Here is a 226,441-nt window from a genome sequence, read left to right on the forward strand (position 1 = left end):
CGCCCGCCCCGTTCGCGTCAATGGACCACTGCACGGCTCAGACGTATGCAATGTGCCATTCACGCAGCAGACCCCAGTGGGTGAATGAACCATTGCAGGGCTCAGACGTATGCAGTGGTCCATTGACGCGGAGCGGGAGCCGCGGGCGGGGTCAGGCAGGCTGAGCGCTGAGCAATCTCGCGCAACGCAGCAGGCCCAGGTGACTGTAGGCCTGGGGATGGTTGCCGAGCGATCGTTCGGCGATGGGGTCGTATTCCTCACTGAGCAGTCCGGTGGGGCCTGCGGCACTGACGAGTTGAGCGAACAGTGCTTCGGCTTCGGCGCGTTGTCCCACCAGGAGGTATGCCTCCACGAGCCAGGCCGCGCAGAGATGGAAGCCGCCCTCGCCGCCGGGGAGTCCGTCGTCGTGGCGGTAGCGGTAGACGGTGGAGCCGCTGCGTAGTTCGGCTTCGGTGGCGGTGACGGTGGCCGCGAAGCGTGGGTCTGCCGGGTCGATCAGGCCGGACAGTCCGATGAACAACGTCGCGGCGTCGAGGTCGGTGCCGTCGTAGGCGGCGGTGAAGGACTGCACTTCCTCGTTCCAGCCGTTGGCGAGCACTTCCTCGCGGATGGTCTCGCGCAGAGCCGCCCAGGCGGGTTCTGTTGTGCGACCGAATGTTTCGGCCAGACGGATGGCGCGATCGACGGTGATCCAGCCCATCACCTTGGAGTAGACGTGATGACGGGGGTTGTCGCGGATTTCCCAGATGCCGTGGTCGGGCTCGAACCAGCGACGTTCGACGGCTTCGACCATGGCGCGGACGAGTTCCCAGTCGTCGTCGGAGAGACCGTTCTCGGACCCCTTCGCCTTGCGTGCATTGGCGAGAGCGGACACCAGTTCGACGATGGGGCCGAAGACGTCGAGCTGAACCTGTTGGTTGGCAGCATTTCCCACGCGCACCGGACGCGAGCCGGCGTAACCGGGCAGCTCGTCGATGACGGCTTCGGGCGGAAGTCCGAGACCCCAGATGGTGTAGAGCGGGTGCAGACGCTCGGGGCCGGAGACCGATTCGAGTACCCCGTGAATCCAGGAGAGGTAGTTCTCGGCCTCGGCCGTCGATCCGACGTCGACCAGTGCGGCTGCGGTGAGTGCGGCGTCGCGCAGCCAGCAGTAGCGGTAGTCCCAGTTACGGACTCCGCCGATGTCCTCGGGCAGTGACGTGGTGGCCGCGGCCATGATCGAGCCGGACTCGGCGTGCACGAGTCCACGGAGAGTCAGTGCGGATCGCTTCATCAGATCGCGCTTGAGTGGAGGCAGGTCCAGGCCGTCGGCCCAGTCCTTCCAGTACGCCTCCGATGCGCGGCGACGCTCCACCTCGTCCCATGGGTGCTGACTCAGATCGTTTGTGCCGAGCCGCAGTTCGAGAACGATCGGTCCGTCGGACGGGTCGACCTCCGCGTGTGCCGTCTGCTGAGATCCGTCGGAGACGATGTTCCAGGTGACGCCGGGGCTGCGCAGCACCATCGGATCTGCCGTACCGACGATGCGCAGGCCGTCGACATCGGGTTCGATCGAGGCCCATGCCTTTCCGAATTCCGGACGCGGTGCGAAGGTCACCACAGCGGTGGCCTTGCCGGTGATGACTCGCGTCAGCGCGGTCTGGCCCTGGCCGATGTCGTGCGGCAGGTAATCGGTGACCTGCAGGCTGGCCCACTTGGTCTGCACCGTCATCGTGCCGTCCACGTACTGCTGACTCAGTGGAAGTGATGCGCGGGTGGGTCCGACGCTGAAGTGGCCGGCCTGATCCCCGCCGAGCAGGTGCGCGAACACGGCTGCGGAATCGGGCTCGGGGTGACACAGCCAGGTGACGTCGGCGTCGGGGGTCAGCAGCGCAACGGCATTGGGGCTGGCGAGCATCGTCAGTCGTTCGATGCGCGGGGCGTCGGCTCCCGAAAGCCACTGCCGGCGCTCTTCGAGGAGGAATGCCAGGGCGAGCGCAACGTGCTCGGTGCTGTCGATGCGGAACTCCGCGAGGGTGTCTCCCGGTCCGATCTTGACGCCGATGTCCGGCCCGTGCAGGTGCCCGAAGGCCTTCTCGTCGGTGACGTCGTCCCCGAAAAAGACTGCGGCAGTGGCGGCTTCCTGGTGCCGAAGAATGTCGAGGGCGACACCCTTGTCGGTGACGATGACTGCCAGCTCGATGACGGACTTGCCCTCGGTGACCTGAACGCCGTCCCGTGCGGCCGCGCCGGATCGCACTGCTGCGAGCGCTTCGTCACCGGCGGCGGTCTCGGCGTTGCGGACGTGCAGCGCGACGCTGGCCGGCTTGGTCTCGATGCTGACGCCGGGATGGGCGTCGGCGATGGCCTGGAGTTCGCCGGTGATGACGGTGAGGAGCTTCTTGGCGTTCTCGTCGATGGCGTTGATGAACCCGGCGTCGAACTCACTGCCGTGGCTGCCCACCAGCTGTACCTCGGACGGCAGCCGGGAGAGGATCGCGAGATCGCGGAGGGCACGTCCGGAGATGACGGCAGCGTTGGTGCCGGCCAGGGAAGCGAGCCCGCGCATGGCGCTGACCGACTCGGGGTGAGGGAAGGCCTTCTGTGGGTCGGAGACGATCGGTGCCATGGTGCCGTCGTAATCGGACGCGACGAGCAGACGCGGAGTCCGAGCTACTCCGACGAGTGCGCGGCGAAGTTCGAGCGGCAATTCGAGAGCAGTCACCCGTCGAATCTAGGCGATGAACCCCGCCTCGGCGTACCTGGCTTTGTGCGCTCGACGCATCACTGCTGGTCGGGGACCAGACCGGGCGACGGAGTCACACCGGAGGCCGCCGACATCGAGGCCGCGGACTTGGTGACGATGGCCAACATGGCTCGCTGCGCGCCGTCTGCGTCGCCGGATTGGATCGACGACGCGACGACGCCGTGCAGTCGGATCGCCTCCGGGTCGGCCTGCCGCGACATCAGGGCGTGGCGGGTGCGGCCGGCGAGCACCTCCACCACGATGTCGGACATCGACCGCAACATCGGGTTGCCCGAGGCCGCGAGCAACGTGCGATGGAAGTTGCTGTCGTGTTCGAGGTAGGCGTCGGAGTCCGCGGCCCGGGACGTCGACGACATTCCGATGACGGCGGCCGTCAGTGCGCCGCATTGCTCGGGCGTTGCTCGATGCGCGGCGAGCTTGGCTGCCAAAGGCTCGATGCCCGAACGTAACTCGCTGAGCAACAGTAACTGCTCGGCGCGGGCGGGCCCGGCCAGTTGCCAGCGGATGACCACCGGGTCCAGGGAGTTCCAGTTCTGCGAGCCCTGCACGGTGATCCCCACGCGTCGACGCACGGTGAGCAACCCAAGCGACTCCAGGACGCGGACCACTTCCCGGACCACTGTCCGTGACACGGTGAACCGCACGGCGACGTCGTCGGCCGAGATTCGGGTCCCGCTCGGGATCGCGCCGCTCACGATGTCGCGACCGAGCTCGTCGAGCACCGAATCGTGAAGCTGGCGGAAGTCGCTGGTCTCGCTCATGTCCGGTCGATCGTCCCACGGGTCGCCCGGTTTCTCGCGTCTGTCCGATCCGCGCGGGCGTGATGGAGCAGTATCGAGGGATGGCAGCACAGACGACAGGCAGAGCACATCATCCGGTTCTCGTGGTGATGGGAGTGTCCGGATCGGGTAAATCCACGGTGGCAGGCATCCTCGCCGGAGCATTGAAATGGGACCTGCAAGAGGGCGACGACCTGCACCCGGACGCCAACGTGGCAAAGATGGCGTCGGGTCAGCCGTTGACCGACGAGGACCGGTGGCCGTGGCTCGACATCATCGCCGAGTGGATCACCGATCACACCACCACGGGCCGATCGGGAATCGTGACCTGCTCGGCACTCAAGCGGACGTATCGGGACGTGCTCGCTGCTGGGTCGAGGGAGGGCTCGGAGGTGATCTTCGTGCATCTGGCCGGAACCAAGGATCGGATCAGCGGTCGCCTCAACGCTCGGATGGACCACTTCATGCCGTCCTCGCTGCTCGACACGCAGATCTCGACCCTGGAGCCACTGGGTGAGGACGAGAACTCCATCGTCGTCGACATCGGTCCACCCCCGACCAAGATCGCCGAGCAGATTCTGCTCGAACTCGAGAAGCGGGCGGGAATGTCGGAAAGTCACTGAGAAGACCGACTGGGGCACAGGTCGCCCTGCAGCGACTGCCATCGGACGCCTTGTCAGGTTCACCCCGCCCGGACGCGTGAATGGACCATTGCATACGTCTCGGCGGTGCAATGGTCCATTGACCCCGGCCGATCCGGGCAGACCGCACCGCGTCAATGGCACTGTGCACACGTCTCGGCGGTGCAATGGTCCATTGACGCGGCGCTGGGGTTACGCCGCGACTGCCTCACGGCGAACAGGGCGCACGGCGCGATCGGTGAGGAACGCGAATCCCAATCCCAGTGTGAGCCACAGCGTCGCTTGGGTGGCCAGTGACGACAGGCGGAATTCCCAGAGCAGGGTTGCCGGGAAGTCCGCGCCGACCTCGTTGACAGTGGGCAACAGTGCATAACCGATGCCGACGATCACCAGGAACGCCAGCAACGGCGCGCCGATTCGCATCGCCACCGAAGTCTGCGACGCCACCGCCTTCGCCACGTAGATCCCGACCGCGACGGCCAGAAGACCGAGAATCACCGTCGCCAACCACAGCCAGGTGCGTTGGGTGATGGTCTCGGGATCTCCGACGGCCGGCGGGTTCGCCGGGTACTTGAAGAACGGGACTGCTTCGATGGCCACCCATCCGGCACTGGCCCCGGCGAGCGCGAGGACCGAACCGGGCAGGGCGGTGAAGCGTCGCCCGTAGTGCAGTGCCGAGGCGAAGATCGCGCCGAGTGCCAGGCCGGCGAGTCCGGTGGCGAGGAACAGTCCGACGCGTTGTCCGTCCCGACTGACCAGTGCTTCCTCGTCGCCGTGGGAATGCGCCGCCGGGGCGGCATCGGTGTCGGTGTGATGGGTGTCGGTGCCGGCTGCTTCCTCGATGGCGATGGCCGAGTCGATGTGCGGTTCACCGACGACGTAGGCGACTGCTCCGGCGAGCAGGCCCGCGAGGAGTCCGGCGAGCAGGCCTCGGAGCAGGAGTTGGACGAATGTGCCCTGCAGCGTCGGGCCGTGGGTGTCGGTCAGTGGCATGGCAGGCCCAGCAGGTGGCGGCCGTCGTGCATCAACTCGTGCATGTACATGCCACTGCGGGAGATCGCGCCCTGATCGAAACCGACGAGGTAGAGCACGACGAAGGCGAGCAGGATCGTTGCGATCATCACGGTCGAGGCCGCGATCTTCTGCAGGGCGGTGTCGGGTGCTGCGGACAAGGTGGTCATGGGATGTACCGCTTTCGGGTGGTGGTCGAGTGTGTTTTCGAGAATTCAGGTGCGGGCCGGATCGATGCTCACGGGTTCGAGATGCGCCTTGTGGTGGTCGCGATCGGGTGGCGTTGCGAGCACTGTCTCGGTTCGTTCGTCGAGAACCGCGTCGCTGAGCAAGCCGCTACCCGAAAGTCGTGTTTCCAGCGCCGTGAGCCAGTGTTCGTAGTAGGACCAGGGTGATTCCTCGGCCGGATCGTTCCGTTCCTCCCACGACTTGATCGACTCGATCAACGAGAGCTGAAATTCCGACCACTCGAACTGGCGGGCATCGTAGGCCGCGACGGCCATCGCGAAGGCGCGTATCTCCCAGGGTTTGGTGAAGGCGGTGTCGCCACCCGGTACATCGGGGAGGCTGCAGACGAGCTTCTCCACCCGGCGGCGTGCATCGCCGAGTTCGGTTGCGTCCGGGCGGATTGTCGTCGTCATGCCGTCGCCTCGATAGCGGGACCGACGCCGATCATGCTGTCGCGACTGACCAACTCGGCCAGCTGATCCTCGGTCCATCCGTCGGTACCCGCAGGGCGCGCAGGAAGTACCCAGTACCGCATCTCGCTGCTCGAGTCCCAGACCCGAATCTCAACGTCGTCGGAGACCGTGTAACCGAAGCTCTCGGCCAGTACCTTGCGCGGCTCGCGCACGATCGCGGCCCGGTACTGGGGCTCTTTGTACCAGTTCGGCGGCAGTCCGAGAACGGGCCACGGGTAGCACGAGCAGAGAGTGCAGACGATCACGTTGTGGACTTCGGCGGTGTCTTCCACGACCACCATGTCTTCGCCCTGCAATCCGCCGATGCCGAGTTCGGCGCACGCGCCGGTCGCGTCGGCGAGGAGTCGGGCCTTGAACTCCGGGTCGGACCATGCTTTGGCCACTACCTTGGCACCCAGCTGCGGGCCCACTTCGTTCTCGTAGATCTCGACGAGACGGTCGATGGCCTGGGTGGTCATGATGCCCTTCTCGATCAGCATCGATTCCAACGCCTTGACGCGTGCAGTGATCTCTTCCTGGCTACGAACAAGTCCACTCATACTGCCTGTGCTCCTTCGGTTTTCACGAGTTCGATGTAGGGTTCCCAGACGTCGAAATACACGGCTTGATTGGCGTCAGCGGTCTCCGTGCCCCACAGTTCGTCGGCTTCGAAGCGGACGTTGTAGACGTGCTCGGGACAGTCGCCGAGGTTGTTGCCCGCGGTATCGGGATAGATGAATGTGCCGTGTGCCATCACGATTTTCCCGGTTGCGCCGCGGATGTAGCGCGCCTTCCTGGTGTGGCCGCGGGGTGAGCCGCGCAGCACGCGAACCGTGTCGCCGACCGCGAAGCGTGCGACTTTGTCACTTTCCCTCTTGGCCGGTGCGCCTGCGGGTACGACGGCGTCGATGAAGGCCAACAGTTCGGGATCGTCGGCATGATCGGGCAGCGGAGCGTCGGGGTTCTTGAGGAAGTGCTCGGTTCGGCGATCGAGTTCGTCGAGGTCCAACTTTCCGGTGCGCTCACCGTGGTACTCGACGGTGTGGATCCAATGTTCGTAGTACGGCGACTTCAGATAGACCGCGGGGTCGATCAGCTCCATGCCGTAACGAAATTGGTCGACTCCGAAGAATCCGCCACGAAAGCACATGGAGAACATGCCGAAAGCGACCTTTTCCCATTCCGCTCGAAATATCGGTTCGTTCTCGGGGACGACAACGGTTCCGATTCCATCGGTTCCGCCGAGGTCGAATACTCCGTTCATCTGTTTCTCCTTCGATGTGATGGGTCGTCAGGGCGACGTGAGGGCAACGCGGCTTCGCGCGGAATCGGGCGTGGGAAACCCGCCGACGAGTTGTTCGTATGCATGACCCACACGCAGCACCGTGGCGTCGTCGAAGTGCTTGCCTACGATCATCATTGCGGCCGGGAGGCCGTCGACCAGATCCGCCGGAACAGACAGCGCCGGGTGTCCGGTCACATCCAACGGGGCTGCGTTGACGACCATCCCGAGGGCCTTGGTGAGGTAGGTGGCACGGTCGATGCCGGCGTCGGGCAACTCGGTGGCGGTATAGGGAAGAGTGGGCATCACCAGTACGTCGTAGGCTTCGAGCGCGGTGTCGTACGCGGCACGAGCCGTCGGAACGAGGTTGCGGGCCTTACCGTAGATCGCCGATCCCAGTGTGGTTGTCCCGTGATGTCCGCACAGCGCAACGAGTTTGACGGTCTCGGACAGTTCGTCGGCGTGCTCGATTCGTCGGCCGGCGAAGTACGCCATCTGTTCCGGGTCGTACAGACCACTCGCGTTGAGCCCGTAGCCGTTACCGTCGAGCATCTGGTACGCCGCTCCGTCGGTCGCGATGACGTTCCAGACGTGGAAGGCGTGTCGATGCCACGGAATGCTCACCTCCTCGACCACCGCACCGGCCTCGGCGAAGCGCTGCACTGCAGCTCGGACTGCGGCGTCGACCGCGGGCTGGGAGGACTCGTGGCCGAAACCTTCTGTGACGACGCCGATTCGGAGCCCCTCCACCCCGTGGTCGAGACCCAGGGTGTAGTCGACGGTGGATACGTCCGCGGGCTGGCGGGGATCGTTGCCGTCGGATCCGGCGATGACCGACAGCATCAGGGCCGCGTCGGCGACCGTCCGGGCGATCGGGCCGACGTGGTCGATGGTGCGCTCTATCGGGAAGGCTCCCGTGTACGGAACCAGGCCGAACGTCGGCTTGTGGCCGACGACTCCACAGAACGCGGCCGGAATGCGGATGGACCCACCCTGGTCGCCGCCGATTGCCATGTCGACATCACCGTTGGCGACCAAAGCACCGCTGCCACTGGAGGACCCACCCGCTTCGCGACCGAGATCCCACGGGTTTCGCACCGGTCCCGACGCGGAGGTGAAGCTCGAACCGGAGAAACACAGGTCCTCGCACACCGACTTGCCGACGATCTCGGCCCCGGATTCCAGCAGGCGCGTGACGACGGTGGCGTCGCGTGAGGGGACGAAGCCTTCGAGGGTGCGTGAGCCGTTCATCATCGGCACCCCGGCCACGGCGACGTTGTCCTTGATGGCGACGCGTTTTCCGGCGAGGCGGTCGTCCACCGGCTCGGCCGATCGGATCGCGGTGGTGACGTACCAGGCTCCGAGCGGATTCTCGGCTTCGGAGAGGACTCGATGTTCTCGATCGGGGATGCTGGGCGCGATCTGTGCGTACAACTCGTCCACGACGTCGTAGGACCCGAGAGCCCCGTCGACCAACCCGGCGAACTCCTCACGGTCCGAGGCGCTCAGATCGATCCCGAAATGCTCTGCGGCCGAACCGATCGCATCCGGATCCGGGCGTGAAACTGTCATGTCGTCTCCTGTCGAAACAGCAAGTCGTGTCGGTGTGTCGGAGGGACGAACGCGCCCCTACCCACCGAGGTTCTCTGTACTCGGATCAGGCGACGCTAAAGCAGTTCTAGTCAATGCGTCAATATGTATCGACATATTGGCCGGTAAATTCTGTGTTGCGTCGAGTTCACGCGAATTCAGGGGTGACGAGAAGTGCGTATCGGCTTCTCGCCGGTGTGTGGGCTACCGCGGCCGAAAGATGCCGCCCTGTGACACGGCCAGCATGATGGCGGGCCCCGTCGGACCTTCGTCGACGCGACTCGATGTCGACCGGTCCGACAGGCGTCGACGAAGCGTCTCTCGATCGAGCTCGCTGCGGGTCGCCCCGAGTATCCGAGCGTAGGCAGCGATCGCCTCGTACGTCGTTTCGGACAGTGAGCTCATGGGCGGCTTCGGGCCGGCTTGCAGTGCGTTGTAGCGGTTTTCGAGATCTCTGTGCAGGTCGGTGGCACCCTGGAAGTACGCGAACGCCGCCCATACTCCGTCGGAGGCCGAGGTGCCGATCAGCTGTTGGGTTGCTTCGTCGAGCACCAGGGCCAACGTGCGCGTTGTCGACCGCAGGCCCGCGTCGAAGCATTGTTGCTCGAAGACGACCTCGTCGTGGCCCACCAGCGACGACAGAATCAGCTCCGCCCCGGAGCGCTCGATGTCAGCGATGGTGGAGGAGAAATCCTCGGTCCCGAGGGGCAGGTACGCATCGCCGAGGACCGAACCGTTGTTCTCTGCGACAACTCGTCGCGCAGCCCAGTGCGCGCCGTACGACCAGGAGTACCGGTGTCCGACGAAAAACCATGTACGGCTGTCGGTCTCGGTCATCAACGCAGGAATTCCGGCGCGCGCCTGCGCGAGTGGGCGTTCGCCGAGCCGCACTATGCCGGGATCCGGGCGCCCGCCTTCGTTGAGGACGGTATGCACTACCAGCACATCGCTGTCGTGCAACGCCGACGCCGCAGCGTTGAACGTTGCCGAGGTGACGCAGGCAAAGATGATGCGGCAGCCACTGCGAAGCAGGCGGCGCGTGGCGGTAGCCCCCGCCCGTGAGTCGGATGCGTCGTCGCCTATCAGCAGTTCGACGGGTAGACCGCGAATTCCGCCATCGGCATTGATCTCGTCGACGGCCAATCGAGCCAGAGTCTCGGTGGCTTGCGCGAACACCGCTGCAGAGCCTGATTTGCTGACCAGGAGTCCGATGCGGTGGCGGTCCGGCCGAAGTGGTTCGGGGGGACCGTAACCACGTTTGTGCGCCAGCCAGGCCACGCCGTCTCGATCGAGACCGGACTCGAGTACCAATCGGGTGCCGGTGCCGTCGGGATGGAATCGCAAGGTCAACCGTCCTCGCCAAGGCTGATGATGAACCAACACCACCGATTTCGCCGGTCGCACTGCCGCGACGTGGCCGAGCAGCGTGATGGGCATGCCGGATGCTCCCGTCCCGCCCACCGGCAGGGACACCGACACCGCGGCCCCGACGACCAGCCGGGTGCACTCGAGGTCGAGCAGATTCCCGTCGAGAAACTGCTGATACGCGACCGCGGGCGGGTGAGGTACGTGGATTTGCGCCGTCACGGACAGGCCGGACATCACGCCACCACGGTCATGTCGATCGAACGCGGACTCCCGGTGTCACGCGCGCCGGCGAGGCCGAGCTTCCGATGCGGCGTCATCGGTGCGGTCGGTACTGGGCGCATCGCTGGGTGCCTGTGCCGCCACCAGGGACCGCTCGAGCACATCACGCAGAAACTGTAGAGCGTCGTTGGCCGGACCGGCTGGGTCCACGGAGAAAAAGCGGTTCCGACCGGCACGCCGTTCGACGATGACCCCGGACATCTTGAGGGCTTTCAGATGAGCCGACACGGTGGTGCGTCCTACCGACGAAATGTGTTCGCTGATGAACCCTGCGCTGCATTCACCGTGCGAGGCCAGGGTGTCCAGGATTTCGCGACGGACCTGATCGGCAAGAGCTGCGAACACCAGCTCTCGACTCTGTTGATCACCGACGTCCATCACTGTCCTCGTCCTGAAATTGGTTGCACCCCGAATAGGTCGACTGACATCAACATATCGCACGTGGTCGAGGGTCGAAAGCTCTGTCGGTGCATCCGATGTCGCTGATATCCGGTAACGCCCGCCCGAAGTTCGGGTGGCCTTCGGTTCCGAACGGGAATTCAAGCAAGCATGCTTGCTTTTAAGTACTACGAATGACTGAAAGGACTTGTAAAAGTATGACGAATGCGAGATAGTGAGCTTGTTCACTTTTCAGTGAGGAGACAGCTCATGGTGCGAGGCGCACCCGCCAGGCCGGTCCAACTACCCGTCCCCAACGCAGATGTCTGGGACTGGCAACTCGACGGCCTGTGTCGCGGATTGGACTCGTCCGTGTTCTTCCACCCCGAAGGTGAACGAGGCCGCGCTCGCACCTCGCGCGAGAAATCCGCCAAGCAGGTCTGCGGCCGCTGCCCGGTACTCGAACAATGCCGCCAGCACGCCCTCGAGGCGAACGAGCCCTACGGCGTGTGGGGCGGAATGTCTGCACACGATCGCGCCGACTTCTACCGCGGAGCAATCCGCACCGCCTGATCCCTGAGCGGCTTCGGTGCGGTGGCAGTGGGGGATTGTGGCAAATGCGCGCGCATTCGCCAGGCGCGTTCACAATTGTCAATGCTCGCATAGCGATTCCGCGCGCCCCTGGCAAACGCGCGCGCGTTCGCGAAGACTGCTGGGCGACAACACCGGGCCGCAACGAGGCGATCAGAATCCGCAGGTCTCCTCGGCCTTACCTCCGGCGCACTCGCTGTCGACACTGCTGTGAAGCCCGGCATGATCGACATTCGCGGCGGCGACGCATCGTTCGCGCCGCCTTCGAGCCCTGACCGTCGCAGCCTTCACCGAACTTGTCGGTGGCTTCGTGTTTCATGACGACCCATGAACAAGGTCCTGCGTGCGACGCTCGTCAGTGCGGTCGTCATCACCACCGTCATCGGAATTGCGTCGTTCGTGCTGAGTTTCGCTGCACTGTGGGATCTCGCCACGATGGCAGGCGTCCCACGTTCTCTGTCGTGGCTGTGGCCGGTGATCGTCGACGGCACCATCCTGCAGGCCACGATCTCCGTCATCGCGCTCGCCCAATTCGAGGATCAGCGCAGTGGCCGACGCTTCTTCTGGGGCGTGTTGATCACGGCGGCTCTGGTGAGTATCGGCGCAAATGCCATGCACGCCTTCATTTCCGACGCCGGAACCCTGCATCCCGCTCTGTCGGCGGCCATTGCGACCGTCGCCCCGGTGAGTCTGTTGGCCGCGACCCACGGACTCGGCATCCTCGTTCGGGTACCCGCAGAACTGCCGAAGACCATCGACATCGTCGACGACGAAAAACCTGCCGTCGACGAGTGGGCTTTCGTCCCGAGAGCCGAACCCGTGACACCTGCGCCCGAACTCCCCACACCCGAGATACCGGCACCCGCGCCGACAGAACGCACCGAACCGGTCCGCACCGAACCGGTCCGCACCGAACACCGACCACCCGAATCTTCGGTCACCTCGGTGCGCACGGTCGAGCCTCTCGACGACGTCGATCGCTGGATTCTCGACGAGGAACGGGTGGACGATCTCTATCCCGTCGACGCTCCCTGACACCCGGTGGCACCATCGAGGTATGAGTTCACATCTGCCGAGATCCGTTGTTCCCGAGAAGCCGAAGCCGGGCCAGGAGTCCGTCTGGGACTACCCCCGTCCGCCCAAGCTCGAGTCCTCGAACCGTTCGCTCGTCGTTCGGCTCGGCGGCGAGGTGGTCGCCCGCACCACCGCCGCGTACCGAGTACTGGAAACGAGCCACCCACCGACCTGGTACATCTCGCCCGCAGACGTGGTTCCGGGTGCGTTGACCCCCTCGGAGGCCCGGTCGACGCACTGCGAATGGAAGGGTGCCGCCACCTACTGGGACGTACACGGCGGAGATGCCGTCGCACCCGCCGCGGGGTGGAGTTACGAGAACCCCACTCCTCGGTTCGCCGAGATCGCCGGCTATCTGGCGTTCTCGCCCAGTCGTCTGGACTGCGAGATCGACGGCGAAGCGGTCCGGCCCCAGGAAGGCGGATTCTACGAGGGCTGGATCACCGACGACGTGGTCGGTCCGTTCAAGGGAATCCCGGGCTCCTACGGCTGGTGACGGCCTAACTACCAGGCAACTCTGCGCGGGTGATGATCTGAATCGAACTGCTCGCGCCGGGGTCGCTGCCGGTCACCAGCACGTCACCGGTCCGTGGATCGACCGCGACCGAATTGGCCTGCGTCACCGTCGGAACATCACCCAGGGTGCGCGGAGCAGCGGGATCGGACACATCGACCACCCTCAGCACGTTCGATGCGGTCAGCGTCACGAACAGCAGCCGGCGTTCGGGATCCACGGCGAGCCCGTACGGGTTGCCGGGTGCATCGATCGACGCGATCTGACGAATGCCCCCGGCCGCGTCGACCGATGCGAGAAGGACCGTGCCGCCGTCGGTGTCGGCGAACCCGGCCACCGTCTGACTCACCGTCACCGCGTGCGTGAGCTTGACGCCGATCGGAGCCTGCGCCACCTCCTGCTGCGTCGCACCGTCGTAGACCCATACACCGTTGCCCTGGACGTCCGCGACAGCAGCGAACGGACCGAGGGCCGCGACACCACCGGGTTGGACGGGCCCCGGTGGTAGTTCCGACAGCACCGCGCCGTCGCGCAGGAAGATCACTCCGCCACCCATTTCGTTGGTGGCCACGATCGTGCCGTCGGAGGTCGACACGGCATCGTGCGGCTGACGGCCGACTCCGGTGGCGGTCGACAGGATCGCGCCGTCGGCGAGCGAGATCTCGAGCAATTCGTCACTGCCTTCGAGCGGTGCCAGCACCGGGCCGTCGGGGCCGGCGAGCGAGAGATGCCGTGGTGCTCCGGTCGTCTGGACCATCTGCCGCACGACACCGGTCGCCGCGTCGAACAACACCACACCGTCGGGTTCTCGGACCGCTGCAGCAGCGATCCCGGACGTTCCGACCACAACACCTTCGGGAGCGCCCGCAAGTGGAACGACGGTGCCGATCGGGTCGGCCGAATCCGGGGCCTGTGCAGGCTCGGCAGCGGGAGTGGTTGCCGGAGTGGACGGTTCGGTCGGGGCCTCGGCTGCAGAGCAGCCGGCCACGAGCAGGCAGGCAGTGGCCACCGCAACCAGGCGCGCGCGCATCATCGGCGGTACTGCTCGAAGTGCAGGGCGTCGTCCAGCGGGCGGCGGGTGCGCCAGCCGAAGCGTTCCAGATCGGGTACCTCCTGGAACGATTCGACCGGGCCCACACACAGCCAGGCGATCGGGCGGACCGGCGCGGGGATGTCGAGCAGTTCGGTGAGATACGGCTCGTCGTAGAACGATACCCAGCCGACGCCGACGTTCTCGGCTATTGCTGCGAGCCAGAGGTTTTCGATGGCGAGTACGGCAGAGAACAGGCCGGTGTCGTCGACGGTGTCGCGGCCGAGGACGTGCCGTCCTCCACGGTCGGGATCGTAGGTGACGACCACACCGGTTCCGCTCGTCTCGATTCCCTCGATACGGATGGGGTCGAACGTCTTTCGGCGCTCGGCGTCGAGCTTGTCCGCGAAATCTTGTCGGCATCCGGCCACGTGCGCGGCGAATGCGCTCAGTGTGTCGGGCTTGCGGACGACGACGAAGTCCCAGGGCTGGGTGTTGCCGACACTCGGGGCCTGATGCGCCGCGCCGAGGATTCGGCGCAGAGTCTCGTCGTCGACGACGGTTCCGTCGAACTCGGCGCGAACGTCGCGGCGAGATCGAATCGCGGCGTACACCGACAGAGCTGCCTCGGTCATGATATCCGTTCTCCTGTAGCAGTGTTCAGACGCGCGTCGATTTCGGCGACGAGGGCGGGTAGTCGGTCTGCCGAGGTGGGACGGCCGAGATGGTAACCCTGCGCTCGTCCGCACCGTAGCTCGCGCAACGTCGTCATCGTCACTTCGTCCTCCACTCCCTCTGCCGTCACCGACAGTCCCAGCGTACGGGCGAGTTCGACGGTCGATCGCACGATGGCTTCGTGCGCCGGGTTGTGTGCCATGCCGCCGATGAAGGTGCGGTCGATCTTCAACTCCTGTACCGGCAACCTCTCGATGTACGCGAGCGAGCTGTAGCCGGTGCCGTAGTCGTCGATGGCGACCTGCACACCCATCGCATGCAGAATCGACAGCGCCTCGGTCGCGCCGACCGGGTCGGTCATCGCCGAGGTCTCGGTCACCTCCAAGGTCAATCGACCAGGTGGACAATCGAATTCCTTCAGCGCCGTGCACACCTGTCCGATGAGGGTGTCGTCGAACAGATTGCGGGTCGAGATGTTGACGGCGATGCTCAACTCCAGTCCGTCGGACTTCCACTGCCTGCGTTGGGCGAGGGCGTGGGTGAGGACGTAGCTCGTCAGTGGCCGGATCAGTCCGGTGCGTTCGGCGGTGGGCAGGAATGCACTGGGGGACAGGACGGTGCCGTTCGGATGGTGCCACCGCAGCAGTGCTTCCACGCCGACGACGGTCATCGTCGTGAGGTCGACCTGCGGTTGATAGTGCAGTCGCAGTTGATCCGTTTCCAGTGCTGTGGTGAGTTCGCCGAGCATGATGAGTTGCTCACTCTTGTCCCGGTCCATCGATCGGTCGTAGTACGCGACGCGCGACTGAGCTGCTTTCGCGGCCTGGACGGCGAGGTCGGCGCGCTGGACGAGGCGATCGGGTGTCGTCTCGTCCTCACCGTCTCCGGTCGGAGAAGTCGACGCGACGCCGACGCTCGCTTCGATCAGTAGGGTCATGTTCCCCACCTCGAAGGGTGTGGCGAACCGGAGCTGGATCTCGTGTGCCAACGCGGCCGGATCCATCGACTCCGACGACCCGCACAGGGCAAATTCGTCACCGGCCAAGCGCGCCAACAGAATCGAGTCATCGGCGACCCCTCGCAGGCGCTCGGCGACCAGCACGAGGACCTGATCGCCGAGGCCGCGTCCGAAGGTGTCGTTGATCTCCTTGAATCGGTCGATATCGACGGTCAACACAGTCGATTCACCCGCATTGCCCCAGAGTCGATGTTCGAGGGCGCGCAGGTTGGCCAGGCCGGTGAGGTGATCGGTATCGGCGACGGCACGGAGCTGGACGGTCTGAGTGTGCAACAACCGCAACAGATCGGTGATGCGAATGATCACCAGGACCACCAACGCGAGAGCGCAGAGCAGCACCGCCCATCCCCACTGGGCGATCGGCTCGTCGCGAACGACCTCGATGAACATCACGATCGGCGCAGTCAGGGTGGCCGCGGTCAGCACGACGACCGTGGGAGTGGTGAACGACGCCATCAGGTGGGCGTTGGATTCGATGTTCGGGTTGGTGATGCGCCGCATGGACGGGTGAAGGGCGGCGACGCCGATCAGGACGTACGAGATGATCCAGCCGACGTCCAACAGGGACCTGTCGGACGAGGAATCCGAGACGATCGCGAAATTGTTCACGGTGTCGGTGACGACCAGCAGTGCAACGGCCACGGTGAGCAGCCGATAGGACAGGGCCCGCCACTGCCTCGAGCCCACGAAGTGCGCCAGCAGTCCCAGCAGAAAGATGTCCATTGCGGGGTACGCGACGTCGACCAGACCGGCGATCCCGGAGATACCCTCGCCGCCGAGCGACGGCTGCACGGCGAACACCCAGGTGAGCAGTCCGAACGCGACCATGACGATGGCGCTGTTGGCTACGTGGCCGCGTTCGCTCGCTCGCCACTTGTGGCGAGCCAGCAAAAACAGGCCGAAGCCGTAGATCGGATAGCCGAGGAGGTACAGCGCATCGGCCAGTGATGGATACGGCACGCTGCCGCGGGTGACGTGGATCCATTCGTAGACGATGTCGCCGAGCACCCACAGTGCGGTTCCGGCGGCGATGGCCAGCCAGGCTCTGCGGTTGGCCGGCCGATGCATCCTGGTACCGATCACGGTGGCAGCGACGGCGGAGGCTCCGACGAGGGCGAAGACGGACTGGGCCCAGACGATCGTCGGGACGAGGAAGTAGACGACGCAGCCGACTGCGCCGAGCGCTGCGTACCACCGCCACCAGGCCGTCACGATTTTCTCCAGCCGTTCACGCCGATCTGACGGCTTCAACAATGTCACACGGACGTGATGTAGGTCACCTGCGCTGCGCGTCCAGTGACAGAAGTATGCCTCAGCGCTACGCTCGGTAAGCGGTACGAAACTGTTTCGATTCGATAAGGGGGCCACGGATGAGCGTCGACGCCCCACGCCGGTCGAGGGTGAGTATGGAACGCGAGGGCGAATTTCTCGACGCCGCACTCCTGTGCCTCGGCGAGGTCGGTTACGACTCGCTGTCGATGGACCTGGTTGCCGAGCGAGCACAGTGCAGCAAGGCCACCCTCTACCGGAGATGGTCGAGCAAGGCCGAGATGGTGGTCGCGGCCATCGAATCGGTCGGCCCGCCCCCGTTCGTCGGCATCGATACCGGAGACCTTCGCGGAGATCTGCTCGAGTTGATGAATCGGGTGTCCGAGGGGGCGGAGCACGATCAACGTTTCGCTGCGGCGATCCACCACGCGGTGATGGTCGACGAACAGTTGGCGGCAGCGGTGCGGAGAACGTTCCTCGAACCCGAGGCCAGATTCCTCGAGTCGGTCGTCGTGCGCGCGGTGCAGCGGGGGGAATTGTCGAGCAGGCCGAGATCGGCAGACTTTCTGCAGTACATGGTCTTCAGCGCAATCATGACTGGCCCATTGACCGACGCCAAGCCTTTGGATTCGGAATGCAGAACGCGAATAATCGACGAAGTAATTCTGCCGTCACTTCGCTCGACGACCGATTGACAACGTTTGTACGGCATGCGCACGTAATCGATTGACCCGCAACATAATTGAAAAATTCAACCGACCGGCGTCCGACTGGGGCGCCGGATAGAGTTCGTTCGAAATTCCACTGCTGCCAGGAGATGAACGGCTGAATTGGCAGGAAACTGCCAGCTTCTGAGGTGGAAATTCCGTCCAGATTGTCTCTAGGGTTAACGGCATCCGAACAAACGGTAAACAGCACTGATTGCGGATGTAGGCGCGTGGGTCACGCGCTCCCCGGTAACCAGTGCGGAATTCGACTCAACTCGATCGGAATGCGATGAATTTCAACATTCAAGACCTGAGCGGAACGTTCTCGACGTTCGACATCGTGGTGTCTCTGACACTGTCGTTCGTTCTGTCGGCCATCATCGGCTGGGTCTACCGACTCACCCACAAGAACGTCTCGTACAGCCAGTCCTACGTACAAACTCTCGTCACGGTGGGCATGGTCATCAGCTTGATCATGCTGGTCGTCGGATCGAACGTGGCACGGGCGTTCGCCCTCGTCGGTGCGTTGTCCGTCGTCCGATTCCGCAACGCCATCAAGGAAACTCGCGATGTCGGCTTCATCTTCCTCGTCATGGCGATCGGCATGGCCACGGGAACTCGCTTCTACGTGTTGGCCATTGCGGCCACGTTTGCCATCTGCTTGGTCATGGTGGTGATGAGCAAGTTCAACTGGTTCAAACTCGATGTGCAGCGTCAGGTCGTCAAGGTGCAGGTTCCACCCGACGCCGATTACACCGATCTCGTCGAGGACGTACTGATCAAGTACTGCAAGGAGTTCGAGCTCGTCAGTACCGAATCGGTGCGATCGGGTGCGCTGACCGAGTTGTACTTCACGGCCCAACTCAGATCGGGCAAGAAACCCGGTGAGTTGATCGCAGCGCTCAGTGAGGTCAATACCGGACAACGGGTTTCGGTACTCACCGGATACGACCAGACGGACATCTGATCGTGGCCGACCCGAACGCGAACTTTCCCACCGCTCCGACAACCCTGCGAAGGAGGCTCGTCCACCGAGTGCCTCGGACGGTGCGGCAGCATTGGAAAATTGCTGCCACACTGCTGGTGTTCGTCGTGGTGATGGCGACCGTGTTCGGGTCGACCCGGATCCGCCCGTACATCACCGGCGATGCAACCGTCATCGCCTCCGAGATCGCCGAGAACGTCCAGGGTACGGTCGATCTGTTCGATACCACTGTGTCGCACTCGATTTCGGTGGATATTGACGCCGGCGACTACCAGACCCTGAAGGACTCGTTCCAGAACGAGGGTGTCAAGGAATCGGTACCCGCAGACATCACCATCGACGGCACCCTGATCTCGGACGTCGGTATTCGGTTGAAGGGCAACTCGACGCTGAGCACGCTGAGCAACGACGACGGCACGATGCCGGGACGCGGGGGTGGCAACGCCGGCGCGGACGCCGCAGCAGCTCCTGCAGACGGCGCAGCCATGCCCGAGGGCGGGGGAATGCCGGAGGGCGGGGGAATGCCGGACGGCGTAACCATGCCGGACGGCGTAACCATGCCGGAGGGTGCAACCATGCCGGAGGGTGCAGCACCTGCGGATGGCACAGCGCCTACCGATGGTGCAGCCATGCCCGAGGGCGGGGGTATGCCCGGTGGTGCCGGGATGGCCATGTTCGGTGAACCGCTCAGTTTCGATGAGCCCGAGGATCTTCCGTTTCTGATCGACTTCGCCGAGTACTCCGAGGGCCGGGCGTATCAGGGTCACACCACGCTCTCGCTCCGGCCGTACACTCCGGCGTTGAACGAGTCGGTCTCCCTTGCGATCACCGAGGCTTCGGGCCAGGCGACCCAGGACTTCACCTACACCACGTATTCGGTGAACGACTCGACCGAGACGACGCGACTGGTGGTCGTTGCTCCTGACGACGACTACGCCAATTCTCTGCACGACGGCGACGGGGTGTTGTACAAGACCGGCGCAAATGCGAGTTTCACGTATCAGGGCGATGATCAGACCACCTACGCCGAGCAGTTCACCCAGATCAATGCCCGCGGCACAGCGGACCTGCAACCGATCATCACGCTGCTGAAGTGGCTCGACGGTGCCGACCAGGCCGAGTTCGATGCGCATCTGGCCGACTACGTCGACGTCGACTCGCTGGCGAATTACCTTGCACTGCAGAACTTGCTGAGCAACGGCGACGACATGGGCGGACCGGGAAAGAACTTCTACCTCTACTACGACCTGGACACGAAGAAGTTCTCCGTCGTGTCGTGGGATCTCAACCTGGCTCTGAATTCCGATTCCACCGCCGGGGCGCACGACGAAGTCTCGATGATTCCCGGTGGCGGAGGAGCCGGAGGCGGTGGCATGCCTCAGATGCCCGAGGGCTTCACACCACCGGAGGGAATGGAGATCCCGGAGGGTGGGGGCATGCCCGAAGGTGGCCCGATGCTGGGTAATTCGCTCAAGGACATGTTCTTGGACTCGACGGAATTCACCGACGAATACGACGCTGCGTACCGCACGATCTACGACGAGTTGTGGGCCAGTGGTCGAGTACTCGACATCGTCGACGAGGTTGCCGCATCCGTCCCCACGTCGGCTGGGCTCACCCAGGAGGAGATCGACGCCGACGCTGCCGAATTGAAGTCACGGCTGCAGATCCGAATCGATGCACTCGCCGACGATCCTGTCGTGACGGGATCGTCGTGATGTCCCGGCGGTCAGCGCAGGGTCAGGGTGTCTGCCGGGGAAACCTCGCGGCGGGGGTCGCGCAGCGGCATGCCGTTGATCAGGACCATTCCCTCCATCACGAAGGAGGCGGCCTGCGACAGCGTGCGCGCAGTGCCTGTGGCAACCAGCAACTCGGGAACAGAAGTTCGACCGTTCATGACCTGATGCTGCTCCCGAGCGGTGACCGTCGACGCTCGATCGCGTGGCGGGTAGGCGACAGTCAGGTGAACACTCGGAGACGGCGGGTCGGCGTGGTGGTCGCTGCGTGCGGGGTCGGTGCCTCGGTGCTCGCGTCGTGCATGTCGGCCCAACCCCCAGCGGCCGAACCCCCGGCAGCCCAACCCTCAGCCGCCGCGGGATTCGAAACCTGGTGCACCCCCACCGACTCGGGCCTGTCCGAGTTGTCGGGTCTGGCGTGGACGGGCGATACCGGCTACGCGATCGGGGACCGCGGCAGCGACGATCGGCTGGCGGTGCTCGACCGTGCCTGCGAGGTGACCGGGTGGATCGACGTCGGAGTCGAGACGGTCGACGTCGAGGACATGGCCGTCGACAGCGCGGGGATCGTGTGGCTCGCCGACACCGGTGACAACGACGGTGAACGCGAGAGCGTCACCCTGATCGGCGTCGATGTCCGGTCCGATCGCCGCACCTCCGTCTCTCTGCGCTACCCGGACGGCGCACACGACGTCGAGGCGTTCGCTCTGACGCCCACCGGGCAACCGGTGTTGATCACCAAGGTCTCGGGCGGTGCGTCCGCAACGATCTACTCGTCCGACGAATCCGTTACCGGCGCAGCAGACACCGTGGATCTGGTTCGCGTCGGAGCAGTGGCCGCAACTGCTGCGGACGGATCGAGTCGGCCGATCACCGGTGCAGCCGTCGATGCCGACGCGACCGTGGGGGCACTGCGAACGAAGAAGGATCTGTTCGTCTTCGATATCGCCGACGGCGATGTGGCAGCAGCATTCTCGGGCGCTCCCGCCGGTGTCGTCGAGGGCCCCGATCAACCACAGGGCGAGGCCGTCGCCTTCACCGACGCGGGTGAACTACTGCTCGCGTCCGAGGCCGACGGAGCCACCGAACTACCCCCGATCGTGTTCGCCGAGCCGAACTGAACGCGGCGTCGCCCGACCGTCACACCCACCGAAGGAAGGATCGCTCCATGAGTCTGTTCGACAAATTTCGGCCCAAGGCCGCACTGGAGAGACAGGGTGCCTCGCCGGAAGACCTCAATACCGAGCCCACCGGTTATCAGCAGACTGCCAGCAAGCTGCACTCGTTCAACAGGTACGAGATCAAGTACTTCGTCGCCGAAGCCGACGTCGAACAGGTTCGTGAAGAGTTGACGGCGCGGATGGACACCGATCCGTTCTCGCCCAAGGGTGGCTACCCGGTCACCTCCCTGTACTACGACACCACCGACCTGCGGTTCTACTGGGAGAAGATCGAGGGCCTGAAGTTCCGCCGCAAGGTGCGGGTGCGGCTGTACGGGGCGCCGTCCGAATGCACGGACGACACACCGGTGCAAATCGAGATCAAGCAGCGCGTCAACAGAGTCACCCAGAAGCGTCGAATCTCGTTGCCCTACGACGTTTCTCAGCGGTGGTTGAACGGCCGTGAGGAGATCGAGTGCGATCCGAGTCAACGTCCGTTCGTCAACGAGGTCAGCACGTTGATCGCCAACCTCGACCTGCGTCCGATGGTCACCACCGGCTATCTACGCGAGGCCTACGTCGGCCGCGAGGCCGATCTCGGTCTGCGGGTGACGATCGACCACAAGGTGCACGGTCGGGATCGCGATTTCCGATTCGATTCCGGTGCCCAGAACCGCTTCATCATTCCGCCCAAGCTCGCGATCCTGGAGATCAAGGCCAACGAGCGAGTGCCGTACTGGGTGACCGACATGACGGCCCGGATGAACATGTCCGTCATCCGAGTCTCGAAGTACTGCCAGTCCATCGAGGCGTTCGAGATGGCACCGCGATCACGCGCCGGTGCGCCCGAACTCGTCCTTCCCGCCGATGCCGACCATCGCGTGCCGTCGGATCTGCTCGAGCCCTACGCCGGCGCTCGCCGGTAGCCGCCGTACCCCTAGGAGACGGAAGATGTTCGCACGCTTCAAACCCAAGTCCGTTCTGTTCTACGACCTGTTCAACTCCTCTGCTCAGCTGCTGGCCACCGGAGCCAAGACGTTGACCGAACTGCTCGAATCCGCACCGGAGATCGATGCTGTGGCGCGTCGCATGGTCGATCTCGAGCACGAAGCCGACAGCGTCACCCACGACCTGTTCCGCACCTTGAACTCGAGCTTCATCACCCCGTTCGATCGCACCGACATCTACGTCCTCGGTTCGAGCCTCGACGACGTCATGGACCACATGGAAGCGGCGACACATCTGCTCTCGCTCTACCGAATAGGCGAACTCACCCCACACATGCACGACATGATCGACATCCTCGACCGGTCGGCGAAGGTCACGGCGGAAGCCATGCCGAGGTTGGCGTCGATGAAGGATCTCGAGCGCTACTGGATCGAGATCAACGAACTCGAGAACCGGGCCGATCATGCCTATCGGACATTTCTGGCGGATCTGTTCGACGGCCGTTTCGACGCATTGACCGTGATGAAACTCAAGGGAGTGGGCGACGAACTCGAAGACGCCGCAGACGCTTTCGAGAAGGTAGCGCACGTCATCGAATCCATCGTGCTGAAAGAGACGTGAGTGCGCGGTGGTAGCACTCGTTCTGGTCATCACCCTGGCGATGGCGTTCACCTTCACCAACGGCTTTCACGATTCGGCCAATGCCATCGCGACATCGGTGTCCACGCGCGCACTCACACTGCGGACGGCGCTGGTCATGGCCGCGGTGGGAAACTTGCTCGGTTCCTTCTTCGGTGCGAAGGTCGCCTCGACGGTGGGGGAGGGAATCATCGCCCTCGACGTCGGATCCGACGCGTTGCTCGTGGTCGGGTGCGCCCTGGTCGGTGCCATCGCCTGGAATCTGATCACGTGGTGGTTCGGGTTGCCGTCCTCGTCCTCGCACGCATTGGTCGGCGGCATGGTGGGAGCTGCACTGGCCGGCGGCATGACCGTGCTGTGGGGAGGCGTCGCGACCAAGGTGATCCTCCCGATGATCGTTTCTCCTGCAGTCGGTTTCGTGCTCGGAAGCGCCGTCATGGTGGCCATTCTGTGGATGTTCCGGCGGTCGTCTCCCAGTGCCACCAGCCGGGGGTTCCGGCGCGCTCAGACCTGCTCGGCCGCGGCCATGGCCTTCGGGCACGGTATGCAGGATGCAGCCAAGACGATGGGCATCGTGGTTCTGGCTCTGGTCGTGTCCGGCAATCAGGTCGACTACACGATTCCCCTGTGGTGCTACTTCCTCACCGCGACGGTGCTGGCGCTCGGAACAGCGACCGGTGGGATGCGGATCATGCGCACCCTCGGCCGCAAGATCATCGAACTCGACCCACCCCAGGGCTTCGCGGCCGAGGCGACCGCGTCCGCGGTTCTGTACGTGGCCTCGATCGGACTGGGAGCGCCGGTATCGACGACGCATGTCATCTCGTCGGCGATCATGGGCGTCGGGGCGACCAAACGCACGACGGCCGTGCGCTGGGGAACGGCGGGAAACATGCTCGCGGCGTGGGTCACCACGCTGCCCGCGGCGGCTGCCGTCGCCGCGCTGACCTACGTGATTGCAGGGGTGTTCTCGTGAAGCGGCGTGCGGGTTGGACAGCGGTGAGTGCTGCACTGTGCATGGTGGCACTGAGCTCGGTGACCGGCTGTGGTTACGAGATGACGTCGACGGACACCGGCAGCGGCATCTCTCGTGACGTGCAGGAGGCCAGGGACGGATTTCTCGAGACCCCGGGAATGGCCGAACTGTTCGACGACCTCTACGGGCAGGGCATCGGCACGACCGTCAACGAGGTGTTCGCACTGGGCATCTACATTCCGGGCTTCTGCGAGACCCGCGCTCAGCAGGGATTGTCCGAGGAGGAGGCCGTCGCGGAAGTGACCGATTCTCTCGGTGCGACCTACGAGAAGGGGACCGGCGAGCCCTGGGCCGAGCCGATAGTCCAGGCCGCGGAGCAGCACGTCTGTCAGTGACCCGGGCATCGGTGTCGGTGGCCTGTGCAAGCATGGAACGGTGGAGTCCACCGGCAGAACCGTGGCGAGCATCATGCACGCCGACCTGGACTCCTTCTATGCCTCGGTGGAGCAGCGTGACGATCCGCGGCTGCGCGGTAAGCCGGTGATCGTCGGCGGGGGAGTGGTGCTCGCCGCCAGCTACGAGGCCAAGGCCTTCGGGGTGCGTACGGCGATGAGCGGCGGGCAGGCACGCGCGGTGTGTCCGCAGGCCATCGTGGTCCCGCCGCGCATGGAGGCGTACTCGCAGGCGAGCAAGGACGTGTTCGACGTCTTCCACGACACCACCCCGCTGGTGGAGGGCATCTCCATCGACGAGGCGTTTCTCGACGTCGGCGGGTTGCAGAAGATTGCGGGCAGTGCCACGGAGATCGGACAACGTCTGCGGCAGGAGGTCGCCGAACAGGTAGGGCTGCCCATCACCGTCGGGATCGCCACCACCAAGTTTCTGGCGAAGGTGGCCAGTGCTTTCGCCAAGCCCGACGGCCTACTGCTCGTGCCGCCCGGCGGCGAACTCGAGTTCCTGCATCCGCTGAACATCGAAAGGCTCTGGGGTGTCGGCAAAGTGACCGCCGAGAAGCTGCACGTACTCGACATCAGGACCGTCGGCGACATCGCGGCCTACGGCGAGCGTTCGTTGGCCTCGGTGCTGGGCAAGGGTGCGGGTGCTCATCTGTACGCGCTGGCCATGGGCCGAGATCCGCGACGCGTCCAGCCCGGGAAGTCGCGCAGTTCCATCGGCGCACAGCGGGCACTCGGCCGCGGCAGGCACGACGCAGCCGAGGTGGAGGCCTCGTTGATCGGGCTCGTCGATCGCGTCACGCACCGGATGCGCGCAGCGGAGCGAACCGGTCGAACCGTGATGTTGCGCTTACGTTTTGCCGATTTCACTCGCGCCACCAGATCGCACACGCTCGATCGCGCCACCGCCGATACCAGGGATATTCTCGACGCCGCACTCGAATTGCTGCGCGACGCGGCTCCGCTGATCTCGGAGAAGGGCATCACCCTCGTCGGTGTCACCGTTTCGAGTATCGACAAGGGCGGCGCGGAACAACTCGAATTGCAGTTCGACGCACCGTCGGTACGGACGCCGCCGGAGGCATCGGCTCTCGACCGCGCGCTCGACGGGGTGCACAAGAAATTCGGATCTACCTCGCTCACTCGCGGGGTGCTGCTCGGTCGCGATCCGGGAATCTCTGTTCCGCTGTTGCCGGACTGACTACCGTCGTGTCGTCGGTTGCACCCGAAAGCCGGTGGGCATCATGGTCAGTCGCTCCTCGACCCGCAGGCGGTACGACGGGTCGGCTCGCAGATCGAAACGCTGGAGAATCGTTCCGAGGACCAGGACCGCCTCGTGAATGGCGAATTGCCTTCCGATGCAGGCGCGTTCGCCGGTGCCGAATGGCTTGTAGGCATGGGCCGGTCTGGCTTTGATGCGGTCGGGTAGAAAGTTGTCCGGGTCGAACTCGTCGGGGCGATCGCCCCACACCGGATCGCGATGCAGGGCCGTCACCAGCACGATCGCCCAGTCCCCGGCCGCCATTCGGTAGCCGTCGCCGACGATGGTCTCCGTCCGTGCTCCCCGGCCGAACGCGGGAACCGTCGGCCACAGGCGCAGCGATTCGTCGAGGACTCGGCGGACGTACCGCAGCTTGGGGACCTGCCCGAACTCGGGCTCACCCGCACCCCAGACCTCGTCGACCTCGGCGCGGGCCCGCTCGAAGACCTCCGGATGTGTCGCCAGGTAGTACAGCGCGAACGACAGTGCACCGGAGGTGGTCTCGTGTCCGGCGATCAGGAACGTCAGGATCTGATAGCCGATGTTGGCTTCGCTCAATGCATTCGGATTGTCCACCTCACGTGCCGCGTCCATCATGATCTGCAGCAGGTCGGCGAAGTCTTCGGTGGACCGGCGCCTGGTCCGGACGACATCTGCAAGGACGTCGGCCAGGTACTGCTTGTTGTGTGCGTATTCGCGGTCGGACCGGGCGAACAGGGGCTTGGCGAACGCGGGGATCTTCAGCAGTGCCCGCCTCTGGTTGTAGGTCAGGGCACCGACCATGGCCGAGACGAACGGATGCGGCTCGGTTCGCTCGAACGAGCCGAAGCTGTAACTGAATCCGGTGCGACCGATGGTCTCGAGCGTCAGCTTCGTCATGTCCGAGGACACGTCGGTGGTTGCGCCGGCGCGTGCGCGGTCTTCCCAGTGCCGAACCAGATCGTCGGCGACGTCGACCATGATCTCGTGATAGCCGCGCATGGCACCGGCGGTGAAGGCCGGACGCAACAGATCGTGGGCCCGTTGCCAGTTCGGTTCGTGGTTGTAGGCGGTGAACAGCCCGTCGGCCCCGATGTCGCGCAGATTCTCGACGCCGGGAGGCAGAAACTTCTCGAACCGCTTCTCATCGCACAGTTCGCCCACCACGTCGGCACCGGAGGCGAAGACGAAGCGTCGACCGAGGATGTTCCGCTCGAACATCGGGCCGAGGCGGCCGGCCATGGCGGTCGAATCCTGGACCGGGGTGCGCGGGTCGACGCCGACGATGTCGCCGAGCACGGGAACTCGGTACGGGGGATGCGGTAGAGCGCCGTTTCGTACCGCGAACTCTGTCGACATCGCCACTCCATCGTTCGGCTTGTTGAATCGGTGTCCAATAGTGACCGTACTCACTGTTGAACTCGTGTCAAGTAAAGTTCGAGGCCCATGACCACACCTCGCAAGCGGATGACGCCGGCGCAACGGCGTGCGCAACTCCTCGAGATCGGCTCGGCACTGTTCGCCGAGCGGCCCTACGAGGACGTGTGGATCGAAGAGGTCGCCGATCTGGCGGGCGTCTCACGCGGGCTGATGTACCACTACTTCCCGTCCAAGCGGGAGTTCTTCGTCGAGATCGTGCGCACCGAGTCCGAGCGGAACCTCGACCTCACCGCACCGGACACCTTGCTTCCGGTCCTCGAGCAGATCGCCGCCGGGCTCGAGGCCTACATCTCCTACGCCGACGAGCACGCGCACGGCATTCGAGCCGTCAACCGCGGGTCCCTGCTGGGAGACCGACGGATCGACGACATCCTCACGCGCGAGTTCGAGATTCAGCAGGAGCGGATCCTGGCTGCTCTGCCCGAGAGATTTCGCGACGACGACATGGTCCGCACCGCATTGCGCGGGTGGGTGGCCTTCGTGCGAGCGGTGTGCCTGGACTGGGTCGAGCGCAGAACTCTCGACCGGGAACAGGTCCGTGCGCTGTGTCTTCGTGCCGTTGCAGGCCTTCTCGAGGTGTGAGCTGCGGGGTTATCGTCGACGCATGTGCCGAAACATCACCACCCTGCGAGGCTTGGAACCCCACGCCACCGACGAGGAGATCGAAGCGGCCGCGCGTCAGTACGTCCGCAAGATCAGCGGCGTGCAGAAGACGTCCGACGCCACCCGTGACGCGTTCGAGCGTGCCGTCGCCGAGGTGACGGCAACGACGCACCGGCTCCTCGATGCGCTTCCGGAGCGGCGTCAGCCACCGCCCACGGTGCCGCCACTGCGGCGTCCGGAGGTGCAGGCGAGGATTGCGGCGGCGGGAGTGGAGCCTGCGGAACGACCCAAATCAGCGGCGAAGGCCGGGTCCTAGTGGGTGCTGTCCGGCGGCACCGCGGGGAGTCCTTCGCTCACGCGGAGCTTCTCGGCCATCGAGCTGAGCAGGTTCTGGGATTCCTCCGACAGGTCGAATGCCCGGGCGGACAGGCGGCGTAGGCCGTATCCCTGCAGCTGGGTGAGCAGTTCGAGGTCGTGATCGACCTTGGCCGCGTAGATGTCGTCGAAGAAGTAGTCGGGCTTGACCTTGAAGAACGTGGCCAGTGCCGCCACGGTGTCCGCAGAGGGATTGGCGCGCTGCCCCGACCGCAATTGCGAGATGTACGGCTTGGAGATCTGGTGCCCGCGCAGGGCGAGAGCGTCGGCGACCTCGGCATTGGTGTGCGGCTTGCGTCCGGTCGGGTGGATCGTGGAGAACAGATGGTTCAGGCGTGCGGCGAAATCAGCGGACATCGGGGATGTGTGTGCCTTCCTGATACAGCCGCTGCCCACCCGGGCAGATCGGTCCGCCGCGGACCGAACCGGCTCATAGTAGCCGCTGCCGCGGATCCGGCGAACCATGGCTGACCTGCAGAAATTCGTCGAAAATCGTACTGATCGGTTTCATGCGTCGGGCGACGTGCTGGCGCGAGTCCGGGCAGCCCGGTGCCTCGGACACCGGATCGATCGAATGGTTTTCCGTAGAATCGGACACGTGATCAGAGCCTCGGTGGCAGACTGTCTTGCCAGGCGGAGGGGGTGGAGATGACCGATCGTCGACGGCGAACGTTCGATTCACGAGACGGTGACGCGGAGGTGGTCGAGCCACTGCTTCGCGCAGTGCTGTCCTACGCGCCGCGGGACGAGTCGCCCACGCCGCACCCGTCCGAGGGAATCACGCTCCGGGCCGAGGACGGCTCCGGGTTCGTTCGACTCGGACTCGCCATCGCAGACCATCTCGGCGCAGGCATCCCGGGGCCGTTCGGGTCCAGGTTCTACGAATGTGGATCGTTCGAAGTCATTGTGCCGCAACGAGATCCTCGGGACGGCGCGCTGTTGATGATCCACCTGCTCGACGCGCGAGCACCGCACAGATTCGAGTTCTCGACGTCCATGCCGCCCCGGTGGAGCCTGCGGCTCGAGCGCGACGGCTCGGTGTCGGTACTCGACGATGTGGGCGCTGCAGTGATATTCATCGGCCGCCCTTGGGCTTTCGACTCCGACCTGCAACCGGTTCGCGTGCACTACACCATCGAGAACGGCCTCCTGGTACAGAACGTCGAGGCCACCGCCGACACCGGATATCCGATCCTGATCGACCCCGACCCCGATGCGATCATCACCGGAGACGGTCGACTGGTGACCGAGACCTGGACGCCGCGACTGGTGGCCGGCGGAGTGGTCGAGGACATGCCGCCGAAGTCGCTGTCCGGCTGAGGGCTTGCGGCGCAGGGCTTTTCAGAACGGGTCGTGCTGAATGTGCTCCATCGGCGTGCCGACCCTGCGGAGGGCGTAGATCGTCGTGCGCACCATCGACGGTGACCCGCAGATCTGAATCTGCCGATCGGCCCACGAACCGAATCGAGTGACGACCTTGCCCACCGCGCCGTGCAGACGGTGGTGCATTCCCCACGGTAGTTCGCGAGGTGTGCCCGAATACCACCACGGATTCTCGAGTTCCTCGGTCACCGGAACCACCGTCAGCCACGGATTCGACAGCGACAACTGCCACAGAGTGTCCAGATCGTAGAGATCGCACGGATACGTTCCGCTGACGAACAGGTGCACCCGCGGATTGTTGCTGCGCTGCGCCATCTCCATCACCTGCGCGCGCAGCGGGGCCAAGCCGGTGCCACCCGCGATCATCAGCACGTCCTCGCGGATCGCGCGATCGACGTGCATCCCGCCCAGCGGTGGACTGATGGCCCAGCGATCACCCACGGCGGTCTCGGTGACCATCGCCGGCGACACCCAGCCACCGGAGACGCGTCGAACATGGAACTCGATCTCACCGTACGGATTGCTGGGGATGGCAGGGGACAGGTACCGCCACAGCTTGGGCCGCTGCGGAATCTGCACACTGACGTATTGCCCGGGGAAGTACGGGATCTCGCCGTCGGTCTTCAACCGCACCACCGCGAGGTCGTCGAGCACGCGCTGATGTTCTACGACGGTGGCACTCCAGAACGGCGGCAGTTCGTCGTTGTCGGCGGCGTCGGCCATCGCATTGCTCACCACGGTGAGGGCGTCGTTCCAGGCCGTCTCGACTTCGTCGGTCCATACCTCGTTGCCGGCGAAGGTGCGGAACGCGTTGATCAGAGCCGAGCTGCCCGCGCGGAAATGTGCGCCGGAGATTCCGTGTTTGCGATGGTCCCGGCCGAGTTGCTCGAGGAACGGCTCGACGCGGTCGGGTTCGTCGAGGTGCTCGAAGACGTAGCCGAGGGCCATGACGAAGTGCTCACGCAACGCGTCCATCGATGCCGGGAACAGGGTGCGGAAGTCGGGATGCTCGGCGAAGAGATGGCCGTAGAAGGACCGGGACAGCCGCGCCGGCCCGTCCTGGGCGGCCACGACGGATTTGAATCCGGTGCGAACGAGGGAGATCGTGCGTGCGTCGAGCATAGATCCACCTCCACCCCACCGAATCACTGCCGATGACCCAGCCACCGTCGACCGTCACCAAAGTAGACCGATCGAGGATATCCCGCATTTCGCCGAATGTGGATAAGAACAAGGTTGAGCGGAACAGACTCAACTTGTCTATGGTTGTACCCAGCGACAGTCTCGAATCCCACTCTCGGAAGAAGGTGACCGGTGGACAGTTTCACTCCCACCACGAAGTCGCAGGCGGCGCTCTCTGCTGCCCTGCAGGCCGCATCCGCGGCCGGTAACCCGGACATTCGTCCGGCACATTTGTTGGTGGCGTTGCTCGATCAGACCGACGGCATCGCCACACCACTGCTGAAGGCCGTCGGCGTCGACCCTGCAACGGTGCGTCGAGAAGCGCAGAACCTCGTCGACCGCCTGCCCTCGGCATCCGGTTCGACCACCACTCCGCAACTCGGCCGTGAAACCCTCGCCGCGATCACCGCCGCACAGCATCTGGCCACCGAACTCGACGACGAGTACGTCTCCACCGAACACATCATGGTGGGCCTGGCGACCGGCAGCGACGACGTCGGCAAGCTGTTGACCGGTCACGGAGCCGGACCCAACGAGCTGCGCGACGCCTTCCAAGCCGTTCGCGGCAGTGCTCGGGTCACCAGCGCAGATCCCGAGAACACCTACCAGGCGCTGGAGAAGTACAGCACCGATCTGACCGCGCTGGCCCGCGAAGGCAAGCTCGATCCCGTCATCGGCCGCGACACCGAGATCAGGCGCGTCGTGCAGGTTCTCTCACGGCGCACCAAGAACAACCCGGTGCTCATCGGCGAACCCGGTGTCGGCAAGACGGCCATCGTCGAAGGACTCGCGCAACGCGTCATCGCCGGTGACGTACCGGAGAGCCTGCGCGGCAAGACCGTCGTCTCCCTCGACCTCGGTTCGATGGTCGCGGGCGCGAAGTTCCGCGGTGAGTTCGAGGAGCGGCTCAAGGCCGTGCTCGACGACATCAAGAACTCTGCAGGTCAGGTCATCACGTTCATCGACGAGCTGCACACCATCGTCGGAGCAGGTGCGACCGGTGAATCGGCGATGGACGCGGGCAACATGATCAAACCGATGCTCGCCCGCGGTGAACTGCGCCTCGTCGGTGCGACGACCCTCGAGGAGTACCGCAAGTACATCGAGAAGGATGCCGCCCTCGAACGACGCTTCCAGCAGGTCTACGTCGGTGAGCCGTCGGTCGAGGACACCGTCGGCATCCTGCGCGGACTCAAGGAGCGCTACGAGGTGCACCACGGCGTCCGGATCACGGACTCCGCCCTGGTCGCTGCGGCCACGCTCAGTGATCGGTACATCACCGCCCGGTTCCTGCCGGACAAGGCCATCGACCTGGTCGACGAGGCCGCGTCCCGGCTGCGCATGGAGATCGACTCACGCCCGGTCGAGATCGACGAGGTCGAGCGTGCCGTCCGTCGCCTCGAAATCGAGGAGATGGCCCTGGCGAAGGAGACCGACGACGCGTCGAAGGCTCGGCTCGACAAGCTTCGCCAGGAACTTGCCGATCTGCAGGAGAAGCTCGCCGGGCTCAGCACCCGCTGGCAGAACGAGAAGAACGCCATCGACTCGGTGCGGGTCCTGAAGGAGGAGCTCGAGAACCTGCGGGGCGAATCCGACCGCGCCGAACGCGACGGCGATCTGGGCCGGGCCGCCGAGCTGCGCTACGGACGCATCCCGACTCTCGAGAAGGAGCTCGCAGCCAAGACCGAGGACTCGCCGGCTCAGGGTGACGTCATGCTCAAGGAGGAGGTGGGACCGGACGACGTCGCCGACGTCGTCGCGGCCTGGACCGGAATTCCGGCGGGCCGGATGCTCGAGGGTGAGACCGCGAAGCTGCTCCGCATGGAGGACGAGCTCGGCAAGCGAGTCGTCGGGCAGAAGGATGCAGTACAAGCGGTGTCCGACGCCGTCCGACGCTCCCGCGCCGGGGTGGCCGATCCCAACCGTCCGACGGGATCGTTCCTGTTCCTCGGACCGACCGGTGTCGGTAAGACCGAGCTGGCGAAAGCGTTGGCGGAGTTCCTCTTCGACGACGAACGCGCGATGGTGCGCATCGACATGAGCGAGTACAGCGAGAAGCATGCCGTCGCTCGGCTCGTCGGTGCACCTCCGGGCTACGTCGGCTACGAGGCCGGAGGTCAGCTGACCGAGGCCGTGCGTAGGCGTCCGTACACGGTTGTGCTCTTCGACGAGGTCGAGAAAGCGCACCCCGACGTGTTCGACATCCTGCTCGCAGTGTTGGACGAAGGCCGGCTCACCGACGGCCAGGGCCGGACCGTCGACTTCCGCAACACGATCCTGATCCTCACCTCCAACCTCGGTGCCGGCGGTACCAAGGAGCAGGTGATGGACGCGGTGCGGCGGTCGTTCAAGCCCGAGTTCGTCAACCGACTCGACGACGTGGTGGTGTTCGACGCGTTGTCCGAGGATCAGCTCGAGTCGATCGTCGACATCCAGCTCGGCTTCCTCGCCAAGCGTCTGGCGGCTCGTCGACTGACGCTGGACGTGTCGTCACCGGCGAAGATGTGGCTCGCGGTTCGCGGCTACGACCCGTTGTACGGAGCGCGGCCGCTGCGTCGACTGATCCAGCAGGCCATCGGGGATCAACTGGCGAAGCTGCTGCTCGCCGGCGACGTCCACGACGGCGATGTGGTGTCGGTCGGTGTCAGCCCTGACGGAGAGCGCCTGATCCTGGGCTAGCCTCGGTCTTTTCCCGCACAGGCCCGCACGAGTACTGCTCGTGCGGGCCTGTTTTGCCTTCAACCGGGGTGTACCGGGTAGGTACGCTCGTGGGATGACGAATCCGGACGACCCGCGGTCACCCAGAGAACGCGATCAGGACGCGGCGGACGGGCCGGAGTCAGCAGAATCGACGCAGGCCTACGGACAGCAGTACCCCGGTGCCCAGCAGTATCCCGGGGCCCAGCAGCATCCCGACGGCTCGCAACCGACGGAGCAGTATCCGACACAGGCGGGTCAGAACCCGAACCCGCAGGCCTATCCGCCCGGTTATCAGCCCACGCAAGCATTCCCGCCCTACGACCCGGAGCAGCAGGCGGCGGCAAATCAGGCATACGGCCAGACCCAGCAGTACGGTCAACCCCCGGGTTACGAGACTGCGCAGTACGGCCAGGTCCCGCAGTACGGCCAGGCCCCGCAGTACGGCAACACTCAGCAATTCGGCCACACTCAGCAATTCGGGCAGCCGCCGGAGTACGGCGCTCCGCCGCCCACCGGGGATCCGAACGCGACCGATTCCGGCAGCAAGGGGCCCAGGCCGTGGGTTCTGGCGCTGATCGGACTCGTCGTCCTCGCCATCGTCGTGTTCTTCGGAATTTCCTTCCTGAGCGGGGGATCCGACGAGCCCAGCACCACTGCCACCGGTCCGTCGACGTCGACGTCGATCAGGCCGCCCACGTCGAGTGCGCCCACGACAGCGCCACAGCCCACCGAATCGGGCACCGCCACCACGCCCGAGCTGATCCCAGGGGGAATTCCCGAGATTCTCGGTCAGCTGGGTTCGTCGGTGGGAACGATCAGCGCCAACGACGGTTCGACTCTGACGCTGGACGGACTCGACGGCGCTCCGGTGACGGTGCAGACCACACCCCAGACCCAGATAATCTCGTTGTCCGGCAGCGACCTGGCGTCGCTGACCGTCGGTGCGTTCGTCGTGGTGCAGGGCGAGGCCGTCGAGGACGGAACGATCCGCGCGAACGTCATCATCGAAACGCCGAATCTCGGCGGATAGGCGCGGGAGTGGAGCCTGCGGAATGACCTGTAGGGGGCGGGAGTGGAGCCTGCGGAATGACCTGTAGGGGGCGGGAGTGGAGCCTGCGGAATGACCCCATAGGCGATGCGAGTCGCCGTAGGGACCGTTCACAGGACCCGGCGGTGGTGGGCGGCGAAGGTGTGGATGTCGATTAAGGTGGTTCGCGATGACGGCAATGTGGTTCGGCCTTGCGGCAATTGCACTGATGGGTGCAGTGGCGCTGCTCTACATCGACAGGTCCAAGCGAGATCAGTCCGGACGTGTACGGCAGATGTGGGCCAAGGCTCAGGGGTACGAGTATCGACCGCACGATCGAGAACTGGTCACTCGGTTCTCTCGCGCTGCCCTGTCGAAGCCCGAGTTCGACGTGGCTCTCGGAGTGGTGACCGGCGTTCGGCGCGGTGAGGAGTTCGTTCTCTTCGACGTCGAGGAGACGGGCACCATCGTGGCCGTGCAGCGCTCGGTCGGTTCCGATGTCGACATCGACCTTCGGCCCCGCTCGACGCCACCGCCGCGCGACGAGGACATGGAACTGCTCGGCTCCATCGGCCCGCGCGTGGTGTTCGCCACCGACGTCGATATCGCTCGCCGTGTCTGCGACCAGCGGATGGCTGCGTTCACCGAGTCCATCCCGGCGAATCTGCAGCTGCTGTGGAGCGAGAAGGACTGGACGCTCGGATCTCTGCCGCTCAGCAGTGCCGGCCGCGATTGGGATGCCGCGATCGACGCGGTCGCACGACTGTCGGGCATGTTGCACGTGCTGCCTCCGGTTCGCGGAAGCGCGGTCTACGGCGCTCGACCCGGTGACCCCGGCCGTGACCGAAGCGATCCGGGTAGGCCGCTGGTGCAGGAGGCGCACACCCAGCAAGCGCGCGTGCCGCAGAATCCCCAGCCTCGAGTGGCCGAGCCCCGCATCCAGGCGGTGCCGAGCCCGGAGACCCGTGTTGCCCAGCCGAGAACGCCTGCACCGAAGGGTCCCGAGCCGCGGGTTCGACCTCCTCGGATAGCAGAGCCCCGTGCTGGAGAACCCCGTACTGAAGAGCCCCGTACTCAGGAGCCCCGCACCCCCGATTCGCGTCCGCAGGAGTCGGGACGTAGGCCGCGTCCGCCGAGGCCCGATGCGGCCGGTCCGCAGGCTGCACGTTCGGCGAGTCCGTCGCGTCCGGTGCCGCGCCAGCCCGCGTCGCGTCCGATCCCGTTCGACTCGGAGCGCCGACGCAATCAGCCCTGATGAAAGTTCGGGCGTGTTTACGGGCGCAGATGCGCTTACGCGGCTAAATTCGTACCTCGTGACGGTTTCTTCGGGTGTTGTAGTGGCAGTCGTGGTCCTGTGTGTCGTTGTCTTGGTCGGCTACGTGGTGGTCACGGTGCGTCGACTCGGCCGGTACCGCGTGCAGACGGAACAGAGTCTGCGGCTGGTCGATGTCGAGCTCGATCGGCGGCACGAGCAGTTGGGCCCGTTCATTGCCGCGGCGGAGGCCACCGGGCTGTCCGGTGATGTGCTGCGTCAGCTCGGCGGTGCGCGTTCGTGGTCCAGGGCCGTGCGCGATCGCAGCCTGGGTCTGCAGGCGCAGGCCGCTGCCGAGAATGCGTTGTCCGCCGCGTTCCATGCCGTGCTGGCCGACGCCGATGCGCGTCAGAATGTGTTGGGCAATTGGGAGTTCCAGGGCCCGGCCGGAGAACTGAACGTCACCGAGCGGCGTATCGCGGGCGCTGTGCGCGTGTACAACGACAATGCGTACCGGTTGTCGCAGGCGATCGGCACGTTCCCGTCCTCGCTCGTCGCCAGGTCTCGCTCGTTGACCGCACCGGAACCGTTCGTGGAGACCAAGGAACTGCTCGACGAGCAGCCATCGGCCGAGGTCGCTGCCTAGCGGCAGGAACGCCCCGAGCTCCGGCATCGGAGCCGGCGAGAGCGGTTGCGCGGGTCGGTGGGTAAGTTCGTACCGACCTATCGAAGATCCGTGGTGCGACGAGAGGAATCCGAACATGGCCGAGAGTGCCGCGAATTCGGACCGGCAGGAACTGGCCGATTTGGTGAAAGAGCTTGCCGTCGTGCACGGGAAGGTCACCTTGTCGTCGGGCAAGGAGGCCGACTACTACGTGGATCTGCGTCGCGCGACCCTGCATCATCGGGCGGGTGCGCTGATCGGATCGTTGATGCGTGATCTGGTTGCCGACTGGGATTTCGTGTCGGTCGGCGGTCTGACGATGGGTGCAGATCCGGTGGCGATGTCGATCATGCATGCCGAGGGGCGTCCGATCGATGCGTTCGTGGTGCGCAAGGCAGCGAAGGCGCACGGCATGCAACGTCAGATCGAGGGACCGGACATCGTCGGCAAACGTGTTCTGGTGGTGGAGGATACGACGACCACCGGTAATTCTCCGCTCACTGCCGTGCAGGCTCTGCGCGACGCGGGCGCGACGGTCGTCGGAGTGGCCACGGTGGTGGACCGGGCGACCGGGGCCGATCGGGTCATCGCCGCAGAGGACCTTGAATATCGATCCCTCCTCGGCTTGGCAGACCTCGGCTTGTAGCCCCGGTCGCGAAAGCGCCTATCAGCGAACCAGTTGCGCGACGACGACGAAGTTGTCGTCGGTGGGTTCGCCGCCTTGGACGTCGCAGTTGGCGAGGATCAATCGCCCCGGCACCGAGCGTCGGAGTTCGTTGTCCGCCAGTAGGGATCCCTTCGGCAGAGGGCCGACCGATTCGACCGCGTACTGCAGGGTGCCGCTCGCTGTGCGCAACACGACGGTGTCGCCCGGGGTCACCACGCGCAACGCCTTGAACGGGGCATCACGCTTCGAATAGTTATGTCCCGCAACCACTACCGTTTGTTCGGTCGAGGTTCCCGGCATGCCGCTCTCGGCCCACCACGCGGGCAGTTCGTCGACGGGGTTCAGCACCTGGCCACTGTCGCCGCCGCGGTAGAGCGGGTCGGGATGGATGGGACTGCTCAGATAGGTAGTGCCGTCCGAGGACCGGAGTTCGATGTGTTCCGGCTGAGCGGGAGCGACGTCGCTCGCCGGTGCAGCCACCGAGATCTGTGACTGCACCGGCGAGCGATCGGGCGCGGCGATCCCGACTTCGTCACTCGCACAACCTGATACGAGTAGAACGAAGGTCAGGATCGCCGTCCACAGCCAGCGGGTGTTACGAGGTGGCATCGGTGGAGCTACGGCGACGCAGGTAGAAGGCTCCGCCTGCTGCCGCGACCACGACCACGCCGACTCCGGCCAGAATCGCCGGGGTGTTGGACGAGCTGTCCGATCCGCCCGACGCCTCGTCGGAGGAATCGCCGAGAGCGAGATCGACCGGCGGCAGATCGCCGGCAACGCTGACGACACCGTTCTCGTCGGTGGTGAAATAATCCGCGACGGTGAACGACCCGTCCTCGTTCCTGACACCGACCAGCGAGACTCCGGTCTTGTCGACGACGACGGTGTTCTCGTCGACCTCGGTGACCGGAACGTCCTCGCGGACGGTGTTTCCGAGGTTGATCGTCCACTCGAACTTCGGTCCGCTGGCGGCCAATTCGGCGGCCTCGGCCTTGAGATCGGCCTCGACCTTGGCCTTGGCGTCGGAGTTGGCCTTCGCTGCCGTTGCTTCGTCCTGTGCGGTCTTCAGCGCAGTCGCGGCCTCGGTGGCCTTGGTCTTGGCTGCAGCGGCTGCCTCGGTCTTGGTCGCCAGATCTGCGTCGGCGGCCGTGACGGCTGCGTTGGCATCCACGACGGCCTGTGCGGCGTCGGCTGCAGCCTTTTCGAGGGCTGCGATGTCGGCATCGGACGGTGCAGCGTCGAGTGCGGCCTGGGCTGCGGTGGCTGCGTCGGCCTTGGCATCGGCGTCGGCCTTGGCGGCGTCCGCTGCGGCCCGGGCGTCGGCTGCGGCCTTCTCGGATTCGGTTTCCTCACCCGCGGCGGCCTCGGCGGCAGCTTCGAGGTTCAGAGCGTTCTGCTCGGCCATCGCGGCTACGGCAGCGGCCGTCTGCGCTTCGACGTGCAGTGCGAGCGACTTCGCTGCGGTGGCGGCTGCGGCCCTGGTGGCAGCAGCGATCTTGGCGAGGTTGAGGCTCTTGAACGACTCCTGCAGTGCCGCGACGGAATCCTCGACGGCCTTGGTCGACGCATCGGCCTCGACCTTGGCGCTGGCGGCGAGCTCGGCCTTGGCGTTCGCATCGGCGCGAGCTGCCTCGGCTTCTGCGGTGGCCTCGGGATCGCCCGATACCGCTGCGGCCTCGAGCTCGACGGCCAGCTTCTCTGCTGCCTCGGCGTCGGCTGCGGCCTGGTCCGCTGCGGCCTTGGCCTCGTCGGCCGTGGTCTTCAGCTCGGCAGCGTCGTTCTTGGCTGCGGTGACCGCAGCACTGGCGGCAGTGCTGGCGACTACGGCGGCCTTGGCCTCCGCGGCGGCCGTCTTGGCCTTGACGTCGGCCTCGGCGGCGGCGACCTCGGCCTTGGTGGCATCCGTGCTCGCGGTGGCCTCGGCTGCTTTGGCGGTCTCGAGCCGAACCTGGGCGGCTGCGGTGGCTTCCACCGCTGCCTTGCTTGCGGCCTCGGCGTCGGCGATCGCCTGCTTCTCCGCGTCGGACAGCTGCGGGATGACGTCGAGGTTGACCGTCGCGGTGCCGTCGTCGTTGAAGACGACGCCGCCGGTGACCTGGGGCAGCGGGCGGATGGCCGACGGTACTTCGGGGGCTGGGACGGCTGCGGCCGCCGCGGCTGCGGCGTCTTCAGGGGTGACGGCCGGAGCAGGCGCGTCGATCTGCCCGTCGACAGTGGCCGATCCTTCGACGGTTGCGCCCTGCTCGGCGGTGGGAGCTCCGGATTCGGTGCCGCCCTCGGTGGCCGGCTGCTCGACTGAGGAGCTTTCGGGTGTCGGATCCTGCGCACTGGCGATTCCCGGTGCGGCGATGGAGAGGGACAGTGCCATGGCGGCCCCGGCAGCGGCGAGGCGCGCCTTCTTGGACCTGGCGATCGACTTCTGCGACATGAAGATTGTGGCCCTTCGGTCAGTGGCAGCATCGTGCTGCGCGCACCCGCCCTCCCACGCGGAACGGGTGTAGTTGGTGAGTCACACGAACAACCGTGTTGACGTGACCGTAAACCAACCGGCCGGTCTCGGGAACCGTTCAAGCCTTTACCTGAGAATTGGTTATGAAAGTGTTACTGATGGGACTCATGTGACGAGAGAGATTCTCGACAGCAAACGGCGGTCGAGATCCGAAGATCTCGACCGCCGCGAAAAACCCGTCGGGTGAACGTATTTCAGTCGCCGACCGTCACCGCACGAGCCTCGTCGATGCTGTGAGGTGCAGGTTCGTGGTCGTCGACGTGAGCGAGCACCTTCCGGCCGGTTGCCAGAACCACGATGGCAAGGGCGGTGCAGGCTGCACCCACCCAGAACGGGACGTGCATGTTCGACTCGCCCAGTTTTCCGGCCAGGTACGGTGCTGCGGCCCCGCCGGTGAATCGAACGAAGCTGTACGCAGCCGATGCCGTGGACCGCTCGACCGGTGCCGAGATCATCACTGTCTCGGTGATCAGCGTGTTGTTGACTCCGAGGAACAACCCGGCGACGACGGTTCCCACGATCAGGACGGTCTTGTTCTCGGTGAACATCGCCATGACGCCCAGATCGAGGGCGAACAGCAGCAGCGCGAGCATCATCATGTTCAGCGTTCCGAAGGCCCGCTGCAGCTTCGGTGCGATGAACACCGATGCGATCGCCAGGCACAGTCCCCAGCCGAAGAAGATGAAGCCGATGGAGTAGGTGCCCATGTCCAACGGGAACGGGGTGTACGCCAGGAGGGTGAAGAATCCGTAGTTGTAGAGCAGTGCTGTGATGCCGACGGTGAGCAGACCGCGGTGGCGAAGCGCGCGGAACGGATCGAGGATCGACGTGGTGTGCGCGGGCTTCGGGGTGTCCGGGAGCATGACGATGAGCAGGATGAATGCGACGGCCATCAGCGCCGCGACGCCGAAGAACGGTCCGCGCCAGCTGAACCCGCCGAGAACTCCACCGACGAGGGGGCCGGTGGCGATACCGATACCCAGTGCGGCCTCGTAGAGGATGATCGCGCGAGCGACACCTCCCGATGCGGCACCGACGATGGTCGACAGCGCCGTCGCGATGAACAGGGCGTTACCCAGTCCCCAGCCGGCGCGGAAACCGATGATTTCACCGACCGAGCCGGACGTGCCTGCCAGCGCAGCGAAGACGACGATGATCGCCAGCCCCACCAGCAGGGTGCGCTTGGGTCCGAAGCGGCTCGACACCACTCCGGTGATCAGCATCGCGACGCCGGTGACGAGCATGTAGCTGGTGAACAGCAACGACACCTGTGACGGCGAGGCATCGAGTTGTTCACCGATGGGCTTGAGGATGGGATCGACCAGGCCGATGCCCATGAACGCGATCACGCTGGCGAACGCGACTGCCCACACCGCACGCGGTTGCTTCAGCAGGCTGTCGGGGGAGGTGCTGGTGGTCATGAAGAAGTTCCTCTCATTCCGCGATCGACAGGCTCGAGGATGCTGCGAAGCTCACTCAGTCCGTCGGTCAGTTTCTGTATCTGCTCCGGGTCGCGGTCGGACAGGTACGGCACCAGTCCGTCGACGATGTGGCGTCGACTCGCGGCGAGCCATCGGTGGCCGGCGTCGGTCATCTCGATGAGGACGGCACGGGAATCGTCGGGATCGGCGGTTCGGGTCACGAGGCCGCTCTTGCTCAGCTTGGCGAGCAACGCCGTCGCCGACGGTTGGGAGCAGCGGTCCAGCTCGGCGAACGTACTGATGCGCAGTGGCTGATATTCCTCGAGCAACGACAGTGCTCGCATCCACGCTCTCGGCCATTCGTCGCTGCCGAACCGTGCGGCCAACCGGACGAAACGTGACGAGCTGGTGACCAGTTGCGACAGGAGGTCCCGGATGTCTGCATCGGAGTGACTCACCGGATTATTGTTACATACACTAACTATCTATCGCAACGCACGATGGCCCATGCGGCTGACCAGGGGCTCGGGTCAGTGCCGGCGCAGAAGATCGGCGATGTCGCGGTCCCACTCGGCGTCCCGCTGACCGTCGTAGCGGAAGCGCATCAGGTGATGGAAGCCGATGAGAAGGGACGCCACGAGCACCCAGCTACCGATGGTGTTGAAAATGGCCGCGGCCACGACGTCCGACGAGGTCAGTGGCCGCATGGTCAAGTTGCCGCTGTTGTCGACCCAGATTTGCGTGGTGGTGCCCGCAGGCGATCCGGTGTCGACGCTGACGCGTCCGGTGTGCTCGACGCCTCGATGAACCCACCGTGCGTCGACGGCGGTCGCAGCTGCGCCGGACGAGCCGAACTCGGTCGAAGCAACGGGTGCGGATTCCGCTACGGCCGTCGTGGTCGCGGTGACCTGGTGGATCGAACTCTTCTGGTCCTCGAGCCGTTGTTGTTGATCAGTGTGGGCCGCGGCCCCGATCCACAGCGAGACCGGAATCATGAGGATCAGCAGCGCGGTCACCCAGTGCTTGATGCGTGCCTGGCGTACGTCGCAGTCGCGGAGCAACGGGTTGGGGTGGCCGGCGAAGGCGGAGCGGCCCGAACTGTCCTGCCCGGTGAGTTTGCGGCGCATGATGGTCCCCACTGCCTCGAAATGATCCGACCGACCTTTCCACGATGGCGACGCGACCTGCGAGTATCAAGCGATAGGGGTCAGCGTCACATGTGACGTCGACTGTGACGAGATTTCGGTGGAGGTCCTTGCAATGGTTGTCGGTCGGGTTCGGCGGGTTCGGCGGGCTCGTGCGGCTGCGCTGGTAGCGGGTGCGGTGACCGTGGTCGGCGCGTGGACAGGGTCGATGCGCGTGCAGCGCATGGCCAAGCCGCTGATGGTCCCGGCACTGGCCGCCGGGCTGGATCCAGCTCGAGATCGGGTGCTCTTGGCGGGTCTAGCGGCGGCCACGGTCGGCGATGTGCTGTTGATCGACCCCGACGACGATTCCGCTCTGGAGTGGGGCGCGCGTGCGTTCGCCGTGATGCAGGGCAGCTATACGTATCTGCTGTTTCGCAGGGGTGCGCGTCCGGCACCGATCGACGCGATTCCTCGGTACGCCGGCTGGCTGGCCGCGTCGGTGCTGCTCGCCAGGCGTCAGCCCGCGGTGGCGTCGACCCTGATCGCGTACGGTGCAGTGCTCGCGACCACGTCGACCCTGTCTGCTCGTTCCGTCTCGCGCGGCGGCGATCCGAGGCTGGTGATCGGTGGCGTTCTGTTCACCGTCTCCGATGCGCTGATCGTGTTCAGGCGGCTCTTTCTGACCGACGACCGACAGCGCCGCGCCGCGGAAGCGGTCGTCCTGTCGACCTACCTTGCGGCGCAGGTCCTACTCGTCGAGGCCTTGGCTTCGGGGTAGCAGCAGTACTCGCTCGCGGTGGGCAGGGTCGACGCGAACGGCGATGACGGTGCCCGGCTCGAAGCGTGAGGTGTCCGAGCGGGGGATGTCGTAGACGATCTTGCCGAAGTAGCTGCTCGAGCCCGGCACGGTGAATTCCAGGTCCAGCTCGGCGGTGTCGTCGTCGATGCGGCGGATGGCATCCACCGTCGCCCACCCTTCCACGCCGTGCTCGATCAGTTCCTTCTGCTCACGCGTCGGTCGTCCGGCGATCATCATGGCCAGACCGAGAGCCGCGCCGAACCCGGCGACCAGGGCCGCCAGCTGGTACGGAAGCGTCCCCGGTGGGGTGCGGTCCATCAACCAACCGATCCAGATCGCCAGTACGAGTGCGTAGCCGATCGTCACCACGACGACGGATCGCACGATTCTCGCGTTGTTCACTTCGGTGCTCCTGCGCCGCCGAAAGCGGCTGTTGGATATTCGACGATAGGGGGTTACCGGTAAGTAGGGTTACATGTACGGTGATCGATGTGACTCGACCAACTGTCTTCATCTCAGGCGCAGCTGCAGGTATCGGCCGCGCAACTGCTCTCAAGTTCGCAGCCAACGGCTACCTCGTCGGTGCCTACGACATCGACGAGACCGGCTTGGCATCGCTCGGCAAGGAAGCTGCCTCGCTCAGCGGTCGCGTAGTTACCGGCGTCTTGGATGTAACCAACTCCGACCAGTGGGAAACCCGGTTGAAGGAGTTCGTCGGAGAGGGTGACGGTCGACTCGACATTCTGATCAACAACGCCGGAATTCTTGCCGCGGGTGCCTTCGAGGACATGCCGCTCTCGGTACATCGCCGTCAGATCGACATCAACGTCAACGGCGTCATCTACGGCACCCTCGCGGCTTTCCCGTACCTCAAGGACACCGCAGGCGCGCAGGTCGTCAACTTGTGCTCGGCGTCCGCCATCTACGGTCAGCCCGAGCTGGTGACCTACGGTGCGTCCAAGTTCGCGGTGCGCGGCATCACCGAGGCGCTGGATCTCGAGTGGAGCAAGTACGACATCTCGGTCAAGGCCATGTGGCCGCTGTTCGTCCAGACGGCGATGACCCAGGGCGTGTCGACGGGCACCACGAGCTCGCTGGGCATCAAGCTCACCGTGAAAGATGTGTCCGACGCGATTTTCGACGCGACCCGTCCGGTGAAGCGTCGGTTGCACAAGGTGCATTTCCCGGTCGGCTTGCCGTCCAAGGCGCTCTCGCTCGGGTCACGCTTCTCGCCCGCATGGCTGACTCGCGAGGTCAACCGGCGCCTGAGCCACACCTAGAACTCCTCGTCGGACGATGCCGGCCCCGACGCCGGTATCGTCGGTCTTTCGAGCAATCGGTGTCGAAAGGTGGGTCGGGGTTTCTTCATGCTGAGTACGCGGGGTTCGAGCAGGTCAGGGTCGAGCAGAACAAGGCAAATGGGTTGGGTGCGAGCCTGGTTGGTCGGAATCGGGGCCGGGACGGCGCTCCTTCTCGCCGGTTGCAGCAGTGAGTCCGCTGCCCAGCCGCCGCAGCAGGCGTCGACCACAACCCTCGCGCCGACGACGACGACGGAAACCACCACCCCTGCGCCGGTGACGACCACGGAAGAGGCGCTCCCGCCGCCTCCGCCTCCGGTCGAGCCGCCGCCCACCGCCGAACCGCAGACGACGTACGCCGCCATCGGCGGTGCGTACTACTTCAGTTCCCCCGACGGCCTGTTCCAGTGCGGAATCGTGCCGCTGTCGAGTCGTACCGAGGCCGGGTGTCAGGGCACCACCACTCCGGTGCCGCCGCGGCCCGAGGACTGCATGATCAACTGGGGCAACGGTATTCGAGTCACCAACGAAGGCCCGGCGGCATTCATGTGTTCCGGCGGCGTGGTCTACACCTCGGGTGGCGAGACGATCGATCCGCCGCTCGCGGTCGGCGCGACCATCGCCGAGAACGGATTCACCTGCACGTCCGCCGAGAACGGCATCTCGTGCGTCGACGATGCCACCGGACACGGTTTCCGCATCGCACCGGACAGCAACGAAGTCTATTGAGCGAGAACACGATCGACAGCGAACCGTCGTCGGACGATGCCGGCCCCACCGAATGGGGCGAGAACCCCAACGGCGTCGGACCGTGGTTCGACACGCACACCGAACCGCCACCCGACGATCCACGGTTGGATCCGGAACTGCTGGCAGGCGGAGACCGCCGCAACGTCGTCGACGCCTACCGCTACTGGCGACGCGAGGCGATCGTCGCCGACATCGATACCCGACGGCATCCGCTGCACGTCGCCATCGAGAACTTCACCAACGACGCCAACATCGGGACGGTGGTGCGCACCGCGAACGCCTTCGCGGCGCAGGCGGTCCATATCGTCGGGCGTCGTCGGTGGAACCGTCGCGGTGCGATGGTCACCGACCGCTACCAGCACATCCATCACCACGACTCGGTGGAGGCGCTGATGGCGTTCGCCCAGGAGCAGGGCCTCGTCGTCGTGGCCGTCGACAACACCCCGGGGTCGGTACCGATCGAGACCGCGGAGCTGCCGCGTCACTGCCTGCTGCTCTTCGGACAGGAGGGACCGGGGGTCACCGACAGTGCCCGCGAATCGGCGTCGATGACGGTATCGATCGCCCAATTCGGTTCCACCCGCAGCATCAATGCCGGTGTTGCCGCCGGAATCGCCATGCACTCGTGGATTCGGCGGCACGGCGACCTCGACGCTGCGTGGTGAAACCGCCGCGGTTTTCCGGGGCGGGATGTAACGAATCAGCAACGGTAGTGGCAGGATTGCGGGTATGCAGGAGTTGTGGTCGCAGCGTGCGGACGCTGCGGAGGGGGCCGTCGTCGCGCGGCACATGCGTCGGCTGTGGGGGCTGCCGGGCACGACGTTGGGAGTGGTGGCCTGGCCACCGGTACGCACGGAACGGATGTTCCTGCGCTGGCACTACTGGTGGCAGGCCCATCTGCTCGACTGCGCGGTCGACGCTGCAGATCGCGATCTCACCGCCAAGCGCCGTCGGCGATTGAACAAGATCACCCGAGCACACCGCACCCGCAACGTCAGCGGGTGGACCAACAACTACTACGACGACATGGCGTGGCTCGGGTTGGCGCTCGAACGCGCTCAGCGGCAGCACTTCGTCGGCAATCGCGGTGGCATTCAGCAGATCGAGATGGAATTGTTCGACGCCTGGGCTCCGGCCGAGGGCGGCGGCATTCCGTGGCGCAAGAAGTCCGACTTCTACAACGCACCCGCCAACGGTCCGGCGGCGATCATGCTCGCGCGGACCGGTCGGCTGTGGCGTGCCCAGGAGATGGCCGACTGGATGGATCGCACCCTCAAGGACGCGCGAACGGGCCTGATTCTGGACGGAATGCACTCCACTCGCGCACTCGTCGACGCCGGTGAGCCCGGCGAGATGGAACGCGCCGTCTACAGCTACTGCCAGGGCGTCACGTTGGGCCTCGAGACCGAACTCGCCGTTCGGCTCGGCGAACCCAGGCACGCGCAGCGAGTCCACGCTCTGGTCGACGCCGTCGACAACCACCTGACCCGCAACCTCGTCATCACCGGCGGCGGTGGGGGAGACGGTGGCCTGTTCAACCCGATCCTCGCGCGCTACCTGGCGATGGTCGCGGTGGAGCTACCCGGAGACTCCGACGCCGACGACCGCGCACGCGAACTCGCAGCAGCGATCGTCCTGAACTCGGCCGAGTCGGCGTGGGAGAACCGCCTCGAAGTGGAAGACAATCCACTGTTCGGGGCCGACTGGACCCGCGAAGCCCGGTTCCCGGGACAAGGCCTGCACATCGCCACGTTCGCCGAAGGAACGGTCCGACCGTCCGACGTGCCCGAACGGGACCTCTCGGTGCAACTCGGCGGCTGGATGCTCATGGAAGCCGCCTACCGCGTCGCAGCTGCAGGTTTCTAGAGCCGCTACTCCACGACTTCTTCGACCTCGATGGTCTCTTCGGGGCGTGCCATTTCCTTGCGGTACTGCCAGATACCGAGTCCGGTTCCGACGACCAGCAGCACGACCATGGAGATCAGGACGGCGGGCATCAGCCACGGGATGCCCTCGATGAACGAGCCGAAGTAGAACCCGATCAGCAGCAGCACCGGAGCCCAGATGATGGCACCGAGGGTGCTGGCGATCGTGTACTTACGGTGATCCATCTTCGCGGCGCCAGCGACCAGCGGGCACAGGGTGCGCACCCAGGGGATCCACCGTGCGACCAGCACCGCCCAGAAGCCGTGCTTCTCGAGCAGGAGATTGACCTTGTGCAGGTTCTTGGTGTTGAGGTACTTGCCGTTCTTGCGGGCCACCAGGGTCGAGCCGGTCCGGTGACCGATCGAGTACCCCACCTGGTTGCCTGCGATGGCGGCGACCATCGCACCGAGCGACAGCGCCCAGATGTGACCGGTGCCCGACGCATGGGTCGCCATCACGATTCCTGCCGTGATCAGCATCGAATCGCCCGGCAGGAACAACCCGATGATCACCGCGCATTCGATGAACACGAAAGTCATCACGATGATCCACACGACGAGCGGGCCTGCGGTTTCCAGCGGACCGAAGCTACCGACAGCTTGAACGGACACCGTCGGCAGCGCTGTGGCAATCGAAGACATGGACTAGATCACTTTCGGAGGATCACGATCAGGACTTGGTGTCCGGGGCGTCTGCCTCGATCACATCGGTGGCCTCGCCCAGCGGGGTCTTACGGGCCTTGATCATGCGCTTGCCGACCTCGATGACGATGGGCAGGACGGAGACGGCGACGATGATCAGGAAGATGATGTCGACGTGTTCGCGGATGAACGCGATCTGTCCGAGCAAGTACCCCAGCACTGTCACGCCCGCGCCCCAGAGGATGCCGCCGACGACGTTGTAGGTGAGGAACAGCGAGTACTTCATGTGCGACGCACCGGCGACGACCGGCGCGAACGTCCGCACGATCGGCACGAAGCGCGCCAGGATGATGGTGATCGGACCGTGCTTCTCGAAGAAGAGGTGCGATTCGTCGATGTACTTCTTCTTGAAGAACCGCGAATCGTTGCTCTTGAAAAGAGCCGCGCCGCCCTTGGTGCCGATGAGATAGCCGACCTGATCACCGAGGATCGCCGCGATCGGGATCAGAATGACAAGGGTCCAGATGGACGCGAACGGCTCGATCTCGGTGGACTTCGACGCCGCGATCAGCCCGGCAGTGAAGAGCAGTGAATCGCCCGGTAGCAGTGGAAAGAGCAGCCCCGACTCGATGAAGACCACCAGCAGCAGCCCGATCAACACCCAGTGACCGAAGGAGTTGAGCAGGTTCACCGGGTCGAGGAATCCCGGCAACAGGGCCAGGTTCGTCGTCATCGTTTCCGAGGCAGCTAGGAGACTCACCGCGCCCACACTACCGGCCGAAACTGGTAAGTCCTGAACAGTCGGTGTCCTTCCGCTGTGGATGCAATGGCCTGTTCGTCAGCTGCGGCGAGCCTGCGGAATGACCCAGGGGATGCGGGTACGCACGACACCGCGCCCGGGGGTTGCCATACTGCAGTGGACACAACCGAACTTTTCAATGGAGGAATGACGCCGTGCCTATCGCAACTCCCGAGGTCTACGCCGAGATGCTGGGCCGGGCGAAAGAACACAAGTTCGCCTTTCCGGCAATCAACTGTGTGGGTTCCGAGTCCATCAACGCCGCCATCAAGGGCTTCGCCGACGCGGGTAGCGACGGCATCATCCAGTTCTCGACCGGCGGAGCCGAGTTCGGATCAGGACTGGGCATCAAGGACATGGTCGTCGGTGCCGTGGCGCTCGCCGAGTTCGCGCACGTGATCGCCGCCAAGTACGACGTCACCATCGCTCTGCACACCGACCACTGCCCCAAGGACAAGCTGGACACGTATGTGCGTCCGCTGATCGCGATCTCGCAGGAGCGCGTCGACGCAGGCAAGAACCCGCTGTTCCAGTCGCACATGTGGGACGGCTCGGCCATCCCGATCGACGAGAACCTCGAGATCGCCAAGGATCTGCTCGCCCGCGCTGCAGCAGCCAACATCATTCTCGAGGTCGAGATCGGTGTTGTCGGCGGCGAGGAAGACGGCGTCGAGGCGGAGATCAACGACAAGCTCTACACCTCCAACGAGGACTTCCTCAAGACCGTCGAGGCCCTCGGCGCGGGCGACGCGGGCTCGCGTTACCTGCTGGCGGCGACGTTCGGCAACGTGCACGGCGTCTACAAGCCGGGCAACGTCAAGCTCAAGCCGTCGGTGCTGGCAGATGGCCAGAAGGTCGCGACGGAGAAGCTGGGCCTGGCATCGGGTTCCAAGCCGTTCGACTTCGTCTTCCACGGCGGATCGGGATCGGCGAAGAGCGAGATCGAAGAGGCGCTCGAGTACGGCGTGGTGAAGATGAACGTCGACACCGACACCCAGTACGCGTTCAGCCGTCCCATCGCCGGACACTTCTTCTCCAACTACGACGGTGTGCTCAAGGTCGACGGCGAGGTCGGCAACAAGAAGGCCTACGACCCGCGCAGCTACCTCAAGAAGGCCGAGGCCGGCATGACGGCCCGCGTCGTCGAGGCGTGCAACGACCTCAAGTCCGCAGGCCGCAGCGTATCCGCAGGCTGATCCACGTGAGCGGAACCTCGTAGCCTGCTACGAGGTACGAGCGGAGCCTGCGGAACGACCCGCAGGCTCCGCCGCGCACACGCAGCGTCAGTTGCACACCTTCCACTGATCGCCTTCGAGGCGCAGGTCGAAGGTGCGCGGCGATCGATCGTTTGGATTGGCGTCGGTGTGCGCGATGACCTGAGCGATCGCGGTGGTGTCGTCGCTGACCTGGATGGCGTCGATGCTGTCCAGGTTCGGTATGTTCCCTTGCTCGAGCGAGACACGATGAACATCGGCGAATTCCGCGTCCGGGATGTCTCGGTAGAACGTCGCCAGGTCACCGCACGAGGTGCTGCGCAGCGTGGCGAGGTCGCCGCCGGCCAATGCTCGGGTGAACGATTCGACGGTCGTGCGAATCTGCGCTTCCGGTGAGTCCTCGACGCTCGTGCGGTCGATCAGCACGTACGCACCGGCGGCCACTGCCGCGATCACGACAACCGCGGCCACCAGCGCCGCCCACCACTTCTTGTGACTCGGTTTGCCGGGTTCCGTCGGCGGGGGTCCGATGCGCTGAGGACCGACCTGCTTGGGGGCTGAGCGCTGCGGCTCGATCTTTCTCGGACCGACCGGTTGCGGCACAGCTGCCGGCGATTTCTTCTCTGCCGCGACATCGTTCGCTGGAGGTTCCGACTGGTTTCGCGGCGGGATACGACGCGGGGCCGCGGTCGGCTTCGCGACCGGCTTCGCCACCGGCGTCGCTTGCGGTGCTGCCGGCTCCTCGGCTGGATCAGTGGCGATGTTCTCGGTCGGAGTGTCGGCGGGCTCGTCGACCTGCTTCTTCTTGCCCAGATCGATCTTCTCGGTGGCAGCGTCGGCCTCGGAGGGCGCCTTCTTCTTCTCGTCCGGCATGCGTTCTCCCTCGTTCACCGAATTCTTGCAAGAGCGGTCTGTCTCGAATTTCGTCAGCTGGCAGCCTATCGACCGTCTACGCAGCTCGACGCGAGCGATGCGGGGGTGTTCGGACACGATTCGGTGACGTAGGGGCACAATGAGCGCCATGACTTCTTTCGGTGACCTGCTCGGACCCCAACCCACACTGTTGCCCGGAGACGACGAGGCCGAATCCGCACTGCTGAACCACGAAGCGCCCGAGACCGTCGCGGCGGCGCATCCGACGGCGTCCATCGCCTGGGCCTACCTGGCCGAGGCCGCGCTCGAGTCGGGTGCCACCATCACGGCCTACGCCTACGCTCGTACCGGTTATCACCGAGGTCTGGATCAGTTGCGTCGTAACGGATGGAAGGGATTCGGGCCGGTCCCGTACAGCCATGAGCCCAACCGAGGATTCCTCCGATGCGTCGCAGTCCTTGCCAAAGCGGCCCGCGACATCAACGAGCACGACGAGTACGCCCGCTGCCTCGACCTCCTCGAAGACTGTGACCCCAAGGCCGCAGAAGCGCTCGGCCTGGGCTGATCGGGCCCGCGCGAGCCGGGCGCGAGGTCGGACCCGGCTGAAGTCGGGGAGCGCTCGGCTGAAGTTGTCGCTGCTGCCGATCATTCAGTGCGCGTTGGCGGCAGGTGTGGCGTGGTTCGTCGCGACCGACATCGTCGGTCACGAGAGCCCGTTCTTCGCACCGATCGCCGCCGTCGTGTCGCTGGGCGTCTCGCTCGGTGCTCGCCTGCGTCGATCGGCCGAGCTCGTCGTCGGAGTGACGGTGGGCATCGGCATCGGCGATCTGTTGATCTCGCTGATCGGTAGTGGTCCGTGGCAGATCGCGTTGGTGGTCGTGTTGGCGATGTCGGCGGCGGTGTTCCTCGACGGTGGTCCGATCATCGCGATGCAGGCCGGATCGTCCGCGGTGCTGGTGGCGACCCTGATCCCGCCGGGCAACATGGGTGGCCCCAACCGCATGGTCGACGCGTTGGTCGGTGGTCTGGTGGGCATCGCGATCGTTGCGTTGATCCCGACGCATCCGGTGTGGCGCGCCCGCAAGGATGCGGCGAACGTCCTGGCCACGGCTGCGAGTGTGTTGCAGAAGGTGGCCGACGGTTTGGTGGCGAACGATCCCAAACCGATCGAGGAGGCGTTGCGTAAGGCGCGTGCGACGCAGTCGGGTATCGACGCTCTGCGTACCGATCTCAAGGGCGGCCGGGAAATTGCCCGGATCTCGCCGATGTACTGGAATCACCGCAATCGTCTGGCGGCGCTCGCGGCCACGGCCGACCCCATCGACAATGCCGTCCGCAATATCCGGGTGCTCGCGCGACGGTCGCTGACGCTGGTGCGCGACGACGAGATTCTCGATCCGCGGGTCGTCGACGAGGTGGAGAAGTTGGCGCATGCGGTGGAGGTGTTGCGGCAGATGATCCTCGCCGATCCGGGGCAGAAGCCGGACGCGGCGGAAGCGGCGCGAGTGTTGCGGTCGGTTGCGGCCGGTGCCAAGCCGGAGTTGATCTCGAACGCCGGCCTGTCGGCGACGGTGGTGTTGGCGCAGTTGCGGTCGATCATCGTCGATTTGCTGCAGGTCGCCGGGCTCAAGCGCATTTCCGCCTTGGCGACGCTTCCGCCGACGGTGAAGCATCCGCACGTCCCGCCGGAGTTGTGACCCGAGCGCACCATTGCATATATGCGTATGTACGCATATGGTGGCTTCCGGAAGTCGACATCGGTCACCAGGGGGAGTCATGGGCGCGGGTCACGGGCACAGTCACGGAGTGGGCGGTCACTCGTCCGCAGGTGCGGGGCCGCCCAGGTCTCGCGTCCGCAAGATGGTCGTCGCGCTGGTCATCCTGGTGGTGTTCCTGGTCGTCGAGGCGACCGTGGCCTTGGCGATCGGCTCGCTCGGCCTGCTCGCCGACGCCGGTCACATGCTCACCGATGTGCTCGGCATGTCGATGGGTCTGATCGCGTTGATGCTCGCTCGCAAGGGAAGTGCCGCAGCAGCACGGACATTCGGCTGGCATCGGGCAGAGGTGTTGACGGCCATCGCGAATGCCGTCCTGCTGCTCGGTGTTGCGGCATTCATCATGTACGAGGCAGTCTCTCGCATCGGTGATGCACCTGAAATCCCTGGCGTACCACTGATTCTCACCGCATCGGCCGGACTCGCGGCCAATATCGTCGTCATGCTGCTCATTCGCGGCGACGCCAAGGATTCCCTGGCCGTCCGCGGCGCGTACATGGAGGTCCTGGCCGATGCGGTCGGCAGTGTCGGCGTGCTCGTGGCAGGCGTGCTGATGCTCGTGTTCGGGTGGACCTGGGCGGACATCGTCGTCGGCGTCCTGATCTCCCTGTGGGTGATCCCGCGCGCGATCAAGCTCGCCGCCTCGGCCCTGCGCATTCTCACCCAGGCCAGTCCCGGACACGTCGACGTCGACGCATTGACCGGAGACCTGAACGCACTACCGGGCGTGACGGGAGTTCACGACCTGCACGTGTGGACACTGACCACCGGAATGGATGTCGCGACGGTGCATCTCGAATGCGAGGGCTCGTCGTCGATGGTGCTCGACCGAGCCCGATCGTTACTGTCCACCTACGGCCTCGACCATGCCACGGTGCAGGTCGAACCCGCCGCGCACGGCCGAACCTGCAAGGAAGAGCTCACCTGGTGACGGTGCGCACGTCGGAGCCGGGACGCCACACGTCGATCTGCATGTGATCGTCCACCAGTGAGGTCAGTACGACCTCGGTGATATCGAGATCGAACACGTGGTACGGCACCAGCTCGCCCGATGATGCGTCGAATATCGGTTGCAGCACAGCAGGATCGGTGATTTCGACGGCACGCCCGCCGATCTTCGCGTCCCCACCCTCCATCGAGTGGTGACCCGGATTGCTGTGCAGCGCGAACCGGCCGTCGCGCTGCAGGTCTCGTGCTTTGACGGCACCGAGCATGGAACCGAGACGCAGCACGCCACTGTCGTCGAACTCGACCTCGGTTCCGCTGACGCGCGGTGAGCCGTCCGCCCGGAGCGTCGCGAGTACATGGTGCTTGTGGGCGGTGAATCGAGCCCGCACCGCCGACGCGAGTGTCGGGGCCGCTGCCGAGAATTCGTTCCACGTCGTCATGCGCACATTATGCGATCCGGCACCGACAGTGTTGGGAAAGAATGCACGGAACCTGCCCGAACAGACGGAATCCCGCCGACTGAGCTCGGTATCGTGCAGTCTTTCCCGCTGGACCTGTCAGATCCAGAATCGCATCAGGTAGTTGCCGTTGCCGGCGAAGAACTCGGGAACACCGGACAACCCGAACAGGGTGTAGATCGCCCCGAAGAACACGGAGTTGACGGCGGGCACGAACAGCAACGCGACGAGAACGAGGAGTCCGTAGCCCTTGAACTGGTCCAGCGATGCACGGGTGGCGGGCGAGAGCGAGGGCTCGAGTGCGGCATATCCGTCGAGGCCGGGTACCGGAATCAAGTTCAGGATCGTGGCCATGATCTGCAGGAAGGCCAGGAAGCTGAGTCCGTACCAGAAGGCCTGATGGGTGCCGTCGGTGCCGAACACGCGAACGACGATCAGGAGTCCCACGGCGACAACGGCATTGGCGAACGGTCCCGCGAGTGCGATGCGCCGCTGCGTCGACGCCGAGAACTGGCCGGTCCGCAGGTACACGGCACCGCCCGGAAGTCCGATTCCGCCGATCGCGATGAACACCACCGGCAAGACGATCGAGAGCAACGGGTGGGTGTACTTCAGCGGGTTGAGTGTCAGGTAGCCGCGGAGTTCGACTTCCCGGTCGCCGGCCCGAAAAGCGGTGTACGCGTGACCGAACTCGTGCAGGCACACCGAGGCGATCCACCCGGCGAGAACCAGCACGAACACCCCGAGGCGCGCGGCGGTGGAGGTGACGTCCTCGGCCGTCCACGCGAGCGCGCCGCCCACTCCGGCGACGGCGAGAACGGCCACGAACACCGGGCTCGGCAGAACGGGCCTGCGCCGTAGCGGAACGGTCATCGGATCTGCGGAACGGTCATCGGACCAGCAACCACTCCTGATGGTGACGATAGAACGTCGACCTCTTCACGGTTCTGTCGCCGGGGATGCCGTCGCGCATCAGGTCTGCGGCGGGGGAGCCGAGCTGCATCGCGCGTCCGCTCACCCAGCGGCGAGGCAGGAATCGTCGACGGCTGATCACTCGCGCACGCAGTCCGGGCAACTCCGGAGTGGGTGCCACCTCGACGCCGGGTACGACTCCGGAGAACAACCGAGTGTCGTCGACGTATGCCTCGCCCTCGAGTTCCGCACCGCCGGCACCGCCGAGCAGCGCCCGACCGACAACGGCCTTGCCCGCGTCGTCGCGAATGAGGGGAGTGCTCGACGCTTTTCCTGTCAGTGCGACCTTGGCCGCACGGGATCCGGTCCCGAGTTTGTAGATGTGGGCGGCAGCGGTCGCGGTATCCGGTACGAACGCGACTTCGACGTGCAGACGGTCGGTGCGCATCAGCCTGGTGAGAACGGCTGCCAGCGAGGCGTCGTCGCCCAGCACGATGATGCGTGGTGCGGGGGCGGATTCGATGTCGGCGAACAACGCGCTGCAGTCGTCGTCGGTCGGAACGGCATCGGCGTTGCGCAGTGGGACGTCGGTCAGCGTGATCGGCAACGGCGGGTTTCCGCAGTGCAGAACGAACGGTGTCACGGCGCTCCTAGATCTTGGGTGAACCCTCGAACGACCATAGTGCCTTCGTTTCGGCTCCACCGTAGCGGCATGCGGGCCAGCTCACCGCCTCGGCTAGACTGTTCCCCCGGCCACTGTCGCGCCTGCGACAAATGGTGACGGCTGCGTTCGATCGAGCAATATCTGCAGCACGTCCTCGCACGAAAGCAACGTAGGAGAGCACATGCCGGCGATAGTCCTGATCGGCGCCCAGTGGGGCGACGAGGGCAAAGGCAAAGCCACCGACCTATTCGGCGAACGCCTCCAGTGGGTCGTTCGCTACCAGGGCGGCAACAACGCCGGCCACACCGTGGTTCTTCCGAACGGCGACAAGTTCGCGCTGCATCTCATCCCGTCGGGAATTCTCACGCCCGGCGTGAAGAATGTCATCGGCAACGGCGTCGTCGTCGACCCGGGTGTGCTGCTCACCGAGCTCGACGGCCTCGAGAAGCGTGACGTCGACACCACGAACCTGCTGCTCAGCGCCGATGCGCACCTGATCATGCCGTACCACGTTGCCATCGACAAGGTGACCGAACGCTTCCTCGGTGCCAAGAAGATCGGGACCACCGGCCGTGGTATCGGGCCGTGCTATCAGGACAAGCTCGCTCGCGTCGGCGTCCGCGCCGCCGATGTGCTCGACGAGAAGATCCTGACCCAAAAGGTCGAGGCTGCACTGGAATTCAAGAACCAGGTGCTCTCTAAGATCTACAACCGGCGGGCTCTGGATTCTCAGCAGGTCGTCGACGAGGTGCTCGAGCAGGCCGAGGGTTTCAAGCACCGCATCACCGACACCAGGCTGCAGCTCAACCTGGCACTCGAGCGCGGCGACACGATTCTGCTCGAGGGGTCGCAGGGCACTTTGCTCGACGTCGACCATGGTACGTACCCGTACGTCACGTCCTCGAACCCGACGGCGGGCGGCGCGTCGGTCGGTTCCGGCATCGGCCCCAACAAGATCGGGACCGTCCTCGGCATCCTGAAGGCGTACACGACGCGTGTCGGCTCGGGCCCGTTCCCGACGGAGCTGTTCGACAATCACGGTGAATACCTGGCCAAGCAGGGCGGCGAGGTGGGCGTCACCACCGGGCGTGCACGGCGAACCGGCTGGTTCGACGCTGTCATCGCGCGGTACGCCACCCGCGTCAACGGCATCACCGACTACTTCCTGACCAAGCTCGACGTGCTCTCCAGCCTGGACACGGTGCCCATCTGCGTTGCGTACGACGTCGACGGCGTCCGCCACGACGAGATGCCCATGACGCAGACCGGCTTCCATCACGCGAAGCCGATCTACGAGGAGATGCCCGGTTGGTGGGAAGACATCTCCGGTGCCCGCACGTTCGAGGAACTGCCCATCAACGCGCAGAACTACGTCCTGCGTCTCGAAGAGCTCTCGGGTGCGTACATGTCGTGCATCGGAGTCGGACCGGGCCGCGACGAAACCATCGTTCGGCGAGACATTCTGCGGTAGACGGTTCCGCGAAAATCGAAGCCCCGAGGCCCACGGCCTCGGGGCTTTTTCGTGCCCGGATCTGCCGTCGACAATCGATTGTCCTCAAAAACAAAAAACAGCGGAATGTTCAGGATAAGTGAGCGAATAACCACTGCGTTCGCTGTAACCGGAGGGGCCACCTGGGGAAATTCGCCACAAAGCTGCGGTTTCCGTAATCAAAGTAGCTTTACACACCATGTTCATGTGTAAACCAAAAGTACGAATCAGGCGGCTGAACATTCCCTCGGACTTTTACCATCACTTGGGTAACAGGTGAGGAAGTCGTGCCGAAACAATGGACATCGCACCCAGTTGCGGAGGCCCATCTTCCGGCCGACCGACCCAACCCGGGTCACCTCCCCCTCGGCCTCACGAACAAGGCCACCGAAGAAAGCGACAACGTATGAACAAGGCAACCAAGGGCGCCATAGCCGCGGGGGCGGCAGCTGTACTGCTGCTCGGCGGTTTGGGATCACTTGCTCTGTGGAACGACAGCGAGACCCTCGGCGGTGGAACGATCACCTCCGGAGATCTGCGACTCACTCTCGTCGAGGACTCCGATCAGTGGCAAGACGTCTCGTACGACGTCACGCCGGTGGACATCGACATCAGTACGTTCCGGATCGTGCCGGGTGACACCGTCGCGTACACAGCTAACTTCTTGGTCGAGGCCGAAGGTGAAAACCTGACCGCGAACCTGACAGCTGACATCAGCAACGTCGTCGAGGGTGCCGGGTCGGCCGAATTGCTGGCCGCCATCCAGACCTCCGTTGTCGCTACCGACGAAGATGATGTCGTCCTGCCGACCGACGGTGCAGGTGCTGCGGTCATCACTCGCACGACAAATGCACCTGCGGATCAAACCATCAGTGTCGAGGTTCGATTCACGTTCGACCGTCTGACCGAGGGCACGGTCGCACAGGACCAAAGCATCGATCTGACGGAGTTCACCCTCGACCTCACGCAGATCCGTCCGCTCTGAGTCCTGGTTCCGTTGAAGCACGGTCGATACTGGGCGTTGGCAGCCGCGTCCGTCCTTGTGGTGAGCTTCGGCTCAGCACAGGTGACGGGCGCGCTGTGGCGAGATGAAGAAGTCCTTGGTGGCGGATCCATCACCTCGGGAACCTTGGACATCACACTCGGCCCAGAGGGTTCGGCCGAAGTCCCGATTTTCGACATCCCCGGGCTGGGCAACACAGGCCTCGTGCCCAACGGTTTCGCGCAGGCACCGTTGTCGATTCGCAACAACGGAAGCACCCCCTTCGTTTTTCGGCTGCAGAGCACCACAGTGAACGGCCCGCTGCCATTCACTTTGACGGCGAGCACTGTCGCGAACGTCGGGGCATGCCCCGCCTCCGGCGAACCAACCGGCGCGACAGTTCTGTTCAACGGCAATGCGGCGGGCGCTCAGGTGCCGGTCGCACCGGCAGCCCGCCCACTCGCCCCCGGTGCGGACGAGGTGTGGTGCTTCCGCCTCGCCACCTCTGATCAACCACCTCAGAGCGCCACCTCGAGAGTGACGTTCTCTTTCCGAGCGGACCAGGCATGACGACCGACGACACCGACGTGATTCCGGTCGTCCCTCCGCGCGAGGAAGACGACGAACACACGGGCGTGTGGTGGTGGGTGAGCCGCATAGCGTCGTACACGTTGCTGGCCGTGATGGTTCTGATTCTTCTGGCCACCGTCGTTGTCCCGCGAGTCACCGGGTCCACTCCGTACACCGTCCTCACGCAGTCGATGGAGCCGACCTATCCGCCCGGCAGCCTGATCGTCGTGCGGCCGGTCGAGCCGAGCGAGCTGGCGATCGGAACTCCGATCACCTATCAATTGCGTTCGGGTGAGCCGGAAGTGGTAACCCACCGAATCGTTGCCACCCGGCAGAGCGGAGGCGGTGAACTCACCTTCATCACGCGCGGCGACAACAATGGTGCCGACGACGAGAACCCGGTTCAGGTAGGGCAGATTCGCGGCGAGGTCTGGTACTCGGTGCCGTACATGGGCTACGTCAACAACTGGCTCAACGGTGAACAACGCAAGATCACGGTCGCGGTGATCGTGATCGGCCTGTTCGGTTACGCACTGGTGATGTTCGTCGGTGCCGGCATCGATCGCTACCGGAGCCGAAGGGAGGAGTCGCCTTGAGGCACAGCACTTTTGTCGCCTGTACGGCCATCTTCGCCGGTGTCGCAGTGGTGTTGTTCCTCGGTGCTGGATCTCCCCGAGTGCACACAGTCAAGTACAGCGACGACGGGAAGAATTGGGCGACGAGCTTTCGAAGCACATTCTTCGACAACGATATTCGTTGGGTTCCAGGCGACTCGCGTGAATCGCGGTTCCACGTGTTCAACGACACCGACCGGGACGGGCGTCTTCGGCTGACCTTCGACAGTGACAACCCGGCGTTCCTGCGAGCCCTGAGCGTCTCCATCGGCGGCGGCGAGCCGGTCGAATCGTGTGCGTGGATCGACCTAGGGGCCGGACAGAAGAAGCGCATCGACGCCACGATCGTGATGGCCGAAGCGGCCGGAAACGACACCCGCTCGTCCTCTGCTGCAGTCGATCTCGTAGTGCAGTGGGACAACAGCAACAGCGCCGAGTGCCCGGAATCATCGGGTGCGCGGACGGATATGGAAGGGGCGCAGCCCTGATGTCGCGTCACAGTGACACCGCCGGTCCGAGAGCGGTTCTCCGCCGAACAGGCTCCGCGCTGATCAGCGCACGAGCTCGAGCGATCATGTCGATCGGGATCGTCCTCGGCCTCGGTGCCGTGGGAACCCTTGCCGCATGGTCGGATACGGCGACTGCGACGTCGGGCGTGTTCACCACCGGACGGCTCGACATCAAAGTGGGCAACCCTGCGGTCGACAACAACCCACCGGCCTTCACCACGACGCTGACCAACACTGCGATCTTTCCCGGTGACACCGTCGCTGCCGGACTGCTGGTCTCCAACGCGGCCGGTTCCGTAGCCAACACGTACACCATCTCCGTGGTGGCCAGTAACGCTGCGCTGGGGAACCTGCTGAATTCGTCGGTGCACACCGGTGCTCCATCATCCGGCGTGGCGTGCGCAGGCTCTCCCGTCAGCACGGTCACCGGCCTCGGAACCTCGAAGCCGTTCCCCGCTCTGAATCGTCCGCTCGCCGTCAACGGCAGCGACCAACTGTGCATCAGCGTGACGATGCCGACCGGGACGGCTCAGCCGAACCCCGCCGCGACCGGCACCATCACCTACACCATCACCGCGACGTCGGCGTAGATCATGTCCGCTACCCACTCCGCCTCCGCTACCCGCGTCCGATCTCGCTCGCGTCTGCTTCGCGAAATTGCTCTGACCGTCGGCGCTGTCGCCGGTGTGATCTGCGTGATGTTTGCGCTCGCAGCCGTGTTCTTCGGTATCACCCCCTTGATCTTTCGTTCCGGGTCCATGGCCCCGGCCATCGATACCGGCGCTCTGGCGTTGAGCAAGACGACTCCGGTCGGGGACATCGAGATCGGTGACATCGTCAAGGTCACCAATGCGTCGGGAACGGGAATCACCCACCGCGTGGTCGAGATCGGGGCAGTCGGAACCGATAGCGCGCAGCTGTTCCTTCAGGGTGACGCGAACGCCGAGCCCGATGCCGAGAGCTACGTGGTGTCCGAGGCCGATCGTGTGTTCTTCAGCGTCGGGAAACTCGGTTACGCGGTCACCTGGCTCAGTGGTCCTGTCGCTGTATTCATCGGCGGCATCGCCGTCGGCGCACTTCTCATGACCGCGTTCGGATTTCGCAGGTCCGCTGTGGAGTCCCCTGCGCAGCCCGACGACGACGATCAACTGCAGGAACCGCCCAGTGGGCGGCACAGCGCCCAAGGGCGCGGGACGCCCACCCTCGGTGTGGTGCTCGCGTTGGCTGCCATCTCGGCCGTGGGCATCAGTGCCTCGAACACTCCGACAACCCTTGCTGCGGGACAAGATACGGCAACGGCCCTCAGTGGCACCATCACCACGGCCTTGCCGATTCCAGCACCGCTTTCACTGACTTGTACGAATGCCGAGCGGGGGCTTCTCGGTGCTATTCGCTTCGTGAATCTCACCTTCCCATCGCGGGGGGCGCAGTACACCTACCAGTTGACATTGAAGAAGGCCGGTGAGAACGACCGTGAGTTCGCGGTAGCCGGGACCGCTGCTACCGGGGTAGTCATAACTCAAGCAGTGGAAAACGGAGCCCTCCTGGAATTGCTGCCGCTACCCCTGGCTCCGGTGCTCGACGGTGTCTACACCGCATCGATCCGAACCAAATCGGGCACCAGATTTTCACAGCCGAGTCCCACCGTGAACATAACCATGAGCAACGGTCTACTTCTCGGCCTGGCTGCCAGTGCTCGTTGCGGAGGCACCGCCGCTGCCGCTCGCAGCGCTCCGAGAGCGATCGTTCCTGGAACCACAACTCAGGCCCCCACGATGACGTCGCCGATTGTTCCGGAGTCGACACTCGCACCGGTGCCCACCACAACGGATCCCGCGCGCACCGATGAGTCCCCGGTTCCGCCGCCGGTCGAGGTTCCGGCGACGACTGTTCCTCCTGCAACGACAACAACGACTGTCCCACCGACCACCACGACCATCCCGCCGGCTCCGGCGGTTCTGCTCGCCCCTGTGACTTCCCCGTCGGGTGCGTCGTCTGCCCGGGTCGTCGACAGCGACGGCGCTCCTACTCTGCAGATCGTCGACGCCACCGGAGCAGTCCAGTACAGCGGTCCCGCCACGTCCAGTGATGCATACGGCTACGGCGTGAACTGGTCGGCGGGGGATCAGCTGTGGTTGCTCGGGCCCGATCAGCTCGTTCGTCTCGACAGCGCCGGCGGTTCGTGGTCGCGGTCGGTGATCGATCCGGCGGCCACCGATCGAATTCCGGCCGACATTCTCGCGCTCCTGAATTAGCTCTTTCACATATATGTCGAAATTGGAGGGCGCCGCTGGTCGTCGGCGTGGATAATTGCGACCAGGTTGGGCGACGAAAGGTCGGGCGATGACTGAAAATTACAACGGATTGGAAGTTTTCAGCTACCAATTCGATCGCTTCGCGTACGAACATCCTTGGATCGGCGCTCAGGCCGGTGAATTCATGCTCGGTCCCGAGGGCGGGGGAATGCTCGAATTCACGCATGCCACCGTGTTCGCTCTTCCCGAAGGCGGCGCGCACGAAGTGCACGGTCCGATCCTCGACTGGTACCTCGGTCACGGGGGACCGTATGGCGCACTTGGGTATCCGATCAGCAACGAGCGCCCGACGCCCACCGGATCGGGTCGGTACAACCTCTTTCAACGCGGCGCTATCGGATGGCTGCCGGATGTGGGTGCATTCACGATCGGCGGTCGTTCGGAGGAATCCGATGTGAGCCCAGGACCGGAAGCTGTATTGGTGTCAGCGGTCGATGCTCCTATCGCGCCTCTCGGCATATCTGCCTGAAATCCGGACTCACTCCCTGTTTCGGGAGGTTTATTCGGACGAGCAGTTCCGATCAATTGTGCGTCAATTCAGAACAAAGTCGGCTCGTCGAATCCCGGGACTCCCTCGATACCGAGTATTTTTTGTTTGGTATTCGTACCACCCGGTGCCGAGAAGCCGCCGACTTCCGTGCCTGCGCCGAGCACTCGATGGCACGGAACGATGATCGGCACGGGGTTACGTCCAAGCGCCCCGCCTACGGCCTGGGCCGCACCGGGGTGGCCGAGTCTGCGGGCGATGTCGCCGTACGTGAGAGTCGAGCCCCGGGGAATCCCGCTACACACGGTGTAGACCGAGGAATCGAACTCCGAGACGTCCAGGACCAGGGGAATTGGCCTCATGTCGACAGTCCGTCCATCGAGCATGGCGACGATTCGCTCGGTCGCGTCGGCCGCGAGCGCGTCGAGAGGCCCCCTCGTCGCACCGAAGCCGGCCAGGTAGTCCAACATCGCCTCGGCCGACGGCTCGGGCAGGGCGACGGCGACCACTCCGTCGTCGGTCCACGCGATGCCGCACAGGCCGATGGCGGTGTCGAAGACAGTGCTGGTCGGCATCGGTCCAGTATCCACCTGACCCCAGCCGGCAGTCCAGTGAAAAGCCCAATGGACTTGAAAGTTGAAGGCCAGTGGGCGAATACTGGTGAGCATGGCTTCGAGAGTCCTCAATGCAACGTCACTGGCCCGCGATCTCGGCAGCTGGCGCGGCGACGCGTCCTCGGATGGATCCGGTAGGCGCAAGGCGTCGCGTCCAACGTATCGCGCGTTGGCAGATGGCGTCCGACTGCTGATTCACGACGGCCGCATTCCGCTCGGTGTCGGGCTGCCCAGTGAGCGCGATCTGTCGGCGGCCCTCGATCTCAGTCGTACCACCATCACGTCCTCGTACTCGGTGCTACGAGACGAGGGCTATCTGATCAGCAAGCAGGGATCGCGCAGCACCGTTGCCCTCCCCGCTGCACCCACCCCCAACGGAATGTTGATTCAGTCGACATCGCCCTCGGGTCCGGTCGTGGACATGTCTCACGCAGCGATGGCCGCGGCGGACGGCACTATGACCGCGGCGTACGAGTCTGCGCTGCAGGCACTTCCGACGTATCTACCTACGCACGGTATGGAGCCCATCGGTCTGGCGGTGCTGCGGGAGGCCATCGCGCAACGCTTCGTCGAGCGTGGCCTGCCCACGACCGCCGATCAGATCATGGTGACTTCCGGTGCGCAGCAGGCAGTTCGGCTACTGCTGGGCACACTGACCTCGCCCGGTGACCGGGTGCTGATCGATCACCCGACCTACCCCAACGCACTCGAAGCCATCCGGCGGGTGGGCGCCCGGCCGGTGCCGGTACCGGTCCGTCCGGCCGACGGCGACTGGGATCTCGACGGGATCCGCAGCGCCGCACGGCAAACGGCCGCCAAGGTCGCGTATCTGATTCCGGACTTCCACAACCCCACCGGGCAGGTGCTGGGTGCCGAGGGCCGGGCCGAGCTCGCACGCATCACCCGCGACACCCGGATGACGCTCATCGTCGACGAAACCATGGTGGACCTGTGGCTCGACGCCCCGCCGCCACCTCCGGTCGCGTCGTTCGGGCGGGTCTCGGGGTCCGACATCGTCACGATCGGCTCGGCATCCAAATCGTTCTGGGGCGGCCTGCGCATCGGATGGATCAGGGCGCATCCGTCGCTCGTCTCGCAGCTGGCAGGCTCGCGGGCAGCGCACGACCTCGGCACCTCGATCATGGATCAGCTGGCGTCGTCGTTCCTGCTGCAGGACGCGGAACCGGCGCTCGAGCTCCGTCGATCGCAGCTACGTGAGCGTCGTGAGGTGCTCGAAGACGCTCTGGCAGAACATCTTCCGGACTGGCGCTACCGCCGCTCCGAGGGCGGCATGTCGCTGTGGTTGCAGCTGCCCGCACCGGTGTCGAGTGCGCTGGCCGCCACCGCGCCTGCATTCGGGGCAGTGCTGGCGGCAGGCCCGCGATTCGGCGTCGAGGGTGCGTTCGAGCGCTACCTCAGGTTGCCGTACACCCGTGAGCCGCAAGAGCTTCGGGCCGCGGTGATGGCCACGGCTGCGGCGTATCGCGCACTCGCTCCCAGCGCCGAATCGGAACAGCCGGCGCTGGTGTTCTGACCGCGAACTCGAAGTTATGGACGGAAATCAGCCGAAAAGCGTCCACAACTTCGAGTTCGGCACACGTCAGCTCCAGACCGACGCGATGTCGGTTGCCGTGGCCGGCGGTGGCGTCGGGACTCCGTTCTCGGTGCGGGAGAACCGCGGTGCCGGGCGGTGCTGGGTGACTCCACCGATGTCGATCAGGGAGTCGCGATCCTTCATGTGCGGGTGGTTCGGGGCCTCGGCAAAGGTGAGGACCGGCGATACACAGGCGTCGGTGCCGTCGAAGATCGCGGCCCATTCGTCGCGGGTCTTGGACAGGAATGTCGCGGTGAACTTCTCGCGCAGCTCGGGCCAGCGCGACTTGTCCATCTGCGGCGGCAGGTCCGCATCGGCGAGGCCCAATCCGGTGAGCAGCTGAGCGTAGAACTGGGGCTCGAGCGAGCCGACGGCCATGTACTGGCCGTCGGAGGTCTCGTAGGTGTCGTAGAAGGGCGCGCCGGTGTCGAGCAGGTTGGTGCCGCGGTCGTCGCTCCAGGCTCCGACGCCACGCCAGGACCAGATCATGTGCGAGAGCGCGGCGGTGCCGTCGACCATGGCCGCGTCGACCACCTGGCCCTGCCCGGAGCTCTGGCGCTCGTAGAGCGCAGCCATGATGCCGAAGACGAGGAACATCGAGCCGCCGCCGAAATCGCCGACCATGTTCAGGGGCGGCACGGGCCGCTCGCCCTCGCGGCCGATGGCATTCAGGACACCGGTGACGGAGATGTAGTTGATGTCGTGGCCTGCGGTCTGCGCCCATGGACCTTCCTGGCCCCAGCCGGTCATGCGGCCGTAGACGAGGCGCGGGTTGCGGGCGAGGGCGTCGTCGGGTCCGAGGCCGAGGCGTTCGGTGACGCCGGGGCGGAACCCTTCGATCAGCACGTCGGCGCGCTCGATCAGGCCGAGGACCTTCTCGATGTCGGCCGGATCCTTGAGGTTCGCCTCGACGATGGTGCGGCTGCGCAGCTGGTGGTCGTGGGGAGAGATCTGCCCGGCGCGCTGCACGCGTACGACGTCTGCGCCGAGGTCGGCCAGCAGCAGTGCGGCGTGTGGGCCGGGCCCGATTCCTGCGAGTTCGACTACTCGGAGCCCTGCGAGTGGTCCACCAGTGTTCGACACGTTATTTGCCTCGTTCCGACTCGTCAGCTGCGAATGTGAATGGAGACTAACTTGTACTAGGTCGTCCAACCGATCGGGGTGTGGATAATAGGGCTGTGACTGCCCCAGATCCCGTCCGTATCGGTACTCCGCTCACTCCCGGGGCCACCCGGGTGATGCTGCTCGGCTCGGGTGAGCTGGGCAAAGAGGTGATCATCGCGTTCCAGCGCCTCGGCGTCGAGGTGATCGCCGTCGATCGCTACGACAACGCCCCTGGCCATCAGGTGGCCCATCACGCGTTCACGATCGACATGAGCAATCCCGAAGAACTACTGGCGCTGATCGATTCGCAGCAGCCGGATTATGTGGTGCCGGAGATCGAGGCCATCGCGACCGATGCCCTGGCCGAGGTCGAAGCGCGGGGTCGGAGTGTGGTGATCCCGACGGCTCGTGCGACGCAGTTGACCATGAACCGCGAGGGCATCAGGCGTCTCGCGGCCGAGGAGCTCGGGCTGCCGACGTCACCGTACGCGTTCGCCGATTCACTCGAAGATGTGCGAGAAGCATTGTCCACCATCGGCTTTCCCGCCGTCATCAAGCCCGTCATGTCCTCGTCGGGCAAGGGACAGTCCGTCGTTCGCACCGAGGCCGATGTCGAAGCGGCGTGGGACTACGCACTGAAGGGTGGCCGCGTCGATCTCGGTCGCGTCATCGTCGAGGGATTTGTCGATTTCGATTACGAGATAACGCTTCTCACCGTCCGGGCGACCGATGGAACGTCGTTCTGCGAGCCGATCGGGCACCTGCAGGAATCCGGCGACTACATCGAATCCTGGCAACCACAACCGATGTCCGACGCGGCCCTCGCCGGTGCGCGCGACGTTGCCGAGCGGATCACGACGGCACTCGGTGGCCGCGGGTTGTTCGGCGTCGAACTGTTCGTGCAGGGCGACAACGTCTACTTCTCCGAGGTCAGTCCTCGGCCGCACGATACGGGTCTGGTGACGCTACGCACGCAACGGTTCTCGGAGTTCGAGCTGCATGCCCGCGCCGTTCTGGGTCTGCCGATCGACACGACGCTGCTCTCGCCGGGTGCGTCGGCGGTGATCTACGGCGGCGTCGATGCGGACGGCATCCACTTCGACGGTGTCGCCGATGCGCTGGCCGTCCCCGAGACCGATCTTCGTCTGTTCGGCAAGCCGACGAGTTTCGTCCGGCGCCGGATGGGAGTTGCAGTGTCCACCGCGCCGGACCTCGAGACGGCGCGGAGCCGGGCACGCGAGGCGGCAGGCAAGGTTCGTCCTGTCGTCTGACCCGACACAGGGCACACTGAGCTCATGAGCGCGCTCGGAGAAGTCCTGGTCGGCCTGGTGATTCTGGTCGGCCTCGTCGGTATCGTCGTCCCGATTCTGCCGGGCACCATCTTGATCTTCGCGGCCGTCGCAGTATGGGCGTGGGTCACCGGCGGAGCCGCCGCGTGGACGGTCCTCGCGATCGCGACGGTGCTGCTGGTGATCAGTGGCGTAGTGAAATACACCTGGCCCGGGCGGCGCATGCGGGAGGCAGGCGTGCCGACGCGATCGCTGATGATCGGCGGACTGCTCGGCATCGTCGGATTCTTCGTCATCCCCGTCGTCGGACTGTTCATCGGCTTCATCGCCGGCGTCTACGTGGCCGAAGTGCCCAGGCATCGAAACCATTCCGAGGCATGGAGATCCACCGTGCACGCCACCAAGGCTGCCGGGTTGTCCATTCTGGTGGAGCTGTTCGGTGCCCTGCTTGCCTCGGCGGTGTGGCTCGGCGGAGCGCTACTCGTCTAAGGGACGCGATACCAAGCCCGGGCATTGCCGTCGAGCACCGCCGGGAGATCGCCGCCCACGGCGTGAGAAATGATGTCGATGTCGGTCTCCGAGAACGGACGAGGGGCACGGGTGCCCGGCAGATCGGTGCCGAACATCAACGCCGCCGGATTCACGCGATGAATCTGCTGCAGAGTGTCGATGATGTCGAGGTCCACCCGGCCGAATCCCGTTGCCTTGACGCGCACTCCGCGATCGACGAGATCGAGCAGATACGGCAGGCCCTGCGTCGAGAGGCCCAGGTGGTCGATGCTCACGGCGGGCAGTTTCGCGAGGATCGGCTCGAGCGAGAGCAGCAGGGACGCATCGACGTACAGCTCGGCGTGCCAGCCCACCAGTTCGTGGACACGACGCGCCTGAGTGGTGAGCATCTGCAGATCCGTCTCGCCGCGTTTGAGATTGAACCGCATACCGCGCACGCCCGCGTCGTTCAGCGCGACGATGTCCTCGTCGGAACAGTCGGGATCGATCTGGGTGACGCCCACCCAGCCGCGCCCCAGGGTCTCCAACGCAGCGAGCAGGAAACTCTGATCGAAGCCCTGGAACGATCCCGTCACCACCGCGCCGCCGGTGATACCGAGCCCGTCGACGTCGTAGAGGTAGTTCGAGACGGTGTACGGATCGGGCAGGAAACCGTGGTTCTCGATGAGCGGAAACTTCGGGTCGATGATGTGTAGGTGGGCGTCGAACACGGTCCCCAGCATGCCAGCTCACGCATTCGGCGTCGCGGCCACCGTTCGTGGTGTTTGAATTCGAAACATGAAACCGGAGACCACAGTCGTTCTCGATGGATACACCTACTTCGAATGTCCGAGATGGCACGAGGGGAGGATCTGGGTATCGGACTTCTACTCCCATCGCGTCGTGTCCGCCCTCGAGGACGGCTCCGACGTACGAGTCGAAGCCGAGGTGCCCAATCAGCCGTCGGGCCTGGGCTGGTTGCCCGACGGGCGGCTGCTCATCGTGTCGATGCGCGACTACAAGCTGCTACTGCGTGAGCACGACGGCTCGCTGACCGTGCACGCCGATCTGTCGACGTACGTGAAGGCGAACCTCAACGACATGCTCGTCGATGCGCAGGGCCGCGCGTACATCGGAAACTTCGGCTTCGATCTGATGAACTTCGCGCCCGTCGAGACGGCCGACCTGATTCGCGTCGACCCGGACGGTTCCGCGCACGTCGTCGCGTCGGATCTGTACTTCCCCAACGGGATGGCGTTCACGGCGTCGGGCCAACTGCTGGTGGACGAAACGGTCGGAAACAGGGTCAGTACCTTCGACATCGCCGAGGACGGATCCCTGGGGGAGCGGCGTGACTGGGCGAAATTCGGCGAACTACCGACGTCGACGGACATGGCTACGGCCATCGGCGAGGTCAAGGTTGCCGCCGACGGATGCTGCATCGACACCGACGGCACGATGTGGATCGCCGACGCGCTGGGGCAGCGAGTGCTGCACGTGGCGCCGGGCGGGGAGATCCTTCAGCAGCTCGATTTCGATCTCGGGGTCTTCGCCTGCGGACTCGGCGGATCCGACGGCCGGACGCTGTTCGTCTGCGCTGCACCTGATTTCAACGAGCATCAGCGCAAAATCGAAACGGAAGGAAAGCTGCTGGCAGTGCGGGTGTAGAGCGCTTCGCGCAGTGGTGTGGTCATGTGCCGCAGAGGGCACACGGGAGTGGAGCCTGCGGAACGACCCGCAGGCTCCACACTCACATGCGGCGTAGCCGCTTTAGGCCTTGTCGGGCTCGGAAGCCTTCAGCATGTCCTCGCGCTCGACGACCTTGACGCGCTCGCGGCCCTCGGGCTCACCGAGTGAGCGCTCGTGCGCGTCGAGTCGGTACCAGCCGTCCCAGGTGGTGAAGGGAACCTGCTTGCCTTCGAGGAACGAGGTGACGGCATCGAGATCGGGCTCGGCCGCACCGACGAAGCCGGGCGCATCCTCGAGCAGATTGGCGACGGTCTCGTTGGCGTCGCCCTTGGTGTGACCGATGAGGCCGACGGGTCCGCGCTTGATCCAGCCGGTGACGTAGGTGGCGGGAACAGGTGTGGTCGAGTGCGGGGACTCGACGACGCGTCCGGCCTCGTTGGGGATGGTGCCTGCCTGCTCGTCGAAGGGGAGCTGGCTGATGTTCTGGCTGAGGTAGCCCACGGCGCGGTAGACGGCCTGGACGTCCCAGTCGTTGTACTTGCCGGTGCCCTTGACGTTGCCGGTGCCGTCGAGCTCGGTGCGCTCGGTGCGCAGACCGACGACCTTGCCGTCCTCGCCGAGTACCTCGTGCGGCGACTCGAAGAAGTGCAGGAACAGCTTGTGCGGGCGAGCGCCGACGTCACGGATGGCCCAGTCCTGCAGGGTGTTGGCGACCATGTCGATCTGCTTGGAGCTGCGGCGGGCCTGCTCGGAGCCCTCGTCGTAGTCGATGTCCTCGGGGGAGACGATGACCTCGATGTTCGGCGAATGGTCGAGCTCGCGCAGCTCGAGCGGAGTGAACTTGGCCTGAGCCGGTCCGCGACGGCCGAAGACGTGCACCTCGATCGCCTTGTTGGCCTTGAGGCCCTCGTAGACGTTGGCCGGGATCTCGGTGGGGAGCAGTTCGTCACCGGTCTTGGCGAGGACGCGTGCGACGTCGAGAGCGACATTTCCGACGCCCAGGACGGCGACCTTCTCCGCCTCCAGGGGCCAGGTGCGCGGGACGTCCGGGTGGCCGTCGTACCAGGAGACGAAGTCGGCGGCGCCGTAGCTGCCCTCGAGGTCGATTCCGGGGATGTTCAGGGCGCGGTCCGCGTTGGCACCGGTGGAGAAGATGACGGCGTCGTAGAAGCGGCGCAGGTCGTCCAACGTGATGTCGGTGCCGTAGTCGATGTTGCCGAGCAGGCGAACCTGGGGCTTGTCGAGCACCTTGTGCAGGGCGGTGATGATGCCCTTGATGCGCGGATGATCGGGGGCCACGCCGTAGCGGATCAGCCCGAACGGCGCGGGCATGCGCTCGAAGAGGTCGATGCTGACGCCCGGTCCGCTGACATTGTGGTCGGACTTCATGAGCGCGTCGGCGGCGTAGATGCCTGCCGGTCCGGCACCGACGATGGCGACGCGGAGTGGACGAGTCTGATCGGTCATGTGCAGCGAGCTACCTTCTTCGAGGGAAGTGCGGACACCCCAGCATAAATTAAGGACAACCTGAGCTGGGGCAGAGGGCAACTTGCCGTATTTCCCGGTTTCCGGTAGGAATTGCTCTGTGCACACGACATACCTGGTCCGACGGTTCACCGTCGACTTCTGTCGTACCTGCACCAACATGTGTTGTCGGTGACAAGACCCGACGCCCTTCCCCTCCTCCAGCAGGACGGGACCCCTCTCTCGACGGCAGCGTTGCCGAAGATCAGCGCCCGGCCGTGCACAGATTCGAGGACACATGACCACTCTGGAACAGACCTCCGCGCTCACTGTCGACAAGCTCGGCCCATCGTTCGGTGCCGAGGTCATCGGCCTCGACGTCGCCTCGGCGTCCGACTCGCAGATCCACGCCGTTCGCCGGGCCCTCGTCGAACACAAGGTTCTGGTGCTGCGCGGGCAGACGCTCGACGACGCGGCACACGTCGAATTCGGCCGTCGTCTCGGTGACCTCACCGCCGGTCACCCGGTACACGACAGCGGCCACGTCGCCCCCGAGGTCTACGCGCTCGACAGCCAGGACAACGGATTCGCCGACGTCTGGCACACCGACGTCACGTTCATGGAACGCCCGCCGATGGGCTCGATCCTGCGTCCCGTCGTCCTGCCACCGCACGGCGGCGACACCAACTGGGCCGACAGTCAGCTCGCCTACGAGTCACTGTCCGCGCCGGTCCGCCGAATGATCGACGGACTCACGGCGATCCACGACGGCAACCGCGAATTCGGCTACTACCTCGCGCAGAAGCGCGGCGGAAAAGGCAACGTGTGGGACGGCAAGGAAGTCACCGCGCTGGTCCCCGTCGAACATCCCGTCGTCCGGGTCCATCCGGAAACCGGCCGCAAGGGGTTGTTCGTCAATCCGGGTTTCACCTCCCACATCGTGGGGGTGTCGGAAGCCGAGAGCCGCGGAATCCTGGACCTGCTGTACGCGCACCTGACCAAACCCGAACACATCGTGCGGCACCGCTGGCGGCTGGGCGACCTGGTGCTGTGGGACAACCGCAGCACCTCCCACTACGCCAACCGCGACTACGGCACCGAGCACCGCAAGATGCACCGCATCACGTTGCGAGGAGACATTCCCGTCGGACCCCGATAGTGCCGGGCCCGTCGGATCGAGGAAGATTGGCCGCATGGCGTCGTGGAGTGAACGTAGGCAGCAGTGGGTCGACAGTCGTGAGGAAGCGCGCAACAACGCGTCGCAAGCGGCCGCAGACTCCGGTGAGCAGCGTCCGCCCAATGCGTGGCCGTTCATCATCGCCGCGGGCATCGTCGTCGTTCTGCTCGTCGGCATCTTCGCGGCTTCGAAGTTCGCCCCGGCGGAGGACAACGTGACGCAGGCCCAGTTGCTCACCGACAGCCTCGACGGATTCCTCGAGGCGCAGAACACCGGCGACGCGGACCTGCTGCGCCAGAACACCTGTTTCGATCAGGTCGAGCGTCTGATTCCAGGTGACGATGCGCAGTACCGAACCGATCGAGCAGGCGAGGTCGAGCGCAACGGCGAGACGTCCATCGACGGTGTGCCGTCCGAGTACCAGGTCAACGGCGACCGCGGAATGGTCACGGTGCCACTGAAGGAAGAGAAATCCGGAGTGCAGACCGACGACGTGTGGAAGTTCGTTCGTGTGGACGACAAGTGGCTGGTGTGCAATGTCTGATCTTGGTATGTGTGACGTAACGGCAAGCGACGGAAGGCTGATCCAGTGACCTACGCAGGTGACATAACCCCGGAAGCTGCCTGGGAGTTGCTGCAGAGCAACCCCGAGGCGGTGCTCGTGGATGTTCGGACGCGCGCCGAGTGGCAGTACGTCGGAGTTCCCGACACCTCCGGTATCGAACGCCCGACACACCTGATCGAGTGGGTCAGCTTCCCCGACGGTGCCCGGAACACCAACTTCGTCGACGACCTGAAAGCCGCAGGCGTGGACGGAGATCGGCCCGTGGTGTTCCTGTGCCGCTCCGGTCAGCGATCCATCGGTGCTGCCGAAGCCGCGACGGCTGCGGGAATCGGCCCGTCCTACAACGTGCTCGACGGTTTCGAAGGTGCCACCGACGCCGACGGCCATCGCGGAGCCACGGGTTGGCGTGCGGTCGGGTTGCCCTGGAGGCAGTCGTGACGAACATTCCCAAAGGCGGCGGATTCGACAAGCCCTTGCCCGAGGGTGTGGGTCAGGCAACACTCGGGGTTCGCGGCGGCCTGATGCGATCGGGCTTCGACGAGAATGCCGAAGCGCTGTATCTCTCTTCGGGTTTCGTGTACGAGAGTGCCGGCGCTGCCGAACAGGCGTTCACCGGGGACATCGACCATTTCGTCTACTCGCGTTACGGCAACCCGACGGTCAAGATGTTCGAGGAGCGGCTGCGCCTGATCGAGGGGGCCGAGGCGTGCTTCGGTACCTCGAGCGGAATGTCCGCGGTGTTCACCGCGCTCGGTGCACTGTTGAAGGCCGGTGACCGATTGGTTGCTGCGCGTAGCCTTTTCGGTTCCTGCTTTGTCGTGTGCAACGAGATTCTGCCGCGCTGGGGCGTCGAGACCGTCTTCGTCGACGGAGAAGACCTCGAGCAGTGGGAGCAGGCGCTGTCGGTGCCGACGACGGCGGTGTTCTTCGAGACTCCGTCCAACCCGATGCAGTCGTTGGTCGATGTTCGACGCGTCTCCGAGCTGGCACATGCGGCCGGCGCAACGGTGGTGCTGGACAACGTGTTCGCGACGCCACTGCTGCAGCGCAGTCTCGAACTCGGTGCCGACGTGGTTGTGTACTCCGGTACCAAGCACATCGACGGCCAGGGTCGGGTTCTCGGCGGTGCGATCCTCGGCTCGAAGGAGTACATCGAAGGACCGGTGCAGACTTTGATGCGGCATACCGGTCCGGCGCTGAGTCCGTTCAACGCCTGGACGCTGCTCAAGGGCTTGGAGACCATGCCGGTGCGAGTGCGGCATTCGGTGAACTCCGCGCTGCAGATCGCGGAGTTCCTCGAAGGCCATCCGGCGGTGCGCTGGGTGAAATACCCCTTCCTGCAATCACATCCGCAGTACGAGCTGGCGAAGTCGCAGATGTCGGGCGGCGGCACCGTCGTCACGTTCGAGCTCGATGCCCCCGAGGGGGAGGGCAAGAAGCGTGCCTTCGAGGTGCTCGACGCGTTGCGCATCGTCGACATCTCCAACAACCTCGGCGACTCCAAGACGCTGATCACCCATCCGGCTACCACCACGCACCGCGCGATGGGGCCGGAAGGTCGTGCAGCAGTGGGCATCACCGACGGCGTGGTGCGCATTTCCATCGGCCTCGAAGACACCGAGGATCTGATCGGAGACCTGGACCAGGCACTGAAGTAGCAGGGTCAGTGCTGGAAGACGCTGAGCACCGTGCGGAACTTGGCCGTAGTTTCGTCGAGTTCGGCGTCGGGGTCGGAATTTGCCACGATGCCGCCGCCGGCAGTCGCCGTTCCGGTCAGCCCATCCGCGGAGAGCTCGATGCAGCGAATGGTCACCATCCATTCGCCGTCGCCGCTGCCGTCGGTCCATCCGACGGCTCCGGCGTAGAAGCCGCGGGAGCCCTCGACGTCTGCGATCGCAGCCATGGCCGCGGCTCGCGGAACGCCGGCGACGGCAGCGGTGGGATGCAGCGCCAACGCGAGGTCGAGCGCCGTGGTCGCGGGATCGGCCAGGGTTCCGACGATGGGCGTCGACAGGTGCCACAGCTGCGGAGTGCTGCTGAGCTGGGGTGAGTCGGGTACGTCCAGCGTCTCGCAGAACGGTGCCAGCGCAGTCCGGATCTCGTCGACGACGAATCGGTGCTCGGCCTGGTCCTTCGCACTCGCCGCCAATGCCGCGGAGATACGCGCTTCCTCGTCGGGATCGGTGGATCGCGCTGCCGTCCCCGCGAACGGATGACAGCTGACAATGTTGCCGCGCTTACGAACCAACAGTTCCGGGCTCGAACCGACGATGTGTCGACCGGCAGGCGCGGTGGGGGACAGGTCCGCCAGAAAACCGTTGCCCATCGGATCGCGGGAGACCAACGCGCTCAACACCGAGACAGGTTCGATCGGCGAATCCGCGGTCACCTCGATGGCCCGCGCGAGCACGATCTTCTCGGCAACACCGGCTTTCACTTGCTCGACGACATCCCGCACCCGCTGCACGTGAACGTCCGGGGCGGGTATCTGGCGCGCAACGGTGACGGTCGGCAGAGGCGGGAGAGCATCGACCGTTGCCCACGGCCCGTCGAGTCGATAGAACTCCTCCGGCTCGATGAGGGCAGTGGCGTCGGACATGTCGAACGGGAGTGCGCCGACCACGTTTCGGCCTTCCCGCACCGCGGCCACCGCGTCGGCGATATCGGGAAAAGCGTGCCGGACACCCCGCCCGACAACGTGGTGATCCTGCCGGGAGAGAACGAATTCGAGTGTCATCAGAACGGGTTCTGCGTGCGGCCCACCAGGTCTGCAACGGAATCGAGAACCTTGGTCGGCCGGTACGGATACTGCTCGACGGATTGGACCGTCGAGATTCCGGTGAGAACCAGGATGGTCTGCAGCCCGGCTTCGAGACCCGAGAGCACGTCGGTGTCCATTCGGTCGCCGATCATCAGCGTGTTCTCCGAGTGCCCGCCGATCGCGCGCAGCGCCGAACGCATCATCAACGCGTTGGGCTTGCCCACGTAGTACGGCTCTTTGCCGGTGGCCTTGGTGATGAGAGCGGCCACCGAACCGGTGGCCGGCAGCGAGCCTTCACGGGACGGTCCGGTGGCGTCGGGGTTCGTGGCGATGAAGCGCGAGCCCTTCTCGACCAGGCGAATAGCGGTGGTGATGGCCTCGAACGAGTACGTGCGGGTCTCGCCGAGCACCACGTAATCCGGGCTCGAGTCGGTGAGCGTGTAGCCGATGTCGTGCAGGGCGGTGGTCAGACCCGACTCGCCGACGACGTAGGCGCTACCGCCGGGCCGCTGATTGCCGAGGAACGTCGCGGTGGCGAGAGCAGAGGTCCAGATCGACTTCTCCGGAATGTCCAGACCGGTGAACGCCAAGCGGGCCCGCAGGTCACGTGGGGTACGAATCGAATTGTTCGTCAACACGATGAACGGAATCTCGTTGGCCTGCAGCTCGGCGAGAAACGTGTCGGCACCGGGAATCAAGTGATCCTCGTGGACCAGAACGCCGTCCATGTCCATCAGATACGTCCACTGCTGAGGCTTCTCGGTTTCGCTCACCCGTCCATTGTGAACTACCCGGTCGCGCCGCAGGCTCGACTACCGAACTATCGGGTCGTTCCGCCGGCTTCACTCTGAACTATCGGGTCGTTCCGCCGGCTTGACTCCTGCCGCTAACTCGCCTGCCGCTCTTCGGCACGCCGCGAATTCGCGCGGTGCACCACTCGTTCCCGGACGGTCATCCCACCCCAGACTCCGAACGGTTCGTTGGCGGCCAGAGCGAATTTTCGGCACGCCTCGATGACCCCGCAGTCTGCACACACCTGCTTCGCACGGTCCTCGCGTGCACGGCGTGCGGAGCGGCCCTCGCCGGACGGGGAGAAAAATATCTCCGAGTCCTGCCCGCGGCACAGTGCGTCGACCTGCCAGTCCCAGAATTCGACGGCAGGGGAGATCCCGCGCTCGATCATGGCAATTGCGGTGTTCCTCGACGTGGCGGAGTTGTTCGGCATCGCAGCGACCCATTCCTTTCGTCGACGCTGTGCGAGACCCAGCCCGCACAGAACGATTCGCTAACGAAAAGGCTCGCCGCGTCGATGGCGCGACGCAATGGTTGAAATCAGGCTGATTCGAGGGGCTGTGCTCGGTGCGCTGCTGACGTCTGCGGAATGTCGCAGCATCGCCGGGTCGTGAGTGTTCGTGGCATGGTGGCGGTATGACTCGGCCGCTCAGGTTCTCCGCATTCGTCATGAACACCACGTCACATATCGTGCACGGTGCGTGGCGCAAACCGGAGGCGGAGCAGGCCGATTTCTCCTCGCTGGAGCATTGGGTGTCGTTGGCGAAGGAACTCGAGCGCGGCAAGTTCGATTTCATGTTTTTTGCCGATGTCGTGGGGCTGTACGACGACTATCGGGGTTCGTGGGAGAAGTTCGTCGAGTCCGGTTTACAGATTCCCAGCAACGATCCCACCGTGATCGCGTCGGCTATCGCTTATGCGACAGAGCATCTCGGGATCGCGTTGACGTCGTCGATTCTGCAGGAGCATCCGTTCAACTTCGCGCGGAAGATGTCCACGCTCGACCACGCGTCGGGCGGTCGCATCGCCTGGAACATCGTGACGAGTCTGTCACCCAACGCCTGGCGCAACTTCGGCTTCGGAGACATGGCTCTGCACGAGGATCGATATGCCTGGGCGGACGAGTACGTCGATGTCGTGTACAAGCTGTGGGAAGGATCATGGGACGACGGAGCGTTGTTGCAGGACAAAGCATCCGGTCGGCACGGCGATTTCTCGAAGGTGCACAAGATCGATCATGTCGGCGCGCGCTACAGCGTCGAGGGCCCGCATCTCGTGGCTCCGTCTCCGCAGCGGACGCCGTTGTTGTTCCAGGCCGGTTCATCTCCGACAGGCCGGCGCTTCGCGGCGCGCAACGCCGAGGCCCAGTTCATTGCTTCTCCGACACCCGAGTCCGCGCGCTCGTTGATCTCCGACACGCGCCGTCTGGTCGTCGAGGCAGGCAGGTCCGCCGAGGACCTCGAATTTTTCCAGGGTCTGTCGTTCGTCATCGGTAGTACCGAGAGTGAAGCTCGACGCAGAGAAGCGGAGTTGGACGAGTACGTCGACGACGAGGCGATGATCGCGCACGCTGCGGGTGGGATCGGCATAGATCTGGGCTCCTACGATCTGGACACCCCGATCGGTGAGGTGCAGGGGGAAGGCTCGCAAAGCACGTTGGCGTGGCTCCGCGAGGCAATCACCGACCGAGAACCCACCGTTCGCGATCTGGCGCACATGCGGACTCGGAGCGGCCGTGTGGTGGGAACGCCGGAATCCATCGCAGATCAGCTCGAGCAGTGGCGCGCCGTCGGGGTAGACGGGATCAACGTCATCAACTCGACGATCCCGGGCAGCTACCTGGAGTTCATCGAGCATCTGACGCCGGTTCTTCAGCAGCGCGGGCTTGCGCAACGCGAGTACGGACAGGGCACCGTCCGAGGCAAGCTCACCGGACGGGACAGGCTGCCGGCGTCACATCCGGCGGCCCGATACCGGGGTGCCTTCAGCTGACACGAGGCCCATCAGGCGGGTGGCAAGGGTTGAAATCATCGTGATTTCAACCCGAATCAACACGCGCACTTGACTTTTCAATCTGAAGTTCTATAGATTTCTGTCACCATCCAGAGCGACCGAGAGACCTTGGCTCGATGACGTCGCAGCAACCCCGCCCTGTGGCGTGTGGGTGCTACCGCCAGGACCGATGGAGGCACGCCTGATGAACACCTGTACTTGTACGCACGCTTGACCGATTCGCGTACCCACAGCACGAAATCTGCGAAAGGCAACACGGCGATGATCGCTGCCCATCCGACCCGGCGGTTCCGGTGACTCAACTACAGGCTCGACCATCGGCCTCGAACCCAGGTGACGATGCGCAGGTTCCCGACGAGCAGCTGGTGGTAGCCCGGAAGTGGCATCCGTGGCGTTGGGTGATCAGCATCGCCACCCTCGTAGTGGTCGCCCAATTCCTGCACGGCTTCGCCACCAATCCGGGGTGGGACTGGGGCACCTTCGCTCAGTACTTCACGGCGCAATCGGTTCTCTCGGCGTTGTGGCTCACCATCCAGCTCACCTTCTGGGGAACCCTGATCGGCTTCGCTCTCGGCATCGCGCTTGCGGTCGCCAGGCTGTCGAACAATCCCGTGCTGCAAGTGATCTCGTGGTTCTACATCTGGGCGTTCCGGTCCATTCCCCTGATCGTGCAGCTGCTGTTCTGGTTCAACATCGCGTACCTGTACCAGACCTTGTCGCTGGGCATTCCGTTCGGTCCCAGCTTTTTCGAGTTCGACGTCAACAATGTCATCAGCGGCTCGACCGCAGCGATCATCGGGCTCGCTCTGCATCAGGCTGCATACTCCGCTGAGATCGTCCGGGCCGGCATCATCTCCGTGGACCAGGGACAGCTGGAAGCGTCTGCAGCGCTTGGTATTCCGAAAAGGCGAGAGTTCTTCAAGATCATTCTGCCGCAGGCGATGCGAGGCATTCTCCCCAACGCTGCCAACGAGGTGATCAGCCTGTTCAAGGGCACCTCGATCGTCTCCGTCATGGCCATCGCAGAGTTGTTCTACCAGGTTCAGGTCATCTACGGCCGAAGCGGCCGAGTGGTACCGCTGCTGATGGTGGCCACCGTCTGGTACATCATTCTCACCTCGATTCTGTCGGTGGTGCAGTACTACGTCGAGCGGCACTACGCCAAGGGGGCAGTGCGCAACATCGAACTGACTCCGATCCAGAAGCTACGGAAGAAACTGGCCGAGATCACCCTGGCCCCGCGAGGAGCAACACGATGACGACGCTCGGCCCCACCACGTCCTCGACGACATATGCCGTCGAGGTACGCGGCGTACACAAGTCCTACGGTTCACTCGAAGTGCTCAAAGGCGTCGACCTGGTCGTCCGGCCCGGGGAGGTCACCGCAGTCATCGGCCCGTCCGGATCTGGTAAATCGACACTGCTGCGCATCATCAACCACCTCGAGAAGGTCGATCAAGGGACTGTCCGGGTCGACGGCGATCTGGTCGGCTACAAACGCAAGGGTGCAAAGCTGCACGAGCTGAGCAACCGTGAGATTCTGCGCCAGCGTTCGCAGATCGGTTTCGTCTTCCAGAACTTCAACCTCTTCCCGCACCTGACTGTGCTCGAGAACGTCGTCGAGGCTCCGATCTCGGCGCAGAAGCGCAAGCGTGCGGACGTGGAGCCCGAGGCACTGGCGCTGCTCGAGCGGGTCGGCGTTGCCGCGAAAGCGCACGACTACCCGCGTCGGCTTTCCGGGGGCCAGCAGCAGCGAGTCGCCATCGCACGGGCACTGGCGCTGCGGCCCAAAGTAATTCTGTTCGACGAGCCCACCTCGGCGCTCGATCCTGAGCTCGTGGGCGAGGTGCTCGAAGTCATCCGCGGGCTTGCGCGCGATGGTGCCACTCTGGTGATCGTCACGCACGAGGTGGGCTTCGCCCGCGAGATCGCCGACACCGTCGTATTCATGGATTCCGGTGCCGTCGTCGAACAGGGGCCTCCTGCAACACTTCTCGATTCGCCGCAGCGCGAGCGGACCAAAGCTTTCCTCTCCCACGTTCTGTAAACCACCTCACTTCAGCGAAAGACGGACAACACACATGTCGAAACCATCACGCAGGCTGACGGTCATGGCCGCAGCATTGGCCATCGTGGCGCTCACTGCGACCGCCTGCAGCGAACCCGCGGCCGAATCGCAGGTCGTCACCGAGGCGGGACAAAGCTTCGACCTCTCGCCCGAGCAGGCCGAGAGAGTCCGGGTCGACAAAGTCGACGAGATCGCCGCAAAAGTGCCCCAGGCCATTCGAGACCGAGGAACGCTGATCGTCACCGGCTCGGGCGGAACTGCGCCCCCACTGCGCTTCTACGCCACCGACGACACCACCATCGTCGGATCCGAGGTCGACTTCTCCTACCTCGTCGGCGACATTCTCGGGCTGGACGTCGATCTGCAAGTTGCCGACTGGTCGCAGAATTTCGTCAAGATCGATTCCGGCGAGAACGACGTGTTCATCTCCAACGTCACGGTCACCGAGGAGCGCAAAGACAAGTACGACTTCGCCACCTACCGGCTCGACAATCTTGCATTCGAGACCCAGAAGGACACCGACTGGAAGGTGGAGAAGCGTCAGGACATCGCAGGCAAGAAGATCGGCGTCGGCTCCGGCACCAACCAGGAGCAGCTGCTGGTGGACTGGAACGAGGCCAACGTGGCCGAAGGTCTCGAGCCGGCAGAGCTCGCCTACTACCAGAACACGTCCGATTACTATCTGGCGCTGGGATCGAAGCGAATCGACGGCTATCTCGGCCCGAACCCCTCTGCCGTCTACCACGCAGCAACCAGTGGGGAATCGAAAGTTGTCGGGACGTTCTCCGGGGCCGGCGATGCGTTGCAGGGTGAGATCGCGGTCTTGACCAAGAAGGACAACGGTCTCATCGAGGCCATCCGCGAGGCGCTCCAACATGCCATCGACGACGGCAGCTACCAGCGCGTCATCGATCGGTGGGGCCTGCAGTCCGAGGCTGTATCCGAGTCAGTCATCAACCCGCCCGGGCTTCCCCGCAAGCCTGCAGCGTAGTGGCCCAATGAAAGTAGTAGTCGTCGGCGGCGGCATCATCGGAGCGTCGTCGGCGTGGCAGATCGCCGAGCGCGGGCATGACGTCACCCTGCTCGAGCAATTCGGGCCGGGACACAAGAACGGTGCCTCGCACGGTAGCTCTCGAATATTCAGACACGCGTACGCCGACGACTACTACGTAGCACTGGCCGCCCGGGCGCACACGCTCTGGCGAGAGCTCGAAACCGCAACCGACACAGAACTGTTGGACATCACAGGAGCTGTCGATCACGGAGATCCGGCTACTGTCGATCCGAGGATCGACGCACTGAGGCGAGCAGGGCTGGAGTTCGAGGTCCTCGAACCTGTTGCTGCGCAGCGGCGTTGGTCCGGTCTTCGGTTCGACACCACAGTGCTGTTCCATGCTGCGGCCGGGCGACTTCACGCCGATCGTAGCGTCGCCGCAGCAACGGCGGCCGCTCGCTCTCGCGGTGCGACGGTCGAATACGAAACTCCGGTGCGTGAGATCTCCGGCTCGGACGTGGTGACCGATACCCACACTTACCGTGCGGACGTGGTCGTTCTCGCGGCGGGAGCATGGACGACCGAGTTCGCGCCGCACGGTGCCACTCGGCCGTTGGTCACCACCCAGGAACAACCGGCGCATTTCGTACCGTTGCGCCCAGACGTGGAGTGGCCGAGCTTCATCCATCATCCCGGCGCACTTCTCGATACTGCGGGCATCTATGGGTTGTCCTCGCCCGACGGTATCAAGATCGGCGAGCATGCCACCGGACCGGTCGTCGATCCGCACACCCGCGACTTCGTGGCCGATCCCGCGGGAGTCGATCGCCTGATCGAGTACGCACGCACGTGGTTGCCGGGAGTGAACGCCGACACGGCCGACCCGCTGACGTGTCTGTACACCAGTACACCCGATTCCAACTTCGCTATCGGACGCAGCGGCAACACCGTTGTCGCTGCGGGATTCTCGGGCCACGGATTCAAGTTCGCCCCTGCGGTCGGAGAATTGGTCGCAGATCTGGTCGACGGATAATCGAGACAGGAAGAACATGAGCGCAACGTTCGATCTGAACACTCGCACTGGCGACACCGGTCGAGTACGGCTGAACTTCGTCGAAATCGATCAGAACGATCCACTTGCGGCACCTCTGCTACAGGAGCTGGCGGCCGAGTATGCGTCCAGGTACGACCGCAGTCCCGGCGTTCAATATCAAGAATTGAAGTCCTATCCCGCTCAGGAATTCGCCCCTCCGGGCGGTGTACTGGTGATGGCGTTGGCCGACGGCGTTCCTGTTGCCGGCGGCGCGTACCGGCAGTACGACTCGACTACCGCAGAGCTCAAGCGCATCTGGACCTCGAAAGCGCACCGCGGTAGGGGATTCGGAAAACTAGTCGTGGCCGAGTTGGAACGCAGCGCACGCGATCGCGGATATCGCCGGGTGTATCTGACAACCGGCTGGAATCAGCCAGAGGCTGTTGCCCTGTACTTGGCAGCCGGCTACACCCCGCTGTACGACCGGAGCTTGCCGTCCAGGACTGTCGGATCACATCCCTTCGAGAAGAGCCTCGAATGAGTCCGCGGCAGTGAATGCCCGGCTTACTCCGTAGGTGGGGGCGGTACAGCCGAGGAGCGTTTCGGTGCCTGTCAGCCGGTCGCGTTGGTGTTGTGTTCGAGCGCCGCCGTGATACAGAATTCCAGGGCTTCGTGACTCGCCAGCGCGTCTGCGTCGACGGTGATCCACCCTGCGCCCATCGAGCGGTCCGGGCCCATCACAGCGTGGTGGGTTCCGTCGACCTGGAGGTATTCGGATTCGCGGACCCCATCCACACGAACCAGCAGCGCACGGCTGCCTGTGCCGACACACACCACCACCTTGTCTCGCACCAGGAAAGCCAGACCGCCGAACATCTGCTGCTCGCGCAGACTTTCCTGGTCAGTGAGGATGTCGCGGATGCGATCTGCAAGAAGTTCGTCGTACGCCATGTGCTTGCGCCCCTCCGATGGTCGTTGCCCTCATCGAAGACCTGATCGATGCCGCGCGCAACCGTGGATCTTTCGCTGTGCGGCATGCCGTTGGCTTCAGCGCAGGTGTGCGTTACAGGCAGGGCTGTGCCCTGACGCTTGTGTGGGTCGTCATGCGGGTTGTCGTGGTTCCTCGTCCCCGGTGTCGTCGTGCTGGTCGGGTGGGTAGAGGACTTCTTCTGGGTGGTGTGCGTGGTTGATCAGCCCGCGCCTGCGTGGGTCCATCCCCGCCGGTGGATGCCAGAGGGTGCGGCCCGGGTAGCGATGTCCTGCTCCGGTTTTGGTGGTGGCCCATTTGCCTGGTCCGGTGCCGACGAGTGCGTGGTGCATGTCGCAGCCGAAGGTGAGTCCGTCGATGTCGGTGTTGCCGCCGTCGATCCAGTCGGTGAGGTGGTGGGCTTGGCACCAGGTGGCGGGACGGGTGCAGGAGGGGAAGCTGCAGCCGCGGTCTCGGGCGATGAGCACGATGCGTTGGTCGGCGGAGGCGATGCGTTTGGAGCGGCCGAGGTACAACGCTCTGCCGTTGTCGTCGAAGATCGTCAGGTAGTGGTGGGCGTGGGAGGCCATGCGGATCGCGTCGCGGATCGAGACGCGGGATCCGGTGCCGGTCATGGCGTATCCGCAGCCGGCTTCGAGATCTTTCAGGGTCATGGTGACGATGGCGGTGACAGGCAGGCCTCGGTGGGTGCCGAGGGTCCCGGAGGCAAGCTTCTGCCGGAGCGCCAGTTTCAGTGCGTCGTGGTGACGTTCACGTTGGGTGCGGACATCACGAGCGGCAGCAGCATCCCGCGCTGCTGTCTTGTCCGCGGTGTCGTCGCCGGTATCGGATCCGAAGTGCCCGCCGGGTTCAGTAGCGCCCGCAGTGTCGTCGGTGTCGTCGGTGTCGTTCGACTCTGTGCCGCAACCACAGTCGGTCGCGTCACCGCAGTCGTCGTCACTGTTGCAGTCCGTTCCATCCCACAGGCCTGCATCATTGGACCCTGCATCGCTGGGCGTCGGCTCGGGTTGCGGCGCAGTGGCGCTGCCGTCGCCGCCGTTGTCGTCGCCATCGGTTTCGTCGTCACGTTCATCGTCGTGGACGACCGATGTCGGGTCTGCGGGGTTGTTGACTCCGGGTTTCGCGGCTTTGGAGAACAGGGCTTCGAGGTAGGCGCGTAGTTCGGGGTCGACGCAGAATTTTCCTTCCGACATCCCGTCGGCACCTTGTTCACCGAGGTAGAAGAACGCATCCCGTCGCTTCCGCGGCCTCGGCTTCCCGTCTTCGTCATCTTCGTCATCTTCGTCGTCGTGGTCGCCGTCGGGGTTGAGGATCGAATCCAGGTTCGCCACCAACGGTGCGAAGTCGTCGGGCCGTCTGGTCGAGGCGAAACCCACCAATTGCTCTTCGGCTCGCTCCCGCGTCTGCGGGTCGACACTCGAGGGCAGATGGCGGAAGAACTCGCGGATCATCTGCACATGCTTGGCGTCGAGCAACCCCGCCCGCAAGGCAGCAGCGGTGTGCGGCAGCAACGGCGGCAGAACTTCACCCGAGAAGGAAGTGCGGTCACCCAATTCCGCAGCCAGACGCACCCGCGCACCCGCGGCGTGTGGGGTGATCCGCAGCATCCACGCCACCGACGACGGCACCGAACCCGCATACACATCGAGGCCGTGTTGAGCGATGAGTTCGTTGAGCCAGGTATACGAGTACGCCGTCACAGACCGGGTCAGAGTTTCCATCCGTTGGATCACCGCACGCCGGTCGGCGTTCGTCCACGACACCGACGCCTGCCCCGCCAACTCCGCCACCGCGGACTCCACCCGATCCACCAACAACAACAGCTCCGGATCGGACACCTCAGGGGCAGGCGGCACCGTATCGATGCCGTCCACCCCTGATCCGCCGTCCCCCGAAAGCATGAACAGAATCTATCGCGACCCACCGACAAGTTCTCGAACACACGTTCCCATCTGTGATCGGAGGTCGAAAAGCTTGGTCGTGGTCGGATTGGTCAACTGTGTGGCGGATTACACATTGCGCGTAAGTGTGACGTTGTCGATTTTACGTAACGATGAGTCGCGTAGATGCTGGTGGGGGCGTTCAATATCTCCCAAGGCGGACGGAACGACCGCAGCAGCGTTGCTTGCATCGGTGACGAAAGCCACTGCTTGGCTGTATCTCCGAACTCGAGTGTCGAGCCGGTGTCCAATGTTGTGTTGACCCAGTGGGGATGATCGACATGAACGACGCATTTCGCTTCGCCGTTTCGTGCAGTTCGCCGAAGGAACTGATCACTCGGCTTCAGTTCGGTACCACGGACCTGTGGCCAGAGGATGCGTCCCTCGCGGCCCGTTGGCGCTACATGGCCGACCTGATCGATTCCGATCGGGGCATGCTCGTCGAACTCGATTGTGCACTGTCGACACCGGTTGTGGACGCACTCGTTGCGACGGCGGAACTGTGCAGACAATCGGCCTCCGAGACTGTGCCCCAATCGGATTGGAGATTTCTCCGTCGCGCCTTGGAATGGCTGAAGGCCAGCAGTTCGGACGTCGAGCGTGCGTTGCTCGCGGTGGGCGACGAAATGGCCCTCGTCGGTCTCGATGGTGAGGAAAAGGACCTTTCTGTCGCGACGTGGCTGAGTATCGAAGTACTCGATCGATTCGCCGCCGAAGACACGATCGGTTATTGGCTGCACCGCATCGATGTCCACGGGTCGAAAGCTGCTCGACAGCCTGCGGATTCGGACCGCTGTGACATCGAAAGTTCTGAACTGCCGATGGCCGTCTGAGTCAGATACGGCTCACGCTGTTCGCCGGGAACCGGTGGTACACAGCATGCGAAATTGCGTCTCGATGTCGATCGATGAACAGTTGGTCGCGTGAATACAGGGCAGCGTGCTCGTGGTTCGGACCGGCCTCGACCGCGAGTTCCATTGCCCTGAGCCTCGCGATGATGATGTCAGGAAGTTCGGTGGCCCGAGGGTCGGGATAGATCCCGAAGATTCGGCGCAGCCGGTCCCATCGATCGACGTCCGGGGACCATCCTCCGTCGGAGAAGTTGTCGGCACTGCAGAGTGGTGCGAATCGATAGGCGAAATAGGCCAGGTCGTCGATGCGTCGCCCCGGACCGGCTTCGTCGAAATCGATCAATGCGACGGCTGTGGAATTCTCGAAGACGAAGTTGTACGGAGCTGCATCCCAGTGGCAGATCACCTCGGGTTCGACGTCGTCGGGTAGGTGCCGGGCATGGCCGTCCGGCAACCGCAGACCGATGGTGAGGTCGTGCAATCGGCGGAGGATCCGGGCAGCGCTCTCCAGAGCTTCGACGCTGCGAACGGCGGCGGGCATCGGATAGTTGCCGGCAATCCCATGTCGATACGTCAGTATTTCTCGGCCCTGATCGTCTGTTCCCAAGAATCGCGGGGCGCAGGAAAAACCTTTGCGCTCGAGATGTTTCAGGAGTACGTGCACGGCGGCCGAGTGGTCGCCCGTTGCGCGACGCACAGTCTCGCCGACCCGATGCACGACGGTTCGGTTGCCTCCATCCAGCGGCGCCCCGGTCTCGTCGTTCATCGGTTCACGGTCTCATATCGGTGCGGGATTGCACTCTCGAATTCCGCGACGATTCGTACCCCGGTTGGCAAGTGCGCCGACCCTCTCGTAGTATCGGAATCTGTAGGACCATCCAGAGCGACCGAGAGACCTGGCTCTATGACGTCGCAGCAACCCCCCGCTTGTCGGGTGAGGGTGCTACCGCCGGGACCGATGGAGGAATACACGTGAACACCCGAGTCGCCTCAGGTTTCGTCGACGGATGCCGTCGGATTCATGTCGATCTGTGCCGTCTGAACGGTTCGACCTGTCTTAGCTGACATTTCGGCACCGTACTCATCGACACCACACCTCATCATCTGCGCGAACTCCTTCCTGGGCTTACATGGCTCGGACGCGGGAGTTCTCGTGCGATCGACCAGATACCGGAGACACCCACGTGTCCACTCGCCCTGTACTTTTGGTGGCCGGAGTAATCGCCGCCACCGCCACACTGCTCGCCGGGTGCGCAGGTAGCGCCCCCATCTCGGCCGCCGACGCCGGACCCCCGCAGTCAGGAGGGACGCTGCGCTACGGGTTGTCCGGGGCTCCCACCTGCTCCGACCCGGCACAATCCGGCACCAATCAGACGATCTACGTCACCCGTCAAGTGGTCGACTCGCTCACCGATCAGAACCCGGAAACCGGGGCGATCGAGCCGTGGTTGGCCGAAAGCTGGGAAGTCGGTCCCGACGCGAGGTCGTTCACTTTCCAGCTGAAAGACGGCGTGACGTTCAGTGACGGCACCCCGCTCGATGCCGCTGCCGTCAAGGCGAATTTCGACGCCATCACCGGCACTCTCGGTGCCGCCAAGGCACCGCTGGCCGCCAGTTACCTGACCGGGTACGACGGTGCCACGGTGGTCGATCCGCTCACCGTCCGCATCGACTTCTCGGCACCCAATGCGCAGTTCCTGCAGGCGAGTTCGACGCCTCAGCTCGGTATCCAGGCCGTTGCGACCTCGGCGCAGTCGGCCGAGTCGCGGTGCTTGGGTACCAACATCGGATCGGGACCGTTCACCTACGCGGACTATCAACAGGACCGCTCCGTCACCTTGGCCAAGCGAACCGGATACAACTGGGGCTCTGCGGTATTCGGTCACCAGGGCGAGGCGTACCTGGACCGCATCGAGTTCACCATCGTGCCCGAATCGGGTGTACGTACCGGCAGCCTTTCCTCCGACCAGCTCGACGCGGTGAGCGACGCGCTACCGCAGGACGCTCCACGGATCGAGGCGACCGGTGGCCGGATCCTGACGGCATCCAACCCGGGCGTTCCGTTCGGCATTCAGCCCAACGTCACTCGCGGTGCGCTACAGGACCCGGCCGTCCGGACGGCCCTCGTACCGGCGATCAACCGTCAGGAACTCGTCGACACGGTGCTGGGCCCGGACTTTCGCACGGCGACAAGCACGTTGGCCAGCGCTACGCCGGGGTACGTCGAACTCGCCGATGTCACCTACGATCCCCAGAAGTCGAAGTCGCTGTTCGACGCGGCCGGCTGGGTTTCCGGTGCCGATGGGGTCCGTGAAAAGAACGGGCAGAAGCTGAGTTTCAAAGTCATGTACTCGGCCGTGTTCGCCGGTAACCAGGCGATTCTGGAGCTGACCCAGCAGCAGTTGCGCGCCGTCGGCGTCGACCTACAGCTCGAACTGGTGCCCAATTCGGAGGCGACGGCACGGCAAGGCACAAAGGACTACGACGCGACGTACTACAACAGTACCCGCGCCGACGGTGACATTCTGCGCACCTCATTTGCCGTGGACGGTCGGAACTTGAACGCGCGCGGCCCGATTCCGGATCTGGATGCATCGTTGACGGAGCAGCTCTCGACCACCGACGTCGCGGCGCGCAACGAGATCCTCGCAACCGCCCAGCAGCAGGTGCTCGACAACGGATTGTGGATTCCCACCATCGAACTCTCGCAGGCCGTCGGCGCGGCGTCGACGGTGCAGGATCTGAAGTTCGAGGCCTCCGCGCGCCTTCAGTTCTTCGACACCTGGCTGAGCGGGCAGTAGAGCCATGACCCGCTACATCGGACAGCGAGTACTGCAGGCACTGGCAGTGCTGTGGGCTGCATTCACCATTTCGTTCATCGTGCTCTTCCTCCTTCCCTCGGACCCGGTCAGTCTCGCCGTGGACTCTGCCGGCTCGGGCACCCCGGCCGACGCTGCGGCCATCGCCGAACTGCAGGCCCGCTACGGTCTCGATCAGCCGGTGTTGGTGCAGTATTGGCACTCGCTGGTCGGGGCCGTGCAGGGCGACTTCGGATTGTCCATCGCCACCGGCCAGCCGGTGACGACGGCCATTCTCGACGCGGTGCCCAGCACACTCGGTTTGGCGGGGACTGCCCTGGTGCTCGCTGTCGTGTTCGGATCCGCGGTGGCTTACGCCGCCACGTACACCCAGATCGTATGGCTGAAGAACCTGCTGCTCGCGCTCCCACCGCTCGGGGTGGCGGTGCCGACGTTCTGGGTAGGACTACTGCTGCTGCAACTGTTCTCGTTCCGACTGCGCTGGTTCCCGGCGTTCGGTGACGACGGGGCAGCGTCGTTGGTGCTGCCTGCGGTGACACTGGCATTGCCGACCGGTGCTGTCATCGCTCAGGTCCTGGCTACCAGCATGGCGACCACCTGGAAACAACCGTTCGTGGATGTGGCTCGCGCCAAGGGGGTCTCACGCCTTCGGGTGCAGACGCGACACGTCCTGCGACTGTCCTCGATCCCCGCCTTCACGATTGCCGGAGTCTTGGTGGGCACCCTGCTGGCCGGATCGGTGGTGGTCGAGACGGTGTTCTCGCGCGCTGGAGTCGGAAGGCTGACCCAGACATCGGTGCTGGCCCAGGATATTCCGGTTGTGCAGGGCATCGTCGTTCTGACCTCGCTGGTCTTCGTCCTGGTCAATCTCGCAGTCGACCTGCTCTATCCGCTGATCGATCCGCGCATCGTGCGCGAATACCGGCCCGTGCAGGCCAGTGCAGAACCGGAGAAAGCTCATGTCTGACATCCTGATTCGCGAGACCGCCGTCCATTCGGCAGTTCCCCCGGTAGTCGAAGAAGCACCGGCACCCGCGCGGCGCCGAGGTCCCCGAGACGTGCTGAAACACATCTGGCTCGGTGCCTCCGTGGCCGTGCTGTTGCTGGCTCTCGGGTTCGCGCTGTTCCCGTCCGTCTTCGCCAGCGGCGACCCGCTGGTCGGTACACCGGCGGACAAGCTCCAGGCACCCAGCGCGTCGCACTGGTTCGGCACCGACAACATCGGCCGCGATGTCTTCACCCGGGTGGTCCACGGTTCCGGATTGTCTCTGACGGCAACGCTGTTGGCAGTCGGCATCGCACTGGTGGTCGGCTCGATCATCGGTCTGGTCTCGGGGGCCGTCGGCGGAGTAGTCGACGCGGTGCTGATGCGCATCGTCGATGTGCTGCTGTCGATTCCGACGCTGTTGCTCTCGCTGGCGCTGGTGACCGCTCTTGGATTCGGCACCGTCAACGTCGCTATCGCCGTCGGTGTCACATTGATCGCGAATTTCGCCAGAGTGATGCGCTCGGAGGTGCTGCGGGTGCGCAGATCGCTGTACGTCGAAGCGGCTTACGCCTCGGGTGTGCGGTGGTTCGATGTCTTCCGCAGGCACATCCTGAGAAACTCGTACGGCCCTGTGATCGCGCTCGCTGCAGTCGAATTCGGTATGGCAGTGCTTGCGGTATCGGCGCTGAGCTTCCTCGGTTTCGGCGCTGCTCCGCCCACCCCGGAGTGGGGATCGCTGATTTCCGAGGGCCGCAACTTCCTGGCCACCGCCTGGTGGATGACCACACTGCCGGGATTGGTGATCGTGGCCGTCGTCGTGTCCGCGCACCGCCTAGGGCACGCACTCGAGAGGCGATCACAATGAGCCCCATTCTCGAAGTACAGAATCTGCACGTGAATTACGGTGAGACGACCGCCGTCTCCGGCATCGGGTTCACCGTCGACCGCGGTGAAGTGGTAGCCGTGGTCGGTGAGTCGGGCTCCGGAAAGTCGACGACTGCCCACGCCCTCATCGGTCTGCTCTCGGGTTCCGGCCGCATCGTGGGCGGATCGGTGACGTTCGACGGACAGCGGCTCGACACGGCCTCGGACAAGACGTTGAACCGGTTGCGCGGCCGTCACATCGGGCTCGTTCCGCAGGACCCGACCACCTCGCTGAACCCGGTGGTTCGCGTCGGCGATCAGGTTGCCGAGGTGCTGCGGGTGCACGGCCTCGCAGATCGCCGCTCCGCGAAGGTCGAGGCACTTCGCATCCTCACCGAAGCCGGTCTGGACTACCCCGAGGTGCGGGCGCGGCAGTATCCGCAGGACCTGTCCGGTGGGCAGCGTCAGCGCGTGTTGATCGGAATCGCTCTCGCATGCCGCCCGGAACTGGTGATCGCCGACGAGCCGACCAGCGCCCTGGACGTCACCGTGCAGCGACGCATCCTCGACCATCTCGACGCCAGGATCGCCGAAACCGGCGCCGCTGTCCTGCTGATCACTCACGACTTGGGCGTGGCTGCGGACCGAGCCGATCGCCTGATCGTCATGAGCGCGGGTCGGATTGTCGAAACCGGCCCCACCGCAGAGGTACTGGCGAATCCGACGCACGCGTACACACGTCAACTGTTGGCCGCGGCACCGTCGCTGAATACGGCCGTACGACCCGCGCGCACGACGGCAGCCGATCCCATCCTGACGGTCAGTGACGTCTCGAAGCGGTTCACCATAGGCCGCGGCGTCCACCTCGATGCGGTCAAGGGAGCCACGTTGACCGTCGAACGTGGCCGGACGGTGTCGCTCGTCGGCGAGTCCGGGTCCGGCAAGTCCACGTTGGCGCGCATCGCGATCGGTCTCGAGACCGCGTCGTCGGGTTCGGTCACGTTCGACGGCGGGGACATCACCGGTCTGCGTGGCAAGGCCAGGCGTGAGCTGCGGCGGCGTGTTCAGATCGTCTATCAGAACCCGTACGCGTCGCTGAACCCGAAGTTGCGCGTCGGCGAGATCGTGCGAGAACCGTTGGACGCGTTCAAGGTCGGCTCCTCGCGCGAGCGTTCCGAGCGTGCCCGGACGCTGCTGGATCAGGTGGCACTCACCAGCGACTATCTGTCCAGACGCCCGGCCGAGCTCTCGGGTGGGCAGCGCCAACGCGTCGCCATCGCCCGCGCGTTGGCTCTCGCACCGGAACTGGTGGTGCTCGACGAGCCGGTCTCGGCCCTCGACGTATCGGTGCAAGCACAGATCCTGACATTGCTCGACGATCTGCAGTCCGAGCTGGGCCTGAGCTACCTCTTCATCTCGCACGATCTGGCCGTGGTTCGTCAGATCAGCGACACCGTGGCCGTCATGCAATCCGGCGTCATCGTGGAATACGGCGACACCGCAGCACTGTTCGACAATCCACAGCAGGATTACACCCGCGAGCTACTCGGGGCCATTCCCGGAAGCGCGCACGAGAAAGCGAGCACCAGTGTCTGACAAGCTGTTCCTGACCGCGATAGAGCTGAAAGGCACCGGCGCCCATCCGCAGGCCTGGCGTCGCCCTGACTCTCGCGCCGAAGAGGTGTTCACAGCAGGGTTCTGGATCGACCACCTTCAGACTGCAGACCGAGCGGGTATCGATCTCGCGTTCCTGGGCGATTCGTTCGCCAGTCGGACTCTCGAGGCCGCAGCCATCGCGGCACGGGCAGCCGCCCTCACCGAGAAGATCGGGCTGGTCCCCACGATCACCGTCACACATACCGAGCCGTTCCATATCTCGAAGCAGATCGCGAGCCTGGATTTCGCTTCTCACGGCCGGGCCGGATGGCAGGTCGAGGTGAGTCCGGGCGCCGAGCAAGCGGCGCTGTTCGGTCGGAAAGCGGAGCAGGACAACGGCAGCCTGTGGCGCGAAGCGAGCGAGGCAATCGAGGTCGTCACCAGGCTCTGGGACAGCTGGGAGGACGACGCGGAGATCCGCGATGTCGAGTCGGGACGGTTCATCGACCGAGACAAGCTGCATTACATCGACTTCGAGGGCGAGAACTTCTCGGTCAAGGGCCCGTCGATCACCCCGAGATCTCCTCAGGGGCAGTCGCTCGTCGTGATTCGCGGCGCCTCCGCGGAGTCCGTATCGGTGGCCGCCGCGCGTGCCGACATCGTCCGAATCGTCGCCGACACGGTCGAGGAGGCGGCAACGATTGCCGCCCGCATTCGACGGGCCGTCGTCGCCGAAGGCCGTGACCCGGCCGACGTGTTCGTCCTGTTGGACGTGGAGACCTTGGTATCCGATTCTGCCGCTGAAGAACTCGCGCAGCTCGACAACTGGGCGGGGAATGTCAGGGCCGCTGAGAGCGTGTCGCATATCGGTGATCTCTCGAGCCTGCATCTCCTGCTCGGATCGATCGAAGCGGCCGGCCTCGACGGGGTCACGCTGGTCCCGCTCGCGTTGCCGTCGGGAATCCGATCATTGCCGGCCACCGACACCCGCAGCGGATCGACTCTGCGCGAGCGTCTCGGCCTGACGCGTCCCGTCAATCGCTATGCACTCGAAGGGAAGAGCCTGTGACGAAGAAGCAGATACATCTGGGTGCCCATTTCCCCGGCGTCAACAACACCACTGTCTGGGCCGATCCGGAATCGAAAAGCCAGATCGAGTTCGACTCGTTCGTGCACCTTGCCGAATCGGCCGAGCGCGGTCTGTTCGACTTCTTCTTCCTCGCCGAAGGGTTGCGACTGCGCGAGCACCGCAACAAGATCCACGACCTCGATGTGGTCGGAAGACCTGACACGCTCACCGTCCTCAACGCGCTTGCATCGGTGACGGCCAAGCTCGGACTTGCCGGGACGATCAACACCACGTTCAACGAACCGTTCGAGCTCGCCAAACAGTTCTCGTCGCTGGACCACCTGTCCGACGGTAGGGCGGCATGGAACATGGTGACGTCCTCGGACGCGTTCACCGGGGAGAATTTCCGACGGGGCGGCTACCTGGATCGGGCGGACAGGTACGTGCGTGCCAACGAGATCATCGACGTCGCGCGAAAGCTCTGGGACAGCTGGCAGACCGATGCCTTCGTCGTCGATCGGGAGCGAGGAATCTTCGGTCGCGAGTCCGAGATCCGCGCAGTCTCGCATTCGGGTTCGCAATTCGATGTGCAGGGTCGCTTCACACTGCCGCGCAGTCCGCAGGGGCATCCGGTTCTGCTGCAAGCGGGCGATTCCGACGAGGGCCGCGAGTTCGGTGCGGCCAAGGCCGACGCCATCTTCACCATCCACGGCACGCTCGAGGACGGACAGAAGTTCTACTCCGACATCAAAGGTCGGCTCGCCAAGTACGGCCGCGAGCACGACGACCTGAAGGTGCTGCCCGCGGCGACCTTCGTACTCGGAGATTCTGCGCAGGACGCGATCGAGAAGGCGGACCACATTCGGCATCAGCAGGTCAGCGGTAAAACGGCGATTTCGTTCCTCGAACAGGTGTGGGGACAGGACCTGTCCGCCTACGACCCGGACGGGCCGTTGCCCGATATCGAACCCAGCGGCGACGTATCCATCACCCGTGGCCGTGCGCGACACGGCGACCCCAGAACCATTGCCCAGCAGTACCGCGAGCGCGCCGAAGCAGACAACCTGAGTATTCGTGAACTGATCATCGCGATGACGACGCGGCAGCAGTTCGTCGGAACCCCAGCACAAGTGGCCGAGGAAATCGACCGCTACGTGCAGAACAACGCGAGCGACGGCTTCATCCTCGTCCCGCACATCACCCCAGCCGGCCTCGATGAATTCGTCGACAAGGTTGTTCCGGAACTTCAGGACCGCGGCAGCTTCCGCACCGAATACGCCGGAACCACCTTGCGTGACCATCTCGGTCTGCGGCACCCGTACGAACAGCGTGAAGGAGTGCGAGCATCATGAGCGATTTCGAGCAGGACTGGAAGCAATGGCATGCCGACCGAGAGGCGTCCTACGGTGATCCTCTGGGGTGGGTGTCGTTGACCGGTTTGTCTTGGCTGACGGATGAATTCGAGACCGTCGTGGACCTTCCCGGCCGTTGGAAGGCCGATGCCGATTCGGTGACTGTCGAGGGGTTCGACGGTGTGACGACGCTCGATCCGGTGGAGGGTGCACCGGGCATCCTGGTCGAGGACGGAGATCGACGGATCGAGGTGATCCGTCGGACCGGTTCGGTCGCGCTGCGGGTACACGACCCGAATGCGCAGACCCTGCAGTCCTACAGCGGTATCCCGATCTACGAGCCGAGCGAGAAGTTCGTTGCCACCGGGACGTTCACGCCGTACGACTCACCGGTCACCGTCATTACCGGAGCAGTGGTGGAAGGACTCGAACACCATCACTCGGCCGTGGGCACTCTCGATTTCGAGTTGAACGGTACCGCTGCGCAACTGATTGCGTTCGGCGGCACCGGCACCGGCAATGGTCTGAAGGTCCTGTTCACCGATGCCACGAGCGGGGTGACCACCTATCCGGCTGCGCGGATCCTGGCAGTGCCCGCTCCGGTAGACGGCACCGTCGTTCTCGATTTCAACCGCGCTTCCAACCTTCCGTGTGCGTTCACCGACTATGCGACGTGCCCCGTCGCGCCTGCCGAGAACAGACTTACGGTAGCCGTCGAGGCAGGGGAGAAGAACCCGAGATGACGCGAGTTCCGTTGTCCGTTCTCGATCTGTCCCCGATCAGCCAGGGGTCGACCGTCCAGCAAGCGCTGCGAAACACGGTCGACCTTGCGCGCCAGACCGAGGAGTGGGGTTACGAGCGCTATTGGGTGGCCGAGCATCACTTCGTGGCGGCGGCCAGTTCTTCACCCGCAGTGTTGATCGGTCTGATTGCCGCTGCCACCAACCGGATTCGTGTCGGATCGGCTGCGGTCCAGCTGGGATTCACTACAGCTGCTGCCGTCGTCGAATCCTTCGGGACGGTCGACGCCCTGTATCCGGGACGCATCGATCTGGGTGTCGGTAGGTCCGGGCAGCGCAGAGCAGCAGACCTGGCCGGCGCGCAGCAGGCTGGATCCGAGCGAGCGGTGTCTTCGGAGCCCGGTGGACTGTTCCCAGTGGCCCCCGCTGCGGCGGCCCCGCGGAAGACCCCGTTGCTGGCTGCGTCTTTGGCTGCGCTGCAGCAGCCGCACACTCAGGCCCCGGATTTCCACGATCAGCTCGACGACCTTGCTGCGCTCCTTTCCGGTAGCTACGAGCACGACGGGATTGCTCTGACGGCACGCCCGGGTGTCGGGGCCGACGTGGCGCTGTGGCTGTTCGGCAGCAGTGCAGGGCCGACGGCCCGTGAGGCCGGTGCCCGCGGTCTGCCGTTCGCGGCGAGCTATCACTTCAGCCCGGGTACGACTCTCGAAGCGATCGACGAGTATCGCCGTGCTTTTGTGCCGTCGGCTCGGCTGTCCTCGCCGTACGTGGCGGTGTCGGCCGATGTGGTTGTTGCAGAAACGGATTCGCAGGCGCGAGAGCTGGCAGCGTCTTTCCCGCAATGGGTACACAGCATTCGGAGCGGTCATGGCGCGATCGAGTACCCGGATCCGAAGAACGTGGCACCGCTGACCGGCGAGCAATACGAGCTCGTCGCTGATCGAGTGGACACCCAGATCGTCGGATCCGCGGCAACGGCATCGGACAAGTTGGAGGCGCTGCAGGAAGCAACCGGCGCGGACGAAGTGGTGATCACCTCGGCCACGCACGACCACGCGGACCGGCTGCGCTCGTACGAATTGCTCGGTAAGGAATGGGGACTCCCGCGCCTGCGGGTCTGAGCGGAACATTCGCGTCGTGGTGACCGTTGTACCGCGCATGACACGAGTTGCAGTTGCAGCGTCCTACGGTGGACCGGACGCCATCGAGATCGTCGAACGAAATCTGCCTGAACCGTCCGAAGGCGAAGTTCTGGTCGAGGTCAGGGCAATCGGCGTCAACCCTTTCGACTACAAGAGCTACAGCGGTGCGTTCGGCACCGACGAATCCAAACTCCCGATTGCGTTGGGTAGCGAGGCATCGGGAACCGTGGTTGCGGTCGGCGGAGCCGTCGAGGGCCCGGTCGGGCCGATCGCCGTCGGCGACGAGGTTGTCGTGTCCGGCCAGAACGGCACGTACGCCGAACGGATTCTGGTTCCCGCACGGTTCGTGTTTCCGAAGCCGGAAGCCTTGGACTGGAACGTTGCTGCGGGTGTACTCGCCGTGGCTGGAACTGCGTACGACGCACTGGAGTCCGTCAGAATCAAGAGCGGAGACACTGTTCTCGTACACGGAGCGGCAGGCGGCGTCGGGTCCGTGGTGGCTCAGCTCGCTCTGGAGCGCGGTGCAACCGTCATCGGGACCGCGCGCCTACAGAACCACGATGCACTCCGGGCCTACGGTGCCGAGCCCGTCGAATACGGCGACGGACTGATCGACCGGGTCCGGGTAGCCGCACCGAACGGTATCGATGCGGCAATCGATACGGTGGGCACCGACGAGGCGGTCGACGTGTCTCTCGAATTGCTCACGGATCGAGCAAGATTGGTGACGACGGCAGCCTTCGGACGGGCTTCGACGGATAGATTTTCGACCGTCGGTGGGCCGGCGAGCATGGAGCGTCGACGCCTCGCATCTCCGGTGCTGTTGGAGCAGGCCGGTGCGGGAGTGTTCGAGGTGACGGTCGCAAAGACCTTCCCGCTCGCCGAGGCTGCCGTGGCACACGCTGAACTGCAATCGACGCATCCGCGCGGAAAGTTCGTCCTGATTCCCTGACTGTTCGGGCGCAACTACGCACATGCTCTTCCGGCCGATCATCCCAATTCGGGTCGTTCGAATCAGCGTGATTTCAACCGGTGCCAAATCTGGGCGTCGAGCCTAGCGTCGGGTCCATGACCTGGCTGAAAGCACGAGTAGCAGCGATCCTCGATCGTCTCGGAGCACAGCCCGCGTGTACCCACGCGGCCGTCGACTTCGGTATCCGCGGCTGATGATGCATTCGTAACGTCAGCGTGAATTGACCTGGACAAGCTGGTCTCGGCTCGTCACGAGCGAGGGGATATCGCACCGACTACACGGTGACGACGTTGCGCGGGCACGTCGGTCTCGACGAGGAGCCCGCGTGGGCACAGGTCCAGGCCTCGTAGGGCGCGTCGCGGCGCTCCCTACGAGCAGATCGGAATACAGACCGCGCTCAGCTGAGGTCTGCGCGTGACCACTCGTTCACGAAGTCAAGGCCGCTGCGAACGAAGAGCTGGGTCACCGGGCAACGGCGAGCGACCTCGGAGACGAACTTGTCGAAGGTCTCCTGGTCGGCGTCGGTCTGAACCGTGGCCTCGACCTTCACGGCGTCGAAGTTCGCATTTCCTTCGTCACCGTTCACGAGCACTGCGGTGTCGAGGTCGCCTTGGATGCGAAACGTGAACTCGCCGAGTGTGATTCCCAAGTCCTTGGCGACGAGGGCGGCCGTCACCTGGTTGCACGAGGTCAACGCACCGAGCGCGTAGAACAACGGGCTGGGTGCCTCGTCCTTACCACCGAATGCGGGGTAGGCATCGGTGTCGAACCGGTGGCCTGCATCGCCCTCGGCGACGAGGTGCTGGGCGACCCCGGTACCGCTGGCGTTGAGAACGAAGGGAACGACGGACGTTCGAATAGTGCTGGTTGTCATAAATTTCGACGATGGCCCTTCGGCGACCGAAGCAAAATGGTTAGGCTCATCGTGATTCGAACTCGGCACGCACACGGAGCCGTCGAGACGCGCGTCGACGATGGAAGCTAACGATCGGGTCTCGACTCGAGTGGGGTACGGCCACACACGATCTACGATGTCCTCATGACTGCCGATCCGACCACGCCCGCACCGTCGACCAGCTCGGCGAACTGGAAGAGGCGGGGCATTCTCGTCGGAGCCGGCATCGTCCTGCTGTTGATCGCCTACTTCATCTTGGCAGCGTTTCTTCCGCGCTGGTGGAGTCTGCGGGTGGAGACCCTGGCCGACCGCACGTTCACCAAGGGCATTCTGTGGGGCCTGCTGTTCGGCATCGTGTGCACGTTCGCGCCGCTGGTGTTCTTCTGGAGCGCCTGGTCGGTTCGGAAGGGCAGGGCGGGCAAGCAGCTCGCCATCGGGTCGGTGATCCTGGCTGTCGTCACGGCGATTCCGAACCTGTTGACCCTCACCATCGTCCTGGGTACCAGCAACGCGGCTCATGCCGGCCAACGCACCCTCGATACCAGTGCGCCGGGCTTCCGCGGTGCCACCGCACTGGGTGCGATCATCGCCGTGGTTCTGGTCGCTCTGCTGGTATTCGTGGTGGTGCGTCGAAACCGTCGCCGCAGAACTGCTGCTCTGTCGCAGTAACGGTCAGGCGCTACGCAATACCGTCGGTTGCGTGATGACCCGGATTCCCGGTTCCGGGTCGAAGCGATAGCCGGTTCCTCGGACAGTGGTGATCAATCGACCGAACTGACCGAGTTTGGTGCGCACTCGGGAGAGGTGGACGTCGACACTGCGTCCGCCGTCGGAGGTGCTGAGTTCGGATCGTCCGACCACGACCCGAGGGTGCCGCGCCAGGTAGGCGAAGATCTCGAACTCGGTGTGGGAGAGACGAATGCTCCTGCCGCCCAGGATCACGTCGCGGGCCGGGATATCGATGACCAGTGGCGCGTTCAGTTCGTTGACCCTCACATCGAATCGCGTGAGGATTTTCGCATGCGGGGCATAGCTTTTGGCGGCGCTGCGGAGCGCCTCGGCCAGTGCGTGCAGCTGCGGTCGGGTCAACCCCTGCAGTGATGATGTTCCGGAATCGGAGATACGGACAACGACTGTGGCTTCGGTGGTCATGGCTGGAGAACTCCTGGGACAAGGGTTGCTGCAGATACTGGGGCGATCGGTCAGTGGTGGCAGCGACAGTTCTCGTTCACAGTCACATGGTCGACGACGAATCGAAGGTTCGCCATGGATCTGCTCACCGTGAGCGCAACTGTTGACCCGACGATCCTCGGCATGTTGCGATCGGGCGTGACCGATGTATGCCGACCACGAACCGAACTCACGATCCGCAGCGTCGACTGGGATCATCCCGACGCCGAAGCCCTTCGTGCCTCGATGGCCGCCGAGGTGGGTCCCCGTTACGCCGACCGGGCCGCTCTGATGTCCAAGACCCAGGCCAACGCCGTCGACGAGAGCTCTGTGCACCGGACGTTCCTCGTGTATCGCCGTGACCAGGAGGGTGCGGAACAGGCCGTCGGACATGCAGCGTTGCGGTGGAACGGGGCGGACCTCGAGCTGAAGCGCATGTTCGTACACCCCGACCATCGCGGCTCGGGTGTATCTACCGCTCTGCTGGTGGCGTCGGAGAACGCTGCTCGTGAGCAGGGCCTGTCGCGGCTGATTCTGCAGACCGGAGACCGACAGCCCGACGCAGTTCGTCTGTACGAGAAGAGCGGCTACACCCGAATTCCGGTGTTCCCGCCCTACGAGGTGCTGCCCTTCTCGAACACCTTCGAGAAACGGCTGTAGTTACGCGGGCAACGTCATTATCTCTGCACCGTCGTCGGTGATGATCACGGTGTGCTCGCTGTGCGCGGTGAGGCAGCCCGTCGTGCTTCGTAGGGTCCAGCCGTCGGGGTCGGTGACGAGTTCGGCGGTGTCCTCCATGACCCACGGCTCGAGTGCCAACATCAAGCCCGGGCGTAGGCGGTAACCGCGGCCGGGCCGTCCGGAGTTGGAGACGTGGGGATCCTGGTGCATCGTCGAGCCGATGCCGTGGCCGCCGAACTGCATGTTGATCGGGTAACCGGCAGCGCTGAGCACCGTGCCGATGGCGTGGGAGATATCGCCGATCTTGTTGCCCGGTCTAGCCGCATCGATTCCCGCGGCCAGCGCCCGTTCGGTGGCGTCGATCATCGCGAGAGCCTGGGCTGGCTTGTTCTCACCGACGACAAAACTGATGGCCGAATCCGCTGCGACGCCGCCGAGGATCACGGCCAGGTCCAGCGTCAGCAGATCGCCGTCGGCCAGCGCGTAGTCGTGTGGAAGGCCGTGTAGCACAGCATCGTTGACGGAGGTGCAGATGTAGTGACCGAACGGACCGCGGCCGAAGGACGGCGCGTAGTCGACGTAGCAGGACGTCGCCCCGGCTCCCTCGATGATCTCCTTGGTCCACTGATCGATCTCGAGCAGATTGGTGCCGACTGTGGCGCGTTCGCGGACGGTCCGAAGAATCCCGGCCACCAGTGCGCCGGATTCGCGCGCGAGGGGGATCTTGGTGGGGGGAAGAATCTCGATCATGTGGTGCCTTTCGCCGTATGACGAACAACGATACCGGTATAAGTATTGGTGTCGAGTCCGACTGTGCGCAGGGGCGTGAGTCGGTTCGTGCGACGCTGTCTGTCGTGTCTGCTCACCCTCTTGACGACCCCGTTCGTAATTCCCTCGAGGGCTCGCTCTCGCGGTTCGCGGTCCGGCGCGGACGGATCATCCGTGCCGATCCCGAGGTGTCTCCGTTCCTGGTGCACCCCGACGTCCTCGAGTCCCAGGACTGGGACGACATCGCCGCCCTGTTCGGGCCGCGGACCGTCGTCGCACTCGACGGTCCGGAACGCGAACTGCCCGAGGGCTGGTCGCACCTGGAGACCTTCGGTCTGGTGCAGCTCGTCGGCACGCACCTCGAGACGCGGCCCTTCGCCGAGGCGGTCGAGCTGACTGCAGCGGACGTCCCGGAGATGCTCGACCTGGTCGGTCGCACCGAGCCCGGGCCGTTCCTGCCCCGCACCATCGAACTCGGCACGTACCTCGGTGTTCGACGCGATGGCGCGCTGGTCGCGATGGCGGGCGAGCGTATGCACCCCACTGGCTGGACGGAGATCAGTGCCGTGTGTACCGACCCGGCGTTCCGCGGGCAGGGTCTGGCCACCGACCTGGTTCGCGCGGTCGGTCACGGTATTCGGGCCCGCGGTGAGGAGCCGTTCCTGCATGCGTCGGACGCGAACGTGCGCGCCATCGAGCTCTACCTCTCCATCGGATTCGAGTTGCGTCGAACCTCGCACCTGACGTTGGTCCGTACGCCTGCGCCGAGCTCGAGATAAGTTCCGGAATCCGCTGTTGCGTGCTCCGAGCTCGAAGACATACCGTTACCTATGCGAATAAATGGCGACGTCATCTACGACGATGGACTGGTCCTTCTCGACGAAGCCGGCGTCACGCTGAGGTACTACTACTTCCCCGTCGCCACGAAGAAGTTCGTCCCCTACGACAGGATTCGCGCCGTCGACACCGCCGTCCTCGGCAATTGGAACGGGCGGTGGCGGCTGTGGGGCGCATCGTGGATCGATCAGTGGCTCCCACTGGACGTGATGCGTCCCAAGAAGGACACTGCAGTGGTGTTGACTATCCGCCGCATCTCGCCGGTATTCACCCCCGACGATCCTGAACTGGTTGCCCATCTCATTCGCGAGCGCATGACCGCACACGCGTGACGCGCCCCGACGAGCGGTTCACGCTCGCCAGTGAGCGCACCTTTCTCGCCTGGCTGCGGACGTCGCTCGGCCTGCTCGCCGGCGGAATTGCGATCGTCCACCTGGTTCCCGATTTCAGTACCGGGTGGGTTCGGACGACCCTCGGTCTGGTTCTGATCGGCCTCGCGGCAGCAGCACCGATCATCGGTCTGCGACGGTGGATGCGCGTTCGAGATGCCCTCGAAAGCGGTGCACCGATGCCCGAGTCACGGGATCTGTGGATCTTCGCGATCGGTATCGGCGCAGTGGCGGTGCTGGCTGCAGTGGTCACGGTTCTGGGGATCCAGTAGAGCGTGACGAACCACCACAGGTGCACAATCGAAGAACTAGGACGACCAACGACAGGAGTTCGGCGTGGCGCAGGGTCTCAAGCTGGGGTACAAGGCATCGGCGGAGCAGTTCGGACCGCGGGAGTTGGTCGAGCTCGGTGTGCTCGCCGAGCAGCACGGTATGGATTCGGCGACGGTCAGTGATCACTTCCAGCCGTGGCGGCACGAGGGCGGGCACGCGCCGTTCTCCCTTGCCTGGATGACGGCTGTCGGCGAGCGGACGAACACGATTCAGCTCGGCACCTCGGTGCTGACACCGACCTTCCGTTACAACCCGTCGGTCATCGCTCAGGCGTTCGCGACGATGGGCTGCCTGTATCCCGGACGCATCATGCTCGGTGTCGGTACCGGCGAAGCGCTCAACGAGATCGCGACCGGATTCACCGGCGAATGGCCGGAGTTCAAGGAACGATTCGCGCGCCTGCGTGAGTCGGTGCGGTTGATGCGCGAGCTGTGGCTCGGCGACCGCGTCGACTTCGAAGGCGAGTACTACACGACCAAGGGTGCGTCGATCTACGACGTTCCCGAGGGTGGCATCCCGGTCTACATCGCCGCCGGTGGTCCCGTGGTGGCGCGGTACGCAGGACGCGCGGGCGACGGTTTCATCTGCACCTCGGGCAAGGGCATGGAGCTCTACACCGACAAGCTGCTTCCTGCCGTGGAAGAGGGCGCGGGCAAGGCCGAGCGCGACGCCGGTGAGATCGACAAGATGATCGAGATCAAGATCAGCTACGACACCGATCCCGAACTGGCGCTGGAGAATTGCCGCTTCTGGGCTCCGCTGTCGCTGACGCCGGAGCAGAAGCACTCGATCGACGATCCGATCGAGATGGAGAAGGCCGCCGACGAGCTGCCGATCGAGCAGGTCGCCAAGCGCTGGATCGTCGCATCGGACCCGGACGAGGCAGTGGAGAAGGTCAAGCAGTACACCGATGCCGGCCTGAATCACCTGGTGTTCCACGCCCCGGGCCACGATCAGAAGCGGTTCCTCGAACTCTTCGAGAAGGACCTCGCACCGCGCCTGCGCAAGCTCGGGTAGTTACGAAGGACCACCGAGATCGGCCGTGAGTGCGAACAATCGCATGTCGCGGTCGGTCCGGGTCTCGTACTCGCCGTACACCTCGACCATCGCGTCGAACTGCCGGTAGATGCGAGCCTTCTCGTCTCCGGTGATGCGGGTGGCGAGCACTGGGATCTTTTTGCCGCCGATGGCCACCACGGCCTTCGGGTCGGCGAGCAGGTTCGACGTCCACGCCGGGTGGTGCTGCTGACCGAAGTTGGAGCCGACGACGTAGATCTTGTCGTCCTCCCGGTAGTACAGCAGTGGGCTGGTCCTGGGTTTGCCGGATTTGCGGCCGGTGGTGGTCAGCAACACCACCGGAGCCGCGATCGGTCCGAGGACGGTGAAACGGCCGTCGGACTTGGTCAGTAACCACCGGTCGACGCCTGCGAGGTTCCGGATGACCCACGAACCGGGCTTCGTCGACGCGAACTTCACGGCGGGCTTGCGGATGAACGAGGTTTCGCTGCCCCAGCGCACATCCGGGAACGGTGATTCGGCCATGGTTCATGGGACAACCCGACCGCGCCCGGTGTCAACACCTGAACCATTGGGCAGGAGTAGAGCCTGCGGAACGACCCTTACCAGCAGGAGTGGAGCCTGCGGAACGACCCGTATCAGGCAGGAGTGGAGCCTGCGGAACGACCCCTACTAGGCTGGCGGGCATGGCTGAGCCCAGCGGCACCGACGCGTCGGACATGTATCCCTCGAGCATCTACATCGCGTCACCGGAAGGGGACACCGGGAAGTCGACCATCGCGCTCGGTGTGCTGCAGATGCTCGCTGCGTCCGCGGCCCGGGTGGGGGTGTTCCGTCCCATCGCCCGATCGACCGACGAGCCCGATTACATCCTCGAGTTGCTCGTCGAGCACACCACTGCTGATCTGACGTACGAGCAGTCGCTCGGTGTCACGTACGAGCAGGTGCACGCCGATCAGGATGCCGCGCTCAGCAAGATCGTCGATCGGTATCACGAGGTCGCTTCTCAGTGCGACGCCGTGGTGATCGTGGGCAGCGATTACACCGACGTGGGCAGCCCCAGTGAACTCGGCTTCAATGCTCGCATCGCGGTCAATCTCGGTGCCCCCGTGCTGCTTGCGCTGCGCGGGTCCGGTCGCACGCCCGACGAGATCGCACAGTTGGCCACTCTGTGCCAGGGCGAGCTGCGTCAGCACCACGCCCACTTGGCTGCGATCGTGGCGAACCGTTGCGCGCCCGAGGATCTCGATGCGGTCACCGACGCATTGGCGTCGGTGGGTGTGCCTGCGTGGTCTCTGCCGGAGATTCCGCTCCTCGTCGCGCCGACGATGGCGGAACTGCTCGAGGCGGTGGACGGCACACTGTACTCCGGTGATTCGTCATTGCTGCAGCGAGAAGCGTTGCGGGTCATGGTCGGTGGCATGACGGCCGAGCACATCCTCGAACGCCTGACCGAGGGTGTCGTCGTCATCGCACCCGCAGACCGATCCGACGTGTTGCTCGCCCTCGTCAATGCCCATGAGGCGGAGGGGTTTCCGTCCCTGGCCGGCATCATCATGAACGGCGGCATCGAGCCCCATCCGGCCATCGCTCGTCTGGTGGCGGGTCTCGGCCCCCGGTTGCCGATCCTGACCACCGAGCTCGGCACCTTCGACACCGCCTCGGCTGCAGCGCAGACGCGCGGCCGGGTGGCGGTGGGCTCGCAGCGCAAGGTGGACACCGCACTCGGCCTGATGGAACAGCGGGTCGATGCGAAAACCCTTCTGGGTCGTCTCGACATCGCCATTCCCACCATCACGACCCCGCAGATGTTCGAGTACCAGCTGATCCACCGGGCACGCGCCGACCGCAAGCACATCGTGCTCCCCGAGGGCGGCGACGATCGCATCCTGCGGGCTGCCGGACGTCTGCTGCAGCGGCAGGTCGCGGACCTGACGATCCTCGGCGAGGAAGGTCCCATCCGACGACGCGCGTCGGAACTGGGCGTCGACCTCGACAGTGCCACGGTTCTCGACCCCAAGAACTGCGACTACGCCGAGGACTTCGCGGCCGAGTACACCGAGCTGCGCAAGCACAAGGGAATGACGATCGACCGCGCCCGCGAGATCATGGCCGACATCTCGTACTTCGGAACGATGATGGTGCACAAGGGGATTGCCGACGGCATGGTCTCGGGCGCGGCGCACACCACCGCGCACACCATCAAGCCGTCGTTCGAGATCATCAAGACCACCGAGGGTGTGTCGACGGTGTCGTCGATCTTCCTGATGTGCCTGTCCGATCGTGTTCTCGCCTACGGTGACTGCGCCGTCGTACCCGACCCGACGGCCGAGCAGCTGGCCGACATCGCCGTCTCCTCGGCGCAGACCTCGGCCCAATTCGGTATCGAGCCGCGGGTGGCCATGCTGTCGTACTCCACCGGCGAGTCCGGTTCCGGAGCCGACGTCGACAAGGTTCGGCAAGCCACAGCGCTTGTGCGCGAACGTAATCCGGAACTGCTCGTGGAGGGTCCGATTCAGTACGACGCGGCGATCGAACCGTCCGTCGCCGCGTCGAAGCTGCCCGATTCCGACGTCGCGGGCCGAGCGACGGTGTTCATCTTCCCGGACCTCAACACCGGCAACAACACCTACAAGGCCGTCCAGCGCAGCGCCGGCGCGGTTGCCGTCGGACCTGTTCTGCAGGGCCTACGCAAGCCCGTCAACGATCTCTCGCGCGGTGCGCTGGTCGAGGACATCGTCAACACCGTCGCCATCACGGCGATTCAGGCACAGGGCATCGCCGCCGCAGCCGATCAGGAGGGCAAGTGAGCATTCTCGTCGTCAACTCCGGTTCGTCCTCGGTCAAGTTCCAACTCGTCGACCCGGGCTCGGGGGAATCCGTGGCCAGTGGGCTCGTCGAGCGCATCGGTGAATCCGACGGTCGCGTCGAACTCGACCACCGGGGCGAGAGTGTCGAGCGAATCCAGCACATCGACGACCACGGTGCCGGTCTGGCCCTGGCCTTCGAGATGCTCGCCGACGCAGGCGTCGAACTGGAATCGGTCACCGCGGTCGGGCATCGCGTCGTCCACGGCGGGACCGTCTTCTACCGTCCGACGATCATCGACGACTCCGTCGTGCAACAGATCTCCGATCTGAGCAACCTTGCACCACTGCACAATCCGCCCAACGTGCTGGGCATCGAGGTCGCCAGGAAGCAACTGCCGAACGTGCCTCATGTGGCAGTGTTCGATACTGCCTTCTTTCATTCCCTGCCCGACGCGGCCGCGACCTACGCCATCGACGCGACCGTCGCTGCCGAGCACGACATCCGACGGTACGGCTTCCACGGCACCTCGCATCGTTACGTGTCCGAGCAGGTGGCGCAGTTCCTCGGCCGCGACCTCGCCGACATCGACCAGATCGTGCTGCATCTGGGCAACGGTGCGTCGGCCTCGGCCGTCGCCGGCGGCAAGGCGGTCGACACCTCGATGGGACTGACTCCCCTCGAAGGTCTTGTGATGGGTACGCGCAGTGGGGATATCGACCCCGGCGTGATCATGCACCTGCGGCGCAGTGCGGGCATGAGCGTCGACGACATCGATGCGCTGCTCAACCGTCGCTCCGGGCTGATCGGACTGTGCGGGGTCAACGACTTCAGGCAATTGCAGCAGCGGATCGACGACGGCGACGCCTCCGCACGCTTGGCCTACGACGTCTATATCCACCGTCTGCGTAAATACATCGGTGCGTACATGATCGGGCTGGGACGGCTGGACGCCATCACGTTCACCGCCGGTGTCGGCGAGAACGCCGCAGCGGTGCGCGCGGACGCCCTCGCGAATCTCGAGGGCTTCGGCATCGAGATCGACGCCGAGCGTAATGCGGTGCGCAGCAAGCAGGCTCGGGTGATCTCGACCGACTCGTCCACCGTCACGGTGTTGGTGGTGCCGACCGACGAGGAGCTGGCGATCGCGCGTGCGGCGGACGACCTGGTCAGAGAAGTCGCCTAGAACAACGAACGTGGCCTGATCGCGTTCGCCAGATCCACCAGCGAGAAGCGGTGGGCGCGATCGGTGGCGTTGCGAGCCAGTGCGCGAAGGCCCTTCTCGGTGCCGCGCCGCAACCCGTCCTCGGTGAACGGCACGCTGAGAATGGGCTCCCGCTCGGCGGTGGCGGCGTGGCCGGAGACGATCCAGTCCAGGGCCATCGCCAGCACCAGCGTCCGCATCTGCAGCGCCCGGCTCTCGGCCTTGGGCAGCAACGCCACTCGCCGTGCAGCAGAACGGAAATCGGATTCGGACAGCTCGGCTCGCGAGCGGTCCATCAGCAACGTCAACACACTCGTCATGCGGGCCATGGAGTAGTGCCGCGAACTGATCGGCACCTGATCCAGCGCGGCGATGGCCCCGGTCTGATCGCCGCGGCGCTGCAACTGCCTGGCCAGGCCGAATGCCGAGCTGACGATGCCACGATTGGTTCGCCACACCGCGCGGTACAGACCCTCGGCGCGGGCCCGCCACTTCTCGGCTTCCTCGCCGTTGCCTGCGGCCACATGCCCGAGCAGTTCGGAGGTGGCTCCGAGCGCGAGCTTGGGTGCGAGTTCACCGGGCATCGCGCCGAGCACGTTGTCGAAATCGGCGAACGCAGAATCGTATTCGTGATGCAGCAGTGCGATCAGGCCCGCGTACCACTGCACTCGCCACGGGTCCGCGGTGTGGTCGGTCGACTGCACCTTGGCCAGAATGTCGGTTGCTTCGACGACGTTCCCGAGATCCAGATGGGCTTTGACCTCGGCGAGGGTGATCTCGAGACTCAGTTCCACGGGACCGGAGGAGCCCCCGGAACGGCTCGATTCGGCTCCCGAGGTGACGCGTTCGATGCCGTTGCGTTTGGCGTGCTGCAGCGAGTCCAGGGTCTGTCGAGGTTCCACGTGTACGGCGGCCGCCAGCAGCGGCGCGCTCGGGTCGTTGGGGTCCACCAACGGAACCGGAAGCGCGGCAACCACTTCGGCTGCGGTCATTCGTTCGTGGCGCACCGTACCGTCCACGTAGGTGTCGGTGCGTCCCACCGAATGCTCGGTGCCGAAAGTGGTACGCGGCGGGCTGAATACCGTCGACAGTCCCGGCCGCTCGACACCTGTTCTGATGGCCAGGATCTCGCGCAACACGCCGGTGGCCTGCCCGGCGAATTCGTCCGCGGATCGGAACCGCCGAGCGGGGTCCTCGTGCGTCGCGCGCAGCAACAGTCGGTGCAGTGACGGAAACTGTTGCAGTACTTCGGATTCCTCGGCCGAAGGCAGGCCGTCGAGGTACTTGCCGTTCTTCGACGGCATGTTCAGCGTCAAGACCGCGAGCGTGCGGCCGACCGTGAAGATGTCCGACGCCACCGTCGGTCCCGTCTTCACGATCTCCGGTGCCTGGTAGCCCACCGTGCCGTACAGGTAGCCGTAGTCCTCGATACCTGCGACCGCACCGAGGTCGATGAGTTTGATCTGGTCGTCGGAGACCATGATGTTCTCCGGCTTGAGGTCGTTGTAGACCAGTCCGATCGAATGCAGGTAACCCAGTGCCGGAAGCACTTCGAGGACGTAGGCGAGTGCCTGTTCGACGGGCAGCCGGGTGCCGTCACCGCACGCGGTGAGGATGTCGCGCAGTGAGCGGCCGCCGACGTATTCCATGACGATGAAGCCGACGGTCGAGCCGTCGCTGCGGGGTTGCTCGACGAAGTTGTAGATTTTCACCACACCGGGATGGGCGACCTCGGCGAGGAATTGCCGCTCGGCGACCGCGACGGCGTGTGCCTCTTCGTCACCGAAGTGCAGCAGTCCCTTGAGTACCACCCAGCGGTCGCTGACGTTGCGGTCGATGGCGAGGTAGATCCAGCCGAGTCCGCCGTGCGCGATGCAGCCCTGCACGTCGTATTGACCGACCACGCGATCGCCCGGCTCCAGCAACGGAGTGAAGTCGAACGTTGCGCCGCAGTGCGGGCAGATGCCCATCTCCACGTCGGGACCGCCCGGTTCACTGCGGCCGACCTTGGCATTGCACTTCCAGCAGAACCGTTTGTGCTGCGGCACCGACGGATCCGACATCACTGCGGTGGCAGGATCGATCGGTTCGACGCGGGGCACATCCACCAGACCGCCGCCGAGTCGTCGCCGAATGCCGGTGCTGCGCGATCGACCGGATCTCGACCGACCCGTCTTGGAGCGCGTGGAAGCAGGGTGTGACGGAGCGGATGTCGGGGTCCGATCGTCGACCGGTGACCGTGAGACGGCCTGGGTGCGCTCGATGCCGTCCGTTCCCGAGACGCCGTCCGTGTTCGATCCGGCCGGTGTTCTCGACACAGCCCGGGTGCGCTCGCTGTCGTCGGTGCGCGAGACCGCCTGCGTTCGCTCCGCCGGGGCCGTCTGCTGCTGTTCGTCGTCGTCCATGTCGGCGCCCCTAATCGCTGTACGTCGCGCTGGGCGGACCGGGGGAGGGGCCGAGCACGGTCAGCCACCGGTTGTAGATGCGGTTCCACGTGCCGTCGGAGCGAATGCGTGCCAACGTGCCGTTGACGAAGCGGACCAGATCCTCGTTGTCCTTGTTGATTCCCACCCCGTACGGCTCCGGGCTCAGGCTGTCACCGACGATCTCGAGGTACGGATCCTGTGCTGCGAGACCGGCCAATATCGCGTCGTCGGTGCTGATGGCGTCGACCTGCCGTTGCTGCAGCACCACAAGGCAATCCGACCACATCGGTACCGTCACCACGGTCGCGGCAGGCTGGACGCGTTGGATGCGTCGCAGCGAGGTGGTGCCCTCCACGGCGCATACTCGCTTGCCCGCCAGGTCCTCGACTCCGCGGATGCCCGAACCCTGCACCACCAGAACACGGTGCTGCGCTTGGAAGTACACGGTGGAGAACTGGACGTCCTTGCGGCGAGCGCACGTGATGGTCATCGTCTTGACCACCATGTCCACCGAAGAATCCTGCAGAGCTTCGAGCCGCTGTGCGGAGGTGAGGATGCGAAAGTCCAACCGGTTCGGATCGCCGAACAGGTCTCGTGAGACTTCCCGCGCGATGTCGACATCGAACCCGACCAGCTGACCGGTCATCGGATCGCGGAAGCTGAAAAGGTTGCTGCCCGTGTCCAACCCGACGACCAACCGGCCCTTGGCGCGCAGTGCGTCGATGGTCGGTTGTGGCGGTGGCGGAGCATCGGTGCCCGTCTCCAGTGGTCGCAGGCTTGCGGTGGGGCGGGCGCACTCGTCGTCGGCGGGGCTCTCGGTGGGGCGAGCGGCGACGGACGCGCCTTCCGGTAGTGGCGGTTCGGTGAATGTCGTGTCGACCTGCGGCGCAGAGTTCTCCGGCGGCGAACAGCCGACCAACAGGGCGGTGACCAGGATGCCGACGGCGAGTAGACGTTTCACAGGTACTCCCGCAGCCTCGGGAACAGGCCGACACCGAAGGCGACCGATGCGAAGACGGTGAGCACGTACGCGCCGTCCGGCAGTCCGGACAGCACCCACACCGATCGGTCGATGTTGGACCGCAGTTCGCTCCGCGCATTCTCGATTCCGTCGACCAGGACGCTGTCCAGCGCGGTGAACGCGGCCGCCGAATCGGACTCGCCGGTGCCGGTGGCAATGGAGACCGCGCCGTTGAAATCGCCGACCTCGAGTGCGGAATCGATCCTCGAGTGCGAGACCGACCACGTGTTCAGTGCATCGATCACCGCGGTGTCGCCCTGGAACATCTCGGTGAGCCGAGAGACGTTGGCGTCGAACGATTCTCCATAATCCTGACCGCCGCCGCGGCGGGCGAGGTCGAGTGTCTCGTCTGCTCTGGCCTGTTGCGCCAGAATGAAACCCGTCGTGTAGGACTTCAGCGGAGACACTCCGCGGTCGATCGCGCGATCGGTGGCGATCGAGGAAACCAGTCCCACCACCAGCATCCAGCCCAGTAGCCCGGCGACAGCGACTGTGGCAGTGAGGAATCCGACGTTCAACGTCCGGCGAGTGGTCCGCGACAGGTACCACTGGGCCAGGCCGGTCATCAGCAACAGGAACACCAGCGAGCCGATCGCGAACAGTGGAGGACTGGTGAACCGTTCCTGATCGGCCGACACCCGCGACGCCTGCTCGGTGTACAACTTCTCGGCCAGCGGCAGCAAGCTCGTCTGCATCATCGTCGACGCCTCGCCGAGGTACGCCGCGCCCACCGGATTTCCGCTGCGGTTGTTGGCTCGCGCCGTCTCGACCAGGCCGCTGTACACCGGCAACCCGGCGGCGATCTGGGTGAGCACCGCGCTGGTGGCCGCGTCGTTCTCGGTCACCCCGGCCGAGGCCGCGATCAGCTCGGACGACGCCTCGCCGAGCGCCTGCGAGTAGCGCTCGCGCACCTCGGGCGGCTCGAGACCGCCGGCGATGAACGCGGTGGCCGCAGCCGCGTCGGCGACCGACAGCGCCCCGTACAGATTCTGTGCCGAGTTCGCGAACGGCTCGGTGCGCACCAACAGGGTGCCCAGGGTGTCGACTCGATCGGTCACTGCCGTGGACGCGAGATTTCCGACCGTCAACGCGAGCACCACCAGCGCGGTTCCCATCGCGACCAACCGCGCAGGCGTCGAACGCATCGTGTATCGAACCGGTGGCTTGCCTGCAGCGACACCGACGTGCGTAGCCGTTGTCGGGGGGACGGCAGCGGAGGGGGTAATACCGGCCGCGATCACGCACCCGAGCATATAAGTAGGCGGACGGTACTGCAGCCACTACAGGCAGGTGATTCACCTAGGGTGGTGAGTATGCGTGGTGACGGGGACGGCTGGGTGATCGGCGAGAACGGCACTCGGCACTGGGGAAAGCACGGTGCCGCCGGACTGTTGCTGCGTGCACCGTCGAACGCCGGCGAACCGGTGGTGCTGCTCCAGCACCGTGCCCTGTGGAGTCACCAGGGCGGAACCTGGGCGCTACCGGGCGGAGCCCGCGATTCCCACGAGAGCACCGCGCACGCGGCGGTGCGTGAGGCCCACGAAGAAGCCGGTATCTCGGCCGAACAGGTCAGTGTGCGCAGCGAGCGCGTCACCGCGAGCGTCGAGAGCGGCTGGTCTTACACCACCGTCGTCGCCGATACCGATCATCCGTTGACCACCGTGCCCAACGGGGAGAGCACCGAGCTGCGCTGGGTGCCGGAGTCGATCGTCGACGAACTCCCGTTGCACCCTGGTTTCGCGTCCAGCTGGCCGTCGCTGCGCACCGTGCCGCTTCGAGTGCTGCTCGATACCGCCAACGTGCTGGGCTCGCGACCGAACGGATGGTGGAAGGACCGTGCCGGATCCACCGGCGCACTGCTGACCTCGCTCGCCGAGACGCTGCCGCGCACCGTCGAACTGCCGAGCGGTCAGTACGGCTGGCTCACCCGCATCGAAGCCGTCCTCGAAGGCCAGGCCAGGGACGCCGTGGTCGACGACCCGCGCACCCGGACGATCCTCGCCGACGGCAGTGGCGACGACACCCTGGCCGAGCAGGCCGACCTCGATGGGGACCTGACGGCGCTGGTCACCGCCGATCGCGGACTGCAGAATCGGCTGCCCACCTCGGTGCAGGTCCTGACGCCGTCCACGGTTCTGTCGTGGCTCTAGGGCTTTAGGGTTCTAGGGCTGAAGCGCCTGCACCAGTGAACGGGCGGCCGCCTGCGGGTCCCTGGCCTCGGTGATGGCGCGGACCACGACGATGCGATCGGCACCGGCTGCCCTGACCTGATCGACATTGGTCGCGTCGACGCCGCCGATGGCGAACCACGGCCGCTCCGGGAGCGAGTCCGCCGTCGCCCGCAGAGTCTCGAGCCCCGCGGCCTTGCGATTGGGCTTGGTGGGCGTCGGCCACACCGGCCCGACGGCGAAGTAGTCGACGCCGTTCTCGATCGCGGCGAGCGAGGACTGAGCGCGGTTCTGCGTCGAGCGCCCGATCACCACGTCCGGTCCCAGAATCTGCCGCGCGTAGTGCACCGGCAGATCGCCTTGGCCGAGATGCAGCACGTCCGCGCCCGAGGCCAACGCCAGATCCGCGCGATCGTTGACCGCGAGCAGCGCACCGTGCCGCTTGGTGGCAGCGAGCAGAATCGCCAGCGCAGCGAGCTCGTCCTTGGCTTCGAGGGGACCGAACTCGCGCTCGCCGGCGGAGTTCTTGTCGCGCAGCTGGATGATGTCGACGCCACCGGACAACGCGGCCTCGGCGAACTGCGCGAGGTCGCCCTTGTCGCGCCTGGCATCGGTACACAGGTACAGGCGAGCGGACGCAAGACGCTCACGGGGAGTCTGGTTGCGGGCGGTCTGAGATGGATGCACAAAGCGAACTGTATTCTCATGGTGGCCGCCACCGACGACGGAGTGGCCGAGATATCGCGGGAGTCCCGAGGATCGTGGGGCTGAGAGTGGGTTCGCCGCCCTTACCGTCAATACCTGAACCCGATCATGCGGGCGCAGGGAGTGAGGACGTGAATCGCGTGCACATCGTCGTTATCGGCGGAGGCGTCATCGGGCTGTCGACGGCGCTGCGCCTGAGCCGGGACGGTCACCGGGTCGTCGTTCACGATCCCGCTCTGGGCAAGGGCGCATCCTGGGTCGCGGGCGGAATGCTGGCACCGTTGTCCGAGGGCTGGCCCGGCGAACACGAACTGCTGCACCTGGGCGCTGCGTCGTTGGCGCGGTGGCCGGAATTTGCCCGACGCCTCCCCGGCCCCTCGGTGTTCTCCGCAGCGGGATCGGTGACGGTTGCCCTCGACTCCGCCGATGCCGCCGATCTGCGAACCATCGCCGAATGGGTGGGCGAACAGGGGCACGAGCTCGAGATTCTGGGACGGGCGCAGCTGCGCGAGCTCGAACCGGCTCTGGCACAGAACATTCGACTCGGCCTGCTGGCTCCGACCGAGTTGTCGGTGGACAATCGCGTGCTGATCGCCGCACTCGAGCAGGGATGCATGGATGCGGGAGTGGAGTTCTCCACGGACTCGGTCGACACCATTCCCGACGCCGATCAGGTGGTCCTGGCCGCCGGGGCGCAGTCGGCGGCGTTGTGGCCCACCCTTCCGGTCCGGCCGGTCAAGGGCGAAATCCTGCGGCTGCGTCGTCGACCGAGTGCCGCGCCGCCGCCGAACCGGACCGTTCGCGGAACCGTGCACGGGCGCGCGATCTACCTGGTACCGCGCGGCGACGGATTGGTCGTCGGCGCAACCCAATACGAATCCGGCCAGGACACTCAGGTCACCGTCGCCGGGGTACGAGACCTCATCGCCGACGCCGAACGGCTCATGCCGAGCATCGGCGAATACGAACTGTACGAAACCGCTGCCGGACTGCGGCCGATGAGCCCGGACGGACTGCCCATCATCGGCAGGCTGTCTCCCCAGGTGATCGTTGCCACCGGCCACGGCCGCAACGGCATCCTGCTCGCGCCCATCACCGCCGACGCAGTCGCCGCACTCATCTCCGGCGAGGCGCTGCAGGAGGCGAAAACAGCTACACCCGAACGCTTTTCGCACATAGAGAGGACACCATGACACAGGTCGCGATCGGTATCACCGTCAACGGTGAGGACCACTTGCTCACCGAGGACATGACCATGCGTCGGCTGCTCGAATTCCTGGGGCTGCCCGAGAAGGGCATCGCCGTCGCCGTCGACGGAGCGGTGCTGCCCAAGAGTCGCTGGGACACCACCAGCGTCGAAAAGGGTTGGACCATCGACGTCCTCACGGCGGTTCAGGGTGGCTGAGGGTCGTTCCGCGGGCTCCACTCCTGGGGTGGCTGAACAACTGGTCATCGCCGACCGCACCTTCACCTCCAGGCTCATCACCGGCACCGGGGGAGCGGCGAATCTCGCGGTACTCGAGGAGGCCCTCGTCGCGTCGGGAACCGAACTGACCACCGTCGCGATGCGCCGCGTTGACGCAGCCGGTGGGACGGGAGTGCTGGATCTGCTGCGCCGGTTGAACATCGCTCCGCTGCCGAACACCGCAGGCTGCCGTGGCGCGGCCGAAGCAGTGCTCACCGCGCAACTGGGCCGTGAGGCGCTCGAGACCGACTGGGTGAAACTCGAAGTGATCGCCGACGAGCGGACCCTGCTGCCCGACGCCATCGAATTGGTCAAGGCCGCAGAACAACTCGTGGACGACGGTTTCCAGGTGCTGCCGTACACCACCGACGACCCGGTACTGGCGAAGCGACTCGAGGACATCGGCTGCGTGGCCGTCATGCCGCTCGGCTCGCCCATCGGCACCGGGCTCGGCATCTCCAACCCCCACAACATCGAGATGATCGTCGACGCCGCATCGGTTCCGGTGATCCTCGACGCGGGCATCGGCACCGCCAGCGACGCCACCCTCGCCATGGAACTCGGCTGCGATGCGGTGCTGCTCGCGACCGCGGTGACCAGGGCAAAAGACCCGGCGCTGATGGCGTCGGCGATGCGTCATGCTGTCGCCGCGGGGTACCAGGCCAGGCACGCCGGCCGAATTCCGAAACGATTCTGGGCGCAGGCCAGCTCGCCCATGTGACCGGCTGCGTTGCGTGTGGTTCTGCGCATCCGGCAAACGCGCGCGCATTTGTGGAACGCGCGCAGAATAGTGGCGAATGCGAGGCGATTCCGCGCGCATCTGGCAAACGCGCGCGCATTTGCGGCCGCGCCCGTGTGACCGCGCCCGTGTGACCGCGTGCCACCCCATATAACCGCGTGCCGCCCATGTGACCGGCTGCCTTGCCTGTGGTGCTGCGCATCCGGCAAACGCGCGCGCTTTTGTGAAACGCGCGCAGAATTGTGGCGAATGCGAGGCGATTCCGCGCGCATCTGGCAAACGCGCGCGCATTTGCGGCCGCGCCCGTGTGACCGCGTGCCGCCTGAGTGACCGCTCACCGCCCATGTGACCGACTGTCTCAGGGTGTGTGTCATCCGAAAGGATGATGGAAGAGTCGACTGTGGGTCGATGTGCGGACGCTGTCGATGGGGGACAGTTGTACCCATGATCGAAGTGACAGGACTGACCAAGCAATACGGCGCGGTGACGGCGGTCGACAACCTCACCTTCACCATCAAACCCGGCATCGTGACCGGCTTCCTCGGCCCCAACGGCGCAGGCAAGTCGACCACCATGCGGATGATCCTCGGACTCGACCGACCCACCTCGGGCACGGCGACCATCGAGGGCAAGAGCTACAGCCACCTGAAGCAACCACTGCGTACCGTCGGCGCCCTGCTCGACGCCAAGTGGGTGCACCCCAACCGATCGGCTCGTGCACACCTCGAGTGGATGGCTGCCTCCAACGGCATCCCCAAGTCGCGAGTCGACGAGGTGCTGCGTCTGGTGGGCCTGTCCGAGGTCGCCAAGAAGAATGCCGGTGGCTTCTCGCTCGGTATGTCGCAGCGGCTGGGACTCGCCGGCGCTTTGCTGGGCGACCCCAAGGTGTTGCTGTTCGACGAGCCGGTCAACGGACTCGATCCCGAGGGCATCGTCTGGATCCGAAAGTTCATGCAGCGCTTGGCAGCCGAGGGTCGCACGGTGCTGGTCTCGAGCCACCTCCTCTCGGAGATGGCTCAGACAGCGGAGCATCTCATCGTCATCGGACGCGGCAAGCTGATCTCGGATTCCTCGGTGCAGGAATTCATCGACCACGCTTCCGAAGCATCGGTGCGCGTACGCAGCCCGCAGCTCGACGGTCTCCGTCAGGCGTTGACCACGGCCGGTCTCACCGTGCGCGAGCCGGACAAGACCGATGAACTTCAGCCCTCGCTCGTGGTGCTGAACTCCACGACCGACACGATCGGCGACATCGCCGGTCGAGCCGGAATCACCCTGCACGAGTTGGCCTCTCAACGAGGATCGCTCGAGGAAGCCTTCATGAAACTCACCGGAGACACAGTGCAATACCACGGCGCGGGAGCCGAAAACCCCAACACTCAACAAGCGATGGGCGGTTCACTCTGATGGGCGTACTGGCAGCAGAAAGAATCAAGTTCACCTCGACCAAGTCGCCGTGGTGGTGCAGCGCGATCATCGTGGTGCTCGGTCTCGGATTCGCGTCGATACTGGGCTGGGCCGCTCAGTTGGCCACCGAAACCGATGCGCCCGAGGGCATTCCGCCCACGACGGCAGCCGACGTCGTAGGACTCGGCGTCGGAACCTTCGGTTCGATGGTGTTGATGATCCTGGCCGCGTTGACCGTGACCAGCGAATACCGGTTCGGTCTGATCCGAACCACGTTCCAGGCCGTGACCAACCGAGGATCGGTACTGGCGGCCAAGGCCCTGCTGGTCGGTGTCTACGGTGCGATCCTGTCGTTCGTGCTCGCCGTCATCGGGCTCTACCTCGCCAAGGCGCTCGCCGGTGAGCAGGCAGGTGCGCTGCTCGGCTTCGACATCGATGGAACCTGGCGCGTCCTGTACGGGACCGCCATCCTGGCGTTCGTCCAGGTCGTTCTGGCCATCGGCGTCGGCGCTCTCATGCGGCAGTCCGCCGGAGCAATCGCCATCCTGCTTCTGTGGCCACTGCTCATCGAGAACCTCGTCGGGGTGATTCCGACGGTCGGCGAGAAAATCCAGCCGTTCCTGCCCTTCCTCAACGCCAATCACTTCCTCGGATCCAGCGGCGGTGTCGACTTCCACTGGGGTCCGATCGGCGGACTGATCTACTTCGTCGCCTTCACCGCGGTGATCTTCGGAGCGGCAGTGTTCGTCGTCAATCGTCGGGACGCCTGACGCCGCTCGCCGGTAGGGTGTCCGCTATGCGGATTTCCCTACTTGCAGGTAGCGCTGTCACTGTCTTGATTCTGGCCGGTTGCTCGTCCACCTCGGACGAGGAACCGGCCAGAGTTTTCGCGTCACCCGACGGGCCGGGGCTCTCTGCCGCGGTCACCGAGGACGCGTTGGTGGGGCACCTCGAACAATTGGAAGCCATCGCCGCCGAGAACGACGGAAATCGCGCTGCCGGCACCGCCGGCTACGACGCGAGTGTCGATTATGTTGTCTCACAACTCGAATCGGCCGGGTTCGAGGTCACCACCCCGGAATTCGAATTCGAGACCTTCGAGGCGCAGACCCAAACTCTGTCGCTTGCGGGCACCGAGATCCCGGTGTTCGCGCTCAGTTACTCGCCCACCACCACCGCCGAGGGAATCACCGCACGCGTCGTCGGCGCTCCCGCCGGTGCAGACGGCTGTGAGGCGACCGATTACACCGGTCTCGACCTGGCCGGAGCTGTCGCGGTCGTGCCGCGAGGAGTGTGCGCCTTCGGTGTGAAGCAGACCGTTGCCGCAGAACTGGGAGCGGCCGCCGCGATCATCGTCAACAACGAACCCGGGCCGCTCGATTCGGGCACCCTCGGCGACGCCGACACTGCCCGGATTCCGACCGGCGGTGTCAGCCAGGAGGACGGTGCGGCCGTGCTGGCCGCACCCGAGGTGACGCTGACACTCGTCACCGAAACCGAAACGACCACCAGTCGCAACATCATTGCGCAGACCACCACCGGTTCCACCGAGAACGTGGTGGTCACCGGTGCGCATCTCGACAGCGTTCCCGAGGGCCCCGGCATCAACGACAACGGAACCGGCACGGCGGCAGTACTCGAGACCGCACTGCAGATGGGCAGTGCACCCGAGGTGACCAACGCGGTACGTTTCGCGTTCTGGGGTGCCGAGGAGAACGGGCTCGTCGGTTCCACCAAGTACGTCGAGGGCCTGTCCGACGAGGACAAGCAGAACATCGCGCTGTACCTGAACTTCGACATGATCGGCTCGCACAACGCCGGCTACCTCGCCTACGACGGAGACGACTCCGACCAGGTGGGTGAGCCCGCAGGCCCGGCCGGATCCGACGCCATCGAGCGCACCTTCGTCGAGCACCTGGCAGCCGAGGACGTAGCCGTCGACGGGACCGATTTCGACGGTCGCTCGGACTACGGCCCGTTCATCGAGGTGGGCATCCCCGCCGGTGGTGTGTTCAGCGGAGCGGACGAGAACAAGACCGCCGCGCAGGCCGAGAAGTGGGGCGGCACCGCCGATCAGACCTTCGACGAGAACTACCACACCGACCAGGACACCCTGGCGAACGTCGACCGCGCCGCACTGGCGAAGAACGGTGCGGCAGTGGCCTACGGCATCGGCGTCTACGCGCAGTCGGTGGAGGGCCCCAACGGGGTTCCGGTGGGTGCCGAGCGCGAGGCCGCGCGCGCCGAAGGATAAGGGCGAGTATGTGTAACTGTGAGTTACGCTCGATGCTGTGAACGCAGTCGTGGACTCGGTGGTGGAGTGGGTTCGCACCACCAACCGAGCGCCCAAGGTGGTCGGGGCGGTACGACGTGTGCGTCGCGCACTGCCCGGCGACCCCACGTTCGGTGATCCCCTGTCGATCGACGGGCCGGGGCGAGCCCTTGCCGTTGCCCGCGTCGCCGATCGCTTTCTGGTCGCCAACGGACTCGACGACGAGCCGGGCGCATCCCGTGAAGTCGGCCTCGGTGCCTTGCAGGTGTGGCAGGCGATCCTCGAGAGGACGGGCCGGGGGCGCGGCGAACAGGACGTCACCATCGTCTTCACCGACCTCGTCGGGTTCTCGTCGTGGTCGCTGCGCGCCGGCGACACCGCCACCCTGACGCTGCTCCGCAAGGTCTCCAAAGCGGTCGAACCCGAGGTCGTGTTCCGCGGCGGCCACGTCGTCAAGAGACTGGGCGACGGCATCATGGCGGTGTTCGCCGATGCGGGCAAAGCAGTCGACGCGGTCTTCGCGGCCCGCGAGGCACTGAAGGGTGTCGACGTCGACGGTTACACCCCGACGATGCGCGTCGGCATCCACACCGGCAGCCCGCGTCAGGTGGGATCGGACTGGCTGGGCGTCGACGTCACCGTCGCCGCCCGGGTGATGCAGACCGGCGGCAACGGCAACATCATGATCTCCGCGGCGGCCCTCGAGGGGGTCCCGCCGGAGGTGCTCGACGCCTTGCATGTGGTGACCAAGCCCTATCGCCGCAGCTTCTTCGCTCCGAAGATCAAGGGCGCACCCGACGACCTACGCATCCTCCGACTCGTGCAGTCGCCACAGCGGTGACACCGGTCCGTGGCCCGCGCCCAGGTCGTAGGACGCGGCCAGACAGCGAGTGACCCACTCCTTGCCGAACGCCACCGCGTCGGGCATGGAGTAGCCGTGCGCCAGGGCCGAGGCGATCGATGCGGCGAGGGTGTCGCCGCCGCCGTGGTCGTTGCCGGTGTCGATGCGTTCGCTGGTGAACTCGAGGAAGGTGTCGCCGTCGAACAGCAGATCGGTGCTGTGTGTGGACGTCCGCAGGTGACCGCCTTTGACCAGGGCCCACTGCGCGCCCAATCCGTGCAGGGCCTCGGCGGCGCGGTGCGCGCTGGAGTCGTCGATGACGTCGATGCCGGTGATGAGCCGAACCTCGTCGAGGTTGGGGGTCACCAGCGAGGCGATGGGAAACAGGGTGTGCCGGATGGCGTCGAGGGCTTCGGCGTGCAGTAGCGGATCCCCGTGCATCGACGCGCACACCGGATCCACGACCAGGGGAACTGGCTGATCTCGGCCGATGCCCACCTCGGTGCAGACGGCCGTGACCGCTTCGATGATCGCGGTGGAGGCCAACATTCCGGTCTTCGCTGCGCCGACGCCGATGTCGGAGACGACGGAGCGAACCTGCGCTGCGACGACGTCCGGCGGAATCTCGTGGAAGCCCGTCACGCCGACGGTGTTCTGGACCGTGACCGCAGCGACAGCAACGCAGGCGTGGACGCCCAGCAGGGCCATCGTTCGGCTGTCCGCCTGGATTCCGGCACCGCCACCGGAGTCGGTTCCGGCGATGGTCAGCGCGCGGACAGGAGTCTCGCCGTTGGGCGTGAGCGGTAGGAACTTCACGAGAGAAGACAGTACCGGCGTGCGCGGAGACGGGGGTCGCTGCCGGTGAAACGGAATGCCGAGTACGTGGCGAAAACATGAGCGGGCCTTGAATGTTGTTGTATCACAACGCCGAACAGGGTCGCTTATGATCCGTACCAGCATTCGAGTCGGGTTCGGCGGACGAACCTACGCATCCGAAGGTTTGTTGGTAGAAAAGGTGACAGACCCACCGTGCGCATGTTTAATAGTGGTGCACGTCACAAAAGATTTCATTCGTTCACCACTCCACACACAGCGAAGGAGGCGTCCCATGCTTGCAAGTTCTCCTAGCGCTGATGTCTCGATCAACAAGGATCAGAACCGGTTCGAGCTTCGATTGAACGGCGATCTCGTCGGGATCGTCGGCTTCTACGAGGTCGAGGGAAACGGCAAGCGTGCGACGCGTACTCATGTCGTGTCCTTCATGCACACGGTCGTCACCGAGGATTTCGGTCATCAGGGTCTGGCCGGCATTCTGGTGCGGCGCGCACTCGACAGTGCTCGGTCCTACGGCTGGAAGGTCAAGCCGGTCTGCACCTATGTGCAGCGTTTCGCCGCGGCCAATCCGGAGTACAACGACATGCTCGTCGCGCTCTGACGTCTGTTTCCGGAGACCATCGCTCGGTCACATTAAGGGCACGACTCGGCGACGATCGGTGCACTTGCCGCGCGTCACATGGACAACACTGGTCTCATGAGTGACATGAGTCACATACTTCCACGACGGGTCCAGGGACCCGCTCCGGTCGACCGGCCCGTCGTTCGCATCGAGGACGACGTCGATCACAACAGGTTCGATCTTTTCGTCGACGACGAACTCGTCGGCATTCTCGGGTATCGCTTCGGTGAGGGCGACGACGGCGGCGTCGGCCCGGTCGTCGCGCTCATGCACACCGTCGTCAAGGAGGAGTACGGCGACCGCGGGTGGGCGGGGGTGCTGGTGAGGGCGTCGCTGAACACCGCTCGTGATCGGCAGTGGCGCATCGTGCCGATCTGCACCTACGTCCGGCGATACCTGGCGCAGCACGAGGAGTTCATGGACCTCGTCGTCGAGTGACCGCTCAGCCGATCTCCACGATCACCGGAGCGTGATCGCTGGCTCCCTTGCCCTTGCGCTCCTCGCGGTCGATGGACGCACCGGTCACCCGAGCGGCCAGGGCAGGTGAGGTCAACGCCATGTCGATGCGCAGGCCCTGCTTCTTCGGGAACCGCAACTGCGTGTAGTCCCAGTAGGTGTACGTCCTGGGCTCGGGGGTGAACTGCCGCGTCACCTCGGTGAAGCCGGCATCGCCGAACGCGGTGAAGGCATCACGCTCGGCCTGCGAGGTGTGGGTCTTGCCCTCGAACAGTGCGGGATCCCAGACGTCGTCGTCGGTGGGCGCGATGTTCCAGTCGCCCACGAGCGCGATCTGCGCCTGCGGATCCGCCGCCACCCACGCCTGTGCGTCGGCCTTCAGCGCTGCGAGCCACTCGAGCTTGTAGGTGTAGTGCGGATCTGCGAGTTCGCGGCCGTTCGGCACGTACAGGCTCCAGACGCGGACCCCGGCGCACGTGGCACCGATGGCGCGGGCCTCCTGAGCGGGATCGACCTCGGGATCCTTGCTGAACCCGGGCTGATCCTCGAACCCGACCTGCACGTCGCCCAATCCGACGCGAGACGCGATCGCGACGCCGTTCCACTGGCTCAGCCCGACGTGGGCGACCTCGTACCCGATGTCGGTGAACCGCTCGTACGGAAACTGCGCGTCCTTGCACTTGGTTTCCTGCATCGCCAGGACATCGACATCGGATCGCTGCAGCCAATCGACGATTCGATCCTGACGAGAGCGGACGGAGTTCACATTCCAAGTAGCCAAGCGCACGGGAAGGAACCCTATCGAACGCCTCCGACAGGGTTCGGACCGATCGCGTTCTCGGGCCGGGCGTAGCGATAGTGGTGGTGGTCGACGAAACCGAGATCTCGATAGAGGCCGACGGCGTGGGTGTTGTCCACGGCCACTTGCAGGTACGCGTGTGTCGCGCCGTGCTCGCGTCCCCATCGCACCAACTCGCCGCACATCAGGGTGCCGAGGCCGTTGCGTCGATGATCCGGGGAGACCCAGAGCGAGGTCAGTCCCACCCAGCAACGACCGTCCGGGGCGGTGGTGACGGCCGCGCGACCGACGGCTGCCGACGACGAGCGCGCGCCGATCATGCCGAAACCGAGGGTTCCTCCCCGGACTGCGGCGGCCACTTCCGCTGCGCCCGCGGGTGCCTTGCCGCCCTGGTAGTGGAGGGAAGCCAACCACTCGGCCGTCGGCTCCTCGGTCACGGCGATGGCCGAATCACCATCGCGTAGAGCAAGATTCGAGATGTCCGCAGCCATGACGGCGCTCTCGTTGTAGGTCGACCAGCCGGCCGGGGCGTTGCCGAGACGGTCGGGGAGCGACAGCGTCGGCGGTAGTCCGCGAGCGGCGTATCGGTCGACGATCTGCGCGAGAGTCTCGGCCGTCATCGACGCTCCCGGCTCGAGCGGTGCGGCCGAGTTGGCGCGTCCGGTGAATCCGTGACCGAACCGCAGTTGCCAACCGTCGATCCATTCCCGCTCGACGCCCGGCCACCCGTCCGCCGCGGCAGCCTCGAGCGATCGAATCTCCGATGTTCGAATCGGCTTGGGGCCCAAGGGTTTCAACGCTACGACTCGTTCGGCGGCGACCTGTACCAGCGCGCCGTCTCTGCCGCGAACCGAGACCGCACCGGCGTCGATGGCCACCAGTTCGCCGATCACGTCCGTCATCGGGTGGGTGTGGCCGGGTGGCAGCCGGTAGCGCAGCATCACCCGTGTACCCACCGGGACGGTCAGTCCTCGTCCTCGTCGTCGTGCCCGAACGGGTCGTCGACGGTGCCGGGCGTCCAGCTCAGCCCCGGCACGCCCCACCCGGCGCGCTTGATGGCCTTCTTCGCGGCCCGCGCATGTCGCCCGATGAGTACGTCGGTGTAGAGGAAGCCGTCGAGGTGACCCACCTCGTGCTGGAGCATCCGGGCGAAGAAGCCGTGGCCCTCGATGTCGACGGGATCGCCCTTGGCGTCGGTACCGGTCACACGGGCCCACTCGGCGCGCCCGGTGGGGTGTTGCTCGCCGGGGACGGAGAGGCAGCCCTCGTCGTCGTCGTCCGGGTCGGGCATCGTCTCCGGAATTTCCGACGTCTCGAGCACCGGGTTGACGACCTCGCCGCGGCGACGGAAGATCTTGCCGTCCTCGCCTTGATCGGGGCAGTCGTAGATGAACAGGCGCTTACCGACTCCGACCTGATTCGCGGCGAGGCCGACGCCGTTCGCGGCGGCCAACGTCTCGTACATGTCGGCGATCAGCTCGGCCATCTCGGCGGGTGACTCGGTGACGGGAGCGGTTGCGGTGTGCAGCACCGGATCGCCGACGATCCGGATGGGAAGAATTGCCATGGTCGACAAGGATAGTGGGCCGGGAGTGGAGCCTGCGGAACGACCCAGGGGGCGCGAGTGGAGCCTGCGGATCGGCCCGAGGGGCGGGAGTGGAGCCTGCGGAACGACCCGAGTGCCTGGTGCATGTGGCCGGGTGCGGGGAACACGCCACGCGCCGGTACCTCGCGGGAGCCGTGCTCGAGGCGTCGAGCATGGTTGAATGATTCCCGAAGTACAACTGTGTAATTCGGTCGGTGCTCCTACGGGTGCCGGCAGTACTGGGGGAAGCAGATTTCTCGGGGTAGGTGACCTTGCAGACCCCGGGGAGTCGAGAAGTCGAGGAGTGGGATGGACGGCGCAGCAGCGCGTGACTCGAACCAGTCTCAGCAACCGGGAAGTTCGGACGGCTCTCAGGATCCGAACGAGGTCGGTGCGGACGGACTGAGTCGACGAGAGCACGACATCCTGTCCTTCGAGCGGCAGTGGTGGAAGTACGCCGGTGCGAAGGAAGAGGCCATCAAGGAACTCTTCTCCATGTCGGCAACCCGCTACTACCAGATCCTGAACGCGTTGGTCGATCGTCCCGAGGCGCTGGCCGCGGATCCGATGTTGGTCAAGCGCCTGCGTCGGTTGCGTGCGAGCCGGCAGAAGGCTCGTGCGGCACGTCGGCTGGGTTTCGACGTCTGAGCAGCTCTTTGCGTTCCACGTGCCGAGTCGTCGTCGACGGTCGGCTAGGGTCGAGTACGTGAGCAGCCCGAACCCGGAGCAGACCGGGCCACCTCTCCGTGCCCTGGCCATGGTGTTGATCTCGCTCGCGATTCTGTTCGCAGCGATCGGCGCGTTGTCGCTGACGGGTTCCGATTCCGACGAGGCGGCCGCCGAGCCCGCCGCCGAGACGACGAGTGCACCGGCTGCAGTCGCCCCGACCGCGCAGGCCCCTGCAGCGCAGGCACCGGCCGCCGACGCGTCGACCGGTTCTGCAGCCACCACCACCTCGGGTGCCCCCGCCGACGTCGAAGTGCGGGTACTCAACAACTCCAACGTCTCCGGCCTGGCGGCCGGTACCGCGAGCACGCTGACCGCCGAGGGGTGGAACGTCGCCGAGACGGGCAACTTCAGCGAAGCTCAGTTCGCGCAGACCGCGGTGTACTACGGCACGACAGCAGGCGAGGAACAGGCCGCACAGACGATCGCCACGCAGCTCGGCGTCCCGGCCGAGCCGAAGCCGACCTCGCTCGAATCCACGGCAGGCGTCGTCGTCATCGTGACCCAGTAGTCCTGCAGCGGCGAGTCCCACAGCGTCGACCTCCGTGCCCGATTCGGCTGAATCGGTCGGCACGTTATCATTTCCGAGCCCGGCGAAACTGCCTGAAAGAGGAGCGATTTCCGATGGACATGTTCAAGCGACGCACTGCTGCGACCCGCTCATTGCGTTACGTGGCCCCGGTCCTCGCGATCGCAGCGCTCGGGCTCTCCGCCTGCAGCAACGGCGAGGTTCCGTCCGATGTCCCCGGCACCGTCCCGCCGGTCTGGACCGGCGAGGCCGATCCGTCGGCAGAAGCCGTCGCAGGTGACAGCCCGGCCGAGTCGGGCTCCGGCGACACCATCGAGGGCACACTGCGCGACGCTTCCGGCGCCGAGGTGGGCACGGTGTCGTTCGCGTCCGAGGGCGACAAGCTCACCGTCACGGCCGAGGTCGAGGGCATGACCCCCGGCTTCCACGGTTTCCACGTGCATGCCGTCGCCGCCTGCGAGCCGAACTCCGTTGCACCGACCGGCGGAGATCCGGGCGCGTTCCTGTCCGCAGGCGGTCACCTGCAGGTCGACGGCCGCACCGAACACCCGGCCAGCGGCGACCTGACGTCCATCCAGGTCGGCGAGGACGGCACCGGGATGCTGATGACCACCACCGACGCGATCACACTCGACGATCTGCGTGCGGACGGTGCCGGAACCTCGGTGATCGTGCACGAGGGTGCCGACAACTTCGCCAACATCCCGCCGCGGTACACCCTGCCCGACGGTGCCGCTGTCCCGGACATGACGACTCTGATGACCGGCGATGCCGGCTCGCGGGCGGCATGCGCGGTACTGCAGTAGTTTGAGCGCTCCCCGGATCGACTTCGCGAGTTCACCGCGCCCGACGCTCGGCGTCGAGTGGGAGATCGCGCTGGTCGACAAGAACACGCGGGACCTGGTCAACTCCGCCGAGGCGGTCATGGACGGCGTCCGCGACCTGGCCGGGGACACCCCGCGGGTGACCAAGGAACTGCTGCGCAACACCGTCGAACTCGTCACCGGAGTGTGCGAGAACGTCGGGGAGGCGATGGCAGACCTCGGTGAGTCGCTCTCGCTCGTCGAGCGTGCCGCGGATCCGCTGGGAATCGATCTGTTCTCGGCGGGCACCCATCCGTTCGCCGAGTGGTCCACCCAGCAGCTCACCAGTTCGCCGAGCTACGACGAGTTGATCGCTCGTACGCAGTGGTGGGGTCGGCAGATGCTGATCTGGGGTGTACACGTGCACGTGGGAGTGTCGTCTCCCGACAAGGTCTTTCCCATTCTCAACTCGCTGCTGCTGCAGTACCCGCACCTGTTGGCGCTCTCGGCGTCCTCACCGATCTGGGCGGGCAACGACACCGGCTACGCCAGCAATCGGGCGCTGATGTTCCAGCAGCTGCCGACGGCCGGTCTACCGTTCCAGTTCGAGAACTGGCCACAGTTCGAGGGATTCGTCCGTGACCAGCTCAAGACCGGCGTCATCGAACAACTCGGCGGCATGCACTGGGACATCAGGCCTGCACCGAAGTGGGGAACGATCGAGGTCCGGGTGTGCGACGGGGCGTCGACCAAGCGGGAGCTCGCGGCTCTCGTCGCGTTGACACACTGCCTCATCGTCCATCTCGACGAACGTCTCGAAGCGGGGGAGACCCTGCCGTCGATACCGCCGTGGCACGTGCAGGAGAACAAGTGGCGGGCCGCTCGATACGGACTGGACGCCGAGATCATTCTCGACTCCGACAGCAACGAACGTCTGGTCACCGACGATCTGAACGACCTGCTCGAGAAGCTGACGCCGACGGCGGTGCGACTCGGTTGCGTCGACGAGTTGGCAGCGGTGGCCGACATCCCTCGGCTCGGGGCCTCGTACCAGCGTCAACGGATAGTGGCCGCGAAATCCGACGGTGACCTGCGAGCCGTCGTCGAATCGCTGGTCACCGACCTTCGATCCTGATTCGCGTGCGCTACTGATCCGCTTCGTTCGGTTCCATCTCGTTGACGATCAGCAGTCCGTCGCGGCCGCGCTGCTCCCGGTAGGCGACGCGGCCGACGGTGTGCGCGATCACCGGGGCGGTCACCAGGGTGAAGATACCCACCAGCACGAGCATCCAGATGTCGACGTTGCCGCGAAGGCTGATGACGGCTCCGATCAGAACCATGATCAAGCCGACCACCTGTGGCTTGGTGGCCGCGTGCATCCGCGACAGGGTGTCGGGGAAGCGCACGATGCCCACAGCGGCAGTGAACGCCAGCAATGCCCCCAACATGATGAAGACGGATGCGATGACCTGGGCTACGGTGCTCATTCGTCCCTCACTCTGAAGCGTGCGATGCTGACCGATCCGACGAAGCTGACCAGCGACAGCGCAACGATGGCCGGTACGAGGGTGGTGTCTCGGCTGTAGACGGCCCATACCCCGAGACCGCACATCGAGACCGCGAGGATCGTGTCCATCGCGACGAGACGGTCGAGCGTGCTCGGGCCGTCGAGCAGCCGGTACGCGGTCAGGATTGCAGCGGCCAACAGAAGGGCACCGGCGATGGCGAGAACGACGGTCACGACCAGTCCCCCTTCCTCTTGTCGTCGGTCTTCTTGTCGTCCCGAGGAGCGTCGGGATCCTGTGCGGCAGGATCGTCGCCGAGCACCCCGTGATACTGCTCGTACTCCTGGTAGTGCAGGGGGCTGGGCTTCCAGTCCGAATCTCGCTCGAATGCCGCGATGAACAGCTTCTCCAGGTTTCGGACGTAGGCATAGAAGCCGTCGACGGCCTTCTGAGTGCCCATGTCCAGTACGTGTACGTAGAGCAACCGTCTGGTTCGGTCGATCTCGAGAACCATGGTGCCGGGAACGAGGTTCATCGCGTCGACGAACAGCGTGAGCACCAGATCGGATTTGATCGCGATGCGGCAGCGCAGCACTCCGGTGACCGGCGGCGCTTTCGGGCGGATCGCCAACCAGGCCACGCTGACGCTGGATTCCCCTGCGTAGTAAAGAAATACGACGGCGAGCTTGACGAGCGAGAACCCGTGGATGCGGCCCTCGACCGGAACACGAGGCAACGGCAGCAGCACCATGATGAGCAGTCCCACCGCTATTCCACCGAGAACGTTCGCCGCAGAGACGTTGCCCCACAGCAGTACCCAGATCGCCGTCAGCCACGCCAGCGTCCACAGGCGCAGCAGAACGGAGCGGTTCATCTTCATCGGGTGCCCTCCTCGTTCGTGCGCGACTGCTCGTAGGCCTGATCGCCGACCCATTCGGCACCGCGCACCGCATCGATGTACACCGAACGATCGCGAAGGTCTGCCGCAGCGCGGTCGCTGATGTCGATGATGGGGCCTGCGAACACCGTCATGGCCAGGCCGACGGCAACGAGCCCGATGGTCGGGAGCAACATGAAGGCGGGCATCCGGCCCACGTCCTCGCGGTCACCGAACTGGATGTCGGACGAGTCGTCGAGAAGAGCGGACGGGCTGTTGTCGGCCAGGTCGCCCTCGGGCGCATCGGCGCGGGCGCGCCAGAACGCCTTGGTCCACACCCGAGCCACCACGTACAGCGTCAGCAAGCTGGTGACGGTTCCGCCTGCAACGAGCAACCAGGCCAACACACTGCCCTGTTCGCTACCGGCCTGCAGCAGTGCGACCTTGCCGATGAAGCCCGAGAACGGCGGAATGCCACCGAGATTGAGGGCAGGCACCAGGAACACGATCGCGAGAACCGGGCTGGCCGCAGCCAATCCACCGAGGCGTCGAAGCGAGGACGAACCGGCCTGACGCTCGATGAGACCGACGACGAGGAACAGCGTCGTCTGCACCAGAATGTGGTGGGCGACGTAGTAGATCGAGCCGGACAATCCCGATTGTGTCGACAACGCGACACCGAAGATCATGTAGCCGATGTGGCTGACGAGGGTGAACGAGAGCAGTCGCTTGATGTCGCTCTGTGCGATGGAGCCGAGGATGCCGACGAGCATCGTCAGTAGGCCACAGACCATCAGGACGTTGTCGAGCGAGCCGTCGGGGAACAGCAGGGTGTGGGCGCGGATGATCGCGTACACACCGACTTTCGTCAGCAGGCCGGCGAACACGGCGGTGACCGGTGCCGGGGCGGTGGGGTAGGAGTCGGGTAGCCACGTCGAGAGCGGGAACACCGCGGCCTTGATGCCGAACGCGACCAGCAGGACCGCGAAGATCGCGGTTCTGGTTCCGGAGTTGATGTCGTCCATCCGTACCGCGATGTGGGCCAGGTTCAGCGTTCCGGTTGCGCCGTAGACCAGCGCGATGCCGATCAGGAAGATCAGCGAGGACACCATCGACACCATCACGTACGACACGCCCGCGCGTACCCGGTCCGCACTCGCACCGAGCGTCAGCAGCACGAACGAGGCGGCGAGCAACACCTCGAAGCCGACGAACAGATTGAACAGGTCGCCTGCGAGGAACGCGTTGCAGACGCCTGCGGTCAACGCGAGATAGGTCGGCAGGAAGATCGAGACGGGCTGGTTCTCACTGCCGTCGCGGATGCCCTGGCCGATGGAGTACACCATGACCGCGAGCAGCACGATGGACGAGACGACGAGCATCATCGCCGACAGGCGATCCACCACGAGGGATATGCCGAGCGGCGAGTCCCAACCACCGACCTGCAGCGCGCTGGTGCCGTCGCGGTCGGCGAGGTAGAGCATCATCGACGAGATCGCGACCACCGCGGTGAGCGCGACGAGGGTGATGAATCGCTGCGCGCGGGGCCGTCGTCCCAGCACCAGGGTCAACGCCGCCGCGAGCATCGGAATCAGCACCGGCAGCGGAGTCAGAACGTCGATCACTGCGGGGGAGATCGTCATGCGTGGTCTCCCTTCTCATCTGGTCGGCTGTCGTCCTTCTCGGCGGTGTCGAGTCCGTCCAGCCCGCGCAGCTGCGGGTTGTCGTCGTCGTTGTCGAAATCGCCGTCGTGCAGGTCCTCGTAGCACTCGAGATCCTCGCGATTGACGAGTTGTTCGATCGGAATCGGGTTGCCCTTCGAGTCGAACGCGTCGCCGCCGAAGCTCGGCTCACCCGTCACCGGGTCGTCCGAACGATCTCGGTCGGGGGCCTCGGCCATCGACCGACGCCGCGAGACCTTGGTGTCCTCGGGGTCGTTCTCGACGTCGTCCTTGGTGTTGAGAGTGAACGACCGGTACGCCAGGGCCAGCACGAACGCCGCGATTCCCATCGTGATGACGATTGCCGTGAGGATCACTGCCTGGGCCAGCGGATCCGCCATCTGCTGGTTGACCGCGTTGTCGCGGCCCACGATGGGCGGAGCTCCAGCGGGGCCGCCGACCGTGAGCAACAGCAGGTTGACGCCGTTACCGAACAGCAGCAGTCCGAGCAGCATCTTGGTGATACTGCGTTCGAGCAACAGGTACACACCCGATGCGACGAGGACGCCGGTGATGATCAGCATTCCGAGATCTGCGGTCATGGGGCGCTCACTCGGCCTTGGCTCTGCATTTCCACCTGCGCGTCGAGACGGGCACCGAGGCTACGGAGCACGTCGAGTACCAACCCGACCACGATGAGATACACACCGAGATCGAAGAACAATGCGGTGACCAACTTGATGTCGCCGAGAATCGGCAACGTCACCTCCAACGTCGCCGAGGACAACGCCGGTGCTCCGAGGAACATCGACGCCACCGCGGTTCCGGCCGCGAAGATCAATCCGAGTCCGAGGATCTTTCCGGCGTCGATCGGCACTGCCTCGCCGAGCTCGTAGCGGCCACCGGCCAGGTACCGCAGCACCAGCGCCAGTCCGGCGGTGAGCCCACCGGCGAAACCGCCGCCCGGGGCGTTGTGGCCGGAGAAGAAGAAGTAGATCGACAGCACCATGATCGTCGGGAAGATCAATCGCGTGGTGACCTCCAGGATCAACGACCGATGCCGCGGATCGATCAGATCGCCGCCGAGCAGCCACGTCGTCTCCGCAGAGAAATTCGCGTCCGAGTTCGACGAGGAGGCGTTCGATGCGGGGGCGTCGGACACCCGCGGAGCACTGCCGAACCGGCGGTTGCGGAAGACCAGGCTCGCCACACCCGTCGCCGCGACGAGCAGGACGCAGATCTCGCCGAGGGTGTCCCAGGCTCGGATGTCCACGAGGATCACGTTGATGACGTTCTTGCCGTCGCCGAGTTCGTATGCGGCGTCCGGCAGGAGCAACGACACCGGGGCCGTGTTGCGGGCGTTCATCGCGAATGCGCCCAACACACTGACGGTCGCTCCGACGGCGACGGCCAGCACGGCGCGTGGTCCGCGGGAGCCGGCCGAGCCTCGATCGTCGACCTCGGCAGGCAGCTTGCGCAGCACCAACACGAACACCACGAGGGTGAGGGTCTCGACCAGGAACTGTGTCAGTGCCAGGTCCGGTGCGCCGTGGATGGCGAAGATGACGCCGCAGCCGTAGCCGGTGAGCCCGACGAGGATGACGCTGGCCAGGCGGTTGCGCATCACCGTGGCTCCGAGACCGCCCGCGATCATGATCACCCCGATGATCAACTGCAACGGGGAGTTCCACAGGGTGTAGTCCAGGCCGGAATCCTGGCCGACGAGCAACACGATCATCGGTAGCAGCACCAGTGTCAGCAGGATGGTGCCCTGGGTGAGGGGGAGCGAACCACGCTGCGTGGTGCCGGTCAGGCGGATGGACAGGGCATCCATGTACTTGAGGACGTTGTCGTAGATGCGGTCTGCATTGCCGAGCGGGGGATGCTCGAACTTGAGCCGGTTGACGACCCGGTGGGCGATGAACAGCCCGACACCGCCGGTGACGACGACGACCGTGAGCGCGAGCGGAAGGTTGAAACCGTGCCAGAGAGCCAGGTGGTACGGCTCCTGGCCGTACGACGGAAGGGTCCGCGCGTACGGGCTGACGATGTGGTCGACGACCGAGGATCCGAACCCCGCGACCAGGCCGAGCACCGCCAGGAATGCGGGTGCCGCCAGGAACAGTGCGGACGGCGCGTGCATCGCCTTGACCGACGGACTCGCCCGCTTGAGCTGCTTGCGCGCGAATGCACCCCACACGAATCGGATGCTGTAGGTGACGGTGAGGATCGAGCCGATCACCAGGCCTGCGACGACGAAGGCTGCGACCGTGGGATCGAGTGTCGGCGTGCTGATCACTGCCGACAGCGCCGTCTCCTTGCCGACGAAGCCGAGCATCGGCGGTAGTCCGGCCATGCTGGCCGCGGCCAGCGCTGCTATCGCGGCGAGCCAGGGAGCCTTCTTGCCCAGGTGGGCGAGTTTGCGGATGTCGCGGGTGCCGGTGGTGTGATCGATGATGCCGACCACCATGAACAGGGTCGCCTTGAACATCGCGTGTGCGATCACCATCGTCAGGCCGGCGAGCATCGCCTTCTCGGACCCGATGCCGACCAGGACCATGAGGAAGCCGAGCTGGCTGACGGTTCCGAACGCGAGGATCAGTTTGAGGTCGAATGCGCGCAGGGCTCGCCAGCCGGCCAGGATCATCGACAGCAGTCCGAGGCTGATCACGGTGGCGCGCCACGGGCCGGAATCGGCGAACCCAGGGGCCAGGCGCGCCACCAGGTAGATGCCCGCTTTGACCATCGCCGCGGCATGGAGGTAACCACTGACCGGAGTCGGGGCGGCCATGGCCCCGGGGAGCCAGAAGTGAAGTGGCACGATGGCCGACTTGCTCAGTGCGCCGATGAGAACCAGCACGATCGCGACACCGGGCAACCAGCCGCCGGGCGCGTTCGCGACCAGCTCGGAGAGGTTGTAGGTGCCGGACACCTGGCCCAGAATGATGATGCCGACCAGCATCGCCAGGCCGCCCGCAGTGGTGACGAGCAGTGCCTGGGTTGCCGCGCGTCGGCTCGATGCTCTCTCGGCGTAGTGGCCGACGAGCAGGAACGACAGGACCGTCGTGATTTCCCAGAAGATGTAGAGCACCAGCATGTTGTCGCTGGTGATGAGGCCGAACATCGCACCGGAGAACGCGACCATTTCGGCGGCGAACAGTCCGAGCCGGGGCTCGTCGTCCTCGAAGTAACGCGCACAGTAGAGCAGAATCAGGGCGCCGATGCCCAACACCAGCAGCGACATGATGGCGGCGAGTGAGTCGAACCGCATGTCGATGTTCATCGACAACCCGGGGACCCATTCGATGTTCAGCTTCTGGTCGGTTCCCCAGTTGCCGAACACCCAGATCAGGCTGAGCAGGGGTACGAGAGCGAGCGGGAAGAAAGCATTGCGACCCCACCACCGGACGAACAGCGGCGCGAGCAGCGCGGCTGCGGTGTGCGCAAGAAGAATGGCGAGCAAGAATCACTCCGTCGTCTCGGTCGCGTCGGCGACTGGGCCGAGCGGTGGTCGTTGGGCGGCGATGAGTAGGGTCTGGAAATCGGTGTGAATCTCGATGTATGTCTTTGTGAAATAACGAAGCGGCTGCCGAACGGCAGCGCGCCAGTTGTCTGTTTCCATCCTACTTTGCGAGGTAGGCGGCGTGCCAAGCGGTACAGAACGCTGCGAGTCCGTGAGTGAGGGGAGCGCATCGGTGACCGATCCGAGGCTCATTCGTACCGCCGGATTGGCCTACGTCCGGGATCGTCGAATGATCCAGACGCGATCGGCCGGCAAATCCGCGTTCTACATGGCGGGCGGCAAGATCGACCCCGGCGAGACGCCCGAGCAGGCACTGCACCGAGAGATCAGAGAAGAGCTCGATGCGGCGGTGACGGACGTCCGGCTGCTCGGGGTGTTCGAGTGTCAGGCATGGGGGCACCCACCGAATACCCCGCTCGAGATCACCTGTTTCCTCGCCGACCTGGCGAACGAGCCGTCGCCGACCAATGAAATCGCAGAGATCAGGTACTTCACCCGCGACGAGTACGCGGCCATGTCCGACGTCGCTCCGGGATCGCTGATGGTGTTCGACCGGATGAAAGCACTCGATTTGATCGACTGAAGCGCGTATGTTGGTTGTCGAGAGAACGTACGTTCTCCACAGCCACCGCGAAGGAGTCCTCTATGACGAACCTGTCCCAGAAAGCCACCACCCTGCTCGAGCTGCACCAGCCCGGAAACCCGGTCGTCCTGCCGACCGTCTGGGACGCCTGGTCCGCAAACCTGGCCGTGTCCGCAGGCTTCACCGCGCTGACCGTCGGAAGCCACCCCGTCGCCGATTCCATCGGCAAGCCCGACAACGAAGGCATGACCTTCGACGAACTGCTCGCCCGCATCTCGCAGATTTCCGTAGCCGTCGACGTGCCGCTGTCGGTCGACATCGAATCCGGCTACGGCGAGGACCCCAAGCGACTGATCGACGGACTGATCTCCGTCGGAGCCGTCGGCCTCAACATCGAGGACACCGTGCACAGCGAAGGCGGCCGCCTCCGCGAAGCACAGGAACATGCCGACTTCGTCGGAGCACTGCGCGCCGCGTCCGACGCCACCGACGTGCACGTGGTCATCAACGCCCGCACCGACCTGTTCGTCAAGGCCATCGGCGACGAGAGCGACCGCGTCGAGCGCGCCATCGCACGCCTGAAGCTGTGCGCCGCAGCCGGAGCCGACTCGCTCTACCCCGTCGGATTCCACAACGACGCCGACTACAAGCGTCTCGCCGAGGAACTCCCACTGCCCATCAACGCCATCGCCAACCCGGCCGAGGGCGACCTGTCGCACTTCGCATCCCTCGGCGTCGGACGTATCAGCTTCGGGCCGATCTTCCAGATGGAGCTGGCCAAGCGGGCAGAGGAGATCCTCGGCCGCTGGAAGTGAGTGCCTCCGGCAGTGGTGCGGTCGAGTGCCGCAGGCTCCACTCCTGCCACTAGGCATTCCCGTAGGCCTGCAGATGCGCCACCTGCTCGGGATCGAGTGACGGCTTCACCGTCGCCCGAGCGGCGGCGACATCGGCGGCGGTGACGTCGGCTGCATCCATCGACCGACGCATCGCCGTCAACGCGGCCTCGCGCAGCAATGCTGCGCAATCGGCCGCGGAGTAGCCCTCGAGATCGCGCGCCAACGACTCCAGATCCACGTCTTCGGCGAGCGGGATGGATTTGCCCGACGCCTTCAGGATGTCCACGCGGGCATCGGAATCCGGCGGTGGCACGAACACCAGGCGCTCGAGTCGGCCGGGCCGGAGCAGTGCGGGATCGATCAGATCGGGTCGGTTGGTTGCCCCGAGTACGACGACGTCGCGCAACGGTTCGACGCCGTCGAGTTCGGTCAGCAGCGCCGCGACGACCCGATCGCCGACGCCGGAATCCGAACTCTGGCCGCGTTGGGGCACGAGCGCATCCACCTCGTCGAGAAAGATCAGCGACGGAGCGGAATCGCGGGCACGCTGAAAGAGTTCTCGGACAGCCTTTTCCGAGGAGCCGACCCACTTGTCCATCAGTTCTGCGCCCTTGACCGAGTGCACGCTGAGCTGCCCGGAACTGGCGAGTGCCCGTACGAGGAACGTCTTGCCGCAGCCGGGCGGACCGTACAGCAGAACTCCTCGCGGAGGCTCGATTCCCAAGCGCGCGAACGAATCCGGGTGTCGCAGCGGCCACAGCACCGCCTCGGTGAGTGCCTGCTTGGTTTCGACCATGTCGCCGACGTCCTCGAGCGTGAGACTGCCGATGGCCAGTTCTTCGCTCCCCGAACGTGACAGTGGGCGTATCACCTGAAGAGCGCCCACCAGATCGTCCTGCGTCAACGAGGCCGCGGCCGAATCGTTCGATGCGCGCGCCGCCGCTCGCAGCGCCGCCTCCCGCGTCAGTGCAGCCAGATCGGCGACCACAAAACCCGGTGTCCGTGACGCGATCTCGCCCAGATCGACGTCGCCCTGCGGAACCTTGCGGAGCAGGTGCTCGAGCAATCCCTTGCGCCCCGCCGCGTCGGGCAAGGTCAGGGTGAGCTCACGATCGCACAGGTCCTGACCGCGCAGTCTGGGATCGGTTGCCTCCGGATGAGCCGTCGTCGCGATCAGGGCCAGGCCGGGAGTGTCGACGGCCCGGCGCAGTACGTCGAGGACGAACGTGGACGCCGGTTCGGGATCCGAGGGCAGCAACGCGTCGACATCGGTGATGAGCAGAACTCCCGAACCCGCGAGCTGGTCGACCGCCGCGGTGACCCGATCGACCCGGGCCGACGCCTCGAATGCACCGATCGACGGTCCGTCCAGCACGACGCATGCGCGTTCGCCGACGACCGCCCGCGCCAACGTCGCCTTGCCGACCCCGCCCGGTCCGGTGATCAACACCCCCAGATGCGGCGATGCGCCGAGCGTCGCCAACAACTCCGACTCGTCCAACGCCAGCCGTAGCCACTCGGTGAGCTTGGACTGTTGGGCGCTGACTCCCACCAGATCGGCCACGCTCACCGGTGGTGCCGCGGTCTTCGGCGCGGGAACCGACGCTGCCGGTGCCTGGACAGCGGTGACGGTGCCGTTGCCCCACCCGACCGCCGAATTGGGCTGCACACTCACCGGCCCACCCGACGGATCGACGGCCGAGACCGTCAGCAACTCGGTGGTCCAGGCAACCCCGAATGTCCTCGACAGCGCCTGCGTCGCCGAAGTGGTCGAGGTGCCGGGCCCGAGATCGCGGGGGAGGAGCGAGACCGTGTCGCCCACCGTCAGCACCTTGCCCAGCAACGCTTGCCGCAGGGTGGCGTCGGAGATGGAACCGGTGGCGAGCGACGAGCCTGTCACCGTGACGGTCCTTGCCCCGTAGACCGTGACGGGTCCTACTGCGACAGAAGCATTTTCGCGAAGTCCGGTGTTGGAGAGGGTCACGTCGTCCAGTAATGCGGTGCCCTGAGGTGACCCATCGGGAGCCGCGGCGACGACGGCGGCCGTGCGACGAGAACCGATGAGCGACACCGCATCCCACTCCCGCAGGCCCAGAGCCGCGAGCACTTCCGGATGCAGGCGCACGACGCCGCGTCGGGCATCGGCCGCCGAGGTGTTGAGGCGTGCAGTGAGAACGAGCTCAGGCGTCGTCGAGCGAGATTCGGTCACACGGTCAACAGTAGCGGCGAGACACTAACTGCGAGGTCGACGCAGTCCCAGACGAGCCTGCGACCGCCGATTGTTACCCGGCGCGCGGCGGATGGCCCGACGCTCGGCGCGGCGCTCGGCCGGCTTGGCGTCCCACGTGTACGGACGCGCGGCAGTCCAACGCTGCGAGCGCACCGCGAACGGGATGTGCACCAGGTAGGCCAGCACCAAGCCCATCAGCAGAATCAGCGGGAAGGTGATGAGCGCGGCAGCGAGCAGCGCAACCAGCACCAGCAGGATCGCGGCCAGCCGCGGCGGCACCGAGACGGTCTTGAGCGCCAACGTGGGGATGCGGCTGACGATCAGACCGGCGGTGAGGATCGCCCAACCGGCAACGACGTAGAACGAGGCCCACCAGCCGTCACCGAATTGCTCGAAGCCCGCGATCGGTGCCATGGCGATCAGCGCTCCGGCGGGGGCGGGAACTCCGGTGAAGTACTCGCGCGCGTAGGCAGGAGTGTCGTCCTCGTCGAGCAGAGTGTTGAAGCGCGCGAGGCGGAGCACGATGCTCACCGCGTAGACCAACGCCACGATCCAGCCGCCGCTGCTGCCCTCGAGCAGCGTCACGTACAGCACCAGTGCCGGGGCCACACCGAACGAGATGGCGTCGGACAGCGAGTCCAGTTCGGCACCGATCTTGCTGGTGGCGTCGAGCAATCGGGCGATGCGACCGTCCAACGCGTCGAGGATCGCCGCGGCACCGATCATGGCGAGCGCGGTGCCGAGCTGGCCGTCGAGAGCGAACTTGACCGCGGACAGGCCGGAGCACAACGCGAGGATCGTGACGACGGACGGCAGCAGACGGATGGCAGCGGGCGGCTTGGCGCGTCTGGTGATCATGTCGGCTTCTACTGCGGAAGCTCGGCGAGGACCGTCTCGGCACCGACCGCACGTTGGCCGCGTTCGACCAGCAGTGTGGTGCCTGCGGGGAAGTAGGTGTCCACGCGGGACCCGAATCGGATCAGGCCGTAGGTGTCGCCGATCGACAGTGCGTCGCCGACCTTCGCGTTGTTGATGATGCGTCGAGCGATGAGGCCGGCGATCTGCACGACAGCGACGTCGTGTCCCGAGTCGGTCCTGATGTGCATGCTGTTGCGCTCGTTGACCTCGCTGGCCTCGGCCAGGTCCGCGGATTTGAACTGGCCACGGCGGTGTACGACCTCGACCACTCGACCGGCAACGGGAACGCGCTGCACGTGGACGTCGAGAACCGAGAGGAAAATGCTCACGCGCGGGACCGGCTGCGAGCCCAGATCGAGCTCGGCAGGCGGCACGGCGGTGTCGACGAGCGTGACCAGACCGTCGGCGGGAGCGACGACGACGCCGGGGCGATTCGGCGGCACTCGCGACGGGTGGCGGAAGAAGGTGGCGCAGGCTCCGGCGGCGACGAGACCGGCGTTGCGGACCCACTTGGAGCGGCGGCCGAGAACTGCGACGGCGAGCGGACCGCCGACGAACGGCAGGCCGGCGGGGTGTAGCGGTGGAACCGTTTCACGAACCAAATCGACGATGTGAGCCACTCCGGTGCGGGGCGGTTGACCAATCGGGGCGGGACGGCGTGCCACGGTCTCCTCTAACTGTCGGCGACTGTACTTGTCGGCAATAACGGGTGCTGGCAGTTCATGGTGCTGAAAGCGAATCATGCGTCGAACGCACGACTGCCGAGGCCCTCACAGCGTACGTGAGGTGCCCCGGCAGGCGAGAGGTGCGAGTCGATCAGACGCGGCTGCGGCCCGTCACGAGCTTGACCAGGAACAGCAGGATGCACGCGCCGATGAGGCAGGTGATGAAGCTGAAGATGATTCCGCCGCCCTCGACGTCGAGGAAGGTGCTGAGCAGGAAGCCGCCCAGGAGGCCGCCGACGATGCCGACGACGATGTTCAGGATGATGCCCATCTGAGCATCCGTCTTCATGATCTTGCTACCGATCCAGCCGGCCAGTCCGCCGATGATGATCCAGCCTACAAATCCGAGTCCCAACATAGGGTGCCCCCACTTTCCGTTTCGATTCTGTTGCTTGTCGAAACGACGGATGCCCATGGGAAACGAACCTGAAACATTCCTGAGAAAAGTAATTTCTAGCTCGACTTTTCACTTTCCGTCTTGATGCGACGCAGAGTCTTGTTCATACCGTCGATCAACTCGACGTCGAACTCGTCGATCCCGCCGAGGACCCGCTTGACCAACAGCGACGACACTGCCGACGTGCCGCTGGGGGCTTCCCGCTTCTCGACGACGGTCGTTCCGGTCGCGGTGGGGGTGAGGGTGTAGGACCAGATCGTCTTGTTCTCGACGACGCGGAAAGCGAGTTGTCGGTTGGGCTCGAAGGTGACGACCTTGGAGGTGGTCGGCCAGACGAGCATCCCCTTGCGATTGATGTTGAGCGTCTTGGTGCCCTTGCCGACCGGTCCGCCGAAGACCTTCATCTTCTTGCACTGCGGGCTCCACTCACCCATGCGCTGCAGGTCCGAGACGATGGACCACACGGTCTCGGGGCTCGCGGCGATGTCGATCGTGGCTTCGAGGGTCTTGCTCAACGTGGGCCTCCAGGTAGTGAAGTAAATGCAACTGACTGTCACACTCAATCGTGCGCATCCTATGTGTCAACGGACACAATTGACCAGGCAGGTGAGTGATAACTCGCAGCAGGCTCCACTCCCGCTCAATTAGGTCGTTCCGCAGGCTCCACTCCCGCTCACATGCGAGCGAAGCGAGCCAGGACGAACGCGTAGAGCCCGTAGAGCGCGATGCCCACTCCGGCGAGGATCAGCAGAACCTGTCCGTAGGGCTGCGAGCCGAGGGTCTTGAGAGCACCGTCGATGCCGGTGGCCTTCGACGGATCGGATTGCAGAACGGCCACCACGACGAGGAGTCCGGCTCCGACCAGGGCAGTGCCCTTGGCGGCGTATCCGGCGATGCCGAGTTTGACGACGGCCCCGCTCTGGTGCCCTTCGAGATCGTCGAGGAAGTTCTTCGAAACGCCCTTGTAGACGTGATATCCACCGACTCCGATGACCACGAGCGCGATGGCGATGAGCACGAGCTTGCCGCCGCCCGATTCCATCAGTCGCGCGGACCAGCCGGCGTTCTGTTGTCCGCTGGACTTGCCCGAGCCGGTGGCGAAACCGTAGGTCGAGAACGCGAACGCGATGTAGACGACGGCCAGCGCGGCCGCTTTGAGGCGGTCCATCGCACTCCCGGCGTCGGCGTCGGATTTCTTGCCGACGATGGCTTCGACGATGCGCCACAGTGCCAGCGCCACGAAGGCGACCACCGCCACCCAGAGCGCGATCTTTCCGCCCGGCTTCTCGGCCAGCTCGGCGAGTGCACCGGACTGGTCTGCGTTGCCTGCCTGACCGAACGCCAACCGGATGGCGATGTAGCCGATGAGGATGTGCAGCACTCCACTGACGAAGTGGCCGCCTCGCGCCGCTTTTTCGAATGCTCCGTTGTTCTGCACGGAACTGGCCACAGAATTTCCCGACGTGTTCACGAACGTTCCCCGATCAGTAGATTGGGCAGCCGTTTACCCCGACCGTAGGCCGAGGAAACTGTCTCGCGCGGCAAAACGCCGCACGAGATCCCACCGCGGCGTTAACACCGGGCGGACACTGATCGATGTAGCAAGCGGAGTGTCGGGACCAACGAAGAAATTGTTCGGAGTGATCCACCGTGAAATTACAGTCGATAATGCGTCGTACCAGCAGTGATCTGCCCCTGTTGAAGACCGCCAGGATGAGTGGCAGCCCGCGTACCTGGCCGGCCGAGAAGCTCGAGCGGCTGCTCACCCCGCAAGAAATCGATCTGATTCGACGCGGCCGAATCTGACCCCGCTGTTCCCAGGCTCGACGCCACCACTGGCCTCCCATAACCGGCCCGGTGGTGGCATGCTCGAAGGGTTGACGAGCACCAGTCCTGGAGGGTCATGAAACCGGTCATTCTCAGCGTCGACGACGATCCCGGAGTGTCGAGATCGGTCGCCCGCGATCTGCGTCGTCGCTATGGGGAGCAGTACCGCATCGTGCGCGCGGAGTCCGGTGCCGGGGCGCTCGACGCCCTGAAGGAACTCGCGCTGCGCGGCACCCCGGTCGCCATTCTGTTGGCCGACTACCGCATGCCGCAGATGAGCGGCATGGAATTTCTCGAGCAGGCCATGGACATCTTCCCGACGGCCCGTCGCATCCTTCTCACCGCATACGCGGACACCGACGCTGCGATCGACGCGATCAATGTCATCGACCTCGACTACTACCTGCTCAAGCCGTGGGATCCGCCCGAGGAAAAGCTCTACCCCGTGCTCGACGCCCAACTCGAGGCCTGGTGTGCGTACGACCACCGGGCCGTCGAGGACACCAAGATCATCGGCCATCGTTGGTCCGCGCGCTCGTCGGAGATCCGTGAGTTTCTCGCTCGCAATCAGCTGCCGTATCGCTGGTACATGTCCGACGAGTCCGAGGGTGCACGGCTGCTGGCGGCCGCCGGTGTGGACGGAAGCCGCTTGCCGGTGGTCATCACCACCGAGGGCGATGCGTTGATCGAACCGTCCGATGCCGAGCTGGGCAATCGGCTCGGGTTGACGGTGTCTCCGTCCGAGGAGTTCTACGACCTGGTCGTCATCGGCGGCGGACCGGCGGGACTCGGAGCTGCGCTCTACGGTGCCTCGGAGGGCCTGCGGACGACCCTGATCGAACGGACCGCCACCGGCGGTCAGGCCGGTCAGAGTTCGCGAATCGAGAACTACCTGGGCTTTCCCGACGGGGTGTCGGGCGCGCAGCTCGCCGAGCGGGCTCGGCGGCAGGCGTTGAAGTTCGGTGCCGAGGTGGTCACCACCCAGGACGTCGTCGGTCTGGAAACCAACGGTGCCGCGAGAACCGTTCGGTTCGCCGACGGCCGCAGCATCAGTGCGCAGACGATCATCCTGTCCACCGGTGTCGCCTATCGCCGGCTGGACGCACCCGGAATCGACGACTTCACCGGCCGAGGCGTGTTCTACGGGTCGGCGATGACCGAGGCGGCGCGGTGCGCCGAGCAGGACGTCTACATCGTGGGCGGCGCGAACTCGGCGGGCCAGGCGGCGGTGTATCTCTCGCGCGGGGCCAAGTCGGTGACCATTCTGATCAGGGCGTCTTCCCTCGAAGCGTCGATGTCGTACTACCTCATCAAACAGATCGAAGAGAATCCGAAGATCAGCGTTCGGCCGTGCACCGAGGTCGTGGGTGTGTCGGGCGACGGTCACCTCGAGTCGATCACGCTGCGCAACCGGGCAACCGACGAGACCGCGACCGTCGACGCGCAGTATCTGTTCCTGTTCATCGGGGCGGCACCGCGCACCGAGTGGCTCGACGGGGTGCTCGTGAGGGACGACCATGGATTTGTGGTCACCGGGCCGGATCTCGTCGTCGACGGGCGTGGGCCTGCCGGGTGGACGCCCACTCGCCTCCCGCATCACCTCGAGACGAGTGTGCCCGGTGTGTTCGCTGCCGGTGACGTACGGTCCGACTCGGCCAAACGCGTCGCGTCGGCAGTGGGAGAGGGAGCGATGGCCGTGATGCTGGTGCACAGATATCTGGCGAACCCGTGAATACACCCATATGTGATCCGGACGAATTGCGGACGCTGTTCCTGTTCGAGCAGCTCACCGACGCACAGTTGGCGGAGCTCTGTCGAGACGGGCGCATCGAAACGATCGAGCCGGGGCCGGTGTATGCGGAGGGTGATCCGGCGACGTGCTTCTACGTTCTGATGGACGGAGCCGTGGTGCTCTCGAAGCTCTCGGGCGGGGAGGATCTGGTGGTCAATCGCACCTCGCAGCGCGGGGTGTACGCGGGTGCGTGGCAGGCGTACCTGGGTGATCGGGTGCCGCAGACGTACCAGGGTTCGATGCGGGTGACCGAACGCTCCCGGTTCTTCGTGCTCGACGCCGAGTGCTTCGCGTCCATCGTGCGGGAGTGGTTCCCGATGGCGTTGCATCTGCTCGAGGGATTGTTCTTCGGCAATCAGAACACCAAGCAGATAGTCGAACAGCGAGAACGCTTGTTGGCGTTGGGTTCTCTGTCGGCCGGGTTGACGCACGAGCTGAACAATCCGGCGGCGGCTGCGGTGCGGGCGACATCGGCGTTGCGTGATCGGGTGGCGCACATGCGGCAGAAGTTGGCGATGATCGCCGGTGGCACTCTCGATCGCGGCAGCATGGCGCATCTGGTCGGACTGCAGAACGAGGCCGTGGAGCTGGTGGCCAAGGCTCCGAAGCTGACCGCGATGGAGGCGTCGGACCGCGAGGACGAACTCGGAGAATGGTTCGAGGACAAGGGCATCGGCGACGGTTGGGATCTGGCTCCGACGTTCGTCTCGGCCGGTCTCGATGTTCCGTGGCTCGACCGGGTCGCGGCGACGGTCGACGATCCGACGATGCTCGAGGGTGCGATCCGGTGGCTCAACTACACCGTCGAAACCGAGTTGCTGATGAACGAGATCGCAGATTCGACCACCCGGATCTCCACGCTCGTCGGTGCCGCGAAGCAGTATTCGCAGATGGATCGTGCGCCGTACCGAACGGTGGATGTGCGCAAACTGCTCGACAGCACGCTGATCATGTTGGGCCGCAACATCGGTGACGACATCACGGTGGTCAAGGACTACGACCCCGCGGTGCCGCCCATCCCGGCCTATGCAGCCGAACTGAACCAGGTGTGGACCAATCTGATCGACAATGCCGTGCAGGCGATGGGATCAGGAGTGCAGCCTGCAGGAACGACTGAGAAGGCGAGGGGCACACTGACGGTGCGGACGTTCTTGGACGAGGATCAGGTTCAGATCGAGATCTGCGATACCGGACCCGGTGTGCCGCAGGAGATTCGGTCGCGCATTTTCGAGCCGTTCTTCACCACCAAGCCGGTCGGCGAAGGCACCGGTCTCGGCCTGGACATCTCGTGGCGCATCGTGGTGAACAAGCATCAGGGTGAGCTGCGAGTGGTGTCCGAACCCGGTGACACGCGATTCATCGTGCGGCTACCCGTCAACCCGGCGACAGAGGAGGCATCATGACCATCGAAGGCATCGATCCGCAGGTACCACCGTCGGGACCGGGGTGTGTGGAGTGCACGCAGACGCAGGGTTGGTGGGTGCATCTGCGGCGGTGTGCTCAGTGCGGGCACATCGGGTGTTGTGATTCCTCGCCCTCCCAGCACGCCAGCAAACACGCCGAGTCCACCCGGCACCAGTTCGTGCGGAGCTACGAGCCCGGCGAGGACTGGTTCTACAACTACGCCGACGAGCAGATGTACGACGGGCCGGAATTGGCCCCACCGCAACATCATCCACTCGATCAGACGGTTCCCGGTCCGCGTGAGCGGGTGCCGTCGAACTGGCAGAGCCTGATCAATTGAACGCGAACCTGACGCGACCCACCGAGGTGTCGGCCGCGGATTTCCTGGCGGCCGTGGAGCACCCGGTTCGCCGTGCGGACGGTCTCGTTCTTGCGGAGATGATGGGTCGGGTGACCGGGGAGCCGGCAGTGATGTGGGGGCCGACGATGGTGGGTTTCGGTTCCTACCGGTACGCCACGGACAGTGGTCGTCGGGGCGAGTGTTTTGTCGTCGGGTTCTCTCCGCGAAAGGCGAGTCTGTCGCTGTACGGCACGACGTACGCCCCGGAATCGGATTCTCTGCTCGAACAGGTGGGAAAGCACAAGCGAGGCGCAGGTTGCCTGTACGTGAACAAGCTCGCCGATGTGGACATAGCGATTCTCGAGCAACTGGTGGCATACAACTACCCGTACATACTGGGTAACCTCGCGTCATGACCTTGATCGCGGAGGACCTGCTGCTGTTGTTGCTCGACGACGACTCGGGCAAGCCGCTGGCCGACAGCACGAAGTTGCCGCGGGTACTGGCGGGTGCGTTGGTGGTCGAGCTCGCGATGAGCGGATCGCTGCGCATCACCGGTCCCGACGAGGAGATCAAGAAGGATCATGTGGTCGTCGCAGGCTCCACGACCGAAGCTCCGAGTGACCCGGCGTTGCGTCGGGTGTTCGATCTGGTCGCGTCGGCGTCGCGGCCGATGAAGCCCCAGAAGGTGATCGAGAAATCGCAGAAGAATGTGGCGAAGGAACTGGCTGCGCGTCTCGTCGCACAGGGCTTCGTGACCGAGAAGAAGGACAAGGTGTGGGGATTGTTCCCGACGACGACGTGGCCTGCTCGTGACACCTCGCACGAGAAGGTGTTGCGAGATGCCCTGCGCAGCGCGCTGGTCGACGGGACGACGCCGTCGCCCCACACGGCCGCGTTGATCTCGTTGATCTCGGCGGTCGATCTGACGCACAAGGTGATCGTGGACGCGGACAAGAAGCAGCTGAAGCACCGTGCGAAGCAGATCGCCGAAGGAGAGTGGGCCGGCGCGGCTGTGCGCAAGGCCGTCTCGGATGTGAACGCCGCGGTGATGGCCGCGGTGATGGTGCCCGTCATCGTGTCGACCACGAGCAGCTGAAGGCCAGGTCATGAGTAGAAGCGTTGCAATTCTCTTGTTCGACGATGTCGAGGTACTCGACGCGTGCGGTCCGTTCGAGGTGTTCTCGGTTGCCAATCGGGTGGCCGAACGCGCCGGTGGCGCAGCGCCTTTCGAGGTGACGCTCGTCGGAATCGACGACAGGGCGGTCGTTGCTCGGGGCGGAATGAGGATCGGCGTCGACACCACGATCGACGATCCGCGGGGATACGACGTCGTCGTGGTGCCGGGCGGTGTCGTCGATGCGGTCTCGGCCGACAGCCGGGTTCTGCAGTGGTTGAAGCGACTTCGGTCCGACGCCGAGTTGGTGGCCTCGGTGTGCACGGGTGCTTTCGTACTGGCGGCGGCGGGACTGCTCGATGCTCGACCCGTCACCACGCACTGGGAAGACCTGGAATTGCTACGGGAACGATGGCCTGCGCTCACCGTGCACGAGGGTGTTCGGTACGTCGACCACGGTGATCTGGCGACGTCCGCCGGAATCAGTGCCGGTCTGGATCTGGCGTTGCATCTGGTCGCGCGGTGGGCGGGAGCGGATCACGCTCTCGCCACCGCGGGCCAGATGGACTACGACTGGTCAGGCGCTGAGCACCCGTAGGACGAGCGCGACGACGGCGAACACGGCCAGGCCTGCGGCCGGTGCGAATTCCTTGTCCTTGATCCGCACGTGCGCGGCGACGGCACCGACGAAGTAGAGGATGACGCCGACGGCAGCGGCGACGCCGATGGGCCAGACGTACAGGCCGACCAGGAGGCCGACGGCTCCGAGTAGTTCCGCGTAGGCGAGCCACGGAATCTTCTCGGCGGGAACGCCGACCTGCTCGAGCATCGGGACGACGGATGGGTTCTTCGTCAGTTTCCCGATAGCGGAGAACGTGAGTGCCACGGCGAGCAACACCGAGACGATGACGGTTGCGATGAACATGAGTCCCGCTTTCATTTCTGAGGCCACTAGTAATTCAGAAGCAGCGAGTCGGACTGTAGCACCCTCGGTAGGGTGGAGCCATGGCAACGAATGGAGAGATCGATGATCCGCGTGCCTGCGACGGAGCGCTGACGAAAGCCTTCGGCTTCCTCGGCAAGAGGTGGAACGGAATTCTTCTTGCGACGCTGATGAACGGGCCGATGGGATTCTCGGACCTGCGTCGTGCCGTCGGTGGTATCAGTGATTCGGTGTTGTCCGAGCGACTCGGAGAACTCGCCAAGGCAGGGCTGGTGGCGCGCACCGTCGACGACGGGCCGCCCATCTCGGTGGAATACAGCCTCACGCGATCCGGCGAGGCGCTGCTGCCGTCACTGCAGGCGCTGACCGAGTGGTCCTCGAAAAACCTCTGACCCCCGCGAGAGGCTCGCGAGGGTCAGAGTGTGGTGGAGACGGGTCAGCCGGGGTGGTTGCTGTCTTTCTGCCCCTCGGCCGAGTCGGCGAACTCCTGAGTGTCGAACACTTCGCCGCCGAGTGGGTCGACCGGAGCGTTGTCTCCGGAGTATTCGACTGCACCGGTCTCGGGATGAACCTCGAGCTGTTCGGTGGAGACCTCGTGCACCGCGAGTACGACGCTTCCGTCGGAGCGCGAGGATGTCAGTCCCTCCCGTGAGGGTGCCAGTCCGGAGAACGTACTCGAGATCCCGGCCGTCGCTCGCTTTCGAGGCGCGGCAGGCGTGGCAACCGTCGGTTCGTCGCCTGCGACGTCCGAGGTGGTGGTCACGCGTACGTACCGCGGTGTGGTGGCGACGTCGTAGCGGAAAGCCTTGAGCATCGACACACAGGCGAGTACCAGCACCACCGAGAACGGCACGGCCGTGGCTATCGACATCGTCTGCAACGCCGTCAGTGAACTCGTTCCACCGACGAGCAGCAGCACTGCCGCCGCGATGCCTTGCAGTACGGCCCAGTAGACCCGGGTGATCTTCGGCGTTTCCAGTTCGCCGCCGGTCGAGAGAATGTCGATGACCAACGATCCCGAGTCCGAGGACGTCACGAAGAAGAACACGATGACCGCGATGGCGATGACGCTGGTGATCGCGGCGATCGGGAGGCCGTCGAGCACCTGGAACAGGCTGGTGTTGGTGTTCACCGCGCCCTCGGCGTCGAGCAGATCTCCCTCGTTGCGCTGCCGGAGGATGCCGGTGTCGCCGAAGATGGTGAACCACAGCGACCCGACGATGGTCGGAGCCAGCAGCACGCCGAACACGAATTCACGAATGGTGCGGCCACGGGAGATGCGCGCGATGAACATGCCGACGAACGGTGCCCAGCTCATCCACCAACCCCAGTAGAAGATGGTCCAGCCGCCGGCCCACCCGTCGTCGGAGAACGGTGAGGTGCGCAGCGCCAGCTCGGGCAGCGCCTGAACGTAGCCGCCGAGGTTCTGCACCCAGGACTGCATCAGGAACAGCGTCGGACCCAGGAGCAGTACGAACAGGGCCAGCGCAGCCGCGAGGCCCATGTTGATGTTGGAGAGCCACTTCAGACCCTTGGAGACGCCACTGACCACAGAGAAGGTGGCGATGCCGGTGATCGCGGCAATGAGCACGATGACGAACCAGTTGGTGGTCTCGACCCAGCCGAGATACTCCAGCCCGGCCGAGATCTGCTGGACGCCGAACCCGAGCGAGGTCGCGACGCCGAACAGGGTGCCCACGATGGCGACGGTGTCGATGGTGTGACCGATCGGACCCTCGATGCGCTTGCGGCCGAGCAGCGGCTCGAGCAACCAGCGGACGGTCAGCGGACGACCCTTGCGGTAGGTCATGTACGCCATGCCGAGTCCGACGACGACGTAGATCGCCCAGGCGTGCAGGCCCCAGTGGAACAGTGTGAGTTCCATCGCCTGACGCGCGGAGGCGTCGGTGCTGCCGGGGATGCCACCGGCTTCGGGCGGCGTCACGTAGTGCGAGAGCGGCTCGGCGACGCCGTAGAACACCAGGCCGATGCCCATGCCGGCACTGAACAGCATGGCGAACCAGGACAGGACGCCGAACTCGGGCTTCTCGTCGTCTCGGCCGAGGCGGATGTTGCCCACTCGGCTCAATCCGCAGTACAGGGCGAACAGCACAAAACCGGTGGCGGCCAGGATGTACCACCAGCCGACGCCTGCGGTGATGGCCTCGTTCAGTTTCTCGAACGAATCCGCCGCCGTGCTCGCGTAGACCACGGAGAAGGCGATCATCACGAAGATGATGATCGATGCGGGGACGAAAACCGGTTTGAGCAGGCCGCCCCAGGCTTCTTTTATTGCTTTCACTTACTTGACTTCCTTACAACTCGAGTCACCGTAATCGGCTGACCACTATCGGTTTGCCGTTCTTTTTCTCTTGTTTCGGTCAAGTACCGGTAATCACCATAAACGACATCGGTGCAGGTGACGAAACGTGTGAGGGCTGCCGAACTGGGAAACGGGCGAACGTGTGGTTTCTGCCGAGTCGCCCCGAACGGTCGAACGGACTACAGTTCTGCCGATGCTGCGGACATGTCCGGTTGTGTCACCCCCCGTATTTCGCGGCGTGAACAATGTTGTGCGGCAGGTGATTCGGTGACCAGTCGATTGCAGCCGGGTTCGGAGTTCGCCGGCTTTCGGGTCCAGCGCCGCCTCGGGGTCGGCGGTATGAGCGAGGTGTATCTGGTTCTCGGGCGCGGCCACGACCGGCTCGAGGCCCTCAAGATCCTGGACCGGGAGGCGTCGCGATCGCCGAGGTTGCGCAACAAGTTTCGGATGGAAGCGACCGTCGCCACCCAATTGGTGCACCCGAACATCGTGTCGGTGCACGAGCACGGTGAGTTCGAGCACCAACTGTGGATGTCCATGCACTACGTGGACGGCTACAGCGCCGCGCGGCTCGTCGCCCGCGGCCAGATCGCGCTCGACGTCTCCCGGGTGGCGCGCATCGTCGCGGAGGTGGCCAAAGGGCTCGACTACGCCCACTCGCAGGGCGTCGTGCATCGGGACGTCAAGCCCGCGAACATCCTCATCTCCACCGAGCGAATCGACGGTTACGAGCAGGTGTTGTTGTCGGACTGGGGAATTGCGCGCCTGCTGGGTGATTCGACCCCGCTCGCTGCAGGCGGGACGGTGCTGGCATCCATCCCGTACGCGGCACCGGAACTGCTTCGCGGGGGAGTGTTGAGTGCGCAGACCGACGTCTACGGGCTGGGGGCGACGCTCGTCGAACTGGCGACCGGCCGGACGCCGTATCCGCTGGCCACGCCGTTGGCCATCACCGCAGCGCATCTCACGGCCGAGCCGCCGTCGGTGACCCGTCGTCGACGCTCGTTGCCGCGGGGGCTCGACGCGGTGGTCGCGCGGGCGTTGGCGAAGGATCCGTCGGATCGTTTCGAGACCTGCGTCGCACTCAGCGACGCGGTGGCGGCAGCGGTGGCCGCAGGAGTTCCGGAACCGCCGCCGCGGCGGTCGCCGTTCACGAGGTCGCGCTGGCTCAAATTTTCTTGACCGATCGTTCTTGACTGATCGGTCATCAATCTGCCATCCTCGATGCATGGGACGAACCAGAAGCTTCGACGAGGCGACCGTCGTCGCGTCTGCCGCCGAGCAGTTTCGATCCAACGGTTACGAGGGAACGTCCCTGGACGATCTGCTGCGTGCCACGGGACTGCATCGCGGCAGTCTCTACCAGGCGTTCGGCAGCAAGCGAGGATTGTTCCTCGCTGCGTTGTCTCGGACCGAGTGGGATGTGGACCTAGTGCTCGTCGCATTGCTCGAACTCGCACCGTTCGACGACCATGTCCGCGAAATATGCTCCGGCACACTGCTCGACAGTGGCGTCGAGAACATTGCCCAGGTGCTCGGTGAACGTCTGCTGGGGCGGGCACGTATCGACCCGAACGCCGCAATCGAAGGAGAACGCCAATGAATTCCGTGACGGTGGTCGACGGCACCCTGATCGTCGAACCGAGGGGACTGGACAAGCTGTGGTCGTTCACCCGTCGTCTCGAGATCCCCCTCGCGCACGTACGCGGTGCTACCCACGACCCGGGAGCGAGCAAGGAGCCCAAAGGGATTCGAGCGCCGGGGCTCGGACTGCCGGGAAAGACCGCGGGCACGTTCCACCGCGACGGCGTCAAGACGTTCTACAACGTCACCGGCAGTGCCGACACGATCGTCATCGAACTCGACCAGCAGGAGTATCAGCGGCTGATTCTGACGGTGGAGGATCCGCGTGCGGTGGTGCAGCTGATCAACAACGCCGCAGCGGCCGCGTGACGGGGCACCGGTCCTCGGGCCCCGTCACGCGTGGGGCTACTCCTCCGGTTCGGTCGGGCGGTTGGCCACCACCGGGTACTGGCCGGTGTAGCCGAGGCGTTCCTCGGCGACGGTGAGCACCTTGGTGCGCACCAGGAACCAGCCGCCGATCAGTGCCGGGATGATGACAACAAGAGTGGCGATGGTCCACGAGCCGATCGGGGCGTCGAAGGCCATCAGCACCAGCACGCCGAACAGGAACACCAGCGTCGCGTAGCTGGTGTACGGCGCTCCGAACAGGCGGAACTTGGGCCGCTCCACGATGCCCTTCTTGGACCAGCGGTACAGCTGGATCTGGCACAACACGATGGTGGCCCAGCTGGCGATGATGCCCAGTGCAGACATGTTCAGCACGATCTCGAACGCCTCGCCGGGGGCGATGGCGTTGAGCGCGACACCGAACAGCGTGATGAAACAGGTGAGCAGAATGCCGCCGAACGGCACTCCGCCCTTGGTCATCTTCTTGGTGAAGTCCGGCGCACTGCCGTTCATCGCCATCGACCGCAGGATGCGGCCGGTCGAGTACAGCCCGGCGTTCAGGGAAGACAGTGCCGCCGTGAGCACCACGATGTTCATGATGGTGCCCGCGCCGCCGAGGCCGATGCTCGAGAAGAACGTCACGAACGGGGAGGTACCGGACTGGTACGCGGTGTACGGCATCAACAATGCGAGCAGTACGAGCGAGCCGACGTAGAACAGAGCGATACGTGCGATGACCGAGTTGATCGCCCGCGGCATGATCTTCTCCGGGTTCTCGGTCTCACCGGCGGCGGTACCCACCAATTCCACTGCGGCATAGGCGAAAACAACACCCGAGATGACGATGACCAACGGCCACGCGCCCGACGGGAACAAGCCGCCGTTGTCGGTGATGAGACTGATGCCCGGCATCTGGGTACCGACGGGGATGCGGCCCGCGAGGAACACCACGCCCACGATCAGGAACGTCACCAACGCGATGACCTTGATGATCGCCGCCCAGAACTCCATCTCACCGAACCACTTGACCGACACGAGGTTCAGGCTCATGACGATGACGAGGGCGATCAACGCGATGACCCACTGCGGGATCACCTCGAAGCTGCCCCAGTAGTGCATGTACGTCGCGATGGCCGTCACGTCGACGATGGCCGTCATCGCCCAGTTCAGGAAGTACATCCAGCCCGCGACGAACGCTGCCTTCTCGCCGAAGAACTCGCGTGCGTACGAGACGAAGCTGCCCGAGGACGGGCGGTGCAGCACCAGCTCGCCGAGTGCGCGGAGGATGAAGAAGACGAAGATTCCACAGAGGGCGTAGGCGAGGAAGAGGCCGGGCCCGGCACTGGCGAGTCGTCCGCCCGCTCCGAGGAACAGGCCGGTGCCGATGGCACCGCCGATCGCGATCATCTGCAACTGACGAGGTTTGAGGCCCTTGTGGTAGCCCTCTTCCTCGTGGTCCATCGCCGAGTTGTCGTACGAAGTGTCGACCGTATCGGACATGTTTCGATCCTTACTGTCGGATTTGTAGGGTTTTGTCCGAATTTTTTGGCGTCGAAGCTGTTGTCACTCAACGGTATTGGCGTCGATGGTTCGATGCACAGTATTCGGATGTTAACAACGCGTACTGGTGTGAACAGTGCGTGACGAATGGCGTCTCGGTCGAGCATCTGCTCGAGGCATGCTTCGGGCGGTGGCGTCGGGAATGGGTGTCGTGGTGGTTCACCCCTCGGTCGGTACCAGTGGTCGACCTTGCACTCGCCATGGTCGAGTGCTAGAAATGCAGTTGGCACTCTCGACACGTGAGTGCCAGGTCGGGACACGGTGAGGCCGGGGAATCAACGACACCCCTGGTCGTCCGTCGCGGGCACCGAGCTCGGCCAGCAATGTGTCACCCCCAATCCGGAGGATCACTTCGCAATGGCCAAGATCATCGCGTTCGACGAAGAGGCACGCCGTGGCCTCGAGCGAGGCCTCAATGCCCTCGCCGACGCAGTAAAGGTGACGTTGGGCCCCAAGGGTCGCAACGTCGTACTCGAGAAGAAGTGGGGAGCTCCCACGATCACCAACGATGGTGTTTCCATCGCCAAGGAGATCGAGCTCGAAGATCCCTACGAGAAGATCGGTGCCGAGCTCGTCAAGGAGGTCGCCAAGAAGACCGACGACGTCGCAGGCGACGGCACCACCACCGCTACCGTTCTCGCTCAGGCACTCGTCCGTGAAGGCCTGCGCAACGTCGCAGCCGGCGCGAACCCGCTCGGCCTCAAGCGCGGCATCGAGAAGGCTGTTGCAGCCGTCACCGAGTCGCTGCTCGCGTCCGCCAAGGAGATCGACACCAAGGAGCAGATCGCTGCTACCGCTGGCATCTCCGCAGGCGACCCGTCCATCGGCGAGCTCATCGCCGAGGCAATGGACAAGGTCGGCAAGGAAGGCGTCATCACGGTCGAGGAGTCCAACACCTTCGGCCTGCAGCTCGAGCTCACCGAGGGCATGCGCTTCGACAAGGGCTACATCTCGGCGTACTTCGCCACCGATGCAGAGCGCCAGGAAGCCGTCCTCGAAGACGCGTACATCCTGCTCGTCAGCTCCAAGATCAGCACCGTCAAGGACCTGCTGCCCCTGCTGGAGAAGGTCATCCAGTCCGGCAAGCCGCTCGTCATCATCGCCGAGGACGTCGAGGGCGAAGCTCTCTCCACCCTCGTGGTGAACAAGATCCGTGGCACCTTCAAGTCCGTCGCCGTCAAGGCTCCCGGATTCGGTGACCGTCGCAAGGCGCAGCTCGCCGACATCGCCATCCTCACCGGTGGCGAGGTCATCAGCGAAGAGGTCGGCCTCTCCCTGGAGACCGCCGGACTCGAGCTGCTCGGTCAGGCACGCAAGGTCGTCATCACCAAGGACGAGACCACCATCGTCGAGGGCTCGGGAGATTCCGACGCCATCGCCGGTCGCGTCAACCAGATCCGCGCCGAGATCGAGAACTCCGATTCCGACTACGACCGCGAGAAGCTGCAGGAGCGCCTGGCCAAGCTGGCCGGTGGCGTTGCAGTCATCAAGGCCGGAGCGGCAACCGAGGTCGAGCTCAAGGAGCGCAAGCACCGCATCGAAGATGCCGTGCGTAACGCCAAGGCAGCCGTCGAAGAAGGCATCGTCGCCGGTGGCGGCGTGGCACTGCTCCAGGCAGCGCCCGCACTCGACAACCTCAAGCTCGACGGTGACGAGGCAACCGGCGTGAACATCGTTCGCGTCGCACTGTCCGCCCCGCTCAAGCAGATCGCATTCAACGCCGGCCTCGAGCCCGGCGTCGTTGCGGACAAGGTCTCCAACCTGCCCGCAGGTCACGGCCTCAACGCCGCGACCAACGAGTACGAGGACCTGCTCGCTGCAGGCATCAACGACCCGGTCAAGGTCACCCGCTCGGCACTGCAGAACGCAGCGTCCATCGCGGCTCTGTTCCTCACCACCGAGGCCGTCGTCGCCGACAAGCCCGAGAAGGCCGGAGCGCCCGCAGGCGATCCGACCGGTGGCATGGGCGGCATGGACTTCTGAGTCCCTTGTTGTACTGAAAACGCCCGACTCCGCTCCGCGGGGTCGGGCGTTTTTGCGTTCGAATCGGGTGCAACCAGCCGCGCTCAGCGCGGTCGGCTGCACCCGATTCTCGGTCATACCCGTCGGGTTTGTGGTTAGGGTCGGGCATGACTCGTATCCGCTCGATGGTCGCCGCAGTGGCCGTGACCGCGGCCTTGACGGGCTGCTCCACCTCGGGAACTGCCACGCCGGCGTCGGCACCGACGACTACGGAAGTCACTGTCACCACCGAGCGAGACGAGCCGACGTCCACGACGCCGACCACTACCTCGAGTAACGCCGAGCCGTACGTCGTCGGCAGCACTCGAGTCACCGGATCAACCGTGCGTGCGACCTACGACGTCGCGATTCCGCAGCTCAGTGGCGGGAATCCCGCCGTGACGGCGGAGTTCAACGAGTCGATGCGCGCCGCGCTCCAGGATCAGATCGATGGTGACTACGGGAACGACTTCGTCCTCAGCGACGGCTACTCGACGGGTACGACCTACGTCGGGCGGCGCGTGATCAGTGCCGAACAGATCACCGGTTGGATCGCCGTGCCGCCAGGAGCGCACGGTAATTCACTGATTGCGACCGTGACGATCGACGCCGACACCGCACAGCCGATCTCCCTCGGTGATGCTTTCACCGATCTCGACGCAGGCCTGGCCCGGCTGTCGGACCGAGCAGCGGCAATTCTTCCGACCACCAGCGCAGGCGAGAGTTTCGAGCGCTCGGGTATCGAGCCGACGGTGGCCAACTTCGCGAACTGGACCGCATCGCCGGAGGGAATGAAGATTCACTTCGGGGACTACCAGGTGGGTTCCTACAGCATCGGCCTCGTCACGATCACCGTGCCGTGGACCGACCTGTCCGATGTCCTCGCTCCCGGTATGCAGGCTGTTTTGAGTAGCTGAATCTCGGCGCACCCCGCAATGCGAGCATGGACCCATGATGATTCGTGCAGGGGTGCTGGATGTGGCCTACGACCGCGTCGGTGACCCGTCCGGTCGTTCGGTGGTGCTGATGCACGGGTTTCCGTACGACCCGCGCGGTTACGACGACGTCGGCAGGCTGCTCGCCGAATCCGGTTACGACGTGGTGGTGCCGTACCTACGCGGCTTCGGACCCACCCGGTTCGTCGACGCGGACACGATGCGCTCCGGTGAGCAGGCCGCGATCGGCCACGACCTGCGCGAGTTGATCCTCGCGCTGGAGCTGGACCAACCCATCGTCGCCGGCTACGACTGGGGCGGGCGAGCGGCGTGCGTCGTCGCCGCGCTGTGGCCCGAGTTGGTGTCGGGCCTGGTGAGCGTGTCCGGATATCTGGTGCAGAACATCGCCGCGGCCGTATCCACGCCCGTGCTGCCGCACCTCGAGAAGCGGTACTGGTATCAGTACTACCTGCACTCCGAGCGGGGCCGCGCCGGGCTCGCGGCCTACCGCACCGAGATCGCGCAGACACTGTGGACGGATTGGTCGCCGACCTGGAGGTTCGGCGATTCCGAATTCGCGGCCACCGCACCGTCGTTCGACAACCCCGACTTCGTGGACGTGTCCGTGCATTCCTACCGGCACCGATACGGGCTCGAGTCAGGGGACGCCGCCTATGCAGCCACCCAGGAGTTGCTGACGCAGCAACCGAGGATCACGGTGCCCACGGTCGTGATCGATCCGACCGAGGACACCGTCGCCTCGCTGTACGGCAGCCCGGACCACACGGCGCACTTCACCGACCTGATCGACGTTCGTCAGGTCGATTGCGGCCACAACCCGCCTCAGGAATTACCCGGGCAGTTCGCCGACGCCGTCGTGACTCTCGGCCAGGTGGTCCGGGATCGCGAAAGGGACTAGACGAACGAACTAGTCGACCGCGAGCTCGCCCAGTTCGTTCCAGTCGGTGCCGTCGACCTCTTGGCTGATGATCTTCGGGGTCTCCTGCAGGTACGGCGGGAGATCCTTCTGGGCCTGCTTGAAGTGATCCGAATTCACATGGGCGGCACCGGCATCGGGATCCTTGAATGCCTCCACCAGGACGTACTCGGTGGGGTCGTCGAGGGTGCGCGACCAGAAGTACCAGAGGCATCCCTCCTCGGCCTGGCATGCCTCGGTGAAGTCGCGTGAGATCTCGGGCCAGTTGTCGGCGTGCTCGGGCTTGACCTTGAACTTGGCGGTGATGAAGATCAACGTTGCTCCTCGTTGTTGGGGTTGAGTCGGTGGTTACTACCCGATTTCAGGGTACGAGAATCGCGCGGCCGCGAACCCGTCCGTTGTCGAGGTCGTCGATGGCACTCTGAAAGTCGTCCAGTGCGTAGGTCTGCGTATGCAGGTTCACGGCACCGCGCGCGGCGAGAGACATCAGATCGCACAGGTCGTTGTAGGACCCGACGAGGTTGCCGACGATGTTCTTCTCCGCCGACACCAGGTCGATGGTCGGCACGTCGACGTTCTCGCCGTAGCCGATCACGTGATAGTCCCCGGCCCGTCTGGTCATCGCCAATCCCTCTGCGGTGGAGCCATTTTCGCCGACGAAGTCGAGTACCACCTCGGCACCGAATCCGCCGGTGAGTTCCATGACCTGATCGACCTGACTGCCGTCGGCGACCACCGCGTGATCGGCGCCAAGGGTGAGGGCGAGCTTCACGGCGTCGGCGTTGCGGTCGATGACGATGAGCTCCGCGGGCGACAGTGCCTCGAGCACCTGGATACCGATGTGGCCGAGGCCACCTGCACCGATGACGACGCACTTGTCGCGTGGAGTCAGCCGTCGGGCTGCTTTGGCTGCGGCGTGATAGGCGGTCAGGCCGGCATCCGCGAGCGCGGCCACCGCGGACGGTTCGAGTGAGTCGTCGATCTTCACGACTGTCCTGGCGTTGGTCCGCAGATAGTCCGCGTACCCACCGTTGGTGTCGATGCCGGGGAAATCACTCGTCTCGCAGTGCACGTCGTCACCGGACCGGCAGGCCCGGCACAACCCGCACGTGACCAGCGGATGCAGGATCACCTTGTCGCCCTCGCGGACGTTGGTGACGGCCGAGCCGACCGCATGGACCCACCCGGCGTTCTCGTGCCCGATCGTGTACGGCAGTGTGACGCCGGACTTCTCGGCCCACTGTCCTTCGAGGATGTGCAGATCGGTACGGCACACGCCCGCGCCGCCGATCCTGACGATGACGTCGAGAGGGCCTCGAACCTCGGGAATCGGTACCTCGGTCATCTCCAGATTCTTGTGGTAGCCGACCACCTGGACGGCGCGCATCGTGCTCATCGTGACTCCTGTGTAGTGCTGTGCTGGACGGTGAGAGTGGTGAGGGGGATGAATGCGCCTTCCACGCGCGGTACCTGCTGCTCCTCCGACCCCGGGTAGCGGGTCTGCAGCAATCCGCGGCAGAAGTGGGCGTTGCCGTCGATCGAAACGCGGGTGGCGCGGGCGCGCCGCATCACCATCGTCAGATCTCCGGTGTGTGGTCGGCCGGTGTGATCGACCAGTGCGGGAGCGGCCGGATCGATCCTCAGGCCCAGCGCCTCTCGACGACGAAGCAGTGCGGTCGAGGTGCGATCGTCCGGAAGGTCTCCGAGAACCACTGCGGCCAAGTCGTTTTCGGTCGACTCGGGATTGGCACGCAACCATGCCATGAGCGAGCGTTCCATCGCCGCCACGTAGGCCTTGCGCCGAAACGTCGCGCGTAATTCCTCGAGGTCCTCCTCGGCCTCGTGTCCGAAGGTGCCGCGGTAGCCGGCGTCGGCGGCGAGGCCGGCATTGATCTTGTCCGAGTCGTGGTGATCGTCGAGTTCGACCAGCACCCGCTCGGTCCACGGCAACGCCGTCAGCACGTCCTTGGAGTCTCCCGCCATCAGGTACGCGAAATTCGGCGAACAGAACGACGTCGGCAGTCGAAGATGAACGTGCACTGTGCCGTCGTCGACCTCGAGAGATCGCACGAACCCGAGATCGGTGATGGGCTCGTCCAATTCGGGATCCAGGACGACGCCGAGCGCGGCGTAGGCCTCGTCGTGCCTCGACAGGGTTGCAACGACCGTCATCTCACACCGCCGCGAGATCGGCGCGCTCGGGCTGACGCGGTCCGGTCTCGGTCTCGTCGGCGTCGGGCAACTGCAGTTCTGCCGGGACCGGGATGTCGTAGAGCTTGGCGGCGTTCAAGCCCAGGACCTTCTTCTTCTGCTCGAGTGTGATCGGTGCGTATTCGTCCAGGGACTCGTGGATCTGGAAGTCGACGAATCCTTCGACCAGCCACTTGGGCGTCCACAATGCGTAATCGGAGGAGAAGAAGATGCGGTCCTCACCCAGCCAGTACAGCAGCTCACCCATGATCTGACCGAAGTACTTCGGCCGCGTGTGCATGAACGGAATGGCCACGGCGAGGCCGGCATACACGTTGGGTTCCTGGGTGGCGATCCAGCAGAAGTCTTCGAGTCGGGGCAGGCCGCAGTGTTCGACGACGAAGTTCAGATCGGTGAAGTCGGTCGCCACGTGGTCGACATCCGCGACATCGAACGCATCGCGGTCGAGCGGACGAATGGTCGGCCCCTTGTGCACGTGAATGTTCTTGATGCCGACCTCGCGGCACACCTCGAGGTAGCGCCGCGTCCAGTCGTCGTCGAGCTTGTAGCCGCGGGAGTCGCCGTGCCATTCGGCGGTGTAGAGCTTGACGCCTTTCAGCCCGAAGCGTTCTGCGTCGGCGCGCAGTTGGTCGAGGCCGCGTTCGCCGTTGCGCGGATCGAAGTGGTGGTTGTAGGTCAGCTTGTCCGGGTGCGCCGCGGCCAGCGCCGACGCCTCCTCGGTCTGCCCGAACCCGTTGTTGTAGAACTCGCCGAGGTGGGCGGGCTGGAAGATAGCGTGATCGACGTACCCGATCTCGAACAGGTCGTGCATCAGGCGCTCGCCGCCCTGGTAGAGGTACTCGTCGTACGTCCACAGCTCGCTCTCGGGGGAGAGGTTGCGGTGGTAGTCGTAGAAGCAGTCGATGAACTGCTTGCCGTGGATGTTGCGTTGGTTCTGCTCTCGCGCGTCCCACAGTGCGACGTGGGCGTCGACGATGAAGAAGTTCTCGCCGTTCTTGGTGTACATGCGGTGTGCCTCCCGGGTGTTGCGATACGTGACGTGCGTCACGTCGTCATGGGAACGACGGTAGGTCCGCGACGAGCCGCCGTCTCGGCCTCGGCGTCTCAATTCGAGACGCTGCCCCGGCAACGATGGCGACATGCGAATGTAACCTGGATCACATGTCAGATTCCGGGGGTCTCTCGCGGGCCCGACTCCATTCGGAGCCCCTCGCTGCCGTCTCGCATCGACTTCTGGCGTCGTGGCACCGAAGCCAGCGGTACGGGGTGTCGCTCGACGAGGTTGCTCCGGTGTTCTCGGGAACCTACGACGACGAGTCCCTGTTCTATCGGTGCGGCCGCGAGGTGCTGAACGGGTTGCGCGACACGTTGGCGAACGAACCGGTGTCGATGATGCTCACCGATGCCGATGGACTCGTGTTGGACAGGGTCAGCGCCGACCGCGAACTGCTGGCTGCGCTCGACCGCGTGCATCTGGCACCCGGCTTCTCGTACGCGGAGGATCAGGCCGGCACCAACGGCCTCGCGCTGGCGCTGGCGGATCAGGTGCCCGCGGTGGTGAAGGCGGACGAGCACTACTCGCTCTCGCTCGCCGGGTACACGTGCGCTGCAGCCCCGGTTCTCGATCCACTCACCGGCCGGGTGGAGGGCTGCGTCAATCTGACCACCTGGTCGGAGTCGTCCTCGGATCTGCTTCTGGCCCTTGCCCAGTCGGCTGCGGGGAACACCTCGGCGATGATGCTCGCGCGGTCGCAGGGCCAGCATCCGCGGCCGGCCCCGCGCGGTGAGGTGTTCCGGGTCGAAACCGCGCACAGCGGGCCGGGATCCGGCATCCTCGACGATCTTTCCCCGGGTTGGCGTAGCGCACTCGGGTCTGCGGAAGCTGCTCTGGCCGAACATGGTTCGATTCTCATGGTCGGTGAGCCGGGATCGGGCCGGGCCACCGTGCTCGCTCGCGCACTGCGCGCAGCACGCCCACGCGGCCGCATCCTCAGTGCTGGAGCACCGGCCGCCCGAGACGTCGACGCCTGGCTCGACCTCTGGACGCCCGAGCTGCCGAAACCCGATACGGCAGTGGTCATTCGTGATGTCGACCGGCTTCCCGCGCGTGCGGCCGATGCGCTCGCCGAACTGATCCGTCGCGCCGGCCACGGGGTACCCGTCACCGTCACGGCGTCGAACTACGACGACGTCCCCCCGGCACTCGCCGGACTGCTGCGCACCGTGGTCGAGGTACCGCCGCTGCGCAACAGGCCCGAAGACATCGCCCCGCTCGCCCTGCATCTGGCCGGGCGGGTGCGTGGCCGACGGGTCACGCTCACCCCCGCTGCCGAGCGAGCGTTGCGCGAACATCCATGGCCGGGCAACGTCGGCGAGCTGGCCACGGTGATGCACAAGGCAGCCGTCCGCGCGGACGTCATCGGGCTCCATCATCTGCCGCCGGAGGTGCTCTCGCGCACCACCCACCGGCTCACCCGCATCGAGACGTTCGAGCGCGACGAGATGATTCGCGTGCTCTCTCGCCCCGGCGTCACGATGAACGACGCGGTCGAGGAACTGGGGATGAGCCGAGCCACCATCTACCGCAAACGCGACCGATACGGCATCACGCTTCGTTCCTGAACAGCTTCGTTCCTGATCGCCTACTCTCGACCTCATGGCCAGTAGCTCACCGTCGATCGAGATTCCGGTGGGCGAGCGCAGCGTCCGCATCTCCAACCCCGAGCGCGTGTACTTCCCCGAAAGCGGAGCCACCAAGCTGGATCTGGTGAACTACTACCTGAGCGTCGGCGACGGCATCGTGCGGGCGCTGCGGGAGCGGCCGTGCATGATGCATCGCTTCCCCAAGGGCCTCGCCGGCGACAAGGTGCACCAGAAGCGCGTGCCCAACGGTGCGCCGCCGTGGCTCGAGACGGTGCAGGTGACCTTCCCCCGCTACAACCGCACTGCCGACGAGCTGTGCGTGACCGAACTGGCGCACGTTGCCTGGGCGGTCCAGATGTCGACCGTCGAGTTCCATCCGTGGAACAGCCGCCGCGCCGACGTCGAGATGCCCGACGAGTGGCGCATCGACCTCGATCCGATGCCCGACTGCCCCTTCGACCGGGTACGACGCGTCGCCGGGGTGGTTCAGGAGGTGCTGAGTGATCTCGGGGCCGTGGGCTGGCCCAAGACCTCCGGCGGCCACGGTCTGCACATCTACGTTCGGATCGACCCGGCCCACGGCTTCAAGGACTTACGTAGGGCTGCACTGGCTTTCGCGCGTGAGGTGGAGCGTCGGGCACCCGAGGACGTGACGACCACCTGGTGGCGCAAGGATCGCGACCCGTCGAAGCTGTTCGTCGACTACAACCAGAACGCCCGCGATCACACCATCGCCAGCGCCTATTCGGTGCGGGGAAATCAGCAGGCGACGGTGTCGACGCCGATCTCGTGGGACGAGGTTGCCGACGTCGATCCGCGCGAGTTCACGATGTTCACGGTGCCCGCCCGATTCGCCGACTTGGGTGACCTGCACGCCGGCATCGACGATGCGGTGTTCGCGATCGACGAGTTACTCGAGTGGGCGGAGCGGGACGAGCATCAGGGCTTGACGGAACCCGAGGAGTAGCCGAACTCGAAGTTATGGACCGAAATCGGCTGAAATCCGTCCACAACTTCGAGTTCGGCAACCAGAGATCAGTCGGTGCCGGACTCGATGGCGGCGTGGTCGAGTGCCGAGGAGTCCACGGAACCGTCGGGGCCGCTGGCCGCGATGGCGTCGGCTCCGCCTGCGGGCAGTTCCCCGATCAGTTCGCCCCAGGCCGTGAGTTGGTTCTGCGCGGCGTACTGCTCGAGCTTGCTGCGTGAATCGGCGATGTCGAGGTTGCGCATCGTCAGCTGGCCGATGCGGTCGCCGGGGAAGAACGCCTGGCCCTGGCTGCGTTCCATGGACAGCTTCTCGGGGTGGTAGCTGAAGTTGCTGCCCTGGGTGTCGACGATCGTGAAGTCCTGGCCGCGGCGCAGACGCAGTGTCACGCTGCCGCTGACGACGTTGCCGACCCAGCGCTGCAGGCCCTCACGCAGCATCAGCGCCTGCGGATCGAACCAGCGTCCCTCGTACAGCAGACGGCCGAGTCGACGGCCCTCGTTGTGGTACGAGGCGACGGTGTCCTCGTTGTGGATGGCGTTGACGAGGCGCTCGTAGGTGATGTGCAGCAACGCCATGCCGGGAGCCTCGTAGATGCCGCGGCTCTTGGCTTCGATGATGCGGTTCTCGATCTGGTCGCTCATGCCCAGGCCGTGGCGTCCGCCGATGGCGTTGGCTTCCATGACGAGGTCGACGGCGCTGTCGAAGCTCTTGCCGTTGATGCGCACCGGGCGGCCGCGCTCGAACTCGACGGTGACCTCCTCCGGCGCGATCTCGACCTCGGGGTCCCAGAACCTCACGCCCATGATGGGGCTGACGATCTCGAGCGAGGTGTCGAGGTATTCGAGCTTCTTCGCCTCGTGGGTGGCGCCCCAGATGTTGGCGTCGGTGGAGTAGGCCTTCTCGGCCGAGTCACGGTAGGGGAGGGTGCGCTGGGTGAGCCACTGCGACATCTCGTGCCGACCGCCGAGCTCGGCAACGAATGCCTCGTCGAGCCAGGGCTTGTAGATCCGCAGCTGCGGATTGGCGAGCAGGCCGTAGCGGTAGAACCGCTCGATGTCGTTGCCCTTGTAGGTGGATCCGTCGCCCCAGATCGAGACGCCGTCCTCCTGCATCGCGCGGACCAGCATCGTGCCGGTCACCGCGCGGCCGAGCGGGGTGGTGTTGAAGTACGTCTGCAACGACGAGCGGATGTGGAACGCGCCGCAGGTCAGTGCAGCCAAACCCTCCTCGACGAGCGGTTCGCGGCAGTCGATGAGCCGCGCCTGCTCGGCCCCGTAGGCCAGGCCACGCTCGGGCACATCGGACAGATCCGGCTCGTCGTACTGACCGATGTCGGCGGTGTACGCATACGGCACCGCGCCGTGCTCGCGCATCCATGCCACGGCCACCGAGGTGTCGAGGCCGCCGGAGAATGCAATGCCGATTCGTTCGCCGACCGGGAGAGAGTTCAATACCTTCGTCACGGCAGCAGCCTAGTAGGGGTCGTTCCGCGGGCTCCACTCCCGGCCTGACGGGGGTCGTTCCGCAGGCTCCACTCCCGGCCTGACGGGGGTCGTTCCGCAGGCTCCACTCCCGGCCCAGTCGTACGGTCAGCTGGGCCGATCGGCGAGCGACTCCACTGCATTCCGGACCGCATCGAGGTGCGCGGTCATGGCGCGTGCAGCCGCGTCGTACTCGCCGGATCGGATGCCGTCGACGATGGCGTCGTGTTCGAGGTTGGATTGCTGTTGCCGGTGCGCGACGAGGTTGAGGGTCTCCGACTGTCGCGTCAACGCGTCGCGAATGTCGACGATGATCGACTCGAACACGCGGTTCTTGCTCGCTCGCGCGATCGCCGTGTGGAACTGCGCGTCCAGTAGTACCCAGGCCTCGTGGTCGTCCTCGGAACGCATCTCGTCGGCCAGGCCGGCGAGCACCGTCAACTCCTCGTCGGTACGACGCTCTGCGGCCCAGCCGGCGGCGGGGATTTCCACGTGAGGGCGAGCCTCCATGAGTTCGCGGGCTGCGTAGTTGCCGATGTCGAGGTCGTTTCCGACACGGTCGCGAATGACGAAAGTGCCGAGACCCGTTTTGGTTTCGGTCAGGCCGAGGGCATGGCAGGAACGCAGCGCCTCGCGGATGACGGAGCGGCTGACGCTGTGCCGGGTGGCGAGCGCGGCCTCGGACGGCAATTTCTGTCCGACGGGTAGATCGCCCGACGCGATCGCAGAACGGAGGTCGGCGAACACCGCCTCGGCTGCGCTCATGCGGGCATTCGTGGGCGCACTGACTGCCCAGCTGTCCGACAGGTTCATGGAGCAATCCTAGCCTGGGGTTGACCGATGGGGTGTTCTGCGCCACACTCTACCTGTCAGACAGCCGGACAGCTGGACACCCCCTGAAGGAGCGCAACCGTGGCCGATACCCGCATCGAGAAGGATCTTCTCGGCGAACGCGACATCCCGACGAGTGCGTACTGGGGGATCCACACCCTGCGCGCTCTCGAGAATTTCCCCATCACCGGGCGTCCGATCTCCACCAATGCGCACCTCGTTCGCGGACTCGCAGCGGTGAAGTGGGCAGCTGCGTCGGCCAACCAGGATCTCGGGATCCTCGACGCCACCCGCGGGGAAGCGATCCGCACGGCGTGCCAGGAAATCCTCGACGGCCAGTGGCACGAGGAGTTCGTCGTCGACGTCATTCAGGGCGGCGCGGGCACCTCGACCAACATGAACGCCAACGAGGTCATCGCGAACCGCGCGCTGGAGATCCTCGGCCACGCACACGGCGAGTACAGCATGCTGCACCCCAACGAGCACGTGAACGCCTCGCAGTCCACCAACGACGTGTACCCGACGTCGGTGAACATCGCGACCATCTTCGCCGTGCACGAGCTCATCGCCTCGATGAAGGTGCTGCGAGATTCGTTCGGCCGCAAAGCAAGCGAATTCGCCACCGTCGTCAAGATGGGCCGCACGCAGCTACAGGATGCGGTGCCGATGACTCTCGGTCAGGAGTTCGGTACCTACGCGATCATGATCGACGAGGACTGCTCGCGACTCGAAGAAGCGGCGCTGCTGGTGCACGAGATCAACCTCGGAGCCACCGCCATCGGCACCGGACTCAACGCCCCCGCCGGCTACACCGAGTCGGCCGTCGCACATCTGCGCACCATCACCGGTCTGCCGCTGGTGACTGCGACCGATCTGATCGAGGCAACGCAGGACGTCGGTCAGTTCGTGCACCTGTCCGGTGTGCTCAAGCGCGTCGCAGTGAAACTGTCGAAGATCTGCAACGACCTCCGGCTGCTGTCGTCCGGTCCGCGGGCCGGCTTCAACGAGATCAATCTGCCTCCGATGCAGGCCGGTTCGTCGATCATGCCCGGCAAGGTCAACCCCGTCATCCCCGAGGTACTCAACCAGGTCGCCTACGAGGTGATCGGCCACGACGTCACGATCACGATGGCGGCCGAGGCAGGACAGTTGCAGCTCAACGCATTCGAGCCCATCATCGTCAAATCCCTGTCCGACGGCATGGCGCATCTGAGCGCCGCATGCCGTACCGTCGCGCATCGCTGCGTGGACGGCATCACCGCGAATGTGGACCTGCTGCGTGAGCGTGTCGAGAACTCCATCGGCCTGATCACCGCGCTGAGCCCGTATCTCGGATACGTCGAATCGACGGCCATCGCGCAGGAAGCGTTGGTCAGTGGCCGCAACGTCGTCGACCTCGTACTCGAGAAGGGGCTGCTGGCCCGGGACGAGCTCGATCGGCTCCTGAGCCCCGAGCATCTCGCCAACCTGCGGGTGGCTCCGGTCGAGCATGCGGATGCTCCCGAGACGTCGACGAGGTGACACGATGAGCACCGAGAATCGGAGTGTCGATACCCGCAAGGCCTTCACCGAAGAAGACCCCGGTTATCGAAAAGAGCTGGCCCCGCGCCAGATTCAGATGATCGCCATCGGCGGCGCGATCGGCACGGGCCTCTTCATGGGAGCCGGCGGCCGACTGCGCGACGCTGGGCCGGCGCTGGTATTGGTGTACGCGCTGTGTGGATTCTTCGCCTTCCTGATCCTGCGGGCACTGGGCGAACTGGTGATGCACCGGCCGACCTCGGGATCGTTCGTCTCGTACTCGCGCGAATTCTTCGGCGAGAAGGTCGCGTTCGCGGCCGGCTGGCTGTACTGGATGAACTGGGCGATGACGGCGGTGGTCGACGTGACGGCCGTGGCGTTGTACATGAACTTCTTCAAGAAGTACTGGGCTCCGCTCGGTGACATCGACCAGTGGGTGTTCGCACTCGCGGGCCTGCTGCTCGTGCTCGGCTTGAATCTGGTGTCGGTGAAGGTGTTCGGTGAGCTCGAGTTCTGGTTCGCACTCATCAAAGTCGTTGCCCTGGTGACGTTTCTGGTGATCGGCACCTACTTCGTCATCTTCGGCACTCCCATCGACGGCCAGGAGCCGGGGCTGAGCGTGCTGACCGACAACGGCGGGTTGATTCCCAACGGACTGTTGCCTGCGATCGTGGTGATCCAGGGCGTGGTGTTCGCCTACGCCTCGATCGAGCTGGTCGGTACCGCTGCCGGGGAGACCCAGAATCCGGAGAAGGTCATCCCCAAGGCGATCAACACCGTCATCGTCCGCATCGTCGTGTTCTACGTCGGCTCGGTGCTGTTGCTCTCGTTGCTGTTGCCGTACACCGCCTATCAGGCCGGCGAGAGTCCGTTCGTGACGTTCTTCGGAGCCATCGACGTCGAGGGCGCCGACGCGATCATGAACCTCGTGGTCCTCACCGCGGCGCTGTCCTCACTCAACGCCGGGCTCTACTCCACCGGGCGCATCCTGCACTCCATGGCGGTCGCCGGCTCGGCACCCGCATTCGCTGCCCGGATGAACAAGTCGGGTGTGCCGTACGGCGGCATCGCACTGACCTCGGTGGTGACGCTGCTCGGCGTCGTGCTCAACGCAGTGGTACCGGCGCAGGCATTCGAGATCGTCCTCAACCTCGCCGCTCTCGGCATCATCAGCGCCTGGGCCGTCATCGTCGCGTGTCAGCTCAAGTTCTGGTCGCTGTCGAAGACCGGTGCGGTCACCCGACCTGCGTTCAAGCTGTTCGGCGCTCCGTACACCGGATACGCAACGCTAGGCTTCCTGGCGTGTGTACTCGTGCTGATGGCCTTCGACAAACCGGTCGGTACCTGGACGGTGGCGTCGATCCTGCTCATCGCGCCGATGCTGATCGGTGGTTGGTTCTTGTGCCGCAACAGAATTCGAGAGGTGGCGGCGCGCAGTGACTGAGGAGTGGGGCCTGCAGGAACGACCGGAGAGCACTGAGCACGTCGCGTTGTTGACCACCGGTGGCACGATTGCCAGCAGTCGCGACGAGCACGGGGTGTCTCGGCCGGTGGCCGGTCTGGGGATCGATGTCGACGGCGTCGAGGTGCGCGAGGTGATGTCGAAGGACAGCTCGGCGTTGGACTTCGCGGATCTCGACACCATCCGTACCGCGGTGGTCGACGCGCTCGCCGAGGACGGCTGCGTCGGAGTGGTGGTGCTGCACGGGACCGACACCATGGAGGAGTCGGCGTTGTACGTCGATCTGTTCCACGACGACGAGCGTCCGGTGGTGTTCACCGGTGCGCAGCGCACAGCCGATCATTCCGATCCGGACGGCCCCGGCAACATTGCTGCAGCAGTGGCTGCGGCGCAGTCCGAGCGCGGTGTGGTGATTGCCTTCGGCGGACGGTTGCTGCCTGCGCGCGGTGCGATCAAGAAGCACACCTCCGAGCTCGACGCGTTCCGGTCTGCCGCGCTGCCGCGACCGAAACCGTTGCAGTGGAAGCCCGTTGCCGGGATTCGGGTCGATATCGTCGCCCTGTATCCCGGGGCCGACGGCCTGCAGATCGATGCGTGCCTTCAGGCCGGGGCGTCGGGCATCGTGCTTCAGGCGCTGGGCTCGGGCAACACCAACGCCCGCGTCGTGCATGCGGTGAAAGAAGCAGTGGCTGCCGGGGTGCACGTGGTCGTCACGACGCGGGTGCCGTTCGGTGAGACCTCGCCGACGTACGGCGGCGGCGGGGGTGGTCACGATCTGGTCGATGCGGGTGCGGTGTTCTCGCGGGAACTGCGAGCGGGGCAGGCACGTATCCAGTTGGCGGCGCTCATAGCATCAGGCAGTACTGACGTGGTTGTCCACAATTCCTTCGCATAGGCGGGAAAGCGTCTGCGGAGGCAAATAGTGGACACTCACGTCGGTACCGCGGCACGAACGTTGCGCGCGTAACGGGTGGGCGAATCACATGCCGTTCGAGCTACAGCTCCGACTCGCCCCAGGTCTCGACGTGTAGTTCGTCGCCGACGGTCACCGTGCCGTCTCGCAGCACGGAGAATTTCGAGCCGAAGGCGACGCCTTTCTGTCGACCGCGGCGGTAGTCGCCGAGTGTGCGCAGCGGCTCCGGGCCGGTGCGCACGCCGGTTGTCTGTTCGACGGTGGTGACGGCGCAGCGGATGGCGAGTTTGCTGTACGCGAGGCGGGTGGAGCCGATGGTCACGTCCCGCACCTCGTCTTCCCGGTGTGGGGAGTCCCAGCCGTCGACGACGATGTTGGGGCGAAAGCGATCCATCGGCAGTGGTACGTCGAGGCGGGAGTTGAGGTCGGCCAGCGAGGCGATCGAGAGTATGTGCACGGCGGAGCTGTCGGCGAATTGAGCTGACCCGGGCGAGATTCCATCGGTGATGCGGCCGAGGTCGCGCGGTGCGGCGACCAGCCTCGACGGTTCTCCGATGACGTCGGTGAGCCAGGCAGCGACGTCGTCGCCCTGATCGATTCCGCGCATCGGCGCGCGGAACATCGTGATGTCGCGCGCCTCGGAGTCGCGGTCGACCGACACGGTCACCGAACCGGTCGACGCGTGTGTGAGGGTCAGCGCCCCGTCCGTCACCGAGCATCGAACGACCGCGAGAACGGGGTCGCTACGTTGACTGCGGAATGCGCCGTCGGAGTCGACGATCATGAATGCTCGATCGTGTTCGAGGCCGGTGGCTCTCACGTGAGCCGAATGCAGCGTCGAGCCTGCGCATCCCTTGACGGGGTAGGTCACCAGAGACGACACGCGCACCCGTCGAGGATACTGGGATCCATGACTCGTGCTCTGTTGGTTGTGGATGTGCAGAACGATTTCACCGAGGGCGGCGCGCTTGCGGTGGCCGGCGGTGCGGAGGTCGCGCGCAGGATCAGTGCGTACCTGGCGCGCCACGGCGACGAGTACGACCTCGTGGTGTCCTCGCGTGATTGGCACGACGCGGTGGGCGACAACGGCGGACATTTCGCCACCGAGGCCACACCGGATTTCGTCACCACGTGGCCGGTGCATTGCGTCGCAGGCACGGTCGGTGCCGAGTACCACCCCGATTACGCGACCGGTTCCGTGGACGTCCACGTCTACAAGGGGCAGGGCAAGCCGTCGTACTCGGCGTTCGAGGGTGTCACCGAGGACGGAACACCGCTCGCGGAAGTACTCAGCGCCAACGAGGTCACCGCCATCGACGTCGTCGGACTTGCGACCGACTACTGCGTTCTGGCGTCGGCGAAAGACGCGGTGACCGAGAAGCTCGACGTCCGCGTTCTCACCGACCTCGTTGCGGGAGTTGCACCCGAGACCTCCGCGGCTGCCCTCGACGATCTGCGGGCGTCCGGCGCAGTGGTGGTCTAACTGTCGATCGTCGTGGTGATGGACGTGACCGACGGTGCCGCCGGGGTGCTGCCGAAGCCGAAGGTCACCGGGGGAGTGACGGGGGTGAGCGATCCGAGATCCTCGCCCTGCCACGATGCCGAGACGTCGGTCACGCGATGTTGCCCTCGCGCACCGTAGTACTCGCGGCGGCCACCTCCGGCGCTGCCGCGGGTGCGCACTCCCCGCAGTATCACTCGGGCAATGGGGTCGCTGATCGCGCAGAACCACGGTGCCGTGGACACCGCGTCGGGAACGAGGCTCAACGCTCTTCCCAGGACCGTGGGCCCGGCGACTCGAATTCTGACCGTGAGGTCACCCGCTCGCACCGACCGCCATTCACCGGGTTCCGCAGCGAATGTCACCGGCACGATCTCGGTGGAGTCGAAGGTGTATGTGGCGGTGACGAATTCCCGGACGTCCTCGTTGGGCGCGAGAAGCAGGCGTCGCCCGTCCGCGAACTGGACCATGACATCGGTGAATTCCCCGAGCGGCGATCGAGTCCAATGTCCGACGACGATCCGGACGCCGGACGTCGTACCTACCCCGTAGATCTCACCGTGAAACCGTGATCTGTTCATCATGCACCCTCACCTCGTCGGCACTGTGCGCTGCCAAACTGGGCGGTGCATAGTGGAGGTCATGGCGTCCTCGCAACCCACTGTATTCGTCCTTTTCGGCGCAACCGGAGACCTCGCGAAGCGAATGGTCCTGCCGTCGTTCTACCAACTCCACCTCGAAGGTCTGCTCCCCGAGAAATGGGTCCTGATCGGCAACGGCCGCAAGGACTCCTCCGACGACGAGTTCCGCGATCACGTCCGCAGCGTCCTCGACGAGTTCGCCGAGAACGTGGACGACGGCGATTGGTCGGCGTTCTCCGAGCGAATTCGTTTCGCGGGGAACGGCTTCACCGTCGACGATCCCGGTAAGTTGCCCGAGGTCATCGCCGAGGTGAAGAAGGACGTCGGCGACGACGCCCAGCTGGTGCACTACATCGCTCTGCCGCCGAGCACCTTCGTCGATTACACGAAGGCCCTGGGTGCACACGATCTTGCCGAGGGTTCCCGCGTGGTCTACGAGAAGCCGTTCGGTACCTCGCAGAAGAACTTCGAGGAACTCGACGAAGCCGTGCACGAGGTCATCGAAGAAGAGCAGGTCTATCGGATCGACCACTTCCTGGGCAAGGAAGCGACGCAGAACCTGCACGTGCTGCGGTTCGCGAACGGGATGATCAGTGGCATCTGGAACTCCGAGCACGTGGCGCAGGTGCAGATCGACGTCCCGGAAACACTCGACATCGACGACCGCGCCGAGTTCTACGACGAGACCGGTGCCGTGTTGGACATGCTCGTCACGCATCTGTTCCAGGTTGCCGCCGAGGTGGCGATGGAGCCGCCTGCGTCATTGAAGGCCGAGGATCTGCAATCGGCTCGCGAGACGGTGATCGGACAGTTCCGGCCGCTCGACACCGCCGAAGTGGTTCTCGGTCAATACGACGGCTACCGCGACGTCGAGGGTGTCGACGAGAATTCGAAGGTCGACACGTTCGTCGCGGCCACGTTGTGGGTCGACACCGACCGCTGGCGCGGGGTTCCGTTCCTGCTGCGCACCGGAAAGATGTTGGGCGTGAGCCAGCAGCGTGTCTCGTTGGTGTTCCGCAAGCCGGCCGACAGTCCGCTCACCGAGCTGCCCGACGACGGTGCAGTGCTCTCGTTCGATCTGTCGGGTGACGGCAGCATCGACATCGCCATGACGGTCAAGGAGCCGGGCCCGGATTTCGATCTGTCCGTCGGACATCTGGCGCTGCCGTTGAAGTCGGTGCCCGACGCCGAGCCGCTGAGCCCGTATGCGCGCTTGATCCTCGATGTGCTCAGCGGGGACCGGTCGTTGTTCACCAGGCCCGACGGCCTGGCGCACGTCTGGGACGTCGCCGCTCCCTTGCTGAGCGATCCACCCGAGGTGAAGAGCTACGCGCCCGGTTCGATGGGACCAGCCGAGGCCGACGAGCTCGCAGGACCGTGTGGTTGGTTGATCACCGGGAAGGAGTAGCTCACTCGCGGGCACTCGCGAGTTTTTTCGGGTAACAAACAGGGAGCAGGACTTTTTCGGCCAAACGGCGGATCGGACAGAACGGGCGCGCTATATTTCTGCCGCCTGGTCCAATCTTCAACCAGGCCTCGTCGTTTCTCCGAAAGGTGCTCACCCCATGCTTCTCGATCTCATCACCGGTCTGCTCGGCGGCGGCACCGAAGGCGGCGGCCTCGGCGGAATCATCACCGACGGCATCGCCGCAGGTATCTCCGACGCGATCTCCGAGCTGTTCACCGGAAGCGCCGAAGGGCTCTCCAGCGTCGCCGAGTAGTCGGTCGCGGGGCCCCGGATCTGTTGTCGAGGTCCGGGGCTTCGTCGCGTTCGGGCTTCACCGGAGCGGCATCAACATCAACGCCGCGAGGTAGATCAGTACGACGGTGCCGCCGGTCAGGACCGTGCCGGCAACCGTCGCGAGTCGGACGATGTTGACGTCCCAGCCGAAATATTCGGCTACTCCGCCGCATACACCTCCGATCATCTTCTGCGAACTGGACCGGGTGAACTCTCTGGGGGAACCGCTCTCGAATGTCATGCTGAAAAGTCTGCATCGGCAAGTCCTTTCGGCGCATCGGGGATTTCACCCATATCGACCCCGACAAACGAACGGTCCGAAATCGGCGCTCGAACGAGATCGTCGACTTTTCCGAACCGACCCCTGGACCTACCGCTGCGTGGGCCGCTACCGTCGCAACCGATCGGCGAGTGCACAACGGCGCTACCCGGTCCGTCCCCCTTGCGGACCGGGTAGCGCCTGCTGTGACACCGGATGCATCGGGTGTTCACCGAATCGCCATCGATCGGTCACCGATGAGCACTAACTTTCGGCACATGACCGACAACGATCTCCGCAACGGTGAGGCTCCACGAACGAACCTGAGCGACTTGCTCGACGTCACCAAGGCGGTCGATCTTGCCGACACCTCGGGCTTCGTCGTCGACGACTCCGACGACGACGACCCTGTCCTGCTGACCGTTCCCGACGGGCACGTCGTCGACACCTGGCGCGAGAACTACCCGTACGACGAGCGCATGACGCGTGCCGAGTACGACCTGGAGAAGCGTCTCCTGCAGATCGAACTTCTCAAGTTGCAGATGTGGACCAAGGAGACCGGACGACGTCACGTCATCATCTTCGAGGGCCGAGATGCCGCCGGTAAGGGCGGCACGATCAAGCGATTCATGGAACACCTCAACCCGCGCGGTGCCAGTGTCGTGGCGTTGGAGAAGCCGTCTGCTCGGGAGTCGACCGAGTGGTACTTCCAGCGCTACATCGCACATCTGCCCGCGGCCGGGGAGATCGTCATGTTCGACAGGTCCTGGTACAACCGGGCAGGCGTCGAGCGGGTCATGGGCTTCTGCACCGACGGGCAGCACGCGCAGTTCGTTCGGCAGGCACCGCTGTTCGAGCAGATGCTGGTCGACGAGGGCATCAGCTTGACCAAGTTCTGGTTCTCGGTGTCGCAGCACGAGCAGCGCACCCGCTTCGCCATCCGGCAGGTCGACCCGGTGCGGCAGTGGAAGCTCTCGCCCATGGACCTTGCTTCGCTGGACAAGTGGGATGCCTACACCGCGGCGAAGGAAGAGAACTTCCGCGCCACCGACACCGACGTCGCACCGTGGACGGTCGTCAAGAGCAACGACAAGAAACGGGCTCGCATCAATGCGATGCGCTTCGTGCTCAACAAGTTCGACTACGCGAACAAGGATCCCGAAATCGTCGGCGAAACCGACCCGTTGCTCGTCGGTCGCGCCAAAGACGTGATCGGCGAATAGTTTTCGGTGCGAACTCGGTCGTGTCACCGGTGATTCCTTGCGGTGCGGCCTCTTCCGTGTCTCGAGTTGGTACCGGGTGCTGCACCGGAGGTGCGCGTGCGGTAGGAACGAGGGAGGTCGTACCACCTACGGCTGTACGTGAACACGAGCATCAGGAGATCCCATGGGTTCAGCAGCGCAGTTCATTTCCGACATCGCATCCGGCGTGTACGACGGCATCGTCGACGCGATCGTCGATCAGATCGTCGGCGTGTTGACGTCCGGTAGCGCCGCTTAGTCGTCCGTCACTGTCGCGGTCGCCGTCGGGGGGCGGCCGCGACTTCGCCGGTTCCGTGACCGGTTTGTGATAGCGCACCAAGATATTCGACTTTTCTCGTGAATACATCCACAAATTGTTACCGGCTCGGGTAGAAATCTTCTTGCAGAGGTAATCGAGTGACGCCCGTCACTTCCGATCTGCGCACAATTCCCCTCGAACAAGGAGCATTTCGTATGTCTGCTGAACTCGGTGACCTCCTGACCATCCTCCTCCAGCTCTTCGCAGGCGGAAGTTCCGACGCTCCCGCGAGCTGAGCCGCCCCGCCTCTCTCGTAGAACGGCCGGTGCCCACCCTGTCACTCCCGATCCTCGGTGAGTTCGGGTGTCGGCGAATACCCTTCTCGTCAAGGAGTTTTCATGGAACTGCTCACCATCCTGCTTCAGTTGCTCGCGCTCGGTAGCTCCGAAGGCGACTTGGGCCCCATCGAGATCCCCGGCCCCATCGTCTGACCCACAACCGTGAGCCGGGCTCGACACACCGTCGGGCCCGGCTTTCGTATTTCGAAGAAGTGCGAAATCGGTGCGTTCCGACGACCCGGAACGGCTCGGGCGGGCCGGTGAATCCTCGGCATAGGGTTGCCCGATGCAGACCGTTCCCATTCAGATGCCCGACGGTTCGACGGTGCCGGTGTCACTGTTTCCCGGCGAGGGCCGCGACGATGCGCCGGTGATCGTGATTCTTCCCGGCCTCGGCATTCCCGGTGGCTACTACCGACTGTTCGCCGAGGCGCTCGTCGCGCGCGGTTTCCACTCCGCGATCGGTGACCTGCGCGGCCAGGGCGACAGTGTGCCGAAGCCGAGTTCGACGAGTCGGTACGGGTATCAGGAGCTGGTGTCGGTCGACTTTCCGGCGATCTTCGAGGTGGTTCGCGAGCAGTTCCCTGAAGCGACGCCGTATTTGCTCGGGCACAGCATGGGTGGGCAGCTCGGCTCGATGTACGCCGCCCGCATCAGGGGCAGGCTCGGCGGATTGATCCTGGTGGCGTCGGGGTCGCCGTATCACCGCGGTTTCGGCACGACCCGCGGTGTGCCGCTGTACGTGGGCGCGGCGGCGATGGCGATCACCAGCAGCATCGCGGGGTTCTGGCCGGGGGATCGGATCGGCATCGGCGGCTTCGGTCGGCAGTCGCGGGTTCTGATCGACGACTGGTCCCGGTTCGCGCGGACCGGCTCGATCGAGCCGGCTGGTGCGGACATGGACTACGAGGAACGGATGGGCCGGCTGACGCTGCCGGTGCTGGCGGTGACCATCGAGGGCGACGACCTGGCACCCCGTGGCTCGATGGATAATCTCGTGCGCAAGCTGGCCCGTGCCGATGTCACCTCGGTGCACGTCGACGAGCCACTGGGACACAACGGGTGGATCCGAAACCCCACGGCGGTCGCCGACCTCGTCGCCGAGTGGATGCACAGGTAGTTCGCTCGAATTAACTTTTGGTCGTTTCACTCGCTATCTGCCATTCCTACCTGCTTTCGGTTCGTTTTGGTGTAGAAAGTCTTTGAACCAGCAATTGTTCTACGACGATAGTGAGCACGACTATGAACGGCCTGGGGGATTCAGGAGGTCGACGCGGGGGTGGTGCGGGGTCGTTTCGCTCCGCTGCGGTACTTAGGTTGGCTGTGGTGTCGATGGTCGCAGTGATGGCGGCGGCAGTTCACCCGATCGCGTCCGCGGCCCCGGCCGACCCGGTGACCGGTCCGACGGAGTCGTACGTGGTGCGCACCGAGGTCGCCGACGATACCGCGATGACGGCCTTCGTTCACTCTGCCGCGATGGACCGAACGATCCCACTGAAGATTCTGCGGTCTCCCGATCGGACGGCTCCGAGTCCCACGCTGTACCTGCTCAACGGCGCGGGCGGCGGACTCGACGGAATGGACTGGTACACCCAGACCGACGTCGTGTCGTTCTTCGCCGACAAGAACGTCAACGTGGTGACCCCCGTGGGCGGGGCCTACTCCTACTACACGGACTGGCAACACGACGACCCGGTGCTCGGGCGCAACAAGTGGGAGACGTTCCTCACCGCCGAACTGCCACCGCTCGTCGACGAACTGTTGGATACCAACGGCCGCAACGCGATTGCAGGAATCTCGATGGCCGCGACCTCGGTGTTGAACCTGGCCGCTCACCATCGCGGGCTGTACCGAGCCGTCGGTTCCTACAGCGGATGCGCGTCGACCACCGACGCGCTGGGACGGGCATACGTCAAGACGGTCGTGTCCATGGCGCTCGGCGCGAACGTGACGAACATGTGGGGGCCGGACGACAATCAGGACTGGGTACGCAACGATGCGGTCGTCAACGCCGAGAAGCTGCGTGGGACAGCGCTGTACATCTCCAACGGCAGTGGACTGGCCGGGGCATCGGACACTCTCGACGGCACCAATCCCAACGGAACCGGCTTCGTGTTGCTCAACCAGATGGTCGTGGGCGGTGCCATCGAGGTGGCGACCGGGGACTGCACTCGTAGGTTGAAAGCGGCCCTCGAGCAGCTCGACATCCCGGCCCACTTCGAGTTGCGTGAGCGCGGTACTCACTCGTGGGGCTACTGGCAGGACGACCTGCACGATTCCTGGCCGATGTTCGAGGACGCTCTCGCCGGCTGACCGTCAGCTGCGAGCGAGGTTCCGCCACAGAAATTCGTAGGTCAACGCGGTCTTGAACGCCAACTGCGCATTGTCCGACGCCCCGCCGTGCCCACCTTCGATGTTCTCGTAGTAGCTGACGTCGTGACCGAGTTCGGCCAGTCGAGCCGCCATCTTGCGTGCGTGTCCGGGGTGGACGCGATCGTCGCGGGTGGACGTGGCGATCAGGATCGGCGGATACCGACGATCCGATGCGGCGACCACGTTTTGATACGGGGAGTACTGCGAGAGGAACTCCCACTCGTCCGGGTCGTCGGGGTTGCCGTACTCGGCCACCCAGGACGCGCCCGCGAGCAGCAGGTGGTACCGCTTCATGTCCAGTAGCGGGACCTGACATACCAACGCGCCGAACAGTTCCGGGTACTTCGTCACCATGATGCCCATCAACAGGCCGCCGTTGCTTCCGCCCTGCGCGGCCAACTGTTGGGTGGTGGTGATGCCTCGGGTGACGAGGTCGCGCGCGACGGCGGCGAAGTCCTCGTGCACCAGATGGCGTCCGGCACGCAGTACCTGGGTGTGCCAGGACGGCCCGTACTCACCGCCGCCGCGGATGTTCGCGACGACGTAGGTGCCACCACGTTCGAGCCACGCCCGTCCGGTTGCGCCGCTGTAGCCGGGTGTCATCGAGATCTCGAAGCCGCCGTAACCGTAGAGCAGTGTGGGCCCGGGTCCGGAATCGGAGCGTCGGACGACGAAGTACGGGATGTCGGTGCCGTCGTCGGACCGGGCGAAGAACTGCTGCACCGTCAGGCCGTCGGCGTCGAAGAATGCCGGAGCCTGCTTGAGGACTTCGAGCTCGCCGCCCACCGTGCCCACCAGCAATGTCGCGGGCGTCAGATAGCCGGACGAGGAGAGGAAGAACTCGTCACCGTTCTCCTCGGCGTCGGTGCCGACGATCTCGGTGGACGTCAGGTCCGACAACCCGTCGATCGTGCCGGCGTCCCACTCGTTCGCACGTGGGGTCAGGACGTGCAACTGCGTCCGTACGTCCTGCAGCGTCACCAGCAGCAGATGATTCTCGGTCCAGGCGTACTGGTGCAGTGACGTGTGCGCGTCCGGGGCGAAGAGAACGGTGAGAGCGATTGTGCCGGAGATGAACTCGTCGAAATTCGCAGCGAGCAGTGCGCCGGCCGGATAGGTGTTGTCGCCGACCGTCCACGGTGTCATCGTGCGGACCAGCAACCAGTTCTCGTGTACCGAGGTCGACGCATCGGTCGGCGTCGGGATCCGGGTCAACGCAGAGCCGTCGAGAACGTAGGTCTCGGAGTTGTAGAAGTCGGTGGCACGCTGAACGAAGTCGCGCTCGAATCCCGGGGTGCGGTCGTGCCAGGCGGAGATCGAGATGTCCTGTGCTGCACCCTCGTACACGGTCTCGGCGTCGGCGAGTGGGGTACCGCGCCGCCACCGTTTGGTGATCCGCGGATAGCCCGATTCGGTCAGCGAACCCGGTCCGAAATCCGTTCCGACGAAGACGGTGTCGGCGTCGATCCACCCGATGTCGGTCTTGGCCTCGGGTAGCGCGAATCCGCCGTCCTCCTGGGCGCGAAACGTGCGGGAATCGAGATCGAACTCACGGACCACCGTCGCGTCGGCCCCGCCGCGCGAGAGCGTCACCAGCGCCAGTCGTTGATCGGGGCGCAGCACCTGCGCGCCACCCCACACCCAGTTCTCGTCCTCGCTGTCGGCGAGCGCGTCGAGATCGAGCAGCACGTCCCACACCGGATTCTCGGTGCGGTACTCGTCCATCGTCGTTCGACGCCACAGGCCGCGGACGTGTTCGGCGTCGCGCCAGAAGTTGTAGAGAAACTGCCCACGACGACGGGCGTACGGAATGCGGGCGTCGGTGTCGAGAATTTCTCGGATACTCGCCTCGGTGGCGTCGAAGGCCGTGCCGCTCAGCGACTCGACCGTCACCTCGTTCTTCTCGCGCACCCACGCGAGCGCAGCGTCGCCGGTGACGTCTTCGAGCCAGAGGTACGGGTCGTCCGAGATTGCCATTCCACAGTTCTAGCAGCACTCGGGCAGTCGGGGTGGTCGGCGCTCGCGTGGCTACCGGCTGGTAACGAAGACCAGGTCGAGACAGCGTCGGACGGCACGACTACGCTGGGGACTCGTGACCTCACACTATGACGTCGTTGTCCTCGGAGCCGGTCCCGGTGGGTACGTCGCTGCTATCCGCGCGGCACAACTCGGACTCAGCACTGCCATCATCGAGAAGAAGTATTGGGGCGGTGTGTGCCTGAACGTCGGCTGCATCCCCTCGAAGGCACTTCTCCGTAACGCCGAGCTGGCGCACCTCTTCACCAAAGAGGCGAAGCTGTTCGGCATCTCGGGCGAAGCATCCTTCGACTTCGGCGCAGCGTTCGATCGGAGCCGCAAGGTTGCCGACGGCCGCGTCAAGGGCATCCACTTCCTGATGAAGAAGAACAAGATCCCCGAGTACGACGGCAAGGGCACGTTCACCGATGCCAACACCATCGAGGTCGAGCTGACCAAGGGTGGCACCGAGACGATCACGTTCGACAACGCGATCATCGCGACGGGCAGCACCACCAAGCTGCTTCCCGGCACCGAACTGAGCAAGAACGTCGTCACGTACGAAGAGCAGATCATGACGAAGGACCTGCCGGGTTCGATCCTCATCGTCGGTGCCGGTGCCATCGGCATGGAGTTCGGGTACGTGCTCAAGAACTACGGAGTCGACGTCACCATCGTCGAGTTCCTCGATCGCGCGCTCCCCAACGAGGACAAAGACGTCTCGAAGGAAATCGAGAAGCAGTACAAGAAGCTCGGCGTCAAGGTCATCACCGGCGCAGGCGTGCAGAGCATCGACGACGACGGCTCCAAGGTCACCGTCGCGATCAAGCACAACAAGTCCGGTGAGAGCGAGACCTTCACCGTCGACAAGGTGATGCAGTCCGTCGGCTTCGCGCCCCGCGTCGAAGGATTCGGCCTCGAGAAGACCGGCGTCGAGCTCACCGATCGCGGTGCCATCGGCATCACCAACACGATGCAGACGAACGTGCCGCACATCTACGCCATCGGCGACGTCACGGCCAAGCTCCAGCTTGCCCACGTGGCCGAGGCCCAGGCTGTCGTTGCTGCCGAAACCATCGGCGGCGCAGAGACATTGCCGATCGACGACTACCGCATGATGCCGCGCGCGACGTTCTGCCAGCCGCAGGTCGCGAGCTTCGGCCTCACCGAGGACCAGGCCCGCGAAGAGGCTCAGGCCCGCGGGTCCGACATCAAGGTCGCGAACTTCCCGTTCGCCGCCAACGGCAAGGCACACGGACTGGGCGACGCCACCGGCTTCGTCAAGCTCATCGCCGACACCGAGCACGGCGAACTGCTCGGTGGACACCTCATCGGACCGGACGTGTCCGAGCTGCTGCCCGAGCTGACCCTGGCCCAGAAGTGGGACCTGACGGTCAACGAGCTCGCCCGCAACGTCCACACGCACCCGACGCTGTCGGAGGCACTGCAGGAAGCGATCCACGGCCTCGCGGGCCACATGATCAACTTCTGATCTCTGCCGTACGACGAGAACGGCGGCGACCACTTCGGTGGTCGCCGCCGTCTGTCGTTCATGGGTTCTGTTCTGGTGCTACGACTTTCGCCAGTGATCGAAGCGACCCTTGATGTCCGACGCCACGTCGCCGATTCCGTTGCCGACGGCGTCGACCGCGCCGGTGAAGCCGCTGCCGAAATCGCGGATCGTCCGGACCAACGGATCCTCCGAGGTATCGAAACTGGCCTTGTACGAGCGAGCGGCAGTGCGGAATTCCTCGGACGGCCTGGCCTCGTGGTCGGTGGACCTGCGCGGGTAGTCCCCGCGCAACACTGCTGCGTAGTCGCCGCTGTCGACCCACTTCTTCAACTCGGCGGCCCGCAGTACCGAGAACGGGTGCGAGAGCAGTTCGATGTTGAGCAACTTGAGCACACCGTCGCGCAGGTCGCCGCTGGCCTCGTACTCGGCGGCCTGGGCGAGGAACGCGTCGACGTCGATCTCACTGATTCGTGCTCCGCCCGCCAGCTTGAGCTGTACTCGGATTGCCGTGTGCACGTCCTGCCCGCACAGCAAACCTGCTCTGTCGCCGGATAATTCGGACTTACGCTGCCATTCCATCAGGCCTGCGATGAGCGCGCGCAGCGCCCAACCGCCCACCGGAACCCAGCCGACGGTGCCGGCGAGGCGCATCAGATGCATGAGTACGGTGCGATACACCGCGTGACCGGACAACGCGTGGCCGAGTTCGTGGCCGACGACGAATCGCTGCTCCTCGTAGGTCATGATGTCGAGGAGTCCGGTGGTGAGAACGATGAACGGTCGATCCATGCCGATCGTGAACGCGTTGACCATCGGCGACTGCACCACGAAGAGTTCCGGTGTTTCCTCGGCACCGAGAATCTGCACGCAGTCGGTGCGTAGGTCGTTCAGGTCCTTGAACTGCCGATCGTCGACGCGCACCGCGGTGGCGAGGTACATCAGTCGGTGCTGCCGTTCGCGCAGCAACCCGGACAGTGTGCGCAGAACGGTGTCGAAACCCTTGAGGGTGCGCAGGGTGACCAGGGCAGCCCGATCCGACGGGTGTTCCCATGTGCGCGAGCTGATGTCGGGGAATTCGATGCGGGTGCGATCCGGGGCGGATGTCAATCTGTTCTCCCAGCGTCGATGAGAATCCAAAGTATCAGTAAAGCGGGGCACGCGGTCCGAACTCGACGCTCATCGGGCCCTCGCCACACAGTGATGTTCGAGCTCTCGATCACCGTGCCGAGCCCCGATCGACTCACCGGAAGTCTGTGATCAGTCATAGCCCATCAAGTGATGAAAACGTCACTCTGTCGATCCTCGGCTGGTAGCTTTCGTTTTCTGCGCGAGGGGAGTCGCGCCGAACACGAGCTGGGGGGGGTGGGGAATTGTCGTCGCGGATGTCGACGCTCGCACGCGTCAGCGGCGGGGTCTCCGGTGGATTCAGAACGTTCGGTCAAACTCTGGAGCTGGGCGTACTGGCCTTCGTTCACCTCGCGCGCGATATCGTCACGCTGCGTCATCCGTGGCGCGACACCATCGACCAGGCCTGGTTCGTCGTCACCGTCACGGTGGTTCCAGCAGTACTGGTATCCATTCCCTTCGGCGTCATCGTGTCCGTCCAGGTCGGCAGCCTCACCGATCAGATCGGCGCGACGTCCATCGCAGGAGCAGCGGGTGGCCTCGGGGTGATCCGCCAAGGTGCCCCGATCGTTGCGGCGCTGTTGTTGGGCGGTGCCGCAGGCGCGGCGGTCGCTGCCGATCTGGGGGCACGCACCATCCGTGACGAGATCGACGCGTTGTCGACGATGGGCATCGACCCGGTTCGCAGACTCGTCGCACCGCGGCTGGCAGCCATCCTTCTGGTGGCACCGTTCCTGTGCATCCTCATCATCTTCATGGGCTTGGCCGCAGGCTATGCGATCAACGTCGGGTTTCAGGGTGGGACGCCCGGCAGCTACATCAGCTCGTTCGCGTCCTTCGCCTCGGTGGCGGACCTCGTGGTCGCCCTGGTGAAGACCGAGATATTCGGCGTCATCGTCATCGTCGTCGCCTGCCATCGCGGGTTGTCCGCCGCCCACGGACCCCGCGGGGTCGCGAACGCGGTCAACGCCTCCGTGGTGCTCGGTGTGGTGTCCGCGTTCACCGTCAACGTCGTGATCACGCAGGTGGTCGCGATGTTCATGCCACAGAAGTTGGGCTGAGATGGCAACTCCTTCTCGCTACACCGTGCACGGCACCGCGCACCTCAGCCGCAGTGTCAGGTACCTCGGACGTAGGCCGTTCGATGTACTCGAAATGTTGGGTCATCAACTGACGTTCTGCGTCAAGGTACTCACCGCCATACCGCACACCGTCCGCTCCTATCGGCGTCAGATGCTGCTCATCCTCAGCGACATCACCTGGGGCAGTGGGAAACTGATCGTCGGTGGCGGGACGGTGTCGGTCCTCGTCGTGCTGGGTGTCGCGGTGGGTGCATCCGTCGGAATCGAAGGATTCAATTCCCTCGGCATGGTGGGGATGGAGCCGTTGACCGGTTTCATCTCGGCGTACGCCAGTACTCGTGAACTGGCCCCGATGATCGCGGCCATCGGATTCGCGACGCAGGCAGGATGCCGGATGACGGCCGAGATCGGTGCCATGCGTATCTCGGAAGAGATCGACGCCCTCGAAGCTCAAGGCATACAGTCGATGCCGTTCGTCGTGACCACCAGGGTCATCGCGGGAATCGTCACGATCGTGCCGCTCTACCTGTTGACGCTCATTCTGAGCTACGTGTCGTGCGCCGTGGTGGTTCGCGTGGTCGGCGGACAGTCGTCCGGCACCTACGACCACTACTTCAGTGCATTCCTGCAGCCGCTCGACGTTCTCTTCTCGCTGCTGAAAGCCGCGGTGTTCGTCGTGACGATCATCCTGATCCACGGCTATCAGGGTTACTACGCCTCGGGCGGTCCGGAAGGTGTCGGCCGCGCGTCGGGACGCGCCATCAGAGCCAGCCTCGTCGCGGTGGTGGTACTGGACATGATCATGACGTTGGTCCTGTGGGGATTCGACTCGGGCATAAGGATTTCGGGGTAGAGATGGCAGTGTTCGACGATCTGACGGGTCGATCGGCCGGTCCCGCCGCGCTCCGTGTGCGCGGGCTGGCGGTGGCGGTGGCCATGGCCGTGTTCGCCTGCGGCCTCACCGCGTATGCGCGAGGGGCCTTCGACTCGCCCTTCGAGTTGACGCTCGATGCGGCGTCGGTCGGGGACGGGCTGACTCCCGGGTCGGAGGTGAAGTTCCGTGGTCTCTCGATCGGCACCGTCGACCAGATCGAGACCGTCGGCTTCGGCCATCAGAGACTGGAACTCGAGATCGATCCGGGTCAGGCAGGCGAGCTCACCGACACCATGCAGGCCCAGTTCTCGTCCTCGAACGTATTCGGTTCCACGGCAATCGAATTGCTGTCGGATGGGACGGGCAATCGACTCGCCGACAAGTCGACTCTCGCAGTGTCGGGAGACCTGCGGGGCGCAACGGTGACCGGAGTGTTCCGGCGAGTCGCCGAGCTCACCGAGGTTCTCGACACCCAGCAGGTGCAGAACCTGCTGGATCTCCTGGCGAACACGTCGGTCGAGGTGAGTCGAAATCTGAAGCCGTTCTTCGACACTGCACAGATGATGGCGAACAACCAGATCGATCCGTTGGCCTGGAAGCTGCATCGTGGTGCCGAGCTGGGTGAGGGAATCGGCAATCTGATCCCGCCCCTGCTCGATCTGGTGGTGGGAGTGGTGGACAAGAGCGTGTACGTGGAGGCACCCGCCGACAGGGCGAGGACCATCGCGGCCAACGACGGCCTCAGTGATCAGTTGTTGGTTCCGGTGGGCGACCTGCTGAAGAAGAACAACCCGGACCTGGCTCCGCTGCTGTCGACCGTATTGGATCTGTTGGTGCCCATCACAGCGTCGATCGGCACGTTCGCGCCCAGCTACAACCGGGTTGCGCAGGTGCTCGACGGCATCTCCGACGCTTTCCCCGTCGTCGACGGGAAGCCACAGTTGCAACTCGACCTGATCGTCGAGACCATGCCCAATCTGGCCGGAGCCGTTGCCGCACACGAGGAGGCGAACCGGTGAAGAAAGTAGCCGGCCCGGCGGTCAAACTGCTCGCCTTCTTCACGGTGACGGCGGTATGTGCGGTGATCATCGTCGCTGCTCTTCGAACCCCGGTCAGTGGGCCGCTCTCGTCCTACGGTGCGGAGTTCGACGATGTGTCGGGGTTGTACGTCGGTGACGACGTGCGGATGTCCGGGGTGCAGATCGGCAAGGTCTCGTCGGTCGAACTCGACGGAGCCATCGCACGAGTCGGATTCGAGATCGAGGGCAAGCGTCCGATCTTCGTCAACACACAGGCGGCGGTCCGCTATCAGAATCTCCTGGGGCAGCGGTATGTCGAGCTGATCCAGAAGGACGCGGCCTCCGGTGCTCCGCTGGCGGCCGACGAGACTATACCGCTCGATCGGACGATCCCATCGTTCGACATCTCCACTCTGTTCAACGGCTTCAAGCCGATCTTCGACACTCTCGACACCGCACAGCTCAATCAGTTCACGGAGAACATTCTCCGCATGGTGCAGGGTGACGGTTCCGGACTCGCTCCCGTGCTCCGCGACGTGGATCGAATCACCCAGTTCGCCGTTCAGCGAGAGTCGATCATCGGACTCCTGATCGACAATCTCGGCCAGATCTCGGACTCGATCGGCGGACAGTCGGCGGCGGTGGCCGATCTCCTCGAGCAGCTGCACGGTCTGGTGTCGCGGCTGAGCACTCAGATGGATGGCGTGCTGGCCTCGCTGGATCAGGCGAACTACGGACTCGGACCACTGGTCGGCTTGCTGGAGAGCCTGCAAGATGCGTACGACAACAGCTACGCGCCGGTCGACGGAGCACGGCGACGGTTGCTACCGCAGACCGATCAGGTGACCGAGTTGCTCGCGCTCACCCCGTCGCTGCTGACGGGGCTCAACGCGAGCATTCCCGAGCCGGGTGCCCAGACCTACTCCTGCAGTCAAGGCCGACAGGACATCCCGGGTATCGGACAGATAGTGCTCGGCGGACAAAATTTGGTGGTGTGCAAATGACACGCGTGGTTCGCAAGGGCGTTCGCGACGAGCAGTCGGAGAACAAGACGCATGCGTTCTGGGGTGCGGTCGGTGTCGCGTTCGCCGTGGTGCTCGTTCTCGTTGCGGCTGCGCTGTACACGATCCCGCTCGGCGAGCGGACGTACACCGCGGAGTTCGGCTCGGCGGCCGGTGTGAAGGCCGGCGACGACATCAGAATCGCCGGAATCTCGGTCGGTTCGGTGCGCTCGGTTCAGCTGGCAGGTGCGCATGTCGACGTCCAATTCAGCGTGGACTCCGACGTTTTCGTGGGCGACGCCTCGACCATGACGGTGAAGTTGCTGACTCCCATCGGGGGTCACTACGTGATGCTCACCTCGCACGGTGACGACGAACTCGGGTCGGCACCGATCCCACCGGAACGCGTCGAACTTCCCTACGAACTGTCCGACGCGATCCAACAGGCAACACCGTTGGTCCGCGATATCGACGGGCCGACGTTGCGACAGACGGTGGCCGAGTTGGACCGGGCAGTCGGTGCGCAGCCACAGTCGACGCGTGCCATCGTGGACAATCTGACCTCGCTCACCGACGTGATCGCCACCCGCACCGACCAACTCGAACGTGGGCTCGTGGTGTCGGACGAATACGTGGGTGCGCTGGCCGCCGATCGTGTCATGCTCACCGAACTCGTACGGGAGCTCGGCACCTTGACCAAAGGATTCGGCGACAAGCGCGCAGAGGTCGTCAGTGCCTTCGACCTCCTCGGCAGACTCTTCAAGCTCTTCCACCGCCCCGTGGTCGCCTTCGAGAAGGGGCTCGAGCCGTCGATCGTCCAGCTCGAAGAGATCACGCAGAAGCTCTTCGCTCGGCTCGGTGATGTCGACGGGGCGATCACGACCATGAAAGAAAGCGCGGACGGCCTGTCCGCCCTGATCGGCGGTGGTGAAGGTCCCGTCGTCGATCAGTCCCAGGACACGGTCGTCGGCGTCGGCGTGTGTATTCCGTTGCCGGGGAGGGTGTGCTGATGAATCGCAGATCGATACGGATCGCCGTGGCGGCGGCAGTCGTCGTCACGCTCGTCGGCTCGGTCGCGTCCGCGACCGCTGTCATCGACACCGGCTCGAGCAGTTCTCCGATGTGTGCCGAGTTCACCGACACGGTCGGTCTGTACGAGGGTAATTCGGTCATGATGCTCGGCGTGGTCGTCGGGACGGTGACGCAGATCGAGAACACCGACTCCGCGGTGCTGGTCACGATGGATGTCGACGGTGGCCTCCGGCTGCCCGCCGGGGTGGGGGCAGTGACACTGTCGAGTTCGATCGTCACCGACCGCCACGTGGAATTCACGCAGCCGTACACCGACGGTCCGGAGTTCGACCGGTCGAGCTGTATTCCGTTGGAGCGCACCAGAACACCGCTGGGGATCAGTGACACGCTCGACGCTGTGTCGGGGCTGGCGTCGGACCTGCTCGGTCCGGCGGACGCCGAGGGCAATCACGAGCAGATCCTGGGCGACACATTGCGTTCGTTCGACGGTTCGCTGCGTGGCTCCGGTGAACAGCTCAATGACAGTCTTCGACAGTTGGCCCAGCTGGTCGGCGATCCGGCCGACCGGGATACCACCGTGCGTCGACTGATCGACAATCTCGACGGTCTGATCGACACGTTCGTCGTGAGCTGGCCCGAGGTGGCGAAGCTGCTCGACAATCTGAAGCGGGGAATGATCACGCTGTCGGAGTTCACCCAAGCCTTCGGGACCACAGTCGCTTTGACGACCGAGTTCATTCCGCCACTGGCGCGCAACGTCGCGAAGTACGACGACAAGGTCTACGCATTTCTCGACCAGGTGGTGCCGGTGGTCGATGTACTGCTCGGGCGGGTGGGCGATATCAAGGACATCCTCGAACAGGTGCCGACCATAGGCGAGAACTTGATGACGATGTACGACGACGATTCCAAGAGCGGGCGCGTGATCTATCACCCGCCGCAATTCGAGATCGACACCAACTCTCCCAACGAGGTCTGCGCTCTGCTCAACAAGTACAGACCGACCTGCTCGGCGGACCAGCAGCGAGGCGACGTCATCGATGTCGGATTGGTGCAGCTGATCCTCGGTTCGGCGGGATGGCGATGAGGCGCGTGCTCACCGGCCTGTGCTGTGTTGCGTTGCTGTCGGCGTGCAGCATCGATCCGGCCGACCTTCCGATACCCGGTAGCTACGTCGCCGGCGACGAGTACTCCCTACGAATCGAATTCGCGAGCGTGCTCAATCTTCCGGAGAAGGCGAAGGTCATCGTCGAGGGCGTCGATGCGGGTGTTCTCGACACCGTCGAGTTGGTGGGTTCGACCGCTGTGGCGACGGTGGACCTGTCCGCCGATGTTCAGCTACCCACCGATACCGTCGCCGAACTTCGACAGTCGTCGATTCTGGGCGAGATCTACATCTCGCTTCAGCCACCGGCCGATTCGTCCGGCGCGGGATCGAGCTCGGCATCGAGCTCCGGCGGGCCCTACCTTCGCGACGGTGACGTCATTCCCGTGGAACGAACCGTTCCTGCGGACAATGTCGAGGACGTGCTGCGCGGACTGTCGAACATCGTGACCGGCGGCCATTACGTCCAACTGCAGGAAGCGGTGAACAACGTCAACGCCGCGATTCCTCCCGATCAGGCAGAGGTCGACAAGATCAACCTAGCAGCGAGGGCCGCGCTCACCGATATCGGCGACAACACCGGGGAAATCGATCGGATACTCGGGGCCGCGGAAAGTGTCTCGAATACTGTTGTGACACAACGCGATGGAGTCGAGCGCGTCCTCGAGCTCGGCCCGAGACGATCGGGAGGGTTGTCCGAGGTTCTGTTCAGCGTCGTCCACATGATCTTCAGCCTCGGGTACATGTCACAGCACGTAGGGGACGTGCTGTCCGGCCCGTACCCGGAGCTGAAGGATGCTGTGGACATCATCGCGCCGGCGTTGATCACCATCGCGAATGCCGACTCGTCCGTGCCGATGAACGTGGACAAGGCCAACACCCTGCTCAGAGAGCGCTTGATCCCGTACTTCCAGTCGACGCCGAACATCGCCGTGCGGTCGGTGTCTGCAGACGGAGGGCCGACTGCGCGCGCAGACGACATGATCGGGATACTGCGCGGGATAGGAATCGTCCGATGAAACCGGGCACACTGGTCTCGCTCGTCGCGCTCGTGGTGATGACGGTCGTCAGCGTCGGCTACTTGACTGTCGGTGTCCTCGACATCGATCCGACCCGAACGACGAACCATGTCGTGGTTCGGATGGAGTCCTCCGGCGGACTGATGGACACCTCTCAGGTCACCTCACGCGGGATCCAGGTCGGTCGGGTCGAATCGATCACCGTGGTACCGGGCGGGTTGGACGTCACTCTCGGTCTCGATGCAGACCATCGCATTCCTGCAGATTCCGAGGTGGTCGTAGCGAACCTTTCTGCCGCAGGCGAGCAGTACCTCGATCTGCGCCCTCGAAGCACCGGAGGGCCGTACCTCACGGACGGAGATGCACTCGGCAGCGAGCAGGTTCGCGCATCGGTCACCGTCAGTGAGGCGCTGAACCTGGGTGATGCCCTTGCCTCGCAACTCGATACGAACGCACTGAAAGGACTGACGGAAACCGCGTCGGCCGCAGTCGACGGTCGTGAAGGCGACGTCGACCGTCTGGTCGATGCATTCCGATTCCTGGCCGCAACGTTGCGAGACAAGAGCGGCGAAATTCGGCGACTGTACGACAACGCTCAGCAGGCGGGTCGCAACGCATACGGATACGGTCCGGTCATGACCGACGCGGCACCGTGGGTCGGCGCGACGGGTGAGGGGGTGGCCAACTTGCTCGAGGGCTTCAACAAGTACTCGTACGTCGGCGCGGATGTCTGGGACGACCCACTCGGGCAGATCACTCCGAAGATCGATCAGTACCTGACGCCCTTGTCACCCGATCTCGCCCTCATCGCAACGCTTCTCAAGCCCTACACCGCACCCATCAAGCCGATGCGGGTCGACGCCGGGTCCATCGTCGACGTACTGCAGACCGTCTTTCCTGCCGGCGGGCCGGCGAAACTTTCCGTAGAAATTCCGAACTGATTGGAGTTACCCCCTCATGGTCGAGACAGGCGCAGCCGAGGCGAAAACAACAGTGCCAGAGGAGAAGGCAGCTGAGCTCGAGGGCACGGCAGCACCAGTGCCCGAGAACTCCAGACGTCGCCGGATTCGGTGGCCGGTGGTCATCGCAGCAGTACCGGGTGTGGTGCTTGCGGTGGTCTTCGGCGTGCTGTGGCATTCTGCAGCAGGCGATCTGGCTGCCGAGCGTGAACAAGAACAGGACCGGCAGATGGCGGTGAACACGGCGACCGAGTACACCGCGCGGTCGTTGACCTACGACTACCGCAACCTCGACGCCTTCTTCGAGGGTGTCGACCAAGGGGCGTCGCAGTCCCTGCAGGACCGGTACGACGGGGTTCGCGAGGCGCTCACGGCGATCATGAACGAGTCGCAGGTGGTGGCGACCGGCGAGGTCCTTTCGGCAGCAATCGATTCCGAGTCCGGCGGCGAGTACAAGGTGGCGGTGTTCGCTCAACAGACGACGCAGAACGTTCAGCAGCCCGACCCCGGCAAGGTTCCCAACCTTCTGCTGGTGACGGTCACCGATCAGGATGGGCAGTGGATCGTCAGCGACTACGGACCCAAGACCTGAGACTTCGTCAGTGGGCGTTGGTGGCGCTGACGAACTGCGCGAGGCCGCGTACTTCCTGCTCGATCTCGGTCATGCCGCACTGCTCGAAGATCGACGTGAACTGATCCTTGTCGAACATGCGGACCCCGATGCGGCCCGACACCGCTCCCAGTACCGACTTCACCGGAGCGGCCTCGCGGCCGTAACTGGTCATGATCGCGATTCGACCGCCCGGACGGAGAACCCGAACGAGTTCGTCGACGACGGCCAGTGGGTTCGGAATCAGGTACAGGGCAGCGAAGCAGCAGACGGCGTCGAATGTGTTGTCGGCGAACGGAAGTGACTGCGCATCACCGCGCATGTAGGCGGCGTGTGGGCCGCGGTTGTCGCGAACGGCACGTTCGATCATCTGCTCGGAGATGTCGAACCCGATGGCGATGCCGTCACCGCTCAGGTGGTCGGAGAGGTACCTGGTGAAGTTTCCCGGTCCCGCTGCCACGTCCAGTACCTTCATGCCTCCGGACAGCCGTAGGTCGTCGACGGCTTTGGCGCGTTCGGCGGACATCGAGATGCCGCCCACTCCCATCATGGCGGCACCGGCAGGGCGCCAGAGCTTTTCGTAGATCGAGGCCACCAGAGGGTTGTTCATGGCTCGACTCGCAGCCGTCGGTGACGGGGCAGGAGTACCGCCGAGCAGTTCCACATAGCCGTCGGTGGTGACTGCCGCTGTACGAAATTCGGGTTCGAGCAGCTCGGCGGCACGATCGAGTGCCCGGTCCTCGAGGGAATGCGCGAGAACGTCGTCGGGCTCGCTGCCGAAATCGGTTTGTGGCTCGAGCGGATACGGCGGCATCCCGGTGCCCTGCACTCGGTATCGGCCCCAGAAGTCCACGTCGCTCACCAGGACGGGCACCTCACCGCTGTCGGTGCTCAGTCTGCCCTTGCGGCTGCTGCCTGCAGCCTCCATGAACCCCTGCAGTGCCTCGTGTGGCCGGACGCGGCCGTACCAGCGGAAGATGCCGTCGATGGGTTGGGAGTGCCCGCGCAGATCGATCTGCACCTCGAACTCGGCGGGAGGGGACTCGAAAGTCAGAGTTGCCGGGCCGCGGAAATCGGGCTTACCGGAAAGATCACTCACAGGTGCACTCCTGGTCACGAACGAACGCGAGATGAATGGGTCGGTCGGATTCGATGCGGATGCCGAGGAGCGCGCTGGAAGACTCGACGAGTCCTCGCACGATGGCCGCCAGATGCGCGGTGAATACTTCGATGGTCATGGTGGATTCGTGGTCGTCGGAGCTACCGAGCCACCAGTCCGTTGCGGTTGCCATCGCTCCGAACGTCGAGTAGGACACCATCTCGACGGTCGAATTGTCCACGGCGGGTTCCTGAATGGCGTCGGCCAATATTCGGGCCACCATGTCGGATGCGGCACGAGTGGAATCCAACGCTGGGTCACCTGCGGTGCGCCGTGGAGTCGTGCGGTCGCTGGACCGACTCAGGAAGTGGCCGTGGACCAGAAACCGGAACAGGTTGGGATGTTCTACGACAACCGCCGCGTAACCGGCGACGCTGCGATCGATGAGATCGGCGACGGAATCCTCGAACAGGTCGACGGTGCTCATGATCCGGTCCCACAACATGTCCTGGACGTTCTGGACTATTGCCGTATGCAGATCGGACCGGTCGGCAAAATGTCGATACAGCTTGGGCTTGGCCGTCCCGGCCACCTTCGCTATATCGCCCATGCTGACGTTCGGGCCGTGTATATCGATCGCGATCAAAGCGGCGGCGACCAACTCTCGCCGCACGTGAAGTCGGTGCTCTCGCCAGCGCTCGGTGCGCGCATCGATCTTCTTGCAGTGGGACACGTATCGACTCTCCTCGGGGTTGACACGTCCGGTGACGTGAACCACACTTTGTACAATACCCACTACCGCCGGTACCGGCTACCGTGAGTTCTGGTCAGTCGAAGTCTCGGGGGAGTCGTCGATCGCGAGGGGGGATCGGTTGTGAAGCGTGCACTTGTAAGTGACCGGGGCAGTGACGCGGGGGTGTCGAGGCGCGCTGCACTGGCGACTGAGGACTTGTCTGCCACCCGGGCGCGGACCGTCGGACCTCGCGAGAAGACGGCCCGTCGCCTGCTGAAGTCGACGGCCGACAAGTTCTACGACGGCGAGGTCGACATCGACTGGGATGCTCCTGTGGTCGACGGAATGCGCTGGATGCCCGAACATCGAACCTCGCTGTACCGAACCAAGCTGTGGGACAAGCTTTCCGAGGAGCAGCGTCGTGAACTGGGGCGACACGAGATCGTCAGCATTCTCTCGTTCGGTATCTACGCCGAGGGTTTTCTCAGTGCAAATCTGCTTCGGGTGTTCGGCAAAGGCACGTTCTCCGATCATTCGATGTACTCGATAGCCGAGGTCGGCGAAGAATCGCGCCACTCGATCATGTTCGGAAAGTTGATCGAGAAGGCGGGCTTGAAGCCCTACCTGATGCCCAGAGTGGGACTCGTCATTGCGAAGATCGGTCAGTTCGTCCCTCTCGGACCGGCCACGTACGGCGGGACTCTTCTCATCGAGGAGGTCCTCGATCGGGCGCAGCGAGAAGCGCAGAACGATCCAGAAATGCAGCCACACCTACGCCAGATGATGCGGATCCACGTGATCGAGGAATCGCGTCACATCACCTACGCCCGTGAAGAAATGGTGCGCGCGATGCAATCGACGAATCGAGTCAATCGTGCGGTCCACCGCGTCATCCTTGCGACGATCGCCAACTTCACGTACCTCGCACTGATCAATCCGCGCGTGTACAGATCCGTCGGCATCAATCCCATTCGCGGGATCGTCACTGCAATGGCCAGTCCCACCTACAAGACCAACATGCAGTTCTTCTCCGAGCCCATGATTCGTTTCTTCGCCGATGCAGGCATGTGCGACGGTGTCGTCACCAGGCGCCTGTGGAAGATGACCCGCGCCATGCCGGACGATCTGGCATGAGCCAACGCTCGTCGGCGGTCCAGTACGATCCGCATGTCGACATCGACTGGGAATCGCCTTGGCAGAGTGAGGCGTCGGCGTTGCCGCGAGACTCGGTGACGATGTACGGGACCCGACTGTGGGGCAGGTTGGCCGAGCAGGATCGGCGTACCTTGGCTCTGCACGAGGCAGTGAGCAGATGGAGCACGGTGTCGTATCTGTCGGCCATGCTGATCGGCAACCAGCTCAGGCGGGTAGCGGAGGAGGGGCTCAACAGCACCGATTCGCGCAATGCTCTCGACGAGGTTGCAGGCGGTTCGCGGACCACGATCACCTTCGGACGGCTGGTTCGCGCCACGGAAGTTCCGCCCTACAAGCCCCCGCGGGGCACGACCACGGCCGCCAAGCTGTTGGGCTTTCTACCGCTGGGTGCAGCATCGCACGCGTCCATCCTGTTGGTCGAGGAGACCTTCGCCCGGTCGATGGCCGGTGCGGTGACCGACCCCGATATCGAACCCCACGTTCGACAGGCCGTGAAGATCCATGGGCTCGGGAGCGCCGATCGTTTTGCGGCCGCTCGATCGGAAGTGATTGCTGCACAGAGTAACTCGAATGCGGTGGCTCGCGCGTACAACCGTGTGCTGCTCGCTCTGCTGGCCAACGTGATTCTCCGTCTCGGAGTGTCGTTCGAAGTGTACCGATCCATCGGCATCAGTCCTGCTCGAGGCGCGTTCGCGTCGCGGTGTCGGCGATCCGAGATCAGACGTCGGGACGCCGCGGACACCGTCGCCTTCCTGGATTCGGCCGGGATGCTCGACGGCACCCTCACCTCGGCGCTGTGGAGACTGACCGGAGTCGGAACCGACGAACAGAACGCGGAAGAAGTGCGCACATGAAGAATTTCGAGAACAAGGTAGCCGTCGTATCCGGTGCGGGTTCGGGAATCGGCCGAGCCCTCGCGCTGAATCTGGCGAACCGTGGAGCGCAGCTTGCGCTGTCCGACATCGACGGTGAAGGGCTCGGGGAGACCGTGGTTCTGTGCGAGAAGATCGGAGCGCGCACGGTGCCGTACGAGCTGGACGTATCGGACCGGGCTGCGGTGTACTCGCATGCCGACGCCGTCATCGGCGAATTCGGACGGGTCAACTTCGTGGCGAACAACGCCGGCGTTGCACTGGGCGCAGATGTGGTGGACATGACCTGGGACGACTTCGAGTGGGTCATGAACATCGACTTCTGGGGGGTTGCCAACGGCACCAAGGCTTTTCTGCCGGCGTTGATCGACTCCGGGGAAGGTCATCTCGTCAATGTCTCGAGCGTGTTCGGCCTGATGGGTATCCCCGGTCAGAGTGCGTACAACTCGGCGAAGTTCGCCGTCCGCGGCTTCACCGAGGCGTTGCGTCAGGAAATGAAGGTCGCTCGCCATCCCGTAGGCGTCACGTGCGTGCACCCCGGTGGGATCAAGACCAACATCGTCGCCAACGCCCGCGGAATGGAGGATCTCGGCACTCCTGACGAGGCCTCGCGACGCTTCCAGCAGATCGCGCTCACCACCCCGACGAGAGCCGCCAAGGTGATACTTGCAGGAGTGGAACGAAACAGGCCTCGTGTTCTGATCGGCCCCGATGCCCGTGCCTTCGATCTGATTCCGCGCGTCGTCGGTCCGCGGTACCAGGACCTACTGGCTCCGCTCAACCGGCTCGGCTCGGCGGCCGGTAGGAAACTGGCGAAGAACAGCAGTACCAGCTCGTAGGTTCGTCTCTGCCCGTTATCGTTTCGTGGCACTGACGAACTGGGCCAGTCCCCGGACGTCTTGCTGAATCTCGGCCAGTCCCGATGCCTCGAACACGTCGACGAACAGGTTCTTCGGAAACATCCGCACGCCCGCCAGGCCGGTTCCGAAGCCGACGACTGTGCCCAGCGGGGCCGGACGAGGCTCGCAGCTGGTCATGATCGCAATGCGTCCACCCGGGCGGACGACGCGAATCAATTCGTCCAGCACTGTCATGGGCTTCGGAACGAGATACAGTGCGGCGTAGCAGCATACGGCGTCGAAAGTGTCGTCCGAATACGGCAGATGGGCAGCGTCTCCGCGTACGTACGCCGCACGCGGTCCTCGATTGTCCGCCACGGCACGGGCGATCATCGCCTCGGATATGTCGAACCCGACGGCGAGGCCGTCGTCGGTGAGAGCGTCGGAGAGAAACTTGGTGAAGTTGCCGGGGCCGCAGGCGACGTCGAGCACGCGCTGGGGGCCGTGCAATCTGAGGTCGGCAACGGCTTTGGCGCGCTCGGCCGCCATCGACATGCCCGCGATGCCCATCATGGATACCCCGAACGGCCGCCACAGTCTTTCGTAGATCGCTGCCACCACACGATTGTTCATCGCGATACTGGCCGGCGACGGGTTCGGTGCGGGCACGTCCGGCAGCAGCTCTACGTAGCCGCCGTCGGTGCGCGCCAGCCCGCGCAGCGTCGTCGGCTCGATCATGGCGAGCGCGCGGTGCAGCGCGGTCTCGGCCGACTCGCTCACGGGCGTGGTGGCCGGTCGCCGTAATCCCGCTCGACCCGCAGGGTCGCGAGAGTGGTTGCCAGGCCGTCGTATTGGGTGGCCAGCAGGACGAATTCGATGAGACGCCGCTCGTCGAACTGGGTGGCCAGTTGATTCCAGGTCGCGTCGGAGAGAATCTTGGTGGCGATGAGTTCGTCGACCGCGGTCAGAATGATTCGATACCGCGTCGAGAGTCCCGGTGCGTCGGGTCCGGTCTTGATCAGCTCGAGCAGATCCCGGTCGATGCCCGCTCGCTTGCCGAGGCGGATGTGGTGGTCCATCTCGTACGCGGAATCGCGGAGGTGCGCTACGCGCAGGATCACCATTTCGGTTTCCTTGCGCGAGATCTTCCCGCCGGGCATCAGATGGCCGCTGTAGAACAGCCAGGCTCGGTAGAGACCACCGGTGCGTCCGAGGGTGGTGAACAAGTGAGGATTGGGCACCCCAGCACCTTTGGCGATCACCTTGCAGATGACCCAATTGATGGGCCCGAGGGTTTTGGCGGTACCGGACGGAATGCGTGGTGTGGTCACAGCCACACCGTACCGACTGCCCGGCCGGACGTCACCGGGACACAGAAGGATAGGCTAACCTCCTTGTAATTCTGCACAGTTTCCCCTCGGAGGACCCTTGACGAAGTCCAATGCCCGCATCATGGCCCTCGCCCTCACCATCGCCGCCCTCGGGGTGACTGCGTCGGCGTGTTCGTCCACCGACGCAGTCTCCGACGGCGCAGGCAGCGCGACGCGATCGATCGAGACCGTCCGGGGAACGGTCGACGTTCCCGAGACCCCGCTGCGCGTCGTCACCCTCGAGCCGGTCGAGCTCGACACCACCGTCGCCCTCGGGGTCGTGCCCGTCGGTACCGCAGTGCTCAGCGAGGCGAGCGGCGTGCCGTCGTACCTCGGTACCGAAGCCGCGGACATCGCGATGGTCGGTACGGTTGCCGAACCGACCATCGAGGACATCGCGGCCCTGCAGCCGGATCTCATCCTGGGCACGGAGACTCGACATGCCGAGTACTACGACCAACTCACCGCCATTGCGCCGACGGTGTTCATGGCATCCCAATCCGATCCGTGGCGCGAGAACGTCAGGTTCGTCGGACGCACCCTCGGCAAGCAGGACGACGCGGAGAAACTGCTGACCGCGTACGACGACCGGTGTGCCGAGATCGCCGAGAAATTCGACACCGCCGGCAAGACAGCACAATTGATTCGTCCACGCGCCGGCGAACTGACCCTGTACGGGCCGTCCTCGTTCGCCGGGAGCACCCTCGAATGCGCAGGCTTCACCACTCCGCCGAGGCCGGAATGGGCCGACGAGATCTCGGTCGACCTCTCGCCCGAGCTGGCGGCTCAAGCGGCCGCGGATCTGATCGTCGTCACCGCCTCGGACCCATCGGATCCCGCAGCGATTCCGGCGTCGATCACCGCCAATGCGGCGGTTCTGCTGAATCCACACGCGGTGGATCTGTCGTACTGGATCACCGGTGTCGGGCCCATGGGTGGGCAGACCGTGCTCGACGACATCGATCGGATTCTCTCGGGTCGCGCCTGACGCGTCAGATTCGGACGGCTCCCGCCAGCGCCGCAGCTTGCTCGGCCCGCTCCAGCACTCGATCGCGTGAGGAATCGATGTGAGCCAGTAGCAGTTCCAGTGCCGAGTCCAGGGTCCCGGCGAGCACGCGTTCGACGATGTCGATGTGTTGATCGATCGCCGAGACGACGGCGGCGGCGTCGAGTCCGCCGAGTATCCGAACCGGACGCACCTTGGCGTTGACGGTGCACAGCGCCTCGGTCAGAGCCGGATTGCCCGACGCGGCCAACAAGGTGACGTGGAAGTTCTCGTCGAGCGACACCAGATCGTCGGTGGTCCCGGGAGGATCGGCGCGCAAGCCGATCCAGGTGTCCAACAGGTTCGAGAGCGACGATCGATCGACCGGGTGGGACATCGAGCGAGTGATGCCGCGGGCTTCGAGGGTGGCCCGCAGCTCGTAGAGATCGGGCAGGTCGCTCAGTCGCGGACGATAGGCGTGCAGCCCGGCGTCGTCGCGGGTGACGAGGCCGTCGGCCTGTAACCGCGCCAGTGCCTCGCGCACCGGAGTGCGCGAGACACCGTACAGCTCGGCGAGACGCTCCTCGCCGAGCCGTTCCGTGGAGCTGATGGCACCGGAGATCAGATCTCGGCGCAGTGACGAATAGACCTTCTCGCGAAGGTCCTTGCGCGGCACGATGTGTCCGGTCAGATTGCCATGGCTGCGCGGACGTCCGCCTCGGACTCGGCTCCGCCCACGCCGGTGGACGTGATGCGGCCGGCCTCGAGGATGTAGTAGTTCTGTGCCGACTCGAGGGCGAAGCCGATGTGCTGTTCCACCAACAACACTCCGAGGCCTCCGCGTCGGGTGAGTTCGATGACGGTGCGTTCGATCTCGGCGACGACCGACGGCTGGATGCCCTCGGTCGGCTCGTCCAGGATCAACATCCGCGGTTCGGTGATCAGTGCCCGCGCGATCGCGAGCTGCTGGCGCTGACCGCCCGAGAGCAATCCCGCTCTGCGACCGAGCAATTCCTTCAACGCCGGAAAGAGATCGAGTGCCTCGTCGACGAGAGCTTTACCGCGCTTGCGGCCGTCGGCGACGACCTGCAGATTCTCGGCCGTGGTCAACTGGCCGAACGACTGTTGACCCTGGGGCACGTACGCGAGTCCGCGGGCGACGCGGGCGCTGGGACGCAACGCGCTCACGTCCTCACCGTCGAACATGACCTTGCCGGAATTGACCTTGAGCAATCCGACCGCTGCTCGCAGCAGAGTGGTCTTGCCCGCGCCGTTGTGTCCCATCACCGCGGCCACACCGTCGGCCGGAACCGTCAGCGACGCACCGTGAATCACCTCGCTGCGGCCGTAACCGGTACGCACATCGACCAGTTCAAGCATGACCGGCTCCTTCTTCTGCGATCTGTTCGAGTTCCTCGCCCGCCGCTGCGGTGCCGAGATAGACCTCTTGGACCTTCGGATCGGCCTGTACCTCGGCCACGGTGCCCTCGGCCAGAACGCGTCCGGCAGCCAACACCGTCACCGAGGTGGCGAACATGCGCATGAAGTCCATGTCGTGCTCCACCACCACTACGGTCCGCTCACCGCCGATGCGTTGCAGCAGCTGACCTGTCTCCTCGCGTTCCTCGTGACTCATTCCGGCGACCGGCTCGTCGAGTAGAAGCACATCGGCGTTCTGCACCAACAGCATTCCGATCTCGAGCCACTGCTTCTGACCGTGCGCGAGAATTCCCGCGGGTTTGTCACGCTCGGCCGTCAGACCGATGGTCTCGAGAGCCTCCTCGATGGCAGGCAGCACCGATCCGCGACGACGCAACATCGTCAGCACCGATCGTCCGGATCCGGCGGCGATGTCCAGGTTCTGCAGCACCGTCAGATTCTCGAAGATGCTGGCGGTCTGGAAGGTTCGGCCGATGCCGAGGCGGGCGATCTGATGCACCTTCTTGCCCAGCAGTTCCACTCCGGATTTGGTGACCGAGCCGGTCGCCGGGACGAGGCCGGTGATGGCGTCGATCAGCGTGGTCTTGCCGGCACCGTTGGGTCCGATGAGAAAGCGTAGATCGCCCTGCATCAGCGTCAGATCGACGTTGGTGTTGGCCTTGAAACCGTCGAAACTGACTGTCAGGTCGCGTACTTCGAGGTACTGACTCGACATGCCGGCGTTGCCGCCGAACGTGGGCTGCGGACCTTCGACATGGATCATCGCGTCAGTTCCTTCTCTGGCTCTTCGCTCGGTTCGGGAACCGGTTCGGATTCCTTCTTTCGTTTGCGCAGCGCGAACAGTCCCGCGATACCGGCGGGGAAGAACCCGACGACCACCACGAACAGCAGACCCTGCGCATACGTCCAGCCCGACGGGAACTGCTCGGACAGTGTGGTCTGGGCCCAGGCGACGCCGAGCGCGCCGAGGACCGGGCCGAGCAGGGTGGTGCGACCGCCGATCGCGACACCGATGAGGAACGCGATGGACGGGACGATGCCGACGTCGTTGGGGGAGATGATGCCGACGATCGGAACGAACAGTGCGCCCGCGAGACCCGCGAAGAACGCGGCGGCCACGTAGGCCACGATCTTGACGTTGGCGGGGTCGTACCCGAGGAACCGCACCCGCTCCTCCTGATCGCGCACCGCCACCAACAGCTCGCCGTAGCGCGAGTACATCAGCTGGCGGGTGATGGCGACGACGACGAGCAGTACGCCTGCGGCGATGAAGAACAGCATCTGCTTGTTCGCAGGGTCGTTGAGGTTGAACCCGAAGAACGTGCGGAACCTGTTGAGACCGTTTGATCCACCGGTGCTCTGCTGCCCGATGAGCAGAATGGCGAACGCGGCGGCGAGTGCCTGGCTGAGGATCGCGAAGTACGCGCCCTTGACTCGACGCTTGAACACGCCGAGACCGAGCACCAGTGCCACCAGGGCCGGCACGAACAGGATGCCCAGGATCGTGGTGATCGGCGAGGTGAACGGCACCCAGTACGAGGGCAGTTCGCGAATTCCGGCGATCGACATGAAGTCCGGTACGTCGTCACCACGCAGATCGGCGTCGGAGATCTTCAGGTGCATGGCCATGATGTAGGCACCGATGCCGAAGAAGACACCCTGCCCGAGGGTGAGCATTCCGCCACGCCCCCATGCCAATCCGATTCCGACGGCCACGATGGCGTAACAGATGAACTTGCCCAGCAGGTTCAGCCGGAAGTCGCTGAGGACGGCCGGAGCGACGGCGAACAACAGAATCGCGGCGAGCGCGAATCCCAGCAGAGCGCCGCGCTTGGCGATGAACTCGCTCATACCAGGCTCCTTGTCTTGACGGCGAACAAGCCCTGCGGGCGGGCCTGCAGGAAGATCACGATGAGCACGAACACGATGACTTTGGCGATCGACGCGGTGGTGCTGTACTCGATGAACGAGTTGAGGATTCCGAGTGCGAAGGCCGCGATGACCGCACCCTTGATCTGGCCGAGGCCGCCGACGACGACCACCAGGAAGGCGTCGATCAGATAGCTCTGTCCCACAGTGGAACTGGTGGAACCGATCAGGGTGAGCGCGACGCCTGCGACACCGGCGAGACCGGAGCCGAGGAAGAACGTCGAGATGTCGGTCCTGCGGCTCGAGATGCCCGAGGTCTCCGCGAGATCGCGGTTCTGGACCACCGCGCGGATGCGTCGACCCATCGCGGTCTTCTTCAATGCGATCGACAGCGCGACAACGGCGACGACCGCGAGGACGAGGATGAAGATTCTGGTCTTGGGCACCACGGCACCGAGGATGTCGACGCCACCGGTCAGCCATCCCGGGGACACGACGTTGACCGCCGGCGCTCCGAAGATGTCGCGAGCGAGCTGCTGCAGGATGAGTCCGACGCCGAACGTGACGAGCAGGGTGTCGAGTGGTCGGTGGTACATGCGCTGAATCAGCGTGACCTCCAACAACACTCCCATGGCACCACCGACGAGGAAGCCGACGATCAGAGAGATGAACAGTGATGCGCCGCCGGTGGAGACGATCTGCTGCACCACGTAGGCCGTGTACGAACCGGCCATGATGAACTCGCCGTGCGCCATGTTGATGACGCCCATCTGACCGAACGTCAGTGAGAGCCCGAGGGCGGCGAGGAGAAGAATGGATCCGATCGACAGGCCGGTGAACAACTGTCCGATCACGACGTCCATAGAGGAGCTCCTTCGGAGCATGTGAGTGGAACTTCGTAGCGGGCTACGAAGTTCCACTCACATGGGAGGTGGTCAGTTGAGGTCTGCGGCCCAGTCGTAGGTCTCGAGGAACGGGTCGGGTGCAATCGCTTCGGGCGACTCCCACACCGTGTAGATCAGTCCGTCGGCACGGATCTCACCGATGCGGGCGGTCTTGGAGATGTGGTGGTTGTCGCCGTCGATGACGACCTCGCCCTCGGGAGCGGCGAAGCTGACTCCGTCGGCCGCGGCCTGAACGTCCGCCACGGCAAAGGAATCGGCCTTCTCGACGGTGTTCTTCCACAGGTAGACCGAGGTGTAGGCGGCTTCCATGGGGTCCGAGGTGGGCTTGTCGGCACCGTACTTCGCCTTGTAGTCGGCGACGAACTTGGTGTTCTCGGGGCTGTCGACGGTCTGGTAGTAGTTCCAGGCGGTCAGCTGGCCCTCGATGTTGGCCGCACCGATGCCGGCGACTTCCTCTTCGGCGATGGAGACCGAGATGACCGGCATGTCAGCAGCTTTGAGGCCGGCGTTGGTGTACTCGCGGAAGAACGCGACGTTCGAGTCGCCGTTGAGGGTGTTGAACACCGCGTCTGCGTCGGCCGAGCGAACCTTGTTGACGATGGTGGAGAAGTCCGTCGATCCGAGCGGGGTGTAATCCTCGCCCTTGATCTCGATGCCGTTCGCGGCGGCGTAGGCCTTGATCTCACGGTTGGCGGTCTGCGGGAAGACGTAGTCGCTACCGACGAGGTACAGCGACTTGACGCCCTGTTCCTTGAGGTAGTCCAGGGCCGGGATGATCTGCTGGTTGGTGGTGGCACCGGTGTAGAAGATGTTGTCCGACGCCTCGAGTCCCTCGTACTGCACGGGGTAGTAGAGGAGAGCGTCGTTGTCCTCGAACACGGGCAGCATGGCCTTTCGGCTCGACGAGGTCCATCCGCCGAATACCGCTGCGACACAGTCGCTGCTGATCAGCTTCTCGGCCTTCTCGGCGAACACCGTCGGCTCCGACGCGCCGTCCTCGGCGACGACCTCGATCTGCTTGCCGTTGACTCCGCCCGCTGCGTTGATCTGCTCGACGGCCAGTGCGATCGAATCACGCACCGTCACTTCGCTGATCGCCATGGTGCCGGACAGGGAGTTGAGCGAGCCGACCTTGATGGTGTCACCGGAGGTGTCGACACACGAGGTAGCAGAACCGCCGCCGCCATCGGCGGAGGTGGTGTCGCTCGCCTTGCTTCCGCACGCGGTGGCTACCAGGCTCAATGCAGCCAGCGCTGCGGGAACGACCATGACGCGCTTGAAGGACATGCGCTTCGAGACAGCAGGCATCTACGGCCCTTTCGGAGGTTTTGTATACGGAGTTGTATTCGCGATTGCGAACAGTAAAGGGAAGTTATTGCGTCGGTATGTTCTGCGGTCACGAGTCTGTTTCCCGCGTTACGCGGACGTAAATGCCGTGAGATGACAACTCCTCTTGACATTTTATGACAAGCAGAGTTGACTTTTGGGTATGCCCGGAACGAACAACGTTCGCGCGCATCGCAAATTGGCACGCATCACCCAGGCCGAACTCGGCAGCATCTGTGGGGTGAGTCGTCAGAGCATCGTCTCCGTCGAAGGCGGCGACTATGCGCCGAGCGTCTACCTGGCGCTGCGATTGGCCCGCGCACTCGATACGACGGTGGAAACACTGTTCGGAAACGAAGGAGAGGCAGAATCATGAGCGCATTCGTCAGAGCAGCCCGATTCGTCGGCGACCTCGACGACGAGTTCTACGCCGACGAACTCCAACGCGACGCTTGGAACGAGGCCTCGGCTGTCGGCTTTCAGTCACTGCTGTGGATCGGGTTGATCGCCGGTGCGATCCTGCCCTTCACGGCAGGCGTCACCGGAGCGTGGGTGGCGCTGGGCCTGTTCTTCGCGCTGAACACCGTGTCCTTCGTGGTGTTGGGATACGCCAAAGTGCGGGGGGTCGATATGTACGCCTCACAGAAGCTTGGACGCGCACGGATAGCATTCGCCGGACTGCTCTTCTTTCTCAGTGGCGCGGGGGCGGCGCTTCGCCTCCTGGCCCATTACGGCGGCAATCTGCAGTCCTTGTGGATCGGGGCGGCGATCGGTGCGCCGATCGGGCTTGCGGCCGGGGTGGTGGGCATCAGAAACCGACGACGGCGGGTACGCAACGCCGAGCTCGCCGCCGAGAAGGCCGAACTGCAGGGGTTCGAGGAGACGGACTGATTCTGGCGCCGCGAATCAGCAGCGCGGAGTTTTACAGGGTGCAAAGATACGTAAAGATATCGGTTCGAACGGTCTGCTCGCAGATCCGCGGTACGGGAGGTATGTTCTGACCGATGACATCGAGATTCCCTGGATGTTTGCGGCTGTGGGTGGGCTGGTCGGAGGCGGGTTCGTAACGCGGACGGTTGCGCCCCCGATGTAAAGGAAGGCTCGGGTCGAGGCCGATGACGATGTGTGAAACCAATCCGTCTTCCATCGCGCCACGAACCAATAACGAGACCACGTCGGACGTTCACCTTCGGGTGGAGCACGCTAACAGGGAAGTCGAGGCCGTGCGCAGAGACAAGAGTTACCTCAGACTCGTCGGATCGAGCACGCCGCAGCCCACGATCGAGGCTCTCGGCGGACCGAAGACCATCACGGTTCACGTGGACAACGTCCTGCCGGGGCAGATGTGCGAAGTGCTGCACAACGGGATGCTGTCGTTGAGTCGGCGTGTGGTCGTGGACGAGAACGCCACCAGCATCACCATCACCACGTTCAACCTCAAGCAGGGTGAATACAACGTCTCACTGCGTCTCGACGGACGCCTGGACTGCGTGACCGAGGCGCACACCGTCACCGTCGGCGAGCAGCTCGAGGTTCGTCGCAGCTCGTAGGACCCGACTGTCAGCCGAGCTTTCTCGCCGAAGGCTGGTGCTGGGTGATGCAGTGGATCCCGCCGCCTCGCTCGAACAGTGGCCTCGCGTCCACGGTCACCACCTCTCGGCCCGGGTACGCGTCGCGCAGGATCGCTGCCGCGTCGGCGTCGGACGGGTCGTCGTAACTGCAGGCGATCACGCCGCCGTTGACGACCAGATGATTGATGTAGCTGTAGTCGACGAAGCCGTCGGCATCACGCAGTGTCCGCGGAGCCGGCACCTCGACGATGTTCCAGTCCTCACCCGAGCCGTCGTGGGTGGCACGCAAGGTGTCGACGATCAGTGAACTGACCTCGTGGTCGGGGTGAGCCCGGTCGTGTTGCCGATGCACCAGCACTGTTCCCGGCGACGGAATGGCCGCGACGATGTCGACGTGTCCGCGGGTACCGAAACGCATGGAATCGCGCGTCAGTCCGCGCGGCAGCCAGATGACGTGCTGCGCACCGATGGTCCGTGCCAGTTCCGCTTCGATGTCGGCTTTCGACAGTCCGGGGTTGCGGCCCGGGTCGAGCTGCACGGTCTCGGTCACCAATACCGTGCCCGTGCCGTCGACCGCGATGCCGCCGCCCTCGTTCACTATCGGCGACGTGATGCGCTGCACTGCAGCCTGATTCGCGACGAATTCGCCGATACGGCTGTCCTTGTCCCACTGCGCCCAGTCCTGTGCACCCCAGCCGTTGAAGATCCAATCGATGGCGGCGACCGAACCGTCCTGTGCATGAACGAATGTCGGACCGATATCGCGCATCCAGGCGTCGTTCAACGGTGCTTCGACGATGTCGATGTCGCGCGAGAGGTAGGTCGATGCCACGGCGCGTTCGGCGGGGTCGACGACGACGGTCACCGGCTCGAACGCGGCGACAGCGTGCGCCACGGCCGCCCACGTGGAGCGGGCCTCGTGCTTCGCCTCCGGGTCGGATCCGAGGGAGTAGCCCTCGCACGGGAACGCCATCCACACCTTGTCCTGCGGAGCGGTCTCGGACGGCATGGTGAACGTCGTTGCAGTGGTTGTCATTTGATCACCGGAGTCGCGGGGTGTCCGTCACCGTACGGGGCGTCGGTGTTCACCGGTTCGGTGAGGCGACCGTAGGTGTCGGGTCTGCGTGTCAACAGGAATGGGAAGAGCTCCAACCATTCTCGACGCTGATCGAGGTCGAGATCCGCGACGAGGACGGCCGATTCGTCTCTGGGTGCCTGAACCAGGATGCGGCCGAACGGATCGGAGATGAACGACGAGCCGTAGAAGGTGATCTCGCCTTCGTCGCCGCAGCGATTGGGCACCACCATGAACAGGCCGCTCGAGATGCCATGGCCGACGATGACGTGTTGCCACAGCGGTTGGGTGTCGAAAGCCGGGAACGACGGCTCGGACCCGATGGCCGTCGGATACGCGAGAATCTCTGCGCCGCCCAGCGCGTAACTGCGCGCGACCTCGGGGAACCACTCGTCCCAGCAGGTGGGCAGGCCTACTCGGGCACCGCCGAGTTCGGCCGGGGAGTACACGGGATACGGGTCCTCGGCCGGTCCGGCCCTGAAGTAGGTGTCCTCGTAATAGCCGGCCGAGATGGGGATGTGCAGCTTTCTGGTTCTCGCCAGCAGTTCGCCTGTCGGTGAGACCATGATGGCGGTGTTGTACCCCAATCCGTCTGCTGCCTCGGACTTCTCGTACAGCGAGGCATGGACCACGATGCCGTTCGCGGTTGCGGCCTCGGCGGCGAGCGTGAACGTGGGCCCGGTCAGCAACTCCTCGGCTTCGCTACCGGGGTTGGCCCCGGCCCGGGTGTCGGCGGGGTAGCGCAACAGGGTGATCTCGGGCAGGAAGACGACCTTCGCTCCGAGGTCCGCGGCTGTGGAGATGGCCTCGAGCAGTTCGGCTTTCAGTGCCGCGGCATCGGGGTTCCAGCGATGCTGCACCAGTCCGACGCGGAGCGGCGCGCGATCGGTCGGAGTGGTGCGGGTCAGGGCCTCGGGGGCGGCGAGATTGGTGAGTGTCAGCATGCTGATCTCCTGTTAAAACGAATGTGATTCGTTAAGTATCGTGGATGTCTGCCTCGAACGCAACAGATACGGGAGAAATGCTGTGGGACGACCGTCGGCACCCCTGCTCGACCTCGATCGCATCACGACGGCGGCCTTGACTCTCGTCGAAGAGTCGGGTGGATTCACCATGCCTCAGCTGGCCAAGAAGCTGAAAGTGAGTCCGTCCTCGCTCTACAACCACGTGTCCGGACGCGACGAGATCATCGAGTTGCTGCGGGGTCGGGCGATGTCCGAGGTGGAGATGCCGGAGGTCGGTGTGCCGTGGCGTGAGGCGCTCGCCTGGATCGCGCGCGGCTATCGAAACAGCTATGGACGCTACCCGCGGCTGATTCCACTGCTGACGGCTCAGGCCGTGAACAGCAGTGCTGCGTTCGGGATGTACAACACGCTGGCGCGGGTGCTGACAGACGCCGGCTTCGCGCCCGCAGACGTGCTCCGCATCATCACTGTGCTCGACAGTTACGTGTTGGGTTCGGCGTTGGATCTGGCCGCTCCCGAGGCACCGTGGCTCAGTAGCCGCGACGTGGAACCGGAACTGAGAGCCGCACTGGACACCGCGGGAGATCTGCGCGAGCGATCCGAGGATGCCTTCGAGTACGGGCTCCGAGCGCTGCTGGCCGGATTCGATCCCGGGCACCCGGACATGCTCGACGGCTGACTCTCTGGAAGTAACTGCAGCTCAGCTGGATTCAGCTGTCGTACTCGAGTGCGTCCATCTTCTTCGCAACTGCAGTCATGTGCGCGGGCTAGCCTGAAGCTGTGAGCTCTCTTCTGGCCGAAGCTGGTTTCAGTGAGTGCGTGAACGCTGGCGTCTGCGACGCTGGATTTGACGCATTCTTCGTGAAGATGGGTATCGGTTTGCTTCTGGTGTTGCTGTGTTCGGTCTTGCTGCCAATGTGTCTGCTGCTGCCGGGCCCCCTCTGAACGCGCGGCGTACGGCGATTTCGATTCTGGCAGCTTGGCTTTTGCCGATCATCGGTTCGGCGTTCTTCTACTGCAGAGAGGATGCTCGTCAGCACAACTGGCCTTAGTCGGGAACGAGCAGCAGAGGTCGCCGGTGGTGGTGCGCGGTGCGGGGGAGCTCGAGTGCTTCAATCTTGTTCGCAACTCCGTGGGCGTTCGTGTCGGTCGCAAGCCGAGTGTGGCGGGGTGGTTCTGCAATGCTGGATTGATGGCGACTACGTACCGGGACTACCTGTGGTTCAGAGACGAAGAATTCGGCGGATGGCGATCCAACGGACATGTCGTGAGCTTGATCCGTGATGCCACCGCCGTCGGTGTTCTGGATGCATTGGGCGCCGTCGGTAGGCGGCGCACCGGTGTGGGCTATGCCGGCTTCAATCAACGGTCGATGGAGTTCGAGAGGCTGGGGCTGGTCCGACCGGACTCGAGCGCGGATCAGACCGTGCAGACCGTGGGCGTTGCCGACATCGGGAAGGGGTGGGTGCTGTTGATCCAGCAGAACAGTGACTACCTCGGCGTCGATGACAAGCTTTTCGGCCCCGTGACCAAGCACCACGAGGTGGTCAGCCATTTCAGCAACGTCAACGCCCTCTCGCGGTTCATGTGGTGGCGTGATGGGCAGCGCAAGGTCTCGTTCGAGCCGATGATCCCCACGGGGGACCTCGAGCGCGCTCAGGCCGCCTCACCCGCCGAAGCTGCGACCGTGTTGGCACTGATCACCGAAGTCGGTGGCATCGATCTCGACGACTATCACGGAACCAGGACCGAGTTCTTCCACATCGAGGGATCCTTTGCCCTCGCTGAACGACTCACCGGGGTCGAAGTGAGCAAAGAACTACTCCGGTCCGCCGTGTTCACCGTCGCAATGGTGCCTACCACCGCCGAACCGGAGGACCCACACGCTCACGAACTGCCCCCACGAACCCCGCTCCTCGGGAACCATGCAACCTGGGGTGAGGTACATCAGCTCTACCGATCCACGGCCGAAGCGACTGTTCACGCAACGATGGTGCTCTCCGAAACCCAAGGCCGTGCCAAGGAACGCCACGAAGTCGAGTTCTGGTACTCGCCCTTCGACGGCACACGCCAAATCGACGCCCACGGACTGCTATCGGTCGTCAGCCACGTCGACCACTGGCACCGCGGCCCCTTCAACCCCATCACCTGGCCCGAGGGCCTCCTGGCCATACACCGTCGCTGGGAGCCGGAGACACCGTTTCACGTCGTCATCGACCCCACCAGTCAGGCGACGCCCACCGAGGTCAGCGGCAAACGAGCGTGGGAGTTTGTTTTCCCGCCCGGGTTCTGGGGCGGGCCACTCACGGTCGCTTTCGACGCCCGCACCGGCGTCCCTCTACGCGCTGAAAGCACCTATCGCACCGAAGAACTCAGCAATGTGGTGCTCGACGAATCATTCAGCAACGACCTGTTCGTTGTTCCCGACTGACACAACGACCACCCGCACAACGGAAGTCGCCACCGCTGGTTGGATTGGTCGCTCCCGCGCAACATCCGAGTAGACGTGCGTTCCGTCCGGGCTGCCGAAGCCATACCGGAGCAGTCGACCCATCCCCGCAGGCGAGGGTGGAAAGAAGATAACGGGGCCGCCCGCGTTCCGAATCAGGAAGTGCCGAGCAGTTGCATACTCCGGCAGTTCGAGACGCTGGCACACTGCATTCGGAGGGCTGCGTCGGGCAGGTTTATCTTGACCTTGACGCAGCGTCAATGCCGATCATCGAGTCATGAATCGCATCCGTCTTGCTGTCCCGCTGTACATCGGTGGCGCTTCGTTGTCGCTGTTCGGCAACTCGGCCATCACGATCGTCCTGCCCTGGTTGGTGCTGGCCACGACCGGCAGCCTGTCGTCGGCAGGCCTGATCGCTGCGGCCGCGGGCATAGCTGCGGTACCGGCAACGTTCGCCGGTGGTCGGCTGGTCGACCGATTCGGGGCACGCAACGTGGCCGTCGTCTCCGATCTCGGCAGCGCCACAGCGGTACTCGGCCTGATCGTGGTGAGTTCGACGGTGGGGTTGTCGGTGCCGTGGTTCGTGGTGCTGGGAGTTGCGGGCGCTGTCTTCGACGTTCCGGGGATGACGGCTCGTCAGGCGATGCTCGCCGACGTCGCGTCGATCTCGGGAACGTCGGTCACGACGGTGGCCGGGTTCTTTCAGACGGGATTCTCGCTGGCGTTCCTGGCCGGACCGGCTCTGGCGGGCCTGCTGTTGAGCGTGCTGGATCCGATCGACGTCGTTGCCGCCACCGCCGCCTCGTCGGCGGCCGCTGCGGTGCTGACTGCGTTGGTTCCGGTCATGGGGCAGGCGTTCACGACCGGTACGGCCGGCTCCGGGAGTGCGCTGGACCTGATCCGTGCCACGCCCGCGTTGCGAGCGATGCTGATTTTCGCATTCCTCGCGAGCCTGGTGACCCCGCCGATGATCGGTCTGCTGCTGCCCGGCCACTTCAACGCGATCGGCGAACCCGGGCAGCTGGGTTTGGCGATGTCGGCGTTCGCAGTCGGTGCTCTGGCGGGATCGGCCCTGTTCGTCGTGTTGGCCGCCAGATCACGACGGGCCACATTCGTGACGGGAATGGCAGCGATGACGGCCGGTATCTGGCTGTTCGCGCAGCTGCACGGGTTCTGGATCGTCGCGGCGGGGATGCTCGTGATGGGTCTCGGATCCGGGCTGTTCGGTCCGATCTGGAACGTCTACGTGGCCGAACAGGTCCCCGCAGACGTCCGGGGTCGTGTCCTCGGCTGGCTGAACATGGGCGGGCTCGTGGCCGGTCCGATGGGGTTGGGGCTGATGTCGGTGGTGCTCGTCGGCGGAGATCTCGGTCTCGGAGCCGTCGTCATGGGAGTCGGTTGGACAGCTGTCGCCGCCTACGCAGTTCTGAGTCCGGGTGCGCGCGAGCTGACCGAACCGCCGCCGCACTCTGCCCGGGTGGACGGTTGATCGGCCAGAATGGTCGCCATGCTGCGCATCGGTGAGCTGGCAACCTACGTGGGAGTGACGACCCGAACCGTGCGGTTCTACCACCAGCAGGGCCTGTTGGACGAGCCGCAGCGCAACACATCGGGCTACCGCCTCTACGACGGGGAGGCCGTCCTGCGGCTCTCACGCGTCGTCGCTCTTGCCTCGGCCGGTGTGCCGTTGGCCCGCGTCCACGAGCTACTCGACGCCTCGCAGGAATCACTCGACCTCGCCTTGGCCGAGATCGACGCGGACCTGAGCGAGAGAATCGAACGTCTGGAGAAGGATCGCGACAGACTCAGGCGCTTGCGTGCCGGTGACGCGCTGGTCCTTCCCGATGTGATCGTCGGCCTGATCGAGCACCTGCGCGAAGCGGACATCGACTCCGAGGTCGTCGATCACTATCGCGATGCCTGGGTGCTGACGTATGCCGTCTACCGGTCCAGGCTCGATCCCTGGCTGGAGGAGTTCGGCGGCGTCATGCTTATGGACCCGGGCTATCTGGCACTCATGGTGCGTTCCTTTCGAGCTGCCGAGCTCGAACCCGAGGACCCACAGATCCAGCAGCTCGCGGACGACACGGTCGAGTGGATGGTGAACGCCTGGGACAGTGACGCCCTCGAAAGATCGTTCGAGCGAGGTCTCGACGACCCGACAGCCAACTCGCTGCTCGCGGCACAGTGGGCCGACCGGCCCGCCTGGGTGCGCGTCACCGAGCTGATCGTGCAAGGTCTGCAGGAGCGCGGCATCGAGCACTCCCGTCCCTGACGAAGGCCAGGGAGAGCGTCAGTCCTCGACGATCAGCGACGGAGTATCACGGCGGAGAATGTCGCCCTTGAAGAACTCCGGCTTGCGCAGTGCTACCACCGCCATGATGACCATGCCGAGAACGATGATGCCGACGCCGATGAGGAACACCATGCCGATACCGAACAGCGATGAGCCGCTGCCGAATTCGGGATCCCAGGCATCGACCGAGGTCTGCACGAACACCACGGCCATGCCGACGCCACCGAGTAGCGGGGCGAGGAATTTGAAGAAGAAGTTGCGGGTGCTGGTGAACAACTCTTCACGGAAATACCAGACACAGGCGAATGCAGTGATGCCGTAGTAGAAGCAGATCATCAGGCCGAGCGCGGCGATCGTGTCGGTGAGAACGTTGTCGCTCACCACGCGCATCACGGCGTAGAAGCCGGCCGATGCCCCGCCTGCAACGAGCGTCGCGAAGCCCGGTGTGCTGAATCGCGGTGTGATGGAGGCGAACCGCTTCGGTAGGGCCTGGTAGTGACCCATCGCGAGCAACGTGCGGGCCGGCGAGATGAACGTGGCCTGCAGTGAACTGGCGGAGCTGCTCAACACGGCCAGGGACAGCAGGATCGCGAACGGACCCATCACCGGCCCGGCGAGGGCGGCGAACACGTTGTCGGTGGTGTCGGGATTCTGCAGTCCGTTTCCGGTGTCGCCGGTGCCGGCGAAGAGCAGGGTGGCCACTGCGGTGAGCAAGTACAGAACGATGATGAAGAACACCGTGACCAGCGCTGCGCGGCCGGGAATCTTTGCGCTGCCCGAGGTTTCCTCGTTGACCGTCAGACAGACGTCCCAACCCCAGTACATGAAGATCGACAGGGACAGGCCCGCGGTGAACGCGGAGAAGCTCGGGATGCCGAACGGGTCGAACCAGTCCAGGCTGAACGAGATGTCCTCGGCCCCGTCGCCCGCACCGACCTTGACGAACGCGGCCACGATGAACCACGCCATCACCAGCAGCTGGAAGCCGAGCATCGTGTACTGGACACGCTTGGTCTCCTGCATTCCGCGGTAGCAGAGCCACGCTGCCAACGCCATGAACACCAGGCACGTGACGATGTTGACGAGCTTGTTGCCGGTCAGGTCGGCCAAGGAGTCGTTGCTGGTGACCTGGGCGAGAAAGAGATAGAAGAAGTCGACGGCCACTCCGGCCAGGTTCGAGAGCACGATGATGGTTGCCGCGATCAGGCCCCACCCGCCCATCCAGCCGACGTACGGTCCGAAGGCCTTCGACGCCCACGTGAACGACGTGCCGCTGTCGGGTTCGGCTGCGTTGAGCTCTCGATAGCCCAACGCCACCAACAACATCGGGATGAAGCCGACGATGAAGATCGCGGGCAGATGGACCCCGACCTCGGTGACCGTCGGCCCGAGCGACGCGGTGAGCGCGTACGCGGGTGCAATGGTCGAGATGCCCAGGACCACACTTGCGAGCAACCCGAGCTGGCCGGCGGACAGGCCCTTGGACTCGACGTCCACTACCTTGTGCTCATTCATCGCCGGCCTCTCTCGGAACAACGATCATCGGAACGGGAACGACCCGAAGCATCTTGGCGGCAACCGATCCCAGGAAGAGACGGTGAGGCTGGGCGAGTCGAGACGACCCCACCATCAACACATCGCCGTCGTGCCAGTCGAGCGAAGAAGCGGCCTTCTCGATGCCGGAGCCCTCCGCCACCTTCAACTGCACGTCCGATCCCGCGGGCAATTCCGCTTGCACGGTGCGCAGCACCTCCTCGGCCTTGGCGAGACCGCCCTGTCCCTGCGCCGATTGCTCGTCCGCGGAAACGAGGGAGAGCAGGCGCAACGGCAACTCTGCGGTGACGGACAGGTCGGTGGCTGCCTCGATCAGTTCTGCTGCCCCCGGCCTGTTTCCGATGGCGCAGGTGATCTCCCTGATGCGCTGCGGCGGAGAATGCCGATACCCCCGCGGAGCCAGCGCGAGCGGCACATGCGCCACGTGCAGCAGATCGCTGGTGACGGTACCGATCGAATGGCGTCCGAGCAGACCGTCGCCGGCCGCACCGACGACGATCATGTACGCATCGGACTCGTCGTCGCCCTCGGTCGTTCCGCAGGCTCCACTCCTGGCCGCGTCGAGCAGACCCTGCGCGAAGGACTCGTCGAACAACAGGTGTGCGCGTGCCTGCACATCCTCGGGTACCAGCGTGAGTGCCTCGTCGAGCCAGCCGGTGGCCCGATCGATCAGTATGTCGTCGTACGCGGCCTCGACCGGCGCCTTGGACGGCACCGGACGCTCCTGCGGCAGCACCAGGCAGATGTCCAGCGATGCCTGCAGCGAACGCGCGAGCGTTGCGCCCAGGGCGATTCCGTCCGCTCCACTCGGTGTTGCCTGGTACCCCACGATCAGACGCATGGGCGGACCTTCCCTGAGGTTGGGCGAGCTAATGACAGGTGCTACCGGGATCGGTGTGGCACGACTTCGGCTCCGACGGTGCGACGTCGAGCGAGGGATTGCGATCGAAGAACCCGAACGGCTTGAGCCAGAACGAGACCGTGTCCGCGGGCATCACCGGCCAGTCCTCCGGCCGAGTGATGTGGTGGATGCCGAAGGTGTACCAGACGACGACATCGGTGTTCTCGATGCTGCGATCCTTTTCGGTCCACTCCGGAAGCCCGTGATCGACGCCGCTCTGGTTGACGAACTCGCCGCTGGGCCAACGCTCGTCGGGTGAGTTCGGGGTGACCCAGACGGTGTGCCCGATCACCTGGGCGCGCTGGAAGATCGGCGACGCGGGATCGAACATCGACGGGATCGCCGCTCCCGGAACCAACTTGTACGCGGGCCGGGTGCCGAGGCCGTTGGTGACGTTGTCGTTGACGACCTTCCACGCCTTCTGGGTGTTCCAGTCGTAATCCTGCTTGCCCTCGGACTCGGTGGTCAGGGGAGTGTTGACCTGAGTCAGAGCGAGGCCGTAGGGATTGTCCGGGCCCATCGGAACGCGTTGCGTCTCACTGGCATAGACGGTGTTCTGGGTGCCGTCGACATCCAGATCGAGCCGGGCGACCAAGAAGTGCTGGTGATAGGGCGCGTAGGTCCGCTTGTCTACCAGCGTGCCCGACGGGTGCGTGCCGCCTTCGTCGAAGTGGGTGACCACCATGATGCCCGTCGCGCGAACCTCGCACTCGATGTTGCCGTCCTGATAGAACCGCCAGTAGACGAGGTACTCGTAGTTGGCGACCGTGGCATGGAAGCTGACCGTGAGGCGACGCATCCGTCGGACTTCGGCCCCGGCGTCGTGATCGACGTGCTTCCACAGCACGGCGTTGTCTTCCTCGTGGATGCAGATCGCGTTGGTGATCGTGTACGGCTCACCCTTGCTGTTGTGCAGCACCGCATCGAGGTAGCGGATCTCGCCGAGGCAGTCGCACCCGAGCTCGAGCGACGTGGTCATGAAACCGAGACCCCACTCGCCGATGTCGAACGCGGTGCGTCGATAGTGATCCTCGGTGTGATCGCGATAGGGAACGACCATCTCCGCGAACGACATTCGATTGGCGACGGACCGCACGTTCCCGTTGTCGTTGTAGCTGACGGCATGCAGTGTCATGCCCTCGCGATAGTTGAATCCCACCCGCAGCGACCAGTTCTGCCACGTCAACTTGTTGCCGTCGAGGTCGAACGAGGGCCCGTCGGATTGAGTGATCTCGAGGCGCTTCAAGGGCGGGCGTGTGCTGGCGTTCCTGATTCGCTCCGGGATATGGCGAGGGACGTACTCGCCCATGATCTCCGGCCGCTCGACGCGATACGTGTCCTCGATCTCGAGCAATTCCATCGTGTTCACGTCGATCACGCAGTGGAATCCGCCCACCGGTCCGGCGTAGGGATTGGCACCCTCCGCAGCCTTGACCCACGTGTCGGACCAGCCGAGGCGTCGACCCTTGTACTTCTCGGGTGTCACCGCCTCGCCGTAGGTCCAGGTGTCCATGAACACCAGATCCAGATCGGTGATACCTCGATCGGCAAGGGCAGCAATCACATCGGGGTGGGCACGCAAGGCCGCATCGGCCTCCTCCCACTCGTCGACGGTGAAGTTGGGCTGCACGTCCGGGATGTTCGTCCACGATTCGGTGGTGCGATCGTCCAGTGACACGACGGCCTTGAAGGTGCTGTTCTCGGCGCGGTTCAACACCACCGAAACTGCTCGACGGGCAGGTACGGTGCCGGCCTCGTCGAACGCGGCGATCTCGGGCTTGGACGGTTCGATCAACTCGATGGAGGCATAGCGCCAGCCGTCGCCGACGCCGTGATCGCGGCCGAGAACCTCGGCCAAGGTGGCGAATTCGTCGCTGGACAGGGGATCGAGTGGGTGGAAGGTGCTCTGCGGTGAGGTCATGCGATGGTCTCCGTCGAGCTCATGACGTGCTTGATGCGGGTGTAGTCCTCGACGCCGTACGCCGAGAGATCCTTGCCGTAACCGGAGTACTTGAATCCTCCGTGCGGCATTTCCGCCACCAACGGGATATGGCAGTTGACCCAGACGGCACCGAAGTCCAGAGCTGCCGAGATACGCAGTGTGCGAGCATGATCGGAGGTCCAGACGCTCGACGCGAGACCGAAGTCGACGTCGTTGGCCAGTGCGATCGCCTCGGCCTCGTCGGTGAACTTCTGCACCGTGAGCACCGGGCCGAATGTCTCTTCCTGCACGATGGGGTCGGACTGCTGCACGCCCGTGATGATCGTGGGCTCGAAGAAGAAACCCTTGTCGCCGATGCGCTTACCACCGGTGACGATCGTGGCATGCGCGCCGATGCCGTCGACCTTGGCGCTCACCTGACCGAAGTGGTTGATGTTGTTCAGTGGGCCCAGGAAGGTATCGGGGTCGTCGGGGAGGCCGACCTTCAGTGTCTTCGCCTTGGCGACAAGCGCTTCGACGAGAGTGTCGTGCACGGACTCGTGGACCAGGACGCGGGTGACGGCCGTGCAGTCCTGGCCGGCATTGAAGAACGCGGCCTCGGCGATGCCGTCTGCAGCCTTGCTGATGTCGACGTCGTCGAACACGATTGCCGGAGCCTTGCCGCCGAGTTCCAGATGCGCGCGCTTGAGCTGCTTGGCGGCGGCCACGGCCACTGCGATGCCGGCGCGGACGGATCCGGTGATCGACACCAGGCCGGGAGTCTTGTGCTCGACGATCGCGGCACCGGTGCCGCCGTTGCCGAGGACGACGTTGAGCACGCCGTCCGGAACGATGCCCTTGGACAGCTTCGCGAGCACCAACGTGCTCTCGGGAGTGGTGTCACTGGGCTTGAGGACGATGGTGTTGCCGGCGGCCAGCGCGGGACCGATCTTCCAGATCGCCATCATGAACGGGTAGTTCCACGGGGTCACCTGGCCGACGACACCGATCGGTTCGCGTCGAACATAGGAGGTGAAGCCGTCCATGTACTCGCCGGCCGACTTGCCCTCGAGCATCCGGGCCGCGCCCGCGAAGAAGCGAATCTGATCTGCACCGACGGTGACTTCCTCGGCGGCGATGGTGGCCTTGGGCTGGCCGGTGTTGCGGCTCTGCGCTTCGACGATCTCGTCGCTGTGCGCCTCGATGGCGTCGGCGAGCTTCAGCAACACCTTCTGCCGTTCGCCCGGCGTCGTCTTGCCCCAGGTCTCGAATGCGCTGGCAGCGGCCGACATCGCGGCCTCTACATCGGCGGCGTCGGAAATGGGGGAGTGGGCGACGATCGACTCGTCCACCGGGCTGATCACATCGAGCATCTCGGTGCCCGAGGGCGTCACGAATGCCCCGTCGATGTAGTTCTGCAGGACAGGCACCGTCATCACTGAACCCCTAGCGTCGACTGTTTCGGTTCTGCAAAGCCTGCACCTACGGACGAGACTTCGCCACCCGACAAGATGTCCAATGCATCGCTTCGAATCAGGACGGAATGTCGGTCTGTCTCCCACCTGAACGAGCCGCTCACCGGCTAGCCTGTGGCGGTGGGAGACACAGAGGTGGGGTACCGACAGATCGCCGACGACACCTGGGCATTCATGCGGCCGCCCGGCAGTTGGGGACAGACCAACACCGGACTGATCGTGAGCCCGGGTTCCGCGTCGATGCTGATCGACACCGTGTGGGATGTGAACTGGGCGCAGCGGGTCGCCGTCGACACCGCCGAACTGGTTGCCGATGCGCCGATCACCGAAGTACTCAACACCCACTCCGACGGTGATCACTGGTGGGGAAACGACACCGTCCCCGCCACTGCGCGCATCACCACAAGTGCCGCGTCTCTGCATGCCATGAAAGAGGAGACACCACCGAAAGGGGTTGACGCGTTCGCCTCTCTCGGTGCGAAGATCGGCTGGGTGCCGGGACCGGTCGGGGCAATGGGTTCCTACATGAACCGGGTCCGCGGTGACGCCACCTTCCCCGGGGCTCTGCCGCGGCTGCCCGATCACACCTTCGAGACCACCGACACCATCGACGTGGCAGGGCGATCCGTCCATCTGCGTTATCTCGGCCCGGCGCACACCGAGGGTGATCTCATCGCCCATCTACCCGACGTCGGAGTCGTGTTCGCCGGCGACCTGCTGTTCATCGACGCCACCCCGGTGCTCTGGCACGGTCCGCTGCAGAACTGGATCGACGCCCTCGACCATCTCCTCGAGCTCGACGCCGCCGTCTACGTCCCCGGCCACGGACCCCTGTGCGGCACCGACGAGATCCGCGCCGTTCGCAACTACTGGACCTGGGTGTCCGAGGCCGGACGCAACTGCTTCGACGCCGGACTCGACTCCACCGAAGCCGCCCGAAACCTGCTGAAATCGAACGAATTCCGGCAATACGCACACTGGGACTCACCGGAACGACTCATCCTGAGCATGAGCACCCTCTACCGCCTGTGGCGCGGCGAGAAACCTGCGCCACCCACGCTGACGCGTCGAGCACGGGCGTTCGCGGACGCGGGACGGTTCCTGCGAGAGCAGTAGGTGTGCTCACCGCGAGTGCAGCTCCGGCGAACCGAACTGCTGTGTCAACGATGCCCCGTGTGCGAACAGGTCGGAAAGATCTAATCTATCCGCGGCGGGTTCGAGCACAATGGTGGTGGCTCCTGCGTCGATCCATCGTCGGATATTGCTCGGGGCCGCATCGGACTCGGAGCCGAACGACACGTAGACGACCACGTCGTGATCGGGCCCGCCGTCGATGTGCCCGATGGCTGTTCGCACCTGATCCGGTGACGTTTCGCTCGTGAGGATGGTCCCCGTGCCGTGACGGCCGCTCAGGGCGAGAGTCTTCGGCCCCGTCGCACCGACGAGCAGCGGCGGCGGTTGCAGCGGAGGCCAATTCAGCTGCACGTTGTCGAGTGAGACGTACCGACCCTGCACGGTGACGCTCTCGCCCGCCAACAGTGCGGTGAGCGCTGTCATCTGCTCGCTCAGCAACGTCAGGGGCGACTGCACTCGCGCCCCGATCTGGCCCATCCACGACTGCACACCGTGTCCGAGCCCCACGCGGAGCCGTCCCGGGCGGACTCGGGCGATGGTAGCGATCTCCATGGCTGTTGCTGCCACGTTCCGCATCGGAGTGGGTAGCACCCCGATGCCGACGTTCACGCGTTCGGTGCTCGCGAGAACCAGTGCAGCAGTGGACACTCCACCGGAGTAGAAGCAGTCCTCCCACAACCACACCTCGTCGACGCCCGCGCGGTCGGCCGCACGTGCCGCCTCGACGAGATCCTCCGGCGCAAGTTCGGGTCGGAGTACGACGCCGATTCGAGTCATGGCAGTCTTCCTTTCTTCTCAGCGAACGAGATACGGGGACACCGAACTTCGGTGCTCATCGATATCGAGGTCCTTGCCCAGTGGCGGAAACGCACGTTGCGGGCAGTTCGAGCGTTCGCACACCCGGCAGCCCGCTCCGATGGGCGTGGCCGCCGCCGACCCCTGCACGTCCAGACCGTCGGCGTACACCAGCCGTCCGGCGTGGCGCAGTTCGCAACCGAGGCCGATGGCAAAGGTCTTGCCGGGCTGGCCGTATCGAGCGGCGCGTCGCTCCACAGTGCGCGCGATCCACAAATAGCTGCGGCCGTCGGGCATTTCGGCGATCTGTGTCATGATCTTGCCCGGGTAGGCGAACGTCTCGTACACGTTCCACAGCGGGCACGTGCCACCGCTGGACGAGAAGTGAAAACCTGTGGCGGACTGACGCTTCGACATGTTCCCGGCGCGATCGACCCGCACGAACGAGAACGGCACACCCCGTAGCTCGGGTCTCTGCAGGGTGGAGAGTCGATGGCAGATGGTCTCGTAGCTGACCGAGAAAAAGGCCGAGAGCCGCTCGATGTCGTACCGGAAATCCTCGGCCACGTCGTGGAACTGGTGGTACGGCAACACCGTCGCGGCTGCGAAGTAGTTCGCGAATCCGAGCACGGCCAGCTTCTTCGACGACTCGCTGGTGAAATTGCCCTCGTCGGCCATCTTCTTCAGCAGATCCCCGCATTCGAGATAGGCGAGTTCGGCGGCGTACTTGAACACCTTCTGCCCGCCGGAGAGATGCGGTGAGATCTCCAGTACTCGCGTCTGCGGATCGAACCGGTGCAGCACGTTCTCGCCGAGGTCGATGCGATTGACGATCTGCACGTCGTGGACCGTCCGCAATCGCTTGGCGATCTCGCCGCCGACGTCGGCGCGATGGAACCGAATTCTCGAGGTCAGAGCTTCTGCCGCAGTGTCCAATTCGTGCAGATAGTTCTGCCGCTGATAGAAGTAGTCGCGCACTTCCTCGTGCGGCTTGCTGATGGAACCACTGCCACTGCCGTCGGAGAAACGCTCCTCGGTAGCGGCCAACAGCTGAGCCGTCGTATTGCGGTATCGGCGGTGCATGTTGACCATCGCTCGTGCCAGCTGCGGGTGCGAGCTGACCATCTGCGCGATCTCGTGCGCATCGGCGTCGATGCCCATGTCCTGATCGAGCGCCACCTCGCGGAGTTCGGCAACCAGCCTGGTGTCGTCCTCGGAGGAGAAGAACGACGTGTCGACGCCGAACACCTCGGAGATCCGTAGCAGTACCGGCACCGTCAGTGGACGCACGTCGTGCTCGATCTGGTTGAGATAACTGGCCGAGATTCCCAGCTTCTGCGCCAGCGACACCTGACTCATGCTGCGTTCGCTGCGGAGCTGCCGAAGCCGCACGCCGACGAAGGTTTTGGACATATCGCCAGGCTACGCCTGCGAAGAATTGACTTAACAGCATTGGCAACTAGCTGCTGAGTCACAATTCGATGTTGTTCGGGAACATTAGCCGAGGTAAAGGCGTATACCGGTATACGAGCTATTCACCACGCACCACGAGGAGCGGTCATGTCCAACCGTCAACGCACTTCCGAAATCGTCAGGGACGTCGTCGTATTCGTCACCGGAGCCGTACTCGTCGCATCCACCGTCTGGCTGCCCGTCCAGGGAGACCAGGAAGTCACCGGTGCCATCCTCGTGCTCGGCATTCTCGCCGCATCGACCGCGCTGTGGGCGATCGGATCGTCGTCCAGACAGAGTCACTGGACCCACGTCGGCCTCGGCCTACTGCTCGCGGTCTCGCCCGCGCTGATGGTGTTCCCGTCCGGATTGCTGGCCGCGGACCTGTTCGCCATCGTCGGCGGACTCGTGATCGCCGCCATGGGTGCGCTCGGGGTGCTTTCCTCTCGTCGGACACCGATCAATTCCAGGGTGATTGCACGCAGTGACGAGCACACCGGCGTTCGCGTCTGAGCCTTCTCTGCAACCGGTGCTCCACTCCCGGGGGCGTGCGCGATGAATATCGTGCGCGGGCACGGGAGTGGAGCGCTGTGTGCAGTCATCGCCTCGATTCCCGACGTCGCCGGATCACCGACGCAATCTCGCCGGCGATGACGTCCGGTGCGGCCAGCACGTCGAATGCCGAGTAGCGCAGCACCAGCCAGCGATCGAGCACCAAAGCGTTCTGCCGACGCCGATCCTTGCTGAATACCCCAGCTGCACTGTGGAATTGACGCCCGTCCACTTCGATGATCGTTCGGCTGCGACGGTCGACGAGGTCGCAGATGTACGGACCGACTACCGCATTCATCTCCAGGTACAGCCCGATCCGGTGCAGCGCGCGTCCCAACGCCCGCTCCGGTTCCGAGGCGAATCTGGTCACCGCCAGCCGAACTTGGCGAGCCAACTCTGCGTTGCCGCGTCGACCCGGGAATCGTTCGAGCAGGCGGAGCAGTGACGCGGGGTCGAGTCCGAATTTCAGGCGTTCGTCGATCAGCAACTCGGCCTCGGCGCGGGGGAGTACCGCCAGGCAATCGAGAATCGTCTGTGCGGGCGCGGTGCACGGCAGGGACTCGACCTCGTCGACGAGCCTGGAATCGAGTGCGCGACGATGTAGCCGAAGCCATGGCGGTGGCCGCAACCTCGCCGAGCGAGGGACGGTGGCGTCGAGGGTGGTCGGTTCGGTCGTCCAGCCCCGCAGGTATGCGGCCGACCGGTGACTGAGCACGGCGTCCGGTCGCCACAACGAAACGGCCCGACACCGATCCATCGTCGACGGTTCCCCGCGCATGTGGACCGACGGCAGAACACGGGTGAAGCGCCGCGAGACGGTGCTGGGGTGGAGCCCTGAGGCCAGGAGCTGCTGAAGGGTGGCGGGGCCGGGAGTGGAGCCTGCGGAATGACCCTGGGGTCCGGGAGTGGAGCCTGCGGAATGACCCTGGGGTCCGGGAGTGGAGCCTGCGGAATGACCCTGGAGTCTGGGGGTGGAGCCTGCGTCGGTGTTGTCGGGTGTCATGGATGCAGCGTCGGCGATGCTGTAGGTGTCCTCCGGCGCTCGACCTGGGGGAATGCAATGCCCTGTGGATAGCTGCGTGTCTGTGGATGAGTGCACGTAGCGCTCCATTCGGGGGCGTCGGGCGCGTGATTTCGTGGGAAGTGGCGTCGAGTGGAGCGCCCCGCGCATGTCCACATCTTGAGATCGGGGTACTGTGATGTCAGTCACAAGATCGGCAGTTTCTGACTCGATTCAGACGCCCCCGTCAAACCGTACAAGCGTCCTGTATGAGTTTTTGTTCATTGCGTTCATCAACTGGGGATTCATCGCTACTGGCGAGTAACCACGCCGTCCGATCGGAGAGGTTTGCGCCGACCGAAAATTTGCAACATTAGCAACAGCGTCGGGAAAGCTAGCCAAGATTGGCACTAACAACTGGTAGACGCCTGTTTTCGGGTGTGCCATTGTTTTGGAGTACACCAGAAGGGCCTGGCAACGATGTGAAGATTCGTCTCGAGGCAGGCCGAGAAGCAGAAGAGACTGGAGCTGAAGATGTCGACCACCGGCACCCCGAAGACCATCGCCGAGATCCAGCAGGATTGGGACACCAACCCCCGCTGGAAGGGCGTCACCCGTAACTTCACCGCACAGCAGGTCTCCGACCTCCAGGGCACCGTCGTCGAAGAAGCGACACTCGCTCGCCGCGGCAGCGAGATCCTCTGGGACCTCGTGAACAACGAGGACTACATCAACTCGCTGGGTGCCCTCACCGGCAACCAGGCCGTGCAGCAGATTCGCGCCGGCCTTCAGGCGATCTACCTCTCCGGCTGGCAGGTCGCAGGCGACGCCAACCTCTCGGGCCACACCTACCCGGACCAGAGCCTCTACCCGGCCAACTCGGTGCCGTCGGTCGTCCGTCGCATCAACAACGCACTCCTGCGCGCCGACGAGATCGCCAAGATCGAGGGCGACACGTCCGTCAAGAACTGGGTTGCACCGATCGTCGCCGACGCCGAAGCAGGCTTCGGTGGCGCACTGAACGCCTACGAGCTGCAGAAGGCCATGATCGTGGCCGGCGCCGCAGGCGTCCACTGGGAGGACCAGCTCGCATCGGAGAAGAAGTGCGGCCACCTCGGCGGCAAGGTTCTGATCCCCACCCAGCAGCACATCCGCACCCTCACCTCGGCACGCCTCGCGTCCGACGTCGCCGACGTCCCGTCGGTCATCATCGCCCGCACCGACGCCGAGGCAGCCACGCTGATCACCTCCGACGTCGACGAGCGTGACCGTGAGTTCCTCGACGGAACCCGCACCGCAGAAGGATTCTTCGGCGTCAAGAACGGCATCGAGCCCTGCATCGCCCGTGCGAAGGCCTACGCCCCGTACGCCGACCTCATCTGGATGGAGACCGGCGTGCCGGATCTCGAGGTCGCCAAGAAGTTCTCCGAGTCGGTTCGCAGCGAGTTCCCGGACCAGCTGCTCGCCTACAACTGCTCGCCTTCGTTCAACTGGAAGGCACACCTGGACGACGCGACCATCGCCAAGTTCCAGAAGGAACTCGGAGCCATGGGCTTCAAGTTCCAGTTCATCACCCTCGCAGGCTTCCACTCGCTCAACTACGGCATGTTCGACCTGGCACACGGCTACGCCCGCGAAGGCATGACCGCGTTCGTCGACCTGCAGGAGCGCGAGTTCAAGGCTGCCGAAGAGCGCGGCTTCACCGCCATCAAGCACCAGCGTGAGGTTGGCGCCGGCTACTTCGACCGCATCGCCACCACCGTCGACCCCAACACCTCGACGGCTGCACTGAAGGGCTCCACCGAAGAAGGCCAGTTCCACTGAGCAGTTCCGCCTCTCCGAACCTCTAGCGCACCAGTCAGGCGGCCCCAGCGATTCGCTGCGGGCCGCCTGATTTGTATCGCCTGGGTTCTGGGCGTACCCCGGAAGAGTTACCCCCATCTCACTTGAACCTGTTGTGCCGCAACATCTATGACTAGGAGCTTCCTGTGACGGTCGAGAGGGTGGGGATCGTCGGAGCCGGGCAGATGGGGGCAGGAATTGCCGAGGTCTGTGCCCGCGCCCATGTCGACGTGTTGGTCTACGAACAGACTCGTGAGCTGACGAGCGCCGGACGCACCCGCATCCTGAAGTCCCTCGATCGCGGAGTGAGCAGCGGCAAGATCACCGAACGCGAGCGAGAGCACGCTGCGGCAAGGCTGCGATTCACCTCCGACCTCGCCGACTTTCGCGATCGCCAGCTCGTCGTCGAAGCAGTACTCGAAGACGAGAAGATCAAGGCCGACATCTTCGCCGAACTCGACTCGGTGGTGACCGACCCCGACGCCGTCATCGCCTCGAACACCTCCTCCATTCCCATCGTGAGCCTGGGAGCCGCGACGACGGCACCCGGCCGCGTCGTCGGTCTGCACTTCTTCAACCCGGTCCCGGTACTGCCACTCGTCGAGCTCGTCACCACCGACCTGACCTCACCGGCAGTGGCCGACCGCGCCGAGCGATTCGCAGGCGATGTCCTCGGCAAGCAGGTCGTGCGCTCAGCAGATCGCTCGGGCTTCGTCGTCAACGCGTTGCTGGTGCCGTATCTGCTCTCTGCGATTCGCATGGTCGAATCCGGATTCGCCACCAAGGAAGACGTCGACAAGGCGACGGTGCTGGGTCTGGCGCACCCCATGGGGCCACTCGCACTCGCCGACCTCGTCGGCCTCGACACGGTCAAAGCCATTGCCGATTCCATGTATTCGGAGTTCGAGGAACCTCTCTTCCTGGCACCGCCGCTGCTGCTGCGCATGGTCGAATCGGGCCGCGTCGGAAAGAAAGCCGGAGCCGGTTTCTATCGCTACGAGAACGGCCGAATCGCAAAGTAGACACCGCCCCGGGCGGGTTGCCCCGCGACGGACACCGGAGCGCTATTGTCGGTCTGCGAAACGCAGTCACTTCGATCACAGGAGCGTGTCAGTGAGCAAGTCCACGAAGTCGAACGGTGTGGTTCCCAAGGCATTCGGGATCGGGTTGGCCGCCACCGGTGCCGCCCACTTCGTGGTGCCCGAGGCATTCGAGGGAATCACCAAGCTCCCGTTCCCCAAGGACACCAGAACCTGGATCAGTCGTAACGGTGCCACCGAATTGGCCGTCGGCGCGGCGATCGCGTACCCCAAGACGCGTAAGATCGGACTGGTCGGTCTGGGCGCATACGTACTGTGGCTCGGGGCCAACATCGCCAAGAACAGCTGACGTTACTGTTGCAAACGACTCGTTTAGAGCAGGAATAGCCTGGTCGAGGCGGTAGCTGCCTTGCGCTCTCACTGATGCGTAGGTAGCAATGTAGATATGACTTCAGCTACCGCTTACCAGGCCACCGCTCCGGACGCCCCGCTCGAGAAGGCGACGATCGAGCGACGCGCAGTCGGACCGAACGACATCCTCATCGACGTCAAGTTCGCCGGCATCTGCCACTCCGACATTCACACCGCCCGTAACGAGTGGGGCGGCACCACGTACCCCGTCGTTCCCGGACACGAGATCGCAGGCATCGTGGCCGAGGTCGGCTCCGAGGTGACCAGCCGCAAGGTGGGCGACCGCGTCGGCGTCGGCTGCTTCGTGGACTCCTGTGGCGAGTGCGAGGCGTGCAAGGACGGCGACGAGCAGTACTGCACCAAGGGCGTCGTCCAGACGTACAACTCGAAGACCTACGAGGGCGAGTTCACCCACGGCGGCTACTCCACCCAGATCGTCGTGACGGAGAAGTTCGTTCTCGGCATCCCGGAAGGCGTCGAGCTCGACGTTGCCGCACCGCTGCTGTGCGCGGGCATCACCCTGTACTCGCCGCTCAAGCACTGGGGAGCAGGACCGGGCAAGAAGGTCGCCATCATCGGCATGGGCGGCCTGGGCCACATCGGCGTCAAGATCGCGCACGCACTCGGTGCTCACGTC

235 protein-coding genes and 2 riboswitches (1 of these 237 cut by a window edge) are annotated in these 226,441 nt (G+C 64.7%); of the genes, 139 read left to right on the forward strand and 96 right to left on the reverse strand.

The features are described from left to right. Window positions 1–151: 151 nt before the first annotated feature. Window positions 152–2,704, reverse strand: a complete 2,553-nt coding sequence (gene otsB, locus CH302_RS24780; RefSeq protein ID WP_037190694.1) for a trehalose-phosphatase — start codon at window positions 2,702–2,704, stop codon at window positions 152–154. 59 nt (window positions 2,705–2,763) lie between these two features. Beyond that, window positions 2,764–3,507, reverse strand: a complete 744-nt coding sequence (locus tag CH302_RS24785) for a FadR/GntR family transcriptional regulator (protein WP_037190693.1) — start codon at window positions 3,505–3,507, stop codon at window positions 2,764–2,766. An 80-nt stretch (window positions 3,508–3,587) separates the two neighbouring features. On the opposite strand from CH302_RS24785, the gene CH302_RS24790 reads away from it, so the two are divergent. Further along, entirely contained in the window at window positions 3,588–4,148 is a 561-nt protein-coding gene (locus tag CH302_RS24790; RefSeq protein ID WP_037190692.1) for a gluconokinase, read from the forward strand. A gap of 210 nt (window positions 4,149–4,358) precedes the next feature. Here CH302_RS24790 and CH302_RS24795 read toward each other — a convergent pair whose 3' ends face one another. The 8 genes from CH302_RS24795 to CH302_RS24830 all read right to left on the reverse strand — a co-directional run bounded on the left by CH302_RS24795 (window position 4,359) and on the right by CH302_RS24830 (window position 10,754). Then, complete coding sequence (locus CH302_RS24795) at window positions 4,359–5,159, reverse strand: CbtA family protein (protein WP_094650107.1); 801 nt, start codon at window positions 5,157–5,159, stop codon at window positions 4,359–4,361. Further along, window positions 5,150–5,287, reverse strand: coding sequence for a CbtB domain-containing protein (locus CH302_RS24800; protein WP_255139041.1), 138 nt, complete (start codon window positions 5,285–5,287; stop codon window positions 5,150–5,152). The genes CH302_RS24795 and CH302_RS24800 overlap by 10 nt, the downstream gene beginning before the upstream one ends. Window positions 5,288–5,392: 105 nt before the next feature. Further along, window positions 5,393–5,818, reverse strand: coding sequence for a nitrile hydratase accessory protein (locus tag CH302_RS24805; RefSeq protein WP_037190500.1), 426 nt, complete (start codon window positions 5,816–5,818; stop codon window positions 5,393–5,395). Continuing rightward, the gene (gene nthA, locus CH302_RS24810; RefSeq protein ID WP_037190498.1) at window positions 5,815–6,417 is read right to left on the reverse strand and encodes a nitrile hydratase subunit alpha; all 603 of its coding nucleotides are present in this window, start codon (window positions 6,415–6,417) and stop codon (window positions 5,815–5,817) included. The genes CH302_RS24805 and nthA overlap by 4 nt, the downstream gene beginning before the upstream one ends. Further along, window positions 6,414–7,121, reverse strand: a complete 708-nt coding sequence (nthB, locus tag CH302_RS24815) for a nitrile hydratase subunit beta (protein WP_037190497.1) — start codon at window positions 7,119–7,121, stop codon at window positions 6,414–6,416. Before nthB ends, nthA begins: the two co-directional genes overlap by 4 nt. Window positions 7,122–7,148: 27 nt before the next feature. Next, window positions 7,149–8,711 (reverse strand): amidase, encoded by a 1,563-nt coding sequence (locus tag CH302_RS24820; protein WP_037190496.1) that lies wholly within the window; start codon window positions 8,709–8,711, stop codon window positions 7,149–7,151. A 222-nt stretch (window positions 8,712–8,933) separates the two neighbouring features. Continuing rightward, window positions 8,934–10,331 carry an ABC transporter substrate-binding protein gene (locus CH302_RS24825; protein WP_037190495.1) on the reverse strand — a complete coding sequence of 466 codons (1,398 nt, stop codon included), beginning with the start codon at window positions 10,329–10,331 and terminating at the stop codon, window positions 8,934–8,936. 42 nt (window positions 10,332–10,373) lie between these two features. Continuing rightward, window positions 10,374–10,754 (reverse strand): ArsR/SmtB family transcription factor, encoded by a 381-nt coding sequence (locus CH302_RS24830; protein WP_037190493.1) that lies wholly within the window; start codon window positions 10,752–10,754, stop codon window positions 10,374–10,376. 270 nt (window positions 10,755–11,024) lie between these two features. Between CH302_RS24830 and CH302_RS24835 the strand changes: the two genes are divergently transcribed. The 3 genes from CH302_RS24835 to CH302_RS24845 all read left to right on the forward strand — a co-directional run bounded on the left by CH302_RS24835 (window position 11,025) and on the right by CH302_RS24845 (window position 12,915). After that, complete coding sequence (locus CH302_RS24835; protein WP_032397411.1) at window positions 11,025–11,327, forward strand: WhiB family transcriptional regulator; 303 nt, start codon at window positions 11,025–11,027, stop codon at window positions 11,325–11,327. A gap of 345 nt (window positions 11,328–11,672) precedes the next feature. Next, a complete protein-coding gene (locus CH302_RS24840; protein ID WP_037190492.1) occupies window positions 11,673–12,380 on the forward strand; it encodes a DUF2637 domain-containing protein in 708 nt (235 codons plus the stop codon). A 22-nt stretch (window positions 12,381–12,402) separates the two neighbouring features. Further along, window positions 12,403–12,915, forward strand: a complete 513-nt coding sequence (locus CH302_RS24845) for a DUF427 domain-containing protein (RefSeq protein ID WP_037190491.1) — start codon at window positions 12,403–12,405, stop codon at window positions 12,913–12,915. Between the two features lie 4 nt (window positions 12,916–12,919). Here the strand turns inward: CH302_RS24845 and CH302_RS24850 are convergent, their stop codons facing one another. The 3 genes from CH302_RS24850 to CH302_RS24860 are packed head-to-tail and all read right to left on the reverse strand — an operon-like array spanning window position 12,920 to window position 16,868. After that, window positions 12,920–13,966, reverse strand: coding sequence for a hypothetical protein (locus tag CH302_RS24850; RefSeq protein WP_230596257.1), 1,047 nt, complete (start codon window positions 13,964–13,966; stop codon window positions 12,920–12,922). Further along, a complete protein-coding gene (bluB, locus tag CH302_RS24855; protein WP_170945919.1) occupies window positions 13,963–14,583 on the reverse strand; it encodes a 5,6-dimethylbenzimidazole synthase in 621 nt (206 codons plus the stop codon). The genes CH302_RS24850 and bluB overlap by 4 nt, the downstream gene beginning before the upstream one ends. 11 nt (window positions 14,584–14,594) lie before the next feature. Next, a complete protein-coding gene (locus tag CH302_RS24860; protein ID WP_037190525.1) occupies window positions 14,595–16,868 on the reverse strand; it encodes a putative bifunctional diguanylate cyclase/phosphodiesterase in 2,274 nt (757 codons plus the stop codon). Between the two features lie 158 nt (window positions 16,869–17,026). Between CH302_RS24860 and CH302_RS24865 the strand changes: the two genes are divergently transcribed. The 3 genes from CH302_RS24865 to CH302_RS24875 all read left to right on the forward strand — a co-directional run bounded on the left by CH302_RS24865 (window position 17,027) and on the right by CH302_RS24875 (window position 20,335). Continuing rightward, window positions 17,027–17,620, forward strand: coding sequence for a TetR/AcrR family transcriptional regulator (locus CH302_RS24865; protein WP_037190488.1), 594 nt, complete (start codon window positions 17,027–17,029; stop codon window positions 17,618–17,620). A 301-nt stretch (window positions 17,621–17,921) separates the two neighbouring features. Continuing rightward, window positions 17,922–18,599, forward strand: a complete 678-nt coding sequence (locus tag CH302_RS24870; RefSeq protein ID WP_037190487.1) for a DUF4956 domain-containing protein — start codon at window positions 17,922–17,924, stop codon at window positions 18,597–18,599. Window positions 18,600–18,667: 68 nt separating this feature from the next. Next, window positions 18,668–20,335 carry a CotH kinase family protein gene (locus CH302_RS24875; RefSeq protein WP_230596256.1) on the forward strand — a complete coding sequence of 556 codons (1,668 nt, stop codon included), beginning with the start codon at window positions 18,668–18,670 and terminating at the stop codon, window positions 20,333–20,335. A gap of 11 nt (window positions 20,336–20,346) precedes the next feature. Here the strand turns inward: CH302_RS24875 and CH302_RS30285 are convergent, their stop codons facing one another. After that, on the reverse strand, window positions 20,347–20,514 hold the full coding sequence (locus CH302_RS30285) for a S4 domain-containing protein (protein ID WP_155292901.1): 168 nt from the start codon (window positions 20,512–20,514) through the stop codon (window positions 20,347–20,349). A 66-nt stretch (window positions 20,515–20,580) separates the two neighbouring features. Between CH302_RS30285 and CH302_RS24880 the strand changes: the two genes are divergently transcribed. Genes CH302_RS24880 through dinB form a run of 6 tightly spaced genes read left to right on the forward strand, consistent with a single transcriptional unit; the run spans window position 20,581 to window position 25,732 of the window. Further along, window positions 20,581–21,474, forward strand: coding sequence for a hypothetical protein (locus CH302_RS24880; RefSeq protein WP_141216725.1), 894 nt, complete (start codon window positions 20,581–20,583; stop codon window positions 21,472–21,474). Between the two features lie 47 nt (window positions 21,475–21,521). Next, window positions 21,522–22,439: a polyphosphate polymerase domain-containing protein gene (locus CH302_RS24885; RefSeq protein ID WP_037190485.1), complete on the forward strand. Its 918-nt coding sequence runs from the start codon at window positions 21,522–21,524 to the stop codon at window positions 22,437–22,439. A 25-nt stretch (window positions 22,440–22,464) separates the two neighbouring features. Then, window positions 22,465–23,082 (forward strand): DUF47 domain-containing protein, encoded by a 618-nt coding sequence (locus tag CH302_RS24890; RefSeq protein ID WP_037190484.1) that lies wholly within the window; start codon window positions 22,465–22,467, stop codon window positions 23,080–23,082. Between the two features lie 7 nt (window positions 23,083–23,089). Beyond that, window positions 23,090–24,076 (forward strand): inorganic phosphate transporter, encoded by a 987-nt coding sequence (locus CH302_RS24895; protein ID WP_037190482.1) that lies wholly within the window; start codon window positions 23,090–23,092, stop codon window positions 24,074–24,076. Beyond that, the gene (locus tag CH302_RS24900) at window positions 24,073–24,471 is read left to right on the forward strand and encodes a hypothetical protein (RefSeq protein WP_141216726.1); all 399 of its coding nucleotides are present in this window, start codon (window positions 24,073–24,075) and stop codon (window positions 24,469–24,471) included. The genes CH302_RS24895 and CH302_RS24900 overlap by 4 nt, the downstream gene beginning before the upstream one ends. A gap of 40 nt (window positions 24,472–24,511) precedes the next feature. Then, window positions 24,512–25,732 carry a DNA polymerase IV gene (gene dinB / locus CH302_RS24905; RefSeq protein WP_255138962.1) on the forward strand — a complete coding sequence of 407 codons (1,221 nt, stop codon included), beginning with the start codon at window positions 24,512–24,514 and terminating at the stop codon, window positions 25,730–25,732. On the opposite strand, the gene CH302_RS24910 is transcribed toward dinB, so the two are convergent. Then, window positions 25,733–27,130, reverse strand: a complete 1,398-nt coding sequence (locus tag CH302_RS24910; RefSeq protein WP_037190521.1) for a cytochrome P450 — start codon at window positions 27,128–27,130, stop codon at window positions 25,733–25,735. It abuts the gene before it with no gap. Between the two features lie 87 nt (window positions 27,131–27,217). Between CH302_RS24910 and CH302_RS24915 the strand changes: the two genes are divergently transcribed. Together CH302_RS24915 and CH302_RS24920 are read left to right on the forward strand one after the other, a co-directional pair. Continuing rightward, window positions 27,218–27,793 carry a TetR/AcrR family transcriptional regulator gene (locus CH302_RS24915; protein ID WP_037190479.1) on the forward strand — a complete coding sequence of 192 codons (576 nt, stop codon included), beginning with the start codon at window positions 27,218–27,220 and terminating at the stop codon, window positions 27,791–27,793. A 22-nt stretch (window positions 27,794–27,815) separates the two neighbouring features. After that, on the forward strand, window positions 27,816–28,130 hold the full coding sequence (locus CH302_RS24920; RefSeq protein ID WP_037190478.1) for a DUF2277 domain-containing protein: 315 nt from the start codon (window positions 27,816–27,818) through the stop codon (window positions 28,128–28,130). On the opposite strand, the gene CH302_RS24925 is transcribed toward CH302_RS24920, so the two are convergent. Further along, complete coding sequence (locus tag CH302_RS24925; RefSeq protein ID WP_037190519.1) at window positions 28,127–28,546, reverse strand: helix-turn-helix domain-containing protein; 420 nt, start codon at window positions 28,544–28,546, stop codon at window positions 28,127–28,129. The genes CH302_RS24920 and CH302_RS24925 overlap by 4 nt on opposite strands. A 291-nt stretch (window positions 28,547–28,837) precedes the next feature. On the opposite strand from CH302_RS24925, the gene CH302_RS24930 reads away from it, so the two are divergent. Further along, a complete protein-coding gene (locus tag CH302_RS24930; protein ID WP_141216727.1) occupies window positions 28,838–29,509 on the forward strand; it encodes a hypothetical protein in 672 nt (223 codons plus the stop codon). Between the two features lie 21 nt (window positions 29,510–29,530). Here CH302_RS24930 and CH302_RS24935 read toward each other — a convergent pair whose 3' ends face one another. After that, window positions 29,531–30,694 (reverse strand): globin domain-containing protein, encoded by a 1,164-nt coding sequence (locus CH302_RS24935; RefSeq protein WP_037190476.1) that lies wholly within the window; start codon window positions 30,692–30,694, stop codon window positions 29,531–29,533. Between the two features lie 192 nt (window positions 30,695–30,886). Between CH302_RS24935 and clpB the strand changes: the two genes are divergently transcribed. The 5 genes from clpB (at window position 30,887) to pyrE (ending at window position 37,043) form a co-directional block, all read left to right on the forward strand. Continuing rightward, on the forward strand, window positions 30,887–33,433 hold the full coding sequence (gene clpB, locus CH302_RS24940) for an ATP-dependent chaperone ClpB (RefSeq protein ID WP_037190475.1): 2,547 nt from the start codon (window positions 30,887–30,889) through the stop codon (window positions 33,431–33,433). Window positions 33,434–33,527: 94 nt separating this feature from the next. After that, the gene (locus tag CH302_RS24945) at window positions 33,528–34,484 is read left to right on the forward strand and encodes a DUF5666 domain-containing protein (protein WP_037190474.1); all 957 of its coding nucleotides are present in this window, start codon (window positions 33,528–33,530) and stop codon (window positions 34,482–34,484) included. Between the two features lie 187 nt (window positions 34,485–34,671). Continuing rightward, entirely contained in the window at window positions 34,672–35,736 is a 1,065-nt protein-coding gene (locus CH302_RS24950) for a hypothetical protein (RefSeq protein ID WP_052047625.1), read from the forward strand. 82 nt (window positions 35,737–35,818) lie between these two features. Continuing rightward, window positions 35,819–36,379: a LemA family protein gene (locus CH302_RS24955; RefSeq protein WP_037190473.1), complete on the forward strand. Its 561-nt coding sequence runs from the start codon at window positions 35,819–35,821 to the stop codon at window positions 36,377–36,379. Between the two features lie 115 nt (window positions 36,380–36,494). Continuing rightward, on the forward strand, window positions 36,495–37,043 hold the full coding sequence (gene pyrE, locus CH302_RS24960) for an orotate phosphoribosyltransferase (protein WP_037190472.1): 549 nt from the start codon (window positions 36,495–36,497) through the stop codon (window positions 37,041–37,043). 21 nt (window positions 37,044–37,064) lie between these two features. Here pyrE and CH302_RS24965 read toward each other — a convergent pair whose 3' ends face one another. The 5 genes from CH302_RS24965 to CH302_RS24985 form a co-directional block, all read right to left on the reverse strand. Further along, window positions 37,065–37,673 carry a class F sortase gene (locus CH302_RS24965; protein ID WP_037190470.1) on the reverse strand — a complete coding sequence of 203 codons (609 nt, stop codon included), beginning with the start codon at window positions 37,671–37,673 and terminating at the stop codon, window positions 37,065–37,067. After that, window positions 37,660–39,492, reverse strand: coding sequence for a hypothetical protein (locus tag CH302_RS30815; protein WP_037190468.1), 1,833 nt, complete (start codon window positions 39,490–39,492; stop codon window positions 37,660–37,662). The genes CH302_RS24965 and CH302_RS30815 overlap by 14 nt, the downstream gene beginning before the upstream one ends. A gap of 275 nt (window positions 39,493–39,767) precedes the next feature. Then, window positions 39,768–40,994, reverse strand: coding sequence for an MFS transporter (locus CH302_RS24975; protein WP_037190466.1), 1,227 nt, complete (start codon window positions 40,992–40,994; stop codon window positions 39,768–39,770). Continuing rightward, window positions 40,991–41,452: a MarR family winged helix-turn-helix transcriptional regulator gene (locus tag CH302_RS24980; RefSeq protein WP_037190464.1), complete on the reverse strand. Its 462-nt coding sequence runs from the start codon at window positions 41,450–41,452 to the stop codon at window positions 40,991–40,993. The genes CH302_RS24975 and CH302_RS24980 overlap by 4 nt, the downstream gene beginning before the upstream one ends. Window positions 41,453–41,524: 72 nt before the next feature. Then, on the reverse strand, window positions 41,525–42,121 hold the full coding sequence (locus CH302_RS24985) for an Rv1733c family protein (protein ID WP_141216728.1): 597 nt from the start codon (window positions 42,119–42,121) through the stop codon (window positions 41,525–41,527). Window positions 42,122–42,254: 133 nt separating this feature from the next. On the opposite strand from CH302_RS24985, the gene CH302_RS24990 reads away from it, so the two are divergent. Then, entirely contained in the window at window positions 42,255–42,899 is a 645-nt protein-coding gene (locus CH302_RS24990; RefSeq protein ID WP_037190462.1) for a lysoplasmalogenase, read from the forward strand. On the opposite strand, the gene CH302_RS24995 is transcribed toward CH302_RS24990, so the two are convergent. After that, the gene (locus CH302_RS24995) at window positions 42,870–43,322 is read right to left on the reverse strand and encodes a hypothetical protein (protein ID WP_037190461.1); all 453 of its coding nucleotides are present in this window, start codon (window positions 43,320–43,322) and stop codon (window positions 42,870–42,872) included. The two genes, CH302_RS24990 and CH302_RS24995, sit on opposite strands and share 30 nt — an antisense overlap. Before the next feature lie 89 nt (window positions 43,323–43,411). Here CH302_RS24995 and CH302_RS25000 point away from each other — a divergent pair, with 89 nt between their 5' ends. From CH302_RS25000 to CH302_RS25020, 4 genes are all read left to right on the forward strand, one after another. Beyond that, entirely contained in the window at window positions 43,412–44,200 is a 789-nt protein-coding gene (locus tag CH302_RS25000; protein WP_037190514.1) for an SDR family oxidoreductase, read from the forward strand. 138 nt (window positions 44,201–44,338) lie between these two features. Next, a complete protein-coding gene (locus CH302_RS25010) occupies window positions 44,339–44,947 on the forward strand; it encodes a DUF6636 domain-containing protein (RefSeq protein ID WP_037190459.1) in 609 nt (202 codons plus the stop codon). Beyond that, window positions 44,944–45,633: a TrmH family RNA methyltransferase gene (locus CH302_RS25015; protein WP_176460773.1), complete on the forward strand. Its 690-nt coding sequence runs from the start codon at window positions 44,944–44,946 to the stop codon at window positions 45,631–45,633. Before CH302_RS25010 ends, CH302_RS25015 begins: the two co-directional genes overlap by 4 nt. 64 nt (window positions 45,634–45,697) lie before the next feature. After that, window positions 45,698–46,834, forward strand: coding sequence for a glycoside hydrolase family 76 protein (locus CH302_RS25020; RefSeq protein ID WP_037190458.1), 1,137 nt, complete (start codon window positions 45,698–45,700; stop codon window positions 46,832–46,834). A 5-nt stretch (window positions 46,835–46,839) separates the two neighbouring features. On the opposite strand, the gene CH302_RS25025 is transcribed toward CH302_RS25020, so the two are convergent. Together CH302_RS25025 and CH302_RS25030 are read right to left on the reverse strand one after the other, a co-directional pair. Continuing rightward, the gene (locus tag CH302_RS25025; protein ID WP_052047622.1) at window positions 46,840–47,535 is read right to left on the reverse strand and encodes a DedA family protein; all 696 of its coding nucleotides are present in this window, start codon (window positions 47,533–47,535) and stop codon (window positions 46,840–46,842) included. A 28-nt stretch (window positions 47,536–47,563) separates the two neighbouring features. Further along, on the reverse strand, window positions 47,564–48,268 hold the full coding sequence (locus tag CH302_RS25030) for a VTT domain-containing protein (protein ID WP_052047621.1): 705 nt from the start codon (window positions 48,266–48,268) through the stop codon (window positions 47,564–47,566). A 221-nt stretch (window positions 48,269–48,489) separates the two neighbouring features. Here CH302_RS25030 and fbaA point away from each other — a divergent pair, with 221 nt between their 5' ends. Next, a complete protein-coding gene (gene fbaA, locus CH302_RS25035; protein WP_037190456.1) occupies window positions 48,490–49,530 on the forward strand; it encodes a class II fructose-bisphosphate aldolase in 1,041 nt (346 codons plus the stop codon). An 87-nt stretch (window positions 49,531–49,617) separates the two neighbouring features. Here the strand turns inward: fbaA and CH302_RS25040 are convergent, their stop codons facing one another. Further along, window positions 49,618–50,421: an Rv0361 family membrane protein gene (locus CH302_RS25040; protein WP_141216729.1), complete on the reverse strand. Its 804-nt coding sequence runs from the start codon at window positions 50,419–50,421 to the stop codon at window positions 49,618–49,620. 148 nt (window positions 50,422–50,569) lie between these two features. Here CH302_RS25040 and CH302_RS25045 point away from each other — a divergent pair, with 148 nt between their 5' ends. From CH302_RS25045 to CH302_RS25055, 3 genes are all read left to right on the forward strand, one after another. Continuing rightward, window positions 50,570–50,986, forward strand: coding sequence for a DUF3151 domain-containing protein (locus CH302_RS25045; RefSeq protein WP_032397398.1), 417 nt, complete (start codon window positions 50,570–50,572; stop codon window positions 50,984–50,986). Between the two features lie 64 nt (window positions 50,987–51,050). Further along, the gene (locus tag CH302_RS25050; protein WP_170944738.1) at window positions 51,051–52,118 is read left to right on the forward strand and encodes an FUSC family protein; all 1,068 of its coding nucleotides are present in this window, start codon (window positions 51,051–51,053) and stop codon (window positions 52,116–52,118) included. A gap of 79 nt (window positions 52,119–52,197) precedes the next feature. Continuing rightward, entirely contained in the window at window positions 52,198–53,127 is a 930-nt protein-coding gene (locus tag CH302_RS25055) for a cation diffusion facilitator family transporter (protein WP_037190455.1), read from the forward strand. Here CH302_RS25055 and CH302_RS25060 read toward each other — a convergent pair. The 3 genes from CH302_RS25060 to CH302_RS25070 all read right to left on the reverse strand — a co-directional run bounded on the left by CH302_RS25060 (window position 53,117) and on the right by CH302_RS25070 (window position 55,157). Then, complete coding sequence (locus CH302_RS25060) at window positions 53,117–53,584, reverse strand: pyridoxamine 5'-phosphate oxidase family protein (protein ID WP_037190454.1); 468 nt, start codon at window positions 53,582–53,584, stop codon at window positions 53,117–53,119. The genes CH302_RS25055 and CH302_RS25060 overlap by 11 nt on opposite strands. Before the next feature lie 117 nt (window positions 53,585–53,701). After that, complete coding sequence (locus tag CH302_RS25065) at window positions 53,702–54,475, reverse strand: site-2 protease family protein (RefSeq protein WP_037190453.1); 774 nt, start codon at window positions 54,473–54,475, stop codon at window positions 53,702–53,704. Between the two features lie 16 nt (window positions 54,476–54,491). Next, a complete protein-coding gene (locus CH302_RS25070; RefSeq protein ID WP_037190452.1) occupies window positions 54,492–55,157 on the reverse strand; it encodes a hypothetical protein in 666 nt (221 codons plus the stop codon). Between the two features lie 202 nt (window positions 55,158–55,359). Between CH302_RS25070 and CH302_RS25075 the strand changes: the two genes are divergently transcribed. The 8 genes from CH302_RS25075 (at window position 55,360) to CH302_RS25110 (ending at window position 62,126) form a co-directional block, all read left to right on the forward strand. Continuing rightward, the gene (locus CH302_RS25075; protein WP_037190451.1) at window positions 55,360–56,649 is read left to right on the forward strand and encodes an adenylosuccinate synthase; all 1,290 of its coding nucleotides are present in this window, start codon (window positions 55,360–55,362) and stop codon (window positions 56,647–56,649) included. A gap of 424 nt (window positions 56,650–57,073) precedes the next feature. Further along, entirely contained in the window at window positions 57,074–57,652 is a 579-nt protein-coding gene (locus CH302_RS25080; RefSeq protein ID WP_037190449.1) for an alternate-type signal peptide domain-containing protein, read from the forward strand. Window positions 57,653–57,664: 12 nt separating this feature from the next. Next, window positions 57,665–58,219 carry a hypothetical protein gene (locus CH302_RS25085; RefSeq protein WP_037190448.1) on the forward strand — a complete coding sequence of 185 codons (555 nt, stop codon included), beginning with the start codon at window positions 57,665–57,667 and terminating at the stop codon, window positions 58,217–58,219. Beyond that, window positions 58,216–58,815, forward strand: coding sequence for a signal peptidase I (locus CH302_RS25090; protein WP_037190447.1), 600 nt, complete (start codon window positions 58,216–58,218; stop codon window positions 58,813–58,815). The genes CH302_RS25085 and CH302_RS25090 overlap by 4 nt, the downstream gene beginning before the upstream one ends. Continuing rightward, window positions 58,812–59,321, forward strand: coding sequence for a hypothetical protein (locus CH302_RS25095; protein ID WP_052047619.1), 510 nt, complete (start codon window positions 58,812–58,814; stop codon window positions 59,319–59,321). Before CH302_RS25090 ends, CH302_RS25095 begins: the two co-directional genes overlap by 4 nt. Continuing rightward, on the forward strand, window positions 59,321–59,932 hold the full coding sequence (locus CH302_RS25100) for a SipW-dependent-type signal peptide-containing protein (protein WP_037190446.1): 612 nt from the start codon (window positions 59,321–59,323) through the stop codon (window positions 59,930–59,932). Before CH302_RS25095 ends, CH302_RS25100 begins: the two co-directional genes overlap by 1 nt. Before the next feature lie 3 nt (window positions 59,933–59,935). Next, window positions 59,936–61,597, forward strand: a complete 1,662-nt coding sequence (locus tag CH302_RS25105; RefSeq protein WP_052047618.1) for a hypothetical protein — start codon at window positions 59,936–59,938, stop codon at window positions 61,595–61,597. A gap of 88 nt (window positions 61,598–61,685) precedes the next feature. Beyond that, the gene (locus CH302_RS25110; protein ID WP_037190445.1) at window positions 61,686–62,126 is read left to right on the forward strand and encodes an LGFP repeat-containing protein; all 441 of its coding nucleotides are present in this window, start codon (window positions 61,686–61,688) and stop codon (window positions 62,124–62,126) included. Between the two features lie 68 nt (window positions 62,127–62,194). Here CH302_RS25110 and CH302_RS25115 read toward each other — a convergent pair whose 3' ends face one another. After that, a complete protein-coding gene (locus tag CH302_RS25115) occupies window positions 62,195–62,719 on the reverse strand; it encodes a methylated-DNA--[protein]-cysteine S-methyltransferase (RefSeq protein ID WP_037190505.1) in 525 nt (174 codons plus the stop codon). 91 nt (window positions 62,720–62,810) lie between these two features. Between CH302_RS25115 and yczR the strand changes: the two genes are divergently transcribed. Then, window positions 62,811–64,292 carry a MocR-like transcription factor YczR gene (yczR, locus tag CH302_RS25120; RefSeq protein WP_037190444.1) on the forward strand — a complete coding sequence of 494 codons (1,482 nt, stop codon included), beginning with the start codon at window positions 62,811–62,813 and terminating at the stop codon, window positions 64,290–64,292. Window positions 64,293–64,358: 66 nt separating this feature from the next. Here yczR and CH302_RS25125 read toward each other — a convergent pair whose 3' ends face one another. Further along, complete coding sequence (locus tag CH302_RS25125) at window positions 64,359–65,435, reverse strand: CaiB/BaiF CoA transferase family protein (protein WP_037190443.1); 1,077 nt, start codon at window positions 65,433–65,435, stop codon at window positions 64,359–64,361. 95 nt (window positions 65,436–65,530) lie between these two features. Between CH302_RS25125 and purT the strand changes: the two genes are divergently transcribed. Further along, on the forward strand, window positions 65,531–66,727 hold the full coding sequence (gene purT, locus CH302_RS25130) for a formate-dependent phosphoribosylglycinamide formyltransferase (protein WP_037190442.1): 1,197 nt from the start codon (window positions 65,531–65,533) through the stop codon (window positions 66,725–66,727). A gap of 24 nt (window positions 66,728–66,751) precedes the next feature. Continuing rightward, on the forward strand, window positions 66,752–67,234 hold the full coding sequence (locus CH302_RS25135; protein WP_037190441.1) for a DUF456 domain-containing protein: 483 nt from the start codon (window positions 66,752–66,754) through the stop codon (window positions 67,232–67,234). Here CH302_RS25135 and CH302_RS25140 read toward each other — a convergent pair. Continuing rightward, on the reverse strand, window positions 67,231–67,977 hold the full coding sequence (locus CH302_RS25140) for an amidohydrolase family protein (RefSeq protein ID WP_037190439.1): 747 nt from the start codon (window positions 67,975–67,977) through the stop codon (window positions 67,231–67,233). The two genes, CH302_RS25135 and CH302_RS25140, sit on opposite strands and share 4 nt — an antisense overlap. Before the next feature lie 55 nt (window positions 67,978–68,032). Here CH302_RS25140 and CH302_RS25145 point away from each other — a divergent pair, with 55 nt between their 5' ends. Next, on the forward strand, window positions 68,033–68,902 hold the full coding sequence (locus CH302_RS25145) for an SMP-30/gluconolactonase/LRE family protein (RefSeq protein ID WP_037190436.1): 870 nt from the start codon (window positions 68,033–68,035) through the stop codon (window positions 68,900–68,902). Between the two features lie 102 nt (window positions 68,903–69,004). Here CH302_RS25145 and CH302_RS25150 read toward each other — a convergent pair whose 3' ends face one another. Then, entirely contained in the window at window positions 69,005–70,390 is a 1,386-nt protein-coding gene (locus tag CH302_RS25150) for an FAD-dependent oxidoreductase (protein WP_037190434.1), read from the reverse strand. A 295-nt stretch (window positions 70,391–70,685) separates the two neighbouring features. Here CH302_RS25150 and CH302_RS25155 point away from each other — a divergent pair, with 295 nt between their 5' ends. The 4 genes from CH302_RS25155 to CH302_RS25170 are packed head-to-tail and all read left to right on the forward strand — an operon-like array spanning window position 70,686 to window position 73,787. Then, window positions 70,686–71,546, forward strand: coding sequence for a TauD/TfdA dioxygenase family protein (locus CH302_RS25155; protein WP_037190432.1), 861 nt, complete (start codon window positions 70,686–70,688; stop codon window positions 71,544–71,546). Between the two features lie 34 nt (window positions 71,547–71,580). Beyond that, window positions 71,581–72,108 carry an Rv0361 family membrane protein gene (locus CH302_RS25160; protein ID WP_037190431.1) on the forward strand — a complete coding sequence of 176 codons (528 nt, stop codon included), beginning with the start codon at window positions 71,581–71,583 and terminating at the stop codon, window positions 72,106–72,108. 45 nt (window positions 72,109–72,153) lie between these two features. Beyond that, entirely contained in the window at window positions 72,154–72,567 is a 414-nt protein-coding gene (locus CH302_RS25165) for a rhodanese-like domain-containing protein (protein ID WP_037190430.1), read from the forward strand. After that, the gene (locus CH302_RS25170) at window positions 72,564–73,787 is read left to right on the forward strand and encodes an O-succinylhomoserine sulfhydrylase (RefSeq protein ID WP_037190429.1); all 1,224 of its coding nucleotides are present in this window, start codon (window positions 72,564–72,566) and stop codon (window positions 73,785–73,787) included. The genes CH302_RS25165 and CH302_RS25170 overlap by 4 nt, the downstream gene beginning before the upstream one ends. Before the next feature lie 5 nt (window positions 73,788–73,792). Here the strand turns inward: CH302_RS25170 and CH302_RS25175 are convergent, their stop codons facing one another. The 3 genes from CH302_RS25175 to CH302_RS25185 form a co-directional block, all read right to left on the reverse strand. After that, complete coding sequence (locus tag CH302_RS25175; RefSeq protein WP_037190428.1) at window positions 73,793–74,866, reverse strand: isochorismate synthase; 1,074 nt, start codon at window positions 74,864–74,866, stop codon at window positions 73,793–73,795. Continuing rightward, entirely contained in the window at window positions 74,866–75,624 is a 759-nt protein-coding gene (locus CH302_RS25180) for an HAD-IIA family hydrolase (protein WP_068053998.1), read from the reverse strand. Before CH302_RS25180 ends, CH302_RS25175 begins: the two co-directional genes overlap by 1 nt. A 152-nt stretch (window positions 75,625–75,776) precedes the next feature. Further along, window positions 75,777–76,115, reverse strand: coding sequence for a WhiB family transcriptional regulator (locus CH302_RS25185; RefSeq protein WP_303396313.1), 339 nt, complete (start codon window positions 76,113–76,115; stop codon window positions 75,777–75,779). 203 nt (window positions 76,116–76,318) lie between these two features. Between CH302_RS25185 and CH302_RS25190 the strand changes: the two genes are divergently transcribed. The 6 genes from CH302_RS25190 to CH302_RS25215 all read left to right on the forward strand — a co-directional run bounded on the left by CH302_RS25190 (window position 76,319) and on the right by CH302_RS25215 (window position 82,331). Continuing rightward, window positions 76,319–77,674: an LLM class flavin-dependent oxidoreductase gene (locus CH302_RS25190; protein WP_037190427.1), complete on the forward strand. Its 1,356-nt coding sequence runs from the start codon at window positions 76,319–76,321 to the stop codon at window positions 77,672–77,674. Window positions 77,675–77,777: 103 nt separating this feature from the next. Then, window positions 77,778–77,871, forward strand: a riboswitch (SAM riboswitch). A 117-nt stretch (window positions 77,872–77,988) separates the two neighbouring features. After that, window positions 77,989–78,954, forward strand: coding sequence for an amino acid ABC transporter permease (locus CH302_RS25195; RefSeq protein ID WP_037190426.1), 966 nt, complete (start codon window positions 77,989–77,991; stop codon window positions 78,952–78,954). Next, entirely contained in the window at window positions 78,951–79,742 is a 792-nt protein-coding gene (locus CH302_RS25200; protein WP_037190425.1) for an amino acid ABC transporter ATP-binding protein, read from the forward strand. Before CH302_RS25195 ends, CH302_RS25200 begins: the two co-directional genes overlap by 4 nt. Before the next feature lie 34 nt (window positions 79,743–79,776). After that, window positions 79,777–80,754 (forward strand): ABC transporter substrate-binding protein, encoded by a 978-nt coding sequence (locus tag CH302_RS25205; protein WP_037190423.1) that lies wholly within the window; start codon window positions 79,777–79,779, stop codon window positions 80,752–80,754. Between the two features lie 7 nt (window positions 80,755–80,761). Next, window positions 80,762–81,790, forward strand: a complete 1,029-nt coding sequence (locus CH302_RS25210) for an FAD-dependent oxidoreductase (protein WP_037190421.1) — start codon at window positions 80,762–80,764, stop codon at window positions 81,788–81,790. 16 nt (window positions 81,791–81,806) lie between these two features. Then, the gene (locus tag CH302_RS25215; RefSeq protein WP_052047617.1) at window positions 81,807–82,331 is read left to right on the forward strand and encodes a GNAT family N-acetyltransferase; all 525 of its coding nucleotides are present in this window, start codon (window positions 81,807–81,809) and stop codon (window positions 82,329–82,331) included. A gap of 71 nt (window positions 82,332–82,402) precedes the next feature. Here the strand turns inward: CH302_RS25215 and CH302_RS25220 are convergent, their stop codons facing one another. Both CH302_RS25220 and CH302_RS25225 read right to left on the reverse strand, forming a co-directional pair. Then, complete coding sequence (locus CH302_RS25220) at window positions 82,403–82,741, reverse strand: TfoX/Sxy family protein (protein ID WP_037190420.1); 339 nt, start codon at window positions 82,739–82,741, stop codon at window positions 82,403–82,405. 150 nt (window positions 82,742–82,891) lie between these two features. Continuing rightward, window positions 82,892–84,679, reverse strand: coding sequence for an HNH endonuclease signature motif containing protein (locus CH302_RS25225; protein ID WP_094650113.1), 1,788 nt, complete (start codon window positions 84,677–84,679; stop codon window positions 82,892–82,894). A gap of 320 nt (window positions 84,680–84,999) precedes the next feature. Here CH302_RS25225 and CH302_RS25230 point away from each other — a divergent pair, with 320 nt between their 5' ends. Further along, complete coding sequence (locus CH302_RS25230) at window positions 85,000–85,551, forward strand: hypothetical protein (RefSeq protein ID WP_141216730.1); 552 nt, start codon at window positions 85,000–85,002, stop codon at window positions 85,549–85,551. A 1-nt stretch (window position 85,552) separates the two neighbouring features. Here the strand turns inward: CH302_RS25230 and CH302_RS25235 are convergent, their stop codons facing one another. Further along, window positions 85,553–86,335, reverse strand: coding sequence for a phosphotransferase (locus CH302_RS25235; RefSeq protein WP_052047251.1), 783 nt, complete (start codon window positions 86,333–86,335; stop codon window positions 85,553–85,555). Window positions 86,336–86,440: 105 nt separating this feature from the next. Beyond that, window positions 86,441–86,534, forward strand: a riboswitch (SAM riboswitch). Window positions 86,535–86,699: 165 nt separating this feature from the next. Here CH302_RS25235 and CH302_RS25240 point away from each other — a divergent pair. The 9 genes from CH302_RS25240 to CH302_RS25280 are packed head-to-tail and all read left to right on the forward strand — an operon-like array spanning window position 86,700 to window position 97,094. Continuing rightward, window positions 86,700–88,370, forward strand: coding sequence for an ABC transporter substrate-binding protein (locus tag CH302_RS25240; protein ID WP_082323446.1), 1,671 nt, complete (start codon window positions 86,700–86,702; stop codon window positions 88,368–88,370). A gap of 4 nt (window positions 88,371–88,374) precedes the next feature. Beyond that, a complete protein-coding gene (locus tag CH302_RS25245; protein ID WP_037186660.1) occupies window positions 88,375–89,355 on the forward strand; it encodes an ABC transporter permease in 981 nt (326 codons plus the stop codon). Continuing rightward, on the forward strand, window positions 89,348–90,241 hold the full coding sequence (locus CH302_RS25250) for an ABC transporter permease (protein WP_037186662.1): 894 nt from the start codon (window positions 89,348–89,350) through the stop codon (window positions 90,239–90,241). Before CH302_RS25245 ends, CH302_RS25250 begins: the two co-directional genes overlap by 8 nt. After that, window positions 90,238–91,836, forward strand: coding sequence for a dipeptide ABC transporter ATP-binding protein (locus CH302_RS25255; protein WP_037186664.1), 1,599 nt, complete (start codon window positions 90,238–90,240; stop codon window positions 91,834–91,836). Before CH302_RS25250 ends, CH302_RS25255 begins: the two co-directional genes overlap by 4 nt. Next, entirely contained in the window at window positions 91,829–92,905 is a 1,077-nt protein-coding gene (locus CH302_RS25260; RefSeq protein WP_037186666.1) for an LLM class flavin-dependent oxidoreductase, read from the forward strand. Before CH302_RS25255 ends, CH302_RS25260 begins: the two co-directional genes overlap by 8 nt. Beyond that, a complete protein-coding gene (locus tag CH302_RS25265; RefSeq protein WP_037186669.1) occupies window positions 92,902–94,257 on the forward strand; it encodes an NtaA/DmoA family FMN-dependent monooxygenase in 1,356 nt (451 codons plus the stop codon). The genes CH302_RS25260 and CH302_RS25265 overlap by 4 nt, the downstream gene beginning before the upstream one ends. After that, window positions 94,254–95,000 carry a DUF1684 domain-containing protein gene (locus tag CH302_RS25270; protein ID WP_037186672.1) on the forward strand — a complete coding sequence of 249 codons (747 nt, stop codon included), beginning with the start codon at window positions 94,254–94,256 and terminating at the stop codon, window positions 94,998–95,000. The genes CH302_RS25265 and CH302_RS25270 overlap by 4 nt, the downstream gene beginning before the upstream one ends. Next, the gene (locus tag CH302_RS25275; RefSeq protein WP_037186674.1) at window positions 94,997–96,121 is read left to right on the forward strand and encodes an LLM class flavin-dependent oxidoreductase; all 1,125 of its coding nucleotides are present in this window, start codon (window positions 94,997–94,999) and stop codon (window positions 96,119–96,121) included. Before CH302_RS25270 ends, CH302_RS25275 begins: the two co-directional genes overlap by 4 nt. Window positions 96,122–96,158: 37 nt before the next feature. Continuing rightward, on the forward strand, window positions 96,159–97,094 hold the full coding sequence (locus tag CH302_RS25280) for an NADP-dependent oxidoreductase (protein ID WP_037186677.1): 936 nt from the start codon (window positions 96,159–96,161) through the stop codon (window positions 97,092–97,094). 418 nt (window positions 97,095–97,512) lie between these two features. Here the strand turns inward: CH302_RS25280 and CH302_RS25285 are convergent, their stop codons facing one another. Then, entirely contained in the window at window positions 97,513–97,989 is a 477-nt protein-coding gene (locus CH302_RS25285; protein WP_037186679.1) for an OsmC family protein, read from the reverse strand. 165 nt (window positions 97,990–98,154) lie between these two features. Here CH302_RS25285 and CH302_RS25290 point away from each other — a divergent pair, with 165 nt between their 5' ends. After that, window positions 98,155–98,679: a hypothetical protein gene (locus CH302_RS25290; protein ID WP_037186681.1), complete on the forward strand. Its 525-nt coding sequence runs from the start codon at window positions 98,155–98,157 to the stop codon at window positions 98,677–98,679. A gap of 3 nt (window positions 98,680–98,682) precedes the next feature. On the opposite strand, the gene CH302_RS25295 is transcribed toward CH302_RS25290, so the two are convergent. Beyond that, window positions 98,683–99,162: a winged helix-turn-helix domain-containing protein gene (locus CH302_RS25295; protein ID WP_037186683.1), complete on the reverse strand. Its 480-nt coding sequence runs from the start codon at window positions 99,160–99,162 to the stop codon at window positions 98,683–98,685. A 162-nt stretch (window positions 99,163–99,324) separates the two neighbouring features. Between CH302_RS25295 and CH302_RS25300 the strand changes: the two genes are divergently transcribed. After that, a complete protein-coding gene (locus tag CH302_RS25300; protein WP_052047392.1) occupies window positions 99,325–99,840 on the forward strand; it encodes a GNAT family N-acetyltransferase in 516 nt (171 codons plus the stop codon). Here the strand turns inward: CH302_RS25300 and map are convergent, their stop codons facing one another. Continuing rightward, window positions 99,841–100,611, reverse strand: coding sequence for a type I methionyl aminopeptidase (gene map, locus CH302_RS25305; protein WP_037186686.1), 771 nt, complete (start codon window positions 100,609–100,611; stop codon window positions 99,841–99,843). A 104-nt stretch (window positions 100,612–100,715) separates the two neighbouring features. Between map and CH302_RS25310 the strand changes: the two genes are divergently transcribed. The 4 genes from CH302_RS25310 (at window position 100,716) to fgd (ending at window position 103,205) form a co-directional block, all read left to right on the forward strand. Continuing rightward, on the forward strand, window positions 100,716–101,408 hold the full coding sequence (locus CH302_RS25310; RefSeq protein ID WP_094650126.1) for a GNAT family N-acetyltransferase: 693 nt from the start codon (window positions 100,716–100,718) through the stop codon (window positions 101,406–101,408). 51 nt (window positions 101,409–101,459) lie between these two features. Next, window positions 101,460–101,798: a hypothetical protein gene (locus CH302_RS25315; RefSeq protein ID WP_037186688.1), complete on the forward strand. Its 339-nt coding sequence runs from the start codon at window positions 101,460–101,462 to the stop codon at window positions 101,796–101,798. Continuing rightward, window positions 101,795–102,127 (forward strand): YidH family protein, encoded by a 333-nt coding sequence (locus CH302_RS25320; RefSeq protein ID WP_037186690.1) that lies wholly within the window; start codon window positions 101,795–101,797, stop codon window positions 102,125–102,127. The genes CH302_RS25315 and CH302_RS25320 overlap by 4 nt, the downstream gene beginning before the upstream one ends. 64 nt (window positions 102,128–102,191) lie before the next feature. Beyond that, window positions 102,192–103,205: a glucose-6-phosphate dehydrogenase (coenzyme-F420) gene (gene fgd, locus CH302_RS25325; protein WP_032401751.1), complete on the forward strand. Its 1,014-nt coding sequence runs from the start codon at window positions 102,192–102,194 to the stop codon at window positions 103,203–103,205. Here the strand turns inward: fgd and CH302_RS25330 are convergent, their stop codons facing one another. Then, the gene (locus tag CH302_RS25330) at window positions 103,206–103,730 is read right to left on the reverse strand and encodes a nitroreductase/quinone reductase family protein (protein WP_037186693.1); all 525 of its coding nucleotides are present in this window, start codon (window positions 103,728–103,730) and stop codon (window positions 103,206–103,208) included. A gap of 161 nt (window positions 103,731–103,891) precedes the next feature. Between CH302_RS25330 and pta the strand changes: the two genes are divergently transcribed. Both pta and CH302_RS25340 read left to right on the forward strand, forming a co-directional pair. Then, window positions 103,892–106,015: a phosphate acetyltransferase gene (gene pta / locus CH302_RS25335; protein ID WP_052047252.1), complete on the forward strand. Its 2,124-nt coding sequence runs from the start codon at window positions 103,892–103,894 to the stop codon at window positions 106,013–106,015. Further along, window positions 106,012–107,199 (forward strand): acetate kinase, encoded by a 1,188-nt coding sequence (locus CH302_RS25340; RefSeq protein ID WP_037186695.1) that lies wholly within the window; start codon window positions 106,012–106,014, stop codon window positions 107,197–107,199. Before pta ends, CH302_RS25340 begins: the two co-directional genes overlap by 4 nt. Here the strand turns inward: CH302_RS25340 and CH302_RS25345 are convergent. From CH302_RS25345 to CH302_RS25355, 3 genes are read right to left on the reverse strand one after another with little or no spacing between them, the layout of a single operon-like run. Continuing rightward, on the reverse strand, window positions 107,196–109,622 hold the full coding sequence (locus CH302_RS25345) for a serine/threonine-protein kinase (RefSeq protein ID WP_176460774.1): 2,427 nt from the start codon (window positions 109,620–109,622) through the stop codon (window positions 107,196–107,198). The two genes, CH302_RS25340 and CH302_RS25345, sit on opposite strands and share 4 nt — an antisense overlap. A 10-nt stretch (window positions 109,623–109,632) precedes the next feature. Next, window positions 109,633–110,604 (reverse strand): glutamate ABC transporter substrate-binding protein, encoded by a 972-nt coding sequence (locus CH302_RS25350; RefSeq protein ID WP_037186698.1) that lies wholly within the window; start codon window positions 110,602–110,604, stop codon window positions 109,633–109,635. Beyond that, complete coding sequence (locus tag CH302_RS25355) at window positions 110,601–111,905, reverse strand: hypothetical protein (RefSeq protein ID WP_037188570.1); 1,305 nt, start codon at window positions 111,903–111,905, stop codon at window positions 110,601–110,603. The genes CH302_RS25350 and CH302_RS25355 overlap by 4 nt, the downstream gene beginning before the upstream one ends. Window positions 111,906–111,977: 72 nt before the next feature. Between CH302_RS25355 and CH302_RS25360 the strand changes: the two genes are divergently transcribed. Next, window positions 111,978–112,814, forward strand: coding sequence for an NUDIX hydrolase (locus CH302_RS25360; protein WP_037188572.1), 837 nt, complete (start codon window positions 111,978–111,980; stop codon window positions 112,812–112,814). A 12-nt stretch (window positions 112,815–112,826) separates the two neighbouring features. Here CH302_RS25360 and thiE read toward each other — a convergent pair whose 3' ends face one another. After that, complete coding sequence (gene thiE, locus CH302_RS25365) at window positions 112,827–113,519, reverse strand: thiamine phosphate synthase (RefSeq protein WP_037186701.1); 693 nt, start codon at window positions 113,517–113,519, stop codon at window positions 112,827–112,829. A gap of 158 nt (window positions 113,520–113,677) precedes the next feature. On the opposite strand from thiE, the gene thiO reads away from it, so the two are divergent. The 7 genes from thiO to CH302_RS25400 all read left to right on the forward strand — a co-directional run bounded on the left by thiO (window position 113,678) and on the right by CH302_RS25400 (window position 120,261). Beyond that, window positions 113,678–114,730: a glycine oxidase ThiO gene (thiO, locus tag CH302_RS25370; protein WP_230596175.1), complete on the forward strand. Its 1,053-nt coding sequence runs from the start codon at window positions 113,678–113,680 to the stop codon at window positions 114,728–114,730. Then, on the forward strand, window positions 114,727–114,942 hold the full coding sequence (gene thiS, locus CH302_RS25375) for a sulfur carrier protein ThiS (protein WP_037186702.1): 216 nt from the start codon (window positions 114,727–114,729) through the stop codon (window positions 114,940–114,942). The genes thiO and thiS overlap by 4 nt, the downstream gene beginning before the upstream one ends. Before the next feature lie 28 nt (window positions 114,943–114,970). Beyond that, complete coding sequence (locus CH302_RS25380; protein ID WP_037186704.1) at window positions 114,971–115,723, forward strand: thiazole synthase; 753 nt, start codon at window positions 114,971–114,973, stop codon at window positions 115,721–115,723. Between the two features lie 462 nt (window positions 115,724–116,185). Further along, entirely contained in the window at window positions 116,186–117,148 is a 963-nt protein-coding gene (locus CH302_RS25385; RefSeq protein WP_037186705.1) for an ABC transporter ATP-binding protein, read from the forward strand. Then, window positions 117,148–117,918 carry an ABC transporter permease gene (locus tag CH302_RS25390; protein WP_037186706.1) on the forward strand — a complete coding sequence of 257 codons (771 nt, stop codon included), beginning with the start codon at window positions 117,148–117,150 and terminating at the stop codon, window positions 117,916–117,918. Before CH302_RS25385 ends, CH302_RS25390 begins: the two co-directional genes overlap by 1 nt. 26 nt (window positions 117,919–117,944) lie before the next feature. Next, complete coding sequence (locus CH302_RS25395) at window positions 117,945–119,402, forward strand: M28 family peptidase (protein ID WP_037186707.1); 1,458 nt, start codon at window positions 117,945–117,947, stop codon at window positions 119,400–119,402. 37 nt (window positions 119,403–119,439) lie between these two features. Then, a complete protein-coding gene (locus CH302_RS25400; protein WP_052047254.1) occupies window positions 119,440–120,261 on the forward strand; it encodes an adenylate/guanylate cyclase domain-containing protein in 822 nt (273 codons plus the stop codon). On the opposite strand, the gene thiD is transcribed toward CH302_RS25400, so the two are convergent. Next, entirely contained in the window at window positions 120,223–121,077 is an 855-nt protein-coding gene (gene thiD, locus CH302_RS25405) for a bifunctional hydroxymethylpyrimidine kinase/phosphomethylpyrimidine kinase (protein ID WP_037186709.1), read from the reverse strand. The genes CH302_RS25400 and thiD overlap by 39 nt on opposite strands. A 292-nt stretch (window positions 121,078–121,369) precedes the next feature. Here thiD and CH302_RS25410 point away from each other — a divergent pair, with 292 nt between their 5' ends. Further along, window positions 121,370–121,696, forward strand: a complete 327-nt coding sequence (locus CH302_RS25410; RefSeq protein ID WP_037186711.1) for a GNAT family N-acetyltransferase — start codon at window positions 121,370–121,372, stop codon at window positions 121,694–121,696. 105 nt (window positions 121,697–121,801) lie between these two features. Further along, window positions 121,802–122,155 (forward strand): GNAT family N-acetyltransferase, encoded by a 354-nt coding sequence (locus tag CH302_RS25415; protein WP_052047393.1) that lies wholly within the window; start codon window positions 121,802–121,804, stop codon window positions 122,153–122,155. Window positions 122,156–122,159: 4 nt separating this feature from the next. Here the strand turns inward: CH302_RS25415 and CH302_RS25420 are convergent, their stop codons facing one another. The 3 genes from CH302_RS25420 to CH302_RS25430 are packed head-to-tail and all read right to left on the reverse strand — an operon-like array spanning window position 122,160 to window position 124,539. Continuing rightward, window positions 122,160–122,960 carry an exodeoxyribonuclease III gene (locus CH302_RS25420; RefSeq protein ID WP_052047255.1) on the reverse strand — a complete coding sequence of 267 codons (801 nt, stop codon included), beginning with the start codon at window positions 122,958–122,960 and terminating at the stop codon, window positions 122,160–122,162. Window positions 122,961–122,971: 11 nt separating this feature from the next. Then, window positions 122,972–123,928 (reverse strand): N-acetylglutamate synthase, CG3035 family, encoded by a 957-nt coding sequence (locus CH302_RS25425; protein WP_052047256.1) that lies wholly within the window; start codon window positions 123,926–123,928, stop codon window positions 122,972–122,974. 8 nt (window positions 123,929–123,936) lie between these two features. Then, window positions 123,937–124,539 (reverse strand): peptide deformylase, encoded by a 603-nt coding sequence (locus CH302_RS25430; RefSeq protein WP_037186715.1) that lies wholly within the window; start codon window positions 124,537–124,539, stop codon window positions 123,937–123,939. 327 nt (window positions 124,540–124,866) lie between these two features. On the opposite strand from CH302_RS25430, the gene CH302_RS25435 reads away from it, so the two are divergent. The 4 genes from CH302_RS25435 to CH302_RS25450 all read left to right on the forward strand — a co-directional run bounded on the left by CH302_RS25435 (window position 124,867) and on the right by CH302_RS25450 (window position 127,750). Continuing rightward, window positions 124,867–125,205 carry a DUF3263 domain-containing protein gene (locus CH302_RS25435; protein WP_032393769.1) on the forward strand — a complete coding sequence of 113 codons (339 nt, stop codon included), beginning with the start codon at window positions 124,867–124,869 and terminating at the stop codon, window positions 125,203–125,205. Between the two features lie 58 nt (window positions 125,206–125,263). Further along, window positions 125,264–125,794: a LytR C-terminal domain-containing protein gene (locus CH302_RS25440; RefSeq protein ID WP_170945899.1), complete on the forward strand. Its 531-nt coding sequence runs from the start codon at window positions 125,264–125,266 to the stop codon at window positions 125,792–125,794. Window positions 125,795–125,907: 113 nt separating this feature from the next. Beyond that, window positions 125,908–126,618, forward strand: coding sequence for a superoxide dismutase[Cu-Zn] (gene sodC / locus CH302_RS25445; protein WP_052047257.1), 711 nt, complete (start codon window positions 125,908–125,910; stop codon window positions 126,616–126,618). After that, window positions 126,581–127,750: a glutamate--cysteine ligase gene (locus tag CH302_RS25450; protein WP_052047258.1), complete on the forward strand. Its 1,170-nt coding sequence runs from the start codon at window positions 126,581–126,583 to the stop codon at window positions 127,748–127,750. Before sodC ends, CH302_RS25450 begins: the two co-directional genes overlap by 38 nt. A gap of 10 nt (window positions 127,751–127,760) precedes the next feature. On the opposite strand, the gene mnhG is transcribed toward CH302_RS25450, so the two are convergent. From mnhG to CH302_RS25480, 6 genes are read right to left on the reverse strand one after another with little or no spacing between them, the layout of a single operon-like run. After that, entirely contained in the window at window positions 127,761–128,102 is a 342-nt protein-coding gene (gene mnhG, locus CH302_RS25455; RefSeq protein WP_037186720.1) for a monovalent cation/H(+) antiporter subunit G, read from the reverse strand. Then, window positions 128,099–128,356 (reverse strand): monovalent cation/H+ antiporter complex subunit F, encoded by a 258-nt coding sequence (locus CH302_RS25460; RefSeq protein ID WP_037186722.1) that lies wholly within the window; start codon window positions 128,354–128,356, stop codon window positions 128,099–128,101. Before CH302_RS25460 ends, mnhG begins: the two co-directional genes overlap by 4 nt. Further along, complete coding sequence (locus CH302_RS25465; protein ID WP_329955303.1) at window positions 128,353–128,994, reverse strand: Na+/H+ antiporter subunit E; 642 nt, start codon at window positions 128,992–128,994, stop codon at window positions 128,353–128,355. The genes CH302_RS25460 and CH302_RS25465 overlap by 4 nt, the downstream gene beginning before the upstream one ends. 2 nt (window positions 128,995–128,996) lie before the next feature. Further along, entirely contained in the window at window positions 128,997–130,640 is a 1,644-nt protein-coding gene (locus CH302_RS25470) for a Na+/H+ antiporter subunit D (RefSeq protein WP_037186727.1), read from the reverse strand. Next, window positions 130,637–131,260: a Na(+)/H(+) antiporter subunit C gene (locus CH302_RS25475; protein ID WP_037186728.1), complete on the reverse strand. Its 624-nt coding sequence runs from the start codon at window positions 131,258–131,260 to the stop codon at window positions 130,637–130,639. The genes CH302_RS25470 and CH302_RS25475 overlap by 4 nt, the downstream gene beginning before the upstream one ends. Then, window positions 131,257–134,121, reverse strand: a complete 2,865-nt coding sequence (locus CH302_RS25480) for a Na+/H+ antiporter subunit A (protein WP_037186730.1) — start codon at window positions 134,119–134,121, stop codon at window positions 131,257–131,259. The genes CH302_RS25475 and CH302_RS25480 overlap by 4 nt, the downstream gene beginning before the upstream one ends. 232 nt (window positions 134,122–134,353) lie before the next feature. On the opposite strand from CH302_RS25480, the gene CH302_RS25490 reads away from it, so the two are divergent. Next, window positions 134,354–134,764: an NUDIX hydrolase gene (locus CH302_RS25490; RefSeq protein ID WP_176460775.1), complete on the forward strand. Its 411-nt coding sequence runs from the start codon at window positions 134,354–134,356 to the stop codon at window positions 134,762–134,764. 62 nt (window positions 134,765–134,826) lie between these two features. Beyond that, window positions 134,827–135,579, forward strand: coding sequence for an isocitrate lyase/PEP mutase family protein (locus CH302_RS25495; RefSeq protein WP_037186732.1), 753 nt, complete (start codon window positions 134,827–134,829; stop codon window positions 135,577–135,579). A 49-nt stretch (window positions 135,580–135,628) separates the two neighbouring features. On the opposite strand, the gene CH302_RS25500 is transcribed toward CH302_RS25495, so the two are convergent. The 6 genes from CH302_RS25500 to CH302_RS25525 all read right to left on the reverse strand — a co-directional run bounded on the left by CH302_RS25500 (window position 135,629) and on the right by CH302_RS25525 (window position 141,341). Then, window positions 135,629–137,809, reverse strand: a complete 2,181-nt coding sequence (locus CH302_RS25500; RefSeq protein ID WP_037186735.1) for an AAA family ATPase — start codon at window positions 137,807–137,809, stop codon at window positions 135,629–135,631. A gap of 24 nt (window positions 137,810–137,833) precedes the next feature. Next, window positions 137,834–138,688 carry a CDP-diacylglycerol--serine O-phosphatidyltransferase gene (gene pssA, locus CH302_RS25505; RefSeq protein ID WP_037186737.1) on the reverse strand — a complete coding sequence of 285 codons (855 nt, stop codon included), beginning with the start codon at window positions 138,686–138,688 and terminating at the stop codon, window positions 137,834–137,836. 8 nt (window positions 138,689–138,696) lie between these two features. Beyond that, window positions 138,697–139,413 (reverse strand): phosphatidylserine decarboxylase, encoded by a 717-nt coding sequence (locus CH302_RS25510; RefSeq protein WP_037188588.1) that lies wholly within the window; start codon window positions 139,411–139,413, stop codon window positions 138,697–138,699. Between the two features lie 151 nt (window positions 139,414–139,564). After that, window positions 139,565–139,831 (reverse strand): GlsB/YeaQ/YmgE family stress response membrane protein, encoded by a 267-nt coding sequence (locus CH302_RS25515; protein WP_037186738.1) that lies wholly within the window; start codon window positions 139,829–139,831, stop codon window positions 139,565–139,567. Window positions 139,832–139,926: 95 nt separating this feature from the next. Then, complete coding sequence (locus CH302_RS25520; protein WP_037186742.1) at window positions 139,927–140,385, reverse strand: SRPBCC family protein; 459 nt, start codon at window positions 140,383–140,385, stop codon at window positions 139,927–139,929. Between the two features lie 158 nt (window positions 140,386–140,543). After that, window positions 140,544–141,341: a DUF1206 domain-containing protein gene (locus CH302_RS25525; RefSeq protein WP_037186744.1), complete on the reverse strand. Its 798-nt coding sequence runs from the start codon at window positions 141,339–141,341 to the stop codon at window positions 140,544–140,546. A gap of 197 nt (window positions 141,342–141,538) precedes the next feature. On the opposite strand from CH302_RS25525, the gene CH302_RS30290 reads away from it, so the two are divergent. The 7 genes from CH302_RS30290 (at window position 141,539) to CH302_RS25555 (ending at window position 146,948) form a co-directional block, all read left to right on the forward strand. After that, window positions 141,539–141,676: a hypothetical protein gene (locus CH302_RS30290; protein WP_155288428.1), complete on the forward strand. Its 138-nt coding sequence runs from the start codon at window positions 141,539–141,541 to the stop codon at window positions 141,674–141,676. Window positions 141,677–141,773: 97 nt separating this feature from the next. After that, window positions 141,774–143,429 (forward strand): FAD-dependent oxidoreductase, encoded by a 1,656-nt coding sequence (locus tag CH302_RS25530; protein ID WP_037186746.1) that lies wholly within the window; start codon window positions 141,774–141,776, stop codon window positions 143,427–143,429. Next, complete coding sequence (locus CH302_RS25535) at window positions 143,426–144,892, forward strand: ATP-binding protein (protein ID WP_037186751.1); 1,467 nt, start codon at window positions 143,426–143,428, stop codon at window positions 144,890–144,892. Before CH302_RS25530 ends, CH302_RS25535 begins: the two co-directional genes overlap by 4 nt. Next, window positions 144,889–145,233, forward strand: coding sequence for a UBP-type zinc finger domain-containing protein (locus CH302_RS25540; protein ID WP_037186753.1), 345 nt, complete (start codon window positions 144,889–144,891; stop codon window positions 145,231–145,233). Before CH302_RS25535 ends, CH302_RS25540 begins: the two co-directional genes overlap by 4 nt. Continuing rightward, window positions 145,230–145,649 carry a DUF1801 domain-containing protein gene (locus CH302_RS25545; RefSeq protein WP_037186755.1) on the forward strand — a complete coding sequence of 140 codons (420 nt, stop codon included), beginning with the start codon at window positions 145,230–145,232 and terminating at the stop codon, window positions 145,647–145,649. Before CH302_RS25540 ends, CH302_RS25545 begins: the two co-directional genes overlap by 4 nt. Beyond that, window positions 145,646–146,332 carry a GOLPH3/VPS74 family protein gene (locus CH302_RS25550; RefSeq protein WP_037186757.1) on the forward strand — a complete coding sequence of 229 codons (687 nt, stop codon included), beginning with the start codon at window positions 145,646–145,648 and terminating at the stop codon, window positions 146,330–146,332. The genes CH302_RS25545 and CH302_RS25550 overlap by 4 nt, the downstream gene beginning before the upstream one ends. A 10-nt stretch (window positions 146,333–146,342) precedes the next feature. Further along, on the forward strand, window positions 146,343–146,948 hold the full coding sequence (locus tag CH302_RS25555; RefSeq protein WP_037186760.1) for a DJ-1/PfpI family protein: 606 nt from the start codon (window positions 146,343–146,345) through the stop codon (window positions 146,946–146,948). On the opposite strand, the gene CH302_RS25560 is transcribed toward CH302_RS25555, so the two are convergent. Further along, complete coding sequence (locus tag CH302_RS25560; protein WP_037188589.1) at window positions 146,928–147,275, reverse strand: DoxX family protein; 348 nt, start codon at window positions 147,273–147,275, stop codon at window positions 146,928–146,930. The genes CH302_RS25555 and CH302_RS25560 overlap by 21 nt on opposite strands. Before the next feature lie 80 nt (window positions 147,276–147,355). Here CH302_RS25560 and CH302_RS25565 point away from each other — a divergent pair, with 80 nt between their 5' ends. Further along, window positions 147,356–147,685: a winged helix-turn-helix transcriptional regulator gene (locus tag CH302_RS25565; RefSeq protein ID WP_037186762.1), complete on the forward strand. Its 330-nt coding sequence runs from the start codon at window positions 147,356–147,358 to the stop codon at window positions 147,683–147,685. A 44-nt stretch (window positions 147,686–147,729) separates the two neighbouring features. On the opposite strand, the gene CH302_RS25570 is transcribed toward CH302_RS25565, so the two are convergent. Further along, window positions 147,730–149,595, reverse strand: coding sequence for a BCCT family transporter (locus tag CH302_RS25570; protein WP_037186764.1), 1,866 nt, complete (start codon window positions 149,593–149,595; stop codon window positions 147,730–147,732). A gap of 288 nt (window positions 149,596–149,883) precedes the next feature. On the opposite strand from CH302_RS25570, the gene CH302_RS25575 reads away from it, so the two are divergent. From CH302_RS25575 to CH302_RS25585, 3 genes are read left to right on the forward strand one after another with little or no spacing between them, the layout of a single operon-like run. After that, window positions 149,884–150,798: a serine/threonine-protein kinase gene (locus CH302_RS25575; protein WP_037186766.1), complete on the forward strand. Its 915-nt coding sequence runs from the start codon at window positions 149,884–149,886 to the stop codon at window positions 150,796–150,798. Window positions 150,799–150,844: 46 nt separating this feature from the next. Then, window positions 150,845–151,219 (forward strand): TetR/AcrR family transcriptional regulator, encoded by a 375-nt coding sequence (locus CH302_RS25580; protein WP_052047259.1) that lies wholly within the window; start codon window positions 150,845–150,847, stop codon window positions 151,217–151,219. After that, window positions 151,216–151,569, forward strand: coding sequence for a PH domain-containing protein (locus CH302_RS25585; RefSeq protein ID WP_037186769.1), 354 nt, complete (start codon window positions 151,216–151,218; stop codon window positions 151,567–151,569). The genes CH302_RS25580 and CH302_RS25585 overlap by 4 nt, the downstream gene beginning before the upstream one ends. Before the next feature lie 36 nt (window positions 151,570–151,605). On the opposite strand, the gene CH302_RS25590 is transcribed toward CH302_RS25585, so the two are convergent. Further along, a complete protein-coding gene (locus tag CH302_RS25590; RefSeq protein WP_037186771.1) occupies window positions 151,606–153,087 on the reverse strand; it encodes an amino acid permease in 1,482 nt (493 codons plus the stop codon). A gap of 417 nt (window positions 153,088–153,504) precedes the next feature. On the opposite strand from CH302_RS25590, the gene groL reads away from it, so the two are divergent. The 3 genes from groL to CH302_RS25605 all read left to right on the forward strand — a co-directional run bounded on the left by groL (window position 153,505) and on the right by CH302_RS25605 (window position 157,002). Next, window positions 153,505–155,130, forward strand: a complete 1,626-nt coding sequence (groL, locus tag CH302_RS25595) for a chaperonin GroEL (protein WP_008713461.1) — start codon at window positions 153,505–153,507, stop codon at window positions 155,128–155,130. 146 nt (window positions 155,131–155,276) lie between these two features. Beyond that, a complete protein-coding gene (locus CH302_RS25600; protein ID WP_052047260.1) occupies window positions 155,277–156,065 on the forward strand; it encodes an RsiV family protein in 789 nt (262 codons plus the stop codon). Window positions 156,066–156,099: 34 nt separating this feature from the next. After that, window positions 156,100–157,002, forward strand: coding sequence for an alpha/beta fold hydrolase (locus CH302_RS25605; RefSeq protein WP_037186772.1), 903 nt, complete (start codon window positions 156,100–156,102; stop codon window positions 157,000–157,002). Window positions 157,003–157,011: 9 nt separating this feature from the next. On the opposite strand, the gene CH302_RS25610 is transcribed toward CH302_RS25605, so the two are convergent. From CH302_RS25610 to CH302_RS25625, 4 genes are read right to left on the reverse strand one after another with little or no spacing between them, the layout of a single operon-like run. After that, entirely contained in the window at window positions 157,012–157,335 is a 324-nt protein-coding gene (locus CH302_RS25610) for a putative quinol monooxygenase (protein ID WP_032382260.1), read from the reverse strand. Between the two features lie 46 nt (window positions 157,336–157,381). After that, window positions 157,382–158,407 (reverse strand): NAD(P)-dependent alcohol dehydrogenase, encoded by a 1,026-nt coding sequence (locus CH302_RS25615; protein WP_037188594.1) that lies wholly within the window; start codon window positions 158,405–158,407, stop codon window positions 157,382–157,384. A 5-nt stretch (window positions 158,408–158,412) separates the two neighbouring features. Then, on the reverse strand, window positions 158,413–159,192 hold the full coding sequence (locus CH302_RS25620) for an iron-sulfur cluster assembly protein (protein WP_052047261.1): 780 nt from the start codon (window positions 159,190–159,192) through the stop codon (window positions 158,413–158,415). 1 nt (window position 159,193) lies between these two features. After that, on the reverse strand, window positions 159,194–160,237 hold the full coding sequence (locus CH302_RS25625; RefSeq protein ID WP_037148819.1) for an amidohydrolase family protein: 1,044 nt from the start codon (window positions 160,235–160,237) through the stop codon (window positions 159,194–159,196). Between the two features lie 155 nt (window positions 160,238–160,392). On the opposite strand from CH302_RS25625, the gene CH302_RS25630 reads away from it, so the two are divergent. Further along, window positions 160,393–161,853, forward strand: coding sequence for a GAF domain-containing protein (locus CH302_RS25630; RefSeq protein WP_052047262.1), 1,461 nt, complete (start codon window positions 160,393–160,395; stop codon window positions 161,851–161,853). Window positions 161,854–161,887: 34 nt separating this feature from the next. Continuing rightward, the gene (ligD, locus tag CH302_RS25635) at window positions 161,888–162,841 is read left to right on the forward strand and encodes a non-homologous end-joining DNA ligase (protein WP_037186775.1); all 954 of its coding nucleotides are present in this window, start codon (window positions 161,888–161,890) and stop codon (window positions 162,839–162,841) included. A gap of 68 nt (window positions 162,842–162,909) precedes the next feature. Here the strand turns inward: ligD and argG are convergent, their stop codons facing one another. Next, a complete protein-coding gene (gene argG / locus CH302_RS25640; RefSeq protein WP_037186777.1) occupies window positions 162,910–164,325 on the reverse strand; it encodes an argininosuccinate synthase in 1,416 nt (471 codons plus the stop codon). Window positions 164,326–164,451: 126 nt separating this feature from the next. After that, window positions 164,452–165,156, reverse strand: a complete 705-nt coding sequence (locus CH302_RS25645) for a FadR/GntR family transcriptional regulator (protein ID WP_037186779.1) — start codon at window positions 165,154–165,156, stop codon at window positions 164,452–164,454. A gap of 99 nt (window positions 165,157–165,255) precedes the next feature. Between CH302_RS25645 and aspA the strand changes: the two genes are divergently transcribed. The 3 genes from aspA to CH302_RS25660 are packed head-to-tail and all read left to right on the forward strand — an operon-like array spanning window position 165,256 to window position 169,052. Further along, window positions 165,256–166,695: an aspartate ammonia-lyase gene (aspA, locus tag CH302_RS25650; RefSeq protein WP_037186782.1), complete on the forward strand. Its 1,440-nt coding sequence runs from the start codon at window positions 165,256–165,258 to the stop codon at window positions 166,693–166,695. Window positions 166,696–166,699: 4 nt separating this feature from the next. After that, entirely contained in the window at window positions 166,700–168,139 is a 1,440-nt protein-coding gene (locus CH302_RS25655) for an amino acid permease (RefSeq protein ID WP_037186784.1), read from the forward strand. Continuing rightward, a complete protein-coding gene (locus CH302_RS25660) occupies window positions 168,132–169,052 on the forward strand; it encodes an asparaginase (protein ID WP_230596123.1) in 921 nt (306 codons plus the stop codon). The genes CH302_RS25655 and CH302_RS25660 overlap by 8 nt, the downstream gene beginning before the upstream one ends. 100 nt (window positions 169,053–169,152) lie before the next feature. Here the strand turns inward: CH302_RS25660 and CH302_RS25665 are convergent, their stop codons facing one another. Continuing rightward, the gene (locus CH302_RS25665) at window positions 169,153–169,959 is read right to left on the reverse strand and encodes an MOSC domain-containing protein (protein WP_037186786.1); all 807 of its coding nucleotides are present in this window, start codon (window positions 169,957–169,959) and stop codon (window positions 169,153–169,155) included. 21 nt (window positions 169,960–169,980) lie between these two features. Here CH302_RS25665 and CH302_RS25670 point away from each other — a divergent pair, with 21 nt between their 5' ends. Further along, window positions 169,981–170,553: an isochorismatase family protein gene (locus CH302_RS25670; protein ID WP_037186788.1), complete on the forward strand. Its 573-nt coding sequence runs from the start codon at window positions 169,981–169,983 to the stop codon at window positions 170,551–170,553. On the opposite strand, the gene CH302_RS25675 is transcribed toward CH302_RS25670, so the two are convergent. Beyond that, window positions 170,550–171,152, reverse strand: a complete 603-nt coding sequence (locus CH302_RS25675; RefSeq protein WP_037188601.1) for a hypothetical protein — start codon at window positions 171,150–171,152, stop codon at window positions 170,550–170,552. The genes CH302_RS25670 and CH302_RS25675 overlap by 4 nt on opposite strands. Window positions 171,153–171,213: 61 nt before the next feature. Here CH302_RS25675 and CH302_RS25680 point away from each other — a divergent pair, with 61 nt between their 5' ends. Together CH302_RS25680 and CH302_RS30295 are read left to right on the forward strand one after the other, a co-directional pair. After that, window positions 171,214–172,620, forward strand: coding sequence for a glucose-6-phosphate dehydrogenase (locus CH302_RS25680; protein WP_037188603.1), 1,407 nt, complete (start codon window positions 171,214–171,216; stop codon window positions 172,618–172,620). Between the two features lie 157 nt (window positions 172,621–172,777). Then, complete coding sequence (locus tag CH302_RS30295; protein ID WP_155292866.1) at window positions 172,778–172,933, forward strand: hypothetical protein; 156 nt, start codon at window positions 172,778–172,780, stop codon at window positions 172,931–172,933. A gap of 57 nt (window positions 172,934–172,990) precedes the next feature. On the opposite strand, the gene CH302_RS25685 is transcribed toward CH302_RS30295, so the two are convergent. After that, entirely contained in the window at window positions 172,991–173,194 is a 204-nt protein-coding gene (locus tag CH302_RS25685; protein WP_037186789.1) for a PspC domain-containing protein, read from the reverse strand. Window positions 173,195–173,490: 296 nt separating this feature from the next. Between CH302_RS25685 and ppk2 the strand changes: the two genes are divergently transcribed. The 3 genes from ppk2 (at window position 173,491) to CH302_RS25700 (ending at window position 177,363) form a co-directional block, all read left to right on the forward strand. Beyond that, window positions 173,491–174,435, forward strand: a complete 945-nt coding sequence (ppk2, locus tag CH302_RS25690) for a polyphosphate kinase 2 (protein WP_037186792.1) — start codon at window positions 173,491–173,493, stop codon at window positions 174,433–174,435. A gap of 901 nt (window positions 174,436–175,336) precedes the next feature. Beyond that, window positions 175,337–176,170 (forward strand): alpha/beta hydrolase family protein, encoded by an 834-nt coding sequence (locus tag CH302_RS25695; RefSeq protein WP_037186794.1) that lies wholly within the window; start codon window positions 175,337–175,339, stop codon window positions 176,168–176,170. A gap of 212 nt (window positions 176,171–176,382) precedes the next feature. Next, a complete protein-coding gene (locus CH302_RS25700; RefSeq protein WP_176460783.1) occupies window positions 176,383–177,363 on the forward strand; it encodes an alpha/beta hydrolase in 981 nt (326 codons plus the stop codon). Window positions 177,364–177,366: 3 nt separating this feature from the next. Here CH302_RS25700 and CH302_RS25705 read toward each other — a convergent pair whose 3' ends face one another. Beyond that, entirely contained in the window at window positions 177,367–179,400 is a 2,034-nt protein-coding gene (locus CH302_RS25705; protein ID WP_037186799.1) for a prolyl oligopeptidase family serine peptidase, read from the reverse strand. A 115-nt stretch (window positions 179,401–179,515) separates the two neighbouring features. Between CH302_RS25705 and lpdA the strand changes: the two genes are divergently transcribed. Next, window positions 179,516–180,931: a dihydrolipoyl dehydrogenase gene (lpdA, locus tag CH302_RS25710; protein WP_037186801.1), complete on the forward strand. Its 1,416-nt coding sequence runs from the start codon at window positions 179,516–179,518 to the stop codon at window positions 180,929–180,931. 78 nt (window positions 180,932–181,009) lie between these two features. Here lpdA and CH302_RS25715 read toward each other — a convergent pair whose 3' ends face one another. Then, on the reverse strand, window positions 181,010–182,059 hold the full coding sequence (locus CH302_RS25715; RefSeq protein WP_037186802.1) for a M48 family metallopeptidase: 1,050 nt from the start codon (window positions 182,057–182,059) through the stop codon (window positions 181,010–181,012). 275 nt (window positions 182,060–182,334) lie between these two features. Between CH302_RS25715 and CH302_RS25720 the strand changes: the two genes are divergently transcribed. From CH302_RS25720 to CH302_RS25760, 9 genes are read left to right on the forward strand one after another with little or no spacing between them, the layout of a single operon-like run. After that, entirely contained in the window at window positions 182,335–183,138 is an 804-nt protein-coding gene (locus tag CH302_RS25720; RefSeq protein WP_052047263.1) for an MlaE family ABC transporter permease, read from the forward strand. Window position 183,139: 1 nt separating this feature from the next. Further along, window positions 183,140–184,012, forward strand: coding sequence for an MlaE family ABC transporter permease (locus tag CH302_RS25725; RefSeq protein WP_037186804.1), 873 nt, complete (start codon window positions 183,140–183,142; stop codon window positions 184,010–184,012). A 2-nt stretch (window positions 184,013–184,014) separates the two neighbouring features. Beyond that, entirely contained in the window at window positions 184,015–185,052 is a 1,038-nt protein-coding gene (locus tag CH302_RS25730) for an MlaD family protein (RefSeq protein WP_037186805.1), read from the forward strand. Then, window positions 185,049–186,056 carry an MCE family protein gene (locus CH302_RS25735; RefSeq protein ID WP_052047264.1) on the forward strand — a complete coding sequence of 336 codons (1,008 nt, stop codon included), beginning with the start codon at window positions 185,049–185,051 and terminating at the stop codon, window positions 186,054–186,056. The genes CH302_RS25730 and CH302_RS25735 overlap by 4 nt, the downstream gene beginning before the upstream one ends. Continuing rightward, a complete protein-coding gene (locus CH302_RS25740) occupies window positions 186,053–187,063 on the forward strand; it encodes an MlaD family protein (RefSeq protein WP_037186806.1) in 1,011 nt (336 codons plus the stop codon). Before CH302_RS25735 ends, CH302_RS25740 begins: the two co-directional genes overlap by 4 nt. Then, window positions 187,063–188,172, forward strand: a complete 1,110-nt coding sequence (locus CH302_RS25745) for an MCE family protein (RefSeq protein ID WP_141216731.1) — start codon at window positions 187,063–187,065, stop codon at window positions 188,170–188,172. The genes CH302_RS25740 and CH302_RS25745 overlap by 1 nt, the downstream gene beginning before the upstream one ends. Further along, the gene (locus CH302_RS25750; protein WP_037188612.1) at window positions 188,169–189,209 is read left to right on the forward strand and encodes an MlaD family protein; all 1,041 of its coding nucleotides are present in this window, start codon (window positions 188,169–188,171) and stop codon (window positions 189,207–189,209) included. The genes CH302_RS25745 and CH302_RS25750 overlap by 4 nt, the downstream gene beginning before the upstream one ends. Further along, complete coding sequence (locus CH302_RS25755; protein WP_037186809.1) at window positions 189,206–190,150, forward strand: MlaD family protein; 945 nt, start codon at window positions 189,206–189,208, stop codon at window positions 190,148–190,150. Before CH302_RS25750 ends, CH302_RS25755 begins: the two co-directional genes overlap by 4 nt. A gap of 16 nt (window positions 190,151–190,166) precedes the next feature. Next, window positions 190,167–190,760, forward strand: coding sequence for a hypothetical protein (locus CH302_RS25760; RefSeq protein WP_052047267.1), 594 nt, complete (start codon window positions 190,167–190,169; stop codon window positions 190,758–190,760). A 7-nt stretch (window positions 190,761–190,767) separates the two neighbouring features. Here CH302_RS25760 and CH302_RS25765 read toward each other — a convergent pair whose 3' ends face one another. Then, on the reverse strand, window positions 190,768–191,877 hold the full coding sequence (locus CH302_RS25765) for a DUF4873 domain-containing protein (protein ID WP_196250532.1): 1,110 nt from the start codon (window positions 191,875–191,877) through the stop codon (window positions 190,768–190,770). Next, window positions 191,870–192,655 (reverse strand): TetR/AcrR family transcriptional regulator, encoded by a 786-nt coding sequence (locus CH302_RS25770; RefSeq protein ID WP_230596125.1) that lies wholly within the window; start codon window positions 192,653–192,655, stop codon window positions 191,870–191,872. The genes CH302_RS25765 and CH302_RS25770 overlap by 8 nt, the downstream gene beginning before the upstream one ends. Window positions 192,656–192,826: 171 nt before the next feature. Here CH302_RS25770 and CH302_RS25775 point away from each other — a divergent pair, with 171 nt between their 5' ends. The 3 genes from CH302_RS25775 to CH302_RS25785 are packed head-to-tail and all read left to right on the forward strand — an operon-like array spanning window position 192,827 to window position 195,476. Continuing rightward, window positions 192,827–193,744, forward strand: a complete 918-nt coding sequence (locus CH302_RS25775) for an AurF N-oxygenase family protein (protein ID WP_230596126.1) — start codon at window positions 192,827–192,829, stop codon at window positions 193,742–193,744. After that, window positions 193,741–194,619, forward strand: coding sequence for a diiron oxygenase (locus CH302_RS25780; protein WP_052047269.1), 879 nt, complete (start codon window positions 193,741–193,743; stop codon window positions 194,617–194,619). Before CH302_RS25775 ends, CH302_RS25780 begins: the two co-directional genes overlap by 4 nt. After that, window positions 194,616–195,476, forward strand: coding sequence for an SDR family NAD(P)-dependent oxidoreductase (locus tag CH302_RS25785; protein ID WP_037186811.1), 861 nt, complete (start codon window positions 194,616–194,618; stop codon window positions 195,474–195,476). The genes CH302_RS25780 and CH302_RS25785 overlap by 4 nt, the downstream gene beginning before the upstream one ends. 15 nt (window positions 195,477–195,491) lie before the next feature. Here the strand turns inward: CH302_RS25785 and CH302_RS25790 are convergent, their stop codons facing one another. Both CH302_RS25790 and CH302_RS25795 read right to left on the reverse strand, forming a co-directional pair. Continuing rightward, window positions 195,492–196,256 (reverse strand): class I SAM-dependent methyltransferase, encoded by a 765-nt coding sequence (locus CH302_RS25790; RefSeq protein WP_230596127.1) that lies wholly within the window; start codon window positions 196,254–196,256, stop codon window positions 195,492–195,494. Then, window positions 196,253–196,813 (reverse strand): carboxymuconolactone decarboxylase family protein, encoded by a 561-nt coding sequence (locus tag CH302_RS25795; RefSeq protein WP_082323448.1) that lies wholly within the window; start codon window positions 196,811–196,813, stop codon window positions 196,253–196,255. The genes CH302_RS25790 and CH302_RS25795 overlap by 4 nt, the downstream gene beginning before the upstream one ends. A 91-nt stretch (window positions 196,814–196,904) precedes the next feature. On the opposite strand from CH302_RS25795, the gene CH302_RS25800 reads away from it, so the two are divergent. Further along, a complete protein-coding gene (locus CH302_RS25800) occupies window positions 196,905–197,834 on the forward strand; it encodes an ABC transporter substrate-binding protein (protein WP_037186817.1) in 930 nt (309 codons plus the stop codon). A gap of 4 nt (window positions 197,835–197,838) precedes the next feature. Here the strand turns inward: CH302_RS25800 and CH302_RS25805 are convergent, their stop codons facing one another. The 6 genes from CH302_RS25805 to urtA form a co-directional block, all read right to left on the reverse strand. Then, complete coding sequence (locus CH302_RS25805) at window positions 197,839–198,507, reverse strand: GntR family transcriptional regulator (protein ID WP_037186820.1); 669 nt, start codon at window positions 198,505–198,507, stop codon at window positions 197,839–197,841. An 11-nt stretch (window positions 198,508–198,518) separates the two neighbouring features. After that, complete coding sequence (gene urtE / locus CH302_RS25810) at window positions 198,519–199,211, reverse strand: urea ABC transporter ATP-binding subunit UrtE (protein WP_037186821.1); 693 nt, start codon at window positions 199,209–199,211, stop codon at window positions 198,519–198,521. After that, window positions 199,204–200,034 carry an urea ABC transporter ATP-binding protein UrtD gene (gene urtD, locus CH302_RS25815; RefSeq protein WP_037186823.1) on the reverse strand — a complete coding sequence of 277 codons (831 nt, stop codon included), beginning with the start codon at window positions 200,032–200,034 and terminating at the stop codon, window positions 199,204–199,206. The genes urtE and urtD overlap by 8 nt, the downstream gene beginning before the upstream one ends. After that, window positions 200,031–201,122, reverse strand: coding sequence for an urea ABC transporter permease subunit UrtC (gene urtC / locus CH302_RS25820; protein ID WP_037186825.1), 1,092 nt, complete (start codon window positions 201,120–201,122; stop codon window positions 200,031–200,033). Before urtC ends, urtD begins: the two co-directional genes overlap by 4 nt. After that, on the reverse strand, window positions 201,119–202,003 hold the full coding sequence (urtB, locus tag CH302_RS25825) for an urea ABC transporter permease subunit UrtB (protein WP_037186827.1): 885 nt from the start codon (window positions 202,001–202,003) through the stop codon (window positions 201,119–201,121). The genes urtC and urtB overlap by 4 nt, the downstream gene beginning before the upstream one ends. A 72-nt stretch (window positions 202,004–202,075) precedes the next feature. After that, on the reverse strand, window positions 202,076–203,353 hold the full coding sequence (urtA, locus tag CH302_RS25830) for an urea ABC transporter substrate-binding protein (protein ID WP_037186830.1): 1,278 nt from the start codon (window positions 203,351–203,353) through the stop codon (window positions 202,076–202,078). Window positions 203,354–203,534: 181 nt separating this feature from the next. Between urtA and CH302_RS25835 the strand changes: the two genes are divergently transcribed. From CH302_RS25835 to CH302_RS25845, 3 genes are all read left to right on the forward strand, one after another. Continuing rightward, window positions 203,535–203,747 carry a helix-turn-helix transcriptional regulator gene (locus CH302_RS25835; protein WP_037186832.1) on the forward strand — a complete coding sequence of 71 codons (213 nt, stop codon included), beginning with the start codon at window positions 203,535–203,537 and terminating at the stop codon, window positions 203,745–203,747. Next, complete coding sequence (locus CH302_RS25840) at window positions 203,744–204,262, forward strand: hypothetical protein (RefSeq protein ID WP_037186835.1); 519 nt, start codon at window positions 203,744–203,746, stop codon at window positions 204,260–204,262. Before CH302_RS25835 ends, CH302_RS25840 begins: the two co-directional genes overlap by 4 nt. 332 nt (window positions 204,263–204,594) lie before the next feature. After that, window positions 204,595–204,921 carry a hypothetical protein gene (locus tag CH302_RS25845; protein WP_141216732.1) on the forward strand — a complete coding sequence of 109 codons (327 nt, stop codon included), beginning with the start codon at window positions 204,595–204,597 and terminating at the stop codon, window positions 204,919–204,921. Between the two features lie 10 nt (window positions 204,922–204,931). Here the strand turns inward: CH302_RS25845 and CH302_RS25850 are convergent, their stop codons facing one another. Continuing rightward, on the reverse strand, window positions 204,932–205,978 hold the full coding sequence (locus CH302_RS25850) for an agmatine deiminase family protein (RefSeq protein WP_037186838.1): 1,047 nt from the start codon (window positions 205,976–205,978) through the stop codon (window positions 204,932–204,934). Beyond that, window positions 205,975–206,961: a nitrilase-related carbon-nitrogen hydrolase gene (locus CH302_RS25855; RefSeq protein ID WP_037186841.1), complete on the reverse strand. Its 987-nt coding sequence runs from the start codon at window positions 206,959–206,961 to the stop codon at window positions 205,975–205,977. The genes CH302_RS25850 and CH302_RS25855 overlap by 4 nt, the downstream gene beginning before the upstream one ends. A gap of 82 nt (window positions 206,962–207,043) precedes the next feature. Between CH302_RS25855 and CH302_RS25860 the strand changes: the two genes are divergently transcribed. From CH302_RS25860 to CH302_RS25875, 5 genes are all read left to right on the forward strand, one after another. Next, complete coding sequence (locus CH302_RS25860; protein WP_037186843.1) at window positions 207,044–207,661, forward strand: TetR/AcrR family transcriptional regulator C-terminal domain-containing protein; 618 nt, start codon at window positions 207,044–207,046, stop codon at window positions 207,659–207,661. A gap of 101 nt (window positions 207,662–207,762) precedes the next feature. After that, entirely contained in the window at window positions 207,763–207,927 is a 165-nt protein-coding gene (locus CH302_RS30305; RefSeq protein ID WP_155292868.1) for a hypothetical protein, read from the forward strand. Window positions 207,928–208,174: 247 nt separating this feature from the next. Then, window positions 208,175–209,413, forward strand: coding sequence for a DUF6461 domain-containing protein (locus CH302_RS25865; protein WP_082323518.1), 1,239 nt, complete (start codon window positions 208,175–208,177; stop codon window positions 209,411–209,413). A 295-nt stretch (window positions 209,414–209,708) separates the two neighbouring features. Beyond that, window positions 209,709–210,920: an MFS transporter gene (locus CH302_RS25870; protein WP_037186845.1), complete on the forward strand. Its 1,212-nt coding sequence runs from the start codon at window positions 209,709–209,711 to the stop codon at window positions 210,918–210,920. An 18-nt stretch (window positions 210,921–210,938) separates the two neighbouring features. Then, window positions 210,939–211,706 carry a MerR family transcriptional regulator gene (locus CH302_RS25875; RefSeq protein WP_176460776.1) on the forward strand — a complete coding sequence of 256 codons (768 nt, stop codon included), beginning with the start codon at window positions 210,939–210,941 and terminating at the stop codon, window positions 211,704–211,706. Between the two features lie 18 nt (window positions 211,707–211,724). Here CH302_RS25875 and CH302_RS25880 read toward each other — a convergent pair whose 3' ends face one another. The 4 genes from CH302_RS25880 to CH302_RS25895 are packed head-to-tail and all read right to left on the reverse strand — an operon-like array spanning window position 211,725 to window position 217,539. Beyond that, window positions 211,725–213,242 carry an APC family permease gene (locus CH302_RS25880; protein ID WP_037186847.1) on the reverse strand — a complete coding sequence of 506 codons (1,518 nt, stop codon included), beginning with the start codon at window positions 213,240–213,242 and terminating at the stop codon, window positions 211,725–211,727. After that, window positions 213,235–214,122 (reverse strand): universal stress protein, encoded by an 888-nt coding sequence (locus CH302_RS25885; RefSeq protein WP_037186849.1) that lies wholly within the window; start codon window positions 214,120–214,122, stop codon window positions 213,235–213,237. Before CH302_RS25885 ends, CH302_RS25880 begins: the two co-directional genes overlap by 8 nt. Window positions 214,123–214,150: 28 nt before the next feature. After that, the gene (locus CH302_RS25890; RefSeq protein WP_037186852.1) at window positions 214,151–216,103 is read right to left on the reverse strand and encodes a primary-amine oxidase; all 1,953 of its coding nucleotides are present in this window, start codon (window positions 216,101–216,103) and stop codon (window positions 214,151–214,153) included. Beyond that, window positions 216,100–217,539 carry a gamma-aminobutyraldehyde dehydrogenase gene (locus tag CH302_RS25895; RefSeq protein ID WP_037186854.1) on the reverse strand — a complete coding sequence of 480 codons (1,440 nt, stop codon included), beginning with the start codon at window positions 217,537–217,539 and terminating at the stop codon, window positions 216,100–216,102. Before CH302_RS25895 ends, CH302_RS25890 begins: the two co-directional genes overlap by 4 nt. A 159-nt stretch (window positions 217,540–217,698) precedes the next feature. Between CH302_RS25895 and CH302_RS25900 the strand changes: the two genes are divergently transcribed. Next, window positions 217,699–218,694 (forward strand): MBL fold metallo-hydrolase, encoded by a 996-nt coding sequence (locus CH302_RS25900; protein ID WP_037188633.1) that lies wholly within the window; start codon window positions 217,699–217,701, stop codon window positions 218,692–218,694. Between the two features lie 6 nt (window positions 218,695–218,700). On the opposite strand, the gene CH302_RS25905 is transcribed toward CH302_RS25900, so the two are convergent. Both CH302_RS25905 and ramB read right to left on the reverse strand, forming a co-directional pair. Next, window positions 218,701–219,489 (reverse strand): LLM class flavin-dependent oxidoreductase, encoded by a 789-nt coding sequence (locus CH302_RS25905; RefSeq protein ID WP_037186856.1) that lies wholly within the window; start codon window positions 219,487–219,489, stop codon window positions 218,701–218,703. Between the two features lie 18 nt (window positions 219,490–219,507). Continuing rightward, window positions 219,508–220,920 carry an acetate metabolism transcriptional regulator RamB gene (gene ramB / locus CH302_RS25910; RefSeq protein WP_037186857.1) on the reverse strand — a complete coding sequence of 471 codons (1,413 nt, stop codon included), beginning with the start codon at window positions 220,918–220,920 and terminating at the stop codon, window positions 219,508–219,510. A 147-nt stretch (window positions 220,921–221,067) separates the two neighbouring features. Between ramB and CH302_RS25915 the strand changes: the two genes are divergently transcribed. Further along, window positions 221,068–221,472: an SPW repeat domain-containing protein gene (locus CH302_RS25915; RefSeq protein ID WP_037186859.1), complete on the forward strand. Its 405-nt coding sequence runs from the start codon at window positions 221,068–221,070 to the stop codon at window positions 221,470–221,472. A gap of 85 nt (window positions 221,473–221,557) precedes the next feature. Here CH302_RS25915 and CH302_RS25920 read toward each other — a convergent pair whose 3' ends face one another. Beyond that, window positions 221,558–222,514, reverse strand: a complete 957-nt coding sequence (locus CH302_RS25920) for a DUF559 domain-containing protein (protein ID WP_141216733.1) — start codon at window positions 222,512–222,514, stop codon at window positions 221,558–221,560. Window positions 222,515–223,045: 531 nt separating this feature from the next. On the opposite strand from CH302_RS25920, the gene aceA reads away from it, so the two are divergent. The 4 genes from aceA to CH302_RS25940 form a co-directional block, all read left to right on the forward strand. Next, window positions 223,046–224,335 (forward strand): isocitrate lyase, encoded by a 1,290-nt coding sequence (aceA, locus tag CH302_RS25925; RefSeq protein ID WP_037186862.1) that lies wholly within the window; start codon window positions 223,046–223,048, stop codon window positions 224,333–224,335. 164 nt (window positions 224,336–224,499) lie between these two features. Continuing rightward, on the forward strand, window positions 224,500–225,375 hold the full coding sequence (locus tag CH302_RS25930) for a 3-hydroxybutyryl-CoA dehydrogenase (RefSeq protein WP_037186864.1): 876 nt from the start codon (window positions 224,500–224,502) through the stop codon (window positions 225,373–225,375). A 91-nt stretch (window positions 225,376–225,466) separates the two neighbouring features. Then, window positions 225,467–225,742: a hypothetical protein gene (locus CH302_RS25935; protein ID WP_037186866.1), complete on the forward strand. Its 276-nt coding sequence runs from the start codon at window positions 225,467–225,469 to the stop codon at window positions 225,740–225,742. Window positions 225,743–225,838: 96 nt separating this feature from the next. Then, window positions 225,839–226,441, forward strand: the 5' portion of a protein-coding gene (locus CH302_RS25940) for an NAD(P)-dependent alcohol dehydrogenase (RefSeq protein WP_037186868.1). 438 nt of this gene lie beyond the right edge of the window; only the first 603 of its 1,041 coding nucleotides appear in the window; its start codon is at window positions 225,839–225,841; its stop codon lies off the right edge, out of view.

Origin of the sequence: Rhodococcus sp. 15-2388-1-1a, from assembly GCF_002259145.1 — a bacterium.
GTDB lineage: Bacteria > Actinomycetota > Actinomycetes > Mycobacteriales > Mycobacteriaceae > Rhodococcoides.

Bases quoted from the DNA above. Each gene is read 5' to 3' on its own strand.
- CH302_RS24785 (WP_037190693.1), bottom strand. From the start codon at position 3,507: ATGAGCGAGACCAGCGACTTCCGCCAGCTTCACGATTCGGTGCTCGAC.
- CH302_RS24790 (WP_037190692.1), top strand. From the start codon at position 3,588: ATGGCAGCACAGACGACAGGCAGAGCACATCATCCGGTTCTCGTGGTG.
- CH302_RS24795 (WP_094650107.1), bottom strand. From the start codon at position 5,159: ATGCCACTGACCGACACCCACGGCCCGACGCTGCAGGGCACATTCGTC.
- CH302_RS24800 (WP_255139041.1), bottom strand. From the start codon at position 5,287: ATGATCGCAACGATCCTGCTCGCCTTCGTCGTGCTCTACCTCGTCGGT.
- CH302_RS24805 (WP_037190500.1), bottom strand. From the start codon at position 5,818: ATGACGACGACAATCCGCCCGGACGCAACCGAACTCGGCGATGCACGC.
- nthA (WP_037190498.1), bottom strand. From the start codon at position 6,417: ATGAGTGGACTTGTTCGTAGCCAGGAAGAGATCACTGCACGCGTCAAG.
- nthB (WP_037190497.1), bottom strand. From the start codon at position 7,121: ATGAACGGAGTATTCGACCTCGGCGGAACCGATGGAATCGGAACCGTT.
- CH302_RS24820 (WP_037190496.1), bottom strand. From the start codon at position 8,711: ATGACAGTTTCACGCCCGGATCCGGATGCGATCGGTTCGGCCGCAGAG.
- CH302_RS24825 (WP_037190495.1), bottom strand. From the start codon at position 10,331: ATGTCCGGCCTGTCCGTGACGGCGCAAATCCACGTACCTCACCCGCCC.
- CH302_RS24830 (WP_037190493.1), bottom strand. From the start codon at position 10,754: ATGGACGTCGGTGATCAACAGAGTCGAGAGCTGGTGTTCGCAGCTCTT.
- CH302_RS24835 (WP_032397411.1), top strand. From the start codon at position 11,025: ATGGTGCGAGGCGCACCCGCCAGGCCGGTCCAACTACCCGTCCCCAAC.
- CH302_RS24840 (WP_037190492.1), top strand. From the start codon at position 11,673: ATGAACAAGGTCCTGCGTGCGACGCTCGTCAGTGCGGTCGTCATCACC.
- CH302_RS24845 (WP_037190491.1), top strand. From the start codon at position 12,403: ATGAGTTCACATCTGCCGAGATCCGTTGTTCCCGAGAAGCCGAAGCCG.
- CH302_RS24850 (WP_230596257.1), bottom strand. From the start codon at position 13,966: ATGATGCGCGCGCGCCTGGTTGCGGTGGCCACTGCCTGCCTGCTCGTG.
- CH302_RS24865 (WP_037190488.1), top strand. From the start codon at position 17,027: ATGAGCGTCGACGCCCCACGCCGGTCGAGGGTGAGTATGGAACGCGAG.
- CH302_RS24870 (WP_037190487.1), top strand. From the start codon at position 17,922: ATGAATTTCAACATTCAAGACCTGAGCGGAACGTTCTCGACGTTCGAC.
- CH302_RS30285 (WP_155292901.1), bottom strand. From the start codon at position 20,514: ATGAACGGTCGAACTTCTGTTCCCGAGTTGCTGGTTGCCACAGGCACT.
- CH302_RS24885 (WP_037190485.1), top strand. From the start codon at position 21,522: ATGAGTCTGTTCGACAAATTTCGGCCCAAGGCCGCACTGGAGAGACAG.
- CH302_RS24890 (WP_037190484.1), top strand. From the start codon at position 22,465: ATGTTCGCACGCTTCAAACCCAAGTCCGTTCTGTTCTACGACCTGTTC.
- CH302_RS24910 (WP_037190521.1), bottom strand. From the start codon at position 27,130: ATGTCGACAGAGTTCGCGGTACGAAACGGCGCTCTACCGCATCCCCCG.
- CH302_RS24915 (WP_037190479.1), top strand. From the start codon at position 27,218: ATGACCACACCTCGCAAGCGGATGACGCCGGCGCAACGGCGTGCGCAA.
- CH302_RS24920 (WP_037190478.1), top strand. From the start codon at position 27,816: ATGTGCCGAAACATCACCACCCTGCGAGGCTTGGAACCCCACGCCACC.
- CH302_RS24925 (WP_037190519.1), bottom strand. From the start codon at position 28,546: ATGTCCGCTGATTTCGCCGCACGCCTGAACCATCTGTTCTCCACGATC.
- CH302_RS24930 (WP_141216727.1), top strand. From the start codon at position 28,838: ATGACCGATCGTCGACGGCGAACGTTCGATTCACGAGACGGTGACGCG.
- CH302_RS24935 (WP_037190476.1), bottom strand. From the start codon at position 30,694: ATGCTCGACGCACGCACGATCTCCCTCGTTCGCACCGGATTCAAATCC.
- CH302_RS24945 (WP_037190474.1), top strand. From the start codon at position 33,528: ATGACGAATCCGGACGACCCGCGGTCACCCAGAGAACGCGATCAGGAC.
- CH302_RS24950 (WP_052047625.1), top strand. From the start codon at position 34,672: ATGACGGCAATGTGGTTCGGCCTTGCGGCAATTGCACTGATGGGTGCA.
- pyrE (WP_037190472.1), top strand. From the start codon at position 36,495: ATGGCCGAGAGTGCCGCGAATTCGGACCGGCAGGAACTGGCCGATTTG.
- CH302_RS24965 (WP_037190470.1), bottom strand. From the start codon at position 37,673: ATGCCACCTCGTAACACCCGCTGGCTGTGGACGGCGATCCTGACCTTC.
- CH302_RS30815 (WP_037190468.1), bottom strand. From the start codon at position 39,492: ATGTCGCAGAAGTCGATCGCCAGGTCCAAGAAGGCGCGCCTCGCCGCT.
- CH302_RS24975 (WP_037190466.1), bottom strand. From the start codon at position 40,994: ATGACCACCAGCACCTCCCCCGACAGCCTGCTGAAGCAACCGCGTGCG.
- CH302_RS24985 (WP_141216728.1), bottom strand. From the start codon at position 42,121: ATGCGCCGCAAACTCACCGGGCAGGACAGTTCGGGCCGCTCCGCCTTC.
- CH302_RS24990 (WP_037190462.1), top strand. From the start codon at position 42,255: ATGGTTGTCGGTCGGGTTCGGCGGGTTCGGCGGGCTCGTGCGGCTGCG.
- CH302_RS25010 (WP_037190459.1), top strand. From the start codon at position 44,339: ATGGGTTGGGTGCGAGCCTGGTTGGTCGGAATCGGGGCCGGGACGGCG.
- CH302_RS25020 (WP_037190458.1), top strand. From the start codon at position 45,698: ATGCAGGAGTTGTGGTCGCAGCGTGCGGACGCTGCGGAGGGGGCCGTC.
- CH302_RS25025 (WP_052047622.1), bottom strand. From the start codon at position 47,535: ATGTCTTCGATTGCCACAGCGCTGCCGACGGTGTCCGTTCAAGCTGTC.
- CH302_RS25030 (WP_052047621.1), bottom strand. From the start codon at position 48,268: ATGACGACGAACCTGGCCCTGTTGCCGGGATTCCTCGACCCGGTGAAC.
- CH302_RS25040 (WP_141216729.1), bottom strand. From the start codon at position 50,421: ATGCCGGACGAGAAGAAGAAGGCGCCCTCCGAGGCCGACGCTGCCACC.
- CH302_RS25045 (WP_032397398.1), top strand. From the start codon at position 50,570: ATGACTTCTTTCGGTGACCTGCTCGGACCCCAACCCACACTGTTGCCC.
- CH302_RS25055 (WP_037190455.1), top strand. From the start codon at position 52,198: ATGGGCGCGGGTCACGGGCACAGTCACGGAGTGGGCGGTCACTCGTCC.
- CH302_RS25060 (WP_037190454.1), bottom strand. From the start codon at position 53,584: ATGACGACGTGGAACGAATTCTCGGCAGCGGCCCCGACACTCGCGTCG.
- CH302_RS25065 (WP_037190453.1), bottom strand. From the start codon at position 54,475: ATGACCGTTCCGCTACGGCGCAGGCCCGTTCTGCCGAGCCCGGTGTTC.
- CH302_RS25075 (WP_037190451.1), top strand. From the start codon at position 55,360: ATGCCGGCGATAGTCCTGATCGGCGCCCAGTGGGGCGACGAGGGCAAA.
- CH302_RS25080 (WP_037190449.1), top strand. From the start codon at position 57,074: ATGAACAAGGCAACCAAGGGCGCCATAGCCGCGGGGGCGGCAGCTGTA.
- CH302_RS25090 (WP_037190447.1), top strand. From the start codon at position 58,216: ATGACGACCGACGACACCGACGTGATTCCGGTCGTCCCTCCGCGCGAG.
- CH302_RS25100 (WP_037190446.1), top strand. From the start codon at position 59,321: ATGTCGCGTCACAGTGACACCGCCGGTCCGAGAGCGGTTCTCCGCCGA.
- CH302_RS25105 (WP_052047618.1), top strand. From the start codon at position 59,936: ATGTCCGCTACCCACTCCGCCTCCGCTACCCGCGTCCGATCTCGCTCG.
- CH302_RS25110 (WP_037190445.1), top strand. From the start codon at position 61,686: ATGACTGAAAATTACAACGGATTGGAAGTTTTCAGCTACCAATTCGAT.
- CH302_RS25115 (WP_037190505.1), bottom strand. From the start codon at position 62,719: ATGCCGACCAGCACTGTCTTCGACACCGCCATCGGCCTGTGCGGCATC.
- yczR (WP_037190444.1), top strand. From the start codon at position 62,811: ATGGCTTCGAGAGTCCTCAATGCAACGTCACTGGCCCGCGATCTCGGC.
- CH302_RS25135 (WP_037190441.1), top strand. From the start codon at position 66,752: ATGAGCGCGCTCGGAGAAGTCCTGGTCGGCCTGGTGATTCTGGTCGGC.
- CH302_RS25140 (WP_037190439.1), bottom strand. From the start codon at position 67,977: ATGCTGGGGACCGTGTTCGACGCCCACCTACACATCATCGACCCGAAG.
- CH302_RS25145 (WP_037190436.1), top strand. From the start codon at position 68,033: ATGAAACCGGAGACCACAGTCGTTCTCGATGGATACACCTACTTCGAA.
- CH302_RS25150 (WP_037190434.1), bottom strand. From the start codon at position 70,390: ATGACCGATCAGACTCGTCCACTCCGCGTCGCCATCGTCGGTGCCGGA.
- CH302_RS25155 (WP_037190432.1), top strand. From the start codon at position 70,686: ATGACCACTCTGGAACAGACCTCCGCGCTCACTGTCGACAAGCTCGGC.
- CH302_RS25160 (WP_037190431.1), top strand. From the start codon at position 71,581: ATGGCGTCGTGGAGTGAACGTAGGCAGCAGTGGGTCGACAGTCGTGAG.
- CH302_RS25175 (WP_037190428.1), bottom strand. From the start codon at position 74,866: ATGACACTCGAATTCGTTCTCTCCCGGCAGGATCACCACGTTGTCGGG.
- CH302_RS25180 (WP_068053998.1), bottom strand. From the start codon at position 75,624: ATGGACATGGACGGCGTTCTGGTCCACGAGGATCACTTGATTCCCGGT.
- CH302_RS25185 (WP_303396313.1), bottom strand. From the start codon at position 76,115: ATGCCGAACAACTCCGCCACGTCGAGGAACACCGCAATTGCCATGATC.
- CH302_RS25190 (WP_037190427.1), top strand. From the start codon at position 76,319: ATGACTCGGCCGCTCAGGTTCTCCGCATTCGTCATGAACACCACGTCA.
- CH302_RS25200 (WP_037190425.1), top strand. From the start codon at position 78,951: ATGACGACGCTCGGCCCCACCACGTCCTCGACGACATATGCCGTCGAG.
- CH302_RS25205 (WP_037190423.1), top strand. From the start codon at position 79,777: ATGTCGAAACCATCACGCAGGCTGACGGTCATGGCCGCAGCATTGGCC.
- CH302_RS25210 (WP_037190421.1), top strand. From the start codon at position 80,762: ATGAAAGTAGTAGTCGTCGGCGGCGGCATCATCGGAGCGTCGTCGGCG.
- CH302_RS25215 (WP_052047617.1), top strand. From the start codon at position 81,807: ATGAGCGCAACGTTCGATCTGAACACTCGCACTGGCGACACCGGTCGA.
- CH302_RS25220 (WP_037190420.1), bottom strand. From the start codon at position 82,741: ATGGCGTACGACGAACTTCTTGCAGATCGCATCCGCGACATCCTCACT.
- CH302_RS25225 (WP_094650113.1), bottom strand. From the start codon at position 84,679: ATGCTTTCGGGGGACGGCGGATCAGGGGTGGACGGCATCGATACGGTG.
- CH302_RS25230 (WP_141216730.1), top strand. From the start codon at position 85,000: ATGAACGACGCATTTCGCTTCGCCGTTTCGTGCAGTTCGCCGAAGGAA.
- CH302_RS25235 (WP_052047251.1), bottom strand. From the start codon at position 86,335: ATGAACGACGAGACCGGGGCGCCGCTGGATGGAGGCAACCGAACCGTC.
- CH302_RS25240 (WP_082323446.1), top strand. From the start codon at position 86,700: ATGGCTCGGACGCGGGAGTTCTCGTGCGATCGACCAGATACCGGAGAC.
- CH302_RS25245 (WP_037186660.1), top strand. From the start codon at position 88,375: ATGACCCGCTACATCGGACAGCGAGTACTGCAGGCACTGGCAGTGCTG.
- CH302_RS25250 (WP_037186662.1), top strand. From the start codon at position 89,348: ATGTCTGACATCCTGATTCGCGAGACCGCCGTCCATTCGGCAGTTCCC.
- CH302_RS25255 (WP_037186664.1), top strand. From the start codon at position 90,238: ATGAGCCCCATTCTCGAAGTACAGAATCTGCACGTGAATTACGGTGAG.
- CH302_RS25270 (WP_037186672.1), top strand. From the start codon at position 94,254: ATGAGCGATTTCGAGCAGGACTGGAAGCAATGGCATGCCGACCGAGAG.
- CH302_RS25275 (WP_037186674.1), top strand. From the start codon at position 94,997: ATGACGCGAGTTCCGTTGTCCGTTCTCGATCTGTCCCCGATCAGCCAG.
- CH302_RS25280 (WP_037186677.1), top strand. From the start codon at position 96,159: ATGACACGAGTTGCAGTTGCAGCGTCCTACGGTGGACCGGACGCCATC.
- CH302_RS25285 (WP_037186679.1), bottom strand. From the start codon at position 97,989: ATGACAACCAGCACTATTCGAACGTCCGTCGTTCCCTTCGTTCTCAAC.
- CH302_RS25290 (WP_037186681.1), top strand. From the start codon at position 98,155: ATGACTGCCGATCCGACCACGCCCGCACCGTCGACCAGCTCGGCGAAC.
- CH302_RS25295 (WP_037186683.1), bottom strand. From the start codon at position 99,162: ATGACCACCGAAGCCACAGTCGTTGTCCGTATCTCCGATTCCGGAACA.
- CH302_RS25300 (WP_052047392.1), top strand. From the start codon at position 99,325: ATGTTGCGATCGGGCGTGACCGATGTATGCCGACCACGAACCGAACTC.
- map (WP_037186686.1), bottom strand. From the start codon at position 100,611: ATGATCGAGATTCTTCCCCCCACCAAGATCCCCCTCGCGCGCGAATCC.
- CH302_RS25315 (WP_037186688.1), top strand. From the start codon at position 101,460: ATGCGAATAAATGGCGACGTCATCTACGACGATGGACTGGTCCTTCTC.
- CH302_RS25330 (WP_037186693.1), bottom strand. From the start codon at position 103,730: ATGGCCGAATCACCGTTCCCGGATGTGCGCTGGGGCAGCGAAACCTCG.
- pta (WP_052047252.1), top strand. From the start codon at position 103,892: ATGGCTGAGCCCAGCGGCACCGACGCGTCGGACATGTATCCCTCGAGC.
- CH302_RS25345 (WP_176460774.1), bottom strand. From the start codon at position 109,622: ATGGACGACGACGAACAGCAGCAGACGGCCCCGGCGGAGCGAACGCAG.
- CH302_RS25360 (WP_037188572.1), top strand. From the start codon at position 111,978: ATGCGTGGTGACGGGGACGGCTGGGTGATCGGCGAGAACGGCACTCGG.
- thiS (WP_037186702.1), top strand. From the start codon at position 114,727: ATGACACAGGTCGCGATCGGTATCACCGTCAACGGTGAGGACCACTTG.
- CH302_RS25385 (WP_037186705.1), top strand. From the start codon at position 116,186: ATGATCGAAGTGACAGGACTGACCAAGCAATACGGCGCGGTGACGGCG.
- CH302_RS25390 (WP_037186706.1), top strand. From the start codon at position 117,148: ATGGGCGTACTGGCAGCAGAAAGAATCAAGTTCACCTCGACCAAGTCG.
- CH302_RS25395 (WP_037186707.1), top strand. From the start codon at position 117,945: ATGCGGATTTCCCTACTTGCAGGTAGCGCTGTCACTGTCTTGATTCTG.
- CH302_RS25410 (WP_037186711.1), top strand. From the start codon at position 121,370: ATGCTTGCAAGTTCTCCTAGCGCTGATGTCTCGATCAACAAGGATCAG.
- CH302_RS25415 (WP_052047393.1), top strand. From the start codon at position 121,802: ATGAGTCACATACTTCCACGACGGGTCCAGGGACCCGCTCCGGTCGAC.
- CH302_RS25430 (WP_037186715.1), bottom strand. From the start codon at position 124,539: ATGGCAATTCTTCCCATCCGGATCGTCGGCGATCCGGTGCTGCACACC.
- CH302_RS25435 (WP_032393769.1), top strand. From the start codon at position 124,867: ATGGACGGCGCAGCAGCGCGTGACTCGAACCAGTCTCAGCAACCGGGA.
- sodC (WP_052047257.1), top strand. From the start codon at position 125,908: ATGGACATGTTCAAGCGACGCACTGCTGCGACCCGCTCATTGCGTTAC.
- CH302_RS25450 (WP_052047258.1), top strand. From the start codon at position 126,581: ATGCCGGCTCGCGGGCGGCATGCGCGGTACTGCAGTAGTTTGAGCGCT.
- mnhG (WP_037186720.1), bottom strand. From the start codon at position 128,102: ATGAGCACCGTAGCCCAGGTCATCGCATCCGTCTTCATCATGTTGGGG.
- CH302_RS25465 (WP_329955303.1), bottom strand. From the start codon at position 128,994: ATGAACCGCTCCGTTCTGCTGCGCCTGTGGACGCTGGCGTGGCTGACG.
- CH302_RS25470 (WP_037186727.1), bottom strand. From the start codon at position 130,640: ATGACGATCTCCCCCGCAGTGATCGACGTTCTGACTCCGCTGCCGGTG.
- CH302_RS25475 (WP_037186728.1), bottom strand. From the start codon at position 131,260: ATGACCGCAGATCTCGGAATGCTGATCATCACCGGCGTCCTCGTCGCA.
- CH302_RS25495 (WP_037186732.1), top strand. From the start codon at position 134,827: ATGACGAACCTGTCCCAGAAAGCCACCACCCTGCTCGAGCTGCACCAG.
- pssA (WP_037186737.1), bottom strand. From the start codon at position 138,688: ATGATCACCAGACGCGCCAAGCCGCCCGCTGCCATCCGTCTGCTGCCG.
- CH302_RS25515 (WP_037186738.1), bottom strand. From the start codon at position 139,831: ATGTTGGGACTCGGATTTGTAGGCTGGATCATCATCGGCGGACTGGCC.
- CH302_RS30290 (WP_155288428.1), top strand. From the start codon at position 141,539: ATGCGTCGTACCAGCAGTGATCTGCCCCTGTTGAAGACCGCCAGGATG.
- CH302_RS25530 (WP_037186746.1), top strand. From the start codon at position 141,774: ATGAAACCGGTCATTCTCAGCGTCGACGACGATCCCGGAGTGTCGAGA.
- CH302_RS25540 (WP_037186753.1), top strand. From the start codon at position 144,889: ATGACCATCGAAGGCATCGATCCGCAGGTACCACCGTCGGGACCGGGG.
- CH302_RS25550 (WP_037186757.1), top strand. From the start codon at position 145,646: ATGACCTTGATCGCGGAGGACCTGCTGCTGTTGTTGCTCGACGACGAC.
- CH302_RS25555 (WP_037186760.1), top strand. From the start codon at position 146,343: ATGAGTAGAAGCGTTGCAATTCTCTTGTTCGACGATGTCGAGGTACTC.
- CH302_RS25560 (WP_037188589.1), bottom strand. From the start codon at position 147,275: ATGTTCATCGCAACCGTCATCGTCTCGGTGTTGCTCGCCGTGGCACTC.
- CH302_RS25565 (WP_037186762.1), top strand. From the start codon at position 147,356: ATGGCAACGAATGGAGAGATCGATGATCCGCGTGCCTGCGACGGAGCG.
- CH302_RS25580 (WP_052047259.1), top strand. From the start codon at position 150,845: ATGGGACGAACCAGAAGCTTCGACGAGGCGACCGTCGTCGCGTCTGCC.
- CH302_RS25585 (WP_037186769.1), top strand. From the start codon at position 151,216: ATGAATTCCGTGACGGTGGTCGACGGCACCCTGATCGTCGAACCGAGG.
- CH302_RS25590 (WP_037186771.1), bottom strand. From the start codon at position 153,087: ATGTCCGATACGGTCGACACTTCGTACGACAACTCGGCGATGGACCAC.
- groL (WP_008713461.1), top strand. From the start codon at position 153,505: ATGGCCAAGATCATCGCGTTCGACGAAGAGGCACGCCGTGGCCTCGAG.
- CH302_RS25600 (WP_052047260.1), top strand. From the start codon at position 155,277: ATGACTCGTATCCGCTCGATGGTCGCCGCAGTGGCCGTGACCGCGGCC.
- CH302_RS25605 (WP_037186772.1), top strand. From the start codon at position 156,100: ATGATGATTCGTGCAGGGGTGCTGGATGTGGCCTACGACCGCGTCGGT.
- CH302_RS25615 (WP_037188594.1), bottom strand. From the start codon at position 158,407: ATGCGCGCCGTCCAGGTGGTCGGCTACCACAAGAATCTGGAGATGACC.
- CH302_RS25620 (WP_052047261.1), bottom strand. From the start codon at position 159,192: ATGACGGTCGTTGCAACCCTGTCGAGGCACGACGAGGCCTACGCCGCG.
- CH302_RS25625 (WP_037148819.1), bottom strand. From the start codon at position 160,237: ATGTACACCAAGAACGGCGAGAACTTCTTCATCGTCGACGCCCACGTC.
- CH302_RS25630 (WP_052047262.1), top strand. From the start codon at position 160,393: ATGTCAGATTCCGGGGGTCTCTCGCGGGCCCGACTCCATTCGGAGCCC.
- ligD (WP_037186775.1), top strand. From the start codon at position 161,888: ATGGCCAGTAGCTCACCGTCGATCGAGATTCCGGTGGGCGAGCGCAGC.
- CH302_RS25645 (WP_037186779.1), bottom strand. From the start codon at position 165,156: ATGAACCTGTCGGACAGCTGGGCAGTCAGTGCGCCCACGAATGCCCGC.
- CH302_RS25655 (WP_037186784.1), top strand. From the start codon at position 166,700: ATGAGCACCGAGAATCGGAGTGTCGATACCCGCAAGGCCTTCACCGAA.
- CH302_RS25670 (WP_037186788.1), top strand. From the start codon at position 169,981: ATGACTCGTGCTCTGTTGGTTGTGGATGTGCAGAACGATTTCACCGAG.
- CH302_RS25675 (WP_037188601.1), bottom strand. From the start codon at position 171,152: ATGAACAGATCACGGTTTCACGGTGAGATCTACGGGGTAGGTACGACG.
- CH302_RS25680 (WP_037188603.1), top strand. From the start codon at position 171,214: ATGGCGTCCTCGCAACCCACTGTATTCGTCCTTTTCGGCGCAACCGGA.
- CH302_RS30295 (WP_155292866.1), top strand. From the start codon at position 172,778: ATGCTTCTCGATCTCATCACCGGTCTGCTCGGCGGCGGCACCGAAGGC.
- CH302_RS25685 (WP_037186789.1), bottom strand. From the start codon at position 173,194: ATGACATTCGAGAGCGGTTCCCCCAGAGAGTTCACCCGGTCCAGTTCG.
- ppk2 (WP_037186792.1), top strand. From the start codon at position 173,491: ATGACCGACAACGATCTCCGCAACGGTGAGGCTCCACGAACGAACCTG.
- CH302_RS25695 (WP_037186794.1), top strand. From the start codon at position 175,337: ATGCAGACCGTTCCCATTCAGATGCCCGACGGTTCGACGGTGCCGGTG.
- CH302_RS25700 (WP_176460783.1), top strand. From the start codon at position 176,383: ATGGTCGCAGTGATGGCGGCGGCAGTTCACCCGATCGCGTCCGCGGCC.
- CH302_RS25705 (WP_037186799.1), bottom strand. From the start codon at position 179,400: ATGGCAATCTCGGACGACCCGTACCTCTGGCTCGAAGACGTCACCGGC.
- CH302_RS25720 (WP_052047263.1), top strand. From the start codon at position 182,335: ATGTCGACGCTCGCACGCGTCAGCGGCGGGGTCTCCGGTGGATTCAGA.
- CH302_RS25725 (WP_037186804.1), top strand. From the start codon at position 183,140: ATGGCAACTCCTTCTCGCTACACCGTGCACGGCACCGCGCACCTCAGC.
- CH302_RS25730 (WP_037186805.1), top strand. From the start codon at position 184,015: ATGGCAGTGTTCGACGATCTGACGGGTCGATCGGCCGGTCCCGCCGCG.
- CH302_RS25740 (WP_037186806.1), top strand. From the start codon at position 186,053: ATGACACGCGTGGTTCGCAAGGGCGTTCGCGACGAGCAGTCGGAGAAC.
- CH302_RS25745 (WP_141216731.1), top strand. From the start codon at position 187,063: ATGAATCGCAGATCGATACGGATCGCCGTGGCGGCGGCAGTCGTCGTC.
- CH302_RS25750 (WP_037188612.1), top strand. From the start codon at position 188,169: ATGAGGCGCGTGCTCACCGGCCTGTGCTGTGTTGCGTTGCTGTCGGCG.
- CH302_RS25755 (WP_037186809.1), top strand. From the start codon at position 189,206: ATGAAACCGGGCACACTGGTCTCGCTCGTCGCGCTCGTGGTGATGACG.
- CH302_RS25760 (WP_052047267.1), top strand. From the start codon at position 190,167: ATGGTCGAGACAGGCGCAGCCGAGGCGAAAACAACAGTGCCAGAGGAG.
- CH302_RS25780 (WP_052047269.1), top strand. From the start codon at position 193,741: ATGAGCCAACGCTCGTCGGCGGTCCAGTACGATCCGCATGTCGACATC.
- CH302_RS25785 (WP_037186811.1), top strand. From the start codon at position 194,616: ATGAAGAATTTCGAGAACAAGGTAGCCGTCGTATCCGGTGCGGGTTCG.
- urtE (WP_037186821.1), bottom strand. From the start codon at position 199,211: ATGCTTGAACTGGTCGATGTGCGTACCGGTTACGGCCGCAGCGAGGTG.
- urtD (WP_037186823.1), bottom strand. From the start codon at position 200,034: ATGATCCATGTCGAAGGTCCGCAGCCCACGTTCGGCGGCAACGCCGGC.
- urtC (WP_037186825.1), bottom strand. From the start codon at position 201,122: ATGAGCGAGTTCATCGCCAAGCGCGGCGCTCTGCTGGGATTCGCGCTC.
- urtB (WP_037186827.1), bottom strand. From the start codon at position 202,003: ATGGACGTCGTGATCGGACAGTTGTTCACCGGCCTGTCGATCGGATCC.
- urtA (WP_037186830.1), bottom strand. From the start codon at position 203,353: ATGCCTGCTGTCTCGAAGCGCATGTCCTTCAAGCGCGTCATGGTCGTT.
- CH302_RS25835 (WP_037186832.1), top strand. From the start codon at position 203,535: ATGCCCGGAACGAACAACGTTCGCGCGCATCGCAAATTGGCACGCATC.
- CH302_RS25840 (WP_037186835.1), top strand. From the start codon at position 203,744: ATGAGCGCATTCGTCAGAGCAGCCCGATTCGTCGGCGACCTCGACGAC.
- CH302_RS25850 (WP_037186838.1), bottom strand. From the start codon at position 205,978: ATGACAACCACTGCAACGACGTTCACCATGCCGTCCGAGACCGCTCCG.
- CH302_RS25855 (WP_037186841.1), bottom strand. From the start codon at position 206,961: ATGCTGACACTCACCAATCTCGCCGCCCCCGAGGCCCTGACCCGCACC.
- CH302_RS25865 (WP_082323518.1), top strand. From the start codon at position 208,175: ATGGCGACTACGTACCGGGACTACCTGTGGTTCAGAGACGAAGAATTC.
- CH302_RS25870 (WP_037186845.1), top strand. From the start codon at position 209,709: ATGAATCGCATCCGTCTTGCTGTCCCGCTGTACATCGGTGGCGCTTCG.
- CH302_RS25875 (WP_176460776.1), top strand. From the start codon at position 210,939: ATGCTGCGCATCGGTGAGCTGGCAACCTACGTGGGAGTGACGACCCGA.
- CH302_RS25880 (WP_037186847.1), bottom strand. From the start codon at position 213,242: ATGAATGAGCACAAGGTAGTGGACGTCGAGTCCAAGGGCCTGTCCGCC.
- CH302_RS25885 (WP_037186849.1), bottom strand. From the start codon at position 214,122: ATGCGTCTGATCGTGGGGTACCAGGCAACACCGAGTGGAGCGGACGGA.
- CH302_RS25890 (WP_037186852.1), bottom strand. From the start codon at position 216,103: ATGACCTCACCGCAGAGCACCTTCCACCCACTCGATCCCCTGTCCAGC.
- CH302_RS25895 (WP_037186854.1), bottom strand. From the start codon at position 217,539: ATGACGGTGCCTGTCCTGCAGAACTACATCGACGGGGCATTCGTGACG.
- CH302_RS25905 (WP_037186856.1), bottom strand. From the start codon at position 219,489: ATGACTCGAATCGGCGTCGTACTCCGACCCGAACTTGCGCCGGAGGAT.
- ramB (WP_037186857.1), bottom strand. From the start codon at position 220,920: ATGTCCAAAACCTTCGTCGGCGTGCGGCTTCGGCAGCTCCGCAGCGAA.
- CH302_RS25915 (WP_037186859.1), top strand. From the start codon at position 221,068: ATGTCCAACCGTCAACGCACTTCCGAAATCGTCAGGGACGTCGTCGTA.
- CH302_RS25920 (WP_141216733.1), bottom strand. From the start codon at position 222,514: ATGACACCCGACAACACCGACGCAGGCTCCACCCCCAGACTCCAGGGT.
- aceA (WP_037186862.1), top strand. From the start codon at position 223,046: ATGTCGACCACCGGCACCCCGAAGACCATCGCCGAGATCCAGCAGGAT.